At 60.4% G+C, this 230,686-nt stretch carries 218 protein-coding genes, 2 tRNA genes, 1 other RNA gene and 1 pseudogene (2 of these 222 cut by a window edge); 98 read left to right on the forward strand and 124 right to left on the reverse strand.

Annotated features, from left to right (window positions below; genetic code table 11):
• Positions 1-884: the 5' portion of a pilus assembly protein PilM gene (locus IEX75_RS05140; RefSeq protein WP_188793147.1), read on the reverse strand. 175 nt of this gene lie to the left of the window's left edge; only the first 884 of its 1,059 coding nucleotides appear in the window; its start codon is at positions 882-884; its stop codon lies beyond the left edge, outside the window.
• 517 nt (positions 885-1,401) lie between these two features.
• Between IEX75_RS05140 and IEX75_RS05145 the strand changes: the two genes are divergently transcribed.
• Together IEX75_RS05145 and IEX75_RS05150 are read left to right on the forward strand one after the other, a co-directional pair.
• Positions 1,402-3,936 carry a penicillin-binding protein 1A gene (locus IEX75_RS05145; RefSeq protein ID WP_188793148.1) on the forward strand — a complete coding sequence of 845 codons (2,535 nt, stop codon included), beginning with the start codon at positions 1,402-1,404 and terminating at the stop codon, positions 3,934-3,936.
• A 51-nt stretch (positions 3,937-3,987) separates the two neighbouring features.
• Positions 3,988-4,665: a hypothetical protein gene (locus IEX75_RS05150; protein WP_188793149.1), complete on the forward strand. Its 678-nt coding sequence runs from the start codon at positions 3,988-3,990 to the stop codon at positions 4,663-4,665.
• Positions 4,666-4,720: 55 nt separating this feature from the next.
• On the opposite strand, the gene IEX75_RS05155 is transcribed toward IEX75_RS05150, so the two are convergent.
• The 7 genes from IEX75_RS05155 to rpoZ form a co-directional block, all read right to left on the reverse strand.
• Complete coding sequence (locus tag IEX75_RS05155; RefSeq protein WP_188793150.1) at positions 4,721-6,016, reverse strand: citrate synthase; 1,296 nt, start codon at positions 6,014-6,016, stop codon at positions 4,721-4,723.
• Between the two features lie 241 nt (positions 6,017-6,257).
• Entirely contained in the window at positions 6,258-6,503 is a 246-nt protein-coding gene (locus tag IEX75_RS05160; RefSeq protein WP_115478733.1) for a type B 50S ribosomal protein L31, read from the reverse strand.
• A gap of 71 nt (positions 6,504-6,574) precedes the next feature.
• A complete protein-coding gene (locus IEX75_RS05165; protein ID WP_188793151.1) occupies positions 6,575-7,516 on the reverse strand; it encodes a nucleoside hydrolase in 942 nt (313 codons plus the stop codon).
• Between the two features lie 50 nt (positions 7,517-7,566).
• The gene (gene recG, locus IEX75_RS05170) at positions 7,567-9,681 is read right to left on the reverse strand and encodes an ATP-dependent DNA helicase RecG (RefSeq protein ID WP_188793152.1); all 2,115 of its coding nucleotides are present in this window, start codon (positions 9,679-9,681) and stop codon (positions 7,567-7,569) included.
• A gap of 81 nt (positions 9,682-9,762) precedes the next feature.
• A complete protein-coding gene (locus IEX75_RS05175; protein ID WP_188793153.1) occupies positions 9,763-10,146 on the reverse strand; it encodes a RidA family protein in 384 nt (127 codons plus the stop codon).
• A 51-nt stretch (positions 10,147-10,197) separates the two neighbouring features.
• Positions 10,198-12,387, reverse strand: a complete 2,190-nt coding sequence (locus IEX75_RS05180; RefSeq protein WP_423373320.1) for a RelA/SpoT family protein — start codon at positions 12,385-12,387, stop codon at positions 10,198-10,200.
• Between the two features lie 115 nt (positions 12,388-12,502).
• Positions 12,503-12,793, reverse strand: a complete 291-nt coding sequence (gene rpoZ / locus IEX75_RS05185) for a DNA-directed RNA polymerase subunit omega (RefSeq protein WP_188793155.1) — start codon at positions 12,791-12,793, stop codon at positions 12,503-12,505.
• Between the two features lie 214 nt (positions 12,794-13,007).
• Here rpoZ and IEX75_RS05190 point away from each other — a divergent pair, with 214 nt between their 5' ends.
• Positions 13,008-13,871 (forward strand): MlaA family lipoprotein, encoded by an 864-nt coding sequence (locus tag IEX75_RS05190; protein ID WP_188793156.1) that lies wholly within the window; start codon positions 13,008-13,010, stop codon positions 13,869-13,871.
• A gap of 108 nt (positions 13,872-13,979) precedes the next feature.
• Here the strand turns inward: IEX75_RS05190 and IEX75_RS05195 are convergent, their stop codons facing one another.
• From IEX75_RS05195 to IEX75_RS05225, 7 genes are all read right to left on the reverse strand, one after another.
• On the reverse strand, positions 13,980-14,288 hold the full coding sequence (locus IEX75_RS05195) for an STAS domain-containing protein (protein ID WP_188793157.1): 309 nt from the start codon (positions 14,286-14,288) through the stop codon (positions 13,980-13,982).
• The gene (locus IEX75_RS05200) at positions 14,275-14,967 is read right to left on the reverse strand and encodes an MlaC/ttg2D family ABC transporter substrate-binding protein (protein WP_188793158.1); all 693 of its coding nucleotides are present in this window, start codon (positions 14,965-14,967) and stop codon (positions 14,275-14,277) included. Before IEX75_RS05200 ends, IEX75_RS05195 begins: the two co-directional genes overlap by 14 nt.
• A 23-nt stretch (positions 14,968-14,990) precedes the next feature.
• Positions 14,991-15,869 (reverse strand): outer membrane lipid asymmetry maintenance protein MlaD, encoded by an 879-nt coding sequence (mlaD, locus tag IEX75_RS05205; protein WP_188793159.1) that lies wholly within the window; start codon positions 15,867-15,869, stop codon positions 14,991-14,993.
• 37 nt (positions 15,870-15,906) lie between these two features.
• Entirely contained in the window at positions 15,907-16,680 is a 774-nt protein-coding gene (mlaE, locus tag IEX75_RS05210; RefSeq protein WP_188793160.1) for a lipid asymmetry maintenance ABC transporter permease subunit MlaE, read from the reverse strand.
• Entirely contained in the window at positions 16,677-17,513 is an 837-nt protein-coding gene (locus IEX75_RS05215; protein WP_188793161.1) for an ABC transporter ATP-binding protein, read from the reverse strand. Before IEX75_RS05215 ends, mlaE begins: the two co-directional genes overlap by 4 nt.
• A gap of 88 nt (positions 17,514-17,601) precedes the next feature.
• The gene (gene gmk / locus IEX75_RS05220) at positions 17,602-18,249 is read right to left on the reverse strand and encodes a guanylate kinase (protein ID WP_188793162.1); all 648 of its coding nucleotides are present in this window, start codon (positions 18,247-18,249) and stop codon (positions 17,602-17,604) included.
• Entirely contained in the window at positions 18,246-19,103 is an 858-nt protein-coding gene (locus tag IEX75_RS05225; RefSeq protein WP_188793163.1) for a YicC/YloC family endoribonuclease, read from the reverse strand. Before IEX75_RS05225 ends, gmk begins: the two co-directional genes overlap by 4 nt.
• Before the next feature lie 89 nt (positions 19,104-19,192).
• Between IEX75_RS05225 and rph the strand changes: the two genes are divergently transcribed.
• The 6 genes from rph (at position 19,193) to pepQ (ending at position 25,963) form a co-directional block, all read left to right on the forward strand.
• Positions 19,193-19,921 carry a ribonuclease PH gene (gene rph, locus IEX75_RS05230; RefSeq protein WP_188793164.1) on the forward strand — a complete coding sequence of 243 codons (729 nt, stop codon included), beginning with the start codon at positions 19,193-19,195 and terminating at the stop codon, positions 19,919-19,921.
• 9 nt (positions 19,922-19,930) lie between these two features.
• A complete protein-coding gene (gene rdgB, locus IEX75_RS05235) occupies positions 19,931-20,530 on the forward strand; it encodes an RdgB/HAM1 family non-canonical purine NTP pyrophosphatase (RefSeq protein ID WP_188793165.1) in 600 nt (199 codons plus the stop codon).
• Position 20,531: 1 nt separating this feature from the next.
• Complete coding sequence (gene hemW / locus IEX75_RS05240; RefSeq protein WP_188793166.1) at positions 20,532-21,695, forward strand: radical SAM family heme chaperone HemW; 1,164 nt, start codon at positions 20,532-20,534, stop codon at positions 21,693-21,695.
• A gap of 90 nt (positions 21,696-21,785) precedes the next feature.
• Entirely contained in the window at positions 21,786-24,152 is a 2,367-nt protein-coding gene (locus IEX75_RS05245; RefSeq protein WP_188793167.1) for a DUF1631 family protein, read from the forward strand.
• Positions 24,149-24,481 (forward strand): PilZ domain-containing protein, encoded by a 333-nt coding sequence (locus IEX75_RS05250; protein WP_188793168.1) that lies wholly within the window; start codon positions 24,149-24,151, stop codon positions 24,479-24,481. Before IEX75_RS05245 ends, IEX75_RS05250 begins: the two co-directional genes overlap by 4 nt.
• 162 nt (positions 24,482-24,643) lie before the next feature.
• Positions 24,644-25,963: a Xaa-Pro dipeptidase gene (gene pepQ / locus IEX75_RS05255; RefSeq protein WP_188793169.1), complete on the forward strand. Its 1,320-nt coding sequence runs from the start codon at positions 24,644-24,646 to the stop codon at positions 25,961-25,963.
• Positions 25,964-26,334: 371 nt separating this feature from the next.
• Here the strand turns inward: pepQ and IEX75_RS05260 are convergent, their stop codons facing one another.
• The gene (locus tag IEX75_RS05260) at positions 26,335-27,303 is read right to left on the reverse strand and encodes an alpha/beta fold hydrolase (protein ID WP_188793170.1); all 969 of its coding nucleotides are present in this window, start codon (positions 27,301-27,303) and stop codon (positions 26,335-26,337) included.
• 154 nt (positions 27,304-27,457) lie between these two features.
• Here IEX75_RS05260 and IEX75_RS05265 point away from each other — a divergent pair, with 154 nt between their 5' ends.
• Positions 27,458-28,282: a helix-turn-helix domain-containing protein gene (locus tag IEX75_RS05265; protein ID WP_188793171.1), complete on the forward strand. Its 825-nt coding sequence runs from the start codon at positions 27,458-27,460 to the stop codon at positions 28,280-28,282.
• Positions 28,283-28,311: 29 nt separating this feature from the next.
• On the opposite strand, the gene IEX75_RS05270 is transcribed toward IEX75_RS05265, so the two are convergent.
• From IEX75_RS05270 to IEX75_RS05280, 3 genes are all read right to left on the reverse strand, one after another.
• Complete coding sequence (locus tag IEX75_RS05270; protein WP_188793172.1) at positions 28,312-30,384, reverse strand: phosphocholine-specific phospholipase C; 2,073 nt, start codon at positions 30,382-30,384, stop codon at positions 28,312-28,314.
• Positions 30,385-30,540: 156 nt separating this feature from the next.
• A complete protein-coding gene (locus tag IEX75_RS05275; RefSeq protein ID WP_188793173.1) occupies positions 30,541-31,890 on the reverse strand; it encodes an aminopeptidase P N-terminal domain-containing protein in 1,350 nt (449 codons plus the stop codon).
• Complete coding sequence (locus IEX75_RS05280; RefSeq protein WP_188793174.1) at positions 31,848-32,411, reverse strand: UPF0149 family protein; 564 nt, start codon at positions 32,409-32,411, stop codon at positions 31,848-31,850. The genes IEX75_RS05275 and IEX75_RS05280 overlap by 43 nt, the downstream gene beginning before the upstream one ends.
• Before the next feature lie 100 nt (positions 32,412-32,511).
• Between IEX75_RS05280 and IEX75_RS05285 the strand changes: the two genes are divergently transcribed.
• The 6 genes from IEX75_RS05285 to rpiA all read left to right on the forward strand — a co-directional run bounded on the left by IEX75_RS05285 (position 32,512) and on the right by rpiA (position 35,190).
• The gene (locus IEX75_RS05285; protein WP_188793175.1) at positions 32,512-32,736 is read left to right on the forward strand and encodes a TIGR02449 family protein; all 225 of its coding nucleotides are present in this window, start codon (positions 32,512-32,514) and stop codon (positions 32,734-32,736) included.
• On the forward strand, positions 32,729-33,064 hold the full coding sequence (locus IEX75_RS05290; RefSeq protein ID WP_229720641.1) for a cell division protein ZapA: 336 nt from the start codon (positions 32,729-32,731) through the stop codon (positions 33,062-33,064). The genes IEX75_RS05285 and IEX75_RS05290 overlap by 8 nt, the downstream gene beginning before the upstream one ends.
• Positions 33,065-33,071: 7 nt before the next feature.
• Positions 33,072-33,257, forward strand: a non-coding RNA gene (gene ssrS / locus IEX75_RS05295) — 6S RNA.
• Between the two features lie 92 nt (positions 33,258-33,349).
• Positions 33,350-33,967 (forward strand): 5-formyltetrahydrofolate cyclo-ligase, encoded by a 618-nt coding sequence (locus IEX75_RS05300; protein WP_188793176.1) that lies wholly within the window; start codon positions 33,350-33,352, stop codon positions 33,965-33,967.
• Positions 33,964-34,416, forward strand: coding sequence for an EVE domain-containing protein (locus IEX75_RS05305; protein ID WP_188793177.1), 453 nt, complete (start codon positions 33,964-33,966; stop codon positions 34,414-34,416). The genes IEX75_RS05300 and IEX75_RS05305 overlap by 4 nt, the downstream gene beginning before the upstream one ends.
• Before the next feature lie 132 nt (positions 34,417-34,548).
• The gene (rpiA, locus tag IEX75_RS05310) at positions 34,549-35,190 is read left to right on the forward strand and encodes a ribose-5-phosphate isomerase RpiA (RefSeq protein WP_188793178.1); all 642 of its coding nucleotides are present in this window, start codon (positions 34,549-34,551) and stop codon (positions 35,188-35,190) included.
• Positions 35,191-35,300: 110 nt separating this feature from the next.
• Here rpiA and IEX75_RS05315 read toward each other — a convergent pair whose 3' ends face one another.
• Positions 35,301-38,183, reverse strand: a complete 2,883-nt coding sequence (locus tag IEX75_RS05315) for a TonB-dependent receptor domain-containing protein (RefSeq protein ID WP_188793179.1) — start codon at positions 38,181-38,183, stop codon at positions 35,301-35,303.
• Between the two features lie 403 nt (positions 38,184-38,586).
• Between IEX75_RS05315 and IEX75_RS05320 the strand changes: the two genes are divergently transcribed.
• Positions 38,587-39,051 (forward strand): GNAT family N-acetyltransferase, encoded by a 465-nt coding sequence (locus tag IEX75_RS05320; RefSeq protein ID WP_188793180.1) that lies wholly within the window; start codon positions 38,587-38,589, stop codon positions 39,049-39,051.
• On the opposite strand, the gene IEX75_RS05325 is transcribed toward IEX75_RS05320, so the two are convergent.
• The 6 genes from IEX75_RS05325 to rplM form a co-directional block, all read right to left on the reverse strand.
• Entirely contained in the window at positions 39,048-41,741 is a 2,694-nt protein-coding gene (locus tag IEX75_RS05325; RefSeq protein ID WP_188793181.1) for an alpha-L-rhamnosidase, read from the reverse strand. The genes IEX75_RS05320 and IEX75_RS05325 overlap by 4 nt on opposite strands.
• A 148-nt stretch (positions 41,742-41,889) precedes the next feature.
• Entirely contained in the window at positions 41,890-42,234 is a 345-nt protein-coding gene (locus IEX75_RS05330; protein ID WP_188793182.1) for a TfoX/Sxy family protein, read from the reverse strand.
• 276 nt (positions 42,235-42,510) lie between these two features.
• A complete protein-coding gene (locus tag IEX75_RS05335) occupies positions 42,511-45,339 on the reverse strand; it encodes a TonB-dependent receptor domain-containing protein (RefSeq protein WP_188793183.1) in 2,829 nt (942 codons plus the stop codon).
• 1,281 nt (positions 45,340-46,620) lie between these two features.
• Positions 46,621-46,694: transfer RNA gene (locus tag IEX75_RS05340), tRNA-Gln, on the reverse strand.
• Positions 46,695-46,762: 68 nt separating this feature from the next.
• A complete protein-coding gene (gene rpsI, locus IEX75_RS05345; RefSeq protein ID WP_188793184.1) occupies positions 46,763-47,155 on the reverse strand; it encodes a 30S ribosomal protein S9 in 393 nt (130 codons plus the stop codon).
• Positions 47,156-47,164: 9 nt separating this feature from the next.
• A complete protein-coding gene (rplM, locus tag IEX75_RS05350; protein ID WP_188793185.1) occupies positions 47,165-47,593 on the reverse strand; it encodes a 50S ribosomal protein L13 in 429 nt (142 codons plus the stop codon).
• Positions 47,594-47,718: 125 nt separating this feature from the next.
• On the opposite strand from rplM, the gene IEX75_RS05355 reads away from it, so the two are divergent.
• Together IEX75_RS05355 and coq7 are read left to right on the forward strand one after the other, a co-directional pair.
• The gene (locus IEX75_RS05355; protein WP_188793186.1) at positions 47,719-48,912 is read left to right on the forward strand and encodes a (Fe-S)-binding protein; all 1,194 of its coding nucleotides are present in this window, start codon (positions 47,719-47,721) and stop codon (positions 48,910-48,912) included.
• Positions 48,897-49,550: a 2-polyprenyl-3-methyl-6-methoxy-1,4-benzoquinone monooxygenase gene (gene coq7 / locus IEX75_RS05360; RefSeq protein ID WP_423373128.1), complete on the forward strand. Its 654-nt coding sequence runs from the start codon at positions 48,897-48,899 to the stop codon at positions 49,548-49,550. The genes IEX75_RS05355 and coq7 overlap by 16 nt, the downstream gene beginning before the upstream one ends.
• 54 nt (positions 49,551-49,604) lie before the next feature.
• On the opposite strand, the gene speD is transcribed toward coq7, so the two are convergent.
• Positions 49,605-50,390 carry an adenosylmethionine decarboxylase gene (speD, locus tag IEX75_RS05365; protein ID WP_126685269.1) on the reverse strand — a complete coding sequence of 262 codons (786 nt, stop codon included), beginning with the start codon at positions 50,388-50,390 and terminating at the stop codon, positions 49,605-49,607.
• Between the two features lie 414 nt (positions 50,391-50,804).
• Here speD and crp point away from each other — a divergent pair, with 414 nt between their 5' ends.
• Positions 50,805-51,500 carry a cAMP-activated global transcriptional regulator CRP gene (gene crp / locus IEX75_RS05370; RefSeq protein ID WP_115494804.1) on the forward strand — a complete coding sequence of 232 codons (696 nt, stop codon included), beginning with the start codon at positions 50,805-50,807 and terminating at the stop codon, positions 51,498-51,500.
• Between the two features lie 87 nt (positions 51,501-51,587).
• On the opposite strand, the gene IEX75_RS05375 is transcribed toward crp, so the two are convergent.
• The 13 genes from IEX75_RS05375 to IEX75_RS05435 form a co-directional block, all read right to left on the reverse strand.
• Entirely contained in the window at positions 51,588-52,556 is a 969-nt protein-coding gene (locus tag IEX75_RS05375) for a bifunctional helix-turn-helix transcriptional regulator/GNAT family N-acetyltransferase (protein WP_188793188.1), read from the reverse strand.
• Between the two features lie 86 nt (positions 52,557-52,642).
• A complete protein-coding gene (locus IEX75_RS05380) occupies positions 52,643-53,344 on the reverse strand; it encodes a haloacid dehalogenase-like hydrolase (RefSeq protein ID WP_188793189.1) in 702 nt (233 codons plus the stop codon).
• A 2-nt stretch (positions 53,345-53,346) separates the two neighbouring features.
• Positions 53,347-54,141 carry an indole-3-glycerol phosphate synthase TrpC gene (gene trpC / locus IEX75_RS05385; RefSeq protein WP_188793190.1) on the reverse strand — a complete coding sequence of 265 codons (795 nt, stop codon included), beginning with the start codon at positions 54,139-54,141 and terminating at the stop codon, positions 53,347-53,349.
• Between the two features lie 57 nt (positions 54,142-54,198).
• Positions 54,199-55,251 (reverse strand): anthranilate phosphoribosyltransferase, encoded by a 1,053-nt coding sequence (gene trpD / locus IEX75_RS05390; RefSeq protein ID WP_188793191.1) that lies wholly within the window; start codon positions 55,249-55,251, stop codon positions 54,199-54,201.
• A complete protein-coding gene (locus tag IEX75_RS05395; RefSeq protein ID WP_188793192.1) occupies positions 55,248-55,847 on the reverse strand; it encodes an anthranilate synthase component II in 600 nt (199 codons plus the stop codon). The genes trpD and IEX75_RS05395 overlap by 4 nt, the downstream gene beginning before the upstream one ends.
• 165 nt (positions 55,848-56,012) lie before the next feature.
• On the reverse strand, positions 56,013-56,687 hold the full coding sequence (locus IEX75_RS05400; protein WP_188793193.1) for a hypothetical protein: 675 nt from the start codon (positions 56,685-56,687) through the stop codon (positions 56,013-56,015).
• Positions 56,688-56,690: 3 nt separating this feature from the next.
• A complete protein-coding gene (trpE, locus tag IEX75_RS05405; RefSeq protein ID WP_188793194.1) occupies positions 56,691-58,166 on the reverse strand; it encodes an anthranilate synthase component I in 1,476 nt (491 codons plus the stop codon).
• 184 nt (positions 58,167-58,350) lie between these two features.
• Complete coding sequence (locus IEX75_RS05410) at positions 58,351-60,357, reverse strand: ATP-binding protein (RefSeq protein ID WP_188793195.1); 2,007 nt, start codon at positions 60,355-60,357, stop codon at positions 58,351-58,353.
• A 30-nt stretch (positions 60,358-60,387) separates the two neighbouring features.
• The gene (locus IEX75_RS05415; protein WP_188793196.1) at positions 60,388-60,984 is read right to left on the reverse strand and encodes a hypothetical protein; all 597 of its coding nucleotides are present in this window, start codon (positions 60,982-60,984) and stop codon (positions 60,388-60,390) included.
• The gene (gene pdsR, locus IEX75_RS05420; RefSeq protein WP_188793197.1) at positions 60,984-61,673 is read right to left on the reverse strand and encodes a proteobacterial dedicated sortase system response regulator; all 690 of its coding nucleotides are present in this window, start codon (positions 61,671-61,673) and stop codon (positions 60,984-60,986) included. Before pdsR ends, IEX75_RS05415 begins: the two co-directional genes overlap by 1 nt.
• A 786-nt stretch (positions 61,674-62,459) precedes the next feature.
• The gene (rpe, locus tag IEX75_RS05425; protein WP_188793198.1) at positions 62,460-63,128 is read right to left on the reverse strand and encodes a ribulose-phosphate 3-epimerase; all 669 of its coding nucleotides are present in this window, start codon (positions 63,126-63,128) and stop codon (positions 62,460-62,462) included.
• A gap of 99 nt (positions 63,129-63,227) precedes the next feature.
• Positions 63,228-64,034 carry a co-chaperone DjlA gene (djlA, locus tag IEX75_RS05430; RefSeq protein WP_188793199.1) on the reverse strand — a complete coding sequence of 269 codons (807 nt, stop codon included), beginning with the start codon at positions 64,032-64,034 and terminating at the stop codon, positions 63,228-63,230.
• Complete coding sequence (locus IEX75_RS05435; RefSeq protein ID WP_188793200.1) at positions 64,031-64,354, reverse strand: c-type cytochrome; 324 nt, start codon at positions 64,352-64,354, stop codon at positions 64,031-64,033. Before IEX75_RS05435 ends, djlA begins: the two co-directional genes overlap by 4 nt.
• Before the next feature lie 83 nt (positions 64,355-64,437).
• Between IEX75_RS05435 and IEX75_RS05440 the strand changes: the two genes are divergently transcribed.
• From IEX75_RS05440 to IEX75_RS05455, 4 genes are read left to right on the forward strand one after another with little or no spacing between them, the layout of a single operon-like run.
• Complete coding sequence (locus IEX75_RS05440; protein WP_188793201.1) at positions 64,438-65,334, forward strand: phosphoribosylaminoimidazolesuccinocarboxamide synthase; 897 nt, start codon at positions 64,438-64,440, stop codon at positions 65,332-65,334.
• Positions 65,331-65,663 (forward strand): DMT family transporter, encoded by a 333-nt coding sequence (locus IEX75_RS05445; RefSeq protein WP_188793202.1) that lies wholly within the window; start codon positions 65,331-65,333, stop codon positions 65,661-65,663. The genes IEX75_RS05440 and IEX75_RS05445 overlap by 4 nt, the downstream gene beginning before the upstream one ends.
• Positions 65,663-66,151 (forward strand): Mpo1 family 2-hydroxy fatty acid dioxygenase, encoded by a 489-nt coding sequence (locus IEX75_RS05450; protein WP_229720642.1) that lies wholly within the window; start codon positions 65,663-65,665, stop codon positions 66,149-66,151. The genes IEX75_RS05445 and IEX75_RS05450 overlap by 1 nt, the downstream gene beginning before the upstream one ends.
• Positions 66,148-66,561, forward strand: coding sequence for a hypothetical protein (locus IEX75_RS05455; RefSeq protein ID WP_188793203.1), 414 nt, complete (start codon positions 66,148-66,150; stop codon positions 66,559-66,561). The genes IEX75_RS05450 and IEX75_RS05455 overlap by 4 nt, the downstream gene beginning before the upstream one ends.
• A gap of 127 nt (positions 66,562-66,688) precedes the next feature.
• Here the strand turns inward: IEX75_RS05455 and tkt are convergent, their stop codons facing one another.
• Positions 66,689-68,683: a transketolase gene (tkt, locus tag IEX75_RS05460; protein ID WP_188793204.1), complete on the reverse strand. Its 1,995-nt coding sequence runs from the start codon at positions 68,681-68,683 to the stop codon at positions 66,689-66,691.
• Positions 68,684-68,929: 246 nt separating this feature from the next.
• On the opposite strand from tkt, the gene IEX75_RS05465 reads away from it, so the two are divergent.
• Positions 68,930-69,703: an outer membrane protein gene (locus IEX75_RS05465; protein WP_188793205.1), complete on the forward strand. Its 774-nt coding sequence runs from the start codon at positions 68,930-68,932 to the stop codon at positions 69,701-69,703.
• Positions 69,704-69,912: 209 nt separating this feature from the next.
• Positions 69,913-70,506 carry an outer membrane protein gene (locus IEX75_RS05470; RefSeq protein ID WP_188793206.1) on the forward strand — a complete coding sequence of 198 codons (594 nt, stop codon included), beginning with the start codon at positions 69,913-69,915 and terminating at the stop codon, positions 70,504-70,506.
• A gap of 81 nt (positions 70,507-70,587) precedes the next feature.
• On the opposite strand, the gene IEX75_RS05475 is transcribed toward IEX75_RS05470, so the two are convergent.
• The 5 genes from IEX75_RS05475 to IEX75_RS05495 all read right to left on the reverse strand — a co-directional run bounded on the left by IEX75_RS05475 (position 70,588) and on the right by IEX75_RS05495 (position 75,338).
• Positions 70,588-71,592 (reverse strand): class I fructose-bisphosphate aldolase, encoded by a 1,005-nt coding sequence (locus tag IEX75_RS05475; RefSeq protein WP_188793207.1) that lies wholly within the window; start codon positions 71,590-71,592, stop codon positions 70,588-70,590.
• Between the two features lie 136 nt (positions 71,593-71,728).
• Entirely contained in the window at positions 71,729-72,169 is a 441-nt protein-coding gene (locus tag IEX75_RS05480) for an energy transducer TonB (RefSeq protein ID WP_188793208.1), read from the reverse strand.
• Positions 72,170-72,252: 83 nt separating this feature from the next.
• Positions 72,253-73,725: a pyruvate kinase gene (gene pyk / locus IEX75_RS05485; RefSeq protein ID WP_188793209.1), complete on the reverse strand. Its 1,473-nt coding sequence runs from the start codon at positions 73,723-73,725 to the stop codon at positions 72,253-72,255.
• Between the two features lie 283 nt (positions 73,726-74,008).
• Positions 74,009-74,821 carry a S1/P1 nuclease gene (locus tag IEX75_RS05490; RefSeq protein ID WP_188793210.1) on the reverse strand — a complete coding sequence of 271 codons (813 nt, stop codon included), beginning with the start codon at positions 74,819-74,821 and terminating at the stop codon, positions 74,009-74,011.
• A gap of 52 nt (positions 74,822-74,873) precedes the next feature.
• On the reverse strand, positions 74,874-75,338 hold the full coding sequence (locus tag IEX75_RS05495) for an OsmC family protein (RefSeq protein ID WP_188793211.1): 465 nt from the start codon (positions 75,336-75,338) through the stop codon (positions 74,874-74,876).
• Between the two features lie 161 nt (positions 75,339-75,499).
• Between IEX75_RS05495 and gap the strand changes: the two genes are divergently transcribed.
• Together gap and IEX75_RS05505 are read left to right on the forward strand one after the other, a co-directional pair.
• Positions 75,500-76,513, forward strand: coding sequence for a type I glyceraldehyde-3-phosphate dehydrogenase (gap, locus tag IEX75_RS05500; protein ID WP_188793212.1), 1,014 nt, complete (start codon positions 75,500-75,502; stop codon positions 76,511-76,513).
• Between the two features lie 107 nt (positions 76,514-76,620).
• Positions 76,621-77,034 carry a group III truncated hemoglobin gene (locus IEX75_RS05505; protein ID WP_188793213.1) on the forward strand — a complete coding sequence of 138 codons (414 nt, stop codon included), beginning with the start codon at positions 76,621-76,623 and terminating at the stop codon, positions 77,032-77,034.
• Between the two features lie 61 nt (positions 77,035-77,095).
• On the opposite strand, the gene tpx is transcribed toward IEX75_RS05505, so the two are convergent.
• The 4 genes from tpx to hppD all read right to left on the reverse strand — a co-directional run bounded on the left by tpx (position 77,096) and on the right by hppD (position 81,358).
• Positions 77,096-77,596, reverse strand: coding sequence for a thiol peroxidase (tpx, locus tag IEX75_RS05510; protein ID WP_188793214.1), 501 nt, complete (start codon positions 77,594-77,596; stop codon positions 77,096-77,098).
• 114 nt (positions 77,597-77,710) lie between these two features.
• Positions 77,711-78,694: a fumarylacetoacetate hydrolase family protein gene (locus IEX75_RS05515; RefSeq protein WP_188793215.1), complete on the reverse strand. Its 984-nt coding sequence runs from the start codon at positions 78,692-78,694 to the stop codon at positions 77,711-77,713.
• A 98-nt stretch (positions 78,695-78,792) separates the two neighbouring features.
• On the reverse strand, positions 78,793-80,091 hold the full coding sequence (gene hmgA, locus IEX75_RS05520) for a homogentisate 1,2-dioxygenase (protein WP_188793216.1): 1,299 nt from the start codon (positions 80,089-80,091) through the stop codon (positions 78,793-78,795).
• A gap of 172 nt (positions 80,092-80,263) precedes the next feature.
• A complete protein-coding gene (gene hppD / locus IEX75_RS05525; RefSeq protein WP_188793217.1) occupies positions 80,264-81,358 on the reverse strand; it encodes a 4-hydroxyphenylpyruvate dioxygenase in 1,095 nt (364 codons plus the stop codon).
• A 124-nt stretch (positions 81,359-81,482) separates the two neighbouring features.
• Between hppD and IEX75_RS05530 the strand changes: the two genes are divergently transcribed.
• Complete coding sequence (locus IEX75_RS05530; RefSeq protein WP_188793218.1) at positions 81,483-81,974, forward strand: MarR family winged helix-turn-helix transcriptional regulator; 492 nt, start codon at positions 81,483-81,485, stop codon at positions 81,972-81,974.
• A 29-nt stretch (positions 81,975-82,003) separates the two neighbouring features.
• Here the strand turns inward: IEX75_RS05530 and IEX75_RS05535 are convergent, their stop codons facing one another.
• Positions 82,004-83,512, reverse strand: a complete 1,509-nt coding sequence (locus tag IEX75_RS05535; RefSeq protein WP_188793219.1) for a peptide MFS transporter — start codon at positions 83,510-83,512, stop codon at positions 82,004-82,006.
• A 280-nt stretch (positions 83,513-83,792) separates the two neighbouring features.
• Positions 83,793-84,641 (reverse strand): tryptophan 2,3-dioxygenase, encoded by an 849-nt coding sequence (locus IEX75_RS05540; RefSeq protein ID WP_188793220.1) that lies wholly within the window; start codon positions 84,639-84,641, stop codon positions 83,793-83,795.
• A 270-nt stretch (positions 84,642-84,911) separates the two neighbouring features.
• On the opposite strand from IEX75_RS05540, the gene pdhA reads away from it, so the two are divergent.
• From pdhA to IEX75_RS05555, 3 genes are all read left to right on the forward strand, one after another.
• The gene (gene pdhA / locus IEX75_RS05545) at positions 84,912-85,997 is read left to right on the forward strand and encodes a pyruvate dehydrogenase (acetyl-transferring) E1 component subunit alpha (RefSeq protein WP_188793221.1); all 1,086 of its coding nucleotides are present in this window, start codon (positions 84,912-84,914) and stop codon (positions 85,995-85,997) included.
• Between the two features lie 3 nt (positions 85,998-86,000).
• A complete protein-coding gene (locus IEX75_RS05550; protein ID WP_188793222.1) occupies positions 86,001-86,981 on the forward strand; it encodes an alpha-ketoacid dehydrogenase subunit beta in 981 nt (326 codons plus the stop codon).
• Positions 86,982-87,060: 79 nt separating this feature from the next.
• Positions 87,061-88,437: a dihydrolipoamide acetyltransferase family protein gene (locus tag IEX75_RS05555; RefSeq protein ID WP_188793223.1), complete on the forward strand. Its 1,377-nt coding sequence runs from the start codon at positions 87,061-87,063 to the stop codon at positions 88,435-88,437.
• 142 nt (positions 88,438-88,579) lie between these two features.
• Here IEX75_RS05555 and IEX75_RS05560 read toward each other — a convergent pair whose 3' ends face one another.
• From IEX75_RS05560 to IEX75_RS05585, 6 genes are all read right to left on the reverse strand, one after another.
• The gene (locus tag IEX75_RS05560; protein WP_188793224.1) at positions 88,580-89,983 is read right to left on the reverse strand and encodes an MFS transporter; all 1,404 of its coding nucleotides are present in this window, start codon (positions 89,981-89,983) and stop codon (positions 88,580-88,582) included.
• Positions 89,984-90,055: 72 nt separating this feature from the next.
• Positions 90,056-91,519, reverse strand: a complete 1,464-nt coding sequence (locus IEX75_RS05565; protein WP_188793225.1) for an NAD-dependent succinate-semialdehyde dehydrogenase — start codon at positions 91,517-91,519, stop codon at positions 90,056-90,058.
• Positions 91,516-92,553 (reverse strand): aldo/keto reductase, encoded by a 1,038-nt coding sequence (locus IEX75_RS05570; RefSeq protein WP_188793226.1) that lies wholly within the window; start codon positions 92,551-92,553, stop codon positions 91,516-91,518. The genes IEX75_RS05565 and IEX75_RS05570 overlap by 4 nt, the downstream gene beginning before the upstream one ends.
• A gap of 19 nt (positions 92,554-92,572) precedes the next feature.
• Positions 92,573-93,094, reverse strand: a complete 522-nt coding sequence (fae, locus tag IEX75_RS05575; RefSeq protein WP_188793227.1) for a formaldehyde-activating enzyme — start codon at positions 93,092-93,094, stop codon at positions 92,573-92,575.
• 232 nt (positions 93,095-93,326) lie between these two features.
• Positions 93,327-94,709, reverse strand: a complete 1,383-nt coding sequence (locus IEX75_RS05580) for a HAMP domain-containing sensor histidine kinase (RefSeq protein ID WP_188793228.1) — start codon at positions 94,707-94,709, stop codon at positions 93,327-93,329.
• Positions 94,706-95,401: a response regulator gene (locus IEX75_RS05585; RefSeq protein ID WP_188793229.1), complete on the reverse strand. Its 696-nt coding sequence runs from the start codon at positions 95,399-95,401 to the stop codon at positions 94,706-94,708. The genes IEX75_RS05580 and IEX75_RS05585 overlap by 4 nt, the downstream gene beginning before the upstream one ends.
• A 171-nt stretch (positions 95,402-95,572) precedes the next feature.
• Between IEX75_RS05585 and IEX75_RS05590 the strand changes: the two genes are divergently transcribed.
• Positions 95,573-96,070 (forward strand): Spy/CpxP family protein refolding chaperone, encoded by a 498-nt coding sequence (locus tag IEX75_RS05590; protein ID WP_188793230.1) that lies wholly within the window; start codon positions 95,573-95,575, stop codon positions 96,068-96,070.
• A 199-nt stretch (positions 96,071-96,269) separates the two neighbouring features.
• Positions 96,270-97,853, forward strand: coding sequence for an inorganic phosphate transporter (locus IEX75_RS05595; RefSeq protein WP_188793231.1), 1,584 nt, complete (start codon positions 96,270-96,272; stop codon positions 97,851-97,853).
• A 205-nt stretch (positions 97,854-98,058) separates the two neighbouring features.
• Here IEX75_RS05595 and IEX75_RS05600 read toward each other — a convergent pair whose 3' ends face one another.
• Positions 98,059-99,432: a tryptophan--tRNA ligase gene (locus IEX75_RS05600; RefSeq protein WP_188793232.1), complete on the reverse strand. Its 1,374-nt coding sequence runs from the start codon at positions 99,430-99,432 to the stop codon at positions 98,059-98,061.
• Between the two features lie 67 nt (positions 99,433-99,499).
• On the reverse strand, positions 99,500-100,423 hold the full coding sequence (gene rocF, locus IEX75_RS05605; protein WP_188793233.1) for an arginase: 924 nt from the start codon (positions 100,421-100,423) through the stop codon (positions 99,500-99,502).
• A gap of 142 nt (positions 100,424-100,565) precedes the next feature.
• On the opposite strand from rocF, the gene IEX75_RS05610 reads away from it, so the two are divergent.
• A complete protein-coding gene (locus IEX75_RS05610; protein WP_229720643.1) occupies positions 100,566-100,745 on the forward strand; it encodes a type II toxin-antitoxin system RelE/ParE family toxin in 180 nt (59 codons plus the stop codon).
• Between the two features lie 63 nt (positions 100,746-100,808).
• A complete protein-coding gene (locus IEX75_RS05615) occupies positions 100,809-101,102 on the forward strand; it encodes an addiction module antidote protein (protein WP_188793234.1) in 294 nt (97 codons plus the stop codon).
• Positions 101,103-101,114: 12 nt separating this feature from the next.
• Here the strand turns inward: IEX75_RS05615 and IEX75_RS05620 are convergent.
• The 4 genes from IEX75_RS05620 to IEX75_RS05635 form a co-directional block, all read right to left on the reverse strand.
• Positions 101,115-101,190: transfer RNA gene (locus IEX75_RS05620), tRNA-Thr, on the reverse strand.
• A gap of 30 nt (positions 101,191-101,220) precedes the next feature.
• Positions 101,221-101,949, reverse strand: coding sequence for an SPOR domain-containing protein (locus tag IEX75_RS05625; RefSeq protein ID WP_188793235.1), 729 nt, complete (start codon positions 101,947-101,949; stop codon positions 101,221-101,223).
• Positions 101,950-101,977: 28 nt separating this feature from the next.
• The gene (locus tag IEX75_RS05630) at positions 101,978-102,748 is read right to left on the reverse strand and encodes a type III pantothenate kinase (protein WP_188793236.1); all 771 of its coding nucleotides are present in this window, start codon (positions 102,746-102,748) and stop codon (positions 101,978-101,980) included.
• A complete protein-coding gene (locus IEX75_RS05635; protein ID WP_188793237.1) occupies positions 102,745-103,716 on the reverse strand; it encodes a biotin--[acetyl-CoA-carboxylase] ligase in 972 nt (323 codons plus the stop codon). Before IEX75_RS05635 ends, IEX75_RS05630 begins: the two co-directional genes overlap by 4 nt.
• Before the next feature lie 334 nt (positions 103,717-104,050).
• On the opposite strand from IEX75_RS05635, the gene IEX75_RS05640 reads away from it, so the two are divergent.
• Positions 104,051-104,419: a hypothetical protein gene (locus IEX75_RS05640; protein ID WP_188793238.1), complete on the forward strand. Its 369-nt coding sequence runs from the start codon at positions 104,051-104,053 to the stop codon at positions 104,417-104,419.
• 27 nt (positions 104,420-104,446) lie between these two features.
• On the opposite strand, the gene IEX75_RS05645 is transcribed toward IEX75_RS05640, so the two are convergent.
• From IEX75_RS05645 to IEX75_RS05675, 7 genes are all read right to left on the reverse strand, one after another.
• The gene (locus tag IEX75_RS05645; protein ID WP_229720644.1) at positions 104,447-105,889 is read right to left on the reverse strand and encodes an ATP-binding protein; all 1,443 of its coding nucleotides are present in this window, start codon (positions 105,887-105,889) and stop codon (positions 104,447-104,449) included.
• A complete protein-coding gene (locus tag IEX75_RS05650; protein WP_188793239.1) occupies positions 105,843-106,529 on the reverse strand; it encodes a response regulator transcription factor in 687 nt (228 codons plus the stop codon). Before IEX75_RS05650 ends, IEX75_RS05645 begins: the two co-directional genes overlap by 47 nt.
• On the reverse strand, positions 106,529-106,846 hold the full coding sequence (locus IEX75_RS05655; protein ID WP_188793240.1) for a PepSY domain-containing protein: 318 nt from the start codon (positions 106,844-106,846) through the stop codon (positions 106,529-106,531). Before IEX75_RS05655 ends, IEX75_RS05650 begins: the two co-directional genes overlap by 1 nt.
• 101 nt (positions 106,847-106,947) lie before the next feature.
• Positions 106,948-107,928 carry a tRNA dihydrouridine(20/20a) synthase DusA gene (gene dusA, locus IEX75_RS05660; RefSeq protein ID WP_188793241.1) on the reverse strand — a complete coding sequence of 327 codons (981 nt, stop codon included), beginning with the start codon at positions 107,926-107,928 and terminating at the stop codon, positions 106,948-106,950.
• Between the two features lie 78 nt (positions 107,929-108,006).
• Positions 108,007-108,870 (reverse strand): phosphoglycolate phosphatase, encoded by an 864-nt coding sequence (locus tag IEX75_RS05665; protein ID WP_188793242.1) that lies wholly within the window; start codon positions 108,868-108,870, stop codon positions 108,007-108,009.
• 234 nt (positions 108,871-109,104) lie between these two features.
• A complete protein-coding gene (locus tag IEX75_RS05670) occupies positions 109,105-109,311 on the reverse strand; it encodes a hypothetical protein (RefSeq protein WP_188793243.1) in 207 nt (68 codons plus the stop codon).
• A 94-nt stretch (positions 109,312-109,405) separates the two neighbouring features.
• On the reverse strand, positions 109,406-110,113 hold the full coding sequence (locus tag IEX75_RS05675; protein ID WP_188793244.1) for a hypothetical protein: 708 nt from the start codon (positions 110,111-110,113) through the stop codon (positions 109,406-109,408).
• A gap of 393 nt (positions 110,114-110,506) precedes the next feature.
• Between IEX75_RS05675 and IEX75_RS05680 the strand changes: the two genes are divergently transcribed.
• On the forward strand, positions 110,507-111,283 hold the full coding sequence (locus IEX75_RS05680; protein WP_188793245.1) for a ferredoxin--NADP reductase: 777 nt from the start codon (positions 110,507-110,509) through the stop codon (positions 111,281-111,283).
• A gap of 66 nt (positions 111,284-111,349) precedes the next feature.
• Here the strand turns inward: IEX75_RS05680 and IEX75_RS05685 are convergent, their stop codons facing one another.
• Complete coding sequence (locus IEX75_RS05685) at positions 111,350-112,003, reverse strand: RIO1 family regulatory kinase/ATPase domain-containing protein (RefSeq protein ID WP_229720645.1); 654 nt, start codon at positions 112,001-112,003, stop codon at positions 111,350-111,352.
• Between the two features lie 242 nt (positions 112,004-112,245).
• Here IEX75_RS05685 and IEX75_RS05690 point away from each other — a divergent pair, with 242 nt between their 5' ends.
• Together IEX75_RS05690 and IEX75_RS05695 are read left to right on the forward strand one after the other, a co-directional pair.
• Positions 112,246-112,731 carry a DUF456 domain-containing protein gene (locus IEX75_RS05690; protein WP_188794334.1) on the forward strand — a complete coding sequence of 162 codons (486 nt, stop codon included), beginning with the start codon at positions 112,246-112,248 and terminating at the stop codon, positions 112,729-112,731.
• A gap of 70 nt (positions 112,732-112,801) precedes the next feature.
• Positions 112,802-114,574 (forward strand): DUF885 domain-containing protein, encoded by a 1,773-nt coding sequence (locus IEX75_RS05695; RefSeq protein ID WP_423373126.1) that lies wholly within the window; start codon positions 112,802-112,804, stop codon positions 114,572-114,574.
• A gap of 436 nt (positions 114,575-115,010) precedes the next feature.
• On the opposite strand, the gene IEX75_RS05700 is transcribed toward IEX75_RS05695, so the two are convergent.
• From IEX75_RS05700 to hemA, 4 genes are all read right to left on the reverse strand, one after another.
• Entirely contained in the window at positions 115,011-116,021 is a 1,011-nt protein-coding gene (locus IEX75_RS05700) for a hypothetical protein (protein ID WP_188793246.1), read from the reverse strand.
• A gap of 260 nt (positions 116,022-116,281) precedes the next feature.
• On the reverse strand, positions 116,282-116,908 hold the full coding sequence (locus IEX75_RS05705) for an ankyrin repeat domain-containing protein (RefSeq protein ID WP_188793247.1): 627 nt from the start codon (positions 116,906-116,908) through the stop codon (positions 116,282-116,284).
• Between the two features lie 68 nt (positions 116,909-116,976).
• Entirely contained in the window at positions 116,977-118,473 is a 1,497-nt protein-coding gene (locus IEX75_RS05710; protein WP_229720763.1) for a catalase, read from the reverse strand.
• Positions 118,474-118,932: 459 nt separating this feature from the next.
• On the reverse strand, positions 118,933-120,192 hold the full coding sequence (hemA, locus tag IEX75_RS05715) for a 5-aminolevulinate synthase (RefSeq protein WP_229720646.1): 1,260 nt from the start codon (positions 120,190-120,192) through the stop codon (positions 118,933-118,935).
• Between the two features lie 306 nt (positions 120,193-120,498).
• Between hemA and IEX75_RS05720 the strand changes: the two genes are divergently transcribed.
• Positions 120,499-121,161 carry an energy transducer TonB gene (locus IEX75_RS05720; protein ID WP_188793250.1) on the forward strand — a complete coding sequence of 221 codons (663 nt, stop codon included), beginning with the start codon at positions 120,499-120,501 and terminating at the stop codon, positions 121,159-121,161.
• 59 nt (positions 121,162-121,220) lie between these two features.
• On the opposite strand, the gene IEX75_RS05725 is transcribed toward IEX75_RS05720, so the two are convergent.
• Positions 121,221-121,505: a hypothetical protein gene (locus IEX75_RS05725; protein WP_188793252.1), complete on the reverse strand. Its 285-nt coding sequence runs from the start codon at positions 121,503-121,505 to the stop codon at positions 121,221-121,223.
• Between the two features lie 235 nt (positions 121,506-121,740).
• Here IEX75_RS05725 and IEX75_RS05730 point away from each other — a divergent pair, with 235 nt between their 5' ends.
• The 3 genes from IEX75_RS05730 to cls all read left to right on the forward strand — a co-directional run bounded on the left by IEX75_RS05730 (position 121,741) and on the right by cls (position 125,251).
• On the forward strand, positions 121,741-122,319 hold the full coding sequence (locus IEX75_RS05730; protein ID WP_188793253.1) for a cysteine dioxygenase: 579 nt from the start codon (positions 121,741-121,743) through the stop codon (positions 122,317-122,319).
• 40 nt (positions 122,320-122,359) lie between these two features.
• On the forward strand, positions 122,360-123,727 hold the full coding sequence (locus IEX75_RS05735) for an FAD/NAD(P)-binding protein (RefSeq protein ID WP_188793255.1): 1,368 nt from the start codon (positions 122,360-122,362) through the stop codon (positions 123,725-123,727).
• Between the two features lie 123 nt (positions 123,728-123,850).
• A complete protein-coding gene (gene cls / locus IEX75_RS05740; protein ID WP_188793256.1) occupies positions 123,851-125,251 on the forward strand; it encodes a cardiolipin synthase in 1,401 nt (466 codons plus the stop codon).
• An 89-nt stretch (positions 125,252-125,340) separates the two neighbouring features.
• On the opposite strand, the gene IEX75_RS05745 is transcribed toward cls, so the two are convergent.
• A complete protein-coding gene (locus IEX75_RS05745; protein WP_188793258.1) occupies positions 125,341-125,724 on the reverse strand; it encodes a hypothetical protein in 384 nt (127 codons plus the stop codon).
• A gap of 88 nt (positions 125,725-125,812) precedes the next feature.
• Here IEX75_RS05745 and pncA point away from each other — a divergent pair, with 88 nt between their 5' ends.
• The gene (gene pncA, locus IEX75_RS05750) at positions 125,813-126,448 is read left to right on the forward strand and encodes a bifunctional nicotinamidase/pyrazinamidase (protein WP_188793260.1); all 636 of its coding nucleotides are present in this window, start codon (positions 125,813-125,815) and stop codon (positions 126,446-126,448) included.
• A gap of 75 nt (positions 126,449-126,523) precedes the next feature.
• Here the strand turns inward: pncA and IEX75_RS05755 are convergent, their stop codons facing one another.
• The gene (locus tag IEX75_RS05755; RefSeq protein WP_188794337.1) at positions 126,524-126,712 is read right to left on the reverse strand and encodes a CPXCG motif-containing cysteine-rich protein; all 189 of its coding nucleotides are present in this window, start codon (positions 126,710-126,712) and stop codon (positions 126,524-126,526) included.
• Between the two features lie 7 nt (positions 126,713-126,719).
• Positions 126,720-127,439, reverse strand: a complete 720-nt coding sequence (locus IEX75_RS05760) for an HAD family hydrolase (RefSeq protein ID WP_188793262.1) — start codon at positions 127,437-127,439, stop codon at positions 126,720-126,722.
• Positions 127,440-127,543: 104 nt separating this feature from the next.
• On the opposite strand from IEX75_RS05760, the gene IEX75_RS05765 reads away from it, so the two are divergent.
• The gene (locus IEX75_RS05765) at positions 127,544-128,443 is read left to right on the forward strand and encodes an ion channel (RefSeq protein ID WP_229720647.1); all 900 of its coding nucleotides are present in this window, start codon (positions 127,544-127,546) and stop codon (positions 128,441-128,443) included.
• Between the two features lie 77 nt (positions 128,444-128,520).
• Here IEX75_RS05765 and IEX75_RS05770 read toward each other — a convergent pair whose 3' ends face one another.
• Positions 128,521-128,895, reverse strand: coding sequence for a YciI family protein (locus IEX75_RS05770; RefSeq protein ID WP_188793265.1), 375 nt, complete (start codon positions 128,893-128,895; stop codon positions 128,521-128,523).
• A gap of 211 nt (positions 128,896-129,106) precedes the next feature.
• On the opposite strand from IEX75_RS05770, the gene IEX75_RS05775 reads away from it, so the two are divergent.
• Genes IEX75_RS05775 through IEX75_RS05785 form a run of 3 tightly spaced genes read left to right on the forward strand, consistent with a single transcriptional unit; the run spans position 129,107 to position 131,853 of the window.
• Positions 129,107-129,400, forward strand: coding sequence for a lipid-A-disaccharide synthase N-terminal domain-containing protein (locus tag IEX75_RS05775; protein ID WP_188793266.1), 294 nt, complete (start codon positions 129,107-129,109; stop codon positions 129,398-129,400).
• Positions 129,397-129,672 (forward strand): lipid-A-disaccharide synthase N-terminal domain-containing protein, encoded by a 276-nt coding sequence (locus IEX75_RS05780; RefSeq protein ID WP_188793267.1) that lies wholly within the window; start codon positions 129,397-129,399, stop codon positions 129,670-129,672. The genes IEX75_RS05775 and IEX75_RS05780 overlap by 4 nt, the downstream gene beginning before the upstream one ends.
• A gap of 15 nt (positions 129,673-129,687) precedes the next feature.
• Positions 129,688-131,853, forward strand: a complete 2,166-nt coding sequence (locus IEX75_RS05785) for an alpha-N-acetylglucosaminidase (RefSeq protein WP_188793268.1) — start codon at positions 129,688-129,690, stop codon at positions 131,851-131,853.
• A gap of 66 nt (positions 131,854-131,919) precedes the next feature.
• Here IEX75_RS05785 and IEX75_RS05790 read toward each other — a convergent pair whose 3' ends face one another.
• From IEX75_RS05790 to IEX75_RS05805, 4 genes are all read right to left on the reverse strand, one after another.
• Positions 131,920-133,143 (reverse strand): ABC transporter permease, encoded by a 1,224-nt coding sequence (locus IEX75_RS05790; RefSeq protein ID WP_308422104.1) that lies wholly within the window; start codon positions 133,141-133,143, stop codon positions 131,920-131,922.
• Between the two features lie 10 nt (positions 133,144-133,153).
• Complete coding sequence (locus IEX75_RS05795; protein ID WP_188793269.1) at positions 133,154-134,476, reverse strand: ABC transporter permease; 1,323 nt, start codon at positions 134,474-134,476, stop codon at positions 133,154-133,156.
• Between the two features lie 192 nt (positions 134,477-134,668).
• Positions 134,669-135,418, reverse strand: coding sequence for a LytR/AlgR family response regulator transcription factor (locus IEX75_RS05800; RefSeq protein WP_188793270.1), 750 nt, complete (start codon positions 135,416-135,418; stop codon positions 134,669-134,671).
• The gene (locus IEX75_RS05805) at positions 135,415-136,500 is read right to left on the reverse strand and encodes a sensor histidine kinase (protein ID WP_188793271.1); all 1,086 of its coding nucleotides are present in this window, start codon (positions 136,498-136,500) and stop codon (positions 135,415-135,417) included. The genes IEX75_RS05800 and IEX75_RS05805 overlap by 4 nt, the downstream gene beginning before the upstream one ends.
• Positions 136,501-136,710: 210 nt before the next feature.
• On the opposite strand from IEX75_RS05805, the gene IEX75_RS05810 reads away from it, so the two are divergent.
• Positions 136,711-137,217 carry a nuclear transport factor 2 family protein gene (locus IEX75_RS05810; protein WP_188793272.1) on the forward strand — a complete coding sequence of 169 codons (507 nt, stop codon included), beginning with the start codon at positions 136,711-136,713 and terminating at the stop codon, positions 137,215-137,217.
• 139 nt (positions 137,218-137,356) lie between these two features.
• On the opposite strand, the gene IEX75_RS05815 is transcribed toward IEX75_RS05810, so the two are convergent.
• The gene (locus IEX75_RS05815) at positions 137,357-138,046 is read right to left on the reverse strand and encodes an aspartate/glutamate racemase family protein (RefSeq protein WP_188794339.1); all 690 of its coding nucleotides are present in this window, start codon (positions 138,044-138,046) and stop codon (positions 137,357-137,359) included.
• 452 nt (positions 138,047-138,498) lie between these two features.
• Here IEX75_RS05815 and IEX75_RS05820 point away from each other — a divergent pair, with 452 nt between their 5' ends.
• The 7 genes from IEX75_RS05820 to IEX75_RS05850 all read left to right on the forward strand — a co-directional run bounded on the left by IEX75_RS05820 (position 138,499) and on the right by IEX75_RS05850 (position 143,442).
• Positions 138,499-139,119 (forward strand): hypothetical protein, encoded by a 621-nt coding sequence (locus IEX75_RS05820; RefSeq protein ID WP_188793273.1) that lies wholly within the window; start codon positions 138,499-138,501, stop codon positions 139,117-139,119.
• Positions 139,120-139,230: 111 nt separating this feature from the next.
• On the forward strand, positions 139,231-141,645 hold the full coding sequence (locus IEX75_RS05825) for a hybrid sensor histidine kinase/response regulator (protein ID WP_188793275.1): 2,415 nt from the start codon (positions 139,231-139,233) through the stop codon (positions 141,643-141,645).
• A gap of 1 nt (position 141,646) precedes the next feature.
• Positions 141,647-142,144, forward strand: coding sequence for a RidA family protein (locus IEX75_RS05830; RefSeq protein WP_188793277.1), 498 nt, complete (start codon positions 141,647-141,649; stop codon positions 142,142-142,144).
• Between the two features lie 103 nt (positions 142,145-142,247).
• Complete coding sequence (locus IEX75_RS05835) at positions 142,248-142,592, forward strand: carboxymuconolactone decarboxylase family protein (RefSeq protein ID WP_188793279.1); 345 nt, start codon at positions 142,248-142,250, stop codon at positions 142,590-142,592.
• Between the two features lie 83 nt (positions 142,593-142,675).
• A complete protein-coding gene (locus IEX75_RS05840) occupies positions 142,676-142,954 on the forward strand; it encodes a hypothetical protein (protein WP_188793280.1) in 279 nt (92 codons plus the stop codon).
• A gap of 75 nt (positions 142,955-143,029) precedes the next feature.
• Positions 143,030-143,200, forward strand: coding sequence for a hypothetical protein (locus IEX75_RS05845; protein ID WP_188793282.1), 171 nt, complete (start codon positions 143,030-143,032; stop codon positions 143,198-143,200).
• Positions 143,201-143,250: 50 nt separating this feature from the next.
• On the forward strand, positions 143,251-143,442 hold the full coding sequence (locus tag IEX75_RS05850; RefSeq protein ID WP_188793284.1) for a DUF805 domain-containing protein: 192 nt from the start codon (positions 143,251-143,253) through the stop codon (positions 143,440-143,442).
• Positions 143,443-143,725: 283 nt separating this feature from the next.
• Here the strand turns inward: IEX75_RS05850 and IEX75_RS05855 are convergent, their stop codons facing one another.
• Positions 143,726-144,109, reverse strand: coding sequence for a hypothetical protein (locus tag IEX75_RS05855; RefSeq protein ID WP_188793286.1), 384 nt, complete (start codon positions 144,107-144,109; stop codon positions 143,726-143,728).
• A gap of 256 nt (positions 144,110-144,365) precedes the next feature.
• Between IEX75_RS05855 and IEX75_RS05860 the strand changes: the two genes are divergently transcribed.
• From IEX75_RS05860 to IEX75_RS05900, 9 genes are all read left to right on the forward strand, one after another.
• Positions 144,366-146,666, forward strand: a complete 2,301-nt coding sequence (locus tag IEX75_RS05860; protein ID WP_188793287.1) for a TonB-dependent receptor — start codon at positions 144,366-144,368, stop codon at positions 146,664-146,666.
• A 36-nt stretch (positions 146,667-146,702) separates the two neighbouring features.
• Positions 146,703-148,700: a serine hydrolase domain-containing protein gene (locus IEX75_RS05865; protein ID WP_188793288.1), complete on the forward strand. Its 1,998-nt coding sequence runs from the start codon at positions 146,703-146,705 to the stop codon at positions 148,698-148,700.
• 12 nt (positions 148,701-148,712) lie between these two features.
• On the forward strand, positions 148,713-149,735 hold the full coding sequence (locus IEX75_RS05870) for a dipeptide epimerase (protein WP_188793289.1): 1,023 nt from the start codon (positions 148,713-148,715) through the stop codon (positions 149,733-149,735).
• A 357-nt stretch (positions 149,736-150,092) separates the two neighbouring features.
• Positions 150,093-151,412, forward strand: coding sequence for a peptide MFS transporter (locus IEX75_RS05875; RefSeq protein WP_188793290.1), 1,320 nt, complete (start codon positions 150,093-150,095; stop codon positions 151,410-151,412).
• 165 nt (positions 151,413-151,577) lie between these two features.
• Positions 151,578-152,492 carry a MurR/RpiR family transcriptional regulator gene (locus tag IEX75_RS05880; protein WP_188793291.1) on the forward strand — a complete coding sequence of 305 codons (915 nt, stop codon included), beginning with the start codon at positions 151,578-151,580 and terminating at the stop codon, positions 152,490-152,492.
• A 389-nt stretch (positions 152,493-152,881) separates the two neighbouring features.
• Complete coding sequence (locus IEX75_RS05885) at positions 152,882-153,433, forward strand: class I SAM-dependent methyltransferase (RefSeq protein ID WP_229720648.1); 552 nt, start codon at positions 152,882-152,884, stop codon at positions 153,431-153,433.
• Position 153,434: 1 nt separating this feature from the next.
• Positions 153,435-154,358: a flavin reductase gene (locus IEX75_RS05890; protein ID WP_188793292.1), complete on the forward strand. Its 924-nt coding sequence runs from the start codon at positions 153,435-153,437 to the stop codon at positions 154,356-154,358.
• Positions 154,359-154,829: 471 nt separating this feature from the next.
• The gene (locus IEX75_RS05895; RefSeq protein ID WP_188793293.1) at positions 154,830-155,315 is read left to right on the forward strand and encodes a DUF3592 domain-containing protein; all 486 of its coding nucleotides are present in this window, start codon (positions 154,830-154,832) and stop codon (positions 155,313-155,315) included.
• An 85-nt stretch (positions 155,316-155,400) separates the two neighbouring features.
• Positions 155,401-156,024, forward strand: coding sequence for a hypothetical protein (locus IEX75_RS05900; RefSeq protein WP_188793295.1), 624 nt, complete (start codon positions 155,401-155,403; stop codon positions 156,022-156,024).
• 22 nt (positions 156,025-156,046) lie between these two features.
• Here IEX75_RS05900 and IEX75_RS05905 read toward each other — a convergent pair whose 3' ends face one another.
• The 6 genes from IEX75_RS05905 to IEX75_RS05930 form a co-directional block, all read right to left on the reverse strand.
• Positions 156,047-156,379: a hypothetical protein gene (locus tag IEX75_RS05905; protein ID WP_188793297.1), complete on the reverse strand. Its 333-nt coding sequence runs from the start codon at positions 156,377-156,379 to the stop codon at positions 156,047-156,049.
• A gap of 608 nt (positions 156,380-156,987) precedes the next feature.
• A complete protein-coding gene (locus IEX75_RS05910; RefSeq protein WP_188793298.1) occupies positions 156,988-157,446 on the reverse strand; it encodes a hypothetical protein in 459 nt (152 codons plus the stop codon).
• Positions 157,447-158,005: 559 nt separating this feature from the next.
• On the reverse strand, positions 158,006-158,503 hold the full coding sequence (locus tag IEX75_RS05915) for a hypothetical protein (RefSeq protein WP_188793300.1): 498 nt from the start codon (positions 158,501-158,503) through the stop codon (positions 158,006-158,008).
• Between the two features lie 47 nt (positions 158,504-158,550).
• Complete coding sequence (locus IEX75_RS05920) at positions 158,551-159,240, reverse strand: hypothetical protein (RefSeq protein ID WP_188793301.1); 690 nt, start codon at positions 159,238-159,240, stop codon at positions 158,551-158,553.
• A gap of 43 nt (positions 159,241-159,283) precedes the next feature.
• Positions 159,284-159,973 carry a hypothetical protein gene (locus IEX75_RS05925; protein WP_188793302.1) on the reverse strand — a complete coding sequence of 230 codons (690 nt, stop codon included), beginning with the start codon at positions 159,971-159,973 and terminating at the stop codon, positions 159,284-159,286.
• A 67-nt stretch (positions 159,974-160,040) separates the two neighbouring features.
• Positions 160,041-160,529, reverse strand: a complete 489-nt coding sequence (locus IEX75_RS05930) for a hypothetical protein (protein ID WP_188793303.1) — start codon at positions 160,527-160,529, stop codon at positions 160,041-160,043.
• A gap of 439 nt (positions 160,530-160,968) precedes the next feature.
• Between IEX75_RS05930 and IEX75_RS05935 the strand changes: the two genes are divergently transcribed.
• The 4 genes from IEX75_RS05935 (at position 160,969) to IEX75_RS05950 (ending at position 163,614) form a co-directional block, all read left to right on the forward strand.
• Positions 160,969-161,385: a PDZ domain-containing protein gene (locus IEX75_RS05935; protein ID WP_188793304.1), complete on the forward strand. Its 417-nt coding sequence runs from the start codon at positions 160,969-160,971 to the stop codon at positions 161,383-161,385.
• 583 nt (positions 161,386-161,968) lie between these two features.
• A complete protein-coding gene (locus tag IEX75_RS05940) occupies positions 161,969-162,529 on the forward strand; it encodes a Tse2 family ADP-ribosyltransferase toxin (protein WP_188793305.1) in 561 nt (186 codons plus the stop codon).
• 19 nt (positions 162,530-162,548) lie between these two features.
• Positions 162,549-162,818, forward strand: a complete 270-nt coding sequence (locus tag IEX75_RS05945) for a hypothetical protein (RefSeq protein WP_188793306.1) — start codon at positions 162,549-162,551, stop codon at positions 162,816-162,818.
• A 151-nt stretch (positions 162,819-162,969) separates the two neighbouring features.
• Positions 162,970-163,614 carry an endonuclease NucS domain-containing protein gene (locus IEX75_RS05950; protein ID WP_229720649.1) on the forward strand — a complete coding sequence of 215 codons (645 nt, stop codon included), beginning with the start codon at positions 162,970-162,972 and terminating at the stop codon, positions 163,612-163,614.
• A gap of 429 nt (positions 163,615-164,043) precedes the next feature.
• Here the strand turns inward: IEX75_RS05950 and IEX75_RS05955 are convergent, their stop codons facing one another.
• The 5 genes from IEX75_RS05955 to IEX75_RS05975 form a co-directional block, all read right to left on the reverse strand.
• Positions 164,044-164,523 (reverse strand): hypothetical protein, encoded by a 480-nt coding sequence (locus tag IEX75_RS05955; RefSeq protein WP_188793307.1) that lies wholly within the window; start codon positions 164,521-164,523, stop codon positions 164,044-164,046.
• Positions 164,520-165,416, reverse strand: coding sequence for a DUF4747 family protein (locus IEX75_RS05960; protein WP_229720650.1), 897 nt, complete (start codon positions 165,414-165,416; stop codon positions 164,520-164,522). Before IEX75_RS05960 ends, IEX75_RS05955 begins: the two co-directional genes overlap by 4 nt.
• 103 nt (positions 165,417-165,519) lie before the next feature.
• On the reverse strand, positions 165,520-166,263 hold the full coding sequence (locus IEX75_RS05965) for a TSCPD domain-containing protein (RefSeq protein WP_188793308.1): 744 nt from the start codon (positions 166,261-166,263) through the stop codon (positions 165,520-165,522).
• Between the two features lie 192 nt (positions 166,264-166,455).
• Positions 166,456-166,911, reverse strand: coding sequence for a hypothetical protein (locus IEX75_RS05970; protein ID WP_188793310.1), 456 nt, complete (start codon positions 166,909-166,911; stop codon positions 166,456-166,458).
• A 95-nt stretch (positions 166,912-167,006) separates the two neighbouring features.
• Positions 167,007-169,154: an adenosylcobalamin-dependent ribonucleoside-diphosphate reductase gene (locus tag IEX75_RS05975; RefSeq protein WP_188793312.1), complete on the reverse strand. Its 2,148-nt coding sequence runs from the start codon at positions 169,152-169,154 to the stop codon at positions 167,007-167,009.
• Positions 169,155-169,626: 472 nt separating this feature from the next.
• Between IEX75_RS05975 and IEX75_RS05980 the strand changes: the two genes are divergently transcribed.
• The 5 genes from IEX75_RS05980 to IEX75_RS06000 all read left to right on the forward strand — a co-directional run bounded on the left by IEX75_RS05980 (position 169,627) and on the right by IEX75_RS06000 (position 176,998).
• Positions 169,627-171,000 (forward strand): DegQ family serine endoprotease, encoded by a 1,374-nt coding sequence (locus tag IEX75_RS05980; RefSeq protein ID WP_188793314.1) that lies wholly within the window; start codon positions 169,627-169,629, stop codon positions 170,998-171,000.
• A 427-nt stretch (positions 171,001-171,427) separates the two neighbouring features.
• Positions 171,428-172,813: a LysM peptidoglycan-binding domain-containing protein gene (locus tag IEX75_RS05985; RefSeq protein WP_188793316.1), complete on the forward strand. Its 1,386-nt coding sequence runs from the start codon at positions 171,428-171,430 to the stop codon at positions 172,811-172,813.
• A 4-nt stretch (positions 172,814-172,817) separates the two neighbouring features.
• Entirely contained in the window at positions 172,818-173,516 is a 699-nt protein-coding gene (locus IEX75_RS05990) for an HAD family hydrolase (protein WP_188793318.1), read from the forward strand.
• 174 nt (positions 173,517-173,690) lie between these two features.
• Positions 173,691-175,067 (forward strand): leucyl aminopeptidase family protein, encoded by a 1,377-nt coding sequence (locus IEX75_RS05995; protein WP_188793320.1) that lies wholly within the window; start codon positions 173,691-173,693, stop codon positions 175,065-175,067.
• A 197-nt stretch (positions 175,068-175,264) separates the two neighbouring features.
• Complete coding sequence (locus tag IEX75_RS06000) at positions 175,265-176,998, forward strand: M1 family metallopeptidase (protein WP_188793322.1); 1,734 nt, start codon at positions 175,265-175,267, stop codon at positions 176,996-176,998.
• A gap of 73 nt (positions 176,999-177,071) precedes the next feature.
• Here IEX75_RS06000 and IEX75_RS06005 read toward each other — a convergent pair whose 3' ends face one another.
• From IEX75_RS06005 to IEX75_RS06065, 13 genes are all read right to left on the reverse strand, one after another.
• Entirely contained in the window at positions 177,072-177,668 is a 597-nt protein-coding gene (locus IEX75_RS06005; RefSeq protein WP_229720651.1) for a DUF4126 domain-containing protein, read from the reverse strand.
• Between the two features lie 210 nt (positions 177,669-177,878).
• Positions 177,879-180,182 carry a carboxy terminal-processing peptidase gene (locus IEX75_RS06010; RefSeq protein ID WP_188793324.1) on the reverse strand — a complete coding sequence of 768 codons (2,304 nt, stop codon included), beginning with the start codon at positions 180,180-180,182 and terminating at the stop codon, positions 177,879-177,881.
• A 10-nt stretch (positions 180,183-180,192) separates the two neighbouring features.
• On the reverse strand, positions 180,193-181,200 hold the full coding sequence (gene lipA / locus IEX75_RS06015) for a lipoyl synthase (protein ID WP_188793326.1): 1,008 nt from the start codon (positions 181,198-181,200) through the stop codon (positions 180,193-180,195).
• Positions 181,201-181,208: 8 nt separating this feature from the next.
• The gene (lipB, locus tag IEX75_RS06020; protein WP_188793328.1) at positions 181,209-181,877 is read right to left on the reverse strand and encodes a lipoyl(octanoyl) transferase LipB; all 669 of its coding nucleotides are present in this window, start codon (positions 181,875-181,877) and stop codon (positions 181,209-181,211) included.
• Between the two features lie 161 nt (positions 181,878-182,038).
• Complete coding sequence (locus IEX75_RS06025) at positions 182,039-182,329, reverse strand: YbeD family protein (RefSeq protein ID WP_188793330.1); 291 nt, start codon at positions 182,327-182,329, stop codon at positions 182,039-182,041.
• A gap of 160 nt (positions 182,330-182,489) precedes the next feature.
• Positions 182,490-183,719 carry a D-alanyl-D-alanine carboxypeptidase family protein gene (locus tag IEX75_RS06030; protein ID WP_188793332.1) on the reverse strand — a complete coding sequence of 410 codons (1,230 nt, stop codon included), beginning with the start codon at positions 183,717-183,719 and terminating at the stop codon, positions 182,490-182,492.
• Between the two features lie 68 nt (positions 183,720-183,787).
• Positions 183,788-184,705: a septal ring lytic transglycosylase RlpA family protein gene (locus IEX75_RS06035; protein WP_188793334.1), complete on the reverse strand. Its 918-nt coding sequence runs from the start codon at positions 184,703-184,705 to the stop codon at positions 183,788-183,790.
• A complete protein-coding gene (gene mltB, locus IEX75_RS06040; RefSeq protein ID WP_188793337.1) occupies positions 184,702-185,691 on the reverse strand; it encodes a lytic murein transglycosylase B in 990 nt (329 codons plus the stop codon). Before mltB ends, IEX75_RS06035 begins: the two co-directional genes overlap by 4 nt.
• Positions 185,692-185,731: 40 nt before the next feature.
• Positions 185,732-186,850: a rod shape-determining protein RodA gene (rodA, locus tag IEX75_RS06045; RefSeq protein WP_188793339.1), complete on the reverse strand. Its 1,119-nt coding sequence runs from the start codon at positions 186,848-186,850 to the stop codon at positions 185,732-185,734.
• Positions 186,847-188,865: a penicillin-binding protein 2 gene (mrdA, locus tag IEX75_RS06050; protein WP_188793341.1), complete on the reverse strand. Its 2,019-nt coding sequence runs from the start codon at positions 188,863-188,865 to the stop codon at positions 186,847-186,849. The genes rodA and mrdA overlap by 4 nt, the downstream gene beginning before the upstream one ends.
• Positions 188,862-189,350, reverse strand: coding sequence for a rod shape-determining protein MreD (gene mreD / locus IEX75_RS06055; RefSeq protein ID WP_188793343.1), 489 nt, complete (start codon positions 189,348-189,350; stop codon positions 188,862-188,864). The genes mrdA and mreD overlap by 4 nt, the downstream gene beginning before the upstream one ends.
• Positions 189,347-190,351, reverse strand: a complete 1,005-nt coding sequence (gene mreC / locus IEX75_RS06060; protein ID WP_188793344.1) for a rod shape-determining protein MreC — start codon at positions 190,349-190,351, stop codon at positions 189,347-189,349. Before mreC ends, mreD begins: the two co-directional genes overlap by 4 nt.
• Positions 190,352-190,371: 20 nt before the next feature.
• Positions 190,372-191,418 (reverse strand): rod shape-determining protein, encoded by a 1,047-nt coding sequence (locus IEX75_RS06065; protein ID WP_188793345.1) that lies wholly within the window; start codon positions 191,416-191,418, stop codon positions 190,372-190,374.
• Positions 191,419-191,710: 292 nt separating this feature from the next.
• Between IEX75_RS06065 and IEX75_RS06070 the strand changes: the two genes are divergently transcribed.
• The 13 genes from IEX75_RS06070 to IEX75_RS06130 all read left to right on the forward strand — a co-directional run bounded on the left by IEX75_RS06070 (position 191,711) and on the right by IEX75_RS06130 (position 205,698).
• Entirely contained in the window at positions 191,711-192,646 is a 936-nt protein-coding gene (locus IEX75_RS06070) for a carbohydrate kinase family protein (RefSeq protein ID WP_188793346.1), read from the forward strand.
• Positions 192,647-192,663: 17 nt separating this feature from the next.
• Positions 192,664-193,023 (forward strand): DUF1304 domain-containing protein, encoded by a 360-nt coding sequence (locus IEX75_RS06075; protein WP_188793347.1) that lies wholly within the window; start codon positions 192,664-192,666, stop codon positions 193,021-193,023.
• Positions 193,024-193,025: 2 nt separating this feature from the next.
• Positions 193,026-193,697, forward strand: a complete 672-nt coding sequence (locus IEX75_RS06080) for a M24 family metallopeptidase (RefSeq protein WP_188793348.1) — start codon at positions 193,026-193,028, stop codon at positions 193,695-193,697.
• 140 nt (positions 193,698-193,837) lie between these two features.
• Complete coding sequence (gene fusA, locus IEX75_RS06085) at positions 193,838-195,976, forward strand: elongation factor G (RefSeq protein WP_188793349.1); 2,139 nt, start codon at positions 193,838-193,840, stop codon at positions 195,974-195,976.
• Between the two features lie 88 nt (positions 195,977-196,064).
• Positions 196,065-196,346, forward strand: coding sequence for a BrnT family toxin (locus IEX75_RS06090; RefSeq protein ID WP_229720652.1), 282 nt, complete (start codon positions 196,065-196,067; stop codon positions 196,344-196,346).
• Positions 196,347-196,407: 61 nt separating this feature from the next.
• Positions 196,408-196,653 carry a BrnA antitoxin family protein gene (locus IEX75_RS06095; RefSeq protein ID WP_188793351.1) on the forward strand — a complete coding sequence of 82 codons (246 nt, stop codon included), beginning with the start codon at positions 196,408-196,410 and terminating at the stop codon, positions 196,651-196,653.
• Positions 196,650-196,844 carry a hypothetical protein gene (locus tag IEX75_RS06100; protein WP_188793352.1) on the forward strand — a complete coding sequence of 65 codons (195 nt, stop codon included), beginning with the start codon at positions 196,650-196,652 and terminating at the stop codon, positions 196,842-196,844. Before IEX75_RS06095 ends, IEX75_RS06100 begins: the two co-directional genes overlap by 4 nt.
• Before the next feature lie 27 nt (positions 196,845-196,871).
• Positions 196,872-198,473: a peptide chain release factor 3 gene (locus IEX75_RS06105; RefSeq protein WP_188793353.1), complete on the forward strand. Its 1,602-nt coding sequence runs from the start codon at positions 196,872-196,874 to the stop codon at positions 198,471-198,473.
• A gap of 148 nt (positions 198,474-198,621) precedes the next feature.
• Complete coding sequence (locus tag IEX75_RS06110) at positions 198,622-202,275, forward strand: response regulator (RefSeq protein WP_188793354.1); 3,654 nt, start codon at positions 198,622-198,624, stop codon at positions 202,273-202,275.
• Positions 202,276-202,292: 17 nt separating this feature from the next.
• Positions 202,293-203,138 carry a CheR family methyltransferase gene (locus IEX75_RS06115; protein ID WP_188793355.1) on the forward strand — a complete coding sequence of 282 codons (846 nt, stop codon included), beginning with the start codon at positions 202,293-202,295 and terminating at the stop codon, positions 203,136-203,138.
• Complete coding sequence (locus tag IEX75_RS06120; protein ID WP_188793356.1) at positions 203,135-203,701, forward strand: chemotaxis protein CheB; 567 nt, start codon at positions 203,135-203,137, stop codon at positions 203,699-203,701. Before IEX75_RS06115 ends, IEX75_RS06120 begins: the two co-directional genes overlap by 4 nt.
• Positions 203,698-204,696: a diguanylate cyclase domain-containing protein gene (locus tag IEX75_RS06125; RefSeq protein ID WP_188793358.1), complete on the forward strand. Its 999-nt coding sequence runs from the start codon at positions 203,698-203,700 to the stop codon at positions 204,694-204,696. Before IEX75_RS06120 ends, IEX75_RS06125 begins: the two co-directional genes overlap by 4 nt.
• Positions 204,697-204,765: 69 nt before the next feature.
• Positions 204,766-205,698 carry a CPBP family intramembrane glutamic endopeptidase gene (locus IEX75_RS06130; protein ID WP_229720653.1) on the forward strand — a complete coding sequence of 311 codons (933 nt, stop codon included), beginning with the start codon at positions 204,766-204,768 and terminating at the stop codon, positions 205,696-205,698.
• On the opposite strand, the gene IEX75_RS06135 is transcribed toward IEX75_RS06130, so the two are convergent.
• The 3 genes from IEX75_RS06135 to IEX75_RS06145 all read right to left on the reverse strand — a co-directional run bounded on the left by IEX75_RS06135 (position 205,664) and on the right by IEX75_RS06145 (position 209,636).
• Complete coding sequence (locus IEX75_RS06135; protein WP_188793360.1) at positions 205,664-206,137, reverse strand: hotdog fold domain-containing protein; 474 nt, start codon at positions 206,135-206,137, stop codon at positions 205,664-205,666. The genes IEX75_RS06130 and IEX75_RS06135 overlap by 35 nt on opposite strands.
• Positions 206,138-206,250: 113 nt before the next feature.
• On the reverse strand, positions 206,251-208,719 hold the full coding sequence (locus tag IEX75_RS06140; protein ID WP_188793361.1) for an acyl-CoA dehydrogenase: 2,469 nt from the start codon (positions 208,717-208,719) through the stop codon (positions 206,251-206,253).
• A 23-nt stretch (positions 208,720-208,742) separates the two neighbouring features.
• Positions 208,743-209,636: an alpha/beta fold hydrolase gene (locus tag IEX75_RS06145; protein ID WP_308422105.1), complete on the reverse strand. Its 894-nt coding sequence runs from the start codon at positions 209,634-209,636 to the stop codon at positions 208,743-208,745.
• Positions 209,637-209,734: 98 nt separating this feature from the next.
• Here IEX75_RS06145 and IEX75_RS06150 point away from each other — a divergent pair, with 98 nt between their 5' ends.
• The 5 genes from IEX75_RS06150 (at position 209,735) to IEX75_RS06170 (ending at position 214,318) form a co-directional block, all read left to right on the forward strand.
• Complete coding sequence (locus IEX75_RS06150; RefSeq protein ID WP_188793362.1) at positions 209,735-210,313, forward strand: TetR/AcrR family transcriptional regulator; 579 nt, start codon at positions 209,735-209,737, stop codon at positions 210,311-210,313.
• A gap of 180 nt (positions 210,314-210,493) precedes the next feature.
• Positions 210,494-212,263, forward strand: a complete 1,770-nt coding sequence (locus IEX75_RS06155; protein WP_188793363.1) for a phosphoenolpyruvate carboxykinase (GTP) — start codon at positions 210,494-210,496, stop codon at positions 212,261-212,263.
• A 121-nt stretch (positions 212,264-212,384) separates the two neighbouring features.
• Complete coding sequence (locus IEX75_RS06160) at positions 212,385-212,933, forward strand: RNA polymerase sigma factor (protein WP_188793364.1); 549 nt, start codon at positions 212,385-212,387, stop codon at positions 212,931-212,933.
• The gene (locus IEX75_RS06165) at positions 212,930-213,391 is read left to right on the forward strand and encodes an anti-sigma factor (RefSeq protein WP_188793365.1); all 462 of its coding nucleotides are present in this window, start codon (positions 212,930-212,932) and stop codon (positions 213,389-213,391) included. The genes IEX75_RS06160 and IEX75_RS06165 overlap by 4 nt, the downstream gene beginning before the upstream one ends.
• 21 nt (positions 213,392-213,412) lie before the next feature.
• Positions 213,413-214,318 carry a DUF4097 family beta strand repeat-containing protein gene (locus IEX75_RS06170; protein ID WP_188793366.1) on the forward strand — a complete coding sequence of 302 codons (906 nt, stop codon included), beginning with the start codon at positions 213,413-213,415 and terminating at the stop codon, positions 214,316-214,318.
• Between the two features lie 86 nt (positions 214,319-214,404).
• Here the strand turns inward: IEX75_RS06170 and IEX75_RS06175 are convergent, their stop codons facing one another.
• The gene (locus IEX75_RS06175; RefSeq protein WP_188793367.1) at positions 214,405-215,298 is read right to left on the reverse strand and encodes a hypothetical protein; all 894 of its coding nucleotides are present in this window, start codon (positions 215,296-215,298) and stop codon (positions 214,405-214,407) included.
• A gap of 284 nt (positions 215,299-215,582) precedes the next feature.
• On the opposite strand from IEX75_RS06175, the gene IEX75_RS06180 reads away from it, so the two are divergent.
• Positions 215,583-218,444 (forward strand): bifunctional diguanylate cyclase/phosphodiesterase, encoded by a 2,862-nt coding sequence (locus IEX75_RS06180; protein ID WP_188793368.1) that lies wholly within the window; start codon positions 215,583-215,585, stop codon positions 218,442-218,444.
• Positions 218,445-218,650: 206 nt separating this feature from the next.
• Here IEX75_RS06180 and hslO read toward each other — a convergent pair whose 3' ends face one another.
• Both hslO and IEX75_RS24520 read right to left on the reverse strand, forming a co-directional pair.
• Positions 218,651-219,544, reverse strand: coding sequence for an Hsp33 family molecular chaperone HslO (gene hslO, locus IEX75_RS06185; RefSeq protein ID WP_188793369.1), 894 nt, complete (start codon positions 219,542-219,544; stop codon positions 218,651-218,653).
• Between the two features lie 80 nt (positions 219,545-219,624).
• Positions 219,625-219,678: pseudogene (locus tag IEX75_RS24520) on the reverse strand (hypothetical protein); the annotation flags it as partial.
• Here IEX75_RS24520 and mtgA point away from each other — a divergent pair.
• From mtgA to IEX75_RS06200, 3 genes are read left to right on the forward strand one after another with little or no spacing between them, the layout of a single operon-like run.
• Positions 219,661-220,407 (forward strand): monofunctional biosynthetic peptidoglycan transglycosylase, encoded by a 747-nt coding sequence (gene mtgA / locus IEX75_RS06190; RefSeq protein WP_188793370.1) that lies wholly within the window; start codon positions 219,661-219,663, stop codon positions 220,405-220,407. The pseudogene IEX75_RS24520 and the gene mtgA sit on opposite strands and share 18 nt — an antisense overlap.
• 58 nt (positions 220,408-220,465) lie before the next feature.
• Positions 220,466-221,434, forward strand: coding sequence for a glycosyltransferase family 2 protein (locus IEX75_RS06195; protein WP_188793371.1), 969 nt, complete (start codon positions 220,466-220,468; stop codon positions 221,432-221,434).
• Positions 221,435-221,476: 42 nt separating this feature from the next.
• Positions 221,477-221,905 (forward strand): CBS domain-containing protein, encoded by a 429-nt coding sequence (locus tag IEX75_RS06200; RefSeq protein WP_188793372.1) that lies wholly within the window; start codon positions 221,477-221,479, stop codon positions 221,903-221,905.
• 24 nt (positions 221,906-221,929) lie between these two features.
• On the opposite strand, the gene IEX75_RS06205 is transcribed toward IEX75_RS06200, so the two are convergent.
• A complete protein-coding gene (locus tag IEX75_RS06205) occupies positions 221,930-223,195 on the reverse strand; it encodes an NTP/NDP exchange transporter (protein WP_188794344.1) in 1,266 nt (421 codons plus the stop codon).
• A gap of 287 nt (positions 223,196-223,482) precedes the next feature.
• Between IEX75_RS06205 and IEX75_RS06210 the strand changes: the two genes are divergently transcribed.
• The gene (locus IEX75_RS06210; protein WP_188793373.1) at positions 223,483-224,799 is read left to right on the forward strand and encodes a serine hydrolase domain-containing protein; all 1,317 of its coding nucleotides are present in this window, start codon (positions 223,483-223,485) and stop codon (positions 224,797-224,799) included.
• Between the two features lie 152 nt (positions 224,800-224,951).
• Here IEX75_RS06210 and IEX75_RS06215 read toward each other — a convergent pair whose 3' ends face one another.
• The 6 genes from IEX75_RS06215 to IEX75_RS06240 form a co-directional block, all read right to left on the reverse strand.
• Positions 224,952-226,016: an energy transducer TonB gene (locus IEX75_RS06215; protein WP_188793374.1), complete on the reverse strand. Its 1,065-nt coding sequence runs from the start codon at positions 226,014-226,016 to the stop codon at positions 224,952-224,954.
• Positions 226,017-226,398: 382 nt separating this feature from the next.
• The gene (metJ, locus tag IEX75_RS24295; protein ID WP_188793375.1) at positions 226,399-226,932 is read right to left on the reverse strand and encodes a met regulon transcriptional regulator MetJ; all 534 of its coding nucleotides are present in this window, start codon (positions 226,930-226,932) and stop codon (positions 226,399-226,401) included.
• A 575-nt stretch (positions 226,933-227,507) separates the two neighbouring features.
• Positions 227,508-227,909, reverse strand: coding sequence for a glycine cleavage system protein GcvH (gene gcvH, locus IEX75_RS06225; RefSeq protein ID WP_188793376.1), 402 nt, complete (start codon positions 227,907-227,909; stop codon positions 227,508-227,510).
• A 96-nt stretch (positions 227,910-228,005) separates the two neighbouring features.
• The gene (gcvT, locus tag IEX75_RS06230; protein WP_188793377.1) at positions 228,006-229,106 is read right to left on the reverse strand and encodes a glycine cleavage system aminomethyltransferase GcvT; all 1,101 of its coding nucleotides are present in this window, start codon (positions 229,104-229,106) and stop codon (positions 228,006-228,008) included.
• A 70-nt stretch (positions 229,107-229,176) separates the two neighbouring features.
• Positions 229,177-229,812 (reverse strand): alpha-ketoglutarate-dependent dioxygenase AlkB family protein, encoded by a 636-nt coding sequence (locus tag IEX75_RS06235; RefSeq protein WP_188793378.1) that lies wholly within the window; start codon positions 229,810-229,812, stop codon positions 229,177-229,179.
• On the reverse strand, positions 229,802-230,686 hold the 3' portion of the coding sequence (locus IEX75_RS06240; RefSeq protein ID WP_188793379.1) for an amidase. 522 nt of this gene lie beyond the right edge of the window; the window shows 885 of its 1,407 coding nt (coding positions 523-1,407); its start codon lies off the right edge, out of view; it ends in the stop codon at positions 229,802-229,804. The genes IEX75_RS06235 and IEX75_RS06240 overlap by 11 nt, the downstream gene beginning before the upstream one ends.

Consider the following 230,686-nt stretch of genomic DNA (forward strand, 5'->3'; position numbering starts at 1 on the left):
CAACCGCCGGCTAGCACCACCTGATCAACTTTGCTGAATTCGCTGCCTGCATAGAAGAACTGCAGCAGACGGCTGATCTGCTGGACGAGCGATTCCTTGAACGGTTGCAGCGCCTCGGTCTCGTAGGATTCCGGCAGGCCGCCCTTTCGCTTGGCACGGCCGGCTTCCTCATAGGAAAGGCCGTAGCGGCGCATGATTTCGTCGGTGAGCTGCTTGCCGCCAAAGACCTGCTCGCGCGAATAGATCGTGCGCTGGTTCTTCAGGACGGACAGGGTGGTCATGGTGGCGCCGATGTCGATCACCGCGACCAGCGCATCACGTCCGACGTTGAGCTGGTCGGCGATCAGCGTGAAGGCGTTTTCCATGGCGAAGGCCTCGACGTCGATCACCTGTGCAGCGAGGCCACCCAGGTCCAGCGCGGCCACGCGCATGTCCACATTCTCCGTGCGCGAGGCAGCCAGGAGTATGTTGTTCATTTCAGGGTTGTCGCGCACCGGTCCTAGCACCTCGAAATCGAGGCTCACTTCCTCGATCGGGTACGGGATGTACTGGTTCGCCTCGACCTGGATCTGGCCTTCCAGATCCTCCTCCGACAGCTCGGCCGGCATCGGCACGATGCGGGTGATCACGGCGGAGCCGGCCACCGCGGCAGCGGCGTGCTTGATCTTGGCGCCGGAACGCGACAGTGCGCGGCGCACCGCTTCGCCCACCGCCTCGACCTCGACGATGTTCTTTTCGACCACCGCATTCGGGGGCAGCGGCTCGATCGCGTAGTGCTCCACGCGATAACGACCTCCTGCCTGGCTAAGCTGCAGCAGCTTGACGGCGGTCGAGCTAATGTCGACGCCGACCAACGGCGGCTTCTTGGGTGTAAAGAGCCCCACGACGATTCCCCCTTGACCCCTGGCGCTTCCGCCAGATACTGGCAGGATTGCCGGGCCATTAAATCCAAAAATTAACGCAATAGCAACGGCCTACACGATCTTCTTCGAGACTTTTGGCGTGATGTCCTGCACATTTGGACCAATCCGCCAATATCGAGATTAAGGTTTTGCTAACCCGCTGCTGATGACCCCCATACTGCTACATCTATACTTTGGTCTGTTTTGACTCAGGTCTCGCTATGGGATGCTCTGATTCGTTCTGCGTAGGTGGCATGATGTTCAGAAGGCCCGCAGGGTGTGTCGCACGGCGCAGGGAAGGCTGGTTGCCTTTTCAAGCCGCGCGGCGCAGCCTGCGGGCCTTCTGGACATCACCCTTCGGGCCGGCCCTGTCTGTCCGCATGCCTTCGGCCCACCGTCTCGACAGACGGCCAGTCTGCCTTCGCCGATGGTCCTGTGCCCTGCGAACAGACAGGGCCGGTGACACCTACGCAGAACGAATCAGAGCACCCCAAACCACATGACGCGATTTTTTAAAGCCCTGCTGCGCTGGCTGCTGATCCTGGGCTTCAGCGGACTCCTGATGATCGCTGCGGCCATTGGCGTGGCCTACTGGCTGGTCTCTCCCCGCATTCCGTCGGTGGATGTGCTCAAGGACTACCACATGCAAGTTCCGCTCCGCGTGGTAACCGCGGACGGCAAGCTGATCGCAACATTTGGTGAAACGCGCCGTATCCCGGTTTCCATGGACCAGGTGCCGGACATGCTCAAGCATGCGGTGCTGTCAGCGGAAGATGCTGATTTCTATACACATCCTGGCGTGGATTGGCGCGGCGTGATGCGTGCCGGCTTCCACGTGCTGGCCTCCGGCGGCAACAAGACCCAGGGCGGCTCCACCATTACCCAGCAGGTGGCGCGCAACTTCTTCCTGAGTCCGGAAAAGCTGTATTCCCGCAAGCTGATCGAGATGTTCATCGCCTTGCGCATGGAGAGCACGCTGACCAAGGACCAGATCCTGGAGCTATATCTCAACAAGATGTTCCTGGGCCACCGCTCCTACGGCGTGGCAGCGGCGGCCGAGTACTACTACGGCAAACGGTTGGACCAGCTCACCGTGCCCCAGTGCGCCGCCATCGCTTCTACCTTCCAGCTGCCTTCGGCGGTCAATCCGCTCACCAATACCCAGCGCCTGGTCGCCCGTCGCAATTGGGTATTAGGCCAGATGCTGGAACACCGCTACATCAACCAGGCGCAATACGAGCAGGCGATCAACGCACCTGATGATGCAGCTCCACACGAGCAACCGATCCAGGTCGACGCCCCCTACCTGGCCGAAATGGCCCGGCTGCAGGCACTGGATCGCCTCGGCAACGACGCGCTGACGGAGGGTTACGTCGTCAAGACCACACTGGTCAGTACCCGACAACAGGCGGCAGTTGCAGCCGTGCGCGATGGCCTGAGCATTTACGATCATCGCCACGGCTGGCGTGGGCCGGAAGCCCATGAGGAGCTGCCGCCGAACGCCAGTGACAGCGATGACAGCAACCTGCTCTCCAGCTATACGGATGTGGCAGGGCTCATCCCGGGCTTGGTCACCGCATCCTCCGCCACCGAAGCCTCGGTCTTCCTGCCAAGCAAGCAGGTGATCAAGCTGGATCTGAAGGCCATGGATTGGGCTCGGCCCTATATCAATGAAAACCGGGTTGGCGCGGCCCCCACCAAGGTCGACACCGTTCTCAAGCCCGGCGACATCATTCGCGTGATCCAGGACGACAAGGGCGTTTGGCAGCTGACGCAGATTCCGAAGGCGCAAGCCGCCCTGGTTTCGCTTGATCCGGAAAGCGGGGCGATCCAATCCCTGGTCGGCGGTTTTAACTTCCAGCGCAGCAAGTTCAACCGCGCGGTGATGGCTGCCCGCCAGCCCGGCTCGAGCTTCAAGCCCTTCATCTATTCGGCGGCGTTTGAGCGCGGCTATACACCAGCCTCGATCATCAACGACTCGCCGATCGCCTTGCCCGACCCCTCACAGCCGAACGGCCTATGGACACCGAGCAACGACGACAACAAGTTTGCCGGCCCCATGCGCCTGCGCGAGGCGCTGATCGAGTCGAAGAATCTGGTTTCAGTGCGACTGCTCGATGCCATCGGTGTGCGCTACACGCGTGACTATGTCACTCGCTTCGGCTTCCCACTCGATGCGCTGCCGAACAATCTGTCGATGGCGCTTGGCACGGCTTCCGTATCACCGTTGAGCATGGCACGCGGCTTTGCCGTATTCGCCAACGGCGGCTACCTGGTCACACCTTATTTCATCAGCGAAATCGACGATCGCGATGGCAAGCCGGTCTATGTCGCAAACCCGGCCCGTGCCTGCGCGGATTGCTCGGCACGGCTGCTGCAAAACAGTCCGCCCGCGCCACCGCCAGCCAACATGCTTACCAATGGTGTATCGGCAAGCTCGTCCAATGCGCCCGCTCCTGCGACCAGCGTGGCGATGGCCGGTGAAACGGCCCTGCCAGCTGACGTACACAACAGCGGCGCTGCACCACCGGTGCTGGCCCCGCACGTGATCGACATTCGCAACGATTACCTGGTCACTTCACTGATGAAGGATGTGATCCAGTCTCCCACAGGTACAGGCTATGCCGCGAAAGCGCTCAACCGCGCCGATTTGGCCGGCAAGACCGGTTCGACCAACGACCATCGCGACGCTTGGTTCGTGGGGTTCAACGGCGATCTCTCGACCGCCGTGTGGGTGGGCTTCGACGATTTCGCCTCATTGGGCAAGGGTGAATTCGGCGCGAAAGCGGCACTGCCGATCTGGATCGACTACATGGGCGATGCGCTGAAGGGCGCACCAGAGAAGAGCCTGACCATGCCGCCAGGCATCACCACCATGCTGATCAACCGCGAAAGCGGCCTGCCAACGGCCCAGGGTGACCCCGGTGCCATGCAGGAAATCTTCAAGGTGGAAGACATCGATCGCCTGCACAACCTGGCCACACAGCAACAGCAACAAAACCAGGATCAACAGCAGACTAACGACATCTTCTAATTTTTTGCTGTAGGCTTGCCCTGCCCCCGCACACTACAAGAGGGTCGCAGCATGGCACGAGGTGAGCATCATCGTATCCACGCGCAAGACCGTGTGCAGCGCAATCGGCTACGCGTCGCCCAGGAGGCGGCGCGCCTGATGAGCGAACACGGCATCCGCGACTTCCACCGCGCCAAGCGCAAGGCCGCCGAAAGACTCGGCGTGCTGGATGAGCAGGCGCTTCCCCGCAACCACGAAATCGAACAGGCCTTACGCGAACATCAACGCCTGTTTCAGTCAGAAAGCCAACCCAAACTACTAAGAGAACGGCGTGAAAGCGCCATCGAAGCGATGCGTTTCCTGGAGCGCTTCGAACCACGCTTGGTCGGCGCCGTACTGGAAGGCACCGCCGACGCGCATTCAGCCGTATGCCTGCACGTCTTCAGTGATGATCCCGAAGCCGTGGGCATCTATTTGCGTGAACATGGCGTTCCATTCGAAACGCAGACGCGGCGCCTGCGCATCAGCCGTGATGAGCAGGTCGAGTACCCGGTACTGCTGTTCGCCGCCGACAATCTTCCCTTCGATCTCACCGTGCTGCCGCATAACGCCCTGCGCCAGGCACCGCTCGATCGTGTGGATGAAAAACCGATGCGCCGCGCATCGCTAGCTTCGGTGGAGATCATGCTGTCAGAGGAAGACGAGCAACAGGATGATTTCGAGCGAAAACTAGCAGCTGCGCTTAAATAATCGACGCAAACAAAAACGCCCGGCATCGCCGGGCGTTTTCATATGGCGCGCCTGATCAGCGCTTGTCCGCACTCACATAGTCACGCTTGCCGGCGCCGACATACAGCTGACGCGGACGGCCAATACGCGAACCTGGGGTTTCGTGCTGCTCGATCCAGTGCGCGATCCAGCCGGCGGTACGCGCAATCGCAAACATCACCGTAAACATCTCGGTAGGAATGCCCAGCGCCTTGTAGATGATGCCGGAATAGAAGTCCACGTTCGGATACAGCTTGCGCTCGACGAAGTAATCGTCTTTCAGTGCAGCTTCTTCCAGCTTCATGGCCACATCGAGCAGTGGGTCGTTCACACCCATCTCGGCCAACACTTTGTGGCACATCTCGCGGATGATCTTCGCGCGCGGATCGAAATTCTTATACACACGATGGCCGAAGCCCATCAGACGGAAGTTGTCGTTCTTATCCTTGGCACGCTTGACCGCGGTTTCCACCTTGTCCGGCGAGCCGATCTCCTCAAGCATCTTCAGCACAGCTTCGTTGGCGCCACCGTGTGCCGGACCCCACAGAGCAGTAATGCCAGCAGCAACCGAAGCATACGGGTTCGCGCCGGTGGAACCGACGAGGCGTACCGTGGAAGTGGACGCGTTCTGTTCGTGATCTGCGTGCAGGATGAACAGCAAATCCAACGCCTTCGCGCACGTTGGGCTGAGCTCCAGCGGCTCGCTCGGCACCTCGAACATCATGTGTAGGAAGCGGTTGACGTATTCGAGATTGTTGCGCGGATAGCGGAAGGGCCAGCCGATCGAGTAGCGATAGCACGCTGCAGCGATCGTCGGCATCTTCGCGATCAGGCGAATTGCCGCCAGCTTGCGGTCTTCAGGGTTATCGACATCCAGATCTTCATGATAGAAGGCCGACAGCGAGGCCACCGATGCAGCCAGCATGGCCATCGGATGCGCGTCGTGATGGAAGCCCTGGAAAAAATTCTTGTGCGACTCATGCATCATCGTGTGATGCGTGATGTCGTTTTCGAACGAGGCAAACTGAGTCTTGTTCGGCAGCTCGCCGTTCAGCAGCAAATACGCCACTTCGAGGAAGCTGGACTTTTCCGCAAGCTGTTCGATCGGATAGCCGCGATACATCAACACACCCTCATCACCATCGATATACGTGATGGCGCTCTTGGTGCTTGCAGTACTGCCGTAACCCGGATCGTAGGTGAAATGCCCGGTGTCCTTGTACAAGGGGGCAATGTCGATGCAGGCGGGGCCAAGCGTGCCGCTGAGCAGAGGGAGCTCACTGCTACGGCCGTTGGACTCATCAACCAGCTTGACGGACTTGGAATCGGACACGGAAACCTCCTACGCATGGGTCGCCACCGGGGCAACCGCATAACGGCAACCAGCCGGTGAGGGAAAGTCGCATCGACGTGGGGGAAAAGCGGCGATGCATCCCATCCATTATCGCACATCGGATTACAAACAATCCGAAAGCGCATGGTCCGATTGACAAGCGTGAAAACGCACAAGGCAGGCGCGAGGCCTGCCTTGTGCAAAATCATTGAATCTGCCCCGAGGAGCAGTTCGCAAAGAATTACTTTTGCGCGTAACGACGGCGGAACTTGTCCACGCGGCCACCGGCATCGATGGTCTTCTGCTTGCCGGTGTAGAACGGGTGCGAGTGGCTGGAGATATCCACCTTGACCAGCGGGTACTCGTTGCCGTCTTCCCACTTGACGGTTTCCTTGGTTGCAATCGTGGAGCGCGTCAGGAACGCGAACTCGGACGAAAGATCCTGGAACACCACCTGACGGTAATTCGGATGGATATCGGGCTTCATGACGGACTCAAAGCGTGCGTGAAAAGAGCGGTATTGTATCGACCGCTCGGAGGTTGGGTCAAGCCGCCCGTTCAGGCCTGCTGGAGGGCACCCAGGGCTCGCTGCACCATGGCCGCGAACTTGAGCTGATCCAGCTCCAATACCACATTGGCCTGAGCATGCCGGCCTAACCGATCGCCCCAATCGACCACCGTGGCACCGCGAGTCAAGCGGCCATCCAACTCCACGCCCACCCAGCGTTGCGCGCTGCGCACCACCACCGACGGGTCAATGGCGACGGCCATCGCAAGCGCATCAGCAGCAATAATGCCCCGGCGTCCGCGCCTGCTATTAGTCTCACGAGCCACTTGGAAAACACGGCCAAAGAACTGAGCCCGATGGTCGCCCGCCGCCAGCCATTGGTCGAATTCGTCCTCATCGAAGGCATGCCGCAGGGTCAGTTCCCAGTCGACCAGATCGAAATCAGGAAAACCCTCGAACACCACGTGTGCTGCTTCCGGGTCGAAGCCGACATTGAATTCGGCAGGCACCCGACCAGTGTTGCCATGCCCGGTGACCGCGCCGCCCATCACCACCAAGCGCTTCACGCGCTGCGGCAAGGAGGGATCCAATCGCAACGCCAGCGCAAGGTTAGTGAGCGGCGCCAGCGCTACCAGCGTGATCTCGCCCGGATGCTCGCGTGTCAGGCGAAGTATCGCCAGCGCAGCGTGCTCGTCCATCGTTGCAACCTTGGGCTCGGGAAAACCAACATCGCCCAAACCATCATGACCATGCACGAATGCCGCATCTTCCTCGGGCAAGTGCACCAGAGGCGTCGGACAACCGGCAAACACCGGCGTGGATGCACCCACCAGATCCACCAGCGTACGTGCATTGCGCGTGGTGTGCGCAAGACCGACATTGCCGGCAGCAATGCTAAGGCCAAGTACGTCGGCGTGAGCATGCGCCATCAGGATGGCAAGGGCATCGTCTACGCCGGGATCAGTATCAATGAGCAACTGTGGCTTGGTCATCGTCATGCCATTGAAGTTGAGCTGTGCATCCTGCTCAAGCTACCTGCTTCTCAAGCGCCTGCATAGCGTGCCGCACCGCCGATCCAGCGCTCGATCAAACGCGCGGCGCGCTCGGGTTGATGCGCCAGCATGTATTCGCCCACCTGCTGCACTGCCGGCAACAAATGTGCATCACGTGCCAGATCGGCCATGCGAAAACTGAGTTGCCCTGTCTGGCGAGTGCCCAGTACTTCGCCAGGGCCGCGCAGTTCCAGATCTTTCTCGGCGATACGAAAACCATCGTTGGTTTCGCGCATCACCTGCAGGCGCTCGCGCGCAAGCTGCCCGAGTGGCGGTTGATAAAGCAGTACGCAATTGGAAGCCAACGCGCCACGCCCCACCCTCCCGCGCAACTGATGCAATTGCGACAGACCAAGGCGCTCGCTGTTCTCGATCACCATCAGGCTGGCATTAGGCACGTCCACACCCACCTCGATGACGGTAGTGGCCACCAGCACCGACAATTCGCCGGCCTTGAATGCGTCCATCGCCACCTGCTTTTCTTTCGGTTTCATGCGCCCATGAATCAAGCCCACTCGGAGTTCGGTCAGAGCGTGCGAAAGTTCCGCATGCGCCGCTTCCGCAGCCTGCGCACGCAATTGTTCGGACTCTTCGATCAGCGTGCATACCCAGTAAGCCTGTCGCCCTTCCATGCAAGCCGCACGAATGCGTTCGATGACTTCGATACGCCGCGCATTGGAAATCGCAATCGTCTGCACCGGCGTGCGACCCGGTGGCAGTTCATCGATAGCGGAAATATCCAGGTCAGCGTAAGCGCTCATTGCGAGAGTGCGCGGAATCGGGGTTGCCGTAAGCACGAGTTGATGCGGCACCCAGTCGCCTTCCAATCCTTTGTCGCGCAAAGCCAGGCGCTGCTGTACGCCGAAGCGATGTTGTTCGTCGACGATCACCAGGCCAAGCTGTGCAAACGCCACACCCTCTTGCATCAAGGCATGCGTGCCGATCACGATCGGCGCACCTGCAGCCACGCGTTGCATCGCCTGCTGGCGCGCCTTGCCCTGCTGTTTGCCGGCCAGCCATTCGACATGGATACCCAACGGCTCCAGCCAATGGCGGAAGTTGCGCAGATGTTGTTCCGCCAGCAGCTCTGTCGGTGCCATCAACGCGACCTGGTAGCCGGCCTCGACAGCAGCCAATGCCGCCGCGCAAGCCACCGCTGTCTTGCCGGAACCAACATCACCCTGCACCAGACGCAACATGGGGCGTGGTTGCGAGATATCCGCCGTGATGTCCTGGATGACGCGCTGTTGCGCTTTCGTCAACTGAAATGGTAATGATGTCAGCCAGCGATGCCGCAACGTCCCATCACCGCCCAACACAGGTGCGCGCCGCTCGCGCACTGCTGCGCGCAAACGCTTCAGGCTCATGTGCTGAGTGAGCAACTCCTCAAAAGCCAGGCGCTGCTGTGCGGGATGACGCCCCTGGATCAACTGATCCATGCGCGCGTCGGGCGGCGGCCGATGCACGTACAACAACGCTTCGCGCAGCGACGTCAATCCGAATTTCGCGCACAGCTTGGGCGGAATCAGTTCCAGTTCCGCATCGGCAGGGAGCCGCTGTAGCGCCTTGTCGATAATGCTACCCAAGCGCTTTTGCCCTAGCCCCTCGGTGGCGGGATAGACGGGCGTGAGCCGCTCATCCAGCGCGACAGGCGCCTCCTCCGTCAAGCGGCGATATTGTGGATGCACCATCTCCAGACTGCCGTTGCCTTGGCGTACTTCGCCATAGCAAAGCAGACGTGTGCCCACCTGGAATTGCTCTGCCTGCGCGCGATTGAAATGGAAGAAGCGCAGCAGCAAGGTGTGCATCACCCCGTCGCCGACTGCCACCTTCAATTGTGGTCGATAGCGGAAGCCTTTCTCGACCGCCTCCACCGTGCCAACGACTTGCGCACGCATACCCGGATGTAAGTCCGCCAGCGGGGTGAGATGCGTGCGGTCTTCATAGCGCAGCGGCAGATGAAACCACAGATCCTGCACGCAATGCAGACCCAGCCGTGTGAACGACTCGAGCAGAGCCGGGCCGACACCACCGAGGGCCGTCGCTGGCAACTTGCCCGGATCGTCGGTCGCCACTATGGCAGGTTGAGGTTTTGGGGCAGCCATTCCTGCAAGACTAACCGAGCACACCCACGTAGCGCATATAGACTGCCGACGAATGCTGTCAGCAGTCTGCGTGCAGATGGATCAGTCCAGCACCATGACGGCGTCCACTTCTACCTGTGCCCCCTTGGGCAGGCCAGCAACCTCGATGGTGGAACGCGCCGGATACGGCGGCTGGAAGTATTCATTCATGACTGCGTTGACGGCCGTGAAGTTAGCCAGATCGGTGACGTAGATGCCCACACGCACGATCTGCTCGAACGAACCACCGGCGGCTTCCGCCACAGCCTTGAGATTGTCGAACACGCGACGGGTCTGCGTGCTGATGTCACCTTCCACCAGGATGCCGCTGGACGGGTCGAGCGGAATCTGGCCAGAGAAATAAACAGTGTTGCCGGCGCGTACGGCTTGCGAGTACGGACCAATGGCGGCTGGTGCTTTGTCAGTGGCAATGATGGTGCGGGGCATGGGGATCATCCGTTCGAAGCGAAAACGGAAGTGTAGCGAGAGAATGGCGCGCTACAACGGATACCGATACGCTCCACTCACCACCCCCGTCCGCCGCACGCGCCGAATGACCTCGGCCAGATGCTTACGGTTCTTCACTTCGATGGTGAAGATCAGCGTGGCAGCGGAGGTATCGCGCTCGACGTATTCCACATTTTCGATGTTGGAATCCGCGGCGGCGATCGCCGCCGCCACCGTGGCGAGCACGCCGGGCCGATTGATCACTTCGATGCGCAGCTCGGCACGGTAATCGCCCTGTACGTCGCGATCCCATTCGATGTCCACGCAACGTTCGGGTGTGGATTTGCGCAGCTCGGCCATGTTTGGGCACTCGGTGCGGTGCACGACGATGCCCTTACCCGGTGACAGGTAGCCAACGATCTCGTCGCCCGGCAGCGGATGGCAGCAATTGGCAAAGCTCAATACACCGCGCTCGGCGCCAGTGATATGGATCTTCTCCGTGGGATGCGTCAGCGGTGCGCCACGTACGGACGTGCCACGCGATGTCACCAACTGGCTAGCGACCTGATCAGGCATGCGGTTGCCGAGTGCGATGTCTGCGAGCAGCTCTTCCAGTCGCTTGAGCTTGGATTTGTGCAGGAATTTTTCCAGCGCCTCCGGCTGGATGGCATCCAGGCTGGTGCCCAGCGCATCAAGCGCGCGATCGAGCATGCGATGACCGAAGTCCACCGCATCCTCATGCTGGAGATGCTTCAGGTATTGGCGGATTGCAGTACGCGCCTTACCGGTAACCACGAATTCCAGCCAGGCCGGATTGGGGACCGCCGAAGGCGCCGTGATGATCTCGACCAGTTGCCCCGACTCCAATCGTGCGCGCAGCGGCAACAGCTTCTTGTCCACACGTGCTGCCACCGCGTGATCGCCCACGTCAGTATGCACAGCATAGGCAAAATCCAGCGCCGTGGCATTGCGGGGCAGCGAGAGAATATCGCCGCGCGGCGTGAACAAATAGGTTTCATCGGGGAACAAGTCGATCTTGACGTTCTCGATGAACTCCGCCGCGGAAGGTGTGTTCGCCTGGCTGTCGGCCAATGCAGAAAGCCATTCGCGCGCACGCGCTTGCGCACTGTTCGCAGGGCCGCTTTCCGTCTTGTATGCCCAATGCGCCGCCACGCCACGCTCAGCCACCGAGTCCATTTCCTCGGTGCGGATCTGCACTTCGATCGGTGCACCGAACGGCCCAAGCAGGACGGTGTGCAGCGATTGGTAACCGTTGGCCTTGGGGATCGCGATGAAGTCCTTGAAGCGGCGATCGACCGGCTTGTACAAAGCATGCACTACGCCCAGCGCCATGTAGCAACTCATCGCTGTGTCGGTTACGACGCGGAAACCATACACGTCCATGAGCTGCGCGAAGCTCTTATGCTCGTTGCGCATCTTGGAGTAGATGCTCCACGGGGACTTGATACGCCCAACCACACGCACCGGAATGCGTTCCTCAACCAACCGCGCGGTGAGTGCCCCTTCGATGCGGCTCATCGCCTCGCGGCGGTTGCCTAGCGCCGCACGGATGCGTTCGCTGATGACACGGTAGCGATCGGGATGCATCGCACGGAAGCCCAGATCCTGCAGCTCCGCCTTGATCTTGTTCATGCCAAGGCGCTGTGCGATGGGGGCGTAGATTTCCAAGGTCTCGCGCGCGATACGGCGGCGCGATGGAGGATCTTTTGCGCCGAGCGTGCGCATGTTGTGCAAGCGATCGGCCAGTTTGATCAGGATCACGCGCAAATCGCGAGCCATCGCCAGAAGCATCTTGCGGAAGCTTTCCGCATCGGCCTCCTGGCGGCTGGAAAAGCGCATCTTGTCCAGTTTGGTGACGCCGTCGACCAATTCCGCGACCGGCTCGCCGAACTCACCAGCCAATTCGGGGCGCGTGAGCTCGGTGTCTTCCAGCGTGTCATGCAGGATCGCCGCGATGATGGTTTCCGCATCCATGCCGAACTCGGCCAGGATGCCGGCCACGGCAATGGGATGGGTGATGTACGGCTCGCCGCTCTTGCGTGTCTGCCCTTCGTGCGCCACCGCGCCTACCTGATAGGCGCGCACCACACGGGCTACCTGCTGCTCGGGCAGGTAGGCAAGGCGTTCTTTCAATGCCAACACGTAGGGTGGCAATGCGGACGTATCCTGGGAATCCGGATGCGTGGCCGCGGTCGTCATGGAGTCACGACGCCCGTTCAGGCGGTCGCCTCACTGCAAAGTCTGAGAGAAAGGATAGGGGGGCGCGACGCGAAACTTGCCGATCCGGTGCAACCGGCTCGACATTTACTGCACCGTCGACAGCCGCCGCCATCCATCAATCGTCTCCGCCTTTGGAGAGATCGTCGTCCACTTCCTGCGCCGCCCATTCCAGGGCCTCGCGTTCTGCGCGTTCGCGCTCGGCACGGTCGATCTCGTCGATGGTGACCTGGTCGATCCGGCGATCGGCGATTTCACGCAGCGCCAACACGGTGGGCTTATCGTTATCGGGATTGACGGCCGGTTCGGCGCCATTAGCGAGCTGGCGAGCGCGTTTGGTCGCCATCAAAACCAGTTCGAAACGGTTGTTGACCACCTCGAGGCAGTCTTCCACGGTGATACGGGCCATGGGAAATCCTTGAACTATAAAAACTTATACGGCCTTGTAGTTTATCGACCGGTTACCCGGCTGGCAACGCGACAGGCTCGCAGGCATGGCGAACAAGCTCTATTATGCCCGGCCGTCGCACGCCAGCTCGAAACCATGCTGCAATACGTGCACAATATAGAACTAGAAAGTACACATATAATTTCCCCAACCTTTTGCAGCGGACTCCCTCTCGATGCCTTCCCTGCCCCGTCTTGCCGCACTAAGCCGTCTCGCGCCCGCCATCGCCATGCTTGCCCTGCTGGCAGGTTGCGCCATCGCTCCGCCTCGTACCGATGACCCGCTGGAGAAGTTCAACCGTAAGAGCTACGCCTTCAACATGGCGCTGGACAAGCACGTGCTGCGTCCGGTGGCCGTGGGCTACACCAAGGTCACGCCCAAGCCCGTACAGACCTCGGTCAGCAACTTCTTTACCAATATCAAGCTGCCGATCAGCATCGCCAACAATTTGCTGCAGGCCCGTCCTAGCGACGCGATGACCGACACCGGACGCTTCCTGATCAATATGACCGTTGGCGTGGCCGGCTTCTTCGATCCGGCCACGAAAATGCAGATCCCGATCAAGGAGACCGATTTCGGCATCACCCTGGCCCGCTGGGGTGTCCCGGAGGGCGACTTCCTGATGATCCCGCTGCTAGGTCCGTCCACCTTCCGCGACGTGTGGCAGTACCCGGTGGACGGCTACCTGTTTGACCCGATCAGCTACTTCGAGCGCAATCATCAGTTCCATTGGGGCCAGTACTACATCCCCGAAGTGGTCTATTTCATCCAGATGCGCGCCCAGTTGCTCGATGCCGACAGCTTCCTGCAGACGGCCTATGACCCCTACGCCTTCGTGCGTGATGCCTGGCGCCAGAACCGCCTGAACAAGATCTATGACGGCAACCCGCCCGCAGATGTGATGCTGAAGCTGCAGCAGGGCCAAGGCTCCAACAACCAGGATCAGAATTTCGATCCCTCTGAGTTGCTGAAAGAACAACAGCAATGGGAACAGAAGCAGAAGCAGCAGAACAATTCGGGTAACCCGTCCGGCGGCTAAGCTGGTATTGAGATCCCCCGATCTGGTTCGTGGGATCTCAATCAAACATGACAAAAAACGGGGCTTCCATGAGCCCCGTTTTTTTGTCCATGTTTTTTGATACGCCTATCAGTGCAACAGCGGATCCACGCCACAAACCTGGGCAAGCGCCTGCATACCTGCTGGCACGTGGCTTACGGTCACACGACGACCACCCTGATCAGCTTCCGATAACGCAGCCAGCACACAAGCCAAGCCAGCACTGTCGCAACTATCTACACCGCCAAGGTCCAGCGTATGCCGATCGTCCTTTGCGAAGGCGCTTCGCATCGCCGCGAGCGCACTCACGGCAGTGGCGAAGTTCAGCGTGCCGGACACGGCAACCGTGTCCGGCACGTCGGTGGATACTCGAAACTCGCCGGATTTAGTCGGCGCCATTGGGCTTATTGCCTTTGTTTTCCTGATCCATCTGCTGCAACGCCTTGTCACCCTGCGTTTCCAGGTCGGCGGTCAGCTTGTCGAGACCTTCCTTCTTGATCTCGGCATCTACCTGGTTGCGATAGTTCGTGATGTAGGAGATGCCTTCAATGATGATGTCATAGGCCTTCCACTGACCATCGGCGGTCTGGTGGAACACGAAGTTCACCGCGATGGGCTTGTTGTCGCTGGTGCTCATCTGCGTCTTCACGACCGTGTACTTCGGATTGACGTCACCGGCGAACGGCAGGATTTTCACCGTACCCTTCGTATAGCCGAGCAGGCCTTCCGCGTAGCGATTGGTCAGCGAGTTGTAGAAGGCCTTGGCGAAGCGCGAGCGCTGTTCGGGCGTCGCTTCACGCGCATGCATGCCCAGCACCAGGATTGACGCCCAGTCGGTATCGAAGTGCGGCAGGAAGATTTGGTTGATCAACGAAACCAGCTTCGGCTTGTTGTTCTGCAATTCCGCCTTATGGTCGGCAATCTGCGTATCAAGCTGATGAGTAATGTCCTCCACAACGGCCTGTGGCGACGATGCGCTGGACGACTGTGCGCTGGATGCACTCTGCGCGAAAGCCGGTGCGGCGATCACGACGCTGCCCAGAGCAAGGGCGGTGGCAATGGCCAGATGACGCAACATGGATGACTCCTCGTAAAGCCGGCTCAATGCTTGCCGGCGGGCTGATTGGATGAACCGTTACCGTTGCCACCGGCATTGTTGCTGCCGCTGGACGAACCGCTGACCAGGAACTTGCCGATCAAATCTTCCAACTGCATCGCCGATTGGGTCAGCACGAGCTGGTCGCCTTCCTTGAGCGAATTCGGCGAGCCGCCGGGCTGGATCGCAACATACTGGCTACCGATCAAACCACTGGTGAATATCGCTGCGGCCGAGTCGTCGGGAATCTGGTTGTATCGGTTGTTGATGGACATCGTGACGGTGGCGTCCAGCTTCACCGGGTCGGCCTTCACGTCGGACACACTGCCGATGGCCACGCCCGCCATCTTCACCGGCGCACCGACCGTCAGCGCGCCTATGTTGGTGAAGTGCGCAGTGACCTTGTAGCTGCCGCCGATAGCATCGGCCGCACCGCCCGCGCCGAAGAATTTACCCAGCATTTCCTCCAACGGTTGCGTCGACCTGGTCAGCACCAGCTGCGCGCCATTGGCCAGATAGTTCTTGGCCGTACCGAACTGCAGGCCCACGTACTGATCGCCTAGCAAGCCGCTGGTATAGATCACCGCGGTCGAGTCGGTGGGAATTTGATTGAATTTCTTATCAATCGAAAGCTTGACGTCTGCCACGTCCTTGCCCGCTTCCAGCGTGATCGACTCCACTTGACCCACACGCACGCCTGCCACCTTCACCGGTGCGCGTTCTTTCAACTGGCCCACGTTCGCGAATTGCGCATCGACGGTGTAGCTCGCACCCTGGTGGCTGTTGACCACCGAGGTTGTCTGTGTTGCAAGGTAAGCCAGCGCAGCGAAACCGAGCACGATGAACAGACCGGTGCCGACGGCATAGGATTTTCTCTGGCTCACGGCAAAGTCCTCAAAAAAAAGCAATTAGTCATGATCGTCACATCAAGAAAGCGGTGAGCACGAAGTCCAGCGCGAGAATGGCAATCGACGAAGCGACCACGGTGCGCGTGGTGGCATACGCCACGCCTTCGCTGGTCGGCGCCGTGGTGTAGCCCTGGAACACGGCGATCAGCGATATCACCGCACCGAACACCAGGCTCTTCCAGATCAAGCCGTTGATCACGTCATCCCACACGTTCACGTTGGCAGTCATGTTCGACCAGAACGTACCGTTGTCGACGCCCAGCCAATCCACAGCGACCAGATGACCACCAAAGATACTCATCCCGCAGAACACGCAGCACAGCAGCGGCATGGCGATCAGGCCAGCAAGAAAGCGCGGCACGGCCACATAGGCGATCGGATCCACCGCCATCATTTCCATCGCCGCAATCTGGTCGGTCGCACGCATCAGGCCAATTTCCGCCGTGATCGACGTGCCGGCACGGCCCGCGAACAGTAGCCCGGTCACTACCGGCCCCAGCTCGCGATACACCGCCAGCGCTACCACTGAGCCAGTGGCCGAGGTGCCGCCAAAAATGGCCAGTACGTGATACAGCTGCAAGCCCAGCACCATGCCTACGAACAGTCCGCAAGTCATGATGATGGTGAGACTCAAGCCACCGACAAACCATAACTGGCGCACCGTCTCCGTCAGGTGCCGCATGCTGCGCGGTGTCGCGGAAAGTATGCGCAGCAGGAACAAACCGCAGCGGCCGATCTGAGCCAGCGATCCCATCACGACGTTTTCATGCCCCATCCGCGCACTCATGCAGCACCTTGCTTGAAACCGAGGGCCTCTGCGTAATCGTCGGCCGGATACTGGAACGGCACCGGGCCGTCCGCTTCGCCGCCAAAGAATTGGCTTGTCCATGGCGAGCCGTTGTCAGCGATGGACTTGGGATCACCCTGCGCCACCACCTTGCCGTTGGCGATCAGGTAGACCAGATCAGCGACCTGTTTGATCGCCTCCAATTCATGCGCTACCAGCACGCTGGTAATGCCTAGCGTTTCATTAAGCGTACGGATCAGCTTCAACACCTGGTTCAGCGCGATCGGGTCCAAGCCAACGAACGGCTCGTCATAAAGAATCAGCATGGGATCGAACACGATCGCGCGCGCCAGCGCCACACGGCGCGCCATGCCGCCGGAAAGCTCGCTGGGCATCAGCGATGACGCGCCACGCAAGCCCACCGCCTGCAGCTTGGTGAGCACGATATTACGGATCAGCACCTCGGGCAGCTTGGTGTGCTGGCGCAACGGAAACGCCACGTTTTCGAATACATCGAAGTCCGTGAGCAACGCGGAATTCTGGAACAGGTAACCAATGCGCTCACGCAACTCGAACAAAGCATCGCGCGACAACTCTGCCACGTTCTTTCCAGCCACCCAGACCTGGCCGGCGTCGCCGCGCATCTGCCCGGTAATGTGCTTGAGCAAGGTGGTCTTGCCGGTGCCGCTGGGGCCCATGATGGCGGTAACTTTGCCGCGCGGGATGTCCAGGTCCAGCTTGTCGAACACGACCTTGCCGTTGAGCACCGTGGTCAGGCCACGGATGCGCACCAGCGCGCGATCGTCGGATTGAGCTTGGACAGTATCGATCATGGCCAGGGGGACGGCAGCAAAGTGGAAACGTTAGCTGAACTGGGGGCCTAATGCTATCCGGACCAGTACAGTAATCCTGAGCGAACGTTCAGGTTTCTGTTAAAAGTTCATGGATCAAGCTTTCGTGACGCTGACACTGCAAAGCGCTGCGCTGGCGCACTGCCCGAACGATGGCCTGGAGGCTGTCCAACGCGTCCTCGAACAGGTCGTTGACGATGATGTAATCGAACTCGTGGGCATGCGCGATCTCCCCTCGGGAATTGCGCAACCGCCGTTCGATGACTTCCGCGCTATCCGATCCTCGTCCACGCAGCCGCCGCTCCAGCTCCGCCCGTGACGGCGGCAGGATGAACACGCTCACCACATCCGGCTTGGCCTTACGTATTTGCGCAGCTCCTTGCCAGTCGATCTCCAGCAGAACATCGCGCCCCTGCTGAAGCAAATCCTGCACGGTCTTGCGCGAAGTGCCATAGAAATTACCGTGCACTTCGGCGTGCTCAAGGAAAATGCCTTCGCCGACCTCGCGCTCGAACTCGACCCGTTCGACGAAGTAATAGTGACGTCCATACTGCTCACCTGGACGCGGCGGACGCGTGGTATGGGAAATCGATAGCGAGATGCTCGGCTCACGTTCGAGCAGCGCGTTCACCAACGTCGACTTCCCGGCGCCAGAAGGCGCAGCAACGATGAACAGCGTGCCTTCGGCGCCTCCCGCACTAGAGGTATGCGTGCTCATTCGATGTTCTGCACCTGTTCGCGCATCTGCTCGATCAGCACTTTCAATTCCACGGCCGCATTGGTGGTGCGTGCATCGACCGACTTGGAACCCAGCGTATTCGCCTCGCGGTTGAACTCCTGCATCAGGAAATCCAGGCGTCGACCCACCGGTTCCTTCAAGCCGAGCACACGGCGCGTTTCCACGATATGCGTACTCAGCCGATCGAGTTCCTCGTCCACGTCGGAACGCGTCACCTGCAACACCAGCTCCTGTTCCAATCGACCTGGGTCGGTCGGCTGCTTCAGATCGGCGAGGCGTGATTCAAGCCGGGTGCGCAAGGCAGCACGGATCTCCGGCATCCAGCCACGGACGTCACCCACGATGCGCTCGATCGCATCCAGACGCTCACGCAGGATGTCGCCAAGCTTGGCCCCTTCGCGCTCGCGTGTGGCAGTCAGCGCATCCAAGGCGCGGTCGAGCACTTCCAGCAGAGCGGCCTGCTGCGCCTCCTGATCCGCTTCCGCATGTTGCAGCACGCCCGGGAAACGCAGCAGATCGGTAAATTCGATCCGCATGCGTGGGAAGCGCGCTTCCATATCGAGCGCCAGTTCGGACAAACGGCTGACAAGTACGTTGTCGACCTGCAGCGATTCGCCACGCGATTCACCGCGCCGCACGATCACATCCACCTTGCCGCGCGACAACCGGCCCGCCATCCGCTCACGCAATGCGGATTCGAATACACGCATGTCTTCCGGCAGCCGCGGGCTGAGTTCCAGGTAGCGATGATTGACCGCGCGCAATTCGCACGTCAGAGCTCCCGCGGGGGTCTGGGCTTCGGCAGAAGCATAAGCGGTCATGCTGCGGATCATGGAAAACCTTGGAGAGAAGGTGATGGGGAGGGGGTGATGAAAGGGGCCAATGGTAAACTGTCCTGCCTCCCGTTGCCCAAAGAACACACATGCCAGTGTCCCGTCCAAGCGGTCGCACCAGTGATCAGTTGCGCCAAGTCACCATCGAGCGCCACTACACTCGCCATGCCGAAGGCTCCGTGCTGATCGCCTTTGGCGATACGCGCGTGCTGTGTACTGCCAGCATCGAGGATCGCCTGCCGCCCTGGCTGCGCGGCAAAGGTGAGGGCTGGGTCACCGCCGAGTACGGCATGCTGCCGCGCGCCACCTCCACGCGCACCCAGCGCGAAGCCACGCGCGGCAGCCAGGGCGGGCGCACCATGGAAATCCAGCGCCTGATCGGGCGCAGCCTGCGTGCCTGCATCGATCGCCAGTCATTGGGTGAACGCGTGATCACCCTGGACTGCGATGTGATCCAGGCCGACGGCGGCACGCGTACCGCCGCCATCACCGGTGCCTACGTTGCGCTGGTCGATGCGGTGAACGTATTGATGAAACGCGAAAACCTACGGCGCAATCCCATCATGGGTGCCGTGGCCGCTGTATCGGTGGGCGTCTATCAGGGCGAGCCGGTGCTCGATCTAGACTACAGCGAAGACGCCAACTGCGATACCGACATGAACGTCGTCATGAACGACGGCGGCGGTTTCATCGAAGTGCAAGGCACGGCCGAAGGCCACGCATTTCGGCGCGGCGAGATGGACGCCATGCTGGACCTGGCCGAAAAAGGCATCGCCGAACTGATCGGCCTGCAGCGTGCAGCATTGGACCTGGGCTGAGTGCTTGCCATGCAGCGCATCGTTCTCGCCAGCAGCAACCGCGGCAAGCTTGCCGAGTTCAACACCTTGCTCGCCGACAGCCACTTCGAAGTGATTCCCCAAGCTGAACTGGGCGTGGAGGATGCCGAGGAAACCGGCCTCAGTTTCGTCGAAAACGCGCTGCTCAAGGCGCGTCATGCTTCGCACATCACCGGCTTGCCGGCGCTGGCAGATGATTCCGGATTGTGTGTGGCCCACCTACGCGGCGCACCGGGCCTCTACTCTGCACGCTACAGCGGCGGACATGGCAACGCGGAAGCCAATAACGCACGCCTGCTGCGCGAACTTGATGGCGTCGCGCAAGAACAACGCCATGCGTTCTTTATCTGCGTACTCGCATTGCTGTGGCATGCCGAAGATCCCGCACCACTGATTGCCGAAGGCCGCTGGCATGGTCGCGTATTGGACACGCCGCGCGGCGCGCGTGGCTTCGGCTATGACCCGCTTTTTTTACCGCATGGCCAGTCACTGAGCGCCGCCGAACTGGAACCCGACGTCAAAAACAGGCTGAGTCACCGCGGACAGGCCATGGCAAAACTGCACACTCGCATCGCTGAGCTACACACGTGACATGACATTGATCGCACCACCGCTGGCGCTGTACGTCCACATGCCGTGGTGCGTAAAAAAATGCCCTTATTGCGACTTCAATTCGCATGGCCTACGCGGCGAACCGCCTTACGCGCAATACGTGGATGCGTTGCTCGCCGACCTGGATGCCGATCTGCATGACTTCGGCAGTGCGCTGCAGAATCGGCCCATCATCAGCGTGTTCTTCGGCGGCGGCACGCCCAGCCTGTTCTCGCCCGACCTCGTTGCGCGTTTTCTCGATGGCGCGCGTTCGCGCCTGCAAGTCCTTGATAGCTGCGAGGTCACGCTGGAAACCAATCCAGGCACGGTTGAACATGGACGCTTCGACGGCTACCTCGCCGCGGGCGTCAATCGCATTTCCTTCGGCATCCAGAGTTTCGACGACACCAAGCTAAAGCGTCTGGGCCGCATCCATTCTTCTGCGGAAGCGGAAACCGCAGTGAAATCGGCACAGGATGCAGGCATCCACAACATCAATCTCGATCTGATGTACGCCTTGCCGGAACAGACGTTATCCGGTGCTTTGAACGACGTGGATCGCGCAGCGGCACTGCAGCCGGCGCATATCTCTCACTACCAACTCACGCTGGAACCCAACACCGTGTTTGCCGCACATCCGCCGCCGCTGCCTGACGACGATGCTGCCTGGGCCATGCAGGAAGCCTGCGAAACGCGGCTTGCCGAGGCCGGTTATACGCAATATGAAGTGTCCGCCTATGCCAGACCCAGCCGGTGCTGCGAACACAACCTCAATTATTGGCGTTTCGGCGACTACCTCGGCATCGGCGCCGGCGCTCACGGCAAGATCAGCGATGCCGCGTCCGGCGAGGTATGGCGCCGCTGGAAAATCCGCCACCCCAACGCCTACCTCGAAGCCACCGGCCAGCCAGCCCGCATCGGCGGCCACTCGACCGTGCCGGCCGATGAGTTGCCGTTCGAATACATGCTCAACGCCCTGCGCCTTATCCATGGCGTACCTCTAGGCGAATTTGCCGCGCGCACCGGATTGCCGATAGAGCGGATCGCCGAACCCCTCGCAGCCAGTCGCCGCAAGGGCTGGCTGGAAGACAACCCGGATTGCTTGCGCACCACCCCCCTGGGCCAGCGCTTTCTCAACGACGTGATAGGCAATTTTCTAGCATAGCCAAAAATGTGATACACATCACAAAACCCATGACGAGACCCCGGAACCGGCATACACTTGGCCCAGGGGAACTCATGGGGAATCCTGGTCATGGACGTCGAGCAGAGGGTCTATCCATCGTCTGCTGCCCCAGGTCGTCGCATCGACCTGGGCAGATTGCCCTTGCGCGCCCGCAAACTGATCGAAGCTGCTTGCACACTCTGCGATCATTGGGCAGAACCTACCCTGCGGTTATGCCTGGAACGTTTCGACAAGCGGCTGTACGAACAGGCAGAGCAATCCCGCAACCACCTGGAACAACAGCGTTGCTTCGATAGCCGGAACTTCGTGCAACACGGCCGCACGGCATTTATTCAATCGTTCTCGGCAAAGTTGCGCGAAAGTTTCGAGTGCCTGGGCGAGACGGATGACGATCAAACATCGCAGTCGCTCAGCCTGCAGTCGCTGACGCTGCTCGATCGCACCGAGCACGAGCTGACCGCGGCACTCGACAAGCTGGCGGCACGCAGCGAGGCACAGAACGGCCCGATCCTTTCCGAACTGTCGTATCGACTTGCCGTGCTGGTAGCCACACCACCGCTCGAAGGCAGGCAATTGCCATTAGGCCCGCAGAACATGGCGCGCATCCTGCGCATCGCCAGCGAGCCGATGAATCTGCCGCTCGAGCATCGCTTGCTGTTGCTGCAAGTCTTCGAAAGCAGTGTCGGCCGCACGCTGGTTTCGCTGTATGAAGGCATCAACGCCAAGCTGCTGGCCGACGGCATCTTGCCGCAACTGCGTGCCTTCACCGCGGCACGTGCCACCCATGGGCCCGCGCATGCTTCAGTGCAAGGTCCCACCCCCGCGCAGCCTGCAACGCCTGCTGATCCGGCCGAACGCAGCAACGAACCGATTGCTGTCCTGGAAACCTTGCGCGATCTGCTCACGCGGCAGCGCGTGGCAGCATCCGGCTCAGCGCAAGCCGCTGGCGCACGCACTGCCACGCCGGAGGAATTGCAGACAGCACTCGGCGCACTGCAACAGCACATGGTGCAGGTCACCGACCGCACCAGCCGCGAACTGCGTAGCGCGCAGCGCCTGCAGGAAGAGCTGCTGTACCAGCTCAACCTCAACGTTCCACCCGGCGCCGCGCACACGCAGTTGACGCCCGAACAGGGCGACACGGTAGAGCTGGTCGCCATGCTGTTCGAACAACTCTCGCAGCAACTGCACCACGGCCCGGATGCGCGCGCCCTGCTCGGCAATCTGCAGTTGCCACTCCTGCGGCTGGCCGTTGCCGATCGCGACTTCTTCAATCAGCAGGAGCATCCAGCACGCCAGTTGCTCGGCAAGCTCGCCGACACCATCGACACTTGGCTGGACGGACCGAACGGCGAAACCGATCAACAACTGCTCGCCAAGCTCAGCCACCTGGTGGATCGCGCCCAGCAGGAACCGCCGACAGCCGGGCTCTACACCAGCCTGCTGGCAGATATCGAACATCACCTGATGCAATTGGTGCGCAAATCGCAGGCAGCCGAACGCCGCCATGTGGAAGCCATGCAAGGCCGTGAAAAGCTGGAGCAGGCACGCCGGCGCGCCGACGAATTGATGGCCGAACGCTTCAGCCTTGCTTCGCCGCGCGGTTTGCTACGCACCTTGCTCGAGCGTGCGTGGACGGATGTGCTCGCGCTGACCTTGCTGCGTCATGACGAACACAGCGAAGCCTTCCTCCATCAGTTGCGTATCACCGATCAGCTGCTTGGCCAATTCCCCGTCAACGACCCATTGGCGTTACGCCAGGAAGTAGAAACCGGCTTGCAGCAAATCGGCATGCATCAAGATGAGGCCGAGCAGGTTGCGCAGCGCCTGATCAGCGCGCAAATGCCTGCTACCGTTTCGCCACTGCCTGCTCCACTGGAACCCCCGACAACCGCCGCGGCCGAACCCGTCACCGACAAAAAGCCCGAACAAGCGCCAGTGCCTACAACGGCTCCTCCGGTGGTGGAAGAAGCGAAGCCCCAGCCGCCTCCACGTGTCACCGAAGTGCCCAGTGCAACGGATCTGGCCATTCGGCTCAAACAGCGCCAGCGCTTGGGCGAGCACCGCAACGAGGAAGCGCCATCGTCCACGCACGCTGCCGTGGTACCGCCGCTCGGGCTGCGTGAGGCACGCATTCACAACCATCTTCGCCAACTGCCGTTCGGCACCTGGTTCGAGTTCACCGATCCGGCAACCGGCCGCGCCATGCAGCAAAAACTGGCCTGGTTCTCACCCCTGTCGGGCAACAGCCTGTTCGTGAATCGCCGCGGCCAACGCAGCGACGTGATGAACCTGCAAGAGCTGGCGCGTGCGATTGCCGAGGGTCGCGTGCGTGAATTGCCGCCGCAGCAGGAGAACCTGCTCGACCGCGCCTGGCATGCGCTGACCAACAGCCTGCTGCGTCCTGCACCGCTGCTGCCGGAGGCACGGTCATGAACGAACAGCGTCGCGCACCACGCAAACGGCCGAACTACATCGTCAACGTGACGGACATGATCACCGGCCAACCGCTGGGACAGCTGGGTAATCTCTCCAGCAACGGCATGCTCTTGATCAGCCAGCACTCGCCGCGCAGCGAAGCTGTCTATCAGGTAAGCCTGCCACTGCCTTCGCAGGACGCCACCATGCCGACCATCGAGGTGGGCATCCAGGAGCAATGGCACGAACCTGCCGCCACGCACGGACAGATTTGGTCTGGTTATCGGATCATTGCCATTGGCAGTACCGATGCGGCGCAACTGGAGCGGTGGTTACAGCAAGCCTGATCGGAGCGCATGAGTTGTGACTGCTCTATGCAGCTCTCCGCGCGCAGTTGTGCGGATTTTTTCTCATGCTGTGACGAATTTTTTCTAAACATGCGTCTATCGCGGTGCTCATGCCTACCCGCGCTACACTGGCTGGATTAGGACCACCGCCGGAACTGATGCATGAACCAAGATCTTGCCTCGTTATACGCCCAACACGTCGCCACGCTGCGCCAACGTGCAGACAAGGCGCTGGCGCTGGGCGGCTTTGATCATCTGCTGATCGCTGCCAGCACGCCCTTGCGAAAATTCCTCGATGACCAGGATTACGCCTTTGTCGCCAATCCCCATTTCCGTCATTGGCTACCACTGACCGACACGCCAGGCAGCTGGGTGGTGTACACACCGGGCAACAAACCGAAGTTGATCTTCGTGCAGCCCCGCGACTACTGGCATGTCGTCCCCGCCGCGCCGAGCGGCTACTGGGTGGATCAATTCGACATCAGCACCGTGCGCACGAGCGCCGAAGCGGTGGCGCTGTTGCCAAAAGGCCATCGTGCAGTCATCGCACCGGAATGCCCCAGCATCGAAGGTGTGGAAATCAACAATCCGGAAGCGGTGGTCAATTACCTGCACTGGCATCGAAGCTACAAGACGCCCTACGAACTGACGTTGATGCGTGAAGCAAGCCGCATCGGTACGCGTGCACATCGCGCTGCAGAGCAAGCCTTCCGCGCAGGCGAGAGCGAGTTCGGCATCCAGATGGCCTACCTCGCCGCCGCCAGACAGACAGAAGCAGAATTGCCCTATGCCAACATCGTGTGTCTCAACGAACACGGCGCCGTACTGCACTACACGAACTTCGATCGCACGCCACCGAAGCAAAGCCGCTCGTTCCTGATCGATGCCGGCGGTAGCCAGTCTGGTTATGCCAGCGATATCACGCGCACTTATGCGGCTCACGGCCATGAGACATTTCAGGCGCTGATCCATAGCATGGAGCACGCGCAGCAAGGTTTCGCGGCCAAAGTCAAAGCAGGGCAAAGCTACCCGGAGCTACACATCCATGCGCATCACGTCATCGCTGACGTACTGCGCGAACACGGCGTGATTCGCATGAGTGCGGAAAGCGCTGTGCAGTCCGGCGTTACCTCGGCGTTTTTCCCGCACGGGCTCGGCCATCCCATCGGTCTGCAAGTGCACGATGTCGCCGGCTTCCAGGTCAATGAAAGCGGCGGTTTCATTCCGCGCCCGGAAGGCCACCCCTATCTGCGCATGACGCGCGTGCTGGAGCCGGGCATGGTGGTCACCATTGAACCAGGGCTCTACTTCATCGACATGCTGCTGGAGGAGTTGCGCGCCAAGCCGGTTTCAAGTGATATCGACTGGAACAAGGTGGATGCGTTCCGTCCCTATGGCGGCATTCGTATTGAGGACGATGTGGTGTGTACAGATGGCGAGCCGGAGAACCTGACGCGTCACGCGTTTGTGGCGCTGAACTAACAGCTAAATATCATCTTCCCTCAAGGCCATCATTCCTGCGAAAGCGCACTGCTGTCCGAGGAAAAAATCGTTCCATTCGCCGTAACGCCTGATAGATCGTCGTCCCGGCGAAAGCCGGGACCCGGCGACTTGCATATCGCCCAAGACACTGGGCCCCGGCTTTCGCCGGGGCGACGATTTTCGGTGACGTTGAATGTACGGAAAAAATTTTCGCCGTCGGGCCACGTGTCGAGACCTAACTAAGCAAAAAGATTTTTCCCGGATAGCAGTGCGCGAAAGCGGGAATGATGGCCTTCTGGTTGGTTTTCTTGTAATTAATACGCCCGATGCTGCATAAGAAGCAGAGCAAGCACGATCCGCGACAGACTTGTTTACGCAACCACCTGCCACAACCTCCTCGCCTCTTCCGCAATCACATCTGGCCGCTCTTCCGGAAAGAACAACTTGGCGTTCGCCACGCGCCTGACTCCCAGCGAATGTCCTAGCGTCTTATCCAGATACTCTGCGCCTGCCAACGAAAAGATCGTATCGTCCACACCCCACACCACGCGCGTAGGCACCTTGCAACGATGCAGCGCTGGCGCAATGCCAGCCAGCGGATTGTGCTCAAGCGCGATGGCATAAGCGTGCACAAGCGCCTTACGATGAGGTGAACTCACCAGCGGCGCAAAGTAGCAGTCGATGGCTTCATCCGTAGGGTCTGTGGGGTCGGCATAACACATGCCGCCAATACCTTGTGGCGAACGGGCAAGCTTCTTGTCGGCGAGCCAGGGAGCAAGCCATTGATCGACGAACTTGCCTTGATGCGATAGCGCAATCACGGGCAGCATCGCAGCTGGAGGACTTTCATGTTCCGTATCGCAGTTAGTGAGCAGCAGGCTGCGTACACGCTCTGGATGCTTTGTGACGAAGAGTTGAGCTACCGCACCACCGCTGTCACTGCCGACCAGATCCACATGAGCAACACCCAAGGTATCCAGCAACGCCACCAGCATCGCCACCTGCGCATCTGGCGCTACGCTCTGTCCGTCGGCCACCTCGGTATATCCAAGGCCAAGAAAGTCCGGCGCAATGCAGCGACGGTACGGCGAAAGACGATCCAGCGCGCCGCGCCACTGGAAGCTGTTCAAAGGAAAACCGTGCAGGAACAACGCTGTCTCACCGGTGCCACGCTCCACATAGGCGATACGCCCAAAGGGCGTCTGCACGAATCGCCGACTGGCATGGAAGCGCCTTTCATCCGTGCTGCTGACGGCCGCCCGCAAACCAGGTGCATAAGCCGCCAGCATGCCGGAGGTGATCAGACCGGCGGTAAGTTGCAAGAAAGCTCTGCGCTGCATGGATGTTTTCCCGATTGATTGGACGGCGGCATCATTCCTTTACCGGCGCGGCCGATCAATGACGTGGGAGGTCATGGCCGCATGATCTTTGAGGTCATGGTTTTCTTGCAGGCAGCGGTTTAGCATCCGCCCACACCTCGCACCTACTTAGCCCTTGGACGCCAAGACATCCACCACACATGCCCCGCCTATCGGCCAGTTGCTGCGCGAATGGCGTGCCAGCCGGCGGCTGAGCCAGCTTGATCTCGCACTGGCAGCCGACATATCGGCGCGTCACCTGAGCTGTATGGAAACCGGCAAGGCTCAGCCGAGCCGCGACATGGTGCTGCGCCTGGCGGATGCGCTCGGCATGCCGCTGCGCGAATGCAATGCCTTGCTGATGGCCGCCGGTTATGCACCGAAGTTTCCAGAAACGTCGCTGAGCACACCGGCCATGACGCAAATACGCCGCGCCATTGAGCTGATGCTGGAACAGCAGGAACCCTACCCTGCCTTTCTGCTCAACCGCCACTGGGACATCCTGATGGCGAACCATGCGGCGGCACGCGTGGCCAACTTCGTATTGCGCGGCGCGAGCAGTCCGCACGCGAACATGATCCGGCAGATTTTCGATCCGAACGATCTGCGCTCCGCCATCGTCAATTGGGAGGACGTGGCTGGCGACTTGATCCGGCATCTGCACGATGTGGTATCCGCTACGCCGTCCGATACCGTGGCGCGCGCCTTGCTGGATGAGGCGCTCGCCTATCCTGGTGTCCCCATGCAATGGCGGATACGCGACCTCAGCACGGCACCCTCACCGTTGCTGACCACCATCTTTCGGGTGGATGACCAGCAGTTGAGCTTCTTCTCCACCATCACGACATTCGGTACACCGCGCGACGTGACCATCGACGAGATGCATATCGAGTCGTGCTTTCCCATGGACGAAGAAACGGCAGAATTCTGTCGAAAGCTGGTACTTCGCGACAACGCGTAGACTGGGGTGCAAACCTCAACGTGTCCAGCTCAAAGCTTCTGATAGTCCTGCCAGCGCGCCTGCCCCATCGCCGGATCCGTGACGCCTGGCCCGCCCGTCTCGACATGTCCGGCCAGGCGCTGCACGAAACCAGCCTCCGCATCGGCACGTACGATCAAGTCATACCAACCGTAGCTGTCACCCAGAGACCAGTGCTTCTCAGCATGTTCACCAGGCTTGAGCATGTATGTCATCGATTCACCGTCGTAGAGGTTTTCAACGGTGACGTTGCAGAAGTCGCTGCCTTCGTTTGCCAACGTCAGCACCATGCCACCACCTTCACGTTGGTAACGGCTGGCAATCTGCAAGGTAGTTTTGCGCGATGCGCTGTCGCCCTTGAAGCTGCGTACGAATCCATTCGGTCCGTACACGTGCCATTCGTAGGCACCCTGCACTGGCCATGCGGCGGAAAGCGATTTTTCCCCCTCCACGGTGTAATACCACGGACCACTGGACGCATTGCCAGAACGCACATGGAAGCATGCGCCCAGGCGCCCCTCGTTTTGGAAATCGATGTGGAACTGCCCGCTATCCCAACGGCCAATCGCCTGCAAGTCATACGGCACCGCGCGCAACGGTTTCATACCCTGCTCCTGCATGGGCAGCGCCTGGTTCACCGGCGGCATGGGCGAGTAATCAGGATGGCGCAGATCATCCGGCGGCATGTATGCCTTCGTACTCGGCAACACCGGCTGCACGCCGTTGGGCTTGGCAAAATCGAACGCCGACGTAAGGTCACCACACACGGCACGACGCCATGGCGTGATGTTGGGTTCCTGCACACCGAAGCGCTGCTCGATAAAACGGATGATCGACGTGTGGTCGAATACCTCCGAGCACACCCAGCCACCCTTGCTCCACGGCGACACCACGATCATCGGCACACGTGGCCCAAGGCCATACGGGCCGGCCGGGTAATAGACGTTGCCGGCAAAGATTTCGTTGGCGGTTGATACGGTGGATTGTCCTTGCGTGTCGGAAGGCGGCACGCACGGCGGAATCATGTGATCAAAAAAGCCGTCGTTTTCATCGTAGGTGATGAACAACACGGTCTTGCTAAAAACATCCGGATTACTGGTCAGTGCATCCAGCACCTGCGAGATGTACCAGGCGCCATAGTTGGCTGGCCAATTGGGATGCTCGCTATACGCTTCAGGCGCGGCGATCCACGATACCTGCGGCAGCTTGTTGCCAAGCACGTCGCTGCGCAGTTCGTCGAACAATGTGCCGCCAGCGGAAATGTTCGTACCCGCTCTGGCGCCTTGATAGAGCGGGCTGCCCGGCTGGGCATGGCGATACTGGTTGAAATACAGCAACGAGTTGTCGCCATAGTTGCCGATATAGGCATCGTCACCCCAACCCCAGGAACCGGCAGCGTCCAGGCCGGTACCGGCGTCCTGGTAGACCTTCCAGGAAATGCCGGCCTGCTGCAGCGCCTCGGGATAGGTAGACCAGCCGTAGCCCGCTTCCGCATTGTCGATCACCGGACCACCGCCCGCGCCGTCATTGCCTACCCAACCCGTCCACATGTAGTAGCGGTTCGGATCGGTAGGGCCCATCACGGAGCAGTGGTACGCATCGCAAACGGTGAACGCGTCGGCAAGCGCGTAATGGAATGGAATGTCCTCGCGCGTGAGGTACGCCATGGTGGTGGTGCCTTTGCTGGGCACCCATTGGTCGTACTGGCCAGCGTTCCACGCGGCATGCGTGCTGGTCCAGTCGTGGGCGAGATCTTCGAGGAACTGCAGCCCCAGGTCTGGCGCGGGGGGATGGAACGGCAGCACGTAGCTGGAACCGTCGGGCTGGTACCACACGGAATGGCCAGACGTGAGATTCACCGGCCGCGGATCGCCAAACCCGCGCACACCTTTCAGCGCGCCGAAGTAATGGTCGAAGGCACGGTTTTCCTGCATCAGGACAACGATGTGCTCGACATCTTCGATCGTGCCCTTGCGACGGCTGGCAGGAATCTCCAATGCACGCGCGATGCTGACAGGAAGCATCGAGGCCAGCGACGTGCTGCCCAGAAGTTGCAGGAATCGGCGACGGCTCATCGAGGTCATGCTGCCTTCCTTCTTTGCGCTAAATAAGGCCGCGCGATGCTGGGGTGTCAAGGTTGCAGGCGTGCGACATTCGTGGGACGGCTTGGGGAAGTTGGCGAGGGATCACATTCACTGCGAAACATGCAGCAGCGGTCTGATCAGCCCCTTACCCGCACGTCAACGCCCCGCCAGCACCGCCTCGATCTCTTCCGGCTGCTTGGGTACATCCGCAGTCAGCACATCATGGCCATCACGCGTCACGGCCACATCGTCCTCGATGCGAATGCCAATGCCGCGCCACGCTTCCGGCACTGTCATATCATCCGGTGCAATATAGATACCGGGCTCAACCGTCAGCACCATGCCCGGCTCCAGCATGCGCGGCTCGCCGTCGACGCGATAATCGCCCACGTCATGCACGTCCAGCCCTAACCAATGACTGGTCTTGGCCGGGAAAAACCGCTTGTAGCTGCCTTGCACGATGGCTTCGGCAGGGTCGCCCTTGATCAGTCCGAGTGCGCACAAACCTTCGGCAATCACATGCACCGCTACATCGTGCGCCGTACTGTAGGAACGTCCGGGCATCACTTCGTCGATCGCTGCCTCTTGCGCTGTAAGCACGATTTCATAAAGCGCGCGCTGTTCACGACTGAAACGTCCGCTGATCGGAAAACTGCGGCTGATGTCGGAGGCATAGCATTCCAACTCCGCCCCGGCATCGATCAATAGCAAATCGCCGTTCTTCAGCATCGCGCGATTGGCCTGGTAGTGCATGGCACACGCATTCGCGCCCCCAGCAACGATGGGCGGAAATGCCGCCACGGCGCCGCGGCTGCGCATCATGCGCAAGAGTTCGGCTTCCACTTCGTATTCGTGGCGGCCGGCGCGCGCCATGGCCATGGCAGCAACATGCGCCTCCACGGCGATGGCCGCGGAAGCACGCATCAGCTTCAGTTCTGCGCGCGATTTGTACAGACGCAGATCATGCAGCAGATGGCCGAGTGCAACGAATTCTTTCGGTACCACGCCACCGCCACGCAATTGGCGCAGACGGCGCATCCAGCCCAGCAATTGGGCGTCGAATTGCGGCTCGCGGCCGAAGTGGCAGTAGACGCGCGCCCGGCCTTCGATCATGCCCGGCAGGATGTCGTCGATATCGTCGATCGGAAAAGCATCATCCATGCCGTAATCGGCAACGGCGCGCTCGGTACCGACGAATTCGCCATGCCAGCGCTCGCGTTCCGCATCGCGCTCCCGGCAGAACAGCACTACTTCGCCATGCTGGCGGCCAGGCAGCAGCGCAAGCACCGCATCCGGCTCGGGGAAACCGGATAAGTAATGGAAATCCGAATCCTGGCGATACGGCCAGGCGGCATCGGCATTGCGCATGCGCTCGGGTGCGGTGGCAATCAGCACTACCGCGTCTTCACCGGCCATTTTCATCAGTTGGCGGCGGCGCCGCGCAAATTCCTCGGAAGCGATGTTCAATGCAACGTGCCGTTGGAAGACGAATCGGGAATGTGACATTCGGTAAACAGCAGCATGGCGCCCATGCGCACGAATTCGTGCACTTCGATCAGGGCGTCCTCGTCTTCCTCTTCACTGCCGAAATCGAGTGATGAGGAAGCAATGGTGCCGATATCGTTGAGAACCTCCCGGCCTTCGTCGGACAACTTCCCATGCATATCCGGACCACCCAAACCAAAGCCGCCCAGGAAGCCGCGACACCAGTTCACCAAGGCATCGGCACGTTCAGGCAAGGGACGATCATCGGCCGGTAACAACGGTTCAAAACCAAGCTCGGGGTCGGCCAGCTCTTCCTCGCTTTGCCGGACCAGTTGATCCAGCGTGTCCTGGTCGTGTTCGGACACGCTTTCGCTGCCGACTTCGAGATGCAGGGCGTTAAGCACCGATCGCTTGCCCGGCCTGCCGTTGGCCGCCAGCAAACCACACAAGGAACCGTGTAACTCGCTGGCTGGGATGGACAATCGCAGGTGTGCGACGACTTCGTCCAGTTCGTCGTGACCGATGGGTTCGGGGGCGGTCATTACGGTCTCCATTGACGTTCAAAGGGCAAGTTTAATGCACCACCGTTCTTGGGCGTCCCAGGCCACAGATTTCTTCCGGCGTCCTGATATAGTGCGTCGCATGAATACACCCGACGCCGCCCAACACGAGCTTGCCGCCCTGAGTCAGCAGCTTGATCGGCTGCTCGACCATGTCCACCGCTTGAGCGAAGAAAACCGCAGCCTGCGCCACAGCCAGGAACAACTGGCGAGCGAGCGCGCAAGCCTGCTGGCACGCAACGAGCAAGCGCGCAGTCGGGTTGAAGCAATGATTCAACGATTGAAGGCACTCGAGAACAATGGCTGACGTCATCAGCATGTCCACCAACGAACCCGTCTCGCTGCGCCTGATCGATCGCGAATTCCTGATTGCCTGTCCGCCGGAAGAACGCGAAGGCTTGCTGGAAGCGGCCAACTTTCTCGACCGCAAGATGCGCGACTTGCGCACGCATGCCAAGACACCAGGTTTCGATCGTCTGGCGGTGCTGGCAGCGATCAGCATCACGCACGAATACTTGCAATTGCAGAAGCGTGCCAACCATGCCACTCACAACACGGCTGAACCTGGCATCTCCGAAGGATTGGCCGCGTTGCGCCGCAAGCTTGAAGCCGCACTCGACGCGCAACTAAAATAGCCCTCGGCGTTTTCTGCGGTGTGCGCCAGCACACTCTTACATATTGCCTTGTTCCTATATACGACCCGGGACGGTTACTTAAGGCTGTTGCGCATGTCCGCCGCGTGCGGAAAGCCTCAAGGCCTTAATTTCCCTCCCACCTGATCCCATTGGATCAAGGTCGTTTGGTGGGCAGCGGCATCGCGGTTTACGCCACCCCATTCCAGCCCGGATGCCGTCCTGACGGCATCCGGGCAAAACGGGGGCGCTGGACGGTATACCCCCCATCCCGAGGAGACGCGCGACGTGGATACCGCCGCACGACGTCGTGAACTACGCCAGCGCCTGGCCGAACGCCGCCGCGCCCTTCCTCCTCCCCAGCGCATCGCTGCTGCCCAGGGCCTACGACGCAGCCTGGAGCACCTGCCGGAATACCATACGGACAAGCGTGTCGCCGGCTACTGGGCCTGCGACGGCGAGTTGCCGCTCAACCTGGTGATCCCGCCCTTGGCCACCCGCGGCCAACAGTTCCTGCTGCCCTTGATCGGCCAGGACAATCTGCTGCGCTTCGCCCCCTGGTCAGCTGGCGACCCGGTGCAGCCCAACCGCTTTGGCATTCCCGAGCCGGTAACGCCGCGCGAATGGTTCGCCCCATTCCAGCTCGATCTGGTGTTGGTACCCCTGCTAGCGTTCGACCGCGGCGGCAACCGCCTGGGCTATGGCGGCGGCTACTATGACCGCAGCTTCGCCTTCCTTAAAGATCAGCTGCGCCCTACCGAGCCCCTGCTGGTGGGCATCGCCTACGACTTCCAGGAGCTACCGGACATCGCACCCGAGCGCTGGGACGTTTCGCTGGACTTTATCGCCACGGACCACGAACTCATCGATTGCCGTGCGAATACGTCAGGAGACCAGAGCGCATGAACCATTGGCTGATGAAGTCCGAGCCGGACACCTTTTCCATCGACGAACTCAAGCGCAAGAAACGCGAAGCCTGGGATGGCGTACGCAATTACCAGGCCCGCAACTTCATGCGCGACGGCATGCACGTGGGCGACGGTGTGTTTTTCTATCACTCCAACTGTGCGGAACCCGGTATCGCGGGCATTGCCGAAGTGGCGAGCGATGCGTATCCCGACCCCAGCCAGTTCGATCCCAAGAGCAAATACTTCGACCCTGCCAGCTCGCGCGACAACCCGCGCTGGATGCTGGTGGATGTGAAGTTCGTGAAGAAGCTCACGCGGGTGATCACGTTGGATGAACTGAAAAACCATCCGAAGCTGGAAGGGATGGCACTGCTGCGCAAAGGCAATCGCTTGTCGGTGATGCCGGTGGATGCGGCGGAGTGGAAGTACATCCTCGGACTCGAATAACCTCGCCCTCTCCGCTTCGTGGAGGCTGGGGTGAGACACCGGGCCTGTCCTGTACTTCGCTCATGCAACGCAAGATGCGCACACGCAGCTTATAAACGATCATCCCGATTTTTCGCCTCCCAGGACAATGCCATGAGCAACAACGAAGAAAAGCGCCTAGCCGGCGAAGCCGCCATTAAGTATGTTGAAGACGGCGCCATCGTCGGCGTCGGCACCGGCTCTACCGTAGCCTTCTTCATCGATGCATTGGCCAGCATCAAGGACCGCATCCAGGGCGCCGTATCCAGCTCCGAGCAATCCACCGCTCAACTGAAGAAGCACGGCATCCCCGTATTCGACCTCAACGCCACCGGTCCGCTTGCGCTATACGTCGACGGTGCTGACGAATGCGATCTGCACAAGCATCTGATCAAGGGTGGCGGCGCGGCGCTCACGCGCGAAAAAATCATCGCCGAAGCCGCACAGAAATTCGTCTGCATCATCGATTCCACCAAGCGCGTGAACATCCTCGGCAAATTCCCGCTGCCGATTGAAGTGATCCCGATGGCCCGCAGCCTGGTCGGCCGCGAAATCGTCAAGCGCGGCGGCAATCCGGTGTGGCGCGACGGTGTCGTTACCGATAACGGCAACTGGGTGATTGATGTGTACGGCTGGCAGATCGCCGATCCAGTGGCGTTGGAAAGCGAGTTGAATCAGATCCCGGGTATTGTCACCGTTGGCCTGTTCGCCAGGCGACCGGCCGACGTGGTGCTGATCGGCGACAAATTGATGTGATGATTGCTGCCTGAAGTAAGTTCGTTGCGCTGACTTACTGCCGTGTCCGTGTCATGTCAAAAAAAGCCCCGCCAGTTGGCGGGGCTTTTTTTTATTGCGGCGACTCTTGCTTACTTGGCACTGCCGAACTTGTAGGTTGCTTCGACAAAGAACTCACGACCGTTGACGTCATAGTTCGACGCGTTGAACGGCTGCGATTGCGTACCAGGATAGCTACGATCAAGCGGCGGCATCTTGTTGAAGACGTTGATGATATCCAACGTGAGTGCCAGGCTCTTGATTGGGCTGTAGCTGACGGTAAGGTTGTAGCGGATCCACGGAGCCAGCCTGCCCGCACCTGGCTGGTAGTAATTGTTGTCGACGGTAGCCAGGTAGTTCGGCGAAGCACCGTCTCGAATAGCGTAAACCGTCGCACCCCAGGTTTGCATCGGTGAGAGCCAGCTAACCGAACCATCAACCCTGCTCTTGAACTCCGTACTGTAATACGGTTCGCGCAGCAAATTGATGAAGGGATCGCCCGGCAACAACTGTTGCCTGTGCGTCATGATATCGCTCCATGACGTCTTCGCGTTGATACTGCCATACGCACCGATATCGTGACTGTAGTTGACCTCGGTGATCACTGCATTCAGATATTCGCGAGCTACATTGACCTTCGGCGTGAGGATCTCGGTGATCGGCGGCAGCAACCCCGGTGCCAGCGGAGTACCTGAGCGAATCACCTGCGCCAGCGCGGCCTGGCAACTCGGCGAGCTGACATCGAAGACGCCCAAGCGGCAATTGGATTCCGTCTGAGCAAGAAAGTCGGAACTTTGCACCTCAACTTCGTTGCGAATGTTGTAGTGGTAGTAATCCGACTTCAGACTGAAGCCTTCGAACGGCGATAGCACGAAGCCAAGATTAAACGTCTTGGCAATAATCGGCTGCAGCTTCGGGTTACCCGACTGCTGGCCAAAGAACTGCTCGCCGCTCAACTGCCCCGGGCAGTTGGCAATATTGCCGCCAGTGTAGCCGAGCTTTGCGCAGTTGTAGTAGTCAACCACGCTGCTGTAATAGCCGCTTGGACCCTGGAACTCATCCGGCAACGTCGGCGCCTTGAAAGCCGTACCGTACGTACCGCGCAGTAACAGAAGGTCACCAAACGGTCGGAATTCCACACCGAAGTTGTAAGTCGCGTGACTCACAGTGCCACCGGAGACGTTATAACCGTCGTAACGACCGGACATGTCCACGGTCAGCATCTTGAACAGAGGCGCATTGAACTCTAGCGTGCCGGCGTAACGCGAGCGGTGACCCTCGCCCGATACATCGGTAAAGTCATACGTCTGGCCGTCGAGCGTTCGCGCGTCAGGGGAGTAGTTCCAACCCTGGTTACCACCCTCGATCACCGCTGCCAGGCCAGCATCACCACCGGGCAGGGAGAACAGCGACGCATCGGTGACCTGACCACGCAGCATGTTGTCCCAGGTCTTCGCGTATGTTTCGGTGTAACCGGTAAACCCGCGGAAAGCTGCATTCGAAACCGGCGTAAAGAAGGCCTGATAGTTCGGCTCATAGCTTTGGTAGCCTGCACCGTACGGATCGGGCCCTAAATCCGGGCCGAGTATGTTGCCGAAATAACTCGTGATCTGATTGGTCCAGCGCTGGAACGTGCGTTCCTGCAAGTGATCCTCGGAATGGTTGAAGGTCACGTCGTAATCCCAGTTCGACTGACCGAAGCTACCCTTCGCGCCCAAACTCAGATACACCGAGTTTTCGACATTGTTGTCCATGATGTTCTGGTAACCACCAGCCTCTTCCGGACTAAATGCATGCTGCGCCAGAACGAAGTCACCCAAATTGGGATCGTAGAAAATGGGGCTATTCCAGAACAGGAACTCAGAACCTGACGAATATTTCTGTTGGTCGTAGGTATATAACAGTGTCTGGTAGAACTGCACATTGCTGTTCAGATCGTACGTGGCGTGCGTGTAAAGGTTCACCGTATTTTGTTTGTTGGTTTCGGTGACGTAACCCGCACTATCGTTCGAACCGCAATATTGACCATGATTCGCGCGGTTCTGAAGCTGCTCCGTACCACCGAATTGGCCCGTAACGGCCGAACATCCGATACCTGGATTCAATTGGTTCGGACTGTAGTACGCGTTCACCAATTGTGTTTCGCTCAGCACCAGGTAATCGCGCGACGCCGTCTGAGGTGTTGTGCCCTGGGTGAAGTATTGACGGGTCAAGCTACGATCAAAACCCCAGATCGGCTCAATGCTCTCGACCTGGATGCCTCCAACGACGTTGAGCTTGCCCCAGGTGAAGCCATCGGCCGCATACACACGCCGATCGGCGCCGCCACCACCTGTGTGCCAGCCGAAGCGCGCATCGACGACAGGAGCATCAAGGGTTTTCTTGAGCACGATGTTGATAACGCCCGCAATGGCGTCCGAACCGTAAATGGATGACTGACCACCTGGCAGGATGTCGATGTGATCGATCATCTCGATCGGAATGCTGGCCAAGTTGTTGAACGCTTCGCTGCCGTTATACAACGCAGGGAAATCTCCCATTGGCAGGCCATCAATCAGGTACTTGGTGTAGCTAGGGTCGAGACCAAAGAAACTAAGCGTTTTTGCCGATTGGGTGAAACCGCCTGAGGCATTGGGGCCCTGTACACTACCGGTCGCGAAGGTACCGGCCTGCAACGCATCGGCAACGCTGGTAAAGCCGCGATCCTTCAACTGCTGGGCCGTGATCGTAATAACCGGTTTGCTTGTTTCAATCTGAGTCTGCGGAATCAGTGAACCGGTGACGTTAACCACTTCCAGTTTCTTGGCGTTCTTGCTCGTGCCCTCCGCAGACGTATCCGGCGCAGATTGGCTGCTGGACTGTGCATCCTGCGCCGCGCTAGCTGTATCACTAGATGGGGTGTTACCCGCATAAGCGTTCACGCAACCGAACGCCAAAGCAGCCACCACGGCTGCAGCAAGTTTCGACTTCAACATTAGTATTCCCCTAGCTGAAAATTTTCGAAGACGCCCCTTTTCCCAGAGGGAAAACGTCCCCTAAATGAAAACGTGCCCGTTCGGCATAGGCACGTCCCCATACCCTCCGCGCTTCCAGCTCCTGTCACGAACCGTCCCCTAGCAGATCCGTGCTGCAGTAATGTTTACAAGAGATGTGAAATTTCCGCAAATGGTTTGCGGCGTAAAAAATCAGGAATATTTCCTAGTAGGTACGTGCACTTATGATTTGTCGTAACAAGTGCGCGTTTTGCGAAAATGAAGGTAGGGATTTCTCTTTGCCATCCGTTTTAGTAAGGATTGCCCCCGTGAACGACACTCCGTTACCTGTCTGCCTGGGGGTTATCCTCAGCAGTCCATTCCTTGAAAGCAGCCCGATCAACGCATGATCGACATTCGCAACGCTGTCTTCCCGAATGATGCCGATGAGGTATGCCGTCTATTCCGCGAGTACGCCGATAGCCTTGGCGTGGATCTCGGCTTCCAGAACTTCGATGATGAAGTCACTTCACTACCCGGCAAATATTCACCACCCGCCGGCCGGCTACTACTCGCTTGGCGTGACGATGAAGTACTGGGTTGCGTGGCACTGCGGCCGCTGCATGGCACCACCTGCGAAATGAAACGACTCTACGTGCGATCGCAGGCGCGCGGCATGCAGCTAGGTAGAAAGCTTGCTGAGTGGCTTTGCGAAGAAGCACGCGCTGCAGGCTATACGCGCATGTGTCTCGATACGTTGCCCACGATGGCGGCGGCACAGGGGTTGTATCGATCCATGGGATTCGAACCCATCGAGCCTTATGTGTTCAACCCTGTCGAAGGAACGAAGTTCTTGGCGTTGTCGCTTTAATGTGGATGGGAGGGTTCAGACTGATTGAAGCGATAGCGCCCAGAAACCAACTCGAAACAGATATCGGCACCGCATGCTCGTAAATCGCGTAACCACGGTGAAGTCGATAGGCGCTGTCCTGATTCGGTGATCGCCTCCGGCTTAGCGGTTGGCATGCGTACCTCGGCGATGCTACCAACAGGCACCTCTATCTCCCATCGCAATCCATCATGCTCATGCGACCAGGACACCGCCGCACGACCGTAAGGCGTCAAGGTGTCTGCCTCAGCATGATCCACCCATGCAGTGAGCGCCGGATGGATGCCAATGCGCTGCCATCCCGGTGCCAAAGGCCGTAAACCTGCGACATCTCCGAACAGCCAATCGTCGATGGTGCCAAGGAAGTAATGCCCGCGTGAGCGTGCGTCGAGCTTCCAGTGTTCCCATAGACTGGTCGCGCCGTTCGCGCGCCAATAGCCCCAACTGGGAAAACTCGTTTGCGTGGCGACCATCCACGCCAAATCGGTATGGCCAGTGGCGGTCAGCACCGGCAACAGTAGTTTGGTGCCGAGTGCACCGGTATCCAGGTGGTCGTCATGCGCATGCACGGCCTGTACCAGGGCATCGGCGACGCGTGTGCGTTGCGTTGTGGGTACGAGACCAAAACCTAGCGCTAGGAGTTGATGGGTTTGCCGCACCCCATCATCCCCTTCGCCGCAATACAGACCCTTGGCAGGATCAAAGAAACGCTGATTGAAGGCCGCACGAACACGTACCGCCATGGCATCGAAGTGATGTGCATGGTTATCGTTACCAAGCACGTGCTCAATCTGCGCCATCGTATCGGCCATGCGATACAGATAGGCAGTCGCAGCAATGTGCTTGTCTTCGGGTGCGTTGCCGCCATCGGCTGGTGTGCCTGGACTCACCCAATCGCCAAGTGCAGTATCCGCGATGCCTCCGGGCGAACGCGCGTATTCCTGGTCGACATAGTGCGCCATGCCTTCAACGTGATCGGCCAACACGCGGCGATCGCCGCGCTGCCAATACAGTGACCAAGGCACCAACACATAAGCGGCGTGCCACGGTGGTGCGCGTACGTCGCCCCAGCCAGGATTTGGTGCAATCAGCAGCGGCGCGCCATCAGCGTTGCGTGCGTCGGCAATGTCCTGCACCCACTTGATCAGCAACGTGGTGGCATCCAAGTTGCGCAACATCATGTCGGCCCCCAGCATGCCGTCGCCAGTCCAGCCGTTCTTCTCGTACATCGGCGTGTCGGTGGGTACGCCGTAGAGATTATTGAGCATAGTGTCGACAGCAGCGGTATGAACCCAATTGAGTAGCGCGTTGCTGCTGCTGAAATGGCCAACTACTTGCACATCGGAATGCAGCACTTGTGCCGTAACCGCGCCAAGCGACGGAGGGACGCCAGGCCAACCATCGACCTGTACGTAGCGGAATCCTTTCCAGGAGAAATGCGAATGCCAATGCTCTACGCCATGCCCCGCAAATGTGATGCGGTCCGTTTGCAAGCCATGTTGGAAGTAGTGGTGATCGTCGCGGTCGTCGACGCTGCCGTCAGGCAGCAGCTTTTCACCATAACGCAAAACGACCGTGTCGCCGGTTCGCCCCTGTACTGCCAGCGTCGCCCAGCCGGCGATGACACGCGGAAACGCGAATACATAGCTTCCCCCATGCAGCTTGGTCACTGCCGTGGCTTGCAAGGTCTGTACAACGCGCACGGGCGGTTCGCGTTGCGCTTGCAAAACGCCTTTGGGCGCAGCTAACACAGCCACGGCGTGCCAGTCGTGATCGTCGAACGTCACGGTGTCGAAACCTGGTTGCGCACGGCGTGCGTCATAAGTCTCGCCGCCATACACGTCATCCAGCAAGGTTGGTCCATCCTGAACATGCCAACCCGTACCGGTGCCTACGAATTCGCAACGATTATCGACGTAACACAACTTCAACAGCGCACGCACGCGAGGCTCGCCATGCCATGGTGCCTTTTCCCAATGCCACACATCCGGATTAGTGATCCCATAGAAGCCGCGTCCAAGCTCGATACCAATGGCGTTCGCCGTACCCGACCGCAGCAAAGCTGTCACGTCGTGCGCGATGTAAAGCACACGTTTGTCGTAATCGGTGAAATCCGGCGAAAGCACCGCGTCGCTTGCCGCCTGCCCATTGATCGATACCTCGGCATAACCTCCCGCGGCAACATACAGCCGGGCTGATTCCAATCCTGGCTTCACCTCGAATACGCGTCGCAACAGCGGTGCAGCCAGACTGCCATCTTGAAGTTTGCCAACCCACGCCGCATGCGACCATTCCTGCGCTGACGGCCCGGTCTCGAACCAGGATATCGCGCTAGCCTCACCTGCCGAAGTACGCGCGATTACCTTCCAGTAATAGCGACTCGACGGAGCCAACTGCGGTCCTGCGTAAGCGATATCAAAGGAGGCATGACTGGTAACGCGGCCGCTGTCCCACACATCCGGATGATCCTGCACTAACGCCGACATGCTTCGCGCCACTTCGATACGGTAGGCCTCGGGCGCTGCGCCGCGCGGCGCATTCGTCACTATCCAAGCGAAACGAGGTGAGACTGTATCAATCGCCAAGGGCTCAACTTGATCTTCGACAGCAAGATGCTGGAGCTGTAGATCGCTCGTGCCATGTGCGACGGACATGCGCATCAGCAGCGCCATGAACAAGAAGATCCCGCGGAGACATAGGCGGATTGCCTGCGATGCCAAGCTCTCGCATTTCTTAGCATGAACCCGTATCGAAGCCAGCGCCTCCCCATGCGATGCCCATGGCGGGCGTAGCGGATGCATCAGCGCACCATGCCCGAAGTCACTTGCTGGCCTTGCGAGATAACGCTGGTTTCTTGGGTTTAGCGGCTGGCATGAGCGCCGCCGTCTCAAGAATGAATTGGCGAATGAGGTCGGAATCGTCCAGAAGTTCGTCCGCAACCAAATAATCCTTGGCACCCGGGTACGGAGGGCGCAGAGGAAGCTTTAGCAGCAACTTTGTTGCCGCTGTAGATGGCTTGACGAAAAAGCTATTGTCACAGGCGAAGGCGACAACCTTCTCATCGACATAGAAAGCGTACTCGCCAAACATCTTCTTTTGAGTGAGGCGATCGCCAAGCGCTACTTGTTCCATCACGTAGTTGACGAAATCCTGGTCGGTAGCCATGTCTGTGCACCCTCCAATGCTTGAGCTAAGCCGCGCCCATCCCGGCTGATATCGCCCAAGTGTAGCCAGACTGTGGCGGCAGAGGGTCGCCTAGCGAGCCCCGGCTGGGACCTCCTCTAACACTGGGGCTGCTGCGCCGATACGTTCCCTACCGCCTCTGCGCCGGCTTGGTTATGACCTGATAAAGAAAACCCCGCGTTTGGAAAACGCGGGGTTCGTGAGCAATCTACCGGGCCTTTTACAGACCCGGTTTTTTTGAATGTTGCTGAGCAGTGCTTATTTCGTCTTCCCACCAAAGCGGAAACTAGCCTGCAACATGTACTCGCGACCGTACACGTTGTAGTTCTGCGTGTTGAAGTACGGATAGACCGTATAGGTCGAATCCCTCGGCGGCATCTTGTTGAACACGTTGTTGACCAGCAACGACAGGTCCAGATTCGGCACCGGCGAGTAGGTCAGGCTGTAATTGAACGTGTTCCAGACGCCAACACGACCCGCACCTGGCGCGTTCACGCCCTGCGACATACCGATGTAGTTCGGCGATGGGCTGTCACGATGCCAGTACAGCGTGCTATTCCACTGGTTGTGCAGGTTCCAGCTCAGCGCCGCCGAGGTGATGTCCTTGAACTCCGAGCTGTAGAAGGAGTTGGTCAAGTAGTTGATCGGCGGCGAACCGGCATAGAGCTGGTACTGGTGCCTCAACATATCGTTGTAGTCAATCTGAATACCAAACTGACCAAAGTGCGTTTCCGGGAAGGTGTATTTCGCTTCAGCCGTAATCGAGTTGGTCTGCTCCTTGGCCAGATTCACGAAATACGTGTTGACGTTCGTGAGGATCCCAGCCGAACTACGTGTGACCTGTGCCAGTGCAGCCTGGCACTCGCCGGAGGACGCCGGCAACTGGCCAAGCAAGCACTGCGAGTCGATGTTCAACAGCGTCGGAATGTCCTGCTGCACCACTTCATTGGCGATGTTGATGTGCAGGTAATCAACGCTGAGGCTCAGGTTGGTGATCGGAGCCCATACCGTACCCACCGTCCAGCTTGATGCCGTAGTCGGCTGCAACTTCTCATTGGAAAGCAGCTGACCCGGGAACTGGTACTGGAACTGGGTTGCACCGCAGTTCGTACCGTGCTGAATCGCGCACTGATACGGGTCGGGATAGGTGTTGTAAGCCCCGCTGGGCCCAAGGAACAACGACGACATATCCGGCGCGCGGAAGGCGGTGGAGTAGTTGCCGCGGATCAGCCAGGTGTCGAATGGACGATACTCAAGACCGATCTTGTAGGTGAACTTGTTGTTCTCGCCACCGTTGGTCTTGTAGTAGTCGTAGCGGCCGGACAGATCCAGGGTCAGCTGCCTGAAGATTGGAGCATTGAATTCGAATGCACTCGCTTTGTGCTGACGCTGACCGCCGCCAGACGTTGCCGTCTGCCCCCACACATATCCGCCGGCAAGCAACGGATTAACAGGCTCGTACCAGGCTTCATTACCGCCTTCGACCAGCACGGCGAGACCCGCATCACCGCCCGGTAGGGAGAACAGGCTGCTGTTGCTGATGGTGGCGCGGGTATTGTTGATCCAGGTGTTGCTGAAGCCACTGATGTTCTGGCTGAAACTGGCGAACTGCGCCGGGGAAATCGGCTGGAAGAACTGGTTGTAATTGATGTTGTAGACGCCGGGGTTATTGGCCACCGGCTGAATGATATTCAGGAAATAATTGTCGACCGCTGCCGACATACGTTCCGGCGTATTGGTCGTGGTGCGGTCACCTGAACGCAGGAAATAGATATCCCAATCCCAACCAGAATCGCCGAAATGTCCGTTGGCACCGATGTCCGCCTGGTACATCAGATCATCCTGGGTCTCCAACTGGCTGGTGTAGCCTCCCGGCATTTCCTCTGGGGCGAAGACGTGCAACGGAACAACAACATTGCCGTTCTGGTCTTCAATATAAATGCCCTGATTAAGCGGCTCCCAGAAAGCAAACTGCGAACCAGACGTAAATTTCTGCTGCTGCCAGTCCAGCAATACATCGCTGTACAAGCGGACGTTGTCATTGACGTCATAGCGCAACTTCAGCAAACCGTCATAGCTGCGTGACTGGTTGATAAAGGTGGTATAGCCGTTGGGCTTGGTGGATCCGCAATAGGTGCCGGACGTAGTCGGCGAGTGGGTAAGCGCAGTGGAGCCACCAAACAGGCCGCTGACAGCACCGCAACCATTCGGCGGATCAACGTAGCCCGTGCGCACGCCATCGAACGTGGCTGCAGGGCCGTAGTTACCGACGCTGATCACGCGATCTGCCGTTGCCCCCGCCGGATCACCCAGGGTGCCATCCGTCAGCCTGCGCTGATAACCCCATAGCGGCGAGGAATTATCGAACTCGATCGCAGCCAGCACGTTGAGCTTGCCGAAATCATGCCCCCAGGCGCCATTGATACGCTGGCTGGCAGCACCACCATTCTGGTAGCCACCCGCACGTACATCGATCTCACCACCATCCATGTGCTGCTTGGTGATGATATTGACCACGCCGGCGATCGCACTGGAGCCGTAGATCGACGAACCGCCGCCGGGAATGATATCGATGCGCTCGACCAGTGAGATCGGAATATTCGAAATGTTGTTGAAGTTGCTCTGCCCGTTGTAGAGCTGGCCGAAGTTGGTGATCGGCTTACCGTCGATCAGCAACAGCGTGAACTGGGGAGGCAGACCGTAGAGACTTACAGTTTGTGCACCTTGCGTAAAGCCGCCCGCGCTCTGAGAGCCCTGTACCGAGCCCGTAGCCTGCACGGCGCTCTGCAGCGCTTCCGTCACACTGTTGAAGCCACGCGCCTTGATGTCCTGAGCAGTGATCGTATAGCTCGGCGTTGCCGTCTGGATCTGCGCGTTATTGATCAGCGAACCACTAACGACCACCGTGTCGAGCTTTTTCGCGTTCTCATCGGTGGAGCTGGTGTTGCTCGGGCCCGCGGACTGCGCCTGGTCTTGTGACGACGCCAGGCCGGTAGCAGCGGTGATATCAGTGTATGCGTATGCGTTGGCGACAAAGCCAAGCGACAGCGCAGCCAAAACGGCTGTCGCAATAGGTGTTTTCAACATGGAAGGCTCCCTCAGCCCGATTCTGCGATTGTTTTTTGTTCCGTGGGCAAACCTGACCGGCATCCCTCGCAACAACTCCCTCGCCCGCTTGTCTTCTGCAAGAGCAAACGAAGCGGCGACTCCTTAAATAACGCGAATGACATTCGCGCTAACCCAATACTTACAAACTACGAAGATTTTGTGCAAATGACCTATGGCATAGATCGGCAGTTTTTTTTTGCTTATTTAAACAAGTAATCGGCAAACTCTTATAGATTATATTTTTCGCACAAAAATAACCCTCCACCCCGAATGTTCCTCGAGGAAATCAGCCATATTTCTGCGGAAAAATTCTATGGATTCATGCTGTCATTCGAGGGAAATCCAGTCAAATTAAGATCCATCTCATTTCCATCTGAATTAACCATCAAGGAAAATCAAAAGCAATTTAGCCATGCATATCTGCCGCGTTATTTAAATAAGACGCTCAGGAGACCAAAAACCCTACCTTCGCATGCAATTAATTGGAGATCGTGCGCTTGCCTTTGCGTTGGAAACGAAATGGGATGACGCAGAAAAACAGGTATTGCACCGTGCCGTAAGCTACGTCGAGGCCGCTGCTGCGGATGTTGATGATCATGAACTGACGGTTCGCGGCGCCAATGTTGAACCTGATAGCCGACCGACGGACGCGCAACGCCTGAAAGCGCAGATTGGGCCACGTCGCTTTCGACTAAGTACCCCACTCAAACCAGCTTCGGCTCGAACAATGGCTTGCTATCGACCCGAGGCTTCATTGCACCACGATGGCCGGTGGTATCCATCATCCAGCGCTTCCGTTACTGCCTTGCCTGATCGACGATCAGCAATCACATGCAAGCTGGTGATGTTATTTATGCCAATGACAATCGCCTACATCCACCGCTTGGCGTCACCACGTTTACCTGTCTCGACGGGACTGTCTGGCATTGCGGGATAGATGCCTAGCAGGGCGCGTTGATATGTGGGCGGAGTGAGGAAAGAAATCGACACACGGCGTCGAAATTTTTCCAGACAGCAAGTTGTACACGCTCGCCTCCTTGCCCTCCAAATGAAGAACAAAAAGCCTGCCTAAAACGAGCACTTTTACTTGGATGGAGACTAGGGTTGCTCGCTCATCCATGGGGCTCCACCCCTCCGCGCTCACACTCTGAGGCCTGCGCTTCGCACTGTTCAAATTTGTTCGAGAAATTTATCGAACAGGGGTTCGCCTCCTTGACTCTCCCAACAAAAAGCCCGCCGTGATGGCGGGCTTTTTGTTTTTGGCTGGGAGACTAGGATTCGAACCTAGATAAACGGAGTCAGAGTCCGTTGTCCTACCGTTAGACGATCTCCCAATACTCGTACCGCGCGGTGCGCTCTGACCTGATGCACCGGACAGTCGAAGTGCTGCCTCTTGCGAGGATTAGCGCTTCGAGAACTGGGTAGCGCGACGCGCCTTGTGCAGACCGACCTTCTTACGCTCGACTTCACGGGCGTCGCGGGTCACGAAGCCAGCCTTGCGCAGCTGCGACTTCAGGCTTTCGTCGTACTCGATCAGTGCGCGGGCGATGCCGAGACGGATCGCACCGGCCTGGCCGGTGATGCCGCCGCCAGCGACGGTGACTTTGATATCGAACTTGTCCGCGCTCTGGGTGAGCTCGAGCGGCTGGCGCACGATCATGCGCGAGGTTTCGCGGCCGAAGAACTCGTCCAGGGTCTTGCCGTTCACTTCGATCTGGCCGTTACCCTTGCGCAGGAACACGCGAGCTGCGGAGGTCTTGCGGCGGCCGGTGCCGTAATTCTGCTGAATCGCCATGATGCTTCCTTAGATTTCCAGCGCCTGCGGCTGCTGGGCGGTATGCGGATGTTCGGCGCCGCCGTATACCTTGAGCTTGCGGTACATGGCACGGCCCAGCGGGTTCTTCGGCAGCATGCCCTTCACGGCGATCTCGATGACGCGCTCAGGATAAGTGGCCAGCAGGTCTTTCAGACTGGTGGTCTTGAGGTTGCCGACGTAACCGGTGAAGCGGTGGTACATCTTGTCGTCCAGCTTGGCGCCGGTGACGGCCACCTTCTCGGCGTTGATCACGACGATGTAGTCGCCGGTATCGACGTGCGGGGTGAACTCGGGCTTGTGCTTGCCGCGCAGGCGACGCGCGATCTCGGACGAGAGGCGACCGAGCGTCTTGTCCGTGGCATCAACCACGTACCAGTCGCGCTTGACGCTTTCCGGCTTGGCGCTGAACGTTTTCATTTCGGAATACCTATCTGCCGCCAATGGGGCGGTAAGCGGAATCGGTGAATAAAGGCGCGAGATGATAGCGAAGCTTTCATCTATCGCGCAAGCCCACGGTGGGGCTGCGAGTCGCGAATGATAGCATGAACGGTATGCCTCTTGAGAACCCCCGCCATCGCATCGCCGTGCTGGCCGACCAGTGCGTGCAATGTGGACTTTGCCTGCCCGTCTGCCCTACGTATGCCCTGGATGGCAATGAAACCGAGTCGCCGCGTGGGCGGATCGCCATCGCTGCTGCGCTGGCACGGGACCAAGTCTCACCCAGTGATGAGGTGCGCGGGCCGCTAGATCACTGCCTGGGATGCCTGAGCTGCGAGCGGGTTTGTCCGGCGGGGGTCAAGTATGAGGAGCTGCTGCTGGAGACCCGGACGTTGCTGGGGCCAGCGCCGGAGCGACCCAAGGCTTTATTGGGATTGGTGAAACGGCCGAGGCTGAATCACTGGGCACAACGGCTGGCTCGCTGGCCTGGGGTAAGGCAGTGGCTTGCGCCGGCACTGCCCAATGCCTGGCGGGCGGCTCTGGCTTTGATGCCCGAAAAGCGCAAAGCAACTCGCAGCACTTCCCCCGTGCCAAACAGCAGAGGAAAAAAAGCCGGCACGGTGGCGCTGTTCCCAGGTTGCGCGGCCAGCATCCACGACGCAGATGCCGAGCACGCTGCGGAAATGCTGCTCACGGCTGCCGGCTATCGAGTGATCCGTCTACCGGCATTCTGTTGCGGCGCGCTGGACCTGCACGATGGTGCCATTCACGAGGCCGAGGCGGCGGCCACGCATCTTCGACAAGCCTGGACAACGGCAGGAGCGGATTACCTGGTCACGGTCACGCCGGGCTGCCTGAGCACCCTGCGCAGAGCCTTACCGGCGGTGCGCGTAGACGATCCTTATCGCCTGCTCGCAGAGCGCATCGACGAGCTGGCCTTTCAGCCCCTGCCCGCCCGGTTTGCACTACACGTGCCATGCACTCAGGCCAATGTGGCACGCAGCGACGCGACCCTGATGACGCTGCTAAAGCGCATCCCCCAGCTGGAACTGAAGCGGCTGCCTGCACCGCCTTACTGCTGCGGGGCAGCCGGCAGCCATGTGCTGCAGTTTCCAGAACGCGCAGCGCAACTGCGCGAAAGCGTGTTGATGCACATGAAGACGCTGGATGTGCGAGGCCTTCTGTCGTCCAATATCGGCTGCCGATTGCACTTGGCGGCTGGGCTGGAAGAAACAGCCTCAGCACTGCCTACTCTGCACCCGCTGACCCTGCTCGCGCAGCAATGGATACCGTCATGAACGTACGTACGCTTACCCCGCTCGATCGCCTGTTTGCGGGTATTGAACGCGCTTTGGAAACCGTGGCCGGCACACCAGAAGCGCATCGCCCCTCCCCTGCCCACCCCATTGCCGATGCCGAGCTGGACGACAAGGAGCGTCGCCACGTCGCCGGCCTGATGCGCGTGAATCACACCGGCGAGGTGTGCGCGCAGGCGCTGTACGACGGACAGGCAGCCTTGGCTCGCCATGAAGAAAATCGCTCGCATCTCTACGAGGCCGCGGCAGAGGAAACCGACCACCTCGCCTGGTGCGCCGAACGCCTGCATGAACTGGAAAGCCAGCCCAGCCTGCTCAATCCGCTGTGGTATGCGGGCAGCTACGCAATCGGTGCGCTGGCTGCGCTGGCAGGCGACAAGGTAAGCCTGGGCTTTGTGGTGGAAACCGAGAAGCAGGTGGAAGCGCATCTGGCCGAACACATGAACAAGCTACCCGCGCAGGACGAGCGTTCGAGAGCGGTGTTGAAGCAGATGCAGGAGGATGAGGTGAGGCATGCGCAGAATGCGCGGGAACGTGGCGGCATCAAGCTGCCGTTTCCGATCCCGCAGATGATGCACGCGACGTCGTTGGTGATGAAGACGGTGGCGTATCGGCTTTAAGTACGCGCTGCGACGAGGCCACATAAAAAAACCCGCCTTTCGGCGGGTTTTTCGTCACATCAGATTGCGCCCGTGGAACAGTTCCTCGATCTCCCGGCGCAATAGCTGCTCGATCTTCTGCCGTTCCTTGAACGACAAATCATCGGCGTGCGCCTCGAACAGGTAGGTATCGAGGTCGAAGTCCTTGATGTGCATCTTCGTGTGGAAAATGTTTTCCTGATACACGTTCACGTCAAACATCTCGTACTTCTGGCGGATGTGGCGTGCCAGATAGTCCTGCACCGAATTGATCTTATGGTCGATGAAGTGCTTCTTGCCCTTCACGTCGCGAGTGAAGCCGCGCACGCGGTAGTCACACACCACGATGTCCGACTCGAAACTGTCGATCAGGTAATTCAGTGCCTTCAGCGGGGAAATCACACCGCAGGTGGCGACGTCGATGTCCGCGCGGAAGGTCGCAATGCCGTTGTGCGGATGCGTTTCCGGATAGGTGTGGACAGTGATGTGGCTCTTGTCCATATGGGCTACCACGGCATCCGAAATGGTGTCGCGGCCGAGCTTCTCCACCACCGGCTCCTCGGAGATGAGGATGGTCACGGAGGCGCCCTGCGGGTCATAGTCCTGACGGGCCACATTGAGGATGTTCGCACCAATGATCTCGGCCACATCGGTCAGGATCTGCGTGAGACGATCGGCGTCGTACTGCTCGTCGATGTACTCGATATAGCGCTGGCGCTGATCTTCGGATACCGCGTAGCAGATATCGTAAATATTGAAGCTCAGGGCCTTGGTAAGGTTATTGAAGCCCTGCAAACGCAGGCGCGGGAGGGGTTTCACCACGGCGACACTCCATGGCCGGGTCACGGCCGACAGGTGAGGCGGGTTAGCTACAAGGGTCCCCGCTGATTGAAAAAGCGTGCTGGACCCTTATCCTGCACGCCCCTTGTGTACGGACGATGGCAAAGCGGCCGCCACCGTCCGGAAGACTGCGAAGTATGCGGCAATTTGGAGAAAAACAGAACCGATTTTTCCGCAGTGCAGCGTTGTCGGCCTAGCAGTCGAGCGTATGGGAGATCAGCTTCGCAACGCAGGGCTCCGACGGGCTATCACGCCGTCTATGCGATGTGCCTCAGATCATCCCTCTGCTTCACATGTCTTTGCCATAATGCGAAAGTCGCAGGGGATGCGCATGGATTCAGACCGGGTCGCGGGATGGGCGGCCATTGAGACCAACTCAGCTTGGGGAAAACTTCTGTGGTGCAACTGAAATACCAGTTACAACAGGCCTTCGAACGTTCACAGGCGCCGCTCGGCTTTGCGCCCGACCCGGCCTCCATGGAGCGTTTCCTTGGGCTCTGCCACCGTCGCCGCTACCCGGGCAAAACTGCCATCATCCGCCCCGGCGACCCTGCCAACACGCTTTACTACGTGATCGAGGGTTCGCTGGCCGTCTGCACGGAAGACGAGCAAGGTCGTGAGCTGATCCTTGCGTACATCAGCCGCGGCCAGTTCATCGGCGAAATGGGCTTGTTCGTCGAGCAGGCACAACGCGAGTCGATGGTGCGCACGCGCAGCCCCTGCGAGATGGCCGAAATCAGCTACGAACGCCTGTTCCAGCTGATGGAAGGCCCGCTGCGCGAAGAGTGCCCCAAGATCCTGTTCGCCATCGGCGCCCAGCTCACGCATCGTCTGTTGCGCACCTCGCGCCAGGTGAGCCGCATGGCTTTCATGGACGTCACCAACCGCATCTCCCGCACCCTGCTGGACCTGTGCCAGGAACCTGATGCGATGAGCCATCCCGAAGGCACGCAGATCCGCATTTCGCGCCAGGAAGTCAGCCGCATCGTAGGCTGCTCGCGTGAGATGGTGGGCCGCGTGCTCAAGCAGCTCGAGGAGCAAGGGATGATCGATGTGTCGGGCAAGACGATCGTGGTACGTGGTACGCGCTGAGTTCCATGCCATCGCCCCGGCGAACGCCGGGGCCTGGCGCCAGCCTGTTCAAAGTCACTGGATCCCCGCTTTCGCGGGGACGACAAATCAAGCGAATTTCGCTTCCACAGGCGCTTGGTAAATCATGTACACGTCCGCCCGCTCATAGTGCGAGCCGGGTCGTATCGACGGCTGCAGTACAAAGCCGGCCTTCTCGTACATGCGCAACGCCGGCTTGAGGCTGCTGTTGGATTCCAGGAACAATGTGTGGCCGCCGCGCCGATGGAATTCACCAATGCATGCATCCAGTAGACGCTTCCCGGCTCCCAGGCCGCGGAACGTTTCATCCACGCCCATCTTGGTGAGCTCGAAGACTCCCGGCGATTCGTGCAGCAGGGCGCAAGTGCCGATGATCTCTTCACCCAGCCGTGCAAAGAAGATCGCACCTCCCGGTTGGAGGATGTAACGCTCCGGATCGCTTAGCACCGTGCGATCGATATCTTCGATGCGGAAATAGCGTTCCAGCCATTGCGCGTTCAAGCGGTAGAAGTCTTCTCGGAGTGCCGGCGCGTAAGGCACGATTTCTAGCGGTGCAACCTTGATCGCGGCATGCTCGGCCAGGATTGCCTCGGTAATGGGACGCTCCTGCAAGGCACGTTCGCATGCGGCAATCGCATCCAGCAGTTGCGCGGCATGCTCCGCCAGCGAGGTAGTGACGCCCCGACGCACGGCACACCAGATTGGACCGAGCTCGGCCAGCGATGCATGCGCCTTGTCGGTAAGCACCAACACGGTACGACGGCCATCTGCCGGATCCCTCCGACGCCGCACCATGCCGGCACGCACCAGCTTGTCGGTGAGCTGGCTTACGGCCGAATGGGTCTGGCCGATGGCGTCAGCCACTTCTGTCACCGAGCTGGGGCCGGTATCCCACAGATACCGCAGTACTGGCAGCCAGCGGGATTCGATGCGAGCGCCGAGGGTCTGATAAACCTCGTCGGCCGCGCCGTAAAAGTGATCGCTAAGGGCTTTCAGGCGGCTGCCGAGTGCCAATTTTCCCAGGGATGCCAGATACATGGAGTGGCCTATAGGACAAATACGTAAGTACTAACGTATCTCTGTCAGACTGCGCTCGCAAGCCCCTCCGAAGCAGTGAGCAACACTCAGTACCACGCCACCCGCGTTACCGTCCTGCCCAGCGCCTTCTCCACTCGCTTGCACAGTTTGGGGGTGCCGTTGACCAGCACCGCCTCGACGGCGGGCTTGAGCATCGGCATGTCCTGGAAGGAATCGCTGTAAGCCATCCGCCAGGTCGTTACGCCCTTGGCGGCAAGGTTCTGCACCTTGCGGCGGCCAATGTTGTGCATCTGCAAGCGCATGCCGAACAAACCGGGCTTGAGTTGGGTGGCGACGATGGTCAGTTCGGGCAGGCCCAACTGGCTCAGCAGGCGTGTCACCAACATCCGCTCGCAGCCGGTGACGACAATCACGTTGTCACCTTCCGCCAGATGCCGGCGCAGCACACTCAGACCAACGCGATAGAACTGGCGCGGACGGCGCACGAGTTCATCGGCGAAGGCTTCGGCGGCGGCCTGATAGCGCTGCGCACCAAGGCCGCACAGCGCTACGTGGGTGAGCGCCCATGCCGCACGCCTGCGGGAAAACACACCGCAAAGCAGCCACCACGGCACGGTCAGCACCGCCAGCACTTTGTAGATCGCCGAGCTGGCATAGCGATGCCGGATGAATTGCTCGAAGGCGTCGCCCTGAAACAGCACGCCATCAAAATCGAACAGCACCGTGCGGGACGCATCAGCGTCGCCACCAGCATCGGCCGGTGCGTGAGTCATTTCCCCTGTAAACATGATCAGTGCGTATTGAACAGCCGCTTCAGTTCCTGCCCGGGATCGGCCGCGCGCATGAACGCCTCGCCGACCAAAAATGCGTTGACTCCCGCCTCACGCAAAAGCGCCACGTCTTTAGGCGTGTGGATACCTGACTCGGCGACCAGGATGCGGTCGTACTCCATCAGTTGTTGCAGCTCGAGCGTGGTTTCGAGCGAGGTTTCAAAGGTGCGCAGATTGCGGTTGTTGACGCCGATCAGCGGTACCGGCACGGCTTGCGCGCGTTCCAGTTCTTCAGCGTCATGCACTTCGCACAGTACGTCCAGATCCAGTTCGGCCGCCAGCAGCGACAATTCCAGCAGATCCGCATCGCCCAGCGCTGCCACGATCAGCAGAATGCAATCAGCACCGATCGCGCGGGCTTCGTATATCTGATAGGGATCGATCACGAAATCCTTGCGCAGTACGGGCAGCGAACATGCGGCGCGCGCCTGTTGCAGGAAATCCTCGCTTCCCTGGAAGAAGTCCTTGTCTGTCAGCACGGACAGGCACGCCGCACCACCAAGCTCGTAACTGCGTGCAATCGCCACCGGATCGAAATCGGCGCGGATCACGCCTTTGCTAGGGCTGGCCTTCTTCACCTCGGCGATAACCGCGGAGTCGCCTGCGGCGATCTTTGCTTCGATGGCAGCAGCAAAACCGCGCGTATCGGGCATGTCCGCCACGCGTGCGGACAATTCCTTCAGCGGCAACTTGGCGCTGCGCTCGGCGAGCTCTTCTGCCTTACGGGCAAGAATGCGTTGAAGAATGTCGGTCATGAGGTTCTGATCGGCATGTATAAGGAAACCTAAGAAGACGGCAAAGCCGCGGCCGGGTCAACTCTCCGCCAGCCGCCGGGTGGCCGCCACGAACGCGTCCATTTTGGCACGTGCCGCACCGCTGGCGATGGTGGTTCGGGCCAATTCGATGCCGCTGGCGATGCTCTTGACCAAGCCTGCGGTGTACAACGCGGCTCCCGCATTCAGGCAGACGATGTCGTGCGGCACGCCATGGCGATTTTCCAGGGCATCCAGCAGCATGGCCTTGGATTCCTCGGCGTTTTCCACCCGCAGATTGCGGCTGGAGGCCATGGCCAGGCCGAAGTCTTCCGGCTCCACTTCGTACTCGTGCACCTGGCCGTTGCGCAGCTCTCCCACCAGGGTGGAAGCGCCCAGCGAGATCTCGTCCATGCCATCGCGCCCCCACACCACCAGGGCATGCTCTGCGCCCAGTGCCTGCAGGGCACGTACCTGGATGCCGACAAGATCTGGGTGGAAAACCCCCATCAGGATGTTCGGGGCGCCGGCAGGATTGGTAAGCGGTCCCAAGATGTTGAACAGCGTGCGCACGCCCATTTCCTTGCGCACCGGGGCCACCTGTTTCATCGCAGGATGATGGTTGGGCGCGAACATGAAACCGATATCCGTCTCGGCCATGCACTGCGCCACCTGTGCCGGCTGGAGATCGATGCGCGCACCGAGTGCCTCGAGCACATCCGCACTACCCGACTTGGACGACACGCTGCGCCCGCCATGCTTGGCGATACGCGCGCCTGCGGCTGCAGCCACGAACATCGACGCTGTAGAGATGTTGAAGCTCGATGCCCCATCACCACCGGTACCGACGATATCCACGAAATGCGGATGCGGCGACGTATCCACCTTTGCCGACAGCTCGCGCATCACGCGTGCCGCACCGGTGATCTCACCCACGGTTTCCTTCTTCACGCGCAAGCCGGTCATGATCGCAGCGGTCATCAGCGGACTCACTTCGCCGCTCATGATCTGGCGCATCAGCGCGATCATTTCATCGTGGAAGATCTCGCGATGCTCGATCGTCCGCTGCAGCGCTTCTTGCGGCGTGATGGTGATGGCGCGCCCCGCCGTCATGCGGCGAGCTTTTGCAGCGGCAGGCCCAGGAAATTCCGCAGCAGGTCATGACCGTACTGGGTAAGGATCGATTCGGGATGGAACTGCACGCCCTCGACCTGCAGGCTCTTGTGGCGCAGCCCCATGATTTCATCGATGGAGCCGTCCGGGTTTTCCGTCCAGGCGGTGACTTCCAGGCAATCCGGCAGCGACCCTTGCTCCACCACCAGCGAGTGGTAGCGCGTGGCCTCAAACGGATCCGGCAAGCCGGCGAACACACCCTTGCCCAGATGGCGCACGGGCGAGGTCTTGCCATGCATGATCTGCTTGGCGCGAATCACTTTGCCACCAAACGCCTGGCCGATGGCCTGATGCCCCAGGCACACGCCGAATACCGGAATCTCTCCGCTCAACTCGCGCAACAAGGCCAGCGAAACACCGGCGTCGTCCGGGGTACCTGGGCCAGGCGAGATCATGATGTGCGACGGCCTCAATGCGCGAATGCCAGCCACATCCAACGCATCATTGCGCACCACCTTCACCTCCTGTCCCAACTCGCCGAGGTACTGCACGAGGTTGAAGGTGAAGCTGTCGTAGTTGTCGATCATCAGCAACATGGCTGGCATTCCTGGATGGAGCTATGCCGCACTGCGGCAAGGACACTCATTGTGCGCGATGAGATTCGCCCGCGTCATCTGCTGCGCCGGTATTCGTACATGCCTAACTGTCATGTGCGATGGCGCAATCAGGATGACCACCTGAAATTTCAAATAAATCAAAAACTAAGGGCTTATCAGCACATGCCGCGTATAGCTTTCCACGACCAGACTGAAAGGCTGGTTGTTGCCGGTGTAGAGCACCGCACGGTGCTGGAGTACGTGGTCAGGGATGGCCAGCGGCCTGTCGCTTGAGGGTGGCAAGGGCTTGCCGCTATCCCAACCTTCCGGCAAGGGCGACCAGAGCAGATCGGCAGAGAGCGTCTGGCGACGGAAGTGCAGCGGCTGGACGACTTTGCCGAATGGCACGTCGGAGGTGTCCAGTTGATGATTCATATCTGCGGTCAGGCGCGCCGGCACGTACCAATTGTCCGCATCCGACAACACCACATCTCCACAGCTCAACGCCACGCGTCGATAGCGCACGGGTTCGTCGGGGCCGATGCCGAGCAAGCTGCGGGCACCATCGGGAAGCGGCTTGTCATCACCGTGCACGCGATGGGCGACGACCTTCGCCTCGGGCGACAAATGATGCGCGGCACACCACTGCTCCAGCGTCAGCGTGGCGCTTGGATGGCTGAGCAACTGCGCATTCAAGGTTTGCAACTCGGCCAGCGCTTGCGTGCGGCTGAGCACGCTGTCCGGCCAGGTTGACGACGATTCACGTGCCAGCAAAGGCGATGCGCATGTCAGCATGACGGACACAGCAAGGCAGCCAACGTCACGAGTGATGCTTCGCATGTCTCACAATCCTTTCGCCGCCTGAGCCACGGCGCGGAACAACGCGCGCCCCTTGTTCATCGTCTCTTCCCACTCCGATGCCGGATCGGAGTCATACACAATGCCTGCGCCGGCTTGCACGTGCAGACGTCCGCCCTGGATGACTGCGGTGCGGATGGCAATGGCAGTGTCGGCATCGCCCCACCAGCCAATCCAGCCGATTGCACCGGCATAGATATTGCGCTTGTAGGGTTCGAGTTCTTGGATGATTTCGATGGCGCGGATTTTTGGCGCGCCGCTGAGCGTACCGGCGGGGAACGTGGCCTTGAGCACATCCATGTAGCTGACATCGGGCTTCAAGCTGCCTTGTACCTGCGACACGATGTGCATCACGTGCGAGTAGCGCTCGACCACGAAGGACTCGCTGACTTCGACCGTCCCCGTATCACTGATACGGCCGATGTCGTTGCGCCCCAGGTCGATCAGCATCACGTGCTCGGCACGCTCCTTGGGATCGGCGAGCAGCTCCGCTTCAAGTGCGCGATCTTCTTCGTCGGTGGCGCCGCGTTTGCGAGTGCCGGCGAGCGGACGCACCACCACTTTACCGTCCTTCATGCGCGCGAGAATTTCCGGCGATGAGCCGACGATCTGCGTATCGCCTAGATCAACAAAATACATGTATGGCGACGGATTCATCGCACGCAAGGCGCGGTACACGTCGACGGGGCGCGCATTGAAGCCGACGCTCAAGCGCTGCGAAGGCACGACCTGAAAAATATCGCCGGCGCGGATGTATTCCTTCGCACGCTCGACCATCGCCTCGAATTCTTCGCGCGTAAAGGAGGACTTGAAGTCGCTCTCGTTGAGCGCCGTCGACTGCGTGAGCTGCGGATACGCTGCACCACCTTGCCGCAAGCGATGGGTGAGCGCATCGAGCCGGCGCTGCGCATGCGCATAGGCCTGTGGCTGCGAAGGATCGGCATGTACGATCAGGTACAGACGGCCCTTGAGGTTGTCGAACACGGCCACTTCCTCGGCCAGCATCAGCAGTACATCGGGCGTGCCGAGTTCGTCGGCGCGGTCCCATTGCGCCAGCTTCGGCTCGATGTAGCCGATGGTCTCGAAGCCGAAGTAGCCCACCAGTCCACCGCTGAATGCCGGGAGCTGTGGCAGGCGCGGCACGTGATACTGCTGGCGCAGCGTTTCGATCTCCCCGAGCGGATCATCCAGATGGCGGCGTTCGATGATTTCGCCGGCATCTTCCACTTCAAGCTCGTGCCCGCGCAGACGGTATACCCGCTTCGCCGGCAGGCCGATGATCGAATAGCGCCCCCACGTGGCGCCGCCTTCCACCGATTCGAACAGGAAGGTGTAGGGACCGTCGGCCAGCTTGAGGTAGACCGACAGCGGGGTGTCCAGATCGGAGAACACCTCGCGCACCAGCGGGATGCGGGTATGGCCTTGCGCGGCGAGCGCATTGAATTCGTCGCGGGAAATCACGTGCGGGAAGTCCGTGAAACGCAGAAAGGGGAGATTGTATAGGGTGGCCGTTGCTTTTCTCTCCCTGTCTCGGGGAAGAGAATTGCGTTCTGGGGCATTCATGCCATTGGCTCCCGCTAGCCAGCACGTGGGGAGGCAATTTCAACAAGGCCGCCGTGAAGTTTGAGGCGAGACTGCCGGTACCCTAGCCGGCGAGACGCTGTCTCGGCATGCCATACAGCCGCAAACTGAAAGCTACGCCACTGCCATCCTCAAGATTTCGCGCTGAGGCCACGCCGCCGTGGCGTTCTGCCACCAGCCGCACCACGTACAAACCGAGACCAAGGTGCGGCGCGTCCCCCGGCGTGGCTTTTTCGCGCAAGCTCACCAGCGAGTCGAACAGGCGGCCCTGCATGGCTGCAGGCAGCGGCGGCCCTTGGTTGGCCAGTTCAATCTCTGCGCCGCCATCCACCGGACGCAAGCTGAGGCGTAGCCAGCCGTCGGCAGGCGTGAACGAGAGTGCGTTGTCGAAGAGCTTGTCCAGCGCCTGGGCGATCAATTCCGGTGCGCCATGCAGGTGCACCGGTTGATCAGACAGCACGCATTCCAGCTGGCGCGCGCCGGCCAGCGGCCGATACGCCTCGGCGCAGCCGCTCACCACGTCCACCAGATCGACATCTTCCGGCTCGGCGGCGGCGATGGCGCGTTCCATCCGGCTGGCTTCGCTCATTGCGCGGACCAGCGTGCCTAGGCGTGCGACACCATCGCGTGCACGCGCCAAGTAAGGCTGTGCTTCATCGGTAAGTTCGGCATGCTCGAGATTGTCCAGGGAGGACTTCACGATCGCCAGCGGCGTATTGAGCTCGTGCGAAAGCTTCGACGCCAGCGTGCGCAGGTAATCGGTGTAGCCGCCGACGGCCTCAAACAGCTTCTGGAAGCTGCGGGCCAGGTCGCCGATCTCGTCTTCCGACTCGGCCATCGGGAAATGGCTCTGGATCATTTGGCCGTCCAGACGGCCATCATTGACTTGTGCACGCTCCACCGCATCGCGCAGGCGGCCCAGGCGCAGACTGAGGCGTGTGGCGAAGAACAGCAGAATCGCGCCAGCCACCAGCATCACGCTGAAACTGGTCAATAGCAGGCTCAGAAACGCACGGTTGGCCAGCAAAGGCACGGCGCGGCTCGCCTGCTCCAGCAACAACACGCCGACGGTCGTCTGACCACGCTCCACCGGAACGGCCGTCGCCAGCACGACGCTGTCACGCTGCTCGCCTTGGCGCCACACGGTCGTTGCCTGGCCATGGCGGGCTGTTTTGACTTCGGGCAAGTCCAGGCGCGGCGCATCGGTGGTCCACGCTTCACCTTCTTCCAGCGGATTGGCAAGCAACCAGTGATAGATCACCGACGACCACCAGCTCGGCTGCGGCCCCGATGTCGTCAGGTGTCCGCTTTGCGCAAGCAGCCAGCCTTCCGGCGTAACCAGCCGCGTTCGCGTGCTGTCCGGCGCCAATTGCACGAGTTCCTGTGACAGATCCTGCGAATAACGCCACAACGGGCGGACATCCGCCGCAAGCGGATCACCGCCATCGGCTGCCGTGTAGACACCCACGCCCAGCGCGCTCAAGCCAAGACCACGCGGCAGACGCAGCTCGACGTGATAGCCGCTGCCGTCTTCCTGCCATTGCCCGATGATTCGATCTGGCAGATCACCTGCGGGCGGGTCGAGCGTCAGCGCCGTGAATGCTCCCGGTGCGGCACTGGCGATGAGATAACGCCGGTGCTGATCGCCTTGCACCAGATCGAGAATCACATGGTCGGACGAGGCGGCATTCACGTCGCCAGCGTCGGCGCGAGTGCGAGTTGCCGCTCGCACATCGATGTAGAGATAAAAACCGTTGTCATCTTCTGCCAACAGCAGTTTGTTCTGCTTGCCGAGCGATTGGCTCCACGGCGTCATCGGTGCCCAGTCGTCGCCGTAGCCATCGACGACGATCGGGTTCACCGCCTGCTGCACGTACCAGCCCTTGCCCGGCTGCGGCAGCGGCATGTCGGTCACGGCAAGGCTGCGCGCCACGGCCGTGGCTGTCGCGGTCAGCGCCTGCTCCTGCCCCTGGCGCAGCAGGGTTTCCATCTGTCGCACGTATAACCACCCTGCGACCGGCAAGGCGAGTGTGCAGAGGGCAACGAGGAGAAGTTGTTGGCGCAGGCTCATGCTTGGACGATACCGCTTTACGCAGGCCGCCTACTGCCTGGCTTTCGCATGCGTTGGCACCGAGCCCTGAACGTAGGTCATGTAACTGGAGTGCTGCACCACTTGCTTGAATGTGTTGATTAGCGCCTGCCGGTTGGGATCGGCCGCACTGAGGGTCATCGACCAGCTGTAGCGAATCCCACTCGCCTTACCCGGATCGCAGAACACGACAACGTCATCAAGATGATCGGAACCTTGGTAGAACACACCTTGGCACGCCATCGCCGACGGGCTCGTCACCGGAAAACCATCCGCTTTGCCGTGTGGGTCGGACTGCAGGTAATGCTGACGATCATCCTGAATTTCTGCGGCAAGCGTGGGCAGCTTGACCGGCCATACGTTGAGCACCATCACGCGCTCCGGCTTGCCGGTCCATTCGCCCTGATAAAGCACCAGATTGACGCCGATACCCGCCGCATACGTGCAGCAATCCTGCGTCCAGCCCTTCGGCAGGTCGGTGCTGATGGCCCAACCCGGCGTTTTGCCATCTGCCTTGCCGTACACCATCACGCCTTGCGCATCGGTATCTTTGGCGCACACCAAAGGCGCTAGTGCACTCAGCAGCAAAACAAGCCACAAGCGCCGCATTACGGACGCCACCGGTAGCCGACACCATGCACGGTTTCGATGGCATCGAACTCCGGTGCTACCGCGATGAACTTCTTGCGGATGCGCTTGATGTGCGACGTGATGGTGGCGTCATCCACCACCAGCTCCGCTTCGCGCATCAGTTGATCGCGGTTCTTCACGTGACCGGGAAAGCGCACCAGGGTGTGCACCATCCAGAACTCGGTCACGGTAAGCGGCACTTCCACATCAGCCCAAGTCACGCGCATGCGCTCGGATTCAAGTTTGAGCGGACCATGCCCGATCACGGTTTCGCTGGAGGCCGGAGCCTTCAGCGATTCGATACGACGGAACAGCGCAGCAATGCGTGCAGCCAGCTGATGCAGGCTGGTGTCCTTGCTGAGGTAGTCATCGGCGCCCAGGCGCAGGCCGGAGATCACGTCGAAATCCGAATCGCGTGCGGTAAGGAAGATGATCGGCAGCGTGGCTGATTTCGCCCGCAGCTCGCGGCAAAGATCGAAGCCGCCTTCCGGCTCGTCACCCAGGCCGATATCGATGATGACCAGCTCCGGCAGGCGAATGGCGAAGGCGTTGGAAGCCTCCTGCCGCGAGCCGTAACCGCGCGTGTCGTAACCGAAGCGGTTCAGGGCTTCAACGTAATTGGCGCGAATAAGGGGTTCGTCTTCGACGATGGCGATGTTACGTCCCATGTGGATTCCTCGTGAGAATGAGCCTGCTTGATGTCTCTGCGTGGCTCGGCGAGCTGCGCAGAGACATCAAGCAGGCTCTTAGGCGCAGGTTGCTATGTCTGGCGTGACTCGCGCAAGCCGGGCATGCGGCTTGCCCGCGTTCTGCCATATTCCATCGCCCTCACGCCCTTGAGATGGCGGTCGCTGCGCCCCGGCGGGGTGTTTGATATCCCCCAACGCCACACCGCAACGAGCCTTAACCTTATGCGCGCTGATCCCTCCATCGACCCGAACGCCGAACTTCGTACGTTCGAACCACTGCGCGTGGTACTGGCCGTGGGTTCCCTGCTACTAGCCGTCTTGATGAGTCTGCACTGAGTCCGTGTGATGTGAAGCTGCCGTGGAAGGCATGGGCGCGATCGGTGCGCCAGGGATGAGCACCGGTCGCGCCACCCGGCAAGATGGATCTTCCGGCAGCTCGCAAATCGCATCGCCAAGCCATTTCCCGGTCAATGCTGGTTCCTCTGGCATCCTTCCCCTCCGCCCTCGGAGGGGATTTTTTTTGACCAGGAATTTTTTGCATGTGGTGGGAACCATTCGGAAAGAGCCCGGTCCGTATACATGGCAGGCGCATAGTCCATTGCCGTGGAACTCGCCGAGGTCTGATTGACGGCCGAGCCTCCCGTCCTTCAGACCGCGTGCAGGCTGCAACTGCCAATGGTGTCTCCTCTAGCGTCATTCCGACGCCCCTCCAACCCGGCGCAGACTTCCCCCTGTGCCGGGTTTCTCTTTATCTAGCGCTCTGATTCAGCCGATTGCCGCGCGCATCTTGCTGATCACGGTTGCGTAATCGTGCGTACCGAAGATGGCCGAGCCAGCCACGAAGGTATCCGCGCCGGCTGCAGCAATCTCGCCGATGTTGTCGGCCGTGACGCCGCCATCGATTTCCAGGCGAATAGCGCGCCCACTCTCGTCGATCAGACGACGCACACGGCGCAGCTTCTCCAGTGCCTCGGGAATGAATTTCTGACCGCCGAAGCCGGGGTTCACCGACATGATCAGCACCAGATCGAGCTTATCGAGCACATGGTCGAGCCAATTCAGCGGCGTGGCGGGGTTGAACACCAGGCCCGCCTGGCAACCAGAATCCTTGATCATGCCGATGGTGCGGTCCACATGCTCGGAAGCCTCTGGATGAAAGCTGATCAAGCTGGCACCTGCCTTGGCGAAATCCGGCACGATGCGGTCCACCGGCTTCACCATCAGGTGCACGTCGATCGGCTTGGTGACGCCGTAATCGCGCAGCGCCTTGAGCACCATGGGCCCCATGGTGAGGTTGGGCACGTAATGGTTGTCCATCACGTCGAAATGTACCCAATCGCCACCGGCGGCCAGCGCCTTGGATGTGTCTTCGCCCAGCCGTGCGAAGTCGGCGGAAAGGATGGAGGGGGCAATAACGGGGGATTGTTTGCTCATAACTCGAACACGGGGACGGGGAAGACAGGGAGCGGCAGAAGCTGGGGCCGCGGCGCGGGGTGATCATTCTACCGGGATGTGGACGTTTCCCCTTCCCGCCTATTTGAATCCCCGCTCCGCCTTGATCCGCTCATACGCCGCATTGATCTCGCTGGCGCGCCCCTCGGCACGCTTGCGCATCTCGTCCGGCAGATCACCCAGGCGGTCGGGGTGGTGTTCGGAAATCAATTTGCGATAGGCGCGCTTGATGGCGCGGTCATCGGCATCCCTGGTAATGCCAAGTACTGCATAAGGATCGGGCCCTTGCGTGTTCCGCTGCGGCGGCACATAACCGCCGCCAGAGCCATAGGCGCGCCCACGCGGACCGGCTGCGCCTTGCCACACGTAGCCCTTCATCGCCATCAGAGCCATCAACTCCATGTCGCTGATACGCAGGGCGAACGCGAGCTGGCGCAGGATCGCCATTTTTTCCGGCGACGGGTTGCCTTCGGCCAGCACCGTTTCGATTACTACATCCAACAGTGGAAACGCGTGATCGCGACGCAGGCCCACCCATTGGCGCAATGCGTTGATCGGCCCGGTAACGTCGAATTCCGGCTGCTTGCCTTGGTTGAATGCGTGAATCGCCTGCTGGCGCTCTTTCGCACCCAGCCCCATGCGCGCCATCAGGCGCTCAACGATGGCGATTTCCGCTTCCGACACGCGGCCGTCGGATTTGGCGATCGCACCTAGCAAAGCGAACAGCGGGGTGACATAGCCGCCGGCCTCAGGAATCGCGGCTCGGCGCTGGCTATAGCGCAGATTGTCGAGCACGAAGCCGATGATCGCGCCCACACCCATGCCGACGAAGCCATGACCAAGCAGCAGGCCCGCCATGGCGAACCAGAAGGTGTAGGTGTAGCTCATGGATGCGCGGCAGCCTGTGGTTGCGGTGTCTGCGCGCTGTACCAGCGCGCGAGCTGATCCAGTTCCGCATCATTGAGCGGGCCGATGGCCGTACGCATCAGCGGCACGTTGCGCGTGCCGTCGCGATATTCCTGTAACGCCTTACGCAAATAGTCTAGCCGTTGCCCAGCCAGATTGGGCGCACCCGGCATTTGCGCCATGCCGGTTTCGCCGTGACATGCCGCGCACAGCCCGAGCCGCACCGGCTTGGGTGGCAGATCGGCGGCAAACGCCAGCTGGGCACTGGTCAAACCGAGTGCCGCGATCAATACGAATCGCATGGGAAGCACACAGGCATCAAAGCAGCCGATTCTAGCAGCGCCGATCGGTACAATAGTGGGCTTGTCACACCCCGGAGCGCGCCGTGCCCACTACCCTGCTGCAATCGAACCTGTCTGGCCTGGAAATGATCCACCGCGGCAAGGTGCGCGACGTCTACGCGCTGTCCGGCAACCGTCTGCTGATCGTTGCCACAGACCGCCTCTCCGCATTCGACGTGGTGTTGCCCGATCCGATTCCCGGCAAGGGCGAGATGCTCACGCAGATTTCCAATTTCTGGTTCGGCAAAACCGCGCACATCGTACCGAACCATCTGCTGTACACGCCGCTGGAGGACGTGCTGCCTTCCGACACGAACGTGGCGCTGTACAGCAAGCGTGCCGTAGTGACCAAGCGTCTGAAGCCAGTGCCGGTGGAAGCCATCGCACGCGGTTACCTGATTGGCTCGGGCTGGAAGGATTACCAGACCATCGGTTCGCTGTGTGGCATCAAGCTACCCGCCGGACTGCGCCAAGCCGAGCAGTTGCCGGAACCGATCTTTACCCCATCGACCAAGGCTGCCGTGGGTGATCACGACGAAAACGTGAGCTTCGATGTGATGGCCGCAGCGGTCGGCAAAGAGCTGGCCGAACAAGTGCGCGATGCGACGCTGGCCATCTATAAGTGGGCCGCTGCCTACGCGGCCGAGCGCGGCATCATCATTGCCGACACCAAGTTCGAATTCGGCACCGATGAAGACGGCAAGCTGTACGTGATGGATGAAATGCTTACACCCGATTCCTCGCGCTTCTGGCCCGCCGATCAATACCAGATCGGCATCAGCCCGCCGAGCTACGACAAACAGTTCGTGCGCGACTATCTGGAAACACTGGTCTGGAACAAGAAGGCGCCGGGTCCGCGCGTTCCTGCTGAAGTGATCGCAGGCACATCGGCCAAATACGCCGAGGCACTCCAGCGCCTGGCTGGCATCACGCTGGAATGAACGCCTGGGGTTATCTGGCGCTGGCCATCCTCGCTGAGGTTATCGCCACCAGCGCGCTGAAAGCCGCCAACGGCTTCAGCCAACTGGTGCCCAGCGTCGTAGTGATCGCCGGCTATGGCACGGCCTTCTATTGCCTGAGCGCGGCGCTGCGCAGCGTGCCGCTCGGCATTGCGTATGCAATCTGGTCGGGCGTGGGCACGGCACTGATCGCGCTGATCGGAGTCGTGCTGTACAAGCAGAAACTGGACCCTGCCGCCATGCTCGGCATCGGACTGATCGTGGCGGGCGTGTTGGTGCTCAATCTCTTTTCCAGGAGTTCGGCACACTGATGGTGCTGGCAGCGGATCAACGCAGCATGCGTGAATGGCTGGACAGCTATAGCCAGGATCATCAACACCCCATTAATCGTCTGCTGCACTGGATCTGCGTACCGCTGATCGTGTGGAGCGCGCTGGCCTTGCTGTGGACTGCCCCAGTGCCTCAGTCACTGTTGCGCCCTGGCGCGTGGGCTGTGTTTGCGATCGTGCTGGCGTTCGCGTGGTACTGGAAGCGCTCGCGCCGCCTGGCTGCTGCACTGCTGGTTGCGCTGGCGATCCTTGCACTGATCTGCGCGCAGGTCTTTGAACCATTGGGACCCACGCGCATGCGCTGGCTGGGGCTGGGCGTATTTGTCATGGCGTGGCTCGGGCAATTCATTGGCCATCTGTTCGAAGGAAGAAGGCCAAGTTTCTTTACTGATCTTGCCTATTTACTGGTCGGCCCTGCGTGGCTGATGGACAAGCTGTTGAACCGCCTTGGCCTCAAGGAAAAACCATGACCGGTTTTCTTGCGTTGCTCAGCAGCCTGATCTGGTGGGTACTGTTTGGCAGCATTGGCGCCGTCCTGCCGAGCGCGATCGCCTGGATAGTGTTGCGTTGGAGTGAAGGCGCGCCGGTGGTGTTCAACCGGACTTATCTTGCTTGCTTGATTTGGAGCTTGCTGACGTTGCTGATCGGCGCATCGGCGGCGGCACACGTCGGCATTACTCGTCCGCCGCTGGGACCCTTGCTTGCAAGCGGAGCATTTCGTATATCGCTCGTGCTGTCGATGTTGATGGGTGTTGTCGCCTTGTGGCGTTTGATACCGCGGGTCGATGCACGGCGGATTCGCATCGGCAGTGCGTGTGTGGCAGTGGCCGTAGTGATGGCGGTGGTGTTCGGCATAGCCACTACTTTGGTCAGCGCCTGAGATACGTAGGTTGGGGTGCAAACCCCAACATCGGGCGGCGTGTAGATGGCAATGTTGGGGTTTGCACCCCAACCTACGATTTCTCGCAAGCACCCTCTCCCTGGCGGGAGAGGGTATCCGTGATATCTCAGCCTATGACCTTCTTCACCGCGTCCACCACATGCGACACGGTGAAACCGAAGTGCTCGAACAAGGCCGGCGCGGGTGCCGATGCACCGAAGGTGGTCATGCCCACCACGTCGCCATCCAGGCCCACGTACTTGCGCCAGAAATCGGCACTGGCCGCTTCTACCGCCACGCGCGCGCGGCACCAGCCGGGCAACACGCCTTCGCGGTATTCCAGCGGCTGGGCGTCGAACACTTCATTGCAGGGCATCGACACCACACGCACCGGCACGTTCTGCTGCGCCAGCGTGCGCGCCGCTTCCATGGCGAGCTCCACTTCGGAGCCGGTGGCGATCAGGATCGCCTTGAACTTGGTATCCGCCGGCTCGAACAGCACGTAGCCACCGCGCTTGATGTCGGCCAGCTGCTGCGCCGTGCGCTGCTGATGCTTGAGCGTCTGGCGCGAGAAGATCAGGCACGAAGGACCATGCTTGTGCTCAATCGCCACCTTCCATGACACCGCCGACTCCACGGCATCGCACGGACGCCACACGCGATTGTTCGGGATCAGACGCAGCGTCGCCAGATGTTCCACCGGCTGGTGTGTGGGACCGTCCTCGCCCAGGCCGATCGAATCATGCGTGTACACGCGGATCACGTGCGCGGGAATCAGCGCACTCATGCGCACCGCATTGCGCGCATAGTCGGAGAACACCAGGAAGGTGCCGTCATACGGTATAAAGCCGCCGTGCAGTGCCAGGCCGTTGGCAATTGCGCTCATGCCGAATTCGCGCACACCGTAATGCACGTAGTTGCCGTCGGGACCGGTGACGCTCTTGCTGCCCTTCCACATGGTGAGGTTGGAGCCGGCGAGATCCGCGGAGCCGCCGATCATTTCCGGCAGCAGCGGGCCGAACGCATCCAGCGCCATCTGCGACGCCTTGCGCGAGGCGACGTCCGGGCCATCGGCGTTGACTTTGTCGACGTACGCCTGCGACTGCTTGGCCCAATCGGCCGGCAGTTCGCCTGCCGTGCGGCGGTGGAATTCCGCGGCGAGTTCCGGATAAGCGGCTTCGTACTTGGCGAAAAGTTCGTTCCACCGCTGCTCGCGTTCGGCGCCGATCTTTTTCTTGTCCCATGCGGCGTAGATCTCTTGCGGGATTTCGAAAGGAGGGTGACGCCAATCGAGCTCATCGCGTGCAGCCGCGACTTCATCCTTGCCGAGCGCAGCACCGTGCGATTCTTCCTTACCCTGCTTGTGCGGCGCGCCGAAGCCGATGATGGTCTTGCAGCAGATCAGGGTGGGCTTTTCGCTCTGTGCAGTGGCGGCGGCAATCGCTTTCTTCACCGCTTCGGCGTCATGGCCGTCCACGGCGCGGATCACGTTCCAGCCGTAGGCTTCGAAACGCTTCGGCGTGTCGTCGGTAAACCAGCCTTCTACTTCGCCGTCGATGGAGATGTTGTTGTCGTCATAGACCGCAACCAGCTTGCCCAGCTTCCACGTGCCCGCCAGCGAAGCAGCTTCGTGCGACACGCCTTCCATCATGCAGCCGTCGCCCATGAACACGAAGGTATGGTGATCGACGATGGTATGGTCCGGACGATTAAAGTGCTGGGCGAGCAGCTTTTCCGCCAGTGCAAAACCGACCGAATTGGCGAAGCCCTGACCGAGCGGGCCGGTGGTGGTCTCCACGCCTGGCGTTTCGCTCGCTTCCGGGTGGCCTGCCGTCTTGGAATGCAGCTGGCGGAAGCGCTTGAGCTCCGCCATCGGCAGATCGAAGCCAGTCAGGTGCAACAGCGCGTACTGCAACATCGAACCGTGGCCGTTGGAGAGCACGAAGCGGTCGCGGTTGGGCCACTTCGGGTTGACCGGGTTGAACTTCAGGTAGTCGTTCCACAGCACTTCGGCGATGTCGGCCATGCCCATCGGCATGCCGGGGTGGCCGGACTTGGCTGCCTCCACGGCATCCATGGCTAGGGCGCGGACGGCGTTGGCGAGTTCGCGGCGAGATGTCATCAGCGGTTTCTCCAGGGGCAGGCGCAAAGACAATTATTGTCGCCGATCGTCCGCTGTCTGTCGTCCAATGCCGACATCCCTCTGATTTCACGGCTTAAACCTGGCCTTAACTTCTTCCCTGGCCAGGGAAGATTCTCTGCATCACTCCCTTCTAATACCGCTGCTGCGCCTCGCAGCCGTTCCCCCGAACGCCTCTCCCCACGACGTTCGGATTCGGAAACACAAAAGACAAAACGGAGTTTTTCCATGCGCAAGATCCTTCTCTCTGCGGCAATAGCCGCTGCGGGCCTCATTGCCCTTCCCGCTTTTGCCCAAAACAGCTCGGGCTATCTACCAACGCAGACCATCAGTTCCAATAGCGCAAGCACACCCCTGATGCCCGTGGCGCAGGGCTATTTGCCTACTCAAACGATCGGCTCCGGCAACTGGTTCATCGATGCCGGTGTCGGCCGCACCGGTAGCTCCACCAGCGGCGGCTTCGGCTCCAACCTGAGCGGTGATTTCAACTTCGGTAAAAGCCAGCGCGGCCGCAAGACGGGTTACGACCTGGTTGGCGGCTATCGATGGAAACTCGGCCCGAACCTGGCGCTGGGCCTGGAAGCCGGCTATGCGGATCTCGGCAACTTCAAGCTCCAGAACACCTTCAACGGCGACAAGATCGACCAGACCTCGACGACCCAGGCGCTGCACGGCTGGCTACTGGGTGCGAACGGCCGCATCAATCTGGCCACTGCGTGGTATCTGTCGGCGCGTGGCGGCTTCTTCCACGCCAACGATTACAACCACATCTATGACAACGTCGACCAGAACCTCGGCGAATTCACCACCACCAAGGCCGGCCGCAATGGCTGGTACGCCGGCGTAGGCACCGGCTGGGATATCGACGAGCACTGGGGCGTTGGCCTGAGCTACGACTACTACCACGCCAATGCCGGCAGGGTGCGACTTGCCGACCAGCAAATCGCAACGCTCAAACGTTCCACCAGCATCCTTTCGCTTACCGGCGAATATCGATTTTGAGCATCCGGGATGAGCGGCACTTTGTGTCCGCTCATCCCTTCGTACACGTAGTCTTAATCAACTCTTAATATTGAACTGATCGGTATTGAATCTATCGGACGCGTCCTCATCTCATGGCTACGCACGCACAAGCATGCGTACGGGGCAGTCGGCTTCCCCCTCTAGTGCCGACCCGCCCCGATCAAAAAAAGCATGACAAGGAGTACTCCATGAAGAAGACGCTGTTTGCTGTTGCCCTGGCCGTTGCGGGCTTTGCCGCCGTTCCCGCCGCTTTCGCCCAGAGCGCCTCCACCCCGACAGCCCAACAGGGCTGGTATATCGATGGCGACATCGGTTATGGCCAGATCAACAAGGGCCCATATGATTCCAAGGGTGATGCCATTGGCGGCATCAAGGGCGGTTACCGCTTCGCGATCAATCCCGAGATGTCGGTTGGCGTGGAAGCCGGTTACCAGTACCTGGGCCGCATCGATGCGCGTTATTCGAATGATTCCTCGCTCCGTTCCAAGCTGTACGGCCCGACGCTCGGCGCGAACCTGCGCTACAACTTCACACCCAAGTGGTACGGCGAAGTACGTGGCGGCGCCTTCTACGCGCAAGGCCAGGGCCTGACCGACAGTTACAACTCGAGCTACCAGCGCTTCGATCGCACCCGCTACTACGCTGGTGTGGGCGTGGGTTACAACCTCACGCAGAACTGGAGCGTGGGCGTGAACTACAACTATTACGACGGCTCCAACCGCAACCATGGGGTACAGCTGCAGACCAATGCGTACACGGCGTCGGTGGAATATCGCTTCTAATAAAACGTGGTACCAGCTCCAACAAAAAGAGCGCCCTATGGCGCTCTTTTTGTTTATGCACGGATCGTAGTGGCTAAACGATCAGCCCTTCCACTGCCCCAGCGCGGCCAGGCCGTTGTCCTTGGCGCGTGCATGGACGACTTTCTGCGCTTCAGCGACATTGGTCTTCAAATCCTTCGACCACAGCTTGAGCGCGGCCTGCTGCATGGCACGGCCGTAGGAGAACGACAGCGGCCACGGATGCGGCCCCATGCGGTTCATCGCATTGAGGTGGGCGGTGGACTGTTCGTCGGTCTGGCCGCCGGAGAGGAACACGATGCCCGGCAGCGTGGCCGGCACGGTGGTCTTCAGCACGCGCACGGTGGCTTCGGCCACTTCCTCGACATCGACTTGTTCATCCGCGTCCTTACCCGGAATCACCATGCTGACCTTCAGGATGGTGCCTTCCAGCAGCACGTTCTGCTCATACAAGGCATTGAAAAGGCTGCGCAGCACAGCTTCGTGCACTTCATAGCTGACTTCGATGCTGTGGTCACCGTCCATGATCACTTCCGGCTCGACCATCGGCACCAGGCCGGCTTCCTGGCACAGCGCCGCATAGCGGGCCAGTGCCTGGGTATTGGCTTCGATGGCGGTGGAGCTGGGGTTGTCTTCGCTGATGTTGATCACGGCACGCCACTTGGCGAACTGCGCGCCAAGCTTCACGTACTCGGCCAGGCGCTCGCGCAGGCCATCAAGGCCCTCGGTGATCACATCGCCCGGGAAACCGGCCAACGGCACGGTGCCCTTGTCCACCTTGATGCCCGGGATGATGCCGTTCTTCTTCATGATCTGGGTAAACGGCACGCCATCCTTGGTGGATTGACGGATCGTTTCGTCGTACAGGATCGCGCCAGAGATGTGCTCGGAGAGGTTCGGCGTGGTGAGCAGGAGCTCGCGATAGGCGCGGCGGTTCTCTTCCGTATTCTCGATGCCGACCGACTCGAAGCGCTTCTTGATCGTGTTGGTCGATTCATCGATGGCGATGATGCCCTTGCCGGGGGCCACCATGGCCAGGGCGACGCTCTCGAGATCTTCAATGCTCATGGGACGACTCCGTAAAACTTTGGCGGCGCGAGGCCGCAAGGGAGGGAGGCCGCCCTAGCGGGCGGTCAAGATGGAAAGCGCGCGATTATAGCCCCAAGCCGTCGTTGGGGCGTTCAGAGCCGGTCTTGGGGGGCGGTCAGGTCTGGCTGTAGCCCGACAGTTTGCAGGGTGCCATCAGCTGCGCGCGCTGGGCGGGGTCGTCGGGAGAATTGAAGGGAACGACGTAGTAAGTAGCGACCGGCATGTGATTTTTGTTGGTCAGCGAGGGTCCGTAACGGAAATTGGACACCGCGCTCACCGCCGCTTTGCCGAGGTCGCTCTTCGGCACCATCTTGGCCACCTGCACGTTCATCGGCACACCGTCGCTGCCAATCGTATAGGTCACCGCGATGCAGCTGGGCTTGTAGATGTTGACGCCGCTGTTGGGCACGTCCACCGAAACATCGCGGTTGAGCAGAATCCACTGATTGGACAACTGCTCCGGCGCCACCTTTTGCGCCTGCTGGGCCATGGCCGGCATACCGGCTGCCAGCAGGGCCGCCATGAGCAAGGATGGGGCGAAACGAATCGTGCGCATGGCGGAACCTCCGATGTAGTTGTGGGGACGTGGCACCAGTCTAGCCAACCCACGCCCATCCAGCGCGAGTCGGCTTTGCGCTGTTACAGATCGCGCAGACTTTCCACCACGCCATCCGCACCCACCGACAGCAGCTTGAGCGTGTTGGTGCCACCGCCCTTGCCGATGTGGTCGCCATGCGTAAGCACCACGCGGTCGCCTTCTGACAGTTTGCCCGCACCGAACAACTGGCGCACCGCTTCGCGTGCGGAGACGGCCGGGTTCAAAGTGTCGTGCGTGAATTTCACGGGCTGCACATCGCGCAGCACCAGCATGCGGCGGCGTGCGTCATCAAACGGCGATAGCGCATAGATCGGCACCGCGCTGCGGTAACGCGACAGCCATTGCGCGGTAGCGCCGGATTCGGTCAATGCCACGATCGCACGCACGCCGATCTCGCTGGCCAGCAGCATCGCCGCCAGGGCGATAGCCTGGTCGGTGCGATCCAGATGGTGCCCATCTTTGGTGAGTGTTTCCTTCGGCTCAAACTGACGCTCGGCGCCCAGGCAGATACGGCGCAGCGCGGCCACTGCCTTATCCGGATGCGCGCCCGCGGCCGACTCTTCGGACAACATGACCGCATCCGTGCCGTCGATCACCGCGTTGGCCACATCCAGCACTTCGGCACGCGTGGGGATCGGTGAGCGCACCATCGATTGCAGCATCTGCGTCGCGGTAATCACGGCGCGATTGCGCTGCACGGTTTCGCGGATGATCTTCTTCTGCAGGCCCGGCAGTTCGGCGTCACCGATTTCCACGCCGAGGTCGCCACGCGCCACCATCACCACGTCGGACGCATCGATGATTTCGCCAAGCACTGGAATCGCATCGGCACGCTCGATCTTGGCCACCAGCGATGCGTTGCCGCCAGCTTCCTTAAGCAAGCGGCGCGCAAGATCCATGTCGGCAGCAGAGCGCACGAACGAGACCGCAAGAAAATCAGCACCGATCTCCGCGGCAAGTTTGATATCCGCCTTGTCCTTGTCGGACAGTGCGTCGACAGACAAGCCACCGCCCTGGCGATTCAAACCCTTGCGATCGGAAAGACGGCCACCGATCAGCACTTGGCAACGGATTTCGGTACCGACCACTTCAAGCACGGTCAGCGCAACCAGGCCATCATCCAGCAGCAGGATGTCGCCCGCGTTCACATCCTTGGGCAAACCCAGATAGCTCACGCCCACCCGCGTGGTATCACCAGGCGCTGCATCAGCGCGGCAATCGAGCACGAACGGATCGCCGTCACGCAGCTCGATCGGACCGTTAGCAAAACGCTCCACGCGAATCTTCGGCCCCTGCAGGTCGGCCAGGATGCCTACCTCGCGACCAACTTTTTCCGCCGCCTTGCGCACCGCCGCCGCGCGCGCGCGGTGATCGTCGGGTTGCCCATGCGAAAGATTGAGGCGTACCACATTGACGCCTTCGGCAATAATTTTTTCGAGCATGCCGGGCGCATCGGTGGCCGGGCCCAGGGTTGCGACGATCTTGGTACGGCGAGAGTGAGTGTCAGTGGCCATTGCGCGGAGTTTTGAAATTTGTCGGACGAGACTAGCAGAACACCATGGCTGCACTGCAATATCTTTTTGCGTGCAAACGTATGCAATATTGCGTGCGGCACTGCCGCAAAGCCAGCATCTGGCGGTTTGGACGGCTAGACGTAAATGGGTTTATCCCATCTGTGCGGCCCACCCCTTCATCGGTCCGGCTGCTTGATCACAGGATCGATACCTTCGCGCATGGTCATCGGGACATACCAACGCGCCACGGCGGGCGTCACGAAACTGCCATCTCGTCCGCTTATCAATCATTCTGCAAGGCCAGATTCAAAACTTCAGCCAGCCGCCTGCCCGCTTCGCGCAGGCGGCTATCGGCCACCGGCAGCTCAGCATCGACGTAGGCCTGATCAATCTTGTGATTGTTGGGGTAGATGTCACGCGTGATCTGACAAGACTCTTCCGCCCATTGCGCCGAGGGCTTGTCGAACGGCGCGATCGGCGGCGGCAGCGGGGCAATGCCTTCGGCGTTGAGCCGCTTGGCATATGCCTTCCAATCCAGGCCGCGTGTACTGAGCAGACCCGAATCCCACACCCTGTGCAGATTCATGCCCTGCCCTTGGAATTGCACCTGGTAGGCATTGCCGCCGGCATCGTCACGGTAGCCGCCGTGCAGCGGCTGATGAATGTCACCCACGAAGTGCACCACAAACTTGAGTGCCTGCAACCTCGCTGCATCCGGCTGGCTGCGATCGCTCAAGATGATGAGGTAATGGGGAATGGCTTCCACCACGCATTGGCCGTTCTTGCAGTCCCGCGGCGGCACGTACTTGCAGGACTGATCGCGGAAATCGATGTAGTGCAGTGCGCGTGTTTCCTTCCACAAGTCCTGCTGCTTGGGATCGTTGCGGATCTCGTCCGGCCAGCTTGCGATATCGGCCAGGGACTTGGTGTGGTCCAGCGCCAGCAGGTGTTCCACTTCCGCTTCAGCCGCCGGGCTTAGATGTCGCTGCGCCAGCTCCGCCACCACGCTATGCCCGAGCGGCCCCCATCCATACGCGGCAGGCGCGATGGCCAGGCTGGCGAACAGTGCAGCGGCAAGGCGACGTGCGGAAAGCATGCTGGGGTCCCTTAGGAAGCAGCACGGAATAATGCCACACGCCTGATGACAATCAGGCGTGACTGGTATGCACCACCGCTCCCGTCGCGTCGCGCACGCTGACATCCACCATCACGCCCTGCCGCACGCTTTCGGTGACGATGCAGAAATCCTCGAACTGGGCCAATGCACGCTCGGCATGTTCGAGTGCGGAAGTCGATTCGGCCAGTTGCATCTCCACCTGGATGCGCGTGACGCGCAAGCGGCCATGTTCGTTGCGCTCAAGTACCGCGCGTGCCTTGGTCACCAGTTTCTCAGGCGCGTTTTTATACTTGCGCAAGGCAAACAGCAGACTGGCGGACAGGCAGTTCGCTACTGCCGCAATGAGCAAGCGGTCTGGGTTAGGCCCCGCCCCGTGACCCAGCGGTGCGGTTTCATCCGTGGTGATGTCCGGTATGGCGGTGCCATCGAAGCGAACCTTGAACTCGTAGTCACCGGTTTGCTCCAAAGTCAATTCAACCAGCTGCTCGGCGCTCATGACATTTCCTCACTTAAGGACAGTCACGCATCATGCACGATTCCGGGCACACGGACCTTCCCCGGATGAGGGACAGCGCCGGTTCGGGCTAGAATGCGGGTTTCGGTAGCCCCTCTGGCTGCCGCTTCGCTGCCCCATCATCCTTTGGAGGACGCTGTCTCATGGCCATCAAGGTCGCCATCAATGGTTACGGTCGTATCGGCCGCAATACTCTGCGCGCGCTGTACGAAGCCAAGCGCACGAACGAAATCCAGATCGTCGCGGTGAACGACCTCGGCAACGCCGAGACCAACGCGCACCTCACGCAATACGACACCGCCCACGGCCGGTTCCCGGGCGAAGTGTCGGTCGATGGCGGCGAGCTGGTCGTCAATGGCGATCGCATCAAGGTCTGCGCCGAGCGCGACCCGTCCAAGCTGCCGTGGGGTGACCTCGGCATCGATGTGGTGCTGGAATGCACGGGCCTGTTCACGTCAAAGGCCAAGGCCGGCGCACATCTTGCTGCCGGCGCCAAGAAGGTGATCATCTCCGCCCCCGGCGACAAGGACGTGGACGGCACCTTCGTGTACGGCGTTAACCACGACAAGATCACTGCGTCGCACCAGGTGATCTCCAACGCCTCCTGCACCACCAACTGCCTGGCGCCGCTGGCCAAGGTGCTGCACGAAAAGATCGGCATCGTGCACGGCCTGATGACTACCATTCACGCCTATACCAACGACCAGGTGCTGACGGACGTCTACCACTCCGACCTGCGCCGCGCCCGCTCCGCCACGCATTCGCAGATCCCGACCAAGACCGGCGCCGCCGCCGCGGTGGGTCTGGTGCTGCCGGAACTGGCCGGCAAGCTGGATGGCTTCGCGATCCGCGTACCGACCATCAACGTGTCGGTGGTAGACCTCTCCTTCGTGGCTGCACGCAACACCACCAAGGAAGAAATCGATGCCGCCATCAACGAAGCCGCCAACGGCGCGCTGAAGAACATCCTGGCGGTGAACACCAAGCCGCTGGTGTCGATCGACTTCAACCACAATGCCCATTCCTCCATCTACGATTCGACGCAGACGCGCGTCATGGGCGGCACGTTGGTGAAGGTGCTCAGCTGGTATGACAACGAATGGGGCTTCTCCAACCGCATGCTGGATATGACCAAGGCGTTGCTGGCGGCGAAGTAAGCTGAACCATCTGCTGCAAAAAAAAGCCGGGCGTGCCCGGCTTTTTTCTTGTCCTGAGCGTCCTCTTGCCGCATGAGCACCTTGTCCACCGGGAGTATCATGACGGCATGCAAGAACCATCCAAACTCGACCCTTCGCAGATCGCGCTGCTGGTCGATCGCTTCTACGAGAAAGTGCGGGCCGACCCTTTACTAGGCCCCGTTTTCAACGCCGCCGTCCACGACTGGGACGAACATAAGCGCACGCTGACCTCGTTCTGGAGTTCCGTGGCGTTGCGCGCCAATAGCTATCGCGGCAATCCCATGGCGGTACACCGTATGCAGCCCAGCATTCGCACCGAACATTTCGAGCGCTGGCTGTCGCTATGGAAGACCACGACACGCGAAGTGCTGGATGAGGACGACGCCAGGCTCATGCTTGAACATGCCGATCGCATTGGTCGCAGCCTGCGCTTGGGAATGGGCCTGCCGGAACATCTCGGCAAGAATCCGTTCGCCATTCCCGTGATCGGTCGTAGCTGAGCAGAACTGCTGCACATATCCATCGCCTCGCTTCAATGAGGCGATGGATATCGCAATCCTCTCAACCCAACGCTTTCAGTGCCGCATCGTAATTCGGCTCGTTGGCAATCTCGCCAACCAGTTCGGTGTGCAGCACTTGATCGTGCTCATCCAGCACCACGACTGCACGTGCAGCGAGACCGGTCAGCGGACCGGAAGCGATCGCAACGCCGTAGTGCTTGAGGAAATCATGTCCACGCATGGTCGATAGAGTGACAACGTTGTTGAGGCCCTCTGCGCCACAGAACCGCGCCTGAGCAAAGGGCAGGTCGGCCGAGATGCAAAGCACGACAGTATTATCGAGCTGGCTGGCCTTTTCGTTGAACCGGCGCACCGACGTGGCGCAGGTTGGCGTATCGACGCTGGGGAAAATATTGAGCACCTTGCGCTTGCCGTCGAAACTGGCGAGCGCCGCGTCGGAAAGATCCTTGGCGACAAGGCTAAACGCAGGTGCCTTGTTGCCGACGGCCGGCAGCTGGCCGTCGACTTGAACCGGATTACCTTTGAGAGTGACTTGGGACATGGAAATCTCCTGGCGTCTGTGAGGGGGGATCGCCGGAAGATAACGCCGATGCCGCGGCGCGTCACCTGTTCATACCGATGCTCGTGATCCCGGCAAGCGCCGGGATTCACCGCATTACTTCAAAGGCGCAACAACTTGCTCGATCGCACCGAAGATCGAAACACCCTGCTTGTCGGTGATTTCGATACGCAAGCTGTCGCCGAACGTCAGGAACGGTGTGCTCGGCTTGCCATCGCGCAGCGTTTCCACCGTGCGCTGCTCGGCCAAGCAGGAGGCACCCTTGCTGGTGTCTTCGTTGGCGATGGTGCCGGAGCCGACGATGGTGCCCGCCGTCAGCGGCCGTGTCTTGGCGGCATGCGCCACGAGCTGGGCGAAATTGAACTGCATGTCGACGCCGCATTCGGCTTCGCCGAACCACTTGCCGTTGAGCCAGGTAAGCATCGGCAAGTGAAGCTTCTCGCCTTGCCAGGCATCACCGAGTTCATCCGGCGTGACGAACACCGGCGACAACGCCGAACGCGGTTTCGATTGGAGGAAGCCGAAACCCTTGGCGAGTTCGCCGGGAATGAGGTTACGCAAGCTGACATCGTTGATCAGGCCAATGAGTTGGATGTGGCCAACGGCCTGCTCGGCGGTGACGGCCATCGGTACGTCGTCGGTGATGACGATGATTTCGGCTTCCAGGTCGATGCCGTAATCCTCGCTCGGCACCACAACGGGATCGCGAGGTCCCAGGAAGCCTGCGCTGGTTGCCTGGTACATCAGCGGATCGACGTAGAACGACTCGGGCACTTCAGCACCACGCGCACGACGCACGCGTTCGACGTGCGGTAGATAGGCGCTACCGTCGACGAATTCATAAGCGCGTGGTAGCGGTGCCGCCAGCGCAGACATATCCAGCGCAAACGCGCCGACTGCTTTACCTGCGTTGAGTTCATCCGACAAGGCATTCAGGCGTGGCGCGATGTTTGACCAATCGTCCAGCGCCGCCTGCATGGTCGGCGCAATGCCGGTGGCCTTCGCCGCCCGCTGCAAATCGCGACTGACTACAATCAGCGTGCCATCACGGCCGCCTTCCTTGAGACTGCCCAGTTTCATGCATTCACTCCATCGACTGCGTTACACGCAGCCTTCCACGTGATCAACCTGCGGCGGCGCAACGGCGCCCGCCATCGGATTATTTTGCCATGCGCGTTTCACGCGTGCTCCGCATCGAAATGCTTGGCGATGCCTTGCCAGCACTGGTAATAGTCGTGCTGCAATTGCGGCGCGGCCAGCGCCTGCTTGGTGGGATGGATCACCTTGCGCGTTTCGAGCATGAAGGCCATCGTACCGGTGATGTGGTCCGGCTTGCTGACGTCGGCCTTGCTGGCCTTTTCAAAGGTTGCCGCATCCGGACCATGTCCGCTCATGCAGTTGTGCAAACTGGCACCGCCGGGCGCGAAACCACCGGCCTTGGCGTCGTACACGCCTTCGATCAGGCCCATGAATTCGCTGGCGATGTTGCGATGGAAATATGGCGGACGAAAAGTATGTTCGGCCACCAGCCAGCGCGGCGGGAAGATCACGAAATCCACGTTGGCCGTGCCGGGTGTGTCGCTGGGCGAGGTCAGCACGGTGAAGATGGACGGGTCGGGATGATCGACACTGATCGAGCCAACCGTGTTGAAGCAGGTCAGATCGTATTTATAGGGCGCATAGTTGCCATGCCAAGCCACCACATCCAGCGGAGAGTGGTCGATGCCCGCCTTCCATAGCGCGCCCTGGAATTTCACGATCAGCTCAAAATCGCCTTCGACGTCTTCATAAGCTGCGAGTGGCGCCAGGAAGTCGCGCGGCAAAGCCATGGCGTTGGCGCCGATCGGACCAAGATCCGGCAAACGGAACAGCGCACCGAAGTTTTCCGCGACGTAGCCGCGCGCTTCGGCATCCATCAGTTCCACACGGAAACGCACGCCACGCGGAATCACCGCGACTTCCAGCGGCTTGATCTCCAGCACGCCCAATTCGGTAGCGATGCGTAAACGCCCCAACTGCGGCACGATCAACAGCTCGCCATCCGCGTTGTAGAAGAAACGCCCTTGCATCGAGCGGTTGGTAACGTACATGTGGATGCCACAACCGGCCTGCTCGGCGGAACCGCCGTTGCCGGCGATGGTTACCAGGCCGTCGACGAAATCCGTCGGCTGCGACGGTAGCGGCAACGGATCCCAGCGCAGCTGATTCGGCGTGGCCGGCACTTCATCGAAACGGTTGTGGAAACTGGCATGCGCAAGCGGCTCGAATGGCCTGTGCATCGCGGCCGGCCGAATGCGGTACAACCAGCTGCGGCGATTGGTGTGGCGCGGCGCGGTAAAGGCACTGCCGGACAGTTGTTCCGCATACAAACCATGCGCGACGCGCTGCGGCGAATTCTGGCCAGCCGGAAGTATGCCTGGAATGGCCTCGCTGGCGAATTCGTTGCCGAAGCCGGATTGGTAGCCGTTCGATTGCATCGTGGGTATCACTCTTGCCTGGCTTTTTATCCCTCTTCCCTCGACGAAAGAGACGGGGATGAGGGGCTGATCATGCGGGAATGCACATCAAGGCAAGGTTCTTTTCAGGCTTGAGGCAAGCCTTGTCCCCTCACCCCAACCCCTCTCTCCAGAGGAGAGAGGGGCCTGAAAATTACAGCACGCCGCGGCGCATCTGGTCGCGCTCGATCGACTCGAACAGCGCCTGGAAGTTGCCTTCGCCGAAGCCTTCGTTGCCTTTGCGCTGGATGATCTCGAAGAAGATCGGGCCGATATTGTTTTGCGTGAAGATCTGCAGCAGTTTGCGCTGCTTCGTCTCCGGATCGGCGTCGATCAGGATCTTGTTCTTCGCCAGCCGCGGCACATCCTCGCCGTGGTTCGGAATGCGCATGTCGACCACGTCGAAATAGGTATCGGGCGTATCCAGAAACGCGACATTCTTCGCACGCATCGCCTCCACCGTTTCGTAGATGTTGTCGGTGAAGCAGGCGATGTGCTGAATACCTTCACCATGATAGGCGTCGAGGTATTCGTTGATCTGGCTCTTCGGATCGCTCGATTCGTTGAGCGGAATGCGTACGATGCCGTCCGGCGCGGTCATCGCTTTCGACACCAGGCCGGTCTTCGCACCCTTGATGTCGAAGTAGCGGATCTCGCGGAAATTGAACAGCCGCTCATAGTAATCGGACCACTTCTGCATGTTGCCGAAGTACAGGTTGTGCGTGAGGTGGTCGATGAAGGTGAGGCCGAAGCCGACCGGATGCTGGTTGGCACCCGGCACCGGCTCGTAGTCGCCGTCATACACGTCCCCGGCATGGCCGTAACGATCCACCAGATACAGCATGCAGTCACCGATCCCTTTTACCACGGGAGCGTTCACCGCCTTGGTATCGACCCTGTCACTCACGGCCTCGCCGCCATTGGCCAGTACCGCCTTCAGCACGTCATCGGCGGGCTTGTTGAAGCGGATCGCGAAGCCGCAGGCGCAGGGACCGTGCTTGGCGGCGAAGTCGGCAGCGAAGGAATCCGGATCTTCATTGACCAGGAAGTTCACGTCACCCTGGCGGTACACCGTGATGGCGCGGCGCTTGTGCTTGAGCACCGCCGTAAAGCCCATGTTCTGGAATAACCTATGCAAATCGCCGGCTCGGCCCGCCGGGGCGGCGAATTCAACGAATTCGAATCCGTTGATGCCCATGGGGTTCTCGAAGGTGGTGACGTGCATGCCGAGATTGGGTTGGGCGTTCATGGCGCTCTCCTGATGAAGTCGATGCGCGACGACGGCGATGTCAGCGTTCCACCACATGCCATCATCGGATTCATACGCCCCTTATAGTTACATTTGAAACTAATTGCAAGGAACACCGCCACAAATGTCCCATCCGCGCAAGCCAGCCCCCGCTGGAGCCGAACACGCCCCCCTCGAACTCGAGCGTTTCCTGCCCTATCAACTGTCGATTCTTTCGAACACGGTGAGCCAGGCGATCGCGAACGACTACCAGCGCCGCTACGACCTCAGCATGACCGAGTGGCGCGTGATGGCAGTATTGGCCCGTTTTCACGGGCTATCCGCGCGGGAAGTAGCCGAACGCACGGCGATGGACAAGGTGGCAGTGAGCCGCGCGCTGGCCGGTCTGGTCGAAGCCGGCCGTGTGCATCGGGAAACTCATGGCAACGACAAGCGCCGCTCGGTGCTAAGCCTGACGGAGGCAGGCTGGCAGATCCACGATGACGTGGCGCCCATGGCGCGTGCGCACGAGCGCGAGTTGCTAGCCAGGCTGGATGAGAACGAACGTCAGTGGCTGACACGCATCCTGGACAAACTGCTGGAAGACGCACCAGGAATGAAACCAGGCGAGCGCTGAAACGCTTCAGCGCTCGCTGCTTGCCCTCGCTATTTCACACCGTGCATCAAGCGGTTCACCAGCGGTGAAATCAACAGCAGCAGCACGCCGGATCCCGCCAGCACATAGAAGCAGAAGGTGAACCCGCTCAGGGCCGAGGCCGCCGTCATGCCGGTGGCACCACTGATATGCGAGGCCAGCATGCCGGAGAGATTGCCGCCCAAGGCGGTGGATAGGAACCAGCCGCCCAGCCCAAGCCCCACCAATCGCGGCGGTGCCAGCTTGGTCACCATCGACAGGCCGATCGGCGAGAGGCACAGCTCGCCTACCGACTGGAACAGGTAGCACATCGCCAGCGGCCAGAACGGAATCAGTCCGTGAGGATCGATCAGGTGCGACAAGGCATAGATCAGGCTGATGAAGCCGACACCCTCGAAGATCAACCCCAGGCCGAACTTGCGCGGAATGGAAGGCTCCTTGTGGCGCTTGGCCAGCCAGCCCCAGGCCAGCGCGGTCACCGGCGCCAGCGCCACCACCCACAGCGGCGTCATCGCCTGGAACCAGCCCACGGGGAACATCCAGCCGCCGAACATCTGCCGATCCACCAGGTTTTCGGCCAGGAAATTGAAGGTGGTGCCGAACAGGTAATAGAACACCCAGAACAGCACGTTGAAAGCGAAGATGATCAGCATGGCGATAACGCGATGGAGCTGCACGCGATCGTGACGCAAGGCTTCGGCAATCAGCACCACCACCATGCCGACGAACAGCACACCCATTACCCATTGCAGACCCACGGCACCCAGCTTGGCGAGCAGCAGATACGTCACCGGCACGGCGATCGCCACGCCAACCACCACTTGCAGCACACGCATACGGCTCTCGCTGCCCGGCGCCGGACGCCCCACGCCACGCAAGCCACGCCGCCCGAACCAGAACCACAGTAGGCTCAAAAGCATGCCCACACCGGCCGCTGCGAACACGATGCGGAAGTTCTGCTGCAGCGGTGTCTTGGTGAAATAGCTGGCCATCCAGCCGGTGATGATTGGCGCCAGGAAGGCACCGCAGTTGATGCCCATGTAGAACAGCGTAAAGCCGCGATCTCGGCGTTCGTCGCCAGGCGGGTAGAGCTGCCCCACCATCGAGGAGATATTCGGCTTAAACAGAGCATCACCCACGATCACCATCGCCAATCCGAACAGCAAGGCATCGCGGCTAGGGATCATCAGCACAAACAGGCCCGCCGACATGACCACAGCACCGAGCAAGATCGAGCGCTGATAGCCGATGATCTTATCGGCCACGTAGCCCCCAAACACACCGAAGGCAAACGCCAGCGCTACGTAAGCACCGAAGATACTGCTGGCCCAGCCCTGCCCGGTGGGATCACCGTTGTAGAACTGCGCTACGGCATACAGCGCCAGCACCCAGCTGAGGCTGTAGTACGCGAAGCGCTCCCAGAACTCCGTCATGAACAGCATCCACAACGGGCGCGGGTGGCCAAACAGTTGTGGAAAGTCGGGCGTGGCCTGGACGCCGGCTTCGGAATGCTGGTTCACGAGGTTACCCCTTTGGCTTCAATCAAATTTAAGAAGATGTAACGAGCCAAACGCATTCCGTCAAATGCAACGCAGCAACATGGGCCAGCTATCGCCTCGGCGAAGGCCAATATCTATTCCGAATACCTTGCACAAAACGCTCAAACTGGCATGTTCTTGCGCATCTCGCTCGGCATGTCTGCGATGCCCTGTCGCGTAGGTTGGGGTGCAAACCCCAACATGGAGATGCATGCGCATGAGAGCGTTGGGGTTTGCACCCAACCCACAAATCAGCGCATCTCTAGCTTCCCAATACGGTGCGCACATCCAGCAGCTCAGGAAAGAACTCCAGGTCCAGCGCCTTCTTCAAGAAGGCAACGCCAGAGGAACCTCCCGTGCCGCGCCGGTGTCCGATGATCCGCTCCACTGTTTTCATATGGCGGAAACGCCAAAGCTGGAAACTCTCTTCCATGTCCACCAGTTGCTCGCACATGTGGTACTCCGGCCAGAACGCCGCACGCTGTTCATAGATGCGCTTGAACACCGGCAATAAATCTTCATGGCGCTGATACGGTTCGCTCCAATCACGCTCGATCCGCGCGGCCGGCACGGCATGGCCGCGGCGCGCAAGATAGCGCAGGAATTCGTCGTACAAACCGGGCGCTTCCAGCGCGTCACGCAAACGCGCCTGCGCCGCCGGATCATATTCGAACACCTTGAGCATCTGTGCATTCTTGTTGCCCAGCATGAACTCGATGATGCGGTATTGCAGCGATTGAAAGCCGGACGACGAACCCAGCGCGTCGCGAAATTCCAGGTATTCCGACGGGGTCAGCGTCTCCAGCACCGCCCACTGTTCGAACATCTGCCGCTGCACGTGCTTCACGCGCGCAAGAATTTTCAGGCACTCGTTCACATCATCCACACGCAGATGCGCGATGGCCGAGGTCAGTTCATGGATGATCAGCTTCATCCACAGTTCGGCCACTTGGTGCATCACAATGAACAGCATTTCGTCGTGATGCGGAGGCTGGGTGAGCGGCTGCTGTGCGGCAAGCAGTTGATCCAACCGCAGATAGCCTCCATAAGTCGTCCGGCCGCTCAGGTCGAGTTCGATGCCTGCCTCGAGGTCCCGCTGGTTTTCCGTCATGGCGCCCGCAAACCCGCAAAAAAATGGAATGTTAACCGTTATGACGAACCCCTACGTACGGAGTCGCATGCTGCAGTGTACCTTGCGATGCAGCAAGGCGGCCTGCTAAAAAATGCCGTTTGTCTGGGTCCAAAAGGTCGCTCTGACTACACACACAACGTGGTGACGCCCACGTAAAATAAGTCAAAGCATCCGCAGCGCGCCTGGCCCCACTGGATGGGCCGCGCCTCCCCCCGCACCGTTTTCCCCTACCCTTTCCGGGAGCGAGTCGTGTCCATCGCCGCCAAGTTTGAAATCGAATATCTGCAATATCTCGATGCCGAAGGCAAGCAGGTTCGTGATGACCTGCCTGCATTCACCAAAGACCTCGACCATATGGTCGAGTTGTACAAGCTGATGATGTCCACCCGCGTGTTCGACGCCAAATCGGTGGCACTGCAACGTACCGGCAAGCTGGGCACCTATGCAAGCTGCCTCGGTCACGAAGCCTCTCACGTCGGCATCGGCAGCGCCATGAAGCCGGAAGACGTGCTTGCCGTGAGCTATCGCGAATACGGCGCGCAGCTTTACCGTGGCGTGCAGCCGCGCGAGGTTTACATGTACTGGGGCGGCGACGAGCGCGGCAACGATTACCAGAACGAACCCGCACGTCACGACTTCGCCTGGTCGGTGCCGATCGCCACGCAATGCCTGCACGCCGCAGGCACCGCGCTGGCATTCAAGATCCGCAATGAAAAACGCGTAGCCGTGTGCACGATTGGTGACGGTGGTTCGTCGAAAGGGGACTTCTACGGCGCCATCAATATTGCCGGCGCACAGAACCTGCCGATGGTGGCGGTGATCGTTAACAACCAATGGGCCATCTCGGTACCGCGCAAGATCCAGTCCGGCGCACCGACGCTGGCACAAAAAGGTATTGCCGCCGGCCTCTACTGCATCCAGGTGGACGGTAATGACATCATCGCCGTGCGCAAGGCGATGGAGGATGCGCTGGAACGCGCTCGCAACGGTGAAGGTGGCAGCGTGCTGGAACTAGTCACCTATCGCCTCAGCGATCACACCACCGCCGACGATGCACGCCGCTACCGCGGCGAGCAGGAAGTGAAGGATGCCTGGGCGAAGGAGCCGATGAAGCGCCTGCGCAACTGGCTGGTCGCCAAGAAGGTGTGGGACGACGCAAAGGAAGAAGCCTGGAAGGCCGAGTGCGACGAGTGGATGGACAACGAGGTGAACGCCTACCTCCAGACCAAGACCCAGCCCGTCACGGCGATGTTCGACTACACCTTCGCCGAAGTCCCCGCAGACCTCGCCAAACAGCGCGACCTCGCGCTCTCGCTCGACAAGAAGGCGCACTAAGCCATGGCACAGATCACTCTTATCGAAGCCGTCACCCAGGCGCTTGCTTATGAAATGGCCCATGACGACAGCGTCGTCGTGCTGGGCGAGGACGTTGGCGTCAATGGTGGTGTGTTCCGCGCCACGCAGGGTTTGCAGGAAAAATTCGGTCCGCTGCGCGTGCTCGACACGCCGCTGGACGAAACCACCATCGGCGGCGTTACCGTGGGTCTTGCCGCGGCAGGCATGAAGCCGGTAGCCGAAGCGCAGTTCGAAGGCTTCATCTACCCGATGATGGAGCAGATCGCCTGCCACGCTGCGCGCATGCGCAACCGCACGCGCGGACGCCTTACCGTGCCGGCCGTATGGCGCGCGCCGTGGGGCGGCGGCATTCGCGCGCCGGAGCATCACTCCGAAGCGAACGAGCACCTGTTCACCAACATCCCCGGCCTGCGTGTAGTGATGCCTTCGTCGCCCGCACGCGCGTATGGCTTGCTGCTCGCTGCGATTCGCGATCCAGATCCGGTGATGTTCTTCGAACCGAAGCGCATCTATCGTCAGTACAAAGAGGAAGTGCCGGACGACGGCGAGGCGCTGCCGCTCGACGTGTGCTTCGTGCTGCGCGACGGCACCGACGTCACTATCGTCACCTGGGGCGCGCAGGTGAAAGAGGCGCTTGAAGCTGCCGACGCGCTGGCCGAGGAAGGCATCAGCGCTGAAGTCATCGATGTCGCCACGCTCACGCCGCTTGACTTCGACACCATCGCCGAATCGGTACAGAAAACCGGCCGCTGCGTGATCCTGCACGAAGCACCCAAGACGGCCGGTTTCGGTGCGGAAATCGCTGCACGCATCGCCGAGGAATGCATCTACGACCTGCTCGCGCCCGTAGAGCGCGTGACCGGTTGGGATACGCACATCCCGCTGTTCCGTCTGGAGATGAAATACCTGCCGAGCGCCGAGCGCGTGGTGGAGGCCGCCAAGCGCACGCTCGCGGCATCCTGACGTCCTCAGCCCTTCCCCTGCTACGCGCGGGGGAGGGAGCAAAAAACCGAACACAAACTCACATTTCGGAACTCCGAACATGGCCGACATCAAGACGTTCTACCTGCCGGACCTCGGCGAAGGCCTGCCCGACGCAACCATCGTCGAGTGGCACGTGAAGGAAGGCGACACCATCAAGCTCGATGCACCGCTGGTATCGATGGAAACCGCCAAGGCCGTCGTCGACGTGCCCTCCCCTTACACCGGCAAGGTCACCAAGCTGCACGGCGCTGCCGGCGACGTGATCGAAACCGGCGCTGCGCTGGCCGAATTCGAGCCGGACCCGAACGCCAAGCAACGCGCGGAAGCCGAATCCACCGGCCATCATCACGGCCCCAAGAAGCCTGCCGCAGCGGAAGCAAAGAAGGTCACCGCCTCCGATGAAGGCGGCGAAATCGAAGCCAGCAACGGCAACGCCGAGCGCGAAGACGAAGGCACCGTGGTCGGCGCCATGGTCAGCGGCAGCCACGTGCACGTCGAACAGGCTTCCAGCGTCGGCGGCGTGAAGGCGGTGCCGGCCGTGCGGGCCTTGGCGAAGAAATTCAAGGTAGATATCACGCGTGTGCGCGGTACTGGCGCCGATGGCGTGGTGACCATGCAGGACGTGAAGAACGCCGCCGCCAACGGTACCGCTGCGCTTGGCGCGGCACCGGCTCGCGCCGTGCCGGCCTCCGCCGGCCGCCATCTCGCGCCCGAGCTGCCACAGCCGGAACCGGCACGCACCGCCGTGTCGCTCGCCGGCAAGCCGGTGCGCACCGCGCCGCCGAGTGTTAAGGCCAGTGGCCAGCCGGAACAGCTCAAGGGCGTCCGCCGCAACATGGCGCGCGTGATGGCCGAAGCACACGCCAACGTGGTGCCTACCACGCTGGTGGACGATGCCGACCTGCATGCCTGGATCGGCAAGCAGGACATCACCGCACGCCTGATCCGCGCGATCGTCGCAGCTTGCAAGACCGTACCTGCGCTCAACGCCTGGTTCGACGGCAAGAACCTCACCCGCACTTTGCATCCGCACGTGGACATCGGCATCGCCGTGGATACGGAAGATGGCCTGTTCGTGCCGGCTCTGCGTAATGCCGACGTGCTGGACGGCACCGGCATCCGCGCCGGTATCCAGCGCCTGCGCGCGCAGGTGGAAGATCGCACGATCCCTTCCTCGGAACTCAGCGGCTACACCATCAGCCTGTCCAACTTCGGCATGTTTGCTGGCCGCTACGCCACGCCAGTGGTGGTACCGCCGTGCGTAGCGATCATCGGCGCCGGCAAGCTCAGCCATGACGTGGTTGCGGTGATGGGTGGCATCGAAGTGCACCGCCGCATGCCGATCAGCCTCACGTTCGATCATCGTGCGGCAACCGGCGGCGAAGCAGCGCGCTTCCTGAAGGCGCTGTTGGACGATCTGTCATCGCCGAATTGATCGATCTATCAGACCACAAAAAAAGCGCCCGCAATGGGCGCTTTTTTGTGACTTCCATAGTCGTCAGGTTTGTTGCAGAAATTAAGCCTGTTGACCGTTTTGGCAGTCGCAACAGGGCAGCGCATAGAGCGACAAGGTAAAACTAGGCTTTGGCGCAATCGTTCAAACGCAAGTGCCGCGTTTCCGGTGCCCAGAAGATCGACACTGCCATGCCGACGACCAGCACGACTGCCAGCGCCATCATTGATACTTGCAGCCCGAAGACTTTCATGCTGATCGGCAGCAGGAAGACGCCCACCGCTGAGCCAAGACGGCTGCATGCGATGGCAAACCCCACACCACTGGCTCGCACTTCCGTAGGAAAGCATTCGGGTGGGTATACACCGACCAGGTTGGACACGGCCGACAGCGTGGCGGTGAATAGTGCGAACGACGCCACCATGGCCAGGGATGCCGATGCGGGCAGTAGGCTCAGCAACGCCAATGACGCCGCAGTGATAGCGAAAGAACTGATCAAAAACGTGCGTCGCTGCAGCTTGACCGTCAACCAGATGCCCGCCACTGCCCCCGCTACCAACAGGCCGTTCAGTAGAAGGTCCGCGCCACTGTCGTCCGGTAGGTGAATGATCTGCAGGATGCTCGGTAAAAAGGTGTAAATCGCAAAATACGGAATCACCAAACACACGAAGAAGATGCAATTGAATGCTGTTCGGCGAATCATGTCGCGTTGGAACAGACGTGCGAAACCGCCCGAAACGTGGTCATCGTCGCGTGCACTGATATCCAGCACCACCTCTGGGCCGAAATGCTTCTTTACCACGGCATCCGCTTCGGCTTGGCGCCCCTTGTTGAACAGCCAACGCGGTGATTCCGGCGTACCCATGCGCAAGATCAGCACGATCAACGCAGGTACACCGCTCGAGGCTAGCAGCCAGCGCCACGCATCGGGATCGGTCGAGTGCTGCACGAAATGCATGCCAATCAGGTTGGCCACCACGTAACCAACGGTCCATATGACACTGAATGAGCCAAGTAACATGCCGCGATGTTTGCGCGGCGAGAACTCGGCAAGCATGGCGTGCCCCACCGCAAAATCCCCACCCATACCCAAGCCCAGCAAGGCGCGTAGCAGGCACAGCATCAGCGGCGTGTCGACATAGAATTGCGCGAAGGCCGCGGCGGTGATGATCACGAAGCTGAGCAGGAAGATCTTTTGCCTGCCTACCCGATCGGATAGCCAGCCGAACAGAAGGCTGCCGAGAAAGATGCCTAGGAGTGTGGAGCTGCCGATCAGGCCTTCCCATAACGCGCGGTGTTCCGCCTGCACGCCTGGTATCTGATCCACGAAAGGCGTCAAAGCATAGGCAATGGTGCCGATCGCGTAGCCTTCCGTAAGGTGCGCACCGAAAGTAAGCGCGGCGATCTTGCAATGGAAGAAGTTGAGCGGCACGTCATCCAGCAGAATCTTTCCAGCTCTCTGTCTGGCGCCTTCCCCGTAGCCGGCTGGTGCCTTCGCAACCAGTGTCTGTCCATCTCCGCTACCCATGGCTCCTCCTTCCATTGCGGGGCGCGGGCTGCGCCCCCGTTGCATACGCCGTTGGTGTGCCTCGTTTTCTCTTTAACCGTCTAGACCACCTAACATGAGGTACTTCAGCTCCATGTACTCGTCGATACCGTATTTGGAGCCCTCACGGCCAAGGCCGGATTCCTTTACGCCCCCGAACGGGGCCACTTCGGTGGAAATGATCCCCTCGTTGATGCCCACCATGCCGCTTTCCAGCGCGCCGGCCACGCGCCAGCTGCGGGCGATATCACGCGTGTAAAAATAAGCAGCCAGGCCATAAGGCGTACCGTTGGCTGCGGTCACGACTTCTTCCTCGGAGTCGAAACGGAAACAGGCGGCGACCGGGCCGAAGGTTTCTTCCTGAGCGATCAGCATGCCGTGCGTGGCATCCACTAGCACGGTCGGTTCGAAGAACGTGCCACCCAACGCATGCGGCTTACCGCCCATAAGAACACGCGCTCCTTTGACCACGGCATCCGCCACATGCTCCTGCACTTTGATCAACGCAGCCCGGTTGATCAACGGGCCTTGCTCGAAGTCGCCGGCGAGTGCATCGCCGACGCGCAGCCTACTTACAGCATCCACCAGTGCCTGGGTAAAAGCTTTATAAATGCCGTTTTGCACATAGAAGCGGTTCACGCAGACACAGGTCTGTCCTGTATTGCGGAATTTGGACGCGATCGCACCGCGCACCGCTGCATCGATATCGGCATCATCAAACACGATGAAGGGTGCGTTGCCACCCAATTCGAGCGAAAGCTTCTTGAGCGTATCCGAGCACTGACGCGCCAGCAGCTTCCCGGTACGGGTGGAACCCGTAAACGAAAGCTTGCGCACGATGCTGGAACCCGTAAGCACAGTACCGATGGCTATGGCATCACCGGAAACAATGTTGAACACACCCGCAGGAATCTCGGCGAGTTCAGCCAGCACGGCCAGTGCGAAGGCGGACAGCGGCGTTTCCTCCGAAGGCTTGAGCACCATGGTGCAACCGGCAGCCAACGCAGGCGCCGCTTTGCGGGTGATCATGGCGAGCGGAAAGTTCCATGGCGTGATGGCGGCGACGACGCCAATCGGCTCACGTACGACCAGAATCTTCGCGTGTGGTGACGGACTGGGAATGACGTCGCCATAAGCGCGTTTGGCCTCTTCAGCGAACCACTCGAGGAAGCTCGCCGCATACGCAACTTCGCCGCGAGCCTCGGCCAGAGGCTTGCCTTGTTCGCGCGACAACAACTCAGCCAAGGCTTCGCGATGCACCAACATCAACTCGCCCCAACGGCGCATCCTGCTGCTTCGTTCTTTCGCAGTCAGCGCACGCCAGGCGGGAAACGCTTTGGCGGCGGCATCCACGGCTTCTTGTGCCTCGGCGCGACCACCTTTGGCTACCTCGGCAACGACGGAACCAGTCGCCGGGTTATAGACGGGATAGGTTTCCGAACTGCCGCGCCAATGGCCATCGATGTAATGGCCATTGCGCAGAAGGCTGGTCTCAATGCTCCGATCGCCGTCGTTCATGCTGTTTTCTCCTTGTCATTTGCAAACCATCCCTGTGCCGGACGCGGCTCACGCGCGATGCGGCGACCTGCGGTGTAATCGTTAATCAGATCACACGGCGTGTAGTTGCGTTCCAGTTCGAACAGATCGTCTTCGTCCAGCTTCATGTTGAGCGCAGCCATTGCACTGTCGAACTGAGTGGGAGAATCCGCACCCACCAGCATGCTGGTGACATGCGGCCGCGCCAGCACCCAAGCCTGAGCAATCTGCGCAGCCGACACGCCGTGACGCTCGGCTACACGTGCAGCCGATGCAGCAACCGCCTGAGAGGCGTCATCACCGTACATTTGCGCGGTGAAGAAATCCGTCTTGTTTCGAGTGGATTTCACATCGCCTGTAAGCAGGCCGCGTGCCAGCGGGCTGAACACCGACACGCCGATGCCCTGGTCGGCGCAGTAAGGAATCATCTCGCGCTCTTCCTCGCGATAGGCAAGATTGAGCTGCAATTGCATGTTGATGGGCTTGTCCCAGCCATGCCGTTCACACGCCTGGATGATCTTGGCGAGCTGCCAGGTGTACATGGTGGACACACCGACGTAGCGTGCCTTGCCACTGCGGACGATGTCGTTCAACGTACCCATGGTTTCTTCCACAGGCGTATTCACGTCGAAGTAATGCAGCATGTAGATGTCGACGTAATCCATGCGCAAACGGGTGAGCGAACCGTCGATGCCATCCATGACGTGCTTGCGCGAATGGCCACCCGCGTTGGGATAGCTGCCCATGTCGTAGCCCACCTTGGTGGTGATCACGACTTCCTCGCGCCGCACCAGGCGCTTGAGAATGCGGCCGACCACTTCCTCACCCACGCCGGTGGAATAGAAATCCGCCAGATCAATGAAATTGACACCGGCCTCGAGCGCGTGCCGCACGATCGGCTCGCTCTGCGCTTCGTCAAAAATCCACGGTTTCCACTGCGGTGTACCCATGTTCATGGTGCCGAGGCAAAGCCGTGACACCTCAAGGCCGGATCGGCCGAGACGTACGTATTCCATGTGCGGCTCCTGCTGTCCCTCAAGCCTTGGGGGTGTAGAACGGATTGCTGACGTTGGCAGCCGCAGCGAACACATCCCTGCGATCCGGCAGGCCGAGCATCGCGGCGCGGATGGCGTTCTTGCAGGCGCGGTAGTTGTTCTCGTAGACAGCGTCGAGATCGTCGCAAGCAGGATTCACCCAATTGGCCGACACGATGACCCAATCGTTGTTCGCCTCCGGCGGCAGCACACCCTCTTCCAGCGACTCCGCAACGGCCTTGGCGATGCCAGCCTGCGAGGCACCCCACGTAGCGTTGCCGTGGAATTCATTGGCGATCTGCGCCTTGTTGACGTACAGCGTCAGCGGTTTGGTGGGCACGCCCGGGCGGGCAATGATCACGAACGGCGCATGCCCTGCAGAAGGTGTGGCCAGTGCGGTGGCGAATGCCTGCCCTGCAGGGCCATGGCGAGGACCGACCAGCACGTTGATGTGCGCGAGGTTGACGCCGGGTCCTTCGAATCCTTCACCAATGTAAAGCAGCTTGCTATCCGTTGCGCTCATGTCTTCCGTCACCCCAAAAACCTTCGAAGGTTCGATTGTGCGGTGGGCGTAGCGGATAAGTGAGCCAACTTGTTCCGATATAAAGCTCGGTGATTGCCGTATGTGTCGTACTGCTATCCCTACAAGAAACTCGTATCTTTATCGCCGTGTAGTTTGGCAGCGGCTGGATTGAAAAACATGCTGGCAGGCGTGCTGCGTGAAAACGGCATACGCTTCCACCTGAAGCTTCCCATCAAGCGATTTCCGCCGTCATCTGCAACGGCAGGCGCATGATGACTTCCAGGCCGCCATCACCCAGGTTTCCCGCCGTCACTTCCCCGCCATGGGCCTGCATCACTCGCTGCACGATCGCCAGCCCCAGCCCGTGGCCGCTGGCTTGCGCAGCATTGGTGCCGCGGAAAAAGGGCCGGAACATGAGGTGCAACTCTTCCTCCGGCACACCAGGCCCGTTATCGCTAACACGCAGTTCGGCGAATGACTCACGATGTCCTAGCACGATCTGCACGACACCACCGGACGGACTGAACTTGATGGCATTGGCGATCACGTTGTCCAGTGCGCGCTCAAGCAGAATGCTGCTGCCCTGCACGGTGGCCGGCCCATCATCCGTCATCTGCAAAGCAATACCGCGTGCTTCGGCATCGATGCGCGTAGCAGCAACGCGATCTCTGGTCAGCGCAACCAGATCGACCGATTCGCGCACCATTCCGGGCAAGCCGCCTTCCAGACGCGATAGCGCCAGCATCTCCGCGGTCATGCGGTCCATGCGGGAGATTTCATGCTCAGCGCGCTCGAAATGCGCAGCAGCCTCTTCCGGACTCACACTGTGCTGAGCCAGATCAAGAATCAGATGCAATCGCGCGAGCGGTGAGCGTAATTCGTGCGAGAGATCCTGCAGTACACCACGATCGTGCGCCACCAGATGTTCGATGCGCTCGGCCATGCCGTTGAAATCACGCGCGAGCTGACCGAGCTCGTCATGTTTGTTGCTCCAACGCCGATCCACGCGCGTCGTAAATTCGCCCGTGGCCATTTTGTGGGTGGCTTCGCGCATCGCTTCCACCGGCCGGGATACGCTGCGCGCCACCCACCAGCCGATGGCGGCGATCATCAATAGCGAAAGCCCCAACTGCACGCCAAGCAAAATCTTTCCACGTGTCCGTGGAGGAATGCGCGAACGCGAACTGCTTACCGCCACAAGTTGCCGCACACGCCCGTCCGTACCTGTCACGTTCTGTACGGCGACGTAGAAGCCGGGCCACGGATGCAACGCGATGTCGTTGCCAGATGCCAGCCAATCCGGCAGCACATCGCGTATCGATGGCGGCAGACGTATGTCGCGCAGGGGGACTCCTTTTTCATAGAGCGTGGCATCCACACCTTGTTCGCGTTGCTGCCTTACCCAGTCGTTCAGTCCACCAGGCCCTCCCTTTTCATAGGCCTGTTCGGCGGCCTGCGCCAAGGCTGGCCAATCGAAGTCCTGTTGCATCGAAAAGGTAATGAAGCTGCGCGTCAGCAAGCCGCCGAGCATCAGCACCAATACATTGGCGATGCAGACGGAAATGAGCAGGCGCCAGAACAGTGGGCTGCTAAAAGGGCTTTTGAAGGAACTCATGCCGGCGCCGCGCTATTGGGTACCAACACGTAACCGGCGCCGCGCACGGAATCAATGCGTGGCGCCTGCCCCGACGCTTCCGCCAGCTTGTGGCGAAGCCGGCTGACGTGCACGTCAATGCTGCGGTCGAAGCGCTCCAGCTCACGCCCCAATGCCACGCGTGTCAGCGAGGTCTTATCGATCACTTCACCGGCACGTTGCACCAGCAACAACAGCAGCGCGAATTCAGCACCCGTGAGGTTGAGTTCCTGTTCGCCGGCAAATGCACGCCGTTCACCAGGGTGCAAGCGCAATACACCGGCAGTGAGCTCGCCTACGCTTTCCACCGTGTGACGGCGCAATTGGGCGCGCACGCGTGCCAACAGTTCGCGCGGCAGGCATGGCTTGGAAAGATAATCGTCCGCGCCCAGTTCCAGACCGACCACGCGATCCACCGGCTCGCCACGTCCGGACAACATGATTACCGGCAGGCGATACTGCGCACGCAAGTCGCGCAAGGTATCCAGGCCGCTGCGGCCAGGCATCATGACATCGAGAATCAAGAGATCCGGGCGCAAAGCCGGATCGCGCAGACGCGCCAGCACTCCTTCGCCATCGTGCACCACTTCCACCTGCAGGCCTTCGCGCCGCAGGTATTCGGCGAGCAGCGAACACAGCTCGCGATCGTCATCGCCAATCAATATTCGGGACATTATCCAAACCGTCGACAGAACCTACTTACTATCGCATGACAACTGCGAGCCGCCGCCTGTCGCTTGCGCTGGGCTGACTTTACCCTTCTTTACAACGCAGCAAAGATCTTAAACCTGCCCCTGCTTTCCAATAGTCACAACAAAATCCTCCACCCAAGCAGGAGTTGCACCATGCGTAAGTCGATCACCCTATCTCTCATTCTCTCGGCAGCGATCGGCGTGTCCGCGCTGGCCTTCGCCCAGGGCGGTCCTGGTTTCGGTCCTGGCATGCACGGCCATCACGGCGGTGCCGAAATGGCCCTCCGCGGTTTGAACCTCACCGATGCCCAGAAGGCCCAGATCAAGCAGATCGTGCAGCAGAGCTTTGCCTCGCTGAAATCACAGGGACAGGCCGTTCACCAGCAGCGCGAGGCATTCGAAGCACTGTCGCCGAACGCGTCCAACTACCAGTCCGCTGCGGCCAGCCTGGCCCAGGCGGAAGCCAACTTCACCAGCGCCCGCATCACTGCCCGGGCTGCTGTCACGGCGCAGATCTACAACACCGTGCTGACCAGCGCACAGCAAAGCCAGTACACCAGCAACAAGGCTGCGGCACAGGCCCGCAAGGCACAGTGGCAGCAGTTCAAGGCCGAACACCCGCTGCCGTCGAGCGCCAGCTCGGCCCAGTAAGGCGCGACAAAGCATAAGAAGAACATCGGTTAGCGATTCTTAGCGGACGTTCTAGCCGATAACCTGAGCGATCGCCGCTGCACCGGCGATCGCTTTTTTATTGCCCATCCAAACCCTGCTTCCTGGACAGAGAGCACTGTCACGCATTTGTCTTGCGCAGCCCGTAGCTTTCCTGGTGCTGACCACCGAGGGCAAGCTCATGCAGACGGAAGCAACCGCAGTCAGTACGGCCACCTCCACCCAGGGCTCCGGACGGATATTCGGCATTCTGTTTGGCCTGATCTTGCTGGCAGGCGCGGGATATGCGGGCTTGCACCTCGTCGATGATCTTTCCATCGTGCGCTCGCATTCGTTCACCCCATTCGTCCTGCTGGGCGTGGCTTTGCTGATCGCCCTGGGTTTTGAATTCGTGAACGGTTTTCACGATACGGCCAATGCGGTGGCGACGGTGATCTACACGCATTCGATGCCAGCCAATCTGGCGGTGATCTGGTCGGGGATCTTCAACTTCCTGGGCGTGCTGACGTCCTCGGGCGCCGTAGCGTTCACGGTGGTATCCCTGCTGCCGGTGGAACTGATCCTGCAGGTAGGCAGCGGAGCCGGTTTTGCGATGGTGTTCGCGCTGCTGTTCGCAGCCATTCTCTGGAATCTCGGCACCTGGTATTTCGGCTTGCCGAATTCGTCCTCGCACACCCTGATCGGGTCGATCATCGGCGTGGGCCTTGCCAATCAGTTGACGGCGGTAAAAAGCGGTACCAGCGGCGTGGATTGGAATGCCGCCTTCGGCGTGCTGCGCGGCCTGGTCTTTTCGCCTATCGCCGGCTTTATCCTTGCTGGCCTGCTGATGTTGTTGTTGAAGGCGTTGATCAAGATTCCCGCCCTGTATCGTGCGCCGGAAGGAAACAAGCCGCCGCCGTGGCCGATTCGCGCGCTGCTGGTACTTACTTGCACCGGCGTGAGTTTCAGCCATGGTTCCAACGACGGCCAGAAAGGCATGGGTCTGATCATGCTGATCCTGATCGGCACCGTGCCTACAGCCTATGCATTGAATGGCGCCGTATCCGGTGGCCAGGTGCAGACCTTCCATCAAGTGACGGTGCAAACCCAGCAAGTGCTGGACACCCTCGACCACGGCGTGCATGCGAACGGCAATCCGCGAGACCTCGTCACGGCGTCACTGCAACAGCACAAACTTCTGCCCGGCACGATTCCCGCGCTGTCGGCACTGCTGGCCAACATCGACCAGCAAATAGGCAACCGCCCGTCACTGCGCTCAGTGCCGCAGGAGCAGATGGGCAACGTACGCAACGACATCTACCTGGCGAATGCCGCCATTCCACTGGTGTTGGCGCAACCGGACGTGAGCGGTGACCAGAGCAAGACGCTTACGACCTGGCGCGGTCTTGCTGCCAAGGCCACGCAATTCATTCCGGCTTGGGTAAAGGTGGCCGTTGCACTGGCACTGGGCCTCGGCACCATGGTGGGTTGGAAGCGCATCGTGGTGACAGTCGGCGAGCGCATTGGCAAAGAGCATCTCACCTATGCACAAGGTGCATCGGCCGAGTTGATCGCCATGGGCTTGATTCAAGCAGCCGACATGTACCACCTGCCAGTCAGCACCACACACGTGCTGACATCGGGCGTGGCCGGCACGATGGCGGCAAACGGTTCAGGCCTGCAATGGGCCACCGTGCGCAATCTGCTGATGGCGTGGGTACTCACCTTGCCCGCGTCGATCCTGCTGGCAGGCGTGCTCTTCGTGGCGCTCAAGCATCTGTTCTGAGTTTCGCGCAACCTGCACACGCAACAAGCTGAAAACAGTGCTTTGGCGATGCGAGCACATCGCTGAACCGACGCAAAGTTTCGTTGCATTTTGCCACGTCGCCTTCATGCACCGCCTGCTGCCATGTGCAGGCGGATCCAATCCGTGTGAGCTAGCGGAACGATGCAACCCTCCCTACGACACGTAAGGGAGGGAGCGCTTCTGCTCACTCACTTTTTTCTTGCTCGGCAAGCGAGTCGAGGGCTGCACGCAGGTAGCTCAACGCTTCATCGCGCTCGAGTTCGTCCGCGTATTCCGGCGCGGTGGCAACGGGTTCGTCATCCAGCGCCAATACCAATGAGCGCGGCAAGCTGCGCACGGTAGCGGCCGCACCACCGAGTGTCTTCAGGCGCTTTTGTACCGCACCGGCTTCTTTGGGGTCTTTGAAGGATTTGGATAGCAGCAGCTCCTCGCCTTCCGACGAAAACAGGCGGAAGCGGAAGCTGCCATCACTATCACGGAAACTGGCAAAGCGCGGCGGCTTGGCAGCCTTCTGCACCTGCGTGGATTTACCGGCAGCCACGTTGGCCGACGACATCGCGCGCAGACCTATCGCATCGCGCAATGCCGCGATTTTCGGACCGGCAATCGCACGTGCCTTGCGTGCACCTTCGCGCAGGATGCCTTCGATGTCGGCAGGGCGCGCGATCAGCTGTTCATAGCGCTCACGCATCGGCGCGATATCGGCTTCCAAACGCTCATACAGCACCTGCTTGGCCTCACCCCAGCCTATGCCCTCTTCCAGTGCGCGGCGGAATGCATGGCTTTCGGTTTCGCTGGCGAAAGCGCGGAAGATGGTAAACAGCGAGGAGCTTTCCGGATCCTTCGCTTCGCCCGGCATGCGCGAATCGGTCACGATGCGCATGATGATTTCACGCAAGTGCTTTGCGCCGCCGGCAAACAACGGAATAGTGTTGTCGTAGCTCTTGGACATCTTGCGGCCGTCCAATCCCGGCAACGTGGCAACCTGTTCCTCGATCACCACTTCGGGCAAGACAAAAAACTCGCGGCCGTAGATATGATTGAAACGCTGCCCGATGTCGCGCGCCATTTCGATGTGCTGGATTTGATCACGCCCCACCGGCACTTGTTGCGCATCGAACGCGAGGATGTCCGCCGCCATCAGCACCGGGTACATGTATAGGCCTGCGGTAATACCTGCATCCTGGTCTTCACCGGTTTCGGTGTTCTTGTCGACCGCCGCTTTGTAGGCATGCGCACGATTGAGCAAGCCTTTCGCGGTAACGCAGGTCAAAAGCCACGTGAGTTCTGGAATTTCCGGAATATCGGACTGCTGATAGAACGTCACCTTATCCGGATCCAATCCCGCCGCCAGCCAGGTGGCTGCAATTTCCAGGCGCGAACGTTCGATGCGGGCCGGGTCATCGCTCTTGATCAGCGCGTGATAGTCGGCCATGAAAAAGAACGCATCGACGTCGGTACGACGGCTGGCAGCAATCGCCGGCCGAATTGCGCCGACGTAATTGCCCAAGTGCGGCGTACCGGTGGTGGTGATGCCTGTAAGGACGCGTGTTTGCATGCGGCAATCCAAAGAAGGTCAAACACCCGCGCACCCTGCGCGGGCCGGATTTTGCAGTGTACGGGCTTTAATCGGGTTCGCGCATCAAGGTGGACTTGCCGAACAACGATTCCACCAACTCCACCGCCAATCTTGCCGTGCGGTTGCGCTTGTCGTAGGCAGGATTCAACTCGACGATGTCCAGCGAGCCCAGGCGACCGGCATCGGCAATCATTTCCATGCACAGCTGCGCTTCGCGATAAGTCGGGCCGCCACGCACGGTGGTGCCTACGCCCGGCGCGATCGACGGATCCAGAAAATCCACATCGAAGCTCACATGCAGATGGGTGTTTTCATCCAGGCCGTCCAGCGCTTCTTCCATCGTGCGTTTCATGCCCACTTCGTCGATGTGGCGCATGTCGTAGATATCCATTTTCGCCTGGCGCACCAGCCGCTTCTCGCCTTCGTCCACCGAGCGGATACCGATCTGGCGAAACACATCAGGCGTGACAGCTGGCACCTTATCGCCGATTTCCACCAGCTCGCGCGGACCGGTGCCGCACAGGCAAGCCACCGGCATGCCGTGGATGTTGCCCGAGGGCGTCACCTGCGAGGTATTGAAATCGGCGTGCGCATCCAGCCACAGCACACGCAACTTGCGGCCCTGCTCCCGGCAATGGCGCGCGACCGCACTGATCGAACCGATCGCCAGACAATGATCGCCACCCAGCATGATCGGCAAACGACCGGTCTGCAGTTCCTGATGAATGGCGGTATGCACGGCAAGGTTCCAGGCAATCACTTCCGGCAAATGCCGATAACCGTTCTCCGGCGGCTGCCAGGGATTCATCGGTCCATGCAGATTGCCGCGATCGATCACTTCGATGCCGCGCCGGCGCAGCTTCTCCCCAAGCTGTGCCACGCGCAGGGCCTCAGGACCCATCGAGGCCCCACGGTGCCCTGCGCCGATATCGGTCGGCACGCCGACCAGTGCAACCACTTGTTTTTTCATACCACTTTGCTCGTGCTTTTTTAGTGGGATGCAAGTGTAGCCGGTCAAAGCGGCATGGGCTTACCGCTCAAGTAGCCGACCTGGCATTGCCGTGCGACCTTGCCTGATGCTTTCCCATTGTATCTTTTTGGATACAATGACCATGAAGTACATCATCAAGCAAACGGAAGAGTTTGCCCTTTGGCACAAGAGATTACGGGATGTACAGGTGCGCGCTGCAGTGACCCGCCGCTTGGAACGCGCCGCAAACGGCAATCTGGGCGACGTCAAAACCGTTCGCGAGGGCGTATCAGAGATGCGCATCGACATAAGCAAATGGTGACGACAAAACAACTCAGCAAACGGACATCAAGCGCGCACTGCGGCTTATGCAGGAGTATCAGACATGAAAAAGAAACTGCTCGCTTTCGACCCTTCGGAACTGCTCGATAGCGACGAGGCGATTGCTGCGTACCTGACCCAGGTACTGGCCGACGGCGACACGGATGAGCTGCTACGCGCCATCGGCCATGTCGCGAAAGCACGCGGCATGGCACATATTGCGGAAGAAACAGGACTCGGTCGCGAAAGTCTCTACAAGGCACTTCGCCCTGGGGCAAACCCGCGATTTGATACCGTCCTGAAGGTTTGCCACGCCATCGGCGTGCAATTCTCAGCCCACCCAATCGCTCACGCATGACGATTCGGAAACTGGTGCCGACAGTCTGACTCGAACAGACGACCTACCGCTTACAAGGCGGTTGCTCTACCAACTGAGCTATGCCGGCACTGGATCGGACATTCTAGCAGGGCTGGCCTCAAAAGCAGCCCGTGCTGTGCGAGCCGATGGCAGGGTCATGGACTCGGCTGCGCCAGTCGAAGTGCTGACTATCCGTGGGAATCAGGTCCAGCCAGTATTCGGGCACGTTTTCAGTGCGCTCGGTCATCTGGACCGGAAAGCCGGCCGCGACGATCTCATCGCGGCGTTTGCGCGCATTGGCGGGGTCCTTGAACAGACCTAGCGACACGGTGTTCTGGTTGTCGCCCGCGCTTACCACGAAGTAATCCTGGATATTGCGTGCGCCGAGTTGGCGGGCCTGTGCCAAGGCGGCCGAGTGGTTCGGACTGGGCGGCAGGTGTACCCACCAGCCGCGGGTCTGGGTCGTCTGCTCCTGGCGCGCGCGCATGCGCAGCACTTGGGCGCCGAGCGCGTTGCGGGCGATGCGCAGGTCTTCCTGCGTCGCAAACGGCCCCAGTGCCATGCATGCGTAGCTGAGGGTGTTGGCACTGGGTGCTGTGGCAGGCAATGCATTGGTGCTGGCAGTTGCAGGAGCCGAAGTCGGCGCGGCAGCCGTGGCCGGTGGTGCCATCGAAGCAGCGTGAGCCACCGTCGTCGCTGGCGGCGGCAGTTCGGAAAGCAGGTGCAACTTGGGCACGCCTGGATCGGTGGCGAAACTGGCGTGCGTGTCGTTCTGACCAAGCAGCAACCATGCGCCAACGGCGATATTCAAGGCGATCAGTAGAACAAACAGCAAGCGCAGCAGCATCGAACCATTCCCCCGAGGATGAGCGATTCTAGGAGGATGGATGCGATGGATGTGAGAGCCTGTTTGATGTCGCGGCCCACACATTGAGGCCGCGGAGCACACTGTCGGCGGCAAGCTCAGCGGGCAGGCCAAGCAGCGGCAGCAAGGTCGCCGCATCGCCGCCATCCAGCAGCAAGCACGGTGTGCCGCCCGATTGCTTGGCTACCTTCGTTGCAAAGCGTTCGATCAAGGCGGCAACCGCCTGCCAGCAGCCGGAGACAACCGCATCGGCCGTGTTGTCGGCGATATCGCGAATCGCGCCGGGCTGGTACGGCTTCACGCGTGCGGTGGCGCCGAACAGCGATTGCTGCATCAGCAACGGCCCCGGGGCGATCAAGCCGCCCAAGTGCTGCCCATCTGCCGTCAGTGCATCCAGCGTCAGCGCGGTACCAATGCCGGCCAGCACACATGGCGACGCTCCCGCCGCATGCGCCGCTACCATGGCGAGGAAGCGATCTACGCCCAGCCGTTGCGGCTCGGCGTAGGCGATACGCACACCGCAAGCTTCGGCCGGTGTACGCACCCAGTCCACTGGCCGCGCAAAAACCTCAGCGACGATGCTTTCGATCTGCGCTTCGCGCGAGGCATCGACCACCGACGCGCCAAGCACTTGCTGAGGCTGTCCCTGTTCACGCCATGCCTGTGTCAGCGCCGCCGAAACGTCCTCCTCCCACGCTGCCGCACCCCGCGCCACCCAGTTGTCGGCACTGACCAACGCCCATTTCAAACGGGTATTGCCGAGATCGAGCAGCAGCCTCATGCGCGTCGCACCGTTACGTCGGCGCTATCGATACCGCGCAAGCCCGCTGCGGTCTGCAACTGCAGCGCACCGCGCGCATCGATGCCGGCGCCGATGCCATCGAGTTCACCCATGGCACCGCTCACGCGCAGCGGCACGCCACGCAGGGCGTCGTGCTCGGCATATTCATCGACGAAAGCGCTGAAGCCTTCCTGCTCAAATTGCTGCAGGCCTTCCACCAGGCTGGTGATCAACGCCGCCGCCGCACGATTGCGGTCGGGTGGCACGCCCTGGGCAAGCGTGGCCAGATCGCAGACGGATTGCCCGGCCTGCTCGCGCAGCGCGTCGGTAAGCCGTAGGTTGAGGCCAATGCCAATCACCGCTGCGCACGGCCCCTGATATTCACCACTCAACTCGACCAGGATGCCAGCCAGCTTGCCGCCATCTGCCAGCACATCGTTAGGCCATTTCAGGCTGGCGCCATCGATGCCGAACGCGTGCAAGGCACGCAGCACGATCACCCCGGTAGCCAGTGACAAGCCCGACAGCGCCGCGAAACCCGCCTCGAACCGTTTCAGGCAAGACAGGTAGATGTTCAAGCCGGGTGGCGAAAGCCAGCTGCGCCCGCGCCGGCCGCGGCCTGCTGTCTGGGTTTCTGCCATCACGATGCTCAGGTCGGAGGCCTCGTTGCCACGCCGCTGCAATTCGCTGGAGGTGGAGTCGATCTCCCAATGGACCTCCAACGCGCCAAGCCGCCGAGCCACCGCCACCGGCAGTGCCGAACGAATCGCCTGCTCTTCCAGCATCTGGATCGGCCACGGCAGCCGGTAACCGGCCGCCCCTGCGGATTCGACCGGCAAACCACGCTGACGCAACGCCTCGATCTGCTTCCAGATCGCAGCACGGGTGATACCTGCCTCGGCGGCTAGACGCGAGCCGGAAAGTGTCTCCCCGGAAGCCAGGATGGCCAGGAGCTGTTGCGGCTGCATGGTCTCAACGATCCCGGGGATAAACGGATCGTACGGATTGCAGCAAGATAGGAGGAAGGGCAACTGACATTGAAGAAATAAACTTGAGGTTTAGGACGGCAACAAATGTTGTCAACTGCACGGCCAAGGCTTCTTTCGGAAAATCAAAAGGTTGTCTATCAACACAACCATCATGCCTTTGCTCAATAAACTATTAGTTTATCGCTTCAACAACGTTTGTTTCTTTTGTTGTCAACAAACGTTGCTTTTGACGCCATGCGTGGCACTGGCATCCAGCCGAGGTTTCTGGGACCATCGGGCGGCTAGGCTTGATGCCTTGGGGGCTTTGATCGCCATGCGCGCCACTTCATTGCTGCTCGTCTGCTTGCTCGGTCTTGGGGCTGCCGCCAACGCGGCAGCTACAAGCGGTGCTGCTTCGACTGCCGGTAGCATGGGCGGAAGCGCTGGCTGCACGGAGCACAGTAGCAGCGACCATGGCAGCAGCCATGACACATCGTCATCCAATGGGGATGCGATGAGCGTGTCGCATCACGGAGGTTCGTCCTCCTCGTCATCATCTTCCAGCAACCGCTCCGGTAACTCCGGCAGTGGCATGGATGAGAATCCCCCCCGCTTCAACAGCAACGAGTCGTCGCCCGATGGCTCCTCGCACGGTTCCTCCGGACTCAGCTGGCAGTCGCTGCTGCCCGGGTCGATCCAGTAACCGCTTTTCTTCCCAACCCGTAGCAAGTCAGGTTGGCGGCAGTGCCACGCTGAATCGTGCGCCGCCGAATTCCGGCGAGCGATCCACTGTCAACTCACCGTTATAGGCACGCACGATGTCCTGCACGATGGACAGGCCGATACCGTGGCCTTTCACGCGCTCGTCACCACGTACGCCGCGCTGCAGGATTTTCTCGACCATGTCGCCTTCGATGCCGGGACCGTCATCCTCCACACTAAGCAGCAGGCCCGGTCGTGGACGACCTGGCAGGCGTTGCGTCTTCACCACCAACAGCACATGGTGGCCCGCCCACTTGAAGGCGTTCTCCAGCAGATTGCCCATCAGCTCCAGCAGGTCGCCCTGCTCGCCATAGAACGCCGCGCCGTCCTCGATATCGAATTCGCAAAGGACATTCTTCGCGGCGTAGACCTTTTCCAGGCTTTGCACCAGGTCTTCGGCACGACCGGCGATCGGCACGGCGGCGGCAAATGTCTGGCGTCCGGTAGTCGCCGCGCGTGCGAGCTGGTAGGCAACCAGTTCGTCCATACGGCGCACCTGGTCCAGCACCGGTGCGCGAACTGCGGGAGGCAGCTCACTGGATTCCACCTGCGAACGAATCACCGCCAGCGGCGTCTTCAAGCTGTGCGCCAGGTCGGCGAGAGTGTTGCGATAACGCGTGCGTTGCTCGCGCTCACTATCGACAAAAGCGTTGATGCGCTGCGTAAGTCCGGTGAGTTCCATCGGATATTGGCTATCCAGATGATCGCTCTGGCCACGCTCGACGCGGCTCATGTCGCTGGCCACTTTGCGCAAGGGCGTAAGACTCCAGCGCAGCAGCAGCAGTTGCAGCACGATCAGCATCACACCCAGAGTGGCAAGCCAGCCGACCAGGCTGCGCCGGTATACGGTGGTGTTGCTTTCCAGTTCGTCCTCGGTCTGCGCCACCGTAAAAGTGAGATGCACCGGCGGGCGTTCCGGCGCTCCCGCCGTTGCCGGCACATCCAGCGCTATGCCGAAACTGTAGTAGTAAAGCCGTCCCAGTTCCGTATCCACCGGGCCGATGAATTGCGACTGCCCCGGTTGCATCTGGTGCAGAAAACTGAAGTCGCGCTGCAGCGCGGACGACGACTCCCAATGGAAGCCGTGGTCGCCCATCACCACGGCATACAGGCCGGAACCAGGACGGGAGAACATGGGGTCCGGTGGCGTATCCGGCAGCAACGGTGTGCCGTCACGTCGCGGGTCGGTGCCGGCGATATAAGTGATTACATAATCGTGCAGGCGGCCCTGCAGCTTGTTGAGTTCACTGTCAGCATAGGTGCGCGACAAGGTCCAGCCAACCGCGCCCAGGAAGGCGGCCAGCACGAGGCCGGTGGTAAGCGCCGCTCGCGCCGCCAGTGAGAACGGGCGGCGCTCGGCTGCATCATTCGTCTTCGCTGCGAGGGATGGCAAAGCGGTACCCGCGTCCACGCACCGTCTCGATCGGCTTCAACGTCCCTTCCGCATCCAGCTTCCTGCGCAGGCGGCCGATGAAGACCTCGAGCACATTCGAATCGCGATCGAAATCCTGTTGATAGATGTGCTCGGTGAGGTCGGCTTTCGACACCAGCTCGCCTGCATGCAGCATCAGGTATTCCAGCACTTTGTACTCATAGCTGGTGAGGTCCACCGCCTTGCCTTCCACCGTTACGGTTTGCGCCGTGGTGTCCAGCTTGATCGGCCCGCACGCCAGCACCGGCTTGGACCAGCCGCTCGCGCGGCGCACCAGCGCGTTGATGCGCGCCAGCAACTCTTCGACATGGAACGGTTTGACCAGGTAATCGTCGGCGCCGTGCTTCAGGCCTTCCACTTTGTCCTGCCAGCTGCCGCGCGCGGTGAGGATCAGGATGGGATAACGCTGGCCGGCTTCGCGCAGCGACTTGACCAGATCCATGCCCGACATCTTGGGCAGGCCCAGGTCGATGATAGCCAGATCGAACGGTACTTCGCGGCCCAGGTACATGCCTTCTTCGCCGTCCTGAGCGGTGTCCACGGCAAATCCGTCGCGTTTGAGTCGAGCCGCCAGCGTCTCGCGCAGCGGCGCTTCGTCTTCGACCAGGAGGATGCGCATCAGTGTTTCTCCTTCTTGCTTCCGCCGTTGGGGGACTTCTTGGTGGATTGTGCCGCAGGCGACACGCGGGTGGCATCAGCAGGCACGGCGATGACGCGCACATGCCCTTCAGGTGTAAGCACCTTGATGCGGTACTCTACCCTGCGACCGATATGACGCGGTTCGGCCGACAACACCTTGCCGCCGACTCGTTGCTGTACTTGCGTAACGGCCTGATCCAGGCTCATGCCTCCAGGTGGCGGCGATGACTGGGCGAGAGCCGAGCCGGCCACCAACAGCCCGGCCGCGGCCATCCATGCGAGTTGCTTCAAAGCCATAATCCCGTGATTGGGTGCCGGAGGGATCCGGCCGACGGGACATACTGCTCAACCCGGGCTGAATAATGACCGGACGGCTGAACGGACCTTCATGATGACCTTCACGCGGCGGCCAGCATCGGCGCCATGGCCTGCTCGACGAGCGCCCAGCCCGCGCCTTCCCGGTGTGCCCCTTCACTCAAGACACGCCGGAAACCACGCGCCCCCGGCTCGCCCTGGTAGAGCCCCAACAGATGACGGCAGATGTGCTTCAGCGCCGTACCCCGCGCCAGCTCTGCCTCCACATAAGGCCGCATGTGTTGCAGCACACTTTCGCGGGTTGGCAGCGGCACGCCATATAGCACCTCCTCGACCCGGGCGAGTACATAAGGATCGTGATACGCCGCACGCCCCAGCATCACACCATCCACATGCGTGAGATGTTCGCGCACCGCCTCCACCGTGGTGATGCCGCCATTGATCACTACCACCAGCTGCGGAAACTCACGCTTCAGGCGATAGACGCGCTGGTAATCCAGCGGCGGAATCTCGCGGTTTTCTTTCGGCGACAACCCTTGCAACCACGCCTTGCGTGCATGCACCACCAGCACTTCCACACCGGCATCCAGCATGGTCTCGGTGAAGTGCTGCAAATCCGCGTAGTCGTCCTGATCGTCGACACCAATACGGCATTTCACGGTAACCGGCACCGACACTGCATCGCGCATCGCCTTGACGCAGTCACCCACCAGTACCGGCTCGCGCATCAAGCACGCCCCAAACCGCCCGGACTGCACTCGGTCGGAAGGGCAGCCCACGTTGAGGTTGATTTCGTCATAACCCGCCTGCGCGCCGTGGCGCGCCGCTTCCGCCAGCTCCTGCGGATCGCTACCGCCAAGCTGCAACGCCACGGGGTGTTCCTGTTGGCTGTGTTCCAGCAACCGCAACTGCCGGCCACGCACCAGCGCCGCGCTGGTAACCATTTCGGTATACAGGCGTGCGTTGGGGGAAAGCAGGCGATGGAAGTAACGGCAATGCCTATCCGTCCAGTCCATCATGGGCGCTACGGACAGGTGCCAGTCGTTGGGGTTGATGCTGTGCATACCCATCATTCTACCTGGCTGGCGAAGTCGAGGACTTTTCCCCTCCCTTTGCCACATGCAACGCACCGTATGGCTTAGCTATACGAGTTCGAAGATAGAGCCAATCACAAGATCGGGATGGCTTGTCCTGATATCCCTGCCGTAGTTATATCCGTAGTGCACAGCCGCGACCGCCATGCCTGCTGATCGTGCTGCTTCAACATCGTTAATCGAGTCGCCTACCACCAAGCAATCGTTTGGCATAAGGGCAAGCTTTTTGGCCGTGTGCCATAGCGGCGCAGGGTCTGGCTTTTTCACGGAAAGATCGTCACCACCAACCCAGACGCTAAAGAATCTGCCGATCTGAAGATGATCGAGCAAAGGCTTTATCAAGTGCGAGGGTCTATTGGAGCAGATGGCCAAGCGACAGCCTTGTACGACAAGCGCCGGCAATGCTTCCACCACACCGTGAAAAAGCCTGGATTGACGGGTGAACTCGTCACCGAAGTGCCGCATGAACAGCGCCAATGCACGCTCGTGCACGTGCGTTACATCCTCACCCGCGAACCGCAGTGCACGCTCGACCAGCTTGCTCGCTCCATTACCCAACCAGTCTCTAACACGCACCTCTCCCGCCGGAGCATGTCCCAAATCAGCAAGCGTCCGGTCTACTGCCACCGCAAGGTCAGGCACCGTGTCGACCAAAGTTCCGTCGAGATCAAAGATGATGCCCTTGTAGCGGGCGGCAGGTTTGGTAAGGCGTTCGAAGGCATCGGCAGAAGACAAGCGAAGTTCTCTTGAAGGGACATAAATGAAGCCGCGTTGGGGCAGCAACGCACGATTATCCAGAGTCACATGGCTGAGTGATGGCAATGGCCTGCCCAAGGTGTGGCATGGCACGAAATGCCCGAGCTTTGCCTCGAAATCGAGGACCCATGTAGGTTGGGGTGCAAACCCCAACATCAGGATGCATGCGGATGCCGATGTTGGGGTTTGCACCCCAACCTACGGTTTTTGTCTCACTCAGTTTCCGATCGATGTTGCCACACACGCCTGCAACCGCGGCACGAATCGCAACAGCTTCAACTGATTGCCAGTCCAGAGATAGAAAAGAGTGCCGCTTGCAGTGCAAAAATGGCCGTCCATTTGAATCGCATCGCTGTTTCCTTTTGGGTTTGCCTCAGGCGGTCCGCTGCATCAACGCGCATCTTCGGTGGCCGGATCTGTCCCAAGATGTAGCGAATCGGCCATCTGCTTGATCACCGGCGACCATTTAGCCTCTTCGCGTGGATCGTAGTCGAAGCGCACGGTTGCCAAGGTGTCATCGTGAATGATCACCTTCTCGTACACGATGCGGCCCGCCGGGCTGATGAGGGAGGCACCAACCTTTCCTCCGGCAAACATGTGCACCGTATCGTCGTTCGCAAAAAAGGATAACTACCGACTAGGGCGGTACTTTGCCGCCCTGCCGATATCCGATCCATCGAACATCACGTACCTACATGCTTGGCGCCGCCGTGCCGTCCGACCATTTGCTCACCGTGATCATCTGCACATTGATCGATGCCGGCGGGGCAAGAAACTGCGGATTCGAGATCACGGGCGACCCGGCCAGATCGGCACCCCAATCCATATTGGCGGGCGTATAGAACATCACATGCGGCATCCAATGGCCGGCCTGGTCATCCAGATAACCTTGCTTGGACATCATGTAAGACATCGCACCCGGCTCCAGCGGCGGCAGCTGTTTTGCAGCGAATGCAGTCTGCATGCCCTGCTTGATGCCGTCCTTGGATTGCCCACTCAGCACAAGAGTCGCCCTTTTGAGCGTGATCGGCAGGATGGATCTTGCAGCCTGCGGATTGAAGCACGTGGGTCCACGCAGCTTCGGATTCCAGAACTGCGGCGCATCGAACGCCGACATCCATGACCGATCGACGATGCACACATAGCCATTCGTGCCTTTGACTACCGTGACGTAGCCATGTGCCTGCAGCATCATCACGGTGGCATGGTCGGAAATGGCCGCTGGGGCGGCGCTCCGTGCCAGCTTTATTTCGGCGGCTTGGTCGGCCATCAAGTATTGGGAAAGCGGCGCCATGCTGGGATAGCTGTGCTGCGCTTGCTGGGCCGTGGCAGGGCCGGCAACCATCACGGCAAGCAGGCATGATCCAAGCAAACAGCTGAAAGAGTGGGCGTTTTTCATCTTGCTTTTACTCCCCTTGTTTCGTTGCTGGGCAGGACGTTCGAAGCACACCCAAGCTACCCGCCCGACGTGCGTCCGGCCGGCAATGGGGTGTGCTATGTAACGACGAAGACAGGGGCGGCAAATCGACACCAAGGCCAGGCATGAAAAAACGGCATAACACCGGCAGGCGCAGGGCCTGAACCTCGCGCCGCACCTCCCTTGCCTCCCCCTACCCCATCCCCACCATGGGAAAGCGATTAACGCGAGCACAGGGCAAATGACGTAATCTATGCAGCTTGTTCCGTGGCAAACACGGCACTCGCAAGGCAACGGCCCTGCCTCTCCCCGCGAGTCACCCGCTGTCCCGTACAGCGCGCTTTCCCCGTCCCACAACCCGAGAAGACAAACACCATGGTGGCTTTGGCGACCGAGCAAGTAATTGACGTCCATCATTGGAATGGCAGCCTTTTCAGCTTCCGCACCACACGCGATCCAAGTTTCCGTTTCGATAGCGGGCAGTTCGTGATGATCGGCCTGGAAGTGGACGGCCGTCCGCTGATGCGCGCGTATTCGATCGCCAGCGCCAGCTGGGAAGAACACCTTGAGTTCTTTTCGATCAAGGTGGAGAACGGCCCACTCACCTCGCGCCTGCAGCACTTAAAGCCTGGCGACAACATTACGGTAAGCCGCAAGCCGACCGGCACCCTGGTGCTGACCGACCTGAAGCCCGGCAAGCATTTATATCTGCTCGGCACCGGCACGGGCCTGGCGCCATTCATGAGCATCATCCGCGATCCGGAAACCTATGAGCGTTTCGACAAGATCGTGCTGGCTCACGGCGTACGCAACATCAACGACCTGGCCTATTCGGACTATCTGCAGAACGAATTGCCGCAGCACGAATACCTCGGCGAGCTGGCCCGCGAGAAGCTGATCTACTACCCCACGGTAACGCGCGAACCGTTCCGTAACCGCGGGCGTATTACCGACAACATCGTGGATGGCGCGATGGCCGCGGCCATTGGCCTGCCGACGCTCAATCCGGAGACGGATCGCGTGATGCTGTGTGGCAGTCCGGCGATGCTGGATGACCTGTGTGCGTTGCTGGATGCGCGTGGGTTCCAGGCCTCGCCGCGTACGCGTGAGGCGGGTGATTACGTGATCGAGCGAGCATTCGTCGAGAAGTAGGTTGGGGTGCAAACCCCAACATCACGATCCTGACCGACATGGCAATGTTGGGGTTTGCACCCCAACCTACGAATCGCGCACGCGGCCCTTTCCCTCGTTATCCCAATAACCGAATAGCCGCCGCGCAATCAACTTATAAAGCCGCTTTCCCGTCGCGCGCCACAACCGCGAATGTGGCGCAGGCGTATTCAACATCGTCCACTGGCGCGCCGTGAGCGCATGCGCGCAATACGTGCGCTTGTGTTTGAGCAGATGGCGCAAATCCTCGCGCGCCAATAACCGAAACAGACGACCACGCTTGCCACGTGTCCAGGCAATCTGGAAATCGACCAGTCCCGGGCGCCCATCCGCGCGCACCAGCCAGTTCGGTTCCTTCGCCAGATCGTTGTGCACGATGCCGTGCCGATGCAGTTGCGCCAACAGGCGCAAGGCATCGCGGTAGTAAGCAGGATCGCGTGGCTGCGCTTGCTGCATCGGTCGGCCGGCCATATAGCTGCGCAGCAGCTCACGCCCGTTCCATCCCAGCAGCGCGGGCACGCCATCGACACCCTCCAGCTTCGCCAGTGCACGCGCTTCGCGCGCGGCGGCGCGATAAGCGAAAGCACGCGCCCACCAACGGGCCGCACGAATGTCGCGACGCACGCACAGCACGCCATCGCGCTGGACGATTTCGATGCGCCCTAGCTCGTCGGCTTTTAGCAGGATGGGATGATCTGTCACGCGCTTACCGATGTAGAAACCTTTGCAAATGACCGCCGCAAACTCTGGCTGTCACGCCGGCGAACGCCGGAATCCAGTCAGATATGCTGTGCGCAGCACACAAAGCCCTTTATGAAGTGTGCGGTGCACGTCATTCTAGACTGGATTCCGGCGTTCGCCGGCATGACGATTCGCTTCGAAACAGCATTGGCGTGAGCATCAAGCTCGAAGCACTGCCGCCCAAGGACCTTCGCATGCTCTTCATGGACATCGCGCTCTACGCACTCGCCATCGCCCTGATCGTAGGCGGCCTGATCGGCACGATATTGCCCACGATCCCAGGCATCCCGATGATCTTCGGCGGCATCTGGCTGGCCGCGGCACTGGATGACTACCAGCTCCTCGGCGTCACCTGGGTGATCGTCCTGGGCGTGCTGGCCGCCATCGGCGTAGCGGTGGATTTCATCTCGGCAACGCTCGGCGCCAGACGCGTCGGCGCCAGCTCGCTGGCCATTTGGGGAGCATCGATCGGCACCTTCGTCGGCATGTTCTTCGGCATACCCGGCCTGGTCCTCGGCCCCTTCGTCGGCGCCCTGATCGGCGAACTCGTTTCCAGCAAAAGCGTGCTGCGTTCGGCCCACGTAAGCATCGGCACCTGGCTGGGACTGCTGTTCGGCACGCTGGTGAAACTGGTGCTGTCGGTGGTGATGGTGGCGCTGGCGGCGGGGGTTTGGCTGTTGAACCTGTGACAGTTGGGGCATGCGCCGCACGCGCGATGTCGAATAAGCTCGCCGCTCCAACTTCACAGGGATATTCGTCATGATGAAACGTCTCGCCTTGGCCGCGGCGGTCGCTGCGGCTGCCACCGGAACGGCGTTCGCACAAGGCTCCCAAACGCCATCCTGGGTCGAGCGCAGCAATCAAGACGCCCAGACCTTGCTCAAGGTCCAGGCCCAGTTCAACCCCGAGAACGCCACGCAGATCGGCCTGCCGGGCTACGACGACAAAGTCACCGACCTGAAGCCGGGGACGGACGAACGCCAGATCGCAGCCCTGAAGGAAGCGAAGAGCAAGCTCGAAACGATGTTGGCTGCCGAACACGATCCCAATGTGCGCCAGGATCTGCAAATCATGATCAAGGCTGCCGCGCTGAACATCGAAGGCACCCAGCTCAACGACAAATACCTGCTGCCCTACGTGGACGTGGGCCAGCTGTTCTTCGGCGGTGAGTTCTACCTGCTCAAGGACGACGTGGATGCCAAGCGCAGAGCCTTGGCGGTGAAGCGTCTGGAATGCTACGTGGGCAAGGCACCGGGCTGCACACCGATGACGCAGCTGGCCGAAGCAAGAACCACCGAGCGCTTGTCCGATTCGCATCTGCTTGGCCCTTATAAAGGCAACGTGGACCAGCAGCTCGCCAACACGCAACGTTATGCGCAAGGCATTCGCCAGTTGTTCGTGAAGTACAAGCTGGACGATGCCGATGGCAAGGCCGCACTCGATGCGATGGACGCACAGCTCAAGGACTATGACGCGTGGGTACGCAAAACCATCGTGCCCCATGAACGCACCGATTTCCGCGTGCCCGAGCCGCTGTACGCCTATAACCTCAAGGCCACCGGCATCGACATACCGGCCGATGACCTGATCAAGCAGGCGCAACTCGAATTCATGGAAGTACAGCAGGCCATGGCGGTCATGGCGCCGGTCGTGGCCAAGGATGAAGGCATTCAAGCGACCGATTACCGCGACGTGCTGAAGGCCCTGAAGAAGCAGCAGCTCGGCAAGAACGATGTGGAGCCCTGGTACCACCAGATCATCGCCAAGATCGAAGACACCATCCGCCGCGAACACATCGTCACATTGCCGCAGCGTGAAATGCAGATGCGCGTGGCTTCCGACGCCGAGGCGGCGGCCACGCCTGCACCGCACATGGATCCACCGCCGCTTATCAACAACCGCGGCGAGCGCGGCACTTTCGTGCTGACCATGGGCAATCCGTCTACCACCGGCGACAGCTCGGATGCCTACGACGACTTCACCTTCAAGGCCGCCGCCTGGACACTCACCGCGCACGAAGGCCGCCCGGGGCACGAACTGCAGTACTCGGCCATGGTGGAGCGCGGCGTATCGCTGGCGCGCAGCCTGTTCGCATTCAACAGCGTGAATGTGGAAGGCTGGGCGCTGTATTCCGAAGCGGAAATGCTGCCGTATGAACCGCCGGCCGGTCAGTTCATCACGCTGCAATTGCGCTTGATGCGCGCGGCACGCGCGTTCCTCGATCCCATGCTGAATCTTGGACTGATCAGCAAGGAACGTGCACATGACGTGCTGCGTGACGACGTGGGTCTATCCGAAGCGATGACGCGCGAGGAACTGGATCGCTTCACCTTCAACAGTCCTGGTCAGGCAACCGCCTATTTCTACGGCTACATGCGCTTGGAGCAATTGCGCCTGCAGACCGAGCTGGCGCTGGGCAAGCAGTTCAATCATCAAGCCTTCAACGACTTCATCATCGGCCAAGGCTTGCTGCCGCCGGATCAATTGGCGGAAGCGGTGCGAACGCAGTTCATTCCGTCGCAGAAGAAGTGATGGTGCACGGCCTCTCACATCTTCGAGCCTGCGATCGTCGCCCCGGCGAAAGCCGGGGCCTAGTGCCTTGACCCGCAAGCAAAGTCGCTGGGTGATTCGCTTCGCTCACCCCTTCGGGGCCGTCCATTCGGACGTTCTCCGCGCTTCGCGCTACGTCCGGCTTTCGCCGGGACGACGATTCAAGACCCTTTCGCATTCCCAAGCCAGGATGCAAACCCCGACATGGCGGCGTGAAACTGCGGCAAAGCTCACACTCGGGATTTGTGAAGACCGTCATCACATGGACTCCACAGTTCATCAAGCTACCTGTCAGGAAAATAACTGTCACGGATATCGCCTCCCCGATATCCGTTAATCCTGCAACCCCGCACCCCCGCGGGGTTTTTTTTGGGCAAAAAAACTCCCCCGCCTGAGCGGGGGAGCCGGTGTGCACCACTCAGTATTTCAGCGTGACGCTGCTGGCGGTGGTGGAAACGTTGTAGTTGCACTGTGGCGAGGTTGAGCCCACCGGATAGTCCGCACCCCATGGCGTATTCGAAATCTTGGTAAAGGCGGTGTTGTAGACCGCGATACTCGAATACGTGAGTGGCGAACTGGCTGGCAGCTCGTTGCAACTGCTGACACCGTATACCTCCATCACGCCACCGAATACCCATTTCAAGTTGCCGTACGGATCGGTGCTGAGCGTCGTGCTCTTGCCGGTGGTCACGTCCTTGGAGGTGATCGCCCAAGTGCTGCAGGCGTTAGCAGCCTTGCACTGGGTGGTGCCGAGGATGGTATCGCCCGCCTTGGTGTTGATCGGGCCGCTGTAGTAGGTCGTGCCGCTGACGCAACAGTTCCAGCTCGACAGCGTCCACACCGTGCCGCTGAAAGCGTCATAGCCGAGCACGGGTTGCAGAATGCTCTCTACGGTTGGCAACTGCTCCAATCCCGGGAAGAAATAATCGGTCTGTCCGGACTGGTTGGTCGGTGTGCTGGGCACCTTCCATGTCGCTACGATCTTGCCGATGTTGACGGAACTATCGTAGTTGGCATCTTCCACCCAGCCGTTGATGGTGGGCTGGTGCAAGGCCTGAATCGCCGGCATGTAGGAACTGCCGTTCGGCTCCACGCGCGTGCCGTCGAAACGATAGTGCGGTTGCGTGCAGGCCGCCGGCTTGCGCACCGTGCCATCGGGCGATTCGATGCTGCCATCGGCGTGCAAGGTTTCGCTTTCTTCCACACGTTGTACGCACGATGGCGAGAAGAAGCCATTCGGCGTCACCACATAGTCGGTTGGCACGCCTTGGGGCCGCTGGCTGGTTGCAAACTCGCCGACCGCCTTGGGCGTAAACGATTGGGTTGCGCTATCTGCTGCGAATGACATGCCGCACGCGCCGAATACAGCCATGGCGACGAGTGCGGCTGCACTCTTCCACGATATCCGCCGTTGCATAGATGGTTTCATGATACGCGTATCCCTCTTCAAGTGAGTGGACGCGCTCCTTCGCATACGAAGGGCTTTTCACCGCTCGGGTGAAGCACGAAACACAAGATCCCCGAAAGGGTACCCAGACCGTCCCTGTCGCCCTGGCAGGCAGGGCCGGGGCACTCTCGCGGCGAGGGCGTGCAACAGCGGTGAAGACATCGCCGCCTTTTCACGCCATTTGCACGAGTCACCGCACAAAAACCGAGGGTTGATGCAATCTCATGTGTGGGGGATACCCATCAATCCCTGGCACCCAGTTGCCGCAGCGCCGCCGCCATGTCCTGGTTGCCTTGTTTTACAGCCATAGCCATGGGCGTCTGGCCTTGCGCATCCCGGCTGTCGAGACGTGCACCTGCATGCGCCAGGTCGGCAAGCAGGTCGTTGCGGCCGAACAACGCAGCGAAGGCAAGCGCCGTTTCCCCGGCGTTATTGGCCTGATCGATGGGGCATCCGGCATGCAGCAGCCGGCGTGCGATATCGGTATGGCCTTTGTAGATGGCACCCATCAACGCCGTGTTGCCGTTGTGGTCGGCGATGCAGGCGTTGGCACCCGCGCGGAGCAGATAGTCCAGCGCTTCGGGTTGCTCATCATAGGCAGCCAGCACCAAAGCGGTATAACCGGAGCCGCTGCGTGCATCGATGGGGTAATGCGCGTCGTGCAGCAGACGCAGGATGTCCACCCTGCCCGCCCTGGCGGCATCGAACCACTCAGGGTCATAACGGTGCGCATCCACCCATTGGGCGTTCGAGGCTTGTTTCAACGCACTTGCACGCGTCCAAAGGCGCAACGGTGGAAAACAAGCATAGGCGCCAGCGAGCAGCACCACGGCGATGACCAAGACTATGACGATACGACGACCTTGCATGGCTAGATGCTCGCGACGAATGAAGGAGAAGAAACGCGCCCCGCCATCCTTGCGCGGGGCGCAACGGCTCAGCCGTCGGAAAGCTGATCAGCCAGGCTCTTCACGCGCGCCACGTCAGCGTGCGTAGCCTTGGCCAAGCGTGTGCCGTAGTCGGCATCCGCCTTGTAGAAATACGAAAGCATCGTGTACTTGTTGCCCTCGTTGGTGACGTGATTGAGGTCAGCACTCAGAGCCGTGATCAGGTCCGCCTTGTCCTGTGCCGACAGGGCACGGTAGTACTCGCCCGCCTGCAGGAAGTTTCGCTTCTTGTCGATCGCCTGCTGCTGGGTAGTGCCGCTCAATGCCGTCTGTACCAGCCGACCATTCGGATCTTCGGAAACTTCCCTGGCGGTGGACGGCTCGAAGTTGATCTCGCCCTTGCGGCCACTGCTATTCATCGCGCCGTCCTGGTCCTCGGAGCTCACCTGCACCAGCGGACGGTTGATGGGAAGACTCTGGTAGTTGGCGCCCAGGCGATACATCTGCGTATCGGCATAGGCAAACAGGCGGCCCTGCAGCATGCGGTCTTCCGAAGCTTCGATACCCGGCACCATGCGCGAAGGTGCAAAGGCCGACTGCTCGGTGCTTTCAAAGTAGTTGTCCGGCACGCGGTTCAGCGTCATGGTGCCGATCTTGCGCTCCGGGACACCCGACCAGACCTTGGTGTCGTCCAGTGCGTTGTAGTCGAACTTGGCCAGATCCTTGGGCTCCAGCACCTGGATATAGAGATCCCACTTGGGATCCTCGCCGTTCTTGATCGCGCCATACAGATCATTGGTCATGTGGTTCCAGTCGGCGCCGATGGAAGGAGCAATGTCCTGCGGGCGTATGCCGTGCATGCCCTGCTCGCTCTTCCAATGGAACTTCACGTAGTGCACGTCGCCGTTGGCGTTGACCATCTTGAACGCGTGGACGCCGTAGCCATCCATGCGCCGGTAGCTATCGGGCATGCCTTCGTCCGAATACAAGCGCGTCAACATCGACGTCGCTTCCGGCGTATGGGCGAAGAAGTCGAACGCCAGGTTGGCATCCTGCACACCCGTCACTGCACTCGGTTTGTTGGCGTGCACGAAATCCGGAAACTTGATCGCATCGCGAATGAAGAAGATCGGCAGGTTGATGCCCACCAGATCCCAGTTGCCCTGCTGTGTGTAGAACTTGGTGGCAAACCCACGCGGATCGCGCGCTTGTTCGGGCGAGCCGCGATAACCCATCACGGTGGAGAAACGCACGAATACCGGCGTGGTCGTGCCAGGTTTGAACACCACTGCCTTGCTTAGATCGGAAATATCCGCCGTAGCCTGGAAGACACCCGCCGCACCGGTGCCACGCGCATGCACCACACGCTCGGGAATACGCTCGCGATCGAAGCGCTGCAGCTTTTCGATCAAATGGGAATCTTGCAGCAAGGTCGGGCCGCCGGGGCCTGCCGTCTGCGAGTTCTGGTTGTCGCCAACCGGCGCGCCGGCATCGGTGGTGAGATGGACGTCTTGTGCTTGAAGGCCCAGGGCCATGCACAGCGACATGGCAAGCACGGAATAACGCGTAAAGCTTTTTATCGTTTTCATGGATGACTCCTCGAGGGTTTGAGGTACGCAACAGCCGGCGTATTTCCACCGATGGAGTCTTCACGCGTCTAATTGTTTGTTCGGATCGGGTTGATAGGTTGTTTCTATATGGACGTCTATTTGGTGCAAGCAACCAATGTACGTAGCAAAGACCGGAAAAGATGTCACCCACGATCAACTCTGCCGCACCAAGCAGCAAAAAATTTGGGGCAGCAGCCGGCATCTCGATCATCGCGAAAGACCATCCCCTCCCCTGCTCGCAGGGGAGGGTTAAGGTGGGGTGCGAGCGAAGCGAGCGGCGGGTGCTAGACGTCGCCGCAACGCGTATCCCACGGAATTAGCCACACGCTAAAGCACAAGCAACCCCACCCCAGCCCTCCCCTACTATCGCAGGGGAGGAAGTCGATCGCGGCAAGCTCAGCCACCGGCCATCACCCATCCCACCGGCTCTCGGCTTACGGTACGTGTATTCGTCAACGGAAGCCCAAGCGTCTGCCACACCGACACCATCGCACCAGCCAATGCATCCACCAGCGCGTGATCGTGAAACGGCCCCGGCGTAATGCGCAGCCGCTCGGTTCCACGCGGCACGGTCGGATAGTTGATCGGCTGGATATAAATCCCATGGCGCTCCAACAGCAGATCGCTCGCCTGCTTGCAGAGATCCGGATCACCCACCATCACCGGCACGATATGCGTGTCAGTCATCATCACCGGCAATCCGGCATCCAGCAGCGCCTTGCGCGTAGCAGCCACCGCAGCCTGCTGGCCTGCGCGCTCGGCTTGCGACGTTTTCAAGTGCGCAATCGATGCCGTGGCGGCAGCCGCAATGGCCGGCGGCAATGCGGTCGTGAAAATGAAACCCGGTGCATGCGAGCGCACCGCGTCGATTACGGCACGCTTGCCGGCGATATAGCCACCCAGCGTGCCGTAGGCCTTGGCAAGCGTGCCTTCAATCACGTCGATGCGATCCATCAGCCCCTCGCGTTCGGCCATGCCGGCGCCGCGCGGTCCGTACATGCCCACGGCATGCACCTCGTCGATATAGGTCATCGCGTTGTAACGCTCGGCCAGATCGCAGATACCGGCAATCGGCGCAACATCACCATCCATGGAATACACGCTTTCAAACACGATCAGTTTGGGACGATTGCCCGCGCGTGCGAGCAGCTCGTCCAGGTGCGCCAAATCATTGTGACGCCAGACCAGCTTGTCGCTGCCCGCTGCGCGCACGCCTTCGATCATCGAGTTGTGGTTGAGCGCATCCGACAAGATCAGGCAGTCGGGTAGCAGCTTCGCCATCGTGGAAATGCCGGCCAGGTTGGATACGTAGCCGGAGGTAAAGACCAGCGCCGCCTCTTTGCCATGCAGATCGGCCAATTCATGCTCCAACCCCACCACGGCGCGATGCGTGCCGGAAATATTGCGCGTGCCGCCCGCACCCGCGCCCATGCTTTGCGCCGCCTCGGTCAAGGCATGCACCACGGCAGGGTGTTGGCCCATGCCGAGGTAGTCGTTGGAGCACCAGATCACGATATCCCGCGGGCCGTCCGGGCCGTCCCAGGTTGCATGGGGAAAGCGGCCGGCCTGGCGTTCCAGGGTGGCGAAGACGCGATAGCGGCGCTCCTGCTTCAGCTGGTCCAGTGTGGATTGGAAATGGGCAAGGTAGTCGATCATGGCATCCCCTGGAGCTGCTCCTGTCGCCGGCGGGCGAATACTGCAGCGATCCTACGGAAGGCTCACGGATTGTTGAAATTGAAAAATGATTTGAACTTCATAGAAGCCGCCTATAGACGGGAGGCTTGAGCCCTCGTCCTCCGGGAGTGGGAGTACCCCGCCCATGGCTAGCTCACATCTTTTGGACGGCTATTGCACAAACCGCAAACACAGGCTTACGCTGAAGCCGCATCCACACGATCCCCCCGTGTCCCCACACGGCGTGACGGATGCCTACAACCCACATCGTCGTCAGGAGGTCGTCTTATGCCGTCCGCAAGCCTGGCAGTCGTTCGTCGTGCGCATCATCCAGATATGGTGCGCGTGGCTGCGCTCAGCGCAGCCATTACCCTTAACCTTGCCGCACTGGTCTTCGCACTGCGTCCGCTGGCACCGCAGATTGCCGAAGTGTTGAAGTCTCCGCCGCCCACGATCATGGACGTCATCGCCCAGCCACCGCCGCCGCCCCCACCGCCACCCATCGTGCTCAAGCCGTTGCCGAAGGCCATACCGGTTACGGCACCCGTGCACATACCGGTGGTGCAACATGAGTCTCCACCTGTCATCAACACACCGCCCACGACAGAACCTACGCACAACCCCGTACCGGCAACACCGCCTGTCGTCGCACCACCGCCAACCATCGCGCCGGGTGTGGTATCGCTGGCCTACCGTTCGTCGCCCTTGCACTTCCCCACGCAAGCTTTGCGCCAGCACATGCAAGGCACCGTGCTGTTACGCGTCTTGGTGGATGAAAGCGGCAAACCCGTCGAAGTGATCATCGATCACAGCAGCGGCTATCCGTTACTGGATAAAAGCGCGCGCGAACAAGTGATGGCGAGCTGGCAATTCCAGCCCGCCGTGATAGACGGCCGCAACGTCAAAGCGTGGGCGCAGGTACCTGTCACTTTCGTTCTGCAGGATATGTAAACGGACAGCGGGGTCCGGTATGCGAACGATGCCGGATCCCGCTGTGCAGTACTCATGCGCTAGTGCGATATCGGCGTCACCGCCGGCTTGCGTGCAAGATGCACGATCGTCCATATCAACCCGAACAACAGCAACGCCGGCAGCAATACCGGCAACAACGACAGGGCGATCACCGGCAAGATCAACAGCATCACCACGCCACTGATCACGACGCCCATCGCGCCGGCAAGCAGGCTGAACAAACCGCCGATCAAACCAAAGGTGAGCTTGAAGAAAAAGCCGACCAGCGAGCCGACCAGCCACAGCCCGCCTATCACCAAGAAGATTGCCATCAGCTCGATCATGTCCGTTCCTCCGACGTCGGTACGCGTTCGATGCGTTTGATCCGACAAAGGTTTAAGGAATTGTCCGCAAAGCTTGCACAGCCGCGATCGTGACTGGGTAACTGTGGCTAAGGATAAGCCGATGCATGCTTTCCTTCATGCCTCGGAAGTCATGCCGGTTGCCCGCCTTGGCCTTACGACCATTTAACGGTGCGCATGCTCCACTGCCGCCATCTACGGTCTGCTTACGAGTCCCATGCGTACATACCGAAACAGTCTTAAAAACTTGCGTGATATTGCACTTGCGTATTCGCAGGAAAAGAACCCGGACCTCGCTTCGCTGTCGCGCGAGCTGGGCGCTATTGTGCATCGCGATGCGCAAGCGCTTGCCGATGGTCTATCCGATTTGCGAACGCACAATCGCGGTTTCGAACGTTGGATGCTGGCCCGCCGTGGCCGTCCTGGCGTCAGCGTGCTGGTGATGGCATGGCCGCCCGGCTATAGCTCACCGTCGCACGATCATGCGGGTTTGTGGGGTATCGAGATGAGCCTGTATGGCGCGCTCGAAGTGGAGTCGTGGACGCGCCCGTCCACATCGCATCCCTGGCAATTGCGCGGACGCGATTGGCTAGGTCCTGGCGACGCAACATGGTTCGATGCGGACCCGCCTTACATGCATCGCTGCCGCAATCTTTCGCGACAGGAAACGGCGCTGACCTTGCACGTGTACGGCGGCGATCTGGAAGACTACGCCACGTACGAGCAAGTCGAAGCAGAGCCGTATTGGCTGAGCTTGCCGCAGCGCGCTCGCATTGCCGGTCCGCTCCGCCTCTGACATCAACCACAAGGCTGATCACCTACACCAAAGGAGTGACATGTTTCGACGCGTCGCCATCATTGGCGGCGGCGCCGGGGGAGCCACGCTGCTCAGTGAACTGCTGGAGCGTCCCACGCCGCAGCCCCTGCATCTGGATTGGTACACCGGCGGCGGCACGCCAGGTCGCGGCATTGCCTATGGCACGCGTTCGGAACGACACCTGCTGAACGTGCGTGCCGCTTCCATGGGCATGTTCGCGAACCGTCCCAGCGGTTTCCTGGAATACATGCAGAAGCGCGACCCCAACATCTCGGGCACCGATTTCCTGCCGCGATGCTGGTACGGCGAATACCTCGAAACGGAAACTGTCGCCGCACTGGCGCGTGCGAAAAGCAACGGCCATGACGTGCGCGTCATACCGTATGCCGTCGATGCGATGGTGCCCGAAAACGACGGCGTCACCATCTTCCAGGGTGAAACCACGACGCGTGTCGAAGCGGCCGTGCTTGCGCTCGGCACGCTGCCGCCGCGTCCGCTTCCGCAAGTGCATGACGCCGTGCTCGCCAGCGGCCGCTACGTGACCCAGCCGTGGTCCTTGCTGGCCGAAGCCAAGCCGGATACGCAGGCACATCATGTCGTGGTCATCGGCCTCGGACTCACCGCCGTGGACGTGATCATCGAATTGGCTGCGCTGTGGCCGAACGCGCGCTTCACGGCCATCTCCCGCCATGGCCGGCTGCCGGAAGTCCACCAGGCCAGCGCGTCGCTGCCGTTCGAGGACGGCGACGAATTGATCGAAACGATGCGCGATGCGCCCGACATCCGCACCTGGATGCATCTGCTGCGTGACGCCATCGAACATACCGACGACTGGCGCCGCGTGATCGATTGCCTGCGTCCGCATACACAAGCCCTGTGGCAGCTGCTGCCGCACGGCGACCGCGGGCGTTTCCTGCGCCATGCGCGCTCGATCTGGGAACGGTCGCGCCATCGCTTGCCGCTGCAGATAGCGCAATCCATCACCGCGCTCGAACAGGAAGGCCGCCTGCAACGACTGAGCGGTCACCTGCACAGCGTGATGCTTGGCGAACATGGTCCGCGCATACAGTACCTGCCCAGGCTCGAAAGCCAGGAGCGCGTGCTCGATGCGGATCTGGTCGTGCAAAGCATCGGTCTGGACAACGACATTCGCGGCACGCAGCACACCTTGCTGCAGCAGCTGATCACCAACGGCCACATCCGTCCCGATCCATTTGGCCTGGGGATTCAAGCCGCACCGGATGGCCGCCTGCTGCACGACGGCAATGCATGGCCGCGGTTCTACGCGATCGGCAGCATGTTGCGCGGCACGCTGTGGGAATCCACGGCGATGCCGGAGATACGGCAGCAGGCGCGGCAGTTGGCGGAGCGGTGGCTGGCGGAGTGACAACGTAGGTTGGAGTGCAAAACCCAACCTACGCTTCGATGCATCCCTGAAAATGGACTCCCGCTTTCGCGGGAATGACGACCTTCTGGAGAACGTTCATCATGTCATGATTTACTTCATGCCATGACCCTTCCGCACCTTCTCACCCTGCTCGCCATCCTGCTGCATGCCATCGGCATCCTCGCCGCCATGCATGCCGTGATGAATACGCGTACGCCGCAAGGTGCATTCGCATGGGGTTTGGGTCTATCGCTGCTGCCTTACTTCACCTTGCTGCCGTATCTCTATCTCGGCCGCAGCCATTTCCAGGGTTATGTCACGCTGCACCGCGTGCATCGCCAGCGTCTTTCGCAGGCTGCGCAGCGCGGCGAACGTAACGGCATACCGCCGTCGTGCACCCGCTACAGCGCGCTGGTGCAAATGATGCACGGCACGTTTCATCCGGGTCAGCAATTGACATTGCTGGTCGACGGCGACGCGGCGTTCGAGGCGATCTTTCAAGCCATCGCGCATGCCCAGAGCTGCATCCTGGTGCAGTTCTTCATCTTCCATGACGACGGCCTCGGCCGGCGCATGCAGCAAGCGCTGCTCGAACGGGCTGCTGACGGCGTGCGCGTGTTCGTGCTGTTCGACGGCATCGGCAGCCATGCCCTGCCACGGCAGTACGTGGAAACGCTGCGCAACGGCGGCGTGGCCATCCATTCCTTCACCACGCGGCGGCGCCCCAATCGTTTCCAGCTCAATTTCCGCAATCATCGCAAGATCGTCGTGGTGGATGGCTGGATCGGTTTTCTCGGCGGACTCAACGTGGGTGACGAGTATCTCGGCCTCAAGCCGCCGCTTGCCCCGTGGCGCGATACCCATCTGCAACTGGCCGGCCCGGCGGTGGCCGATCTGCAGCGCAGCTTTGCGGTGGACTGGCACTGGGTGACCGGTGAGCTGCCACCCATGTTGCCGCCCCGAATCGCGGATGGCAGCGCCCACACGCTGATCGCCGTCTCCGGTCCGGCCGATCCGCAGGAAACCTGCTCGCTGTTCTTTACCGTCGCCATCAATGCCGCCTGCAAGCGGCTATGGCTCAGCACGCCCTATTTCGTGCCGGACCAGGCCGTGCTGTCGGCGCTGCGCCTGGCGGTGATGCGCGGCGTGGATGTGCGCGTGCTGCTGCCTTCGCGTCCGGATCATCACACCGTGTTTCTCGCCTCCACCTTGCATGCGCATGACGCGATCGACGCCGGCATCCGCATGTATCGCTATCAACCTGGTTTCATGCATCAGAAGGTGATTCTGATCGACGACGACACGGCGTGCGTCAGCAGCATGAACCTGGACAACCGCTCGTTCCGGCTCAATTTCGAAATCGGCGCGCTGAATGTCGATCGCGCTTTTGCCGAAGATGTGGAGCGGATGTTTCTGGAGGACTTCGGCAAGTCGGTGGAAATCACGCGCGATGAATATCGCAAGGCCGCCTATTTGCGGAAGCTCGCCATGCACGTGGCGCGGCTGTTTGATCCGATACTGTAGGAAGTGCTTGCGCACCGTTAGTGGTTCGGGTCGTCATTCCGGCGAAAGCCGGAATGACGAGGAACATACATCACTGCAGCAGAAAACCCTCAATCGCCGCGCAACGCATTGCGCCAATCACCGCCGCGCAATATCCAACCCAACCCCGCTCCCACCAGCGCGCCGACCATTTCCCAGAACACGCGCAACCCGATGCTGTCCGGATCGTGCACCTGCGCCAGCCGGGCTTTCAGGTACTGGAGCGAATTCATGGTGGCGTAGTTGAAATAGATCAGATCCCACATGTCGCCACTGGCGGTCAGCAGCAGGGATACCAGGAAAGCAATGGCGATCATCCGCAGCGGACTCCAACCCTGCTTGCGGCCGATGGCGTAGACGACCAGATACACCAGCAAGGCCACGACCGCACTGATGCCGCCTGCTTCCAGGCCGCCCACCAGCCCATAGCCCATCCACGATTGGTCGTAATGCATCTGCCGTTCCCGTGTTCCTGAAGTGATCGCTTGCATTATGCCGCTGCTCCGCGGTGGAATCTTGCGACCATTGCCGCGGACTCGAGTCATGCATCCCCATGCCGCCCTGATTGTTGTCGACGTGCAGCCGGATTTCATGCCCGGCGGCGCGCTGGCCTGCCACGAAGGGGATGCCATCGTCCCCGGCATCGACCGGTTGCTGCGCAGCCGTCCTTTCCGGCAAGTGGTGGCCACCCAGGACTGGCACCCACGCGGGCATATCTCTTTCGCCAGCACGCATGCGGGAAAGCATCCGTTCCAGCAGATGTCGCTTTACGGCCATCTGCAGACCCTGTGGCCCGATCACTGCGTGCAGGACACGCCGGGCGCGGCGTTGCATCCAGGCATCGACTGGTCACCGGTCGACCTGATCCTGCGTAAGGGCAGCAACCCTGGGGTGGATTCCTATAGCGCGTTCCAGGAGAACCACGGCCCGGATGGTCAGCGCCCCCGCACCGGGCTGGCTGGATGGCTCCGGGAACGCGACGTGAGCGAGGTGTACGCCGTGGGCCTGGCACGAGACGTGTGCGTGTTGTGGACGGTGCAGGATGCGCTGGCGGCGGGATTTCGCGCGCATGTGATCTGGGATCTGACACGACCGGTGACGCCGGAGAGTGATGCGGCGACGCGGGCCACGTTGGAGGAATGGGGGGTTGGAATCGTGGATTCGGCCAGCCTTACGTAGGTTGGGGTGCAAACCCCAACATCGCCATGCTTGTCGGAGTCTTATGTTGGGGTTTGCACCCCAACCTACGAAGCATCAGGCGTCGTCCTCGCCGGTCACGCTTACGTGCACATCCTCATCCGCCCCGATCCACACTGCCACGCTGATCGGCCGGCAGCACACCTGGCAATCTTCGATGTACTGCTGATCACCGGCTGAGGCATCGACCAGTATCTCGATGTGCTCACCGCAATAGGGACATTGGATGCTGTGTGGCGAGAGCATGTCCACGTCAAACCCCGGCGCGCTCGGCCAACTGTGCAATCGCCGCAGGAATGGCGGAAGGCATGTCGACGGTCAGCATGCGCGGCGCATCCGCTTCGCCCAGGCCGTTCTCCAGCTCGTGCTCCCAGGTCACGTGATAAGGCATGTGCACACCCCAGCCGCCCAGGCGGATCACCGGCTCGATATCCGAGCGCAGCGAATTGCCCACCATCGCGAACTGCGCCGGCTCCAGCGAGAACTCGTTGAGCACGCGCCGATAGGTGGTCGTGTCCTTTTCCGAGACGATCTCGATGCGGTGGAACAGGTCCGCCATGCCGGACTGCGTCACTTTCTTTTCCTGATGGAACAGGTCGCCCTTGGTGATCAACACCACCGCGTGATGCTCGGCCACGGCGGCGACGGCCTCGCGTACGCCGGGCAGCAGTTCCACCGGGTGTTGCAAAACCGTCTTGCCGATCTCAACCAGCGCATGAATGTCGGCTGCGGAAATACGGCCGCCGGTGACCGCGATGGCGGTTTCCACCATCGACAGCGTCATGCCTTTTGCCCCATAGCCGAACAGCTTCAGATTGCGCCGTTCGGTGGCCAGCATGCTGGCCTGCACCTGGGCATCGCCCACGTCCACGTAGCGCCCGACAAGGTCGGTGAAACGTGCGCTGGCTTTGCGGTAATAACCCTCGCTATGCCAGAGCGTGTCGTCGCCGTCGAAGCCGATAAGCTTGAGCATGGTCCGTCCTTCGGATGGGACTGGCAAGCTTAACGCGCCGACCGCTCCGGCGCATGCGCGGGCGCTACAATTCCTTCACAGCATTGGCACAGGGGTTGGCAAGCATGAACGGCAAGCGGGCAAACTCCTTCTGGCAACGGCCGCGCGTCGTGCAGATCGGCGGACGCCCCTTCGTCTCCGAAGGGTTGAATGAACACTTCTGGGACGACTTCTACCATCGCGCGCTGACCATGAGCTGGCCGGGCTTCTTCGGCGTGGCGATCAGCGTGTTCCTGATTTTCAATGCCCTGTTCGCGATGGTCTACCAGATCGACCCGAACGGCATCGCCAACCAATTCCCGAAAGGCCTGCCCGGCGCCTTCTTTTTCAGCGTGGAAACCCTGGCCACGGTGGGCTATGGCGACATGCATCCGCAGTCGGTCTACACGCATGTCGTCGCCACGGCGGAGATCATCCTGGGGATGGGCAACATCGCCGTGTTCACCGGCCTGATCTTCGCCCGCTTCTCGCGTCCGCGCGCGAAAATCCTGTTCGGCAAGCACCCCATCGTGCGCATGATCGACGGCAAGCAAACGCTGATGCTGCGCGCCGCCAACATGCGGCAGAACCTGATTGCGCAAGCATCGGCCGAACTGCACCTGCTGCGCCTGCATGCTTCACCGGAAGGCTTTCAAATACGCCGCATTGAAGATTTGAAGCTGGTGCGCGACCACCATCCGATCTTCATGCTGAGCTGGAACGTCATGCATGTGATCGACGAGGCGAGCCCGCTGTACGGCGTTCCGCTCGAAAACCTCGAATCCAGCGAAGCCGCCTTGCTGCTCACCATCGAAGGCATCGACGAAACCACGTCACAATCGATGATGGCGCGCCACCAATGGGGCATCAAAGATGTGCGCTGGAATCACCGCTATGTCGACTTGATACACAGGGACAGCGATGGCGTCAGCATCGTTGACTACAACGTGTTCCATGATGTGTTGCCGTTGGATGAGGAAGCGTAGGTTGGGGTGCAAACCCCAACATGGTTGCCCGTGGTCGAGATGGCAATGTTGGGGTTTGCACCCCAACCTACGAAGGCTCACGCGCCTACACGCTTCCTCTCCGCATCAATATCCTTCACAGGCCTCACCTCGATACATCCGGTAGCCGCCCACGGAAACGACTGCGCAATACGCACGGCCTCATCGATATCCTTCGCCTCGATCAGGTTGAAGCCGCCCAGGTATTCACGTGCCTCCGCAAAAGGCCCATCAACCACCATGGTGCGGTTGTTGCGCACGCGCACTGTCTTGGTCTTCGCCGGCGGCTCCAATTGCATGGAATCGAGCAGATGCCCTTCGGCGCGCAACTCATCGGCGTGCTTGAAGCAGCCGTTCATCATCGTGTCGTACTGGCCCGGGGGCAGCGTGTCCAGCAGGGTGTCGTCGTTGTAAATCATGACCAGAAATTTCATGGGTTTCTCACAAGGACAGGGGAATGAAAGGCGGCCGACAGCCGGCGCAGGGTAGGCCAAGCCGGAAGCGCGGTCCAGGGCTATTTCAGCGGGTCATTCGCTCACCGTTCGAGACGCCACAGGGGTGCCTGCCTTATAGTTCACACGCTTATCTCTAGACATAGCGGCGCCCATCTGCCGCCCCGTGCCCCTCCGAGTAACCTGAATGGGAATGCTTAACAACGCCTGGCTCGTGCTGGGATTGATCGGCCAGACAGTGTTTTCAGGCCGCTTTCTGCTGCAGTGGATCTACAGCGAATACAAGCGCCGGAGCGTGATCCCGGTGGCGTTCTGGTACGCCAGCATCATTGGCGCCCTGCTGCTGCTGTGCTACGCCTGCTACAAGAAAGACCCGGTCTTCATCGTGGCCCAGACCAGCGGCCTGCTGATCTATTTGCGCAACCTGCAGATGCGCCGGCGCGACAAGAAAGAACCCGCAGCCCAGTCGTCGGAGCTTGCATCATGACGCTCAGCAACCAGGCCCTGTGGATCGGCCTAGGCATGGTCGGGCAGCTGCTGTTCGGCGTGCGCTTCCTGGTGCAGTGGCTGTACAGCGAAGCGCGTGGGCAAAGCCTGATCCCACCCGCCTTCTGGTACCTGAGCGTGGCCGGTGGCGTGATCGTGTTGAGCTATGCGATCCACCAGCGCGAGTTGGTATTCATCATCGGCGAGGCAGTCACCCTGGCCATCTTCCTGCGCAACCTGATCATGTTGCGCAAGCAACCCGAGTCCGACTAGCCGCTGACGCCGCCCATGCGCCTGCTCCTGCCCTGCATCGCCATCCTGGCACTGTTGACCGCAAGAGCAAGCGCAGCCCACTCCTTCGATACGCGCCCCGAACAAGCCGTACTCGCGCGCCTGCTGCCGCAGCAGGCGCAGCAATTCGAACTCGGCAACTTGCCGTCCGCGAACCGCCATGAACGTTTTCGCATTGCCAGCGACAACGGTCATATCCAGGTGCAAGGCAGCACGCCGAGCGCGCTGCTGTTCGGCGTGAACTGGTATCTCAAATACATCGCGCACGTGCAGATATCCCCCAACGGCGATCGCGTCGGTGCCGCGCCTTTTCCATTGCCGACGACGGTGATCGAGAAAGCAACGCCCTATCCTTACCGCTACGCGCTCAATGAGAACGTCGACGGCTACACCTCGCCATACTGGGACTGGCCGCGCTGGCAGCGGGAAATCGACGTACTCGCGCTTTCCGGCATCAACGCCGTGTTGATCGAACGCGGTACGGACAGCGTGCTTTATCAAACCTTCCGCGACGCCGGCTATTCGGATAAGGAAGTCCGCGCTTGGATCACCCAGCCTGCGCACCAGAACTGGCAGCTGATGGGCAACCTGTGCTGCTACAACGGGCCGATCAGCACGGCGCTGATGCAGAAGCGTGCGGCATCCGCGCAGACGATCATCGCGCGCCTGCGCGAACTCGGCATCACACCGGTGCTACCCGGTTTCTACGGCATCGTGCCGGCCGATTTCCAGCGCAAGTTTCCCAAGGCACACGTAATACCGCAGGGTGAGTGGGCCGGGTTCACGCGACCGGGCTGGCTCGACCCACGCGATCCGATGTTCGCCAAGCTGGCTGCCTCGTTCTATCGCCATCAGCGCGAGCTGTTCGGCGATAGCAGCGTCTACGACATGGAAGTGTTCCAGGAAGGCGGCGAAGCCGGCGACGTACCCGTACCCGATGCTGCACGCGACGTGCAGAACGCCTTGCTCGCCGCACATCCTGGTGCACGGTGGATGATGCTCGCCTGGCAAGGCAATCCGCGCCAGGATCTGCTCACGGGTGTCGACCGGAAAAATCTGCTGATCATCGACATCGATCACGACCGCGTGCCGCGCGACAACCGCCAGAAGGATTTCCAGGACGCGCCGTTCCTGTTCGGCGGCATCTGGGAATTCGGCGGGCGTACCACGCTCGGCGCGAATACCCGCAACATCACCGAGCGGCTGCAACGGCTGGGTCGCATCAACAACAACATGGCTGGCACGGCGGTGTTCACCGAAGGCATGGACACCAATCCGTTTGCCTTCGACCTGTTTACCGAAATGGCCTGGCGCAGCGAGCCAGTCGATCTCGCTGCATGGACTACCGATTATGTGCAACGCCGCTACGGCGTGGCCGATCCGCACGCGCTGGCAGCGTGGAACGTATTGTTGCATACGGCTTATGACATCCGCATCGACCCGGTCGACTTCAACAGCGAGCGCGACGCGGCGCAAGAATCGCTGTTCAACGCACAACCCAGCCTCACCGCCAATCGTGCTTCGAACTGGTCGCCTGAAGCGATGCGCTACAGCGCGCAGACATTCAAGCAAGCATTGCCTGAGATGCTGCAAGTCGTCCCTGCCTTGCGCAGCAGCGAAACCTATCAATACGATCTGGTAGACATCGCACGCCAGACACTGGCCAATGAAAGCCGCCTGCTGCTGCCGCAGATCAAGGCCGCTTACGACAGCAAGGATCGGCCTCGCTTCGAAACACTCACGCAACGCTGGTTGCAGTGCATGGATCTGCAGGATCAGTTGCTGGCCACCAACCCATTCTTCCTGGTCGGCAACTGGCTGGCGCAGGTGCAACCCTGGGCGTCCTCACCGGAGGAGCGTGCGCGGCTCGACTACGACATGCGTTCTCTGATGACGACCTGGGGTGATCGCAAAGCCAGTGAAGGTGCAAGCCTGCATGATTACGGCAACAAGGATTGGGCTGGGCTGACGCGCGATTATTACCGGCTGAGATGGCAGACGTATTTTCAGTCGTTGGATGAGGCGTTGCGCACGGGCAAGCCCCCAAAAGCGATCAATTGGTTCGCGATGGGAGATAAGTGGAATCGGAGTGCGCACGTGTATGGCGATAAGCCTGTGGGGGATGCGTACGACGTAGCGACACGTGTCGCCAAAGCTTTGTAGGTTGGGGTGTAAACCCCAACATCGCCATGTCGATGAGGATGGCAATGTTGGGGTTTGCACCCCAACCTACGTAGCTCGCGTTGCCTCCACGGGCGAAAGGCGGGATGCACGCCATGCCGGTACCAGCACGGCTGATTGCCCGAGCAACAACAACGCAACCATGCCGACAACCACGTAAGCAAGCGACAACCGCTGCATTTCAAACCGATCGACCAGCAACGCATTGAGCGCCATCGTCAGCATCGCGCCGACACACACACCACCCACGCTGATCAGCAAATTCTCCGTGCAGAAGTACCCAAGAATGTCGCCTTGCGTGGCACCCAGCGCCCTGCGCACGCCGATCTGCCGGCGGCGTTGACTGACCCAGAAGCTAGTCAAACCCACAATGCCAGCTGCCGTCGTTGCCAACAGTACGGCGCAGATCCCCCCCATCAGGATCGCCATACCACGGTCTTTGCGATACGTCGTCGCGCGAATCTGCTCATACGTCCTGACGTCCTCCGAGCCAATCACGCGCAAAGGGTTCGCAGCAACCAGCGCTTGCGGCCCCATCCGCACGACACGTTCCAACAGGCCGGGTTGCGCCCGTACCAGATAGACCGTTCCGCTGGCGAGCAACCTGAAAGGCACCAATGTCGACTGCTCCACCCAGGCCTCGGAATAGCTGCCGATCCATGTCTGCATTCGCTCAACCACGCCAATGATGGTGCTTGACGGTGCGCTGCCAATGCAGATCTGCTTGCCCAGCGCATGGCCATCCGGAAAAAGGCGATTGGCCAGCGCCTTGGTAATGATGATGACGCGCGGAAGCAAGGTATCGCGCGCGCCCATGTCGCCGATCTCGTCAGCGCGGAAGTTGCGCCCGGCCACCAGCTTCAGGCCAAGCGTGGCAAGCGTGTGCTCGTCGGCGAAATAAATAGCCGTAAACGATGCAGGGCTGGGTTGGTCCACGGTGTAGCGCACGCCCTTCGACCAGCCGCCGTCACCCAGCGGGAAGGCATTGCTGGCATAGGCATCGACGACGCCCGGCACCTGGCGCAGCGTTTCCAAGTCGGACGCCATCAGCGCCTTTGCTGGTTGTGGTGCCGGATCGCCGAGCCACTGGTTCTGGATCGCCAGCACGCTGGCTTCATCCACGCCGCTGGGTCGCGACAAGCGAGCCACACGTGTGTGGATGATGCATAGCGCATTGCACACGATCGCCAACGTCAACGCGATCTGCAACACGATCAACGCCGTGCCGCCTTTGTGATGCCAGAGTGCGGATGCGATGGGCCTGATGTGCATGCGGATCGCCTTATTGGGATTTCAATTGCCAGGAGGGTTGTACGCGCGCTGCGCGCCAAGCCGGATAAAGCCCTGCAAGCACGGTGGCCGACACGGCCACCCACACCGTCAATCCCACCAAGCCGGCGGTGAGCCGCGCGAGTCTGGCAACGCCTGGCTCGAACAGCAGCGCCGTTCCGTGCATGCCCACGGCGGTCAATAACAAACCGAGCAGACCGCCGGCCACGCCTATCGCTGCCGCCTCCACCAGAAACTGTGCGTAGATATGTCCACGCGACGCGCCCAGCGCCCGGCGCACACCGACTTCACCCGCACGCCGCATGATCTTGGCCAGCAGCAGGCCCACCGTATTGACCAGGCACACCAGCAGGAATCCCCCCGCCACCAGCACGGAAACCTTGGTTTCGGGCGGCACCACGCCTTCGTGGTCCAGCCAGCCGTTCAGATCGAACAAGCGCACGTTGCTCGCCCATTGAAACCGGCCATGGCGTTGCTGTTCAGCCGCGTAGTCACTCAGCAAGCGCTGGTAGCGCTGCACCGCTGTGACGTGCGGCAGTTCCACCCACAGCGAAACCCACACACATTCCGATCGCAGCCATCCATCCCAACCTGGCGTAACGGGTTTCGCCGAGCCCGAGCAGTTGTTGTTGCCGTTGCTGCTGATGTGCAGGTCGATCGCACGCGTAAACGGCAAGTAATAATCCGGCGCGCCGCCAAAGCTGAAACCGTTGTTGACGTCGAAGAAACGAGGCTGCGGATTCCAGTCGTGGATGACGCCTACCACGCGATAGTCGTGGCCATCGAGATGGAGTATCCGGCCAACGCTGTTGATGCCAGCAAACAGGCGCTGGTTGAGACGACTGCTGATGGCGATGACATTGGTATGCCGATCGTCATCGCCGCTACTCCAGCCGTGTCCGTACTGGAACGGTACGTCGAACATGGCGAAGAAATCCGCGTACGCGGCGTATCCATTGGCGCTGAACGGGCGCTGTTGCAAGCCGTCGCTCGGCTCGATATGACCGGTGATCGGATAGACGGCTGTTTGACGTGTGCCCGCTTTCGCTTGCATCAAGGCCATCGCATCGGTGTAAGTCAACGCATCCGGCAGATGATTGCGAGTGCTGCCGTTCTGCGGGCCGGCATTGTCGATCTGCGGCACGAACAGCTGCGCGGATTTGTCCGGAAGAGGATCACCCGACACCGCGCGAAATACAGCGTAGGTCGTCATCGATGCCGCCACACCGATGCCCATGATGATCACCATCAAGGCCGTCAGCCCCGGGCTGCGGCGGAAGCTGTGTAGCGCGAGTTGCAGGTAGTAGCTGAACATCGGTGTGCCGCTCTACATATCTTGAGGTGAGGGTTAATGACACCTTGCCGTCATTCCGGCGAACGCCGGAATGACGGCAAGGCGCTATCAAGCCGCCGTGCCTAGCGTGATGTTTGAACCCAAACCGTGCACCAACTTTGGGATAACCGGCCAACAACGAGGGGGCAGCGGTCGAGCTGCCACGGCAAGCGGTCAACGCAAGCGCAAAGCACTCCGCGCCGCATTCCGAAACCGCCGGCTCAAATCAAGCCGCGTGCCATCGTGGAGCACGATTTCCGCATGCCCCTGGAACAGCGTGTGCACTTCGCGGATGCGGTTCATGTTGACGACGATGCTGCGATGGATGCGCAGAAAATGGCCTGGATCCAGTGATGCGCAAAGATGGCGCAGGGTTTCGCGATGCAGATAAGTGCTGCCGTTCGCATGAATGCGCACGTAGTTGTCGTCGGCGCGAATCCAGTCGATGTCACCCACCGGAATCACCAGGGTCCGCTCGCCCACCTGCACGCTGATGCGCTTCACGTAATGACCATCGTGCGCCGCCGAAGCACCACGATGCTGGTGCAGCCCATGCCAATGCTTGCGCACCCGGTCCATCGCCTGATCAAAGCGGGCCTGGTCGATCGGCTTGAGCACATAGTCGATGGCGTTCGCATCAAACGCCTGCAGCGCATGCTCGGCGAACGCCGTCGTGAACACGATCAGCGGAAGCGGTTCAGAAGAGGGGGCGCGCAACAGGCTGAAGCCATCACCACCCGGCATCTGAATGTCGAGAAACATCAGGTCCGGCAGCAAGGTGGCGATAGCTTGCACAGCTTCCTGCACGTTGCCGCATTCGCCCACCACCTCGACATCCGCATGCGTGGCAAGCGCCTGGCGCAGCGCGACGCGCGCAAGTATTTCGTCATCCACCAACAAGGCACGAAGACGCGCGGCGCTCATGCGCCGGCCTCCACGAAGGGGAAGCGCAATGCCACGCGCGTGCCGCCGTTCACGCCGGAGGAGAGATCCATGCTCGCCTTGTCACCGAACATCGCCTGCAATCTCGCACGGGTATTGCTCAAGCCAACGCCTTCCACGGCGCCTGCCGAGGGCAGTCCAAGGCCGTCATCTTCCACACAAAGATGCAGCTCGCCTTCGATACGCCGAGCCATGATATGCAAGGCACCGCCATCGCTCTTGGCCAGCAAGCCATGACGCAAGGCATTTTCCACCAGTGGCTGCAGGATCAGGCTCGGCACCATCGCCCTGCCCGTATCACCAACGTCCACGTGCGTCACCAGCCGGTCCTGGAAACGTACTTTCTGGATGCCCAGGTAGGACTCGAGAAACTGCATCTCACGCGACAGCGGCACCTGTTGTGCGTGGCGTTCCTCCAGCGTCAGCCGCAGAAAATCGCTGAGCCGCGCAATCATCAGCTTCGCCTGCTGCGGATCGGCCACGGTCAGGGCGGAGATCGCGTTGAGCGTATTGAACAGAAAGTGCGGCTGCAGTTGCATGCGCAGCGCTTGCAATTGGGACTGCGCCAGCTGTGTTTCCAGCTGCGCGCTGCGGTAACGCTCGTCCCGCAACAAGCGCCAGGACGCAAAGCCCCTCAGCACCACCAGCATCATCCAATAGGTAAGCAGCGCCAGATGAAATTTGTAGACGCCTTCGTTGCGAAGCAGATCGGTCAGCTTGAGAACATTCCCTTTTGGATTGGGCCCACACCACCAGAAGAACAACAGCAGCATCACCGCGCTCTGCAGCACGGCAAGCAGAATGCTGCTGGGAATATGCAACATCCAGAATCTTCGCCATCCGTGCGCGCCAACACGGCCCAGCCAGCTCACCACTGGCGTCAGCGCCATCCACAGATAGAAATCGATCAGGTTCCACGACAGCGCGCGAAACCATGGCACCGGATGGCCTTCGCTGATGCCGCCAAGTACCGAACTGGCCGCGTACGACAAAGCCAGCATCGTCCAGAACCCGAAGGCCAGGCCGAAGGTTTTCAGCTTGTGCGTGCGGGTCGATTCGTTCATGCCCTTCCGCCCTTCACCGCCAGCCGGCTTTCATGCGGCGGTAGTGTGCGCACTATGCAACGGCTTTGGAAGCACCGCATAAGCATCGACCGCTCGCCCTCGACCATCGACCGCTTGCCCCGTGACGAAGGCATTGGTCACAAAGCGCGTGTCGATCCAGCAAGCCGCATCGATGCTTGCCACACTCACATGGACTTTCAGAGGATGCGTATGACGATCTTCAACCAACCGCGCCGGATCGCCGTGGCGGCGGCAACCTTGCTCGCTTGCGTCGTCTTTCCATTGCAAACCACCGCTGCCGAAGAGGCAGCGCAACCGGCCGATGAAACACTGCAGACGGAAGCCGGCGTGATGGCCGTCGACAATCACTGGACCCTCGCCGAACTGACCGGCGATACGGCGTGGCTCGACCAGATGCTGATGCCCGAGTACCGCTCAGTCGGTAATACGGGCAAGGCGCATAGCAAGGCCGAAATCATCGCTGGCGCTGCCAAGCGCAAGGGCAGCAGCCTGGACCAGGCCAAGCTCACATGGGCCGAGGATCAAAAGCAGCATCCTTACGGCAGCGCGGTGGTCGTGCGTGGCAATACCGCCATCGTGACGTTTTATGACCTGGCACTGGGGCCGCAGAATGGCGTGAAGTCGTCGGATGTTTTCATTTACGTCGACGGCCATTGGCATGCGTTGTATTCGCAGCATACGGCCGTCCATACGTAGGTTGCGAGTTGCGACGAGAGTATGTATTTCCTCATGGCCGTCATTCCCGCGAAAGCGGGAATCCATTTTCAAGGATGCATCAGAGCAAGATGGATTCCCGCTTTCGCGGGAATGACGGCCACAAGGGAACATTGCTCGCTTACGCCAGCATCCACTCCGCCGCCTTGCGCGCATGAATCGCCGTGGTATCGAACAACGGTACCGCCGCATCCTGCGCACTCACAAGCATGGCGATTTCCGTGCAGCCAAGGATGATCGCTTGCGCGCCCTGCGCAACCAGGTCCGCCATGATGCGGCGGTATGCATCGCGCGACGTGTCGACGATCTTGCCCAGGCACAGCTCCTCATACACCACACGGTGCACCAGCTCGCGATCGGCCTGTTGCGGTATCAAGGTCTCAAGACCATGGCTTGCCAGGCGCTCGGCGTAGAACGGCTGCTCCATCGTGAAACGCGTGCCGAGCAGACCCACTTTATGAAAACCGGCCGCGCGAATGTCTTCCGCTACGGCATCCACCACGTGCAGCACGGGGATGCGAACCGCTGCTTCGATCGCAGGCGCCACTTTGTGCATGGTATTCGCGCAGATCACCAGCGCCTCCGCGCCCGCTCCTTCCAAGCGCACCGCCGCATCGGCCAGCACGCGGCCAGCCGCATCCCAGTCACCGGCATGCTGCAACTTGGCAATCTCGTCGAAATCGACGCTGTAAAGCACCAGCTTCGCCGAATGCAACCCGCCCAAGCTGGCCTTGATCGCCTCGTTGATCTGCCGGTAATAGGGAACGGTGGATTCCCAGCTCATGCCACCGATCAGGCCAAGCGTTTTCATCATGTGTCCTCGTTGCAAACAGCCTCTAGGGATGCTCTGATCTATTCCACGTACCCGTCACCGCACTGTATGCGTATCTCACGGTGTTCCGGCGTTGAAGGCAGACTGGCTGTCTGTCGAGACGCCGGAACACCGTGAGATACGCATACAGTGCGGCCCCAACATGTCGAATTTAAAGGACGGGGTGACATCCAGAAGGCCCGCAGGCTGCACCGCGTGGCTTGAACAGACCGCCAGTCTGCCCTGCGCCACACGGCACACCCTGCGGGCCTTCTGGATGGCATGCCGGGTGCGTGGAATAGATCAGAGCATCCCTAGCATGCCCGATGCGCCGGGCCATGGACGACGTGGATTCGAGCCATGCCTGCAGGCCACTGAAGTTTCCAGCAGCCTGGCCGATAGCCTCGATGAGCACGGCCCCGGCGCCGCGCGGCAGTGACCCGGAGACCCGCATGATCAGCAGCCAGCCGAATCTCGCTTATCTCAAAGCCGCCTGGGCGGCGCACGCCAGCATCAGCGCAGAGAACTGCCGCCAAAGCTACGACGAAGCAGGCATCTCGTTCGAACGCGTCAATCACTCCTGGATCGTGCGCAAAGACGAGACGCAAGTTTCCACGATGCCGCTGCGCTATACCCGGCAGGAACTGCGCATGGGCTTTCTGGGCCGTATCGAGATGGAAGCGCGCAAGGCCGCCGCCGAAATCGAAGCCGTACTGTTGCGCGACCTGTCGCTACCCGACGATCACATGCTGATCGTGGAGGTGGAGGAATCCATGCGCCACCTGCGCCGCCGTGGTCATCGCGCGCTGGCGATCTTCGTCGTCCCGACTGCCGCTGCGGATAGGGTCCGCCGCGTCGGCATGGAGATTCAGGCCTTTCTCGATGCACCCCGGGCATGCCTGTACGCGCATACCCTCAACACCGACGGCTATGCCGGCACCGATCTGCTGGCGGACTGTTCCAAACGTGAACGCCATCCACGTGCGTCGACGTATGGCGAACTGGGGCAGCGCATCGTGGCTACGCTACATAACGCGTTGGAAAGGCTGACGAACCAGCACGCTCCGACATAGCGATCATCAACCGCTCCCGAGCCTGCTTACAAATCATTCACGACTTTTTTACCGGCCCAAGAGGCATCGTCTCCGTTCTAGCGGGGGCAAGCGTGTAAAAAGGCGTCAAGCGTGTTGAAAGAGCTATTACCCACGGGGGCTGCTGCCACCGTGCCGTCTAGCGAGAATGTATTGAAAACCCTGCCGGTCGCGATTTACACGACCGATGCGCAGGGACGAATCACTTTCTTCAACGATGCCGCCGTCGCCTTTGCAGGACGTCAGCCTGCCATCGGCGAAATGTGGTGCGTGATGTGGCGGCTGTTCCGGCCGGACGGCACGCCGCTTCCGCACGATCAGTGCCCCACCGCGATCGCCTTGCGCGAACGGCGGCCCGTGCATGACATGGAAGTGATCGCGGAACGCCCCGATGGCAAGCGCGTGCCTTTCATGCCCCATCCCACGCCGTTGTTCGACGAGAACGGCGAGCTGATCGGCGTCATCAATACGCTGGTCGATCTGACCGATCCCAAACATGTGCAGGCGCAGTTGGAACAAGCGCAGGCACTGGCAGCACAGCAGTCGGAATCCGCCGCGCAAGACGCCGAGATGGCCGACAACCTGGGCCGCTTCAAGCGCGATTTCGAGCTGCTGGTTGGCAGCGTTACCGACTACGCGATCTTCATGCTCGATACCACGGGCTACATCACCAGCTGGAACAGCGGTGCGGAGCGGATCAAGGGCTATCGCGCCGAAGACATCATCGGCCGCCATTTCTCCGTCTTCTACACGCCGGAAGACCTGGCGGCAGACATTCCACGCCTTGCACTTACCACCGCATTGCACGGCGGGCGCTTCGAAACGGAAGGCTGGCGCGTGCGCAAAGACGGCACGCGCTTCTGGGCCATCGTGGTGATCGATCCCGTGTGGGACAACGGCCAGCTGATCGGCTTTGCCGAAGTCACGCGCGACGCCACCACCCGCCGCAACGCCGAGCTGGCGTTGTTCGAAAGCGAGCGCCGTTTCCGCGGCATCGTCAACAACGCGCTGGATGCCTTTGCGCAGATCGACGAAGCCGGCCGCGTCACCGAATGGAATCCGCAGGCGCATGAACTGTTCGGTTGGTCACGCGAGCAGGCCCTGGGCAAACCGCTAACGGCCCTGTGTTTCCCATCCAACGACACGTTTGCGTCGGAATGGCTGGTGTCGGCATGGCAAAAGAAACTGACGCGGCAAACGCATCAGCTCACCGCCATGAATCGTTCGGGGCGGCGCTTCACCGCCGAATTGAGTGCAAGCGTGCTGACGCTGGCCTCCGGTCCGCTGATGAACATCTTCATGCGCGACCTCACCCAAAAGATCCAGATGGAAACGCAACTGCGGCAATCGCAGAAGATGGAAGCGCTGGGCCAGCTGACCGGCGGTATCGCGCACGATTTCAACAACATCCTGCAGGCGATTTCCAGTTCGCTGGAGGTGGTGGAAATCATCGGCCAGCGCGAAGGATTCATCGCGGGCGACAAACATATCCAGAACGCACTCAGCAGCGTGCGCCGCGCCGCGGGGCTCACCCATCGCCTGCTCGCCTTTGCACGCCGCCAGGCACTGGATCCGCAAGCCGTGGACGTGGGCGGGCTGATCGCCGGCATGAGCGAATTGCTGCGGCATTCCATTGGTGAGCACATTGCGCTGGAACTCGCGCTGCCGGACGCCCTATGGACGGCGCACTGCGATACGAACCAGCTCGAGAACGCCATTCTCAACCTCGCCATCAATGCGCGCGATGCGATGCCGAAAGGTGGCCGCCTGCGCATCGAAGCCGCCAACATCAGCGGCAGTGATCCGAACGCGTTCAACGTGATGGATCCCGACAGCAGCTACATCAAGATCGTGGTCGCCGACAGCGGCACCGGCATGCCGCCTGACGTGAAGGAGCGCGCGTTCGATCCCTTCTACACCACCAAGCCGGTTGGCCAGGGTACGGGGCTGGGCCTGTCGATGGTGTACGGCTTTGCCCGCCAATCCGGTGGCCATTGCGTGATCGAGAGCGAACTGGGCGAAGGCACGCGCATCATCCTGCTGCTGCCGCGCTACGTCGGCCCGGTGCAGTCGCATGTGGAACTGGTAGCTACCGCGGATCGGCCGGCCGCGAGCGGCGAACATATCTTGCTGGTGGAAGACCAGGACGTGATCCGCGATGCGGTCACCGAAGTGCTGGGCAAGCTGGGTTACGAGGTGACGCAAGCGTCAGATGGCTTGGAAGGTTTGTCGATCGCGATGGCCGGCCAAACGTTCGATCTGATCATCACCGACATCGGCCTGCCCGGCGTCAACGGGCGCAGCCTGGCGGACACCGTACGCAGCCAGCAACCGTATGTACCCGTGCTGCTGGTCACCGGCTACGACCCCAGCGTGGTCCACTCATCGCCCAGTCTTCCGGCAGGCATGGCGCTGCTGTCCAAACCCTTCAACGTGGACGCGCTGAACGAGCAGGTGCGACGATTGCTTGAATGGCGTCATGCGCAACGTGAAGCAAGGAATTCATGAAATGAAACGCATCGGGTTTGCGCTGGTTCTTGCGCTGTTGACCAGTTCATCGTTTGCCGCCGGCCAGACCGCCGGCGTGCAGCACATCAATCCATCCACGCTGGGTGCGCCGCACGGCTACACCCATGTCATCACGGTGGATGGTGGCCGCACGGTGTACATCGCCGGCCAGGTGCCGCTCGATCAGCACGGCCAACTTGTCGGTGCCGGCGATTTCGCCGCGCAAGTCCGGCAGACCTTCGAGAACCTGAAAACGGCGCTGGCGGCGGGCGGTGCGAGTTTTTCCGACATCGTCGAAATGACCACCTATGTCACCGACATGTCGCAAGTGGATACCTATCGAAAGATCCGCGACGAATACATGAGCGGACCCATGCCCACCGCCAGCCTGGTGGAAGTGAAAGGGCTGTTTCGCAAGGATGTGATGCTTGAAGTAAGCGCGGTCGCCGTCGTGCCTGCGTTGCCGGCGCATTTGCCCATAAAACCGGAAGTACGTTGAGCCGCTGATACTGCACATGTCCCGTATCGCTTAAGAGCGCATGATGGGTGGTGAGCAGCCGGCATCGTGCCCTGCTGCCACTCTCCACGGCGAGGACCTTCCCATGCTCGACTGGCTGGATTACCGCAAGCAACTTATGGGCCGCATCGGCGAGATCGGCAAGCTCAGCCCCGACACCGTCGCCGGCTACCAGACCTTGTCCAAGGCCGCCCAGAAAACCGGCAAGCTGGATGCCAAGACCCGCGAGCTGATCGCCCTGGCCGTGGCGGTGACCACCCGCTGCGATGGCTGCATCACCGTGCACACCGGCGAAGCCCTGAAGCATGGCGCCAGCCACGAGGAAATCGCCGAGGCACTGGGGGTGGCCATTGCTCTCAATGCGGGCGCCGCGCTGGTGTATTCGGCCAGGGTGATGGACGCCGTGAGCGCGCACGAGGCGGGGCACTAACCCGGACTCGTAACCCGGGCACCGCGGCATTTCAAAATTCGGGGAGTCAAACGTCTCAAGTCAAGCCAGCCATGCGCTGGCCGATGACTTTGGCTACCCAACACGGTGACGTCGTGCCCATGCCCCCACAGGAAGTTGAACAGCAGTTGGCCGAATTGGCCGGCGCCATGCCGCAGCTGTTGAAAGACAGCCGGGGCGTGGAGTTTTGGATCGAGTTCATGGAGCGGGCCGATGCGATCCGCGACCGCGTATCCCTCGATCACTTTGACTGGGTGACCGAGCGCATCTACGAGGTGCTGGCCGATTACGGCATTACCCCACCTTCCCGCTGGATTCTCGCGGCAGCCGCCTGCGCCAGCTGAACGGATTCAAGGTTACCGTCCTGTGACCGATAAACCCCCAAGGTCCCAACGTTGCGGGGTCTTGGGGGCTCCATCATGACCAACTCATCCATCGTCGCAGCACTGATGCTGCACAACGAATCCTGCTCCCCCTGCCGCATGGGCGAACCGTGCGTGGTGACCGAGCGCATCCTGGACGAATGGCTGCACCGCCAGGCTCTCGCCCCGGCCGAAACGCCAGCCTGGCCTACCGAAGACGCAGCCTGAGCGCAGCCCGGTTAAGCTAGCCCCACTCCAAAAGGGAAAGTGAGGGCTTTATGCATTCGCATCCGTTATTTGGTGGATTGCTGGCGGGCATCCTGGCAATCATTCCCGCCTGGAAGATCGTTTCGAAAGCCGGCTACAACGGTGCCTGGTCGCTGTTGATCTTCGTGCCGCTGGTGAACCTCATCATGATGTACGTGTTTGCATTCAGTCAGTGGCCGATGGAGCGTGGGCGTACGTCTTAGTGTGCGCACATAAAGTGCTGTCGTCCGACGCGAAAGCTCTATAAGCACTGGAAACTGCTCCCTCCCCTGCTTGCAGGGGAGGGCCGGGGTGGGGTGACGCGAGCGAAGCTCGCTTCCGGCTATGCCGGAACAAACCCGCACCAGGATGGAACATCATCGCAAGATTGCTTCACCCCACCCCAACCCTCCCCTACTACACGTAGGGGAGGGAGCTGATCAGGCAGTTGCAACACCGCAACGACGGTTATGGCTTTCCAACCAAGCTATTTGCACTGCACACACCTTACGGCCGCGACGCCCCCAACAACCCCACCTTGTAACCCGCCTCACGCAAGCGGCCGGTGGCCTTCATGCTCAACACCACCAGAATCACCAAGTTGACGAGCGGTACGAAACACCCGATCACCAGCAACACCTTGGTACCGGTGGAGTGTCCAAAACCGCCGCAAAGGCGAAGGATGCCGATGATCGCCATGACCAGCGCGGCAAGACTCAAGACCAGCGCCAGGCCTGTGGAATTCCTCGCCGCCATGGTCACAAAGTTCAAGATGATCGAATAGATAACCAGCTTCTGCCCGCTGGCAATCTGCTGCAGATCCGCACTATCCGACGGCGAATGATCATCCACCTCGGCACGCGGTGCTTGATACGGATTCTCGTTGCTCATGCTTCCCCCTAGCTGAAAGAAAGCCTGCCGCCCGGAAGCAGCAGACACATTGAAAAATCAGACCCCCAGGCGGCCATCGAGCCCCTACCGCCAACCACCTTGTACATGTGCCCGAAGCAGCCACGCAAGCAGAACCTGCGTAGCCCCGCCTCGACCTATATTCGAAAATGTTACTTAACTACCATTGACACACAAATGTTATCTTGATACCAATGCGCACCACGGGTTGTCCGTATCTCGGGGAGGGGTTTTGGACATGAGTGGTTCGCCGTACATCCGCCGCCGTCTTTGCACGGCCGTTGCTCTGGGCCTGCTGGGTCCGCTCTGCGCCATGGCGCAAACACAAGACGGCAGCAACCAGGCCGCCTCAACCAACGCTCACGCGGCGCAACAAAAAACCGGCACGCAGCCATCGCGCAAAGCACCGCAGCAAGCGGCGCAACTGGGCACCATCATCGTCACCGCCAACAAACGCGAAGAGCGTTTGCAGGACGTACCGATGGCGGTATCCGTGCTGGACGATACGAAGCTGGAGCGCCAGAACGCTCTCAGCTTCACCGATTACGCCTCGCAGATTCCGGGGCTCAATGTGATCTCTTCCGGCGAAGGCTGGACGCAACTGGTGCTGCGCGGCATCACTTCCGGTGGCAGGCAGCCGAACGCAACCGTGGGCACGTATGTCGACGATACGCCGTTCGGTTCAAGCACGGTCTACTCGGCAGGCAGCGTGCTGACGCCGGATATCGATCCCAGCGATCTGCAACGCATCGAAGTACTGCGCGGTCCGCAAGGCACCTTGTACGGATCGAACACGCTGGGCGGCTTGATCAAATTCGTCACCACGCCACCAGACGCCACGCAAGCCAGTGCGCGTATCGGCTTCAGCACCAGTAGCGTCGATGGCGGCGGCAGCGGATATGGCGCGCATGCCACCGTCAACCTGCCCTTGATAACCGACAAGCTGGCGCTGCGTGTGAACGTGTACGACCGCGATGATCCTGGCTACATCAACAACATCACCACCGGGAAATCCCAGATCGACGAGGCCAAGGTCAGCGGTGCACGCACCCAATTGCTGTGGACACCTAACGATAAAGTGTCGGTGCGCTTTTCGGCGCTGGCACAGAATCTCAACAGCAATGGCCTTGCCAACCAGGGCATCGACATCAATCCGGCCACCTTGCAGCCGATCTACGGCTGGCCCAATCAGGCACGTGCTGCCAGCACCGGCCTGTTCAAGATCAAATACCGTCTCTACGACCTGACGGTGAACGCGGATTTCGGCTGGGCCAAGCTTATTTCCACCACCAGCTACGGCACGCTGCGCTTCAACGAGAACACCGACATCACCAGCCTCTACGGCCCGGTGTTGAATCCCTTGTTCGGGCTTACCAATGGCGGTTATTCGGAACTGCAGCCAATCGCCTTGAACAAGGTCACGCAGGAATTGCGCCTGCAATCGCCGGCGGATCAAACCTGGGAATGGCGTGCCGGCTTGTTCTTTACGCACGAGCACACCACCGACAACCAGAGCATCTTGAGCTTCGATGCCAGCACCGGCGTACCCATCGCCTTGCCGACGCTGGGCGTCATCGGCGAAGGGCCGGCGATCTTCCGGGAGTGGGCCGGCTATGGCGATCTCACCTGGCACGCCACCTCGCAATTGAGCATCCTGGTCGGCGCGCGCTACAGCAACGACTACACGTCGTATACGCAGACCAGCAACGGCCTGCTGATCGGCAACACCGACTTCACTATCCTCGGCCGTGATCATCCGGTCACGTATCTGTTCAACCCCAGCTACAAATTCAGCGATGACGTGATGGCTTATATCCGCGTCGCCTCGGGTTTCCGCCCGGGTGGTCCAAACGTAGGCGTGCCGCCTGGCCTAGGTGCACCGCTCACGTTCGACCCCGACAAGCTGGTGAATTACGAAGTGGGCCTGAAATCGCTGATGCTCGACAAGCGCATGAGCTTCGAAGGCGATGTGTTCTACATCGACTGGAGCAAGGTGCAGCTCACCACCACCGTGGGTGGCATCAGCTTTCTCGGCAATGGCGGCAAGGCGACCAGCAAGGGCGCGGAGTTGAGCTGGACGTACCGCCCACTGCGCGGGCTCACGCTATCGGCGAATACCACGTATACGAAAGCAGAGCTGGCTGCGAATACACCATCCGGCAGCATCTATGGCTTGAAAGGCGATCCGCTGCCCTACGTACCGAAGTGGAGTGCGAACCTGGGCGCGGATTACGACTTTCCGATCAGCGGTGATTGGTCCGGTTTCGTCGGCGGCAACTTCAGCTACACCGGCGCGCGCGATGCCGAATTCAATCCGGTACCCGGACCACGCGTCCGTTTGCCTGCCTACAACAATCTCGATCTGCACGCAGGCGTGAATGTCTCGAACTGGACCGTCGAGGTGTACGCCAAGAACCTGGCCAACAAGCGCGGCATCACCGCCGTATGGCCGGAAACGATCAACCCGATCGCCAGCCCGTTCCAGGCCACGTACCAGACGCCACGCACCATCGGCATGTCCGCCAGCCTGGATTTCTAAGCCCTTATCGATGCTTCCCCTGCACGGAGTTTCCGCATGAACCGCCACATAAAACGTTTGGTGGCTCTGGTTGCCGGCTTTACCGCCACCCTTGCGATGGCGCAAACGGCACCTCCGCCACCGTTAGGACCCAGCACAACAACACCGCAGCCGGTCAGCAACACGGAGACTGCACCACCGGCGATGACCCAACAGGATGTCACCGCCTTCTTCGATGGATTAGTGCCCTTCGCACTTCAACGCAGCGATATCGCAGGCGGCGTGATCATCGTGGTGAAGGACGGCAACGTGCTGTTCGCCAAGGGCTACGGTTATGCGGATCTCACGCAGCACACGACCCCGTCGCCGGAAAGCACGCTATTCCGTCCCGGCTCGATCTCCAAGCTGTTCACCTGGACGTCGGTGATGCAGTTGGTGGAGCAAGGCAAGCTGCAATTGAATCACGACATCAACGATTACCTCGATTTCAAGATCCCGCCTTACCAAGGCAAACCCATTACGCTGCGCAACCTGATGACGCATACGCCGGGTTTCGAAGATTCCGCCAAGGGTCTGCTACCGGCATCCGTGGATGATGTGAATCTGGAGCGGTATCTCAAGACGCATATTCCCGCCCGCATCTTTCCTCCGGGCGAAATCGTCGCCTATTCCAACTATGGCTGCGGTTTGGCCGGCTATATCGTGCAGCGCGTGTCCGGCGAACGTTTCGAAGACTACGTCGCAAACCACATCTTCCAGCCGCTGCACATGACGCACTCCAGTTTTGCGCAACCGCTGCCTGCAGCGTTGGCATCCATGCTGGCGAAAGGCTACAAGACCGCGTCGGATGGCACGCCGCAGCCGTTCGAACTGGTCGATCCCGCACCGGCAGGTTCCCTTAGCTCCACCGCCATGGACATGGCGCATTTCATGATCGCGCAGTTGCAGAACGGCCAGTACGACAACACGCGCATCCTGCAACCGCAGACTGCCGAGCTGATGCACAGCCAACAGTATGTGCCGGCACCCGGCATCAGCGGCTTCGATCTCGGCTTCTACCAGGAAAACCGCAACGGCCTGCGCATCATTGGCCACGGTGGCGATACCGTGTATTTCCATAGCGATCTGCACTTGTTGCTGGACAAGAACATCGGCGTGTTCATGTCGTTCAACAGTGCAGGCAGCCCGGATGCGCACGGCACACTGATGGTTCGCACGGCGATCTTCGACGCCTTCCTCGATCGTTATTTTCCGTACACGCCGCCGACAGAGCCCACGCTATCCACTGCCAAAGACGATGCCGCGAAAGTCGTCGGCTGGTATCAGGCCAGCCGCCGCAACGAAAGCGCCTTGCGCATGCTTTACCTCACCGGGCAGGTGAACGTGGGCGCACAACCGGATGGCACGCTGGTGGTGTCCTTCCTGACCGATTACGCGGGGCAACCGTTGCGTTGGCGCGAAGTGGGTCCGCTGCAATACCGCGAAGTGAATGGCCAGGACAAGCTCGCGTTCGTCACCAACCCGGATGGCAGTATCCGCTACTGGGCCACCGGTTACCTGCCCGGCGTGGAAGTGTTCCAGCGTGTGCCGGGTTTCAAGAGTCTCGGCAGTGCCGGTGTGCTGGTGGCCGTCGCCATCGTGGTGATGCTGGTGACGATGGTGATCTGGTTCGCCGGCTGGCTGGTCCGCCGTCATTACCGCCGTTCGCTCAATGTATCGCCCGCACTGCTTCGCACCCGCTTGCTATCGCGCCTCGGCACCTTGGCCATGCTGGCAAGCGTGCTGGGTTGGATCACGCTGCTGGTTGTCGCCGGCCTCGACGAAAACGTGCTGCTGCATGGCGCGGCGACACCATGGATGGTTCTGCTCTACGTGCTGGGCGTGATCGCCTTGCTGGGTGCCATCGCCATCGTCGTGCACACGTGGCGCAACTGGCGTCCCGCAGAACGCAGCCGGCTGGTACGGGTGGGCGAAACCCTGCTCGCGCTGGCAGCGCTCTATCTGTTCTGGTTCATCCTGGCCTTCGGCCTGGTCAGCTTCAGCACGCGCTACTGATAAGGGGATCTCATGACCAAGCTATGGCAGGCGCCATTGAAGCTGAGCGCATACATCGAAAAACGCCCACTGACGCAAGCGTTCCACATCACCGGCTATACGTTTACCGAAAGCGAAGTGCTGGTGGTTTGCCTGCAGGATGGCGAGCTGGTGGGACGTGGCGAAGGGCTTGGCGTCTATTATCGGCATGACACGCCGACATCGATGCTCAAGCAGATCGAAGCACTGCGCGAAAGGATCGAGCTTGGCGTCACGCACGAGCAACTGCAGGAGCTGCTTCCGCCCGGTGGCGCGCGCAATGCGCTCGATTGCGCGCTCTGGGATCTGGACGCCAAACGCCAAGGCTCCCCGGTGTGGCAGCTCGCCGGCATGCCTGCGCCGCAACCGCTGCTGACCACCTTCACCTTGAGCGCCGACGAGCCGGAGGCGATGGCGGAAAGCGCACGCCAGCTCAGCGATGCACGCGCGCTCAAGCTCAAACTGACCAATGACCATCGCAATGCGGAACGCGTACGTGCCGTGCGTGCGGCGCGTCCTGGCGCGTGGATGATGGTGGATGCCAACCAGGGCTTTACCCGCGATTCGCTGCAAGAAGCCTTGCCGGCTTTCGTGGAAGCGGGTGTCGCTGTCGTAGAACAACCCTTTCCTGTCGGCTGCGAAAACTGGCTCGATGGCTTGAACTCCCCGATTCCCCTCGCCGCAGATGAAAGCGTGCAGGATCACCGCGACCTGCAGAATCTCGTGGGCCGCGTGCAGGTGATCAACATCAAGCTGGACAAGTGCGGCGGACTCACCGAAGCATTGACGATGGCCCGCATGGCACGCGATCTTGGCTTCAAGGTGATGGTGGGCAACATGGGGGGATCGTCGTGGTCGATGGCGCCGGCATTCGTGCTGGGCTCACTGTGTGCGGTGGTGGATCTGGATGGGCCGGTTTATGTGCTTACCGATCGCACGCCGGGGGTGAGTTATCAGGATGGGCGGATCTGGTGTCCGGATGGGGTGTGGGGTGGGCCGGTGATGGCGGCGGCATAGGTGGATCAAGTCATGTTGAAGAGAGGCTGCTTCTGCATGCGACGTAGGTTGGGGTGCAAACCCCAACATCGCCATGCACGCCTACATCCGGATGTTGGGGTTTGCACCCCAACCTACGCGCTTAGCAAACACTCGATGTTGTGCGGGAAACATCAACTCGCCGGACCTGCTCCCTCCCCTACGTGTAGTAGGGGAGGGTTGGGGTGGGGTGAAGCAACCTCGCGAGGATATTTAATCCTGCCCCACATTCATTCCGGCTCAGCCGGAAGCGAGCTTCGCTCGCGGCACCCCACCCCAGCCCTCCCCTGCACGCAGGGGAGGGAGTTATTGCCCTCGCCTTGAACAGGAAAGCCGCGCATGGCCACTCCCAACAACCCGCGCGAGCGCAACTGGTTCGGCCACCCACCCGGCCTCACCATCCTGTTCCTCACCGAAATGTGGGAGATGTTCTCCTTCTTCGGCATGCGTGCGCTGCTGGTCTACTACATGACCAAGCACCTGGACATCCAGCAGGAATACGCATCGCTGATCTACGGCGTCTATGCAGCCTTCGTCTACTTCACGCCCGTGTTCGGCGGCATCGTCGCAGACCGCTGGCTGGGCAAGCGCAAGGCGGTGATCATCGGCGGCGCGACGATGGCTTTGGGGCATTTCATGATGGCCTCCGAGCCATTGTTCTATCCCGCGCTCGCCACCATCGCGTTGGGCAACGGCTTGTTTCTGCCAAGCCTGGCCAGCCAGATCGAAGGCCTGTATCGCGAAGGCGATCCGCGCAGCAAGAGTGCGTACAACGTCTACTACGTGGGCGTGAATATCGGCGCCTTTATCGCGCCGCTGATCTGCGGCAGCCTGGGCGAAGCCTATGGCTGGCATTGGGGCTTTGCGGCGGCCGGCATCGGCATGCTGACCTCGTTGGTGATTTACCTGGGTGGCCAACACCATTTGCCGCCGGAGGCCCAACGCGCCGGCACCCATCAGCCAGTGCGCGCACCGCTCGATCATTCGGCATGGCGCCGGCTGGCATTCCTGATCGGCGTGGCGGCGATCATCGTGGTATTCCGCGGCGCCTATGAGCAGGTCGGCAACACCATCGCGTTGTGGGCGGACGAAGGCGTGGATCGGCACGTCACCGCCGGCTGGAGCATTCCCATGACCTGGTTCCAGTCGCTCGATTCGCTGGTGGTGTTCACTGCCACGCCCCTGCTGCTGGCGCGTTGGGCGCGCCTGGCCAAACGCGGCATCGAGACGCCGTGGCTGCACAAGATGGCGTTCGGCGCAGCGGTCGTGGGCCTCTCCTACGTGCTGCTGGCGGGCGTATCCGCCTGGGCCGTAGCGCACGGCACGCGCGCGCACTGGGCCTGGCTTACCGGCTGGTTCGTGCTGATGACGCTGGGCGAGCTGTACATCCTGCCAGTGGGCTTGGGATTGTTCGGCCGCATGGCGCCGGACGGTTTTCGCGCCACCTGCATCGCCATCTGGTTCTTCGCCGGTTTCTTCGGCAACTTGCTGGCCGGCGCGCTGGGTACGTTATGGAGCCCGCTGTCGCACGGCTGGTTCTTCATGCTGATTGGCGGCGTGGCCGGTTTGGCCGCCCTGCTCCTGTACGTAGTCGGCCTGCGCCTGGGGCAGGTGGAAAAGCGCGAGAATGCAGGCTTGGCCGCCATGCTCTCCCGGTAAACCGATGACGACAATTCAGAGTCTGTTTTCATATGCCAAGCACGCCTCGTTGCGTCTGAGTGGCTGTCAGGCGACAGCACGCGGCTTGACCAGACAGCCAGTCTGGCGCTGCGCCACGCGCTGCCGCCTGACAGCCACTCAGGCACAACGTGGAGCACTTCGCACATGAAAAAAGCCTCTACGGACCTGCAACACATGCTCAAGGATCGCTGGGACAGCTTCACCGCGTCCGAGCAGAAGATCGCCCACTACTTGTTGCACAACATCCGCGACCTGCCGTTCGAAACCGCCGCGTCGCTGAGCAAGCGCGTCGGTGTCAGCCCCATGACCGTCGGCCGCTTCCTGCGCGCCCTCGGCTACGACGGCGTCAACGAGCTGAAGGAAGAACTGCGCGGCGACGGTACCTGGCGTCAACTCTATAAAGAACCGGAACAACCCAAAGACACCGACGCGATTGCTGCCCATCTGCAATCGGAAATCCGCGCCCTCACCGACGTGCATGCACTGGTCGGCAGCAAGGAATGGAAATCGGTGATGAAGCTGCTGATGACGGCCGACCGCGTTTCGATCGCCAGCTTCCAGCACGCGGCCTTTCTCGGTCAGGGCTTCGCCAAAACGCTGGAACAGTTACGCGCAAACGTGTCGTTTCATTCCGGCAGCGACGGCGCCTACATCGACATGCTGCTCGACTCCACCCGCAACAGCTGCGTGGTGCTGATCGACATGCGCCGCTACTTCAAGCAATTCCGCGTGATCGCCGAAGAAGTGGTCGCACGCGGCATTCCGCTGGTGATGATTACCGATACGGATTGCTACTGGGCGCGCGAGCTCACCCCGCATGTGCTGATGATCCAAGCTAGTTGGGTATGGCATAGCTACAGCGCCTACATGACCTTGTTCAGCCTGCTGGCCACGTCGTTCGTGCAGGAGGCCAGCGAGGACGTGATGGAGCGGATTGGGGACATCAATGCGCTGCGGCAGAAGTTGGTGGGGTATATGGGTACGGGGACGCGTGAGCCTTCTGCTGGGGGTAGCGGCCAGGTGGGTAAAGCCAAAGGTAGGCCGCGGAAGTCGAGCTGAAAGCCTTAAGGGCGCCCTGAGCAGTACCGGATTCGTCGTCCCGGCGAACGCCGGGACCCAGTGTCTTTGCGCACTTGGAAAGTCGCTGGGCCCCGGCGTTCGCCGGGGCGACGATTATTCCGCGCATCCTTAGGCTGACACCCAGGCTTGCTCATAGCCTCAACCTTTCATCCCTTCATCAGCACCCACTCCTGCAAGCCAGCCGTTCAAACGCCTGCTTGAAGACGCTCAACACGCAGCGCCCATACGAAACGTGTCACCAGGGATAAAACGACCTGTCTTATCGGCCATCAACCCCATGAGGTAGCCCGTATGCACACAGGAGAGCAATACCACCGTTTATGTTGAATCTGCCCCGGGATCGGGCGGTGCGAGACAGGTTTCAGAAGATGGCGCTACATCTTCTCCCTGCAGGCGCCGACATACTCGACTTCGGGGCTGGCACCGGGATTGATGCCAAAGCGTTTGCCGCCAACGGGCACCGTACGTTCGTGTACGAGCCGTCGGAAGCGATGCGCGACTATCTGGCGCGTCATTGCCACGACGAAATCGTCCACGAAAGCGTCGTACCGGTGTCGTCCCCGCTCGCCTGCGAGGTGCAAGCGGTGACGGCCGACTTTGCCGTGCTCAATCATTTTGCCGATCACACGCTGCTGTTTGAAGAGCTATCGCACGTGGTACATCAAGGCGGCTTTGTCCTGGCCAGCATGCTCAACCCTTATTACCTTGGCGATGCGCGTTACGGCTGGTGGCGCAAGAACCTTATAAATCTCGTACGTCACGGCCACTACGCCATCCCCAGTGAAAGCCGTATCCATCGATTCGTGCCTCGTGCGGTAGCGCGGGCAGCCGCACCGTATTTCAGGCTGGAACGCCTTACTCCGCGCGGCTTCGGGTTGGCGACCAACTTGTACATGTTCCTACTATTTCGGCGATTCTGAGATGCTGAAAGACTGGATAAGACCGCTCGTCCGCCCCCTACCGCAATGGTCTCCGGTCGCCATTACCCCGCCGTCGCGAGTGATCACCGCTACGTTGCGATGGAACGGCAAATCGACGGACGTTACGACCGACCACACGGTGGCCTCGCTCAATCCGCTTGTGATCGCCACCAGTCTCGATGCCGGTGACCACGCCCTGCTCGAGTACAGCGATAACGCAACGGGAAAGACGCTCGGCGTTTTGCAGCTGACAAAAACCGGATCAACCGCTGCGGGAACAGCATCCATCATGCTGTACCACGTGACGGCCGGTGAACACCGCTGTCTTGCATGGCCTCGGCGCTCGTGGAATGCATGGCTTCAGAACCGGAGCATGTTGAAAAATCGCGCATCCAACCACTTGAATATGGAGCCCGCAGCCGCCCAGCAACTCATGATCGCGTATCTGTACCCCCGACCGGTCATCCTGGTTTCCGTGGATGCACCGGGCCACCAGAATATTTTTCCGATGGATTTGATTGGCCCGCTCGATCGGAGCGGACTTTTCTCGCTCGCACTGCGCAGTACCAACGTTTCGCAATCGGTCATGCGCGAGGTACGCAAGGTTGCCCTGTCCACCATCCCTGCATCGATGAAGACGATCGTCTACAAGCTTGCCGAGCACCATAAGCAGCCGCTGCAAGATTGGAGCGCGCTTCCATTTACCGTTCGACCATCGCGGGAATTTGGTATCCCTGTTGTTGCTCAGGCACCACGCGTCCGGGAATTGACCATCGTGCATAGCCAAGAGATTGGCATACACACGTTTTTTCTGGGGCGTGTCAGTTCCGATGAAAATGTCGCGAAGGGTGACCAACTGCATCACACGGCGGGTTTCCATCAGGCTTACCGCCGTAAACGTGCTGTGCCGTTTACCGAGGCCTGACTCATATTAGGGTGGTGCTTGCAGCAATACAGCTTATTCGGATGTACGCCAAACGTGGCTCTGGCGAACAGCTTGATTGCGATGCCCCTGACTCAACGTCCGCGTCGATGCAATTCAGAGCGAGTCGTCATTCCGGCGAACGCCGGAATCCAGTCAAGAATGGTGTGCGCAGCACACAACATAAAGGTTTCGTGTGCTGCGCACGGCGTATTTAAACTGGATTCCGGCTTTCGCCGGAATGACGGATATTGGACTCCTGGCGAGAGCGTCCAGGCATGTTTTTTTATTGACTCCGCATCAAAGGCGGTTTGCGGCTTAACCTGAGAGAGTCACAATGTTGACATAAATCGGGGCCATAACGATGATGCGACGGCATGCAAGATCGTTGGCCTTTGCGGCGGAATGCAGCTCGCGCTGTGCCAGCCTTGCATCGACAGGCGCCAAAGCAGAAACACGCCAATAGGGGGCTCCATGCACGCTAGTTTTCCGGCTCTTTTCAGCCTCATCTTTATTTTTATTGGAATAGGCATCATCAGCTTTGGCCGAAATACGGCGGCCAAGGCAAAGCAAAGCATGTCCTGGCCAACGACCGAGGGGGAAGTTGCGCATTCGGCGATTCTTTATCAAACGGATACTTCCGCTACGACAGACAATGCCACAACGTATAAGGCCGACGTCGTCTATCGCTATAAAGTACACGGCAAGAGTTACACATCTTCCAAAATCTCGTTTTTGGATCTCGCCGCAACAACCGGACGCGCGGCAAGCATCGTGAGCCGTTATCCCGACAACTCCGTAGTGCAGGTCTACTACAACCCCACCGACCCTGCGGAATCAGTACTGGAACCCGGCGACGCAAGCGGAATTCAGTTTCTATACCTGCTCGGTTCGATATTCGGTGCGGCTGGGCTTTTCTTTTTGATCATGAGTTTGACGGGGCACGTGCACGTTCATTGACCGATGATGGGAAACCCATGGTCCATCCGGCAATCGATAGAAGCATGTGCACTGCGCCAGGGAGCAGCGCATGACACGGCATAACATGGCAAGCGTGGTTTTTATGGTACTCGCCATTCTATTGAGCATGGCGGCCCGTGCAGACAAGCCTACTCTCCAAGCGCACAGCGCTTACCAGACGATTGTCCCGCTGACTGTGGTGCCCTACCCGTGCGTATCCGTTGCAGCAACGGGCGCACGCATTCTGCTAGCGAAAGACGATCTGGTGGCACTCAGCACCAGCGGCGCGCAAGACTCCAGTCAAAGCGATAAACAGCGCATGGCCTTCCTTGCCGTGGGGCGCGCCAGCCGGTTGCTAAGCAAGGTAACGCCTACCCAGGACGATCTCGGGTGCGCCGTCATCTCGCTCGACATATCGATGGAAGATCGTGACACCTTGTTTGTGATCAGTGAATTACTTGAAGAAGGCAAAGCGGCGGTCGTGCGCGAGGGAAGGCGAACTCCCGAGCTAAAGATATTCGTGGATCACGCCAGCAGTTCGATCATGGGATCGGAAAACTTTCGGTTTGCAGATGGCACGCCGTTCCTTTCGCTGACCACGTGGGTGAGCGAGGCGACCATCAACATCAAACATGGTCTCGTCATCAACGACCTGGCAAACGCTGCCGCCCAGGTGCGGCACACCTCCTCCATGGGTGTGCCGCGGTAACGATCATGCGGACCCTGGCGCCTTACCTGTGCAGTTCGTACCGAAGCATGGCTGCACATTCGTCGAGAAAATGGATCGCCACCAGCAAGCTGGCGTAGGTCGATGCCGGCAACGGCCACGAAAGCGGCTGCACCGACAAGCCACTGGTTACGGCTTCGTCAAAGGCATCGCTGTCAGCGAGTAGGCATCTGATGACAAGCTTTACCTGCTCGATGCACGCGATCGCGGAGCCAATTTCCAGTTGCACTATCTCTTCGTCGTCTACCGCATCCGGCGGATTGCCGGTAGGACGGGTAAACGGGTTATCGGGGAGCCCCGATGGGCGTGCGGGTGCCTTATGATCTGGCTCAGCCATATCAACTAGTCCTCTTAGTTGGTTGGTTAGCGGGTCGTGGGAGGTGATGACTCTCACGATCCGCGCTTCTCACAGCATTGCTGCCATGGCCATCGATGTCGCCACACAAGACCGCATCGATGGCGAGCCGAACGTAACAAGTCCGCGAAAATGTGTATGTAGGCGTTTGCCGTTTTTGTGATTGTACGAAGCAACGCGAGATATGACGGCGTGATTTGAAACGCAGAAGGGCGGCCGAAGCCGCCCCTCTCTATCTCACGTAGTAATGCCGCCCTGCACCGTCGAAGTTGCCGGTTCGCATGCAACAGTTCTTGAAACAACCTCGCAGAACCGCCAGGGCATGGATCGTTACGGCCGAGTTTCTCGAAACAACGCCTTGTTGCCGTGAACGACGCGATCGCCTTTCTTGACGCGCTGCTCGGAGGGATAGCCTTTACGGCGTTTACTACTGCGCTCGAAAGCTGAAATTGTTGGTTGACATGGCACATCTCCTTTTGTGTCGTTAAGGCATCGATCGACCATCATGCTTTTCGGTGAAACATGAGGTCGACCATGCCGACATGCCGATCGCCTACGGTCTTGCACACACGTCCCAGCCCATGATCGGCTCAACGGCTGGAACGTTGTTCCCTGAGGTACGAAAAGAAAGGTACAACCAAAAAAAGCAGGATGCCAACGCCCAGCACGGCGTGAACCAGCATTTTTACATACGTATGCACGGTGCCGCTCATGCTGCGCGATGGCATATCCGTGCGATAAGTAATCGGAACAACGGCGCCCGGCACCAACTCCTGGCATGTACCGTTGCCGTCGAAGCCACCCCACTGCGTCTCGCCCGTATAAACCTGGTCACCCACTTCGTAGCGATACGTGTAACTGAAGGCCCCTTTGCTGCCACAACCGCTACGCGCCACAACCACGCCCGTCGATGTCACGCTGCCATGACTGAACGGCAACACGTGCCCCATCAGGATGGGAAACAAAAGCACGCTAAACACTACCCACAACCAAAACATGATGCGGCGTGTTCTTGCGTAATAGTCCAGCAGGCCATCGCCCCAGCTCATAAGCCTCCCCCTTTCCTATTCCGAACTTGGGATTTATCGAAAAGCATTGCTCTTCCAGACGTCATTCCGGCCTTCGCCCACTGCCGTCCGGGGAAATTTTGCGAAAAAAGTAACGAGCACTTGAGAGACAACACGTTCGCATGATTCGCGCAGCAAGCGACTTAAAAAAAGCTTGCTCAACACGATACCCACGAGTGAACCAGAAACGGCCCCCTCCCCTGCGTGCAGGGGAGGGTTGGGGTGGGGTAAGGCGAGCGAAGCTCGCTTCCCGCTACGCGGGAATGAGCGTGAAACATCAACGGAACCTCTCGCGAGGTTGCTTCACCCCACCCCAACCCTCCCCTACTACACGTAGGGGAGGGGGCGATCCGGCAAGCTAAAAGTTTCCCGGACAGCAGTGGGGCTTCGCCGGAATGACGACTCGCTCTGAACTTGACCCCATTAAGTTCGGAGAATTGATCCTAGTCCACGCCACTTAGTTGCGGCGTTGAAGACGGCGCACTGTTTCTACGTGTCGCCACACATGAAGCCTCGACAGCTTGAAGTTTCTTTTGAACCATTAATTGTCGCGGACTTCGGACAGATTATCTTTTATCCAATCGGCGGCATCCTCCCCCACCTCCTTAGCGAGGCGATCCATTATGCCGCAAGTGCTTTTAAATGCACCCCATACACCGCCGTTCGACGTACGCTTGGACGTGGTTGTTTGCAGCACCTTGCCATCCTTGATCAGATCAAGTGTGACCGATATGTGCTTGGGGCCGGTCCATCCGCCACCATGAGAAGCGCCCCATACCGAGGTGATGGTGGTTTTCAACAGCAATCCGTTAGTGAGGTTTGCGCTACCGTCCACCTGTTTCGTTCGCTCATAGACCTTGCTGACCGATTCGAAGACCTGATCCCCGACCAACTCGGGCACCTTGCATTGCGCCTTGATCACGTCGGGGATGTTCGTTTCCTGAGGCAAAACTGCAGGCGTTTGAACATTCAACACGTTTCCGGCCATGCAGCTTGTGGAGAAAGCAGCAAGAGCAAACGCAGACACCATCTTCTTCATGAGAATCCCCTGTTTAATGGTTACCCTAATACCGCTTCCTGTTGGCCTTACGGTCTTCGCTGGCGCCTGACGACGCCATTCACAAAGAACAGCCAGAAGGCGACATAAGCCATCAGAAGAACGCTCGCCATCCCTCTTCCAAAGGCGCCAGCGGGAAGCGCAGGTGCCGTGGGATAGGCGAATTGCTGGTACAACGGCCACCACAGCGCTGCAAGCGATGTCCCGCCTATCACCAAGGCGACCCATAACACGATCTTCCATCCGAGCAGGCGCTTGTCGTTGAGTCGATCCACGACTGGCGCAGACGCTTCTTCCGCATCTACCACCGCATAATCTCCCTTCCAGGTGGCGTTAAGCACATCGAATGCAGTCGCCAGATGTCCCCGATGCACAAAGACGCGAACGCCACCCAAGGCGTAGAACCATAGTGGATCGACTTGAACGATATTCGCGCCGGACAAATGCGCGTCTACGCCTTCAACCCGCAGGCGGCCAAGCAGAATTTGCGCGTTGAGAGGCGAAAGGCCGCGTACTAGCTGAAGGTAGTTCGGGCGAGATGCACCGATTTCGTTCCCGGTGTTGGGCGCGTGGCCGGTCCCTTGGGGAAGCAAACCTCTTCGGTTCAATTCCGCCACCAAAAGCGAGAGCGCATGCTCATCGAGCTGTGCCGAAGCGGCATATTTCTGCAGCTCGTCGTCGGACATCTCAGCGAAGCGCTGCGCAAGATCGTTTTCCATAACTCTCCCTCGGGGCTACGCATCAACCCCAGTTTCCACCTATTTAACGACGTCGATAGACGCCGTCAAAGCGAACATTCATACCGCCGCAGTTGGTGTTATCGCTTACTACTAGCACATCTCCGATCAATCGAAGCGTTACATGGCAACTGTAATCAGCGTCCCCTTCTGAAAATGCCACCACGTTGCCGTTCGGTTTGCTCTGGCCGTTGAAGTCGCCAACGTTGGGGCCGCCAGGCGCTACGTCAGCGGACGGATTCGCCGAGGGCCAAAAGGCATGCCCCTCTGCGACAAGATGATCAGTCTGCAAGCTGAGGCGGATGGTGTCGTCCCCATCCTTCCAAAGCCCAGCCCAAGCCCTAAGAGGCGGGTTCTTGTCGACGGGAAGCGGCGACAATCGCGCTTGCTCCACCCATCCGGCCGTGCCACCTTTGCTGTTTGGGTAAAACGCACATACATGGGTGCCGTGAGTGTTACTGGTGATCAGTACGTCGCCCGGCAGTACGTAACCCCAGCCAGCGCAGGATGCTGGCTTTGAAGGACAGCCATCCGCATCCAACATAAAATTCAAATGCCCCTGGCCGATGACCTTGGCCAATCCGAGCGTGGCCTGGTCACTTGCAAAGTCTCCGTTTGCACAACTGAGATTTTTCGACTGATTTTCGGCAGCGATGGCAGAACTGCCTATCCACATCAAGGCGGCGATTAGCGCAAAACGAGCGACCGTCTCCATCTTATTCCTCCACGCATATCGGTCGAGACCAAATCTTCAAGGGCAACCCTCTCATCCCTTTTACTTTCTAATTCTTGCAATAAGTGCCGATCAGAGGCGTCAAGTACTGCTCAAGCGTTCCATTCGCCTCTTGCTTGCTTAGCTCATCAAGGCGAGGAATGTGCGCGTCAGGCTTGCTCCGCAGTATCGAGGCGTACGATTTAAGCATGCTGCGGAATCCGGCCAACTGATTGGGAACGAGCTTCCCCTTTTGCTCAGGATTTGCGATTTGATTGGCCGCGCTGCCAAAAATGAACTGTGCAACCAGTTCCGAACTGTAGGGAATATCTTTGCTCGGCAATGGCTTGAACAGGTCGGGACAGACGACATCGACCACGTCCTTGCTCTTGTCCTCCCAGTCCAACAGCCACGCCCGCATTGCCGGAGCTTGTGCATCAAACGGATTGGATTCGAGAAATGCGGTGTATGCAACAACACGGTCATGCTCCGTTTCAGCGAGCTTCGCGTTGACCGACGTACCTGCGAGTGCAACGAACAATAGAACCGACAGCGTCATGACTAAGCGCATATATCCCCTTACCGCATCCAATGGCGTTGCCTTAATCTATCACTGAAAGTGCGCTCCGATCCTGAGGCGTCCCAACGTCTTTTCGCCCGCCATTCCAGTGAAATCCGGGGTTACTTCGACTCCATTTCAGAGCGAATCGTCATTCCGGCGAAGGCCGGAATCCATGCTTCGTACTGGCGATGGATTCCGGCCTTCGCCGGAATGACGAGCCGCTCTGAAACAGCATCGTGGTGAACTTCGATTTTCTCACGGGAAAGACGGCAAAAAACGCAGGAATTCCTCAAACCCTGATCCGGGTTTTCGCATCGCGCAACAACTGTGCCCCACCTCCGCTTTTCAATCAGGTACACCTTATAATTATTCGGAGGATTTGGCGGCTCAACGGACGTAGATGGATCAATCCACGCTTCGCAAAAGGATAGAAGGAATGAAACGCGTTTTCTTAGTCCGCACCTTTGCCATTCTCTTTCTCGTACTGGCCTGCCCGATCGCTGGCGCCTGGGATTGGGGTTGGAGCCGGGGTTGTTTCGGCTTTGCCATAAACACCGATTGGGAAAGCTTTTCTATAGAGCGAAGCGAGAGGATTGTCAGAATCTGGCGGGGGCTGCCCGCCGAGAAAGCGGGTATCAGGGAAGGTGATCAAATCATCGAAGTCGAAGGCAAGCCGGTCGAGGGGGCGAAGGGCACCGAAATGGCGTCCCTTTATAGAAAGCGAGCCGGCGAAACACTCACGCTCAAGCTCATGCATTCCGATGGCGAAATCTATGAAGTTTCCATGGTGGCGATAAATCCCCCTTGGGGGTGGAACACAAACAAACCGTCACACACGTACATTCGATATTGAGCGAACGCTGCGTTGCCAGCTTTATTTCGTTAAGAGCTGGCAACAAAACCAAGAATGTCACTGTGCCCCTTATCCGGCTCCCTACGCTTTGCTGAAACCGTTTTGAAAACTTCAGCAAGTACTTATGCCAGCATCGCGGCCAAGGTCGATACGCAAATCACTACGCAGACTGCGAAGAAGCTGTTGAGCATCAGAGTTTCGAATTTCATGGTGGTTCTCCGTTCGACGAGTGAGTGAGGCTTTCGAAGTAGGTTCTGCAAGGCCGATGCCAACTGCATCGGGGCTCCAAAAACCGCATAACGGCGCCGTTTGCGATGGAGATTGGAGATAAGCCGCAATGTCCGCGGACGGTTGTCTGCGCTGTCCGGACGATGCACGGACAAGGCTATTTCAGGAAGGGTACGCCAACCTCGCTCATCCGGAATTGAACCCGGGGATCTTCTCGATGGGTTCGAGACTAGAACGGATCGCTCTTTATGCGACGAAGGTCAAAGATGGCTATTGACAGACGACAAATTTAAAAAAAACATACCTGAGTTGTTGGTAATAGATAACTCGGCTATTCAAGGATGGAGATACGGACGTGACCGATGAACTGAAGAACGTGTACAAGAACGTAGGATCACTTGATCGCTTCTTTGATGAAAAAACGCCGGTTGACCTCTTTCGAGGGCAAAAAATCGGCGACCATGCGGAACTGATGCAGCCGACACTGATTGGCTGGTACACCAAGCTTGAACCGCGGCATCCGGATGTTCTTGTGAACGACAGTGTTGGCGTTTCGCCTCAATACTCCGGTGGCGACTTTTCCGCTCTGATGACAGAAGGCAAGGATAAGGCAGCGACTGAGGAAATACTCAAGAACGCTGACAAATACACCGTGAAAGGTTGCCGCACCATGGTGGGAAAACATCGAGGCCTTTCAGTCTTCGACAAGACAAACCGGGCCTTGCGAAATTTCGAATGGTATAAAATTGAAAAGGGCACGGACATCCCGGAGCCCCTGGCCGTTACGCGAGACAGTGCACTCCTTGAATCAGTAAAGCCCATTCATTACACGGTTGCCCCAAAGGACGACATGCCGCTCCCGCTTTTTTTGCAGTACCTGAAGACACTCGGATCAAAGGCAAAGCTCGACAAGTAATCATTTGGGAGAAAAAACAATGGAGATTTCAGCTCAGGCAGTCATGATTGCGATCCGTTCAACGGTCATGGAGCGCTGCCGACTCATTGACTTGATTCAAGCTAGCGACATCGAGACGATTGATGAGGAGCATTTGTCGGAAGAAGTGATGGATATCGACAAAGCCCTGGGAGAGTTAGCAGGCTTATATGTTGCAGCATCAGCTAAAGACAAAGGATATCCTGACTTCGACACCGTAGTGACGTGTGCGGAAAAGGCCTGGAATTCAATGCGGCCCAATACTATTTAACGGTGATCTTCAACACGAAGTATTTTCAGCCCCCCGCGGAGCATCAAACTTCGATTCATGGCTGCACCGGGTATTGCTGATGGACGCACTTGATGTATTCCTATCGACCAGCAACTCGACAAATTGGCCGCTTACAACCAGGAGATCCTCGATGACCACCATGTTAAGCGGCATCCGGCAGTTCATTGAGCAGCGACCGGACGGCGCGACTACTCAGGAAATCCGACGGCATATCGAAGATACATACCCGGGTCGATGGTCCGCTGGCACCCTCACAACGAACTTATACGCTTGTGCAGTAAATCAGCCAGGTGCCTACAAGCATCACAGGTCCACTGAGAAGTTTCTTTTCAAAGACGTTGAGGGCAAGTTTCACATTTACGAATCAGAGAAATATGGCCCTAATGTATGGGTACCATCGGAGGACGATGAAACAGTCTCGGAAGATCCATCCAGTAACGAGCAGATCGAGCAACTCATTGAGGCATCGATCAGCTTCGAAAAGGACGTGGAGGCACATCTGATTCGAAACCTCGATTCCATCGAGAAAGGATTGCGCTTTGTTGATCGCCAAGTGGTCATTGACGTAGGCAGGGTTGACATCATCGCTGAAGACATCAAACAACGGCGGGTCATTATTGAACTGAAGTTGGGAGACGCCAAGGACGCGGCAGTTGGTCAGATCGCCCGATATATTGGCTGGTACGCCCGTAAGGACGGGAAGCCGCCGCGCGCGATGCTCATTGCGGGCGACTTGACTTCCCCGAGCCTGTTCGATATGCAGCAGAAGCGGTAAAAAACCTGGAGCTTATACGGTACCGAGTGCAGTTTGCCTTCGACACCGTGGCAGTCGACAGTTGACCAGATGCTTCCTGGGAGTCAATCGAAATCTACTGCACCAGATGTGTCACCTCTTGCCTCTCGCTTCGTTGTAGCCCGTTTCAGTCGCCTTGCTCGGGTGCGTCGTAGATCTGGCGGTAAATATCGTAGGCGGATGTCTCGGCAACCAGGACCAATTGTCCGAGCATATTGATAAATCGACGAGTGGCGTTCGGGCATAAGCTCGATACTCGGCATGCTTGTTCGTGCGAGTGGGGAGAAGCTTGTACGCACTGTCAAAGAAAGTTCACTCTGAACCCTTATTGCTCGTTCTTGTGTGCCCCCCAGGTGCTACGTATTGACTCAACCGGGCACCGTTCTTGACTCAGCTTGCGCCAACCACTATCTATTTTAATGTCGAATGCTTGACCAGAATCTCTATTAACTTCTGAGCAGCCTCATGCATCGTTAGCGCCGAGACTCCCGACACAACCGTTGCCTCTAAAAAAAACAAGGCAATGATCGAATCACCTAAACTCTCACCCAGCATCCATAAAAGAAGACTCAAAATAAAACATACAACAGAGTAAAAAATACCCACATACACCCTGTCAACTACTAATTGATAAAGAGGCCATCCGTAGAGAACCTGATTTAGTTCCTCCTTAGATGGAGCGCGTATCTTAGCGGACATATTAAACGTATATGCCGCCAATGCACCTGGCAAGATAGGAAGATATTTCCAAACTTCCTTATCACCCTTCAAATGATGCCCCAATACATTTAATACCGACGGCAGAAAAAAATACAGGCTGTACAAAATCACTGCAACAAGGAATTCTGGCGACACGAACATAGCCAAAAGAAGCCATAAAAGGCGCTTCATTCGCCATGCTCCATGTGACGATCATCTTTAATCTTATTAAAAATTTCGAGGACCCTAACATATAGCTCATAAGGCTCGGGAGTCTTTGAAAATGTAAAATTCACCGTCGTCTCTGATGTTTTTATAACTACCGTCTCATCCCCACTCTTGCCTCTTATCCTTCCTACGCCATAACCGTCTGCTGCCATTAATATGGCTGCATCTCCAATGGAAACTGGGTGTCCAGGCTCAAACGGTCTTTCTGAAGTTTGCTCTGATGCCTCTTTCACAAGCTCTGGAAGTTCCGTTTTAAGCACGTGTTTTAAAGGTGCATCTTCAACTATGGTCATCTTATCGACATTTCTACCACGTAAGTATTCTTCAAGCCGCTTCCAAAGTGGACCGAACAGTGGATTTGGTGGCGAAATTCTCGCTTCAATTTTAAAAATCCCATCCAAAGCGGAAATTTTATTTGAAAAAGTCTTCAGGTCAGTAACAAACGTTATTTCACAATCAACAAAGAAATTGTCGTAAGTTTTCTCAATAATTTGTGAAAAACGACGAGAAAATATCCATGGCTCTATGGAACCAGATACACCTAAAAACGCTACGCCAGAATGCTCAGGGATATAAATGAACGGACTTGACGCCACCAAAAGATTGGGCTCCGGCATCTTTTTCTCTGACTTCGACGCCTCATCGACAATCCCAACCTCCCCCTCCGGCGCATACTTGCTTAAACGTCCATATATGTATGCTCCAGGCGGACTGCTTTCTACGACATCAGTAAACGTCCAAGCGTTTTCTCGATATTTAATAGAAGCAGGGCTACGTATCGCGCCCATTAACATCTGTTGATTTAGTGAACCCAATTTCAGTACACGACCAGCGTAGTAAATTCCTTCTCTGCTCATAGTCCGTTCGCAGTTGTGAGTGAATTTGAAAATCTTGATTTTCAAAGAAAAACGGGGCGCTTTCGCTACCCCGTTTTCTTAGATGGTGCACAATCCAATTGAACTAGCCACACTTCGAGTAACCACAATTCAAACAAGTCTGACACCCATCCATCAACACCAACGCCTTCGTATTGCACTTCGCACACAACGTAGCCCCCGGCGGGAAGCCGGCTGAGTCGTTGGTGTCAGCGTCAGTGGGGCTGGCGACAGTCAGCTCAGTTTTTTTTTGAGTAGCTTGCTCGTAGGCGGCGCGCTTTTCGGCAATGAGCGCACGCTGGGCGTCAGTCATCTCGGGATCGTGGATGAGGCCGATGTTCTTCATATGCTGCTCGATCACCGCGCCGATCTCGGCGACGATGCTGGGCATGTAGACGCCGCCGGCCTTGAAGTAGCCGCCGCGGGGGTCGAACACGGCCTTGAGCTCTTCCACGATGAAGGTAACGTCGCCGCCTTTGCGGAAGACGGCGGAGAGGATGCGGGTGAGCGCGACGATCCACTGGAAGTGGTCCATATTCTTCGAGTTGATGAAGATCTCGAAGGGGCGGCGCTGTTCATATTGCGTGCCGGCGTTGAGCACGATGTCGTTGATGGTGACGTAGAGGGCGTGCTCGAACAACGGGGACTTGATCTTGAAGGTGGAGCCGATCAGGGCCTCGGGGCGCTCCAGGCTTTCGTGCATCTGGATGACTTCCGCCATCGGCGCCTCTTTGGGCTGCTCTACGGCGGGTTGCGCGGCGAGTGCGGCTTTGTCTTCGGGTTTGACGACCTCGTAGCCTTTGATCTTCTTCTCGATCTTGATCGTCATGTGGTGTTTCCTGTTGTTGTGTGTGGCTCTGTATGGAATGAGGTGGATTCGCTGGCGGCTCTTTCAAGCGCTGTGGCGAGGTTGGCCCCTCACCCCAACCCTCTCCCCGGAGGGGAGAGGGAGAAAATCTGGGAAGTGTGATGCTGAAAAAGAAATCCGGCCCGACTCACGTCGGGCCGGATTGCTCAGTACTTACTTCTTGCGGGCGGCCTTCTTGGCGGTTTTCTTGGTCGCCTTACGACCGGCCTTCTTGCTGGCAGTGGACCTCTTTACCGCCTTTTTGGCGGTTTTCTTGCTAGCGGCCTTTTTGGCCGTCTTCTTACCTGCGGCCTTGCGGGCCGTCTTTTTGCTGCTGACCTTCTTTGCAGCTTTCTTGGCAGCGCCCTTCTTGGCTGCCTTCTTGCTGGCTTTCTTTACAGCCTTCTTGGCTGCGCCCTTCTTGGCGGCTTTCTTCGCTGCACCCTTCTTGGCAGCTTTCTTCGCTGCTTTCTTGGCGGGAGCGGCTTTCTTGGCAGTGGCTTTTTTAGCTGCTTTCTTGCGACGAGCCTTCTTCGGCGCTGCTGCAGCCGGAGCGGGCTCTTCGGCTACCGGGGCGGCCGGCGTGAGCAGATCGTCATTGTGTACTTCGAACTCGGTATCGATAGACATGCGGGTATTCCCCTCCGGTACGTTGTTATGGAACCTTCATCAGGCTTGATCACGGTGTGCGGAAACGTAGCGCGATTTCGCGTTGCGTGCCACTACTAAAACTTTCCGTAATAGCCTTCCTTCAAAGCATCGAACAAATTGGCGGCGGTGTGTGTCTCTCCGTCGTACTCCACTTCTTCGTTGCCTTTCAGTTCCACAACACTACCGTCCTCCAATTCGAAGCGGTAGAGGGTGTTTTCCAGATCGGCTTCTTTCACCAGCACGCCCTGGAATGCAGCGGGGTTGAAGCGGAACGTGGTGCATCCCTTGAGGCCCTGTTTATAGGCGTAGAAGTAGATGTCTTTGAAGTCTTCGTAGGGGTAATCGGTTGGTACGTTGGCCGTCTTGGAGATGGAGGAATCCACCCAAAGCTGCGAGGCAGCCTGAATGTCCACGTGCTCTTTGGGGCTGATGTCGTCGGCGGCAACGAAGTACTCGGGCAGCTTGGCCTTGGGGTCGTCGCTGAACGGCATGGCATCTGCATTGATGAGCGCGCGGTAGGCGAGCAGCTCGAAGCTGTACACCTCGACCTTCTCTTTGGTCTTGCGGCCTTCGCGAATGACGTTGCGCGAGTAGTGGTGGGCAAAGCTGGGCTCGATGCCGTTACTGGCGTTGTTGGCCAGCGAGAGGGAGATAGTGCCGGTGGGCGCGATGGAGCTGTGGTGCGTAAAACGCGCGCCCGTTTCGGCCAATTCCTTAACAAGATTGGGCGCTACGCTGGCAACGCGTTGCATGTAGCGGCTGTACTTGGCGTGCAGCACGCGGCCGGGAATGAGGTCGCCCACTTTGTAGCCGTCGGTGACCATTTCCGGACGCTTGCGCAGCATGTCGCCGGTGACGGTGTAGTTTTTGGCAAGCACGGGTGCTGGGCCTTTTTCCTTGGCCAGCTCCAGCGCAACTTCCCAACCGGCCACGGCCATTTCGCGCGAGACGTCTTCGGTGAACGCCACCGCATCCGCGGCGCCGTAGCGCATCTTGAGCATGGTGAGCGTGCTGCCGAGGCCGAGGAAGCCCATGCCGTGACGACGCTTGGAGAGGATCTCGTTGCGCTGCTGTTCCAGCGGCAGGCCGTTGACCTCCACCACGTTGTCGAGCATGCGAGTGAAGATCTTCACGACTTCGCGATATTCATCCCAGTCGAAGCGGGCCTTGGGGCCGAAGGGATCGCGCACGAAGGTGGTGAGGTTGACGGAGCCGAGCAGGCAGGAGCCGTAGGGAGGCAATGGTTGCTCGCCACAGGGGTTGGTAGCGCGAATGTGCTCGCACCACCAGTTGTTGTTCATCTCGTTCACCTTATCGATGAGGATGAACCCGGGCTCGGCGTAGTCGTACGTGGAGACCATGATCATGTCCCACAGATGACGTGCACGGATGTGCCCGTAGATCTTGCAGGCGACCAGGCCGTCGTCGCGCACGACGTAGTTTTCGGTGGTGGGCCATTCGCGCCACACGATCTTGCTGGCGTCGCCGAGGTCGACGTCGCCCTGCTCTTTGACGTGCACGGGGAAGACCATCGGCCAATCCTGGTCGTGCTCGACGGCCTGCATGAAGCCGTCGGTGATCAACAGCGACAGGTTGAACTGGCGCAGGCGGCCGTTCTCGCGCTTGGCGCGGATGAATTCCTTGACGTCGGGATGGCTGACGTCGAACGTGCCCATCTGTGCACCGCGGCGGCCGCCGGCGGAGGACACGGTGAAGCACATCTTGTCGTAGATATCCATGAAGGACAGCGGGCCGCTGGTGTAAGCGCCCGCGCCCGACACGTATGCGCCGCGCGGACGCAGCGTGGAAAATTCATAGCCGATGCCGCAACCGGCTTTCAGCGTGAGGCCGGCTTCGTGCACTTTCTGCAGGATGTCGTCCATCGAATCGCGGATGGTGCCGGACACGGTGCAGTTGATGGTGGACGTGGCGGGCTTGTGTTCCAGCGCGCCGGCATTGGAGGTGATGCGGCCAGCGGGAATGGCACCGCGGCGCAGCGCCCACAGGAAACGCTCGTACCAGTGCTCGCGCAATTCGGGCGTGGCTTCTACCTCGGACAACGCACGTGCGACACGCTTCCAGCTGTCGTCGATGGTGGCATCGACCGGGTCACCGTTCTTGGTGCGCAGGCGGTACTTCTTGTCCCAGATGTCCTGCGATGCAGGCTGCAGCGGAATGGCGGCGGCATCGCGACTTGTGTTTGTTGCACGCAAGGTGCTCATGGGCTTCCTGACCTCCTGCATGGCCTCACGGCCCCGTTGGTTTCTTGTCTTATAGGTGTAGGTGTCATCAGTGACCGGGAAAGACCCGATCGTGCCCGATTCATGCCCTGCGCATGAGGGTCGAGCTCGGCTTTTTCGCGAACAGCGACAGCCCCTCCTGACGTTATTCGCCGCCCCACCACTTGGGTAGCAGATGGATCTCCGTACACAAGATGTTGTGGTTGCGACTGGGCGAACGTTACCCCCGCCATCGCCGGAAGTAAAGGGCTGACTGCATCGTTACGAGGATTAGGCTGAACATGTTCCTCCGACATGCCGATTGGCGGCTGCGCAACCGCCTGACAAGACGGATTTAGAATGCCTCGCTGCGAATCGGGCAATCACATTCGCATCGGCGGCACGCTGCGTGCTTGGGAACCGTCCGCGCGGCAGCGAGTCGAAGCAGCAGTTTTCATTCGCTTCAGGAGACTTCATGCACCCGCGTTTTCTCCGCAGTTTGACTGCCCTCTTCGCCGCCGCATCGCTTGCGGTATTTCCGCTGCACGCGCACGCGATCTTGCCGTCGGCGGTCAACGGCCAACCGCTGCCGTCGCTCGCACCGATGCTGGAAAAGGTGACACCGGCCGTGGTGAACATTTCCAGCAAGACGCGGGTGCGAGTGCGCAATCCGTTCTTCGACGATCCGGTGTTCCGCCAGTTCTTCGGCTTGCAAGGCACGCCGCGCGAACAGGTCGAGCAGAGCCTGGGGTCGGGCGTGATCGTGGATGCGGCGAAGGGTTACATCCTCACCAACAACCACGTGGTGGGTGGCGCTGACGACATCACGGTGACGTTGCAGGATGGGCGCAACTTCAAGGGCACGTTGGTGGGCACCGATCCGGCCACGGATGTGGCGGTGGTGAAGATCAATGCCGACAAGTTGCAGGCGTTGCCGATTTCCGATTCTTCCTCGCTGCGCGTGGGCGATTTCGTGGTGGCGGTGGGCGAACCGTTCGGTCTAGGTCAGACGGTGACATCGGGCATCGTGTCTGCGCTGGGGCGCTCTGGCTTGGGCGGTTCGAGTTTCCAGAACTTCATCCAGACCGATGCTTCGATCAATCCCGGCAATTCGGGCGGGCCACTGGTGAACCTGCGCGGCGAGCTGGTGGGCATCAATACGATGATTCTCTCGCCGTCGGGCGGCAATGTCGGTATCGGTTTTGCGATTCCGAGCAATGTCGCCACCGAGGTGATGCAGCAGCTGATCGAGCACGGCAAGGTCAGCCGCGGCAGCCTCGGCGCGCAGACGCAGGACATCACGCCGAACATCGCGCGCGTGCTGAACCTGAAGAGCAACGAGGGTGCGGTGGTGACGCGTGTGCTGCCGGGCTCGGCGGCCGAGCGTGCCGGCCTGCAGGAAGGTGATGTCATCACCGCGGTGAACGGCCAGGCGCTGCATGATTCCGGTGACCTGACCAATGCGATCGGCCTGTTGCCGGCGAACAGCACGGTGAATCTGAGCACGCTGCGTAGCGGTGCTACACGCAAGGTGACGGCGCAGCTCACGCCGCAGAAGATCGCCACGCTGGATGGCGCCAAGCTTGATCCGCGGCTGACCGGTGTGACGTTCAGCGACCTCAGTGACGAGCAGGCGAGTCAGGGGATGACAGGCGTGGTGGCAGCGGCGGTGAATCCCAACAGCCGTGCTGCGCAGGCAGGGCTTTCGTCGGGTGATGTGATTGTTGGCGTCGGCAATCGACGCATTACCAGCTTGCGGGATTTGCAGGGGCTTGCGGCGGCGCGTCCGCGTCAGCTGGTGCTGCTGGTGGCGACGGATGAGGGGTTGAATTACGTGGTGGTGCAGTAATGACTGCTCCCTCCCCTGCGTTGGCAGGGGAGGGTTGGGGTGGGGTTGCATGGGCTTGCAACAATGTTTGAATTCACCGCGAGATTGCGTCACCCCACCCCAGCCCTACTACACGTAGGGGAGGGGGTAGACGTCGGCAAGCCTGGCTTTCCACGCGATTACGACGAGATACCGCACGAAGAAAAGCAACAACATCGTGCGCATCACCAGCCCAATGCTGACCAGAACCGAAACGAAAATCGCGCTACGCAGCTCCCTCTAGCATCAAGTTTTCCACGCAACTCCATGAACGTACTTGCGGTTCATCGGCGCAATTGCTTGATGTTTTGCCTCCGGGCCGTTGAAATACCGCAATCCGTCACTGCGTGTACCCGCTGTCGACGGCACACTCGCCTTTATTTCTCCCATTCGCAGGTCGCGCCTTTCTATGCCAGTACGCATCACCCGTCTGCTCACCGCTGCCCTGATCGGCGCCGGTCTTTCCACTGCTGTGCTCGCTGCGGCCACGCAATCGCTCACCTGGCGCGGCGACGTGGTTACCGCCAACGGGGTGGTCAAGGGCGTCGTGAAAGCCTGGCAGTCGTCCGGGCATGGCTCGGTGCAGATTCAACCGTTCAACACGGCTTCTGGCTTGGATGCCGTTGCTGGCGGCTCCGCCGATATCGCCGGCAGTGCGCGCCCCAGCTCGGGCAGCGCCACCGATAGCGGACTTACCTTTACGCCAGTGGCATGGGATGGCCTGGTGCTGATCACCAGCCCGGCGAACCCGGTCAGCAACCTCACACTGCAGCAGGTGCACGACATCTACTACGGCAAGATCACCAACTGGAAAGAAATTGGCGGCAACGATGCGCCGATCGACGTATTCGCCGTGGCCAGCCCCGGCGACGGCGTGGAATTCAGCTTGCGCAAGCTGCTGTTCGGTCGTGGCAGCCAGCCAGTGGCGGCACCGCGTCTGTACGTGAATACCACGCAGTTGGAGCAGTCGGTCGCACTGGACCCGCGCGCCTTCGGCGTGACCACGCTGTCGAGCGTAGCTGGCAACGCGAAGATCAAGATGCTGCACATCGATGGCACGGCGCCGAGCGTTTCGTCCGTGGCCAGCGGCGCGTATCCGCTGTTTTCGCCGCTGTATCTGGTGACCAATTCGTCGAGCCCGAACGCTGCGGCAGCCAAGGAGTTCGTGGATTTCGCGCTGAGCGACAAAGGTGCCTCGGCACTGCGCGCGCGCGCGCTCGTGCCATATGACGCGGGTTCCACGTTGATTGCGATGGATGCCTCGCGCCGCAGCCGCATCCTTGCCGAAGTCGGTGCGCGCGCCAGCGCCGAGCCGACCCAGATCGCCGCTGCCCCCACGCGCACCGCTGCACCAGCCGCTGTTGCGGCTGCACGCCCGGCTGCTGCTCCGGCTACGCCGACGCTGGCCAAGGTCAGCGGCTCGGTGTTGACCCCACCACCAAGCAGCCTGAAAGGCGTGCGCGGCGACGCGTTTACGCAAATGGCCGCCGCCGATCGCGGCAGCTTCGCCAAGGTCACCAGTGATGCGTACGTGAGCCATGGCAAAGTGGCGATGGCCAAGGTCACGGCGAAAAACACCAGCAAGCCCTCAAGCATGGCGAACAAGGCCGAAAGCAAGAAGAAGCTGGCTGCTGTCGATAACAAGCCGGCGCGCAGCTATCGCGTTGCCGCCGGCGAGACGCTGTACTCCATCGCACGCAAGCACGGCGTGGACGTGGCGCAGATCCGCAACTGGAACCATTTGAAGGACAATACGGTGCGCACCGGTCAGGTGCTGCGCATCGAGAGTCGCTAATCGCTTGCAGATTCTTGCCATCACGATCGATCTGGACGACACCCTGTGGCCGGTCATGCCGGCCTTGCAACAGGCGGATCGTGACTTGGACGACTACCTGCGCCTGCATTACCCGCAGGTAGCGAAGACTTGGCCTATCCCCGCATTGCGCGAACTGCGCGCACTTGTGGCGGCCGAGCGCATCGACCTGGCGCATGACTTCACCGCGCAGCGCTACATCACCATGCAGCGCGCTTTCGATGCCTGCGGCGTGAGCGATGCACCGCTGGATGCAATGTTTGAAGTCTTCGCCGCCGCACGCAATGCGGTGACACTCTACCCCGATGCCCTGCCCGCGCTGGAACGCATGCGCATGGCGTTACCGATGGCAAGCCTGACCAACGGCAATGCCGATCTGGAACGCATCGGCCTGCACCTGCATTTCGCGCACCGCATTTCGGCGCGCGATGTGGGTGTGGCGAAGCCGGATGCGCGCATCTTTCTTGCCGCGGCCGAGAAGTTGGGCGTAGCGCCGGAGAACATCCTGCACGTAGGGGATGATCCGGAGCTGGATGTGGTGGGTGCGCGTGAGGCAGGGATGCGTACGGCATGGATCAATCGTGCGGGGCATCCGTGGCCGGGGACGCTGGGTGTCGCGCCGGATTTGGATTTGCGGGATTTGGCTGGGTTGGTGGCGTGGTTGGAAGCCGCGTCTAAGCCGTAGGTTGGGGTGCAAACCCCAACATCCTCGCGTACCCGTACATGTCGATGTTGGGGTTTGCACCCCAACCTACGATGTGCTGAAAACACGCGAGCGCTTTGAACCCCCGCGCAAAAGCGCGCATCATCTGCGGCTAACTCCACGACTCGCGCACACTCAACGCGCGCAAGGAACTGCATGTCCGCCCTGATCGCCCAATCCTCCGGTCGCCGCGCACCTACGCCGATCGAAGCCACTGACGCCACGCACCTTTCCAGCTTGCGCAAGCGCTTGAATGCCGCGCAGCGCAGTTGGCTGGATGAAAACGGCTTCGATGGAAAGCCCGGCAGCGTGTGTCTGGTGCCGGAGGCGAACGGCAAGCTGGCGCGCGTGGTGGCGGGTGTGGATCGGCAAGAATCACTGAGCGCGCTGGCGGCGCTGCCGCTGATGCTGCCCACGGCGGAATATACGTTGGCTCCGGAAAGCGTGCCGCTGGATCCGCAACTCTCCGCACTTGGCTGGGCGTTGGGCTGTTATCAATTCACCCGCTACCGCAACGCCAAGCGTCCGGGTTCGCCGCTGGTGGTCAACACCGCGACCTTGGCCACGCTGACGCCGCTGATCGAAGCTACGTACTTTGTGCGGGACCTGGTCAACACACCCACCGAGGACATGGGTCCGAAGCAGCTCGCCGATCAGATCAAGCAGTTGGGCAAGACCTACAAAGCCAAGGTACGCGAGTGGGTGGGTGAGGAACTGCTGGAAGACAACTTCCCCACCATCCACGCGGTGGGCCGCGCGAGCCATCGTCCGCCGCGCCTGGTCGAGTTGTCCTGGGGCAAGGCCAACGATCCGAAAGTGGTGCTAGTCGGCAAAGGTGTGTGCTTCGACACCGGTGGCCTGGATCTGAAGCCTTCCGACGGCATGCGCTGGATGAAGAAGGACATGGGCGGTGCAGCGCATGCGATCGCACTGGCCGGTTTGGTGATGGAAGCGAAGCTGCCGGTGCGGCTGACCTTGCTGGTGCCTGCGGTGGAGAACGCGGTGGCGGGGAATGCGATGCGTCCAGGCGAAGTGATCGTCACGCGTGGCGGTCACAGCGTGGAGGTCGACAACACCGATGCCGAAGGCCGCCTGATCCTGTGCGACGCACTGGCCTATGCATCCGAGCAGAAGCCGGAGCTGATCATCGACTTCGCCACCCTTACCGGCGCGGCGCGCGTGGCGCTCGGCCCCGATTTGCCGGCGCTGTTCGCCAATGACGATCAGCTTGCCGAAGCCGCACTCGCTTGCGGCAACACCGTTGCCGATCCGCTTTGGCGGCTGCCGTTGTGGCGGCCGTATCGCAAGTTGCTGGAATCCTATCTTGCTGACTTTGCCAATGCGGGTCCGTCGCGCCATGCCGGTGCGATTACCGCAGCGCTGTTCATGGAGCGCTTCATTCCCGAAGGCATGCCCTGGCTGCATCTGGATACGTATGCGTGGAATGACGGCGATCGCCCGGGTCGTCCGCGTGGTGGCGAGGCAATGGGGCTGCGCGCGATGTTTGCGTTGTTGAGCAAGCGCTACGGTTGAGTAGCGCCGAGGTGGCCCTCGTAGGTTGGGTTAGCGCAGCGTAACCCAACGTATTCATGCGGCATTGTTGGGTTACGCTGCGCTAACCCAACCTACGAATCCTCGTGCAGCCATGCTCCCATGCATGACTTCTGGCTTAGTCGCCCAGCCGCATAACGCCGCATGATGCCGGGATATCCACTCGGCACTCATGACCCATGCGCCCATTGCGTCCCGCCCTGCTCGCACTCAGCCTCACCCTTGGCCTCATCGGCTACGCCAGTGCCCAGAACCACCAACCGCCGCTCACCACGCTGACGGAAAATTCCGGTGGCGTGATGCCGCCCGAACAAAAACGCGTGCACTTCGATCATGCCGAATTGCATATCGCGGTTGATCCGGCGCAGCAACGCATCGATGCCACCACCGCGTTGAGCTTCACCGCGCGCGAACCCACCGACGTGCTGGTGCTGGACCTGGATCGCAACTTGCCGATCAGCGCGATCGAGGTGGATGGCAAGCCGCTGGCACCCAGCGCCTGGAGCAACCCGGAAGGACGCCTGCGCATCCAGCTGCCGAATGCACTGAGTGCCGGCGAGCATGTCTCCGCCACCGTGCATTACGGTGGCCAACCGCACGTGGCGAAGAAGGCGCCGTGGGATGGCGGTTTTGTGTGGAGTCACACGAAAGACGGTCAACCGTGGGTGGGTAGCGCCGTGGAGGGCGAAGGCTGCGATCTGTTCTGGCCCTGCATCGACCATCCGCAGGGCAAGCCGGATCTGGTGGATCTGTATGTGACCGTGCCCAAGCCGCTGGTGGCACCAGGCAACGGTGTGCTGGTCGGCATCAGCGACGAGGGTGACAAGCAGACCTATCACTGGCGCGCGAAACATCCGACCACTTATGCCATTTCCATCAACGTCGGCCCATTCAAGGAACTCACCGGCGAGTACCACAGCCGCTACGGCAATGTGATTCCGCTGCAGTACTGGTATCTGCCAGGCGAAGAGGAGCAGGCCCGCAAATTGTTTGCCGAATTCTCGCGCATGCTCGCTTTCAATGAAGCCATGATCGGTCCTTACCCGTTCGGCGACGAGAAGATGGGCGTGGTGGAAACGCCCTATCTCGGCATGGAACACCAGACCATCAACGCCTACGGCAACGACTATAAAAAGGACGGCGGCGGCTTCGATTGGCTGTTGCAGCACGAGTTTGCACACGAATGGTTCGGCAACCAGATGACCAATGCCGACTGGGACGACATGTGGCTGCACGAGGCTTTCGCAACCTACATGCAGCCGTTGTATAGCCAGTCGATCAACGGCGACATGGGTTATTACGCGTGGTTGCAGAAGATGCGCCTGGCCCTGCGTGATCACTTCCCGATTGTTTCAGGCAAAAGCCAGACCGAGGAGCAGGTCTACGACGACGACCATGGCCCCGGTCTGGACATCTACGACAAGGGTGCGCTGATGCTGCACTCATTGCGCGGATTGATCGGCGATCGGGATTTCTTCGCGAGCTTGCGCGTGCTGGTGTATGGGCGCCCTGATCCGAAGCCGGGCAATTTCGCGCCGCATTACGCTAGCTCGCATGATTTCATCGCTATCGTGAACAAGGTGACGGGGCGTGATCTAAGTTGGTTCTTCGATGTGTATCTGTATCAGGCCGAGCTGCCAGCATTGGATCAACAACGCGCGGGCAATACGCTGACCTTGCGTTGGCGGGTGCCGCATGACTTGCCCTTCCCGATGCCGGTGGAGGTGCAAGTCGGCGAGACCTTGCGCACGCTGCCGATGACACACGGCGAAGGCTCGCTGGAAGTACCGGCGGATGCGCTGGTGATCATCGATCCGCATTCGAAACTGCTGCGGGATTTGCCGCAGGTGACGGAGTATCAGCAGTGGGAGAAGGCACAGAAGGCGGCGCAGAGCAAAGCGAAATCTGGCTAATGCGTAGGTTGGGGTGCAAACCCCAACATTGCCATGTAGATCGAGATCACGATGTTGGGGTTTGCACCCCAACCTACGTGACCGCTCGGAATTTGCGTAATCGCGTGACCATCATGCGCAAGCCGCGCACGATCTTCGGCAGCAGCCAACAGATCAGCGCAATGAACAGCGCCAGCAAGATCAGCAGCACCAACGGATGCTGCCAGGCCAGATAAAGAATCCCCAGCAACGAAATATCCTCGCCAGCACTCGCGCCCCAATTGCTGAAAGGCTCGGGCGACGTGTTGATCAACGCTCGCGTACCGGATTTCGCCAGATGCGTGCCGGTGACGACTGCACCACCGAGCAACGCCGCTGCGATCTGCTCATCCGCACCTGAGTTCTTGAACACACCCCAGGCGAGCAAGGTGCCGACCGGGATGCGGATGAAGGTCTGGATGGAATCCCACACGCTATCGAACACGGGGATTTTGTCGGCCAGGAATTCGCCGACCGTCAGCACACCGGCCGTGACGAGCACCCAGTTGTGGCTGAGCACTTCCAAGCCTGGCGGCAAGGTGACGTAGCCCAAGCGCCCGAGCATGCCGGCGATGAACAAGGTGGCGTAGAGACGGATGCCGCTGGCCCAGGCGAGGCCGCCGGCGAGGGCGAGGTTGGAGAGCAGGTTCATAAGCGGCAAAGTCCTGATTGCGGCGAGACCTGCGGCATCCTCGCTCCAACCCGTTACGAAATCCATGGGCGTAGGTTGGGGTGCAAACCCCAACATCAGGGAGCGCACAGACATGGCGATGTTGGGGTTTGCACCCCAACCTACGAATGTTTCCCGCCATAAAAAAAGCAGCGCCGAAGCGCTGCTTTTTTTGTTTCATAGACCCTTGGCCTACTTGCCGCTCGACCCGGCCGCGGCCGGCGCCGGCGACGCACCCGGCTCCGTCATCGGTGTCGGCAGCGAGACCGGGCCATTGGCCGCGGCCATCGACGGGCTATCGCCCTGCTTGCCGCCGTACGGCAGTACTTCTGCCGCCAGCTTCGGGTCGGAACCGATCAGGCCAACTGCATCAAACAGGATGTGCGCGGTTTCCTGCAGCTGCGGATCAGGTGCCTTCTTGGCTTCTTCCTGCTGTTTCAATTCCGACTTCAGACTGCGCTCGCTCGGGTTGAGGCCGTCGTCGAGCTGGTCGTCATCGCTCACGTCAGCGGCGCCGCCGTCGATCGTCTTGTGGCGTGCGCGGAAGTCGGCCTGCATCGCATCCAACTGCTTGCGCTCGGCCTGGCGCTGGTCGTAATTCAGCGAGATGCTGGTGCGGTCGGCCAACTTCTTGTACTGGTTGAGTTCGTCCAGCATCAGCTGCCATGCCGGCGACTTGGCCACGCGTGCGTCATGCATCTGCGCCAGCTGCGACAGGTAGGCCTTCATATCGGCGACCGGCTTGTAGTCGGCGGGTGCGATCTGGGTCCACGGCAGCGCGTTGTCGTAGGTGGACTCGCCGAAATCCTTGTCATCGCCATTGCTCGGGTACTGAAGATCCGGCGTGACGCCACGCAGTTGGGTGGAGCCGCCGTTGATGCGGAAGAATTCCTGCACGGTCATCTTCAGCGCGCCGAAGTCCGGTTTGTTGTCGGTGTCGGCGGCGAAGCGGTTGAGGTCGATCAAGGTCTGCACCGTACCCTTGCCGAAGGTCTGCGTGCCGATGATCAGGCCGCGGCCGTAGTCCTGGATGGCTGCGGAGAAAATTTCCGACGCCGACGCGGTGCCACGGTTGACCAGCACGGCCAGCGGGCCACTCCAGCTCATGCCCGGATCGTCATCGCCCTGCACTTGCACCTGGCCGCGCGCATCGCGCACCTGAACCACGGGGCCCTTGTCGATGAACAAACCGGTGAGTTCGTTCGCCTCGTACAGCGAGCCGCCGCCGTTGTTGCGCAGATCCATCACCACGCCCTGCACACCTTCGGCCTTGAGTTCGCCCAGCAACTTGGCGACGTCGCGGGTGGCACTCTTGAAGTTCTTGTCGCCTTCGCTGCGTGCGCCGAAGTCGGAATAGAACATCGGCAGTTCGATCACCCCGATCTTGCGGGTGACGCCGTTGTCGGTGATCTCGATGACCTTCTTCTTGGCAGCCTGCTCTTCGATGGTGACTTTCTTGCGCACCAGCGAAATGGTGTCGTGCTTGCCCTCGGTGCCCTGGTCAGCCGGCACGATTTCCAGGCGCACGGTGGTGTCCTTCTTGCCGCGGATCAGGTTGACCACATCGTCGATGCGCCAGCCGACCACGTCCTGGATTGCGCCGGTGTCGCCCTGACCCACGCCCATTACGTAGTCGCCCACGTGCAGCTTGCCGGACTTGATCGCGGGACCACCGGGCACGAGTTCGCGGATCACGGTGTAATCATCGCGCTGCTGCAGCACGGCGCCGATGCCTTCCAGCGACAGCTTCATGGAGATGTCGAAGTTCTCGGCGGCGCGCGGACCCATGTAATCGGTATGCGGATCGGTGGAGTTCGCATACGCGGTCATGAAGGTCTGGAGCGCGTCCTGGTCATCGAGCTGCTTCATGCGGTCGATGTAATTGCTGTAGCGCTTGTCGAGCGTCTTGCGGATGTCGTCGTCGCTCTTGCCGGCCAGCTTCAGGCGCAGCCAGTCGTTCATGGTGCGCTTGCGCCACAAGTCGTTGAGCTCGTTCTGGTCCTTGGGCCAGTCGGCCTTCTTGCGGTCGATGGTGTAGGTGTCCTGGGTGTTGAAGTCGAAGCCCTGCTTCAACAGGCTGCGCGCATAGTTCATGCGGTCGATGGCGCGCAGGATGTACTGGTTGAAGATGTCGAACGGGCCGGACAGATCCTTGTTCCAGATCGCGTTGCCCAATTGGTCTTTGTACTTGGCGAACTTCGCCATGTCTTCCTGCGTGAAGAAGACCTTTTCCCCGTCCAGCAACTTGAAATACAAGTTGTAGATCTTCTGCGACATCGCTTCGTCGAGCGGCTGCGCGTCGTAGTGGAAGCGGGTGAGCAGGTGCGCGGAGATCAGTGCCGCGTTGGCTTCGTCGGCGGTCGGTTGCAGCGGCAGCGTGGATACCTTGCGCGGCTTGCTGGCGCCCATGTCGGCGGCCGATTGCGCGAAGGCTGCCGTCGTGGTGACGCTCAAAGCGACCAACAGGGCTAGCAGGGGACGAAAGCGAAGGGTCATGGGTTTCTCTTCAGGCGTGCTCGGTGACGCCAGCCGCGTGAGCCTGCTGGTCGGCGTGATAGGAAGAACGGACAAGCGGGCCGGAGGCGACGTGATGGAAACCCATCGCCTCGCCGGCAACGCGCAGTGATTCGAATTCATCCGGCGTCCAGTAGCGCACCACTGGATGATGATGCGGTGTGGGCTGCAGGTATTGGCCGATGGTGACCATCTCCACATCATGCGCGCGCAGGTCACGCAGCGTTTCGATCACTTGTTCGTAGGTTTCGCCCAGGCCCAGCATGATGCCGGACTTGGTGGGCACATCCGGATGCTGCGCCTTGAAGCGCTTGAGCAGATCCAGCGACCACTGGTAGTCGGCACCCGGACGCACTTCGCGATACAGGTGCGGCACGGTTTCAAGGTTGTGGTTGAACACGTCCGGTGGGAAATCCTTCAACACTTCCAGCGCGCGCTCCATGCGGCCCTTGCCACGGAAATCGGGCGTAAGGATTTCGATGCGGGTGGTGGGGTTGGCATGGCGCACGGCGCGGATGCAGGCAGCGAAATGTTCCGCACCGCCATCGCGCAGGTCGTCGCGATCCACCGAGGTGATCACCACGTACTTCAGGCGCATGTCGCGGATGGTGTCGGCCAGGCGCGCCGGTTCCAGCGGATCGGGCGCAGCCGGACGGCCGTGTGCCACATCGCAGAACGAACAACGGCGCGTGCACACGTCACCCAGGATCATGAAGGTGGCGGTGCCCTTGCTGAAACACTCGTGGATGTTCGGGCAGGAGGCTTCTTCGCATACCGTGACCAGCGCGTTCTCGCGCAAGCGTGCCTTCAACTGCTGTACGGCGTTGCCCTGTGGCAGACGCACGCGGATCCAGCTGGGTTTGCGCAGTGTGGGAACGTTGGTATCGAAGCCGGCGCGGTTGAGGGCGATCTTGTCGCCCCCGAGTTGCTTCTCGGCTGGCGCGCCGCTGACGACGCTGATCGGAATGGCTTTGCTGGAGGATGCGCTGGTATCGCTCATGAAATAGCTCAGACCGCCATGCGAGCGGGGAGTTCGGGAATCACGGGAGCGGCCGATTCAGCCTCGAAGCCGAACTGCCGGCAGAACTGACCGATCAGCACATCCTCGACGTCCGACAGCCGCGACGGACCGCCCAAGTCTAGCACCTGTGTGACCGCCAGGCCCTTGTAACCGCAAGGATTAATGCGGTGGAACGGTTCCAGGTTCATGTTTACGTTGAAGGCCAGCCCATGGAAGCTGCAGCCGCGGCGCACGCGCAGGCCCAGGGCTGCCACCTTGGCGTCCGCCACATAGACCCCGGGTGCGCCTTCACGGCGTACGGCCTCGATATTCCAGTGCTCCAGGGTATCGATGATGGCCTGCTCGATCCGACTGACCAGCTCACGCACCCCTACCCCGGCACGGCGCAGGTCGATCAGCGGATAAGCCACGATCTGGCCGGGGCCGTGATAGGTGACCTGTCCGCCACGGTCCACCGACACGACCGGAATCTCACCCGGTGCCAGGACGTGCTCCATCTTGCCGGCTTGTCCGAGCGTGAAGACGGGATCGTGCTCCAACACCCACAGCTCGTCAGTGGTATCGGCGGTGCGGTTGTCGGTGAAAGCGCTCATCGCCTGCCAGACCGGCGCGTAGGGTTGGCGGCCGAGACGGCGGATTTTTAACGGTAGGGACATGGATCGTGGGGCCTGCGCGGGGATGGGGCCAATCTGTGGCCATCGGCAATGGCTTGCAAGTGACGGAAGTGGCGTCTGATCTTGCTGTGTTGCTGCAACATTCCTTGCAAGAGTGGCCCCCACCCTTCCCTCCCCCGGAGGGACGAGGGAAAAATCCGGACTCACAGCGTATAGCGGATATCCGGATCGGCGCGCAGCGCGGTGTGCGCCAGGTCGTACTGCTCACGGGTTTCGCAGCGGAAGCTGACGGTGACGGACAGGAAGTTGCCTTCGCGTGAATGGCGATGTTTCACCGTCTCGTGCAGCACGTGCAAACCGATGCCTTCCAGGATCTGCGGCACGCGGGCCTTCAGGTCCGCGCTGGCGTTGCCCATGGCGGTGATCTCGAACTCGCCGGGGAATTGGAATCCCTGGCCTTCTTGTTGCGCTTTGATGTCGCTCAGTTCTTTCATGGGCGTTCTCCGAATGACTCCTCATCTCACCCGGCCGTCATTCCCGCGAAAGCGGGAATCCATTTTCGCCTTTTGCACTGGAGCAAAATGGATTCCCGCTTTCGCGGGAATGACGTCCATGTGTTAGCGCCCTCCCGGCAAGGGCCGAGCGCGTCAATGCCTACTTCTTGCCGCTACCGTGAAACCAAAGCAGGATGCTGTCCCACAACCGCTTGAAGAAACCGCCCTGCGGCGCATCGTTGAGCGCAACCAGCGGCACATCCATGATGTTCTGGCCGTCTTGCGTGATGTGCAGCGTGCCGACCTGCTGGCCCTTCTTGTAAGGCGCAATCAGCGTGGACGGAATGTCCATCGTTGCTTTGAGTTTCTCGTAGTCGCCCGTTTTTACGGTGACCAACACATCCTGCATCACGCCCAGCGGCAGTTGATCTTCCTCGCCCTTCCACAGGCGCGGCGTGGACAGCGGCTTGTTGGCTTCGTAGAGCTTGTGTGTTTCGTAGAAACGGAAGCCGTAGTTGAGCAGCGCAATCGCGGCATCCGCACGTGACTTCTCGCTGCTGGAGCCCATCACGATCGCGATCATGCGTGCATCACCGCGCTTGGCCGACGCGGCCAGGCAGAAACCGGCCTCGGCGGTGTGGCCGGTCTTGATGCCGTCCACGCTCGGATCGCGCCATAGCAGGGTATTGCGGTTGCCCTGCTTGATGCCGTTCCAGGTGAATTCCTTGATCGCGGAGATGGCGTAGTCGTCCGGATAGTCGTGGATCAGCGCACGCGAAAGAATCGCGATGTCGTGCGCCGTGGAGTAGTGATCAGGAATCGGATAGCCGGAGGCGTTCGCGAAGTGCGAGTTCACCATGCCGAGTTGCTTGGCATAGGCGTTCATCAGGTTCGCGAACGTTTCTTCGGAACCGGCGGTGTGTTCGGCCAGCGCGATGGCCGAGTCGTTGCCGGACTGGATGATCATGCCGTACAGCAGATCCTTCAGCGGCACCTGGCTGTTGAGCTTGAGGAAGCTGGTCGAGCCGTCCGTGCCCGCACCACCCGCGCGCCACGCGTGTTCGCTGATCGACACCTGATCGGTAAGGTGGATCTTGCCGGAGGCAAGCTGTGCCGAGACCACGTAGTCGGTCATGATCTTGGTGATCGAGGCCGGTTCCACGCGTTCATCGGGATTCTTGGAGGCAAGGACCTGGCCGGTGGTGTAGTCCATCAGCACCCAGGCCTTCGCGTCGACATCCGGTGGCGGCGGTACTGGCACCGCCACGGCAGCTGGCGCGGGCGGCGGATTCGGTACGGGCTTGGGCGGAGTCTGTTGTGCAACGGCACTGACACCGAACACCAGTGCGGCAGCGGCAAGTATGTGCAGGGAACGGCGGAACGGATTCATTTTGGGCTTGCTTCCGATTTCTATGTGCTCGGCGCGCGTGGCGCCATGACTTCTTCGCAGGAAAAACGTCAGTCTACCGCGACCTGCGGCTGCGGCAGACCCATTTGCTCGATCTTGGCGCTCACCTGGTCGGCGCTATCCACGTCACTCAAGGGGCCTACGCGTACGCGATGCACGATCCGGCCGCCGATCGTCGCATCAGATACCTGCACCGGCGCAAAATTCGCCACACGCAGCTGCGCGGCGACGCGTTCGGCGTTGGCGGGGTCGGAGAATGCGCCAACTTGCAGGTAAATACTGGGCGCATGTGCTGGCGTTGCGCTGACAAGTGGTGGCGGCGGCGCTTCCTCTTGCGGCGGTGCGGAGGGGTCGATGCCCTGCACTTCCACCAATCCGGTGCCCTTGGGCCAGATGCCGATCTTCACGGCTGCCGCGTAGGACAGGTCGATCACGCGGTCTTCGTGGAACGGGCCACGATCGTTGACACGCACGATCACGCTTTTGCCATTCTGCAGATTGGTCACCCGCGCGTAGCTCGGCAGCGGCAGCACTTTGCTCGCGGCGGTGAACTTGTACATGTCGTAATCCTCGAGGCTCGAGGTCTTGTAGCCATGGAACTTGCTGCCGTAGAACGAGGCGATACCGCGTTCGTCGTAGCCGCGCGCCGTCGACAGCACCGTGTAGGTGCGACCCAGCACGCTGTAAGGCGTCTTGTTGCCGTATAGCGAGCGCGGTTCGACCTTGGGCACGGGCTCCGGCAAGTTGCTCACGTCCGGTGGCGGGCCATCCGGAATGCTGTCACTGCTGTCCCGATAGCGGCTGCCCTGCGATTTGCTGGTGTCGTCGTAAACGCCGCCGGAGCTGCCACTCGAACTCGAACCGCCGCGCGATGACGCGTAAGAGGGACGCGTGCTGCGATGCCCGCCGCAGCCAGCTAGCACCAGAGTGATCGCGAGCAGCAGCGACAGGCGCCGGAGCGTCTTCATCTAGGCGCGTTCTCCAGTGCGTGCACCACTTCGATGATTGCCTGCGCCAGTTGGTTCACCGACATCGCATACATCACACTGCGGTTGTAGGTGGTGATCACCTGGAAATTCTTGAAGGTGAACCAGTATTCGGGACCATTCGCGCCCTGCAGCGTCTGCAAGCTGCTCGACGCGCCCGGATCGAGATGCTGCAGCGGCGCGTAGCCCCAGGCTTCGAGTTGTTCAATCGTCCATTGCGGCGAAGCGTCCTTCGGCGTCAGCACTCTCGCTGCCGCATCGGGCTGGGCGCGCGCTGCCACCGGACCACCGCTGACCCAGCCGTGCTTGACGAAGTAGTTGGCGACACTGCCGAAGATATCGGGCAATGAATTTTGCAGATCGATGCGGCCGTCACCATCTTCATCCACGGCGAAGTCGCGAATGCTGCTGGGCATGAACTGGCCCCAGCCTTGTGCGCCTGCATAGGAGCCGGTGAGCGTATCGACGGGACCGGCAAGTTGCGTATCCGGCAGCTCCAGCAGGGTCTTCAGCTCATTGCGAAAAAACGCTGCCCGCGGTGGGTAATACAGACCCAGTGTGACCAGCGCATCCAGCACCTTGTATTTGCCGGTGAGACGACCGTAGAACGTCTCCACACCGATGATCGCGACGATGTACTGCGGTTCGACACCGTACTTTTTGCCGATCTGTTCCAGCAGCGCCTGGTGGTCGAGATAGAACCGGACGCCTGCATCAATGCGCGCGGGCGTAAGGAAAATCTGGCGGTATTCGCTCCAGGGCTTTGCCTCGGCCGGGCGGCTGATCGCATCGAGGATGCTTTGCTGGCGCTTCGCGCCATCGAGCAAAGCATTCAAGGCGGCCGGATCCTTGCCGGTATCTTTCGCGACTTCGGCAACCAGTTGCGCTTGGCCCGGATGTTCGGCCCATGCGCTGAATGGCGTCGCGAAAAACAGCGCTGCGAGTGCAAAAACGATTTTTCCCTTCATGTGGAGGAGCGTAACACGCATGTGCGTTTTTGACGGGTCATCAGTCATGCACCTTGCGATTGGCATGAATCGACATCAGCACCCCAAAACCCACCAGCAACGACACCGCGGAGGTGCCGCCATAGCTGACCATCGGCATCGGCACGCCCACCACCGGCAGCAAGCCCGACACCATGCCGCCATTGACGAACACGTAAACAAAGAAACTCATGCCGATCGCACCGGCAAGCAGGCGCGAGTACGTGTCCTTCGCTTCCATCGCGATCCACAGGCAACGACCGATGATGAAGGCGTAAAGCACCAGGATGGCGCAGACGCCGATCAGGCCGAATTCCTCGCAAAACACAGCGAAGATGAAGTCAGTGGTGTGTTCGGGCAGGAAGTCCAGGCGTGACTGTGTGCCTTGCTCAAAGCCTTTGCCGAAGATGCCGCCCGAACCCACCGCGATCTGCGACTGGATGATGTGCCAGCCGTTGCCGAGCGGATCGGATTCCGGATTGAGCATGGTGAGGATACGGTCGCGCTGGTACTGGTGCATGAAATGCCAGGCGATCGGCACCATGCCGGCAGCACCGGCCAGCAGCACACCGATGCGCCACCAGGCCATGCCGGAGAGGAACAACGCAAACGCTCCGGCTGCCGATACCAGCAACGCCGTGCCCAGATCCGGCTGCTTGGCGATCAGGCCGGCGGGAATGGCGATCATCCCACCCACGACAATGATGTCCGTCCAGCGCGGCGGCAATTGGCGCGGATGCAGATACCAGGCCACCATCATCGGCATGGTCAGCTTCATCAGCTCCGATGGCTGAAAGCGCATGATGCCCAGATTGAGCCAGCGATCCGCGCCGCGACCTTCGCCCAGCACCGCTACCACGACCAGCAACATCACGCTGCCGGCGTAGAGCCAGGGCGTCCAGTTACGCAGCATTGAAGGCGGAATGCGTGACATCAGCAGGATGAACACACCACCGAGCACAAAGCGCGCCGCCTGCCCGCCGACCAGGCCGAGATTGGCGTCGCCTGCGCTGTATAGCGTGACCAATCCAACGCTGCACAGCAGAAGCAAGGCGAATGCGAGCGGTAGATCGATGCGCGGGCGCGTCCATACGCGGCGCAGGAAGCGATGGAGGCGGATACGTAGGGTATCTATCGTCATTGCGTGTCGTCTCCCGCGCTGGAACTGTCGGGGGCAGGCACGTCGCCCTGCGGCGTGTCTTCGGGTGTCGGCGGCGTTTGCGTCGATGATGCCGGCGCCAGGGCAGACTCCTGCAGCGGCTGATGCGGCGGCACCGCGCCACCTTGTGCGGTCAGCCACGCATCGAGAATCTTGCGCGCAATCGGGCCAGCATCCTTGGCACCCCATGCACCCGCCTCCAACACTACCGCGACCGCAATGCGCGGATTCTCAGCGGGTGTGAAGGCTTCGAACCAGGCGCGATGGCGCGCGGCGAGATACGCCGTGTTCTTGTCCTCGTTATACGCGTCGGTCTTACGCGAGAAACGCTCAGCGGTACCGCTCTTGCCGGCAATGCGATACGGGAAGCCTTCACCGAGTTTCGTACCGAAGCCGGTCGACGTCGGATCGGTGCTGTAGATCACCAGCTGCATACCCTCATTTACCGCTTCCCAATCCTTCATGTTTTTGATTAGGGAGGGTCCGGTGGGTGGATTGAGCAACGGCGACGACGGCTTGCCGACATCCGCCGTCGACATCACCACGCGTGGCGCATAGGGCATGCCACGGCCCGCAAACGTTGCCAAGGCGTGTGCCAGTTGCATGGCGGTAACCGACCAATAGCCCTGGCCGATGCCCGTGATCACCGTCTCACCCGGATACCAGTTGCGCTCCTTGGGTGAATGTTTGGCCTTCCATTCGCGCGACGGCAGGATGCCGGACACCTCGCCCGGAAGATCCACGCCACTGGGATGCCCAAAGCCGTAGCTGCCCATGAACTCGCTGATGCGGTCGATGCCGAGATCCAAGGCGAGTTTGTAGAAGTACGTATTGACCGATGCGTAGATCGCTTTGTAGAGATTTGTCGTACCCACGCCGCCGCGCACGTCGTCGCGATAGCCTCGCGATTGACCCGGGATGTAGAACACACCGGTGGAAAGCACCGAGTCTTGCGGTGTGCGAATGCCGTATTCCAGGCCGGCCAAGCCCATGAACGGCTTCACCGTGGAACCGGGGGGGTACGCGCCCCTGAGCGCACGATTGAGCAACGGCTTGTCGGTTGCTGTCATCAACGTCTTGTAATCGGCCGAGCTGATGCCGTTGACGAACAAATTGGGATCGAATTCCGGCACGCTGACCATGGCCAGCACTTGACCGTTGCGCGGATCGATCGCCACCGCTGCACCCGGCCGACCTTCGAACGCATCTTGCGCCGCCTTCTGAATGCGCGCATCGATGCTCAGATAAAGATTCTTGCCCGGTACCGGCGGATCGGTTTTCAGCACGCGCTGGATGCGCCCGTCGGCGTTCACTTCATCCAGCTCGTAGCCGGGCGTGCCGTGCAGCATGTCCTCGTAGGAGCGCTCCACGCCGATGCGTCCGATGTGCGTGGTGCCTTTGTAGCGATCCTGATCGAGGTTTTGCAGATCGTCCGCGTCGATGCGGCTGACATAACCCACTACATGCGCAAACAGCGGGCCCAGTGGGTAGTAACGCGTGAGGTAAGGCGCCACGTCCACACCGGGGAAGCGCCAGCGGTTCACGGCGAAGCGCGCGATGTCGTCCTCGGTCAGGCGCATCTTCAGCGGCACGCTGTCGAAGCGGCGCGATTGTTTGAGCTGCTTGCGGAAGGCGTCGAGATCATCCGGATCCAGCGGAATCACTTTGCCGAGTTCCGCGAGCATCTGGTTCATGTTGGGCACCTTGTCAGGCACCACTTCGAGGCGGAAGGCCGGCACGTTATCGGCCAGCAGCACGCCGTTGCGGTCGTAGATCAGTCCGCGTGCGGGCGGAATGGCACGCGGCTTCACGCTGTTGTTGACCGAACGCAGCGCGAACTCGTCGTGATGCAGCACCTGCAGGAACACATAGCGCCCCACCAGCGCGCACAGACCGAGCAGGATCAGCGCAAAACCGGCAAAGGCGCGGCGGCGGAAGAGTTCACCCTCACCGCGCGTGTCCTTGTAGATACGCAGGCGTTTTGCACCGCGCTTCATTGCAGCCTCAACCGCATCCGCAGGTCATCGAGCAACAGGAACAGGAACGGCCACAGTGCCGCACTGACAAACGGCGATGCCCACCATAGCGCCGGTGGCGTGGATTCGCCGGCAAACGCACGCACCACGAGCAACAGGAAGCGGTCGTTGACTAGCAACGCCAAGACCGCCAGCGTCTGCTGCCACATCGGGAAGAAGCGCAGGCGCGAACGAAAGCGCAAGGCGATGAACGCCAGTACGCACAAGCGCAAGGCCTGTTCGCCGAGCAGCACACCCGTCAGCAAATCCGAGCAGAGGCCGAAGATGAAAGCGAGACCCAGCGTGACGCGCTGTTCGCCTGATTCCAGCGCCCAGTACAGCAGCACTAGCGCAGGCCAATAGGGCTTGAATGCTTCCAGCACATGCGGCAGCGGCACGAGCATGAGCATGAGCGCTGCTATCAGAGTGCCGACGAACCACCAGAAGGACAGTCGCTGGCGGCTCATGTGGACGGCGTCCCTGCAGGTTGTGCGACGGTGGCCGGCTTGGCGGGTGACGCTGGCGTGGTGGGCGTTGCGCGCGGCAGTGCCGCGGTAGACGCCGGTGCGGGTGCCTCGCTGGCGGGAGGGCCGGCCGGCGTGACAGGTGGCGGCGGGCCAGCCGGCTCGGGCAAATCGTGCAGCACCAGCACTTCATCAGCACGATCCAGGTCGGCAGTCGGCTCCGCGTGCGCTTCCAGGAACATGCCGGTGGCCGATGGCCCTACGCTGATGACCTCGCCCACCGGGAAGCCCTGCGGAAAACGCCCGCCGAGGCCGGAGGTGAGCAGCTTGTCGCCGGCCTGCACATCGGCCGCCATCGGTATGTTCGGCAGGCTGAGCTGCTGACCATTGCGCGAACCGTAGGCAATGGTGCGCAAACCAGTACGCTGGATCATCACCGGTACGGCGTGATCCGGATCGGTCACCAGCATCACCTCGGCGGAGTTCGGCAGCACGTCCACGATCTGCCCGACCACGCCACGCGCATCGATCACCGGCTGGCCGGCCTTGATGCCGTCGCGTGCGCCCAGGTTGATCATCATGCGATGCCGGTAAGCTCCCATGTCCACGCCGATGACGCGCGCCATTTGCACATGCAGTTCCAGACTGTGCTGGGTATCGAGCAGTTCCTTCAGGCGCTGGTTCTGCTCGGCCACCGCCGCCATACGGTTGAGCTTGGCGTTGGCCAGCAGCAGGTCTTCGCGCAGACGCTGATTCTGTTCGGTAAGCAGGCGGCGGTCGGCGAAAGCCACGCCCAGCGCATGGAAGCCGTCGGCCGGCAGGCTCGCCAGCCGGTATACGGGCTCGACCACGATCGACGTGGCATAGCGCAGGCGCCACAGCCAGCCGTTGCGATGGTCGAGCACCATCAACACCATCGCCAGGGCGAGATAGAAGATCAGCCGCAGGGTTCCGGCGGCGGTACCGGCGAACAGGGGCGAGGACTCCTCGCGCGCTAGCGGCATGGCCAGGCCCCCGGAATGGTTTATTCGGGAGCGAAGAAGTCGCTGCCGTGCTGATCGATCAGCTCCAGCGCCTTGCCACCGCCTCGGGCCACGCAGGTCAGCGGATCGTCCGCCACCTGCACGTGCAAACCGGTTTCTTCGGAGAGCAGACGGTCCAGGTCGCGCAGCAGTGCGCCGCCGCCGGTGAGCACGATGCCGCGCTCGGCCACGTCGGAGCACAGCTCCGGCGGGGTCTGTTCCAGCGCCGACTTCACCGCCGCCACAATGCCGGCGAGCGGCTCGTGCAGGGCTTCGAGAATCTCGTTGGAGTTGACCGTGAACATGCGCGGCACGCCCTCGGCCAGGTTGCGGCCGGAGATCTCGATCTCCTTGACCTGGCTTTGCGGGAAAGCGCAGCCGATTTCCAGCTTGATGCGCTCGGCGGTGGATTCACCGATCAGCGTGCCGTGGTTGCGGCGCACGTAGTTGATGATGGACTCATCGAAGCGATCGCCGCCCACGCGCACGGACTGCGAGTAGACGATGCCGTTGAGCGAGATCACCGCCACTTCGGACGTACCGCCGCCGATGTCCAGCACCATCGAACCGCGTGCCTCGTGCACCGGGATGCCGGCGCCGATGGCGGCCGCCATCGGCTCTTCGATCAGGAACACGTCGCGGGCGCCGGCACCTTCGGCCGACTCCTTGATGGCGCGGCGTTCAACCTGGGTGGAGCCGCAGGGCACGCACACCAGCACGCGCGGGCTGGGTCGCAGCAGGCGCGAGCGATGCACCTGGCGGATGAAGTGCTGCAGCATCGCCTCGGTCATGGTGAAGTCGGCGATGACACCGTCCTTCATCGGGCGCACGGTGGCGATATTGCCGGGCGTACGGCCCAGCATGCGCTTGGCCTCGCCACCGACGGCGGCGACGGTACGGGGGCCGCCCGGACCACGGTCCTGGCGGATCGCCACGACAGAAGGTTCGTTCAGGACGATTCCCTGGCCGCGCACGTAAATAAGCGTGTTGGCTGTGCCAAGGTCGATGGAAACATCGTTGGAAAACATCCCGCGAAACTTCTTGAACATGGGTCCGCCGCGCATCGACTCTGGCTAAAAAGTAAGCGCGCCAGTCTAGTCAGCAAACCCCTTGTCCGCAAGGACATAGGTGTTAAGAAAACGGTCTTTTTAAGGGCAAGAATGAGGAAATCGCCGTGCATGACGCCAATGAGCCATGCCACTGGACAAGGGGCGAGGGACGCATGGCAAAAGAGCTGGTTCGGAATCGGCGCCATCCCTGCGTCAATCGCCCCACTACTCGCCCATCACCCTTATTCCCTCTACGATATGGCGTTTGCCTCCATCGGAAGCCCATCGCGCCATGTCTGCCGTCATCTGCGGATCGCTTGCCTACGACACCATCATGGTGTTCCAGGACCAGTTCAAGAACCACATCCTGCCCGACAAGGTGCACATCTTGAACGTGTCGTTCCTGGTGCCGCAGATGCGCCGCGAATTCGGCGGCTGCGCCGGCAATATCGCCTACAACCTGAAGCTCCTGGGCGGCGATCCGCTGCCGGTGGCGGCGGTGGGCCAGGATTTTGCCCCCTATCGCGAGCATATGCAGCGCTGCGGTATCCGCATGGACGGCATCCGCGTGTTCGAGGATCAGTTCACGCCGCAGTGTTTCATCACCACCGACCTGGACAACAACCAGATCACCGCGTTCCACCCCGGCGCCATGTCCAGTGCGCATGCCAATCACGTGCGCAACATCCCGGACGCGAGCTTCGGCATCGTCGCTCCGGATGGGCGTGAGGCGATGCTGCAACACGTGGACGAATTTGCCGCACGCGGCGTGCCATTCGTGTTCGATCCAGGCCAGGCCATGCCGCTGTTCAGCGGCGAGGAATTCCAGGCGATGATCGAAAAATCCACCTACGTGATCGTCAACGACTACGAATCCCAGCTTCTGCAGCAGCGCACCGGCTGGAGCGCGCAGGACATCGCCTCACGCGTGAAGGCCTATGTCATAACGCTTGGCCCGAATGGCTCACAGATCCACGCCGAAGGCACCACACATGAGATCCCGCCTGCACGCGAGCGTCAGGTGGTCGATCCCACCGGCTGCGGCGACGCTTATCGTGCCGGCATGATCTTCGGCATCATGAAGGGCTGGAATTGGCCCACCATCGGCCGCATGGCGTCGCTGATGGGCGCGTTGAAAGTGGAACATCCCGGCACGCAGAACCAGTCCTTCACCTACGACGAATTCGCGACCCAGTTCAAGGACCAGTTCGGCTACGCGCTGGGCTGAACACCGGAAAAACCGCCATGTCGACGCTCGCCAACATCGTGACCGCGATCATCGCACTGATGCATCTCTGGTTCCTGGTCCTGGAGATGGTGCTGTGGGACAAGCCCACGGGCCGGCGTGCGTTCGGCCTCACGCCTGAGTACGCCGCGCAAACCAAGGTACTGGCCGCCAACCAAGGCCTGTACAACGGTTTTCTCGCGGCGGGCCTGGCATGGGGACTGATCCTCGGCGGCACAGAGGGCACGCACGTGAAGCTGTTTTTCCTCGCCTGCGTGCTGCTGGCGGGCCTGTTTGGCGGCCTGACGGCCACGCGCAAAGTGTTGTGGATCCAGGGACTTCCTGCGGCGATCGGTATCGCCCTGGTGCTGGCAGCTTGAATATGGACGCGCAGGATCGCGAAGCTGTCGGCCAGCGGTTCGACCCCGCGCTGATGCAGCACGCACGCACATTGACCTGGCAAGCCCTGCACGGCATTCGTGAGCGCATGCGTCCGGGTATCAGCGAAGATGAGGCGCGCGCCGAAGCCAAGCAGGTGTTCGAACAGCTTGGCATGGAGCGGCTTTGGCATCCGGTGATCATCCGCATCGGCCCGAACACCACGAAGACCTATCGCGAACCCTCCCATCCGGGCGTACGCCTGGCCGAAAACGATAGCTATTTCATCGACCTCGGCCTGGTATTCAGTGGGCACGAGGGCGATGTCGGCGATACTTTCGTGGTTGGCCATGCGCCTGAGCGGGAGGCTTGCGCGCAAGCTGCACGCGATTTGTTCCAGGAAGTCGCCGCGGCATGGCGCGATGAAGGCTGGAACGGCCAAAAGCTTTATAATTATGCGTCCGAGCGTGCCGAGATGATGGGCTGGCGCTTCAACCATGCCATCAAGGGGCATCGGGTGAGCGACTTCCCGCACTCGGTGCACAAGGGCGGCGACCTGGGAGATCTTTACCACACCCCCGGCAAAGGCTTGTGGATACTTGAAATCCAGATCGTCCACCCGACCGAACCGTTCGGCGCCTTTTACGAAGATCTGCTCGCCGATCCTGCGCCATGAACGCGCCTGACCGGCAACGAGGCATACACATTTGAGACGTACGCTGCGGATCATGGACGACCCGCCGAGCTTTTCATTCTCCCCTCGGGGAAAGCACCCATTTCTGATCGACAAACGACTTCTACTACGGAACCAAGACTGTGGCCCGCCAGAAACCTCTCCACCTCTATCGCAACATCGGCATCATCGCGCACATCGACGCCGGCAAGACCACGACGACCGAGCGCATCCTGTACTACACCGGTAAGAAGCACCAGATCATCGACGTGCACGACACGAAGGATGGCAAGGGCTCCACGACCACCGACTACCTGGAACAGGAAAAGAAGCGCGGTATCACCATTCAATCCGCCGCCGTGTCGACCGAGTGGAAGGGTCACCAGATCAACGTGATCGACACACCAGGGCACGTGGACTTCACCATTGAAGTGAACCGCTCCCTGCGCGTGCTCGACGGCGCCGTGGTGGTGTTCGACGGCGTGGCCGGCGTGGAGCCGCAGACCGAAACCAACTGGCGCCTCGCCGACCAGTACAACGTGCCGCGCATGTGCTACATCAACAAGATGGACCGCATCGGCGCGAACTTTAAGCACGCCGTGAACGGCATCAAGAACCGCCTGGGCGCCAACATCGTGCTCTGCCAGGTTCCGCTGGGCAGCAGCGACGACTTCATCGGCATGGTCGACCTGATCGCCGGCGCGGGCTACATCTGGGACAGCAGCGACAAGGACAGCAAGTGGGAGACGATCCCGCTGGACCAGGTCGCCGACCATCCCAAGGTCAAGGCATTCACCACCACCGCCGACACGGAATGGGTGTCCCAACTCGCCGAGTTGCGTGCGCATAGCATCGAAAGCGCGGTGGAAATGGACGACGACGCCATGCACGCCTACCTCGAAGGCCAAGAGCCGACGCTGGAAACGCTGAAGAAGTGCATCCGCAAGGGCTGCGTGGCCGGCAAGCTGGTGCCCGTGTTCTGCGGCTCTTCGTACCGCAACAAGGGCGTGCAGCAGATGCTCGACGGCGTGATCGACTACATGCCATACCCGGGCGAGAACGGCGGCATCTCGATGGTGGACGAGGACGGCAACATCATCGGCGAGCAGCCGGTGACCGACGACGCCCCGGTGCGCGCGCTGGCCTTCAAGGTGATCAACGACCAGTTCGGCACGCTCACCTTCACCCGCATCTACTCCGGCGTCATCAAGAAGGGCGACACGCTGCAGAACGTCACCCGTGGCAAGAAAGAGCGCATCGGCCGCATCGTGGAAGTGCAGGCCAACGCCACCAAGGAAATCGACGAAGTGCGCGCCGGTGATATCTGCGCGTTCGTTTCGCTGAAGGAAACCGAGACCGGCGACTCGCTCACCGATCAGCAGCATCCGGTGCTGCTGGAGCGCATGCGCTTCCCCGACCCGGTGATCAGCGTGGCCGTGGAGCCGAAGAGCCGCAACGACATCGACAAGCTCTCCACCGCGCTCTACAAGATGGTGAAGGCCGATCCGTCGCTGCGCATGGAAGTGGACCAGGAAACCGGCCAGACCGTGCTCAAGGGCATGGGCGAGCTGCACCTGGAAATCACCATCGACCGCATGCGCACCGAACTGGGCGTGGAAGCGAACATGGGCAAGCCCAAGGTCAGCTTCCGCGAAGCCTTCGGCCAGACGGTGGAACACACCTACACGCACAAGAAGCAGTCTGGCGGTTCGGGCCAGTTCGCCGAAGTGAAGATGATCTTCGAGCCGGGCGAACCGGGCAGCGGCGTGGTGTTCTCCGACGAAGTGGTTGGCGGCCGCGTACCGCGCGAATACATCCCGGCGGTGGAACACGCCATTACGGTGGAATCGCGCCAGGGCCAGGTGGCGGGCTACGAAGTACTGGACTTCAAGGCACGCCTCGTCGATGGCAAGTACCACGACGTGGACTCCTCGGCACTCGCCTTCGAAATCGCTGGCCGCGCCTGCTTCCGCGAAGCGCAGAAGATGTCCAAGCCCAAGCTGCTCGAGCCGGTGATGAAGCTCGAAGTGGTCACCGAAGCCGATTACCTCGGCGACGTGATCGGCGACATCAACCGTCGCCGCGGCTCGGTCAGCGAGCAGGGCCAGAAGGGCACCAACGCCTTCGTGCAGGGCTTCGTGCCGCTGGCGGAAATGTTCGGCTACATCAACTTCCTGCGCTCTGCCACTAGCGGCCGCGGCACCTTCTCGATGATCTTCGATCATTACGAAGAAGTGCCGGCGAGCATGGTGGCGAAGTTGATGGAGAAGGAAGCGAAGTAATTTTTCGCTAACCGTTTTCACAAGAAGCCCGGGAATTTCCCGGGCTTTTTTTCTTTCAGCTGTCAGGATTGACATATATGCATAATATATGCATATTAATGCCATGGAGCTTGAGTTCGATCCTGCCAAGGCGGCGGCAAACTTTAGAAAACACGGCATCAGCTTCGCTCACGCCGAACAAGCATTACGCGATCCTTCCGCTATCACCATCGAAGATCCTGATGCACTAGGCGAACAGCGGTTTGTTTCGTTAGGCATGGATGCACTTGGACGCATTCTGGTCATCGTGCACAGCCAACGAAGCAAGCGAGTGCGACTGATCTCCGCTCGCAAGGCAAGCCCAGGAGAGGCAGCTCAATATTTCGCGTAAGCAAGGAGATTCACCAATGAACAACGGGCGCCTCGCCAACTCAGAGGCTAGGAGAAACGCCATGAGCAAACCGTACGATTTCAGAAAGGGCAAACGAGGTCCGGTCATTCCTTCCCCGGGCAAAACACGCATTACGATCATGCTCGACAACGACGTGATCGAAGCTTTCCGGGCACGCGCAGAAGCCCATGGTACGGGCTATCAGACTGCCATCAACGAAGCCTTGCGGGCTGCTATCAGTGCGGAACCTCCCCTTACAGCCGAGACGCTGAGACAAATTCTCAGGCAGGAATTGCACTCCGCATGATACGCACCAACTCATCCACGTCGCCCATGGAAACACAGAAGCTACTGGATGGCATCGCTCGCGGGGAGCGCGCCCTCAACGAAGGACGCACATTTACGATCGAACAGGCCAAGGATCGCCTGCGTAAATGGCTGGGCAACTCGACGGAAACCGCGGCTTTCCCGTCAACTCGAACCATCAAGCTACAATAGTGGGTTAGCACCTCAGCCGGGCCGCCTATGTCCCCACACCTGCAAGAAACCCACCGCCGCCGTACCTTTGCCATCATCAGCCACCCCGACGCGGGCAAGACCACGCTGACGGAAAAGCTGCTGCTGTTCGGCGGTGCCATCCAGATGGCTGGCTCGGTGAAGGGCCGCAAGGCGGCGCGGCATGCCACCTCGGACTGGATGGCGCTGGAAAAGGAACGCGGCATTTCGGTCACCTCGTCGGTGATGCAGTTCCCGTACGAGGGCAAGATCGTCAATCTGCTGGATACGCCCGGCCACGCGGACTTCTCCGAAGACACCTACCGCGTGCTGACTGCCGTGGACTCGGCACTGATGGTGATCGACTGCGCCAAGGGCGTGGAAGAACGCACAATCAAGCTGATGGAGGTCTGCCGCCTGCGCGATACGCCGATCATGACCTTCATCAACAAGCTGGACCGCGAAGGCCGTTCGCCGATCGAGTTGCTGGACGAAGTGGAATCCGTGCTCGGCATTGCCTGCGCACCGCTGACCTGGCCGATCGGCATGGGCAAGCGCTTGAAAGGCGTGTATCACCTGCTGCTGGATGAAGTGCACGTGTTCGAGCAGGGCAAGAATTTCACGCGCCAGGATTCCACTATTTTCAAAGGCCTCAACGCGCCGGGTCTGGAAGCGGCGATCGGCACTGAAGCATTGAACGAGCTGCGTGAGGAATTGGAACTGATCCAGGGCGCATCGCATCCCTTCGATCTGGACCAATACCTCGCCGGCAAGCTCACACCGGTGTTTTTCGGTTCTGCGGTGAACAACTTCGGCGTGCAATTGCTGCTGGATTTCTTCGTGGAACATGCGCCTTCGCCGCGCTCACGCACCACGCTGTCGCGCGAAATAAAACCGGAAGAAGAAAAGCTCACCGGCTTCGTGTTCAAGATCCAGGCAAACATGGACCCGGCGCACCGTGACCGCGTCGCCTTCATGCGCATCTGCTCGGGTACCTATACCGCCGGTATGAAGATGATGCAGTCGCGCACCAACAAGGAAGTGCGTATCGCCAACGCACTCACCTTCATGGCCAGCGATCGCGAAATCGTGGAAAGCGCTTATCCGGGTGATGTGATCGGCCTGCACAACCACGGCACCATCAGCATCGGCGACACGTTCACGGAAGGCGAAGCGATCAGCTTCACCGGCATTCCCAACTTCGCGCCGGAACTGTTCCGCCGCGCGCGCCTGCGCGATCCGCTGAAGATGAAGGCGCTGCAAAAAGGCCTGGCACAGCTTTCCGAAGAAGGTGCCACGCAGTTCTTCCGTCCGCTGATGAGCAATGACCTGATTCTGGGCGCCGTCGGCGTGCTGCAGTTCGATGTGGTGGCATATCGCTTGAAGGACGAATACGGCGTGGACGCCAGCTTCGAACAAGTCGGCGTGGTGACGGCTCGTTGGGTGCACTGCGATGACGCCAAGAAGCTGGAAGAATTCCGCGAGAAGAACATCATGAACCTGGCCATCGATGGGGCCGGCGAGCTGGTTTACCTCGCGCCTTCCCGCGTGAACCTGCAGCTGACCCAGGAACGCTCGCCCGCCGTGCGCTTCTCTGCCACCCGCGAACACGCCGCTTCCGTCGAGCTCTGAGCGCGGCCAGCCGGATCTTCTTCACACAACCGTCACGTTTGCCGGGCAGTACCGCCCGGCTGAGCATCTCGCTAATCTGACTGCCAAGGGGACCGTCGCCCTACAGCTGGGCGCGGCATATCCAACAGTCATCTCAGCGGGATTTCGCATGGTCAGCTCCAATGTGACGCCGACTCCTAGGAAGTATGGCTGGCTGGCGCATTTGTCCATCCGCTACAAGATCATCCTGGCGATAGGGCTGCTGCTCGGCTTGTTCCTTATCGACAACCTGACCGACATCGCCGCGGAGAACCGGCAATCGGAAACGCGGCAATGGGTGGAACATACCTATCAGGTCATCCAGCAGATCGGCCAACTGCAGCGTACGGCCTTGTCAGGGCAGATCGCTTTGCGCGGGTTGCTGCTTATCCAGGATCCCAAGGAACTGGAGCGCGTCAAGGACAGCGATGCCAAGTTCCTTACCCAGCTCGAGACAGTACAAAAGCTGACCCAGGACAACGCGCTGCAACAGTCGCGCATCGATCGAATCAAACGATTGGCCACGCAATGGGATAGTGAGCTGCAAGACATGGTCTTCGGCCCCCTGTCTGCTATCAAGCTCGGTGATCCGCAAACGGCTGCGCAGGTAGCGCCTATTCGCGAGAACTACCTGGCACGTCGCACCGTGCACGTCGAGGACTACATGGCGACACTGGACGACATGGTCGCCACCGAGCGGCAATTGCTCGCTATGCGCACACAGAGCGCGGACAACCAGATCAACAACTCGATCTACATCAACATCGCCAGCGCACTGATTGAGCTGACCCTCGGCCTGATCGTGATCTCGCTGACCACGCGCATGGTCGCACGCCCGATCCGCCGACTGGGCGAGTCGATGACCCGCCTTGCCAATCACGATCACAACATCCAGATTCGTGGTGTCGAACGGCGCGACGAGGTCGGTGAAATCTCGCGCGCACTGCAAGTGTTCAAGCAGATGATGATCGAATCCCATCTGCAAGCTCAGTTGAAGAGTTACGCAGCGGCGATTTCCACCAGCCTGCAGTCAGCCACGAATCACCGCGAGTTCGCCGAACGCCTGGTCACCCAACTGGCGCCCTTGATCAACGCCGGTGTTGCCTTGTTCTACGGCTTCGACGAATCACGCCAGCGCCTTGACCTGCTGGGCAGCTACGGTTTGCGTATGCAAAACAGCCCGGATGCCTACATACCGGGCGAAGGACTGGTCGGGCAATGTGCGGCGTCCCGCCAACCTATCGTGCAGGATGAGGTTCCCGCCAACTACTTTCGCATCGACTCCGGCGGCGGTTCGGCGCTGCCACGTCATCTCACCATCCTGCCTTTGCTGGTGCGCAACCAGCTGGTAGGTGTGCTGGAATTCGCCGGTTTTAGTGCCCCTACGACCCAACACGAGCAACTGCTTGAGGAGCTGCTTCCGCTCGCGGCACTGACGCTGGAAAACCTCAATCGTACCGTCAATACCGAGCAGTTGCTGGAGCAGACACGCGAGCAAGCCGACGAGCTGCGCATTTCCTCCGTCACCATGCGCCAGCAGCAGGAAGCGCTGCGCGCTGCCAACGACACACTGCAGGCCAAGACGATCGAACTGGAAGAGCAGTCCCAGCGCCTTTTGGCATCCGAGGAAGAACTGCGCGTGCAGGCTGACGAACTGCAGGCTTCCAACGAAGAGCTGCGCCTGATGACCGATTCGCTGCGCCAGCAGAAACACCAGGTGGAGGAATTGCAGCGGGACACCGAGCAGAAGGCCGAGGAACTGGCACGCGCCAGCCAGTACAAGAGCGAATTCCTGGCCAACATGTCGCACGAGCTGCGCACGCCGCTCAACAGCCTGCTGATCCTGTCGCGCAGTCTGTCCGACAACCGCGAAGGCCACCTGGATGCCGAAGAAGTGGAATCGGCCCGCATCATTCACGACGCGGGCTCGGGCCTGTTGCGTCTGATCAACGACATTCTCGACCTGTCCAAGATCGAAGCCGGCAAGATGGAGTTGTCGCTGGTCGATTACCCGCTACAGGGCCTGGTCCGCGGTCTGCGCCGCAATTTCGACCACGTGGCGCGGGAAAAGAAGCTCGACTACCAGGTAACGCTCGACGACGGCTTGCCGGAGGTGATTCACACCGACCCTACCCGACTGGAACAGATTGCCAACAACTTGCTCGGCAATGCCTTCAAGTTCACCCAACAAGGCGGTATCCGCGTGCACATCGGCCGGCCGGCCGGCGACCTGCCGGTGCCGGAATCCCTGCAAGGGCAGCCACTGCTGGCTATCAGCGTGAAAGACACCGGCATCGGCATTCCCGCCGACAAGCTCGAGCGGATCTTCAACGCGTTCGAGCAGGCCGACAACAGTACGAGCCGGCAGTTCGGCGGCACCGGCCTGGGCCTGAGCATTTCGCGTCGCATGGCGGCACTACTGGGCGGCGATATCGTGCTGCGCAGCGAAGTCGGTCAGGGCAGCGAATTCGTGCTGCTGTTGCCCGAGCAGAGCATCAGCACACCGGCCACAGCCCAGTCGCCTAGCGCGGCAGTCAACCATCCGCCCGCACCGCGCCCAGTCACGCTCGCGATGCTCCCGGCCGAAGGTATGCAGGACGATCGCGAACGCATCGCTGCGGGTGACAGCGTGATCTTGATCGTGGAGGACGATCCGGCCTTCGCACGCATCCTTGCCGACATGGTGCGGCAGAAAGGCCATCGCATGCTGCACGCCCCGCACGGCGAAGCCGGGCTGGAACTGGCACGCCGCTATCGCCCGATCGGCATCTTGCTCGATGTGATGCTGCCCGGCATGGACGGCTGGACGGTGATCGAACGGTTGAAGGCCGATCCGGCCACCCGCCACATTCCCGTGCACTTTCTCACCGCCACCGACGACGCCAGCCGCGGACGCGAACTCGGTGCCGTCGGCTTCCTTACCAAACCCGTGACGCGGGAAGCCATCAACCAGGCGTTCGAGCGGCTGCTGCATTTCGCGAAGGGTCGTACGCGTCATTTGTTGGTGATCGACGACGATGCGGCCGCACGCCGCGCGGTACGCGATCTGCTAGGACTGGACGACGACGTACAGGTCGATGAAGCCGGTAGCGGCGAGGAAGCCTTGGAAAAGATTGCCGGCACCGGCTATGACTGCATCGTGCTCGACCTCAGCCTGCCTGGCATGTCCGGCCTCGACCTGCTCGAAAAGCTCGCCGCGGGCGGCAGCATTCCGCCAGTCGTGGTGTATTCCGGCCGTGAGTTGAGCCGCGAGGAAAACCTGCGCATCCGCCAGTACACCGACAGCATCGTCATCAAGGGTGCCCGTTCGCCGGAGCGTCTGCTGGATGAAGTGAGCCTGTTCCTGCACAGCATCCATGACACCAAACACACGCACGACCGCCCTGGCCCCGCACCCAGCCACGACGGCTTGCGCGACCACCAGGTACTGCTGGTCGATGACGACATGCGCAACCTGTTCGCCTTGTCCAAGGTGCTGCGTGACTGGGGCATGCGCGTAAACATGGCGCAAGATGGCCAGAAAGCACTGCAGACACTGGCCGAGAATCCGCAGATCGAATTGGTACTGATGGACATCATGATGCCCGGCATGGACGGCTATGAGGCCACGCGCGCGATCCGCGCACAGCCCGGTCTCGCCCATTTGCCGATCATCGCGTTGACGGCGAAGGCCATGCGCGGTGATCGCGAGCGCTGCCTGGAGGCGGGCGCCAACGATTACCTGTCCAAGCCCATCGACGTGGACAAGCTCGCCTCGTTGATGCGCATGTGGCTGCGTGACTGACCGGGAGCCGCGCAACCATGGACGTCTCGGAACTGGAAAGCATCGAAATGGATCTGCTCGTGCAGGCGATGCAAAAACGCCATGGCTATGATTTCAGCCAGTACGCGCCAGCCTCGCTCAAGCGCCGCGCCCACCTGCTGGCCAATCAGCTCGAGTGCAAGAGCCTCACCGGTCTGACCGAACGCATGCTGCACGAACCGGAGCTGCTTTCGCGCCTGCTGGAAGGCCTTACCGTCCCCATGTCGGACATGTTCCGCGATCCGGCCATGTTCCGCGCGCTGCGCGACCAGGTATTTCCCTTGCTGGCGTCCTATCCGCACATCAACATCTGGCAGGCCGGCTGCGCACATGGGCAGGAAGTGTATTCGCTGGCGATTTTGCTGGAGGAAGCCGGGCTGTACGAACGCACACAGATTTTCGCCACCGATCTGAGCGACCGTGCGTTGCAACGCGCCAGCGACGGCATCTATCCCGCTCAGGAAGCGCAACAGTGGTCGCGCAACTACCAAGCCGCCGGTGGAAAGCGCTCGCTGGCCGACTACTGCAGCGCTGGCTACAAGCTGCTCAAACTCAATCAGCGCTTGCGCAGAAACGTTACGTTCGCCGTGCACAACCTGGCAACCGACGGCGTATTCTGCGAGGCGCACCTCATCCTCTGCCGCAACGTGCTGATCTATTTTTCCAACTCGTTGCAGAACCGCGCACTGTCACTGTTTCGCGACAGTCTGGTACGCGCCGGCTTCCTCTGCCTGGGCGTGCGCGAAAATATGGACTTGTCGCCGGTTGCGCAAGCCTTCGTGCCCTTCATCGATCCTGAGCGCATCTACCGGCTCGCCAGCCATTTGGACGATCTCGTCGAATGAACGTACCCGCTGCCATCGCGATCGGCTGTTCGGCGGGCGGCGTAGATGCGCTCATGACGCTGCTCGGCGGCCTCCATGTCCGACTGCCGCAACCTGTGCTGGTGTGTTGCCATCGCTCCGACACAATGGACATCCTGAGCGATGTACTGGGGCGTGCCTCAGCACTGCCCGTGCGTGATGCGATCGAGCGCGAGCCAGTGCAGCGGAGTGTTGTGTACCTGGCACCGGCGGGCTATCACCTGCTGGTGGAACGCGATCTGCAGTTCGCTTTGTCCGCCGATGCGCGCGTGAACTACGCGCGGCCGTCCATCGATGTGCTGTTCTACTCCGCCGCCGAGGCATGGCGTCAGGCACTGGTCGGCGTGATCCTCACCGGCGCCAATGCCGATGGCGCCGCAGGATTGCGACGCATTCGCCAACTAGGCGGCATCGCGGTAGTGCAATCTCCCGCGGACGCCGAAGCGACCGCCATGCCGCAGGCTGCGCTGGACACGGCCGGCGCAGATTACTGCCTGCCGCTTACCGAAATCGCCCCGCTGCTCAACCAACTCTGCCTGATATGAATACGCATATCCCAAAGATTCTGGTTGTCGATGACACGCATGCCAATCTGGTTGCGATGCGACACTTGCTGGCCGACTGCGGCGCCGAACTGGTGGAAGCGAGCAGCGGTAACGAAGCGCTGTCGCGCTGCCTGGATCAACACTTCGCGCTGATTCTGCTGGACGTGAACATGCCCGACATGGACGGTTTCGAAGTGGCGAGCCTGCTCGGTGAAACCGAACAGCTGCGTGATACGCCGGTGATTTTCGTCACCGCCGCCTACTCCGACGACATTAACCGTCTCAAAGGCTATCGTTCCGGTGCGGTCGACTACATTGCCAAGCCAATCAACGACGTCATCCTCACATCGAAGGTGCGCGTGTTTCTGGAGCTGCATAACGCACGCATGCAATTGCAGGACACACTGGAGCAATTGTCGTCACGCAACCAGCAATTGCAGGCGGAGATCGCCGAGCGTCAGCGTGCTGAGGCCAAGGTGCGGCACCAAGCTACGCACGACATGCTGACAGGGTTGCCCAATCGCATGTTGTTCCATGAGCGACTGCGTTCGGCAGTGCAATACAGCATGCTGCACGGCATTCCGTTCGCACTGGCGCTTGTCGACATCGATGGCTTCAAGGCGGTAAACGACACGTATGGCCATCCCGCGGGTGATGCACTCTTGCAGGCTATTTCTTCGCGGCTGATCGGCCAAGTGCGGGCTGACGATACTGCCGCGCGCCTGGGCGGTGATGAGTTCGCGCTGATTTTCCAAGGTGCCGACCGTGTCGAGCCTCTGCTGGAACGTTGCCGCGAGATTTGCAAGGTGCTGGCGCAGCCGTATCCGTTGCAAGGCGAACAAGGCGCTTTCCTGGCACACGTAAGCGCCAGCATCGGCATCGCCTTGTGGAACGCGAAGGTCGACTCGGACGAAGCCTTGATCCAGGCCGCCGACCACGCGCTTTACCAGGTGAAGGAAAACGGCAAGAACGGATGTGCACTGGCGTCGACATGACCTGTGGCACTGCGTTCGATTAAAGACGGCAGCTTAGCCTGAATGCGTCATTCGCAAGGGGGAATCACCGTGTCCAACCACATCGCCTTTCGCACGCCACCGCTTGCACCGGCATGGCAGCGTTGGCTGGTCTATTCGCCGCTTGCGCGCATTGTGATCTTTACCGCCTGTGCGTTCGGCATCGGTTACGTCGTGCATGCAGGTATGTCTGCGTTGGGTTGGTTGAGCAAGACAGCCACCCCGTTGCACCATGCGCTAGCGGGATTGTCGATAGAGTTTCTGGCCACCACCATCGGCTACGCGATCCTCGTGTGGCTGATCGAACGACGGCACATGCGCGAATTCGCCTTGCGGACATTACCCACGTATGGCTTGGCCGGGCTACTCGGCGGCTTCCTGATCTTCAGCACCGTCGTTGGCTTGCTTTGGCTGTTCGGCAGCTATCACGTGCTGGGTACCAACACGCAGGTGGATTGGCTTCCTGCCGTGTTGATAGTAGGCATCGGTGCTGGTGTCGGCGAAGAGATCATCACGCGCGGCGTGCTGTTCCGCATCGTCGAGGAAGGACTCGGCACCTGGTGGGCGTTGGCCATCTCTGCTGTATTCTTCGGCGGCGCGCATATCTTCAATCCCGGTGCCACCCTGTGGAGTTCAGCAGCGATCGCGATCGAGGCCGGCATTCTGCTGGCTCTGGTTTTCCACGTAACGCGAACGCTATGGGCGTGCATCGGATTGCATGCTGCATGGAACATCACGCAAGGAACGATCTATGGCATTCCGGTTTCTGGCGGTGATGCCAAAGGTTTGCTGCTGTCATCGCGTACCGGGCCGGACTGGCTGAGCGGTGGTGCATTTGGTGCAGAAGCCTCGGTCGTTGCGTTGGCCGTGTGCACATCCGTGTCAGTGGTGCTGCTGCTCATTGCTCTGCGGCGCAGGAGCATCGTGCGGCCGTCCTGGTCACGTCGCGTCAACGCGGCTTACGAGGCGACACCCACATCGTAATACGTGCGCGGAATACCGGCGTTCCGGACGGATCCGTCACCTCCACGCACACCGGCCATTCCCTGCCGCCGCCTACCATGCCGAGCGGCGTTTCCGGCGTGGCGACGGCATGCATGCTGCCTTTCGCCCTGCTCAGGTATTCCACGCTCATGCCCTTGGGAATCCAGCGGGCATCGGAAGGAATAGTGACCTCCGTCATCACGCCTGCACTCAGTTCCGCGAGATTGCACAGCGCGATGGCGTGCACGGTACCGATATGATTATGCACGCGCCGGCGATCGCGAATGCGCACTTCGCAACGCCCCGGTTCCAAAGTGATGAACAAGGGTGCGATGGTAGCGAAATAAGGGGCGCGCAAGCAGACGGCACGGGAGAATAGCCAGTGACCGCAAGGCCAACGCGTTATGCGCTGGTAGAGAGACAGCAGTGATGCGCTCAAGACATTCCCCTGCTTTGATAGTGAACGCGTAGCACGTAGGTTGAGGTGCAAACCCCAACGTCACCATGCATACATACATTTTGATGTTGGGGTTTGTACCCCAACCTACAGGTTCAAGCCGCATCAGCCAGCTTCTTTGCATCCTTGCGCATCATCGCTGACTGCAACTCCGCGGGATCGAAATCATCCACCGAGATGAATTCAAACACGCCTTCCCGCACGCGCTTGAGCAACGTGGCCTCCGCGGCATCGATCACGCCGGCCTTCACCGCCTCGTCCAGCTGGCCAAGATAGTCGTGTGAAGTGAACTGGCCTGCCTTCTGCGCCTTGAGCAATTTGCGCTCGACCGGCTCGGCGGCGATCACATCCGGCAGCAGTTGATTCATGCGACCGACGGTGTTGTTGGGCGTCGGCGTGAGATAGGCCCATTCCAGCAAGCGATCGCGTGCTTCGCCCGGCGCTGTGATGATCGCCGCGACGCGGCGGCCCAGGCGATCCGACGGTGGCACTTCGCGACGACCGAACGGGAACACCAACACACGCAGCAGCCAGGATACTGGGCGCACCGGGAAGTTGCGGATCGCACCATCCAGTGCCATTTGCGTGCGCCACATGCATTCGTGGAAGGCCCAGGCCAGCAACGGGCGATCCGCTTCCGGACGGCCGGTGTCTTCATAGCGCTTCAGCATGGCGCTAGCGATGTAGAGATAACTCAACACATCACCCAAGCGCGCGGAAAGCTTTTCCTTGAATTTCAGCTTGCCGCCCAGCACACCCATGAAGGTGTCGGCGCATAGCGCCAGGGCCGCGGAGTAGCGGTTGAGCTTGCGGTAGTAGCGGCGTACGTAGGCATCGCCCGCCGAATCACCGATGCGCGCGCCGGTGAGACCAAGCGCGAAGCTGCGCACGGCATTGGAAACACCGAAGCCGAGATGTCCGAACAGTGCACGGTCGAACGCCTTCAGCCGCTCGCTGTAATCCTCGATCGACAGCGCCTGCATTTCTTTCAGTACGTAAGGATGGCAGCGAATTGCGCCTTGACCGAAGATCATCAAACTGCGCGTCATGATGTTCGCGCCTTCGACGGTGATCGCGATCGGCACACCCTGCCACGCGCGTCCGGCGTAATTCTTCGGACCGAGCTGCACGGCCTTGCCACCGTGCACATCCATCGCATCGCCAGCGATGGCGCGACCCCACTCGGTCGCGTGGTACTTGGCAATCGCCGAAGGCACGGCCGGTTTCTCACCACGATCCACCGCGGCTGCCGTTGCGCGTGACAACGCCGCGGTGGCATAGGTGAGACCGCCGATACGCGCCAGCGCTTCTTCAACACCCTCGAAGCGCGCCACAGCCAGGCCAAATTGCTTGCGCATGCGCGCATACGCGCCGGTGCCCGCGACCGCCATGCGCACGCCGCCCGTCGCATTGGAAGGCAAGGAAATCGCGCGGCCTACTGACAAGCATTCCACCAACATGCGCCAGCCATGGCCGGCCATGTGCGGGCCACCAATCAACGTAGACATCGGCGCAAACACGTCCTTGCCGCGCACCGGTCCATTCTGGAAGGGAATATTGAGCGGAAAGTGACGGCGTCCGATTTCCAGCCCCGGTGTGCTGCGCGGCAACAGCGCGAGCGTGATGCCGAGGTCCTCCTTGTCGCCGAGCAGATGCTCGGGGTCATACAAACGGAAGGCCAGGCCCACCACCGTGGCGATCGGCGCCAGCGTGATGTAACGCTTGTCGAAGTTGAGCCGCATGCCAATCGTTTCGACACCGTCGACGACTTGCTTGCAGACCACGCCGTAATCAGGAATCGAGGTGGCATCCGAGCCTGCGTATGGACCGGTCAGCGCGAAGCATGGAATTTCCTCACCGACAGCCAGTCGCGGCAGGTAGTAGTTCTTCTGTTCGTCGCTGCCGTAGTGCAGGAGCAATTCGGCCGGCCCCAGCGAGTTCGGCACCGCGACGGTTGAAGCAACGGTTGCCGACATCGTGGCGAGCTTCTGAAGCACTGCCGAGTGCGCCAGCGCGGAGAAGCCCAGGCCGCCGTACTGCTTCGGGATGATCATGCCGAAGAATTTGTGCTTCTTGACGAAGTCCCACACTTCCGGCGGCAGATCGGCCAGTTCGTGTGTGATCTGCCAGTCATCGAGCATGCTGCACAACTGCTCGACCGGGCCGTCGAGGAAGGCTTTTTCTTCCACGCTCAGCTCAGGCTTGGGTTGCTTGAGCAGTTCGTGCCAGTCCGGTTTGCCGGAAAACAGTTCGCCCTCGAAACCAACCGTGCCCGCTTCCAGTGCGGTCTGCTCGGTGTCCGAAAGCTTCGGCGTCACCTTTGAGAAAACTTTCAGCAGCGGCGCGCTGATCTGCTTACGGCGAAAACCGAGATTCAGCAGCGGCACGGCGATGACCAGCTCGACGATCAACAACACGATCATCGTGATCGGTGCGTGCGTCAGCAGGCCCACGACAAGCGTGGTAACGATCGTGACGATCGCCCAGGTGCGCAGACTGCTGCGATGGTAGGCGCAGGCGCCGGTCGCAATCAGCGCGGCCAACACGGTCAATAGAACGGACATATGCAACACCTCATGGCAGATGGCTACGCCGTATCCACGGCGGATTCCAGGTCTTCGATGAAACCAGCGATGGCGGCAGTAAATGCATCATTGGCATCCCCGGCCAACATATGGGTCGCGCCTGGCACTTGCATATGCTGCGCATGCGGCACCAGCGCGAGGAATTCTTCAACGGTATGCTGCGAAACAACGTCGCTGCGCTCGCCCGACAACAGCAGTACCGGCACTTCGACTTTCGCGGCGGCAGCGAACAGGCGTGGTTGATAACGTTCGCTTTCGCTGATCAGGTCACCCGACAGCAGAGCCGGATCCCAGTGCCAGCGCAGGCGACCATCCGCGCCTTCGCGCAGTAAAGGGCGCAATTGCTGCTCGCTCTTGCGTTCACGACGCTGCGGTAGATAGGAGGCAATCTGCTCCGCCGCTTCGGCATAGCTGACGAAACCATCCGGATGCGCTTGCATGAAAGCGAGGATACGTTCGACCCCAGCGGTTTCCCAGCGCGGCGTGATATCCACCAGCACTAGCGCGCGGAACGGCGGCGGCCGCACTTCGCCTGCTGCGACCAGGCCCAGCAAGCCGCCCATGGAAGCGCCGACCAGGATCGGCGGTTCGGGCTGCGCATGGGTGAGCGCGAGCAGATCATCGACGAATTGCTGCATGTGGTAGTCGCCGCCTGACATACGGCCGCTTTCACCATGGCCGCGGCTGTCGAAGGTGACGCAACGACAGCCGCGCGCCGCTATCGTCGCCGCGGCCGCATTCCAAGCACCGCGGGTCTGGCCGAAACCATGCGCAAACAACAGCGTTGGTTTGCCCGCGGCATGGCGCACGTCCACGGCCAAGGGCAGTCCATCGGCCGTACTGAACGCAGCTGGATTGGCTTGGCAAGATTCCATACGCACGAGTATGGATTGCATGTCAGGCGTCGTCAACCTGCCGGGGAATCGGCCCATGCCCGCCGCTTTGCGCGTCAGGGTGACCACAGTTTCGTACCGGCATGGGCTACCATACGGGAATGAATGTCCGCCAAAAACCCGAACGTACACGCCTTTCCGCGGAAGACTGGGAAGACGCCGCTCTCAATCTGATCGCCGAACAAGGCGTGGGCGCGCTTGCCGTCGAAGCGCTAGCCCGTCAGCTGGGCGTGACCAAGGGCAGCTTCTACTGGCATTTCCGTACGCGCGAAGCCTTGCTGCAGGCAGCACTGGAACGCTGGGAGCAGTACGGCGAACGCGAAATCATCGGACAGATCGAAGCGATACCCGATCCGCGCGAACGCTTGCCGGAACTGTTCCGTCGCGTCGCGCACGAATTGCATCCTCATCGCGTCTACGCAGCCTTGCTGAAGGCGCTGGATCACCCGCTGGTGGTGCCGGTGATGGCGCGCGTCTCCAAGCGCCGCACGGAATTTCTTCACACGGCCTACACCGAAGCGGGTATGGAAACCGGAGAAGCGCTCAACCGCGCACGTCTCACCTACGCAGCCTATGTCGGCTTTCTGCAACTTAATTTCACGCTCGGCCTGCCAAGGTTGAGCCACGAAGAGTTCGACGCCTATGTCGAACACATGATCGCCACGCTGATTCCTTCGTAAGCAAGCGCGAATCGAAAATCGAGTTGGTGAGTCGTAGGAGCGGTAGTAACCGCCCCTGCGATTTTGAGTGCCCTGTTTTTCGATTTAGTCGTACTTATGCTGCACCACACCTTGCCATGCCAGTACTCGTAACTTACCGTCACGCCTATCTTTTATGGGCATACCAAAAGTGAGGAAAGCATGACGAGCAAGCTCGAGGTACTCGCGCGATGGGTTGATCAAATAGCGGCCACGACCCGTCCCGCGAAGATCCACTGGTGCGATGGTTCCGATGCCGAATATCACGCGCTGGTGCAGCAGATGCTGCACACAGGTGATCTCATCGAACTCAATCAACAGACCCATCCGGGCTGCTACCTGCATCGTTCCCATCCATCCGACGTGGCGCGCGTGGAGCACCTCACCTTCGTGTGCACCGAACACGAAGAAGATGCGGGCCCGAACAATCACTGGATGGCGCCGGCCGATGCGCATGCAAAAATCGATGCGCTGTTCGAAGGCTGCATGGAAGGTCGCACCATGTATGTGATTCCATATTGCATGGGGCCGATCGATTCGCCGCTTTCGCGCTGCGGAGTGGAAATCACCGATAGCCCCTACGTGGTGGTCAACATGCGCACCATGACACGCATGGGCGCTGCGGCGCTCGCGCGCATCGAGCGCGAAGGTCATTTCGTGAAAGGCCTGCACTCCACGGGTGAACTCGATCCGGAGCGCCGCTTCATCATGCATTTCCCGGAAGAGCTGACGATCAAATCGTACGGCTCCGGCTACGGTGGCAACGCGCTACTCGGCAAGAAATGCCATGCATTGCGCCTCGGGAGTTTCCAGGCACGACGCGAAGGCTGGCTCGCTGAGCACATGCTGATCGTCGGCATCGAGAACCCGCAAGGCCAGACGCATTACGTCGCCGCCGCCTTCCCTTCCGCCTGCGGCAAAACCAACCTGGCGATGCTGATTCCGCCGGAGGGCTATCGCAAGAACGGCTGGCGTGTGTGGACCATCGGCGATGACATCTGCTGGATGCGCCCCGGTGAAGATGGCCGTCTATACGCGATCAATCCCGAAGCCGGTTTCTTCGGTGTGGCGCCGGGCACCAGTGCCAGCAGCAATCCCAACGCACTGACCTCGATCTCGCACGACACCATCTTTACCAACGTCGCCGTCACCGCCGACAACCAGCCGTGGTGGGAAGGACTGCCGGGTACGCCGGTGACGGATTGGCAAGGCCGTCCGTACGATCCAGCCAACGGCCCCGCTGCGCATCCAAACTCGCGCTTCACCGTCAGCGCCAAGCAGTGCCCCACTTGGTCATCGAAGGCCGAAGATGCGCAGGGCGTGCCGATCAGCGCCATCGTGTTCGGTGGACGCCGTCCGTCGCTGCTGCCGTTGGTGATGGAAGCGCAGGATTGGACGCACGGGGTGCTGATGGGAGCCGCGATGGGCTCCGAAACCACCGCTGCTGCCACGGGCGCCGTCGGAGTGCTGCGTCGTGATTCGATGGCGATGAAGCCGTTCTGCGGCTACCACTACGGTGATTACTTCAAGCACTGGCTGTCGTTCGACAAGCCCGGCGCCAAGCTGCCGAAGATCTTCCACGTCAACTGGTTCCGCAAAGGCCGGGACGGCAAGTTCCTGTGGCCCGGTTTTGGCGAAAACCTGCGCGTGCTGGAGTGGATGATCGCCCGCGTGGAAGGCAAGGCACGCGGAGTGGAAACCCCCATTGGCACTGTGCCTGCCACCGGCGAACTCAAGTTGGAAGGTTTGGATCTGCCGCGCGACACCTTGGCTGAGTTGATCAACATCGACCCCGCCGGCTGGCAAACGGAGCTGCAAGCCATCGGCGAGTACCTGGACAGCTTCGGCGATCGCCTGCCTGCACGTCTGCGGCAGGAACAGCAACGCGTCCATCAAGCCCTGCAGATGCCGCGCAAGGCGGCAAACGCTTGATGTTCTGTTCCCTCTCCCTTTCGGGGAGAGGGGATTCGGGGGCCATGCTCTAAACCCTCCCGCCCTCACCGGCATCCAAGCTGGCAAGATGACTGCCGCTTGCATTGCCACCGGAAGCGCCATGCCACCTGCGCTCGCTGCGGGAAACAACGATCAGGACGACGTTCGCGCGGCCGCCGCAGGTGACCGCCATGCGTTCCAGCGCCTGTATCGACAGCATGTGGGCCGCATCCATGGCGCCATGCTGCGGTTGTCCGGCTACGATCACGCACGTGCCGAAGATCTTACGCAGGATGCGTTCGTGCGAGCCTGGCAGAAGCTGGACAGCTTTCGCGAGCAGAGCTCGTTTGGCACCTGGCTTTACCGGCTGGCGGTGAATGTGGCACTCATGGACATCCGCGCACGAGGCGCCGACCCGGTCGGCTATGTCGATGAGGACAGCATGCCCGAACACGGCGAAACCCCGTTTTGCGCTGCCGAGCGCGAGGAGCTGGAACGCGCGATCGGCAAGCTGCCGCCACGGGCGCGCGCGGTGCTGGTGTTGCACGACGTGGAAGGCTGGCGCCACGAAGAAATCGCCAGCGAGTTGGAGATGGCGGTAGGCTCGTCCAAGGCGCAATTGCATCGTGCACGGGGTCTGTTGCGCAAGGTACTCGGAGAAACGCGATGAACGAATTCGAATGGTTGCGCCAGATGCGCGAATTGAACCAGCCGGTCACGCCACGGAGCGATCTGTGGTCGCGCATCGATGCCGCGCTGGACGATACCGCATCACACCCTGCCGCTATCACGCAGGCACAACCGCCTCGCGCACGGCACGTGCGCGTGTGGGCGATGGCAGCGAGCCTCGCCGCGATCCTGGTGTTCGCCGGCGGTGTTGTATGGCGCATGCATGCGATTCCGCAAACCACACCGCAGGTCGCCAACACCGCCACGCACACCGAAGATGCTCACTGGAAACCGAGCGACCCCCGCTTGGCCGGCGCCGCGCTCGAATTGGATGCCGCGCGCATGGAATTGCAACAGGCCATGCAGCAAGCTCCCGATTCACCTGCGCTGCAGCGCCTGCTGCAGCAAACCCACGCACAGCAGAACTATCTGCGCGAACTCGAGAAACAAGCCGGCTGAGACCATCAGGACATAACAACTATGAAAACCATCCGCTATCTGCCGCTGCTGCTCTGCCTGCTGCCAGGAGGGCAGGCCTTTGCCGACACCACATTGGATGTCAGCCATCCCGCCGCATCCACGGCGCACATCACCATCAGCAATGTGAAAGGCGAGGTCATCGTCACCACCTGGAACCGCAACGAAGTGCATGTAGGCGGACAGCTCGGCGATGGCGCAGACCCACTGACCATCGAAGGCAGCGAGAACAACCTCACCATCAACGTGCAGGCCAAGGGACATAGCGGCTGGTTCAACTGGAATGGCGAGAACGCGATGGGGCCGACGAATCTGGATGTGACCGTGCCGCGCGGTGCATCACTGAAGGTAAGCGTGGTGAGCGCACAAGCGAGTGTGGACGGTATCGATGGCGGCGATGTCGAGGTGAATTCGGTCAGTGGACGCATACGCGTCAATGCGCAAACGCCGACGCTCAATGCCGTTTCCGTCAGCGGCAACATCGCTTTCTCCGGCAATGCGAAGCAAGCGAAATTGCAAACCGTGAGCGGTGACATCCTCGCGCCTTCGTTGGGTACCTCGGTCGATCTGCAGACCGTCTCCGGACGCATCCAGGCCGGCGGCGGTCCCTGGCAGCAGCTCAGTCTCAGCACGGTGTCCGGCGATGTACAGCTCAACGGCAGCCTGGCCGCGAACGGCAGCATGAGCGTCGACAGCATGAGCGGCGATGTGCAATTGCAGTTTCCCGGCACGCTCAACAGCAACGTGCACGCCAACACCTTCAGCGGCGACCTACGGAGCGATTTCGGTACACCTACCCATCCCGAGCATGGCCCAGGCAGCACGCTCGATGCCGTGGCCGGCAATGGCAACGGCAAGATTCACATCGAGACGTTCAGCGGTGATGTGAGAATCAGGAAAAGTGATTGACGGAACTACGCTGCTCGCATTCCTACCGCAAAAACGAAAACGCCCCCAATGATGGGGGCGTTTTCGTTTTCAAGCTCAAGAACGGATCAGAGATCCTGGTGATACTGCACGTACGGCGTACGTGACTGATCCGGTTCCGGTGGGCCAGCCGGCGTATTTGCTGCATTGCCGGATGACCACAGATTCTGTGCGCCGAAGCTCAACGAACCCTGCCACGGCAAATGCCACGTTACGCCCAGGTCGATGCTGTTCCAGCGGCGATCGGCATTGAGCATGCCCGGCACTGCTGTGCCCGGTTCGGGTTGCATGGTACGGCCAACGATGCTGGTGCTGACTGGGCCGTGCTCGATGCCGAAGCTCAGTGCCCTCTGATCGAGGGTAGTCAGGCCCAATTGATTGCCGGGCAGCAGGCGGATGCGCCCCATGCTCGCGCCAAGCAACACACCACTGTTGCCGTTCAACGCAAAGCGACCACGGGCATTCACTTGGGTGGAACTATCAAAATCCGGCAGCCCGTTGACGCCGGGCACCGCACCCGGCAGCACACGCGGCAGCGGTGTGGCATTGGGAACCTGGTCCTGTGCAACGCTGACGCCAAGGCTGTAGCGGCCAGCGTTGTACGTAGCGCCCACTTCGCTGCTGATGATGCGCGGCTGGGTGGCCCACGAACGCTGCGTCACACCCGCCTGTGCAGAGATGTTCGGCGTCACACCATATTGCACCGTGCTGCTGTTGACCGTGCCGCCGAAAAGCGGATTGAGCGAAAGCGAACTGCTGCCGTCGTTCTGTGCGCCGGCCGTGGTGCCGCTTTGCGCTTCCACCAGCAGCGAACCCTGCATAGGCTGCTGCTGACCGGTTTTCAGCAAAGTCTGCGGTTGCTGTGTCCACGCCGAATTGCTCAGCTGATCACCGGACAGCGTCTGCCCTGCCGCCATGAGCGGCAAGCCAAGCAGTGGCAATGTGAGCAGCAGTCGACGCATGAAAATTCGAAACCGTTCAACAACCCCGTCCGTTTCTACGATTAGTCGCGGACACCCTGGGTTAAGTATACCTTACTTTACTTTTTACTAACACCTGGAGGAGGAAGGTTTTTCTGCGGCAAGGCCGGCAGAAACGGCTCCTCGGACAAGTACTTGCTGGCATGGCAGATGCATGGGAAAAGCATTCCTTTCGTACAGGTTTGTGAAATCCATGAGCACCGCCACATGACGGTATCTTCACTATATAGTCACCCGACGTATCGCGATGGACCCGCTCATAGGTCATGAGTTCAGTGCCAGACAGCCGCAATTTCGCGCCTCCCGGTGGGATTCTGCCGGCGCCTCTGCGCGAAACGCTGGAACGGTTGTTCCGGGCTGCCGATGCAGCCAGCGTCTTGGAAATATGTGAGACGGCGCTGAGCCACCTGGGCCTGCGTGGCGACCTTCGCTGGCTGCCTCCTGAGGCCGACAGCACCCAGGGACCGGGACGACTCAACTTGGCGGTAGACCCGCAAAGCCTGCAAATGCTGACCTGGGAAGGTGAATCCGTCCTGGGTCAGGAAGCAGGCGCTGAACTGGCCTGGCTAGGCCGCCTTGCCGGCATTCGACTACGGCAGCTCAGCGAAACCGGCCGGCTCTATGAATCCATCTCCCGTCTGGCCATGGCTGAGCGCCTGCAGCGCGCGCTCTATGCCATCGCCGAGCTGGCCGGCGCCGCACATAACATGGCCGAGATGATGCAATCGCTGCATTCCATCGTCGGCATGCTGATGTATGCGGAGAATTTCTACATCTTCCTGTACGACCCGGCCAGCGACAGCGTGCGCTTTCCGTACTACATGGACACGGTCGATCAGAAACCGCCGGCGCCGGACGAAAACTACCCACTACAAGACATGCGTTACAGCCTGACCTGGAACCTGCTGCAAAGCGGCCAGCCGATCATGGGTTCGGTGGAAGAGCTGGCGCGCCAGTTCGAAGGCCGCTTCACACTGGTCGGGCCGGCCTGCGAGCACTGGCTGGGCGTGCCGCTACTGCGTGGCAGCCAGGCGGTCGGCGGCATCGTCGTGCAAAGCTACCGGCCAGGTACGCATTACACCCATCACGACCGTGACTTGCTCAATTACGTCGCGCAGCACATGCAGACCGCACTGGAGCGGCGCGAGGCTCACGCCGAGTTGGAACGGCGCGTAGCCGACCGTACCGCAGCGCTGCGAGCCACCAATCGCGTGTTGCGCCAGCAGGTATTGCAACGCCAGCGCGGCGAACGCCTGCAGTCGGCACTGTTTCGCATCGCCGAACTGGCTAGCGCGCCGGAAAGCCAGCAGAACTTCTATGCCGCCGTGCATCGTGTGGTCGGCGGCCTGATCTACGCACGCAACTTCTACATCGCACTGCTGGATGAGAACAGCCAGAACATCATCTTTCCGTATTCGGTGGATGAGATCGATACGCGTATCTCGCGTCCCGTCGCCAACGGCGCTACCGAATACGTGCTCAAGCATGGCAAGCCGCTGCTGGCCGATGGCCAGACTTTCGAACGGCTGGCCGCGGCCGGCGAATGCGTGGAGATGGGCGCAAAATCCGTGTGCTGGCTGGGCGTGCCACTGATCTGGGACGACCGCGTCAAAGGCGTGCTCGCGGTGCAGAGCTACTCACCCAAGCACATTTATGACGCACGCGACCAGGAACTGCTCACTTTCGTCAGCTACCACATCGCCAACGCATTGCAGCGCAAGCAGACCAGCGAATCACTGAAGCAGGCCTACATCAACCTGGAGCGCCGCGTTACCGAACGCACACGCGCACTGGCGCTGGCCAACCGCGACCTGCGCGAACAGATTGCCGAGCGTGAACGCGTCGAACGCCGGCTGATGTACGAAACACTGCATGATTCGCTTACCGGCCTGCCCAATCGCACGCTGCTGCTGCAGCGCCTTGGTCAGGCGCTGCAGGCGTATCACGCCGATCCAAACAAGCTGTTCGCCGTATTGTTCATCGACCTGGATCGATTCAAGGTCATCAACGATTCGGTGGGTCACCTGATTGGTGATGATCTGCTGTTCCAGGCCGGCAGCCGCATCCGCGCCTGCCTGAAGACACGCGACCTGGTTGCGCGCCTGGGTGGTGACGAATTCGCGGTACTACTGGAAGGCATCAGCGACGCCGGCAAGGCCATACTCGTGGCCGAACGCATCATCGCCGAGCTGCACGTGCCGTTCCGTCTGGGTGTCAAAGAAATTTTTACCTCTGCCTCGATCGGCATCGCTCTGCCCGGCCCGCACTACCAGCAACCGGAAGAACTATTGCGCGACGCCGATGCGGCGATGTACCGCGCCAAGGATGAAGGCCGTCATCGCGCCGCAGTGTTCGACGATCGCCTGCGCCGTGAAGTGCTATCGCTGCTGGAAATGGAGGGCGATCTGCGCCGCGCCTTGAGCCGCAACGAATTCGTACCTTTTTATCAGCCGATCGTGTCACTGGAAGACGGACGCACGGTTGGCTACGAAGCATTGCTGCGTTGGCGTCATCCCGTGCGCGGATTGCTGTGCCCTGGCGACTTCCTGGCTGTGGCCGAAGAAAACGGCAGCGCAGAGAGCATCGACTGGCAGATCTTTGAACAGATCGCATCGCAAGCTGCAACCTTGGCCGGCAACGAAGGCTTCGTCAGCCTCAACGTTTCGGGCCGGCATTTTCGTCAATCCGACCTGGATGACCGGCTGCTCAATCTGATGCGCGCCTATCGCGTCAACCCGCGCTCGCTACGTATCGAAGTCACCGAGCGCACGCTGCTGGAAAACCCTGCACAAGTGAAGCGCATGCTCGACAACCTGCGCCAGCACGGCGTGAGCATCGCGCTCGACGATTTCGGCACCGGCTATTCGTCGCTGAGCTATCTGCATCAGTATCCGATCGAAACGTTGAAGATCGATCGCAGTTTCATCACCGAACTGGCCAAGGCCAATAGCCACAGCGTGCCGGTTGTACGCGCGATCCAGGTGCTGGCTGATTCGTTGCAGATGCAGGTCATCGCCGAAGGCATCGAGGACGACGAGCAACGGCAGGTACTGCGGCATATCGGCTGCCGCTTTGGGCAAGGCTTTTTGTTTGCGCAACCGCAGCCTGCGGAAGTGTGGATGAAGTAAGTTAAGGTGCAAACGCTGATATAGCTCGGCGCTTTTTCCGTTATTCCGGCGAGAACCCAAGTTCCCGTTATTGCTGTTTCAGAGCGAGCAGTCATTCCGGCGAACACCTTCGCCGGAATGACGTCGAGGCAAGACCGACTTTTTCGCGGCGAACGACACTATCGAAGGCTCAAAAAAGTGGGATATCTCAGCGAGCAAACCCCGACCTACTGCACCGTGGAACTCGCCGCCGTACCACCACTCAGCAAGTGCTCCGCATCCACACGATCGAAGTTATACGTACGCGCACAGAACTCACAGGTGACTTCGATCTTGCCCTGCTGAGACTCCAACGTTGCCTCGATCTCCTCCCGACCCAGCGAGCGCAACATGGCTTCCACGCGCTCGCGCGAACAGCTGCAACCAAACGCCAATGGACGCGGTTTGAATAGGCGCACAGTTTCTTCGTGATACAGGCGATAGAGCAATTCTTCCGGCGGAGCGCTTAGCAGTTCGTCACGCCCCAGGGTGGCGGTGAGATGTTCGACACGCGGCCAGCCATCCTCATCTTGCTTTGCATCGTGACCACCCTCACCCGGCAGCTTCTGCAGCATCAATCCGACGGCATGCTGCCCGTTTGCCGCTAACACAAAGCGTGCGGGTAACTGCTCGGACTGTTGGAAGTAATTCTCAAGCGCCCCGGCCAAGTCCGGATGGCTTAGATCAACCAGGCCCTGGTAACGCTGCCCGCGCTCGGCCTGACCAATGGTGATGGCCATGATCGCTTGCGGCAGATCACTCAGGGCGAACGTATCCGGAATTTCCGCATTCCAGCGCGCCAAACCGCGCAGGCGGCCGGCGTCGGTGCATTCGGTAAACAGCAAACGCAGCGCACCTTGGCTCTTCAGTTCGACCGACAGCGCGCCTTCGAACTTGATATTGCCGGTGAGCAGCGCACTGGCGGCCAGGGTCTGGCCCAAGAGATCCAATAGCGGCGCGGGATACTCGGCACGGCCGGCAACCTCGCGCCAGGCCGGGCCCAGTCTCACGATCACACCCCGGACGCCGGCATCTTCCAACAAGAAGCGATGGAGCACATCCTCGGCAAGCACGGTTTCCACGTAGGACTACCTCATAAAAACACAAAGAGCGGATATAGGGACTGGCGCCAGAATGAACAATGGCCTGCCCGTAACACCTTTTATACTTCACCGGCTTTTTCCAGCCGATTGAAACCATGCCGCATCTTCCGCTTTTTCGCCGCCTGTTGCGTTACGCCGGTATCGTGGTCCTGTCATGGGTGGCCCTGAGCTGGTTTGTCGTGCTGGTTTTGCGCTTTGTGCCGCCATGGACCTCGGCGGTGATGATGGAGCGCCGGCTGGACGCCCTGGTCCATGGCGAAAAGGACTTCCAGTTGCGGCAGCACTGGGTGCCATGGTCGCGCATTTCGCCATGGGCACCGGTCGCGATGGTGGCCGGTGAAGACCAGAAATTCCCGTTCCATCATGGTTTCGACTTTGATTCCATCGAGAACGCGATCGATTCGGCGGATGACGGCAAGCGCTTGCGCGGCGCCAGCACGATCAGCCAGCAGACGGCCAAGAATCTGTTCCTGTGGAACGGACGCAGCTTTGTACGCAAGGGGCTGGAAGCATACTTCACCGTGCTGCTGGAACTGACCTGGCCGAAGCAGCGCATCCTGGAGGTGTATATGAACATCGCGCAGTTCGGCGATGGCATCTATGGCGTGGGCGCGGCCAGCGAAGCGTTTTTCCACACCTCGCCCGCACAGCTTGGCCCCGCACAGGCAGCGCGGCTGGCGGCAGTGCTGCCCAATCCGGATCGCTTCCACGTCGACCGTCCAAGCGGCTACGTCTTGGAACGCGCGCGCTGGATCGAGCAGCAGATCAATCAGCTGGGCGGCCCTGCCTATCTGGAAAGCCGGCAGCCACCACGCGATGTGCGCCCGGCGCGACGACGTTAGAGCCTGGGCACCGTTTACACTTCACCTCTCTACCCGCCTGAAGCTATGGATATCTGGCATGCCGCGACTCACGGTTGTCGTTCCCGCCTATAACGAATCGGCCGTGCTCACCACCTTTCATGAGCGCCTTTCCAGCGTGCTGGACCAGCTTCCGCTGACGTGTGACGTGCTGTACGTCGACGACGGCAGCCGCGACGATACCTGGGCGATCATGCAATCGCTTGCTGTCGCCGATCCGCGTGTGGGCACGCTGAAGCTGTCACGCAACTTCGGCAAGGAGGCGGCGCTGACCGCCGGGCTGGATCATGTCGACGCGGATGCCGCGGTGGTGATCGACGCGGATTTGCAGGATCCGCCCGAGGTCATCCCGCAACTGGTCGAGCAATGGCAGGCCGGCTACGACGTGGTGTACGCCACCCGCTCCGGGCGTGCCGGTGAAACCGGTTTGAAACGATTCACCGCCGCCGCGTTCTATCGCACGATGGAGGCGCTCTCGGAAGTCGCCGTGCCGCGCGATACCGGCGATTTCCGACTGCTTTCGCGCCGCGCGCTGAATGCCTTGTCGCAACTGCGCGAACGGCAGCGCTTCATGAAAGGGCTGTTCGCCTGGATTGGCTATCGCCAAACCGCGGTGAAGTACATGCGCGACCCGCGCCTGGCCGGTAAAACCAAGTGGAATTACTGGCGCCTTACCCAGTTCGCCATCGAGGGCATCACCTCGTTCTCCAGCGCGCCGCTGAAGCTCGCCACCTGGACGGGCTCAGCTGCATCCGTGCTGGCGTTCCTGTTCGGACTGAAGGTTCTGCTGAAGGCGTTGTGGCGGGGTGATCCGGTGCCCGGTTATCCGAGCCTGATGGTGGTGATCCTGTTTCTCGGTGGCATCCAGCTACTGGCACTGGGTGTAATCGGCGAATACCTGGGCCGCAATTACAACGAAACCAAGCAACGGCCGTTGTACTTCATCGAGGAAGAACATCTCCCCACTGCACGCACGCCGATTCACACCGAAGCAACGCCACGGCGCTAAACTGTCCCCACGCGGCCATGCTGCGGCCGCCGGGGAGGTCTGATGCGTCAGGTCAAGCATTTGCTGGACAGGAAAGGCAACGACATCTATGCGATCGCACCGGAAGCGCCGGTGCTGGAAGCGATCAAGCACATGGCGGAACGGGGCGTTGGCGCATTGCTGGTCATGCGCGGCGAGCAACTGGTAGGCATCATTTCCGAACGCGATTACGCGCGCAAAGTCATTTTGCAGGGCAGGTCATCGGCACAAACACCGGTGTCGGAAATCATGAGCAACTCGGTACTCACCGTGACACCGGACACCGATGTGTTCGATTGCATGCGCATGTGCACCGACAACCGCATACGTCATCTGCCGGTGGTACAAGGCCATCGCGTGATGGGCGTGATCTCGATCGGCGACCTGGTCAAGGAAGTAATCAGTGCGCAAGCGGAACAGATCGAGCAGTTGCAGCGGTACATTACAAGCTGAAGCGGTGACGGGGGACGTGAAGCGTCACGCAAGGCTTTCGTTCCCCGTTCGCTGTTGCCCCTTCCCTGCCTTGGTCTCCGGCGCCAGATCCGGTGAAGTCGCGGCTTTGCGCGCGATCCATGCCGCCAACGACGAAGCCCCTACGCCGATCAGCGCAATGCTGCCCACGCCGATGCCAAGCTTCACCAAGCCGCTGATACTGCTGGTGATCACCACGTCACCGAATCGCCATACTGCCGTTTCCACGAAATTCTTACCCTTGTAGCGCGTCTCGCGCGGCACGCGCGTGTAGAGCGCATCGCTGGCAGGTTTGGTCATGCCGTACATGAAGCCGCGCGTGCCGACCATCATCAGCGCCAACAGCGGCACGCTGTAACCCAGCACGCTCAGCTGCGCGTGGCCGCCAACCATCACCATGATCAGCAGACCGAGATTCACCAGCTGCGGCAGTACCAGCGCCCAAATGGCGCCACGGCGCATCAGCAACCAGGGCGACAGCGTGAGCTGTAGCAACGCCCCGAGCAAATTCACCGCCAGATCGATGTGCGCGTAAAACGCCGTGCGCTCCGCAGCGGACGTCAGATGCACCTTGGTGTAATCAGCCACCAGTGCATAAGCCAGCGTGCCGACGCCGTCGCCGAGCAACATCAGAATAGCCATCCAGCGCAGGAACGGACGCGACCAAAGCTCCCGTATGCCTGCCCAGAGCGAACCCCCAACCGGTTGCTCGGCGCTGCCGCCTTCCGCCCGCTGCACGGAAATGCGCAACAGCAATACCAGCGACATCCCAAGCATCGCTGCGGACACCAGCAACAAGGGGGCGACACCGATCAGGCCAACCAACACGCTGGTTATCGATGGACCGAATATCGCGCCAGCCATGCCACCCAGTGCGATCAGCGAGAACACTTCACGCGCGCGCCGGCTGTCGAAAACGTCCGCCATGAAACTCCAGAACAACGAGACCACGAACAGGTTGAAGACGCTGACCCAAATGAAGAACACCACACCCAAGGCACGCGCGCCGATGCGGTCCTGCGCGAGGAACGCCGGAATGAAACCCAGCAGGCAGATGATGAAGAAGCTATAGCTCCAGCCCAATAGGCGCCGCCGAGGAAAGCGCACCACCCATATGCCGAACACCGGCGTTAGCAGCAGCATGGCCACGAACGTGGCCAGATAGAACAGCGGCAACTGCGTAGAACCCACGGCGCCGCCAAGCTGATCACGTACCGGGCGGATGATGTAGTACGAGGTCAACAGGAAGAAGAACGCGAGTGCCGACACCATCGGCGTGGCATCTCGGCGTGAGGAATCAGGGAACGGCAAACGCACCGGTCGGCTTCCAGCGGGAGGCGGGGCAAGACTAGCATGCTGTCGTGACGACCGATGGGCGGACCATTCATCTGGCTTCGCAGGTCCATGCGATCCCGATGCAGTGCAACAGATAAGGAGGGTTGCCGCAGCATGCCGTTGTGACCCTGTCCGAAGTACAGGACAATTCGGCACTCATCCATGGACGATTCCACCAGCCCATGACCCGAGGCGTGGCAGCACGCCCGCAAGAAGCGAGTAGCATGCAGTTTCGTAAGCTTCCCCTGCTGATCGCCGGTTTGCTCGGCATCGCCGCCACCTGGCTCCCCGCTTCCGCTACGCGAGCGTCGACGAACACGACGTCCACGCCTGATATTCGTCCGCCGCGCCAAGATGCTACCGGTCTGAGCGTCACGCTTCCGCCTGAACGTATCAAGGCAGCCCTGGATGCGTATTCGCATTGGTTGGACGTGGTGGCGCAACGCAATGAAGTAGCCGGCCTTGCTACCGCGGTGGTGGTGGACAACAAGGTGGCCTTTGAACGTACGATCGGTTACGCAGACGTCGCCACGCAGGAACCGGTCACACCCACCACCGTATTCCGCCTTGCATCGCTGTCCAAGGCATTCGCGACGGCAATCACCGGCCTACTCATCGACGATGGCCGTTTCGGCTGGGATACCAAGCTCGCTGAAGCACTACCGTTCTTTCAGTTGAAGGATGCGCAGGCCTCCGGTGCCGCCACGGTGCGGGATATTCTCGGGCAACGCCTGGGGCTGCCGCACAACACCTACGATCAGATGCTGGAAGACAACGTTCCCTATGAGGAACTGGTGCGCAAGCTCGACGAGGTGACGCTGACCTGCAACGTGGGTGAATGCTACGGCTACCAGAACGTTGCCTTTAGCCTGATCGGCGATCTGATCTATGCCGAAACGGGCGACTTCTTCTATCACCAGGTCGACAAGCGCCTCTTCTTTCCGCTGGGCATGACCACGGCAAGCTACGGTCGCGACGAGCTGGAAAGCAGCAAGAGCTGGGCGCATCCGCACCGCCCGCATGGCGCGCATGCATGGGAGTCGTTCGAGCCGAAGGAAGCCTATTACCGCGTGGCCCCGGCCGCCGGTGTCAATGCCAGCCTGCGCGACATGGAGCTATGGCTGATCGCGCAGATGGGCGGACGTCCTGACGTATTGCCGCAGCCGCTGCTGGATGCGTTGCACGCACCCGGCGTGCCGACACCTACCGAAATGCGCGACACGCCATGGCGCCGCGCTCGCGTGACTTCGGCAAGCTATGGCCTGGGCTGGCGCGTGTTTACCTACGCGGGTGAAACGATGATCTTTCACGCGGGCGCGGTCGAAGGCTATCGCACGATGATCGCGTTCTTCCCGAAATACCACGTCGGCATGGTGTCGATGTGGAACTCGCCAGGCTCGGTGGGCACCGACCTGATGCCGATGGTGTTCGACGCGATGCTCGGCTTGCCACACGTGGATTGGGCCGGGGTGGAAAGCGATCCCCCGGCGAATCGGTCGGCACCGGCAAAAACGCGGCATAAATCTCGCCGTCGCGGGTAAAGGGTTCCCCCCTTTCCCCATTGAGAAGCGACGCGACAGACTCGTACCTTGGAGTCTGCAATCACTCACCGAGCCGTCATCCCGCTGTCGCGGGAATGACGGCCAGGAAGTTTCTAACCAGGTAAAGGTTCCTGGCTAGAAAACCTGAAACATCACTGCGAAGCGCTGAGCTTGAACTCGATGCGCTTCTGCTGCTGCGAGGCGATCGCCGCTCCGTCGCGCATCGCCGGCGAGAACTTGGCACGACGCAATGCATCGATGGCGGCGTTGTCGAACACGTGCCGCGGCTCAGCGCTGACTACCGTGATGTTGCTGACGCTGCCGTCTGTGTTGACCGTGTATTGCACATCCACCCAACCTTCCTGGTTGTTGCGCAGCGCCGTGGCAGGATAGCGCGGACGGATGGAGGAGATCGGGATAGCGTCGCGCGTCTCGCCGCCGCCAGCCGACGCATTCGCGCTGGCCACCTGGCTGTTTGGTGTGGCCGCGCTCGTCTGCGTCTGCGTGGCCTGTTCTTGCTTGACCTTCTGCTGCTGGGCCGCCAGCGCCGCCTGCTGTTGCGCCGCCTTGTCGGCCGCCGCCTTATCAGCGAGCGCCTTGTCCGCCGTAGCTTTGTCGACTGCCGCCTTCTGTGCCGCCAACTCGGCCTGGTGCTGCTGGTCGAGCTGTTTCTGCTGTTCCTGGTCGAGCGTCTTGCGCTGGGCATCCAGCTTGGAACGCAGAATGGTCAGCGTGTAGTTGGTGGGGTCGACCTTGGCCAGCAGGTTGATCTCGCGCTCGGCTTCGTCGAACTCGCGCTGGTTGATGACCTGCTCGACGTTGCTGGCGGCAAACGGGAACGTTTCGCGCAGGGCATCCGCCGCCACCTGGTTGCCGGGCTGCTTCTGCAACACCTTGAGGTAGAACTCGAAAGCGTTGTTGCCAGCCGGCGCGATGACGCGCTGCTGGTTCATCGCCTTGCGCGCTTCCGACAAGAGATCGTTGATGCTCAATGCATCCACGTTCACCGGCGGCGCCGCGGCCTGTTGCTGGCCAAGGTTGACCGGTGTGGATGGGTGCCCGCCTGAGTCCGCGGTCAACAAGTCTTCATGAGGCTTGATGATGAGGAACCAGGACACGACAGCGAGACCTGCAACGACGGCAAGTATCGCGATGATGACGGGCTTGATAGCCCCGCGCGCAAGCGAGCGCGCATGACGACTGTTTCGGGTATCCATGATCTTTCACTACTGCAGTGGCATTAGATACCCGCGCTTCCCCCCTGTTATCCAGGAGCGGCTCCCCAAGTCGCCGCGGCGCGGATGGACCAAAGGTATCGCGATTGGGTCGACACAGCAAATGTGGGGCATGTCACGAACACCCGCGAGGCGGGCTGTATGGACAGCGGGGGATTGCCGGGACAACCCGCAAGCCCTGTCCATGTCATTTTCGAAGGGTCGAGAACGTGCTGGGTCGAGAACACGCTCATCTCATTGTCGAAAATGCGGGACCCCAAAATGAAGCGTCCCGGCACGAGGCCGGGACGAAACGCTTTCGAACTACCTCCCTGCGCTGGGCACCGCAGGGAGACAAATCGAGTGCAACGTCTAGTTGTTGTGCTTACTTCTTGCTGGCCTTGGGGGCCTTGGCGGCCTTCGTGGCCTTCATGACTTTGGCAGCGGCTGCCTTCTTGGCAGTGCGCTTACGGGTTGCCTTCTTGGCAGCTTTCTTGGCAACGCGCTTGGCAGTTGCCTTCTTCGCGCCTACGCGCTTGGCACCCGCCTTCTTGGCGGTCTTGCGCGCGGTGCGCTTCTTGGCGGTGGCCTTCTTGGCGACCGGCCGCTTGGCTGCAGCTTTACGAGTGGTTTTCTTGGCGGCTTTCTTCGCCGACTTACGTGCAGTTTTCTTGGCAGTGGCCATAGTACGTCTTAGCTCCTCATCAGTTGGCAGTGGTTGCCCAGTAAAAGCGTGGAGGAACGCCTCGACCAGCAAATCGCTGTTCGTGGCGTGCCTCAAATTGTTGACCTGTCGGTAAGTACGGAGATCCGACAACAGTCGCAATACGTGCATTGGAATCGAAACAGTGATCTTTCTCACCGCGCCGGCTTTTTCACCGTGATCTACGTAGGGCTTAATGAATTTCGATGCCACCATTGGAAACGTTCCCCGTTTATGGTGCGAAAGCTATTCCTGAACATTTCAACTGTCAATTGATTTTTGCCATGAAATCAATCCCTTCGCCTCCGCGACCTGTCGACCACGCGGTCGGGAGGATGGTATTTCGATGACCTAATGCAATGTAATCAGCCGTCCAAACATTCAAGGAATTCGCTTCGCGCGTTTTTAGAAAAGGGCCAAAAACAAGCTAAAAATGTGATTTTTCTCATTGGCGCTGATACACGCATGGTGCCCATGCAAGCTGTGCAGCCATGCGATGCAACGCGCCGTTCCGACTGCCCGAAAGGGCGATCCGGGAGCATGAACGAATTTAGACTGGGAGGCGCCCGAGTCGGTGCCGGAAACGATCCGGAACATCCCCAACACCCTCGAAGCACTCCATCGCGACCTGCCATCGCATACATGCGATGAGTGCTCACTCAGTCCGTCGCAACGTCCACCATGCATCTTCTTCACATCGCACGCCGCGCTCTTGCGGCGGTGGCTACACATACCGCTGACATGAGAACGGCCGCCTAGGCGGCCGTTCCTCATATCGAGCCGATCGCGTGTCAGTGATCTTCGTTCTCGATCAGTTCGGCGTAGGCGTCGGCGTCGAGCAGCTCATCCAACTCGCCACGGTCGCTGGCCTTCACCACGAACAACCAGCCCTCGCCGTAAGCGTCTTCGTTGATGGTTTCGGGCTTGTCGGCAAGGGCATCGTTCACTTCGACGACTTCACCGGACACCGGTGAATAGATGTCGGAGGCGGCTTTCACCGACTCCACCGTCGCCGCGCCACTGCCGGCCTGCACCTGTGCGCCGACCTCCGGCAATTCGACGTAAACCAGGTCGCCGAGTTGCTCCTGCGCGTGGTTGGAGATGCCCACGCGGATCAACCCGTTCTCTTCGACACGGGCCCACTCGTGGGACTTGAGAAATTTCAGATCGCCGGGAATTTCGCTCGCGCTCATGGTCAGGTCCAGTGATTGATTTCGATGAGGGGGTTGTTGGAAGTGCGGATTCTAACTGCTGACGTTGCAGGAATGGGACATCTCCCACCGCGACGCTCAGATGCCTTCGCAGGCTTTACCGTCGCGCACGAACGGGAATTTCACCACGCGCACCGGTACTTCACGGCCACGGATATCGACCCGCACGTTGCCGGTGACGCCCGCAGGAATGCGCGCAAACGCCACTGACTTGTTCAAGGTGGGTGCGAAGCTGCCGGAAAGGATTTCCCCTTCACCTTGCGGCGTCAGCACTTTCTGGCCGTGGCGCAGCACGCCTTTTTCATCCATCACCAGGCCGACCATCGCACGCGGCACACCGGCGCCCTTCTGTGCTTCCAGTGCCTTGCGGCCGATGAAGTCGCGACCTTCATCCAGCGAAAGGGTCCAGGCCAGACCGGCTTCCCATGGCGTGACGTTTTCGTCCATGTCCTGGCCGTAGAGGTTCATGCCGGCTTCCAAGCGCAGGGTATCGCGCGCACCCAAGCCGCAGGCAGCGACACCCACTTCAGCTAATGCCTTCCACAAAACCACGGCGTGTTCTTCCGGCAACAAGATCTCGAAACCGTCCTCGCCGGTATAACCGGTGCGCGCAATGAATAGCGGCATCCCGTGCGGACCTTGCGCCGCGGCAGCGGCGAAACGGCCAAGCTTTTCGATGCGCGGGCGATCCACCTCGTGCAGCAGGCCGAGCACCTTGGCACGTGCATTGGGGCCTTGCACGGCGATCATCGCGAAATCGGGGCGTTCTTTCACGGCAACGTCGAACTCTTTTGCCTGCCGTTCGATCCAGGCCAGATCCTTGTCGCGCGTGGCGGCGTTGACCACCAGGCGGAAGTGTTCGTCACCCAACAGATACACGATCAGGTCGTCGATCACCCCGCCCTGCTCGTTGAGCATGCAGCTGTACAGCGCCTTGCCCTGCACCTTCAGCTTGTCGACGCTGTTGGCCAGCAGGTGACGCAGGAATTCGCGCGTGCGGGCGCCATGCAGATCGACCACGGTCATGTGCGACACATCGAACATGCCGGCGTCGCGACGCACGGCGTGGTGTTCTTCGATCTGCGACCCGTAACTGATCGGCATATCCCAGCCGCCGAAATCGACCATGCGCGCGCCGAGCTCGCGATGGAGTGCATTGAGGACGGTCTTCTGGGTCATTGCGGGCCTGCCAGGGTGGGGAGACCGCACATTATCCCCACCGCTCCGCGCTAATCCAAGTTGCAGGGCGTCATGGCAGGTGGTGCGCGGTATCGATCAGGCGGAATGTCAGGTTGATGCGTGGTGCCAATAGGCCGGCGCTCTTTGGCAAATCGTGCTGATATCGACGCTGAGTATCGCCAGCCATGCACAACAGGCTGCCATGCGCGAGTGTGATGTTGACGGGATGTGCTGCAGGTGTTCCACGCGGCACGCGGCGGCGGAAACGAAAACGGCGATCCGCACCCAGGCTCACTGAAGCGATGACAGGCTGGGCGCCGAGCTCCGGTTCGTCATCGCTATGCCAACCCATGGAATCCTGACCGTCACGGTACAGATTGGCGAGCACGCTATTGAAGCGTGCCTGGCAAGAACATTCGACACGCTCGCGCAGCGCAAGCAGCGATGCCGTCCATGACTTTGGTTCGAAACGGCTGCGCGAATACACGTAGGTAGCACCCGAATCGCCGATCCAGCAACTCAACCGTGGCGAATCTACCTCGCGCCCGAACATGTTCAGGCGATGGCGCTCCCAAGGGATTTCTTGGAGCAGACGAGCGAGCAGCTCATCCGCCTCTTCGCGGGAAAGCCAGGATGGCGCGTAAAGCACATCGGCATCCTGCAATGGCAGATGTTGCCAGCCACCGCCAATAAGCTCAGAGATCATCACACCCAACCGGATATTCGGGTGCCGCATCCAGCGTGGCGGACCACACCGCCGCCAACTCGAGCAGGCGCAGATCCGAACCGCGCGCACCGACTAGTTGCATGCCGATCGGCAAACCGTTCGGCAGCGTGCCCATGGGAATGCTCACCGCCGGGCAACCGGCGAGATTGGCGAAGCTGGTGAGATCGCCTTGCGTGTCCGGCACCGGGCCATCCAGCGGGAAGGCTCCCTGCGGCGTAGTAGGCGTGACCAGCACGTCAATTTGCGCGAAGAGTCGGCGCATCTTGAGCGCCGCGGCATCGAGCACGCGGTCGGCCTCGGCATAATCAGCCGCGGTCTTGCGCGTCGCGTAATCGAGCAGGCGGTGGAACTGCGGTGAGACGGGATGTTCGGTATCGGCAAGTTGCGCGGCGAAAGTGCCGAGCATTTCTGCCTCCATCAACAAAAAGCCGGCACGACGCGAGCGTGGGAAGTGCCAGTCTTCAAAATCCACGATGCGGCGTTCGCCCAATTCGCCATTAAGTTTGGCAAGTGCTGCTTCGAAGACGTCCAGCACATCTTGCTGCACGCCTAGCACCGGCAAGTTGGGCAGCACGCCACAGCGCAACTTGCCTGGCTCCCAGTCGGGCGGCGACAAGGCCACGCGCCGATGGCGCGAACGTGGATCTTCCGCATCGTAGCCGGCCAGCACTTGCAGCAGCACGGTGAGATCGTCGACACCGCGTGCAAGCAAGCCCACCGTATCGAGCCGGCGCGCTGCCGGTGTCATGCCGCGCGCGGAAATCTCGCCCTGCGTCGGCTTCAACGCAAACACGCCGCAATAGCTGGCAGGAATGCGAATCGAACCCAGGCTATCCGAACCGATGGCTGCCAC

It is taken from the genome of Dyella nitratireducens, assembly GCF_014642835.1.
Lineage (GTDB): Bacteria > Pseudomonadota > Gammaproteobacteria > Xanthomonadales > Rhodanobacteraceae > Dyella_B > Dyella_B nitratireducens.

Coding starts and splice junctions, on each gene's coding strand:
- IEX75_RS05935 (WP_188793304.1), top strand. CDS start 160,969: ATGAAACGCGTTTTCTTAGTCCGCACCTTTGCCATTCTCTTTCTCGTA.
- IEX75_RS05455 (WP_188793203.1), top strand. CDS start 66,148: ATGACCGGTTTTCTTGCGTTGCTCAGCAGCCTGATCTGGTGGGTACTG.
- IEX75_RS06120 (WP_188793356.1), top strand. CDS start 203,135: ATGAACGTACCCGCTGCCATCGCGATCGGCTGTTCGGCGGGCGGCGTA.
- IEX75_RS05985 (WP_188793316.1), top strand. CDS start 171,428: ATGCCAGTACGCATCACCCGTCTGCTCACCGCTGCCCTGATCGGCGCC.
- gcvH (WP_188793376.1), bottom strand. CDS start 227,909: ATGAGCGCGAGCGAAATTCCCGGCGATCTGAAATTTCTCAAGTCCCAC.
- IEX75_RS06100 (WP_188793352.1), top strand. CDS start 196,650: ATGATACGCACCAACTCATCCACGTCGCCCATGGAAACACAGAAGCTA.
- IEX75_RS05865 (WP_188793288.1), top strand. CDS start 146,703: ATGAACCGCCACATAAAACGTTTGGTGGCTCTGGTTGCCGGCTTTACC.
- IEX75_RS06075 (WP_188793347.1), top strand. CDS start 192,664: ATGTCGACGCTCGCCAACATCGTGACCGCGATCATCGCACTGATGCAT.
- IEX75_RS06145 (WP_308422105.1), bottom strand. CDS start 209,636: ATGCAATCCATACTCGTGCGTATGGAATCTTGCCAAGCCAATCCAGCT.
- IEX75_RS05630 (WP_188793236.1), bottom strand. CDS start 102,748: ATGAGGCTGCTGCTCGATCTCGGCAATACCCGTTTGAAATGGGCGTTG.
- IEX75_RS06175 (WP_188793367.1), bottom strand. CDS start 215,298: ATGCGTCGACTGCTGCTCACATTGCCACTGCTTGGCTTGCCGCTCATG.
- IEX75_RS05675 (WP_188793244.1), bottom strand. CDS start 110,113: ATGAAAAACGCCCACTCTTTCAGCTGTTTGCTTGGATCATGCCTGCTT.
- IEX75_RS05910 (WP_188793298.1), bottom strand. CDS start 157,446: ATGAGCTGGGGCGATGGCCTGCTGGACTATTACGCAAGAACACGCCGC.
- IEX75_RS05945 (WP_188793306.1), top strand. CDS start 162,549: ATGGAGATTTCAGCTCAGGCAGTCATGATTGCGATCCGTTCAACGGTC.
- IEX75_RS05640 (WP_188793238.1), top strand. CDS start 104,051: ATGCGCGCCACTTCATTGCTGCTCGTCTGCTTGCTCGGTCTTGGGGCT.
- rpsI (WP_188793184.1), bottom strand. CDS start 47,155: ATGGCGATTCAGCAGAATTACGGCACCGGCCGCCGCAAGACCTCCGCA.
- IEX75_RS05395 (WP_188793192.1), bottom strand. CDS start 55,847: ATGTTGCTGATGATCGACAACTACGACAGCTTCACCTTCAACCTCGTG.
- IEX75_RS05270 (WP_188793172.1), bottom strand. CDS start 30,384: ATGACCTCGATGAGCCGTCGCCGATTCCTGCAACTTCTGGGCAGCACG.
- IEX75_RS05815 (WP_188794339.1), bottom strand. CDS start 138,046: ATGAAAACGCTTGGCCTGATCGGTGGCATGAGCTGGGAATCCACCGTT.
- rph (WP_188793164.1), top strand. CDS start 19,193: ATGCCAGTGTCCCGTCCAAGCGGTCGCACCAGTGATCAGTTGCGCCAA.
- IEX75_RS05540 (WP_188793220.1), bottom strand. CDS start 84,641: ATGACGGAAAACCAGCGGGACCTCGAGGCAGGCATCGAACTCGACCTG.
- IEX75_RS05245 (WP_188793167.1), top strand. CDS start 21,786: ATGGACGTCGAGCAGAGGGTCTATCCATCGTCTGCTGCCCCAGGTCGT.
- IEX75_RS05720 (WP_188793250.1), top strand. CDS start 120,499: ATGCCGTCCGCAAGCCTGGCAGTCGTTCGTCGTGCGCATCATCCAGAT.
- trpD (WP_188793191.1), bottom strand. CDS start 55,251: ATGACGGCGGGGCGCGCCATCACCATCACGCCGCAAGAAGCGCTGCAG.
- IEX75_RS05215 (WP_188793161.1), bottom strand. CDS start 17,513: ATGATCGATACTGTCCAAGCTCAATCCGACGATCGCGCGCTGGTGCGC.
- IEX75_RS05830 (WP_188793277.1), top strand. CDS start 141,647: ATGAAACGCATCGGGTTTGCGCTGGTTCTTGCGCTGTTGACCAGTTCA.
- IEX75_RS05570 (WP_188793226.1), bottom strand. CDS start 92,553: ATGGAATACGTACGTCTCGGCCGATCCGGCCTTGAGGTGTCACGGCTT.
- IEX75_RS05465 (WP_188793205.1), top strand. CDS start 68,930: ATGCGCAAGATCCTTCTCTCTGCGGCAATAGCCGCTGCGGGCCTCATT.
- IEX75_RS05875 (WP_188793290.1), top strand. CDS start 150,093: ATGGCCACTCCCAACAACCCGCGCGAGCGCAACTGGTTCGGCCACCCA.
- coq7 (WP_423373128.1), top strand. CDS start 48,897: ATGGATACCGTCATGAACGTACGTACGCTTACCCCGCTCGATCGCCTG.
- IEX75_RS06115 (WP_188793355.1), top strand. CDS start 202,293: ATGGACGTCTCGGAACTGGAAAGCATCGAAATGGATCTGCTCGTGCAG.
- IEX75_RS05305 (WP_188793177.1), top strand. CDS start 33,964: ATGAACCATTGGCTGATGAAGTCCGAGCCGGACACCTTTTCCATCGAC.
- IEX75_RS05765 (WP_229720647.1), top strand. CDS start 127,544: ATGAACGGCAAGCGGGCAAACTCCTTCTGGCAACGGCCGCGCGTCGTG.
- rpiA (WP_188793178.1), top strand. CDS start 34,549: ATGAGCAACAACGAAGAAAAGCGCCTAGCCGGCGAAGCCGCCATTAAG.
- IEX75_RS05595 (WP_188793231.1), top strand. CDS start 96,270: ATGCAGACGGAAGCAACCGCAGTCAGTACGGCCACCTCCACCCAGGGC.
- IEX75_RS05490 (WP_188793210.1), bottom strand. CDS start 74,821: ATGCTTTCCGCACGTCGCCTTGCCGCTGCACTGTTCGCCAGCCTGGCC.
- djlA (WP_188793199.1), bottom strand. CDS start 64,034: ATGAGCTACACCTACACCTTCTGGTTCGCCATGGCGGGCCTGCTGCTT.
- hemW (WP_188793166.1), top strand. CDS start 20,532: ATGACATTGATCGCACCACCGCTGGCGCTGTACGTCCACATGCCGTGG.
- IEX75_RS05690 (WP_188794334.1), top strand. CDS start 112,246: ATGGACATCGCGCTCTACGCACTCGCCATCGCCCTGATCGTAGGCGGC.
- IEX75_RS05785 (WP_188793268.1), top strand. CDS start 129,688: ATGCGCCTGCTCCTGCCCTGCATCGCCATCCTGGCACTGTTGACCGCA.
- IEX75_RS06065 (WP_188793345.1), bottom strand. CDS start 191,418: ATGTTCAAGAAGTTTCGCGGGATGTTTTCCAACGATGTTTCCATCGAC.
- mreC (WP_188793344.1), bottom strand. CDS start 190,351: ATGCCGCTAGCGCGCGAGGAGTCCTCGCCCCTGTTCGCCGGTACCGCC.
- pdsR (WP_188793197.1), bottom strand. CDS start 61,673: ATGGGACGTAACATCGCCATCGTCGAAGACGAACCCCTTATTCGCGCC.
- IEX75_RS05445 (WP_188793202.1), top strand. CDS start 65,331: ATGAACGCCTGGGGTTATCTGGCGCTGGCCATCCTCGCTGAGGTTATC.
- IEX75_RS05780 (WP_188793267.1), top strand. CDS start 129,397: ATGACGCTCAGCAACCAGGCCCTGTGGATCGGCCTAGGCATGGTCGGG.
- cls (WP_188793256.1), top strand. CDS start 123,851: ATGACCCTTCCGCACCTTCTCACCCTGCTCGCCATCCTGCTGCATGCC.
- IEX75_RS06215 (WP_188793374.1), bottom strand. CDS start 226,016: ATGGATACCCGAAACAGTCGTCATGCGCGCTCGCTTGCGCGCGGGGCT.
- IEX75_RS05850 (WP_188793284.1), top strand. CDS start 143,251: ATGCATTCGCATCCGTTATTTGGTGGATTGCTGGCGGGCATCCTGGCA.
- IEX75_RS05950 (WP_229720649.1), top strand. CDS start 162,970: ATGACCACCATGTTAAGCGGCATCCGGCAGTTCATTGAGCAGCGACCG.
- IEX75_RS05285 (WP_188793175.1), top strand. CDS start 32,512: ATGAATACACCCGACGCCGCCCAACACGAGCTTGCCGCCCTGAGTCAG.
- IEX75_RS05550 (WP_188793222.1), top strand. CDS start 86,001: ATGGCACAGATCACTCTTATCGAAGCCGTCACCCAGGCGCTTGCTTAT.
- IEX75_RS06165 (WP_188793365.1), top strand. CDS start 212,930: ATGAACGAATTCGAATGGTTGCGCCAGATGCGCGAATTGAACCAGCCG.
- IEX75_RS05585 (WP_188793229.1), bottom strand. CDS start 95,401: ATGTCCCGAATATTGATTGGCGATGACGATCGCGAGCTGTGTTCGCTG.
- mrdA (WP_188793341.1), bottom strand. CDS start 188,865: ATGAAGCGCGGTGCAAAACGCCTGCGTATCTACAAGGACACGCGCGGT.
- IEX75_RS05150 (WP_188793149.1), top strand. CDS start 3,988: ATGGCACGAGGTGAGCATCATCGTATCCACGCGCAAGACCGTGTGCAG.
- IEX75_RS05610 (WP_229720643.1), top strand. CDS start 100,566: ATGAAGTACATCATCAAGCAAACGGAAGAGTTTGCCCTTTGGCACAAG.
- IEX75_RS05810 (WP_188793272.1), top strand. CDS start 136,711: ATGACGATCTTCAACCAACCGCGCCGGATCGCCGTGGCGGCGGCAACC.
- IEX75_RS05615 (WP_188793234.1), top strand. CDS start 100,809: ATGAAAAAGAAACTGCTCGCTTTCGACCCTTCGGAACTGCTCGATAGC.
- IEX75_RS05775 (WP_188793266.1), top strand. CDS start 129,107: ATGCTTAACAACGCCTGGCTCGTGCTGGGATTGATCGGCCAGACAGTG.
- IEX75_RS06000 (WP_188793322.1), top strand. CDS start 175,265: ATGCGCCCATTGCGTCCCGCCCTGCTCGCACTCAGCCTCACCCTTGGC.
- IEX75_RS05145 (WP_188793148.1), top strand. CDS start 1,402: ATGACGCGATTTTTTAAAGCCCTGCTGCGCTGGCTGCTGATCCTGGGC.
- IEX75_RS06070 (WP_188793346.1), top strand. CDS start 191,711: ATGTCTGCCGTCATCTGCGGATCGCTTGCCTACGACACCATCATGGTG.
- IEX75_RS05315 (WP_188793179.1), bottom strand. CDS start 38,183: ATGTTGAAGTCGAAACTTGCTGCAGCCGTGGTGGCTGCTTTGGCGTTC.
- pyk (WP_188793209.1), bottom strand. CDS start 73,725: ATGGCCACTGACACTCACTCTCGCCGTACCAAGATCGTCGCAACCCTG.
- IEX75_RS05970 (WP_188793310.1), bottom strand. CDS start 166,911: ATGTCTATCGATACCGAGTTCGAAGTACACAATGACGATCTGCTCACG.
- IEX75_RS05200 (WP_188793158.1), bottom strand. CDS start 14,967: ATGTTGCGTCATCTGGCCATTGCCACCGCCCTTGCTCTGGGCAGCGTC.
- rocF (WP_188793233.1), bottom strand. CDS start 100,423: ATGAAAAAACAAGTGGTTGCACTGGTCGGCGTGCCGACCGATATCGGC.
- IEX75_RS05870 (WP_188793289.1), top strand. CDS start 148,713: ATGACCAAGCTATGGCAGGCGCCATTGAAGCTGAGCGCATACATCGAA.
- IEX75_RS05980 (WP_188793314.1), top strand. CDS start 169,627: ATGCACCCGCGTTTTCTCCGCAGTTTGACTGCCCTCTTCGCCGCCGCA.
- IEX75_RS05410 (WP_188793195.1), bottom strand. CDS start 60,357: ATGAGCCTGCGCCAACAACTTCTCCTCGTTGCCCTCTGCACACTCGCC.
- IEX75_RS06205 (WP_188794344.1), bottom strand. CDS start 223,195: ATGGTGTCGGCACTCGCGTTCTTCTTCCTGTTGACCTCGTACTACATC.
- mltB (WP_188793337.1), bottom strand. CDS start 185,691: ATGAAGGGAAAAATCGTTTTTGCACTCGCAGCGCTGTTTTTCGCGACG.
- IEX75_RS06080 (WP_188793348.1), top strand. CDS start 193,026: ATGGACGCGCAGGATCGCGAAGCTGTCGGCCAGCGGTTCGACCCCGCG.
- hmgA (WP_188793216.1), bottom strand. CDS start 80,091: ATGCAATCGAACGGCTACCAATCCGGCTTCGGCAACGAATTCGCCAGC.
- IEX75_RS05505 (WP_188793213.1), top strand. CDS start 76,621: ATGCAAGAACCATCCAAACTCGACCCTTCGCAGATCGCGCTGCTGGTC.
- IEX75_RS05380 (WP_188793189.1), bottom strand. CDS start 53,344: ATGTTTACAGGGGAAATGACTCACGCACCGGCCGATGCTGGTGGCGAC.
- IEX75_RS05625 (WP_188793235.1), bottom strand. CDS start 101,949: ATGCTGCTGCGCTTGCTGTTTGTTCTACTGATCGCCTTGAATATCGCC.
- IEX75_RS05515 (WP_188793215.1), bottom strand. CDS start 78,694: ATGAAACTGGGCAGTCTCAAGGAAGGCGGCCGTGATGGCACGCTGATT.
- IEX75_RS05680 (WP_188793245.1), top strand. CDS start 110,507: ATGGTGGCTTTGGCGACCGAGCAAGTAATTGACGTCCATCATTGGAAT.
- IEX75_RS05165 (WP_188793151.1), bottom strand. CDS start 7,516: ATGACCAAGCCACAGTTGCTCATTGATACTGATCCCGGCGTAGACGAT.
- IEX75_RS05800 (WP_188793270.1), bottom strand. CDS start 135,418: ATGAGCGCCGCGCGTCTTCGTGCCTTGTTGGTGGATGACGAAATACTT.
- IEX75_RS05895 (WP_188793293.1), top strand. CDS start 154,830: ATGCACGCTAGTTTTCCGGCTCTTTTCAGCCTCATCTTTATTTTTATT.
- IEX75_RS05555 (WP_188793223.1), top strand. CDS start 87,061: ATGGCCGACATCAAGACGTTCTACCTGCCGGACCTCGGCGAAGGCCTG.
- rodA (WP_188793339.1), bottom strand. CDS start 186,850: ATGACGATAGATACCCTACGTATCCGCCTCCATCGCTTCCTGCGCCGC.
- IEX75_RS05335 (WP_188793183.1), bottom strand. CDS start 45,339: ATGTTGAAAACACCTATTGCGACAGCCGTTTTGGCTGCGCTGTCGCTT.
- IEX75_RS05905 (WP_188793297.1), bottom strand. CDS start 156,379: ATGGCTGAGCCAGATCATAAGGCACCCGCACGCCCATCGGGGCTCCCC.
- IEX75_RS06125 (WP_188793358.1), top strand. CDS start 203,698: ATGAATACGCATATCCCAAAGATTCTGGTTGTCGATGACACGCATGCC.
- IEX75_RS05860 (WP_188793287.1), top strand. CDS start 144,366: ATGAGTGGTTCGCCGTACATCCGCCGCCGTCTTTGCACGGCCGTTGCT.
- IEX75_RS05805 (WP_188793271.1), bottom strand. CDS start 136,500: ATGAACGAATCGACCCGCACGCACAAGCTGAAAACCTTCGGCCTGGCC.
- IEX75_RS05415 (WP_188793196.1), bottom strand. CDS start 60,984: ATGCGGCGCTTGTGGCTTGTTTTGCTGCTGAGTGCACTAGCGCCTTTG.
- IEX75_RS05890 (WP_188793292.1), top strand. CDS start 153,435: ATGCTGAAAGACTGGATAAGACCGCTCGTCCGCCCCCTACCGCAATGG.
- IEX75_RS05930 (WP_188793303.1), bottom strand. CDS start 160,529: ATGACGCTGTCGGTTCTATTGTTCGTTGCACTCGCAGGTACGTCGGTC.
- rplM (WP_188793185.1), bottom strand. CDS start 47,593: ATGAAAACGTTCAGCGCCAAGCCGGAAAGCGTCAAGCGCGACTGGTAC.
- gcvT (WP_188793377.1), bottom strand. CDS start 229,106: ATGACCCAGAAGACCGTCCTCAATGCACTCCATCGCGAGCTCGGCGCG.
- IEX75_RS05565 (WP_188793225.1), bottom strand. CDS start 91,519: ATGAACGACGGCGATCGGAGCATTGAGACCAGCCTTCTGCGCAATGGC.
- IEX75_RS05275 (WP_188793173.1), bottom strand. CDS start 31,890: ATGTCACATTCCCGATTCGTCTTCCAACGGCACGTTGCATTGAACATC.
- IEX75_RS05745 (WP_188793258.1), bottom strand. CDS start 125,724: ATGCATTACGACCAATCGTGGATGGGCTATGGGCTGGTGGGCGGCCTG.
- metJ (WP_188793375.1), bottom strand. CDS start 226,932: ATGGTGGCATCGAAATTCATTAAGCCCTACGTAGATCACGGTGAAAAA.
- IEX75_RS05730 (WP_188793253.1), top strand. CDS start 121,741: ATGCGTACATACCGAAACAGTCTTAAAAACTTGCGTGATATTGCACTT.
- IEX75_RS05590 (WP_188793230.1), top strand. CDS start 95,573: ATGCGTAAGTCGATCACCCTATCTCTCATTCTCTCGGCAGCGATCGGC.
- rpoZ (WP_188793155.1), bottom strand. CDS start 12,793: ATGGCCCGTATCACCGTGGAAGACTGCCTCGAGGTGGTCAACAACCGT.
- IEX75_RS05920 (WP_188793301.1), bottom strand. CDS start 159,240: ATGGAAAACGATCTTGCGCAGCGCTTCGCTGAGATGTCCGACGACGAG.
- hemA (WP_229720646.1), bottom strand. CDS start 120,192: ATGATCGACTACCTTGCCCATTTCCAATCCACACTGGACCAGCTGAAG.
- IEX75_RS06170 (WP_188793366.1), top strand. CDS start 213,413: ATGAAAACCATCCGCTATCTGCCGCTGCTGCTCTGCCTGCTGCCAGGA.
- mtgA (WP_188793370.1), top strand. CDS start 219,661: ATGCCGCATCTTCCGCTTTTTCGCCGCCTGTTGCGTTACGCCGGTATC.
- fae (WP_188793227.1), bottom strand. CDS start 93,094: ATGAGCGCAACGGATAGCAAGCTGCTTTACATTGGTGAAGGATTCGAA.
- IEX75_RS05475 (WP_188793207.1), bottom strand. CDS start 71,592: ATGAGCATTGAAGATCTCGAGAGCGTCGCCCTGGCCATGGTGGCCCCC.
- hppD (WP_188793217.1), bottom strand. CDS start 81,358: ATGAACGCCCAACCCAATCTCGGCATGCACGTCACCACCTTCGAGAAC.
- IEX75_RS05175 (WP_188793153.1), bottom strand. CDS start 10,146: ATGCCCCGCACCATCATTGCCACTGACAAAGCACCAGCCGCCATTGGT.
- IEX75_RS05665 (WP_188793242.1), bottom strand. CDS start 108,870: ATGTTGGGGTTTGCACCCCAACCTACATGGGTCCTCGATTTCGAGGCA.
- tpx (WP_188793214.1), bottom strand. CDS start 77,596: ATGTCCCAAGTCACTCTCAAAGGTAATCCGGTTCAAGTCGACGGCCAG.
- IEX75_RS05195 (WP_188793157.1), bottom strand. CDS start 14,288: ATGGCGCCGACTAAATCCGGCGAGTTTCGAGTATCCACCGACGTGCCG.
- IEX75_RS05700 (WP_188793246.1), bottom strand. CDS start 116,021: ATGAAACCATCTATGCAACGGCGGATATCGTGGAAGAGTGCAGCCGCA.
- IEX75_RS06005 (WP_229720651.1), bottom strand. CDS start 177,668: ATGAACCTGCTCTCCAACCTCGCCCTCGCCGGCGGCCTCGCCTGGGCC.
- IEX75_RS05480 (WP_188793208.1), bottom strand. CDS start 72,169: ATGCGCACGATTCGTTTCGCCCCATCCTTGCTCATGGCGGCCCTGCTG.
- IEX75_RS05670 (WP_188793243.1), bottom strand. CDS start 109,311: ATGTTTGCCGGAGGAAAGGTTGGTGCCTCCCTCATCAGCCCGGCGGGC.
- rdgB (WP_188793165.1), top strand. CDS start 19,931: ATGCAGCGCATCGTTCTCGCCAGCAGCAACCGCGGCAAGCTTGCCGAG.
- IEX75_RS05960 (WP_229720650.1), bottom strand. CDS start 165,416: ATGAGCAGAGAAGGAATTTACTACGCTGGTCGTGTACTGAAATTGGGT.
- IEX75_RS05435 (WP_188793200.1), bottom strand. CDS start 64,354: ATGCGATTCGTATTGATCGCGGCACTCGGTTTGACCAGTGCCCAGCTG.
- IEX75_RS06150 (WP_188793362.1), top strand. CDS start 209,735: ATGAATGTCCGCCAAAAACCCGAACGTACACGCCTTTCCGCGGAAGAC.
- IEX75_RS05710 (WP_229720763.1), bottom strand. CDS start 118,473: ATGTCGCTGTGCATGGCCCTGGGCCTTCAAGCACAAGACGTCCATCTC.
- IEX75_RS05995 (WP_188793320.1), top strand. CDS start 173,691: ATGTCCGCCCTGATCGCCCAATCCTCCGGTCGCCGCGCACCTACGCCG.
- IEX75_RS05790 (WP_308422104.1), bottom strand. CDS start 133,143: ATGCACATCAGGCCCATCGCATCCGCACTCTGGCATCACAAAGGCGGC.
- IEX75_RS06235 (WP_188793378.1), bottom strand. CDS start 229,812: ATGATCTCTGAGCTTATTGGCGGTGGCTGGCAACATCTGCCATTGCAG.
- IEX75_RS05705 (WP_188793247.1), bottom strand. CDS start 116,908: ATGCAAGGTCGTCGTATCGTCATAGTCTTGGTCATCGCCGTGGTGCTG.
- IEX75_RS05655 (WP_188793240.1), bottom strand. CDS start 106,846: ATGGCTTTGAAGCAACTCGCATGGATGGCCGCGGCCGGGCTGTTGGTG.
- IEX75_RS05955 (WP_188793307.1), bottom strand. CDS start 164,523: ATGAAGCGCCTTTTATGGCTTCTTTTGGCTATGTTCGTGTCGCCAGAA.
- gap (WP_188793212.1), top strand. CDS start 75,500: ATGGCCATCAAGGTCGCCATCAATGGTTACGGTCGTATCGGCCGCAAT.
- IEX75_RS06195 (WP_188793371.1), top strand. CDS start 220,466: ATGCCGCGACTCACGGTTGTCGTTCCCGCCTATAACGAATCGGCCGTG.
- IEX75_RS06095 (WP_188793351.1), top strand. CDS start 196,408: ATGAGCAAACCGTACGATTTCAGAAAGGGCAAACGAGGTCCGGTCATT.
- IEX75_RS05560 (WP_188793224.1), bottom strand. CDS start 89,983: ATGGGTAGCGGAGATGGACAGACACTGGTTGCGAAGGCACCAGCCGGC.
- IEX75_RS05900 (WP_188793295.1), top strand. CDS start 155,401: ATGGCAAGCGTGGTTTTTATGGTACTCGCCATTCTATTGAGCATGGCG.
- IEX75_RS05760 (WP_188793262.1), bottom strand. CDS start 127,439: ATGCTCAAGCTTATCGGCTTCGACGGCGACGACACGCTCTGGCATAGC.
- IEX75_RS05835 (WP_188793279.1), top strand. CDS start 142,248: ATGCTCGACTGGCTGGATTACCGCAAGCAACTTATGGGCCGCATCGGC.
- IEX75_RS06180 (WP_188793368.1), top strand. CDS start 215,583: ATGAGTTCAGTGCCAGACAGCCGCAATTTCGCGCCTCCCGGTGGGATT.
- dusA (WP_188793241.1), bottom strand. CDS start 107,928: ATGCACAGCATCAACCCCAACGACTGGCACCTGTCCGTAGCGCCCATG.
- IEX75_RS05735 (WP_188793255.1), top strand. CDS start 122,360: ATGTTTCGACGCGTCGCCATCATTGGCGGCGGCGCCGGGGGAGCCACG.
- pncA (WP_188793260.1), top strand. CDS start 125,813: ATGCATCCCCATGCCGCCCTGATTGTTGTCGACGTGCAGCCGGATTTC.
- IEX75_RS05330 (WP_188793182.1), bottom strand. CDS start 42,234: ATGGCTACCGACCAGGATTTCGTCAACTACGTGATGGAACAAGTAGCG.
- mreD (WP_188793343.1), bottom strand. CDS start 189,350: ATGAGCCGCCAGCGACTGTCCTTCTGGTGGTTCGTCGGCACTCTGATA.
- IEX75_RS06025 (WP_188793330.1), bottom strand. CDS start 182,329: ATGAAAGAACTGAGCGACATCAAAGCGCAACAAGAAGGCCAGGGATTC.
- gmk (WP_188793162.1), bottom strand. CDS start 18,249: ATGAGCACGCATACCTCTAGTGCGGGAGGCGCCGAAGGCACGCTGTTC.
- IEX75_RS05795 (WP_188793269.1), bottom strand. CDS start 134,476: ATGTTCAGCTACTACCTGCAACTCGCGCTACACAGCTTCCGCCGCAGC.
- IEX75_RS05450 (WP_229720642.1), top strand. CDS start 65,663: ATGGTGCTGGCAGCGGATCAACGCAGCATGCGTGAATGGCTGGACAGC.
- IEX75_RS05470 (WP_188793206.1), top strand. CDS start 69,913: ATGAAGAAGACGCTGTTTGCTGTTGCCCTGGCCGTTGCGGGCTTTGCC.
- IEX75_RS06110 (WP_188793354.1), top strand. CDS start 198,622: ATGGTCAGCTCCAATGTGACGCCGACTCCTAGGAAGTATGGCTGGCTG.
- IEX75_RS05820 (WP_188793273.1), top strand. CDS start 138,499: ATGATCAGCAGCCAGCCGAATCTCGCTTATCTCAAAGCCGCCTGGGCG.
- tkt (WP_188793204.1), bottom strand. CDS start 68,683: ATGACATCTCGCCGCGAACTCGCCAACGCCGTCCGCGCCCTAGCCATG.
- IEX75_RS05250 (WP_188793168.1), top strand. CDS start 24,149: ATGAACGAACAGCGTCGCGCACCACGCAAACGGCCGAACTACATCGTC.
- lipA (WP_188793326.1), bottom strand. CDS start 181,200: ATGAGCGATACCAGCGCATCCTCCAGCAAAGCCATTCCGATCAGCGTC.
- IEX75_RS06200 (WP_188793372.1), top strand. CDS start 221,477: ATGCGTCAGGTCAAGCATTTGCTGGACAGGAAAGGCAACGACATCTAT.
- IEX75_RS05880 (WP_188793291.1), top strand. CDS start 151,578: ATGAAAAAAGCCTCTACGGACCTGCAACACATGCTCAAGGATCGCTGG.
- IEX75_RS06010 (WP_188793324.1), bottom strand. CDS start 180,182: ATGACCCTTCGCTTTCGTCCCCTGCTAGCCCTGTTGGTCGCTTTGAGC.
- IEX75_RS05355 (WP_188793186.1), top strand. CDS start 47,719: ATGAACGGTATGCCTCTTGAGAACCCCCGCCATCGCATCGCCGTGCTG.
- IEX75_RS05160 (WP_115478733.1), bottom strand. CDS start 6,503: ATGAAGCCCGATATCCATCCGAATTACCGTCAGGTGGTGTTCCAGGAT.
- IEX75_RS05965 (WP_188793308.1), bottom strand. CDS start 166,263: ATGACGATCAAGATCGAGAAGAAGATCAAAGGCTACGAGGTCGTCAAA.
- IEX75_RS05580 (WP_188793228.1), bottom strand. CDS start 94,709: ATGAGTTCCTTCAAAAGCCCTTTTAGCAGCCCACTGTTCTGGCGCCTG.
- mlaE (WP_188793160.1), bottom strand. CDS start 16,680: ATGAGTGCGCGGATGGGGCATGAAAACGTCGTGATGGGATCGCTGGCT.
- IEX75_RS05325 (WP_188793181.1), bottom strand. CDS start 41,741: ATGGCGCTGCTGATGCGCATGTCCGTCGCACATGGCACGAGCGATCTA.
- IEX75_RS05695 (WP_423373126.1), top strand. CDS start 112,802: ATGATGAAACGTCTCGCCTTGGCCGCGGCGGTCGCTGCGGCTGCCACC.
- rpe (WP_188793198.1), bottom strand. CDS start 63,128: ATGAGCAAACAATCCCCCGTTATTGCCCCCTCCATCCTTTCCGCCGAC.
- IEX75_RS05845 (WP_188793282.1), top strand. CDS start 143,030: ATGACCAACTCATCCATCGTCGCAGCACTGATGCTGCACAACGAATCC.
- IEX75_RS05925 (WP_188793302.1), bottom strand. CDS start 159,973: ATGGAGACGGTCGCTCGTTTTGCGCTAATCGCCGCCTTGATGTGGATA.
- lipB (WP_188793328.1), bottom strand. CDS start 181,877: ATGTCCCTACCGTTAAAAATCCGCCGTCTCGGCCGCCAACCCTACGCG.
- IEX75_RS05400 (WP_188793193.1), bottom strand. CDS start 56,687: ATGCGAAGCATCACTCGTGACGTTGGCTGCCTTGCTGTGTCCGTCATG.
- IEX75_RS05280 (WP_188793174.1), bottom strand. CDS start 32,411: ATGACCGCCCCCGAACCCATCGGTCACGACGAACTGGACGAAGTCGTC.
- IEX75_RS06140 (WP_188793361.1), bottom strand. CDS start 208,719: ATGTCCGTTCTATTGACCGTGTTGGCCGCGCTGATTGCGACCGGCGCC.
- IEX75_RS05770 (WP_188793265.1), bottom strand. CDS start 128,895: ATGAAATTTCTGGTCATGATTTACAACGACGACACCCTGCTGGACACG.
- IEX75_RS05190 (WP_188793156.1), top strand. CDS start 13,008: ATGCCTTCCCTGCCCCGTCTTGCCGCACTAAGCCGTCTCGCGCCCGCC.
- IEX75_RS05635 (WP_188793237.1), bottom strand. CDS start 103,716: ATGCAGCCGCAACAGCTCCTGGCCATCCTGGCTTCCGGGGAGACACTT.
- IEX75_RS05650 (WP_188793239.1), bottom strand. CDS start 106,529: ATGCGCATCCTCCTGGTCGAAGACGAAGCGCCGCTGCGCGAGACGCTG.
- recG (WP_188793152.1), bottom strand. CDS start 9,681: ATGGCTGCCCCAAAACCTCAACCTGCCATAGTGGCGACCGACGATCCG.
- IEX75_RS05260 (WP_188793170.1), bottom strand. CDS start 27,303: ATGCAGCGCAGAGCTTTCTTGCAACTTACCGCCGGTCTGATCACCTCC.
- IEX75_RS06035 (WP_188793334.1), bottom strand. CDS start 184,705: ATGAAGACGCTCCGGCGCCTGTCGCTGCTGCTCGCGATCACTCTGGTG.
- IEX75_RS05530 (WP_188793218.1), top strand. CDS start 81,483: ATGTCCCATCCGCGCAAGCCAGCCCCCGCTGGAGCCGAACACGCCCCC.
- IEX75_RS05495 (WP_188793211.1), bottom strand. CDS start 75,338: ATGAGCGCCGAGCAGCTGGTTGAATTGACTTTGGAGCAAACCGGTGAC.
- IEX75_RS05840 (WP_188793280.1), top strand. CDS start 142,676: ATGACTTTGGCTACCCAACACGGTGACGTCGTGCCCATGCCCCCACAG.
- IEX75_RS05975 (WP_188793312.1), bottom strand. CDS start 169,154: ATGAGCACCTTGCGTGCAACAAACACAAGTCGCGATGCCGCCGCCATT.
- IEX75_RS05320 (WP_188793180.1), top strand. CDS start 38,587: ATGATCGACATTCGCAACGCTGTCTTCCCGAATGATGCCGATGAGGTA.
- IEX75_RS05225 (WP_188793163.1), bottom strand. CDS start 19,103: ATGATCCGCAGCATGACCGCTTATGCTTCTGCCGAAGCCCAGACCCCC.
- IEX75_RS06030 (WP_188793332.1), bottom strand. CDS start 183,719: ATGAATCCGTTCCGCCGTTCCCTGCACATACTTGCCGCTGCCGCACTG.
- IEX75_RS05885 (WP_229720648.1), top strand. CDS start 152,882: ATGGCGCTACATCTTCTCCCTGCAGGCGCCGACATACTCGACTTCGGG.
- trpC (WP_188793190.1), bottom strand. CDS start 54,141: ATGACCGACATTCTTCAACGCATTCTTGCCCGTAAGGCAGAAGAGCTC.
- IEX75_RS05725 (WP_188793252.1), bottom strand. CDS start 121,505: ATGATCGAGCTGATGGCAATCTTCTTGGTGATAGGCGGGCTGTGGCTG.
- IEX75_RS06090 (WP_229720652.1), top strand. CDS start 196,065: ATGCATATTAATGCCATGGAGCTTGAGTTCGATCCTGCCAAGGCGGCG.
- IEX75_RS05915 (WP_188793300.1), bottom strand. CDS start 158,503: ATGAAGAAGATGGTGTCTGCGTTTGCTCTTGCTGCTTTCTCCACAAGC.
- IEX75_RS05290 (WP_229720641.1), top strand. CDS start 32,729: ATGGCTGACGTCATCAGCATGTCCACCAACGAACCCGTCTCGCTGCGC.
- pepQ (WP_188793169.1), top strand. CDS start 24,644: ATGAACCAAGATCTTGCCTCGTTATACGCCCAACACGTCGCCACGCTG.
- IEX75_RS06160 (WP_188793364.1), top strand. CDS start 212,385: ATGCCACCTGCGCTCGCTGCGGGAAACAACGATCAGGACGACGTTCGC.
- IEX75_RS05755 (WP_188794337.1), bottom strand. CDS start 126,712: ATGCTCTCGCCACACAGCATCCAATGTCCCTATTGCGGTGAGCACATC.
- IEX75_RS06210 (WP_188793373.1), top strand. CDS start 223,483: ATGCAGTTTCGTAAGCTTCCCCTGCTGATCGCCGGTTTGCTCGGCATC.
- IEX75_RS05600 (WP_188793232.1), bottom strand. CDS start 99,432: ATGCAAACACGCGTCCTTACAGGCATCACCACCACCGGTACGCCGCAC.
- IEX75_RS05375 (WP_188793188.1), bottom strand. CDS start 52,556: ATGTATCTGGCATCCCTGGGAAAATTGGCACTCGGCAGCCGCCTGAAA.
- IEX75_RS06105 (WP_188793353.1), top strand. CDS start 196,872: ATGTCCCCACACCTGCAAGAAACCCACCGCCGCCGTACCTTTGCCATC.
- IEX75_RS06155 (WP_188793363.1), top strand. CDS start 210,494: ATGACGAGCAAGCTCGAGGTACTCGCGCGATGGGTTGATCAAATAGCG.
- IEX75_RS05855 (WP_188793286.1), bottom strand. CDS start 144,109: ATGAGCAACGAGAATCCGTATCAAGCACCGCGTGCCGAGGTGGATGAT.